The 174,003-nt window shown below is 72.0% G+C and carries 177 protein-coding genes and 1 pseudogene; 79 read left to right on the top strand and 99 right to left on the bottom strand.

The features are described from left to right. Window positions 1-527 (top strand): YbaK/EbsC family protein (locus ISP_RS12380; RefSeq protein ID WP_265049902.1); only part of this gene is annotated, 527 nt, incomplete at its 5' end. After that, window positions 524-1,096 (top strand): GNAT family N-acetyltransferase, encoded by a 573-nt coding sequence (locus tag ISP_RS12375; protein ID WP_013224203.1) that lies wholly within the window; start codon window positions 524-526, stop codon window positions 1,094-1,096. The genes ISP_RS12380 and ISP_RS12375, both read left to right, overlap by 4 nt. A gap of 18 nt (window positions 1,097-1,114) precedes the next feature. On the opposite strand, the gene ISP_RS12370 is transcribed toward ISP_RS12375, so the two are convergent. The 3 genes from ISP_RS12370 to ISP_RS12360 all read right to left on the bottom strand — a co-directional run bounded on the left by ISP_RS12370 (window position 1,115) and on the right by ISP_RS12360 (window position 5,026). Next, the gene (locus tag ISP_RS12370) at window positions 1,115-1,984 is read right to left on the bottom strand and encodes a DMT family transporter (RefSeq protein WP_013224202.1); all 870 of its coding nucleotides are present in this window, start codon (window positions 1,982-1,984) and stop codon (window positions 1,115-1,117) included. Between the two features lie 364 nt (window positions 1,985-2,348). After that, window positions 2,349-4,037 (bottom strand): DUF885 domain-containing protein, encoded by a 1,689-nt coding sequence (locus tag ISP_RS12365; protein ID WP_176742099.1) that lies wholly within the window; start codon window positions 4,035-4,037, stop codon window positions 2,349-2,351. Between the two features lie 104 nt (window positions 4,038-4,141). Beyond that, complete coding sequence (locus tag ISP_RS12360) at window positions 4,142-5,026, bottom strand: methylenetetrahydrofolate reductase (protein WP_013224200.1); 885 nt, start codon at window positions 5,024-5,026, stop codon at window positions 4,142-4,144. Window positions 5,027-5,121: 95 nt separating this feature from the next. On the opposite strand from ISP_RS12360, the gene merB reads away from it, so the two are divergent. Genes merB through ISP_RS12335 form a run of 5 tightly spaced genes read left to right on the top strand, consistent with a single transcriptional unit; the run spans window position 5,122 to window position 10,136 of the window. After that, window positions 5,122-5,811, top strand: coding sequence for an organomercurial lyase (gene merB / locus ISP_RS12355; RefSeq protein ID WP_013224199.1), 690 nt, complete (start codon window positions 5,122-5,124; stop codon window positions 5,809-5,811). Between the two features lie 60 nt (window positions 5,812-5,871). After that, a complete protein-coding gene (locus ISP_RS12350; RefSeq protein ID WP_013224198.1) occupies window positions 5,872-6,963 on the top strand; it encodes a polyprenyl synthetase family protein in 1,092 nt (363 codons plus the stop codon). Window position 6,964: 1 nt separating this feature from the next. Beyond that, a complete protein-coding gene (gene crtI, locus ISP_RS12345) occupies window positions 6,965-8,437 on the top strand; it encodes a phytoene desaturase family protein (protein ID WP_013224197.1) in 1,473 nt (490 codons plus the stop codon). After that, window positions 8,434-9,360, top strand: a complete 927-nt coding sequence (locus ISP_RS12340; protein ID WP_013224196.1) for a phytoene/squalene synthase family protein — start codon at window positions 8,434-8,436, stop codon at window positions 9,358-9,360. Before crtI ends, ISP_RS12340 begins: the two co-directional genes overlap by 4 nt. Further along, window positions 9,357-10,136: an LLM class F420-dependent oxidoreductase gene (locus ISP_RS12335; RefSeq protein ID WP_013224195.1), complete on the top strand. Its 780-nt coding sequence runs from the start codon at window positions 9,357-9,359 to the stop codon at window positions 10,134-10,136. Before ISP_RS12340 ends, ISP_RS12335 begins: the two co-directional genes overlap by 4 nt. A 3-nt stretch (window positions 10,137-10,139) precedes the next feature. Here ISP_RS12335 and ISP_RS12330 read toward each other — a convergent pair whose 3' ends face one another. The 3 genes from ISP_RS12330 to ISP_RS12320 form a co-directional block, all read right to left on the bottom strand. After that, window positions 10,140-10,661, bottom strand: coding sequence for a CGNR zinc finger domain-containing protein (locus ISP_RS12330; RefSeq protein WP_013224194.1), 522 nt, complete (start codon window positions 10,659-10,661; stop codon window positions 10,140-10,142). A 240-nt stretch (window positions 10,662-10,901) separates the two neighbouring features. Next, on the bottom strand, window positions 10,902-11,312 hold the full coding sequence (locus ISP_RS12325) for a hypothetical protein (RefSeq protein ID WP_230468769.1): 411 nt from the start codon (window positions 11,310-11,312) through the stop codon (window positions 10,902-10,904). Window positions 11,313-11,769: 457 nt separating this feature from the next. Beyond that, window positions 11,770-12,138: an Rv2175c family DNA-binding protein gene (locus tag ISP_RS12320; RefSeq protein WP_014466804.1), complete on the bottom strand. Its 369-nt coding sequence runs from the start codon at window positions 12,136-12,138 to the stop codon at window positions 11,770-11,772. A 103-nt stretch (window positions 12,139-12,241) separates the two neighbouring features. On the opposite strand from ISP_RS12320, the gene pknB reads away from it, so the two are divergent. The 5 genes from pknB (at window position 12,242) to ISP_RS12295 (ending at window position 18,371) form a co-directional block, all read left to right on the top strand. Continuing rightward, window positions 12,242-14,263: a Stk1 family PASTA domain-containing Ser/Thr kinase gene (pknB, locus tag ISP_RS12315; RefSeq protein ID WP_013224192.1), complete on the top strand. Its 2,022-nt coding sequence runs from the start codon at window positions 12,242-12,244 to the stop codon at window positions 14,261-14,263. Further along, window positions 14,260-14,469, top strand: coding sequence for a hypothetical protein (locus ISP_RS12310; RefSeq protein ID WP_013224191.1), 210 nt, complete (start codon window positions 14,260-14,262; stop codon window positions 14,467-14,469). The genes pknB and ISP_RS12310 overlap by 4 nt, the downstream gene beginning before the upstream one ends. A gap of 53 nt (window positions 14,470-14,522) precedes the next feature. Then, window positions 14,523-16,028, top strand: coding sequence for an SPFH domain-containing protein (locus tag ISP_RS12305; protein WP_013224190.1), 1,506 nt, complete (start codon window positions 14,523-14,525; stop codon window positions 16,026-16,028). A 138-nt stretch (window positions 16,029-16,166) separates the two neighbouring features. Further along, window positions 16,167-16,868, top strand: a complete 702-nt coding sequence (locus ISP_RS12300) for a hypothetical protein (RefSeq protein ID WP_013224189.1) — start codon at window positions 16,167-16,169, stop codon at window positions 16,866-16,868. A 186-nt stretch (window positions 16,869-17,054) separates the two neighbouring features. Beyond that, window positions 17,055-18,371 (top strand): wax ester/triacylglycerol synthase family O-acyltransferase, encoded by a 1,317-nt coding sequence (locus ISP_RS12295; RefSeq protein WP_071831483.1) that lies wholly within the window; start codon window positions 17,055-17,057, stop codon window positions 18,369-18,371. Window positions 18,372-18,380: 9 nt separating this feature from the next. Here ISP_RS12295 and ISP_RS12290 read toward each other — a convergent pair whose 3' ends face one another. Then, window positions 18,381-19,217 carry a helix-turn-helix transcriptional regulator gene (locus ISP_RS12290; RefSeq protein WP_013224187.1) on the bottom strand — a complete coding sequence of 279 codons (837 nt, stop codon included), beginning with the start codon at window positions 19,215-19,217 and terminating at the stop codon, window positions 18,381-18,383. Between the two features lie 86 nt (window positions 19,218-19,303). Between ISP_RS12290 and ISP_RS12285 the strand changes: the two genes are divergently transcribed. Beyond that, window positions 19,304-20,086 (top strand): SDR family NAD(P)-dependent oxidoreductase, encoded by a 783-nt coding sequence (locus tag ISP_RS12285; RefSeq protein ID WP_013224186.1) that lies wholly within the window; start codon window positions 19,304-19,306, stop codon window positions 20,084-20,086. Window positions 20,087-20,092: 6 nt separating this feature from the next. Here ISP_RS12285 and ISP_RS12280 read toward each other — a convergent pair whose 3' ends face one another. The 6 genes from ISP_RS12280 to gltB all read right to left on the bottom strand — a co-directional run bounded on the left by ISP_RS12280 (window position 20,093) and on the right by gltB (window position 33,501). Further along, complete coding sequence (locus tag ISP_RS12280; protein ID WP_034284317.1) at window positions 20,093-21,484, bottom strand: class II 3-deoxy-7-phosphoheptulonate synthase; 1,392 nt, start codon at window positions 21,482-21,484, stop codon at window positions 20,093-20,095. A 61-nt stretch (window positions 21,485-21,545) separates the two neighbouring features. Further along, a complete protein-coding gene (locus tag ISP_RS12275; protein WP_013224184.1) occupies window positions 21,546-22,940 on the bottom strand; it encodes an alpha/beta hydrolase in 1,395 nt (464 codons plus the stop codon). A gap of 82 nt (window positions 22,941-23,022) precedes the next feature. Next, a complete protein-coding gene (locus ISP_RS12270; protein WP_013224183.1) occupies window positions 23,023-23,907 on the bottom strand; it encodes a trypsin-like serine peptidase in 885 nt (294 codons plus the stop codon). A gap of 113 nt (window positions 23,908-24,020) precedes the next feature. Beyond that, the gene (locus ISP_RS12265; RefSeq protein ID WP_013224182.1) at window positions 24,021-27,326 is read right to left on the bottom strand and encodes a hypothetical protein; all 3,306 of its coding nucleotides are present in this window, start codon (window positions 27,324-27,326) and stop codon (window positions 24,021-24,023) included. Window positions 27,327-27,446: 120 nt separating this feature from the next. Next, complete coding sequence (locus ISP_RS12260) at window positions 27,447-28,955, bottom strand: glutamate synthase subunit beta (protein ID WP_013224181.1); 1,509 nt, start codon at window positions 28,953-28,955, stop codon at window positions 27,447-27,449. Beyond that, window positions 28,948-33,501: a glutamate synthase large subunit gene (gltB, locus tag ISP_RS12255; RefSeq protein ID WP_013224180.1), complete on the bottom strand. Its 4,554-nt coding sequence runs from the start codon at window positions 33,499-33,501 to the stop codon at window positions 28,948-28,950. Before gltB ends, ISP_RS12260 begins: the two co-directional genes overlap by 8 nt. Before the next feature lie 299 nt (window positions 33,502-33,800). On the opposite strand from gltB, the gene ISP_RS12250 reads away from it, so the two are divergent. Further along, window positions 33,801-34,586, top strand: a complete 786-nt coding sequence (locus ISP_RS12250; protein ID WP_013224179.1) for an SDR family oxidoreductase — start codon at window positions 33,801-33,803, stop codon at window positions 34,584-34,586. Window positions 34,587-34,771: 185 nt separating this feature from the next. Here ISP_RS12250 and lgt read toward each other — a convergent pair whose 3' ends face one another. From lgt to ISP_RS12230, 4 genes are read right to left on the bottom strand one after another with little or no spacing between them, the layout of a single operon-like run. Further along, the gene (gene lgt / locus ISP_RS12245) at window positions 34,772-35,884 is read right to left on the bottom strand and encodes a prolipoprotein diacylglyceryl transferase (RefSeq protein ID WP_014466801.1); all 1,113 of its coding nucleotides are present in this window, start codon (window positions 35,882-35,884) and stop codon (window positions 34,772-34,774) included. A gap of 18 nt (window positions 35,885-35,902) precedes the next feature. Continuing rightward, on the bottom strand, window positions 35,903-37,075 hold the full coding sequence (locus ISP_RS12240) for a M20 metallopeptidase family protein (protein WP_013224177.1): 1,173 nt from the start codon (window positions 37,073-37,075) through the stop codon (window positions 35,903-35,905). After that, window positions 37,072-38,196, bottom strand: coding sequence for an amidohydrolase family protein (locus ISP_RS12235; RefSeq protein ID WP_013224176.1), 1,125 nt, complete (start codon window positions 38,194-38,196; stop codon window positions 37,072-37,074). The genes ISP_RS12240 and ISP_RS12235 overlap by 4 nt, the downstream gene beginning before the upstream one ends. Continuing rightward, window positions 38,193-39,626, bottom strand: coding sequence for an APC family permease (locus ISP_RS12230; RefSeq protein WP_230468768.1), 1,434 nt, complete (start codon window positions 39,624-39,626; stop codon window positions 38,193-38,195). Before ISP_RS12230 ends, ISP_RS12235 begins: the two co-directional genes overlap by 4 nt. Window positions 39,627-39,680: 54 nt before the next feature. On the opposite strand from ISP_RS12230, the gene ISP_RS12225 reads away from it, so the two are divergent. Beyond that, window positions 39,681-41,042, top strand: coding sequence for a type I glutamate--ammonia ligase (locus tag ISP_RS12225; protein ID WP_034284314.1), 1,362 nt, complete (start codon window positions 39,681-39,683; stop codon window positions 41,040-41,042). 127 nt (window positions 41,043-41,169) lie between these two features. Next, complete coding sequence (locus ISP_RS12220; protein WP_230468767.1) at window positions 41,170-42,453, top strand: hypothetical protein; 1,284 nt, start codon at window positions 41,170-41,172, stop codon at window positions 42,451-42,453. A 4-nt stretch (window positions 42,454-42,457) separates the two neighbouring features. On the opposite strand, the gene ISP_RS12215 is transcribed toward ISP_RS12220, so the two are convergent. From ISP_RS12215 to ISP_RS12180, 8 genes are all read right to left on the bottom strand, one after another. After that, window positions 42,458-43,114, bottom strand: coding sequence for a peptidoglycan recognition protein family protein (locus ISP_RS12215; RefSeq protein ID WP_013224172.1), 657 nt, complete (start codon window positions 43,112-43,114; stop codon window positions 42,458-42,460). Between the two features lie 47 nt (window positions 43,115-43,161). Next, window positions 43,162-43,728 carry a Uma2 family endonuclease gene (locus ISP_RS12210; protein ID WP_013224171.1) on the bottom strand — a complete coding sequence of 189 codons (567 nt, stop codon included), beginning with the start codon at window positions 43,726-43,728 and terminating at the stop codon, window positions 43,162-43,164. Window positions 43,729-43,886: 158 nt separating this feature from the next. After that, entirely contained in the window at window positions 43,887-44,264 is a 378-nt protein-coding gene (locus ISP_RS12205) for a MerR family transcriptional regulator (RefSeq protein WP_013224170.1), read from the bottom strand. 33 nt (window positions 44,265-44,297) lie between these two features. Next, a complete protein-coding gene (gene trpA / locus ISP_RS12200) occupies window positions 44,298-45,089 on the bottom strand; it encodes a tryptophan synthase subunit alpha (protein WP_013224169.1) in 792 nt (263 codons plus the stop codon). Then, the gene (trpB, locus tag ISP_RS12195) at window positions 45,086-46,315 is read right to left on the bottom strand and encodes a tryptophan synthase subunit beta (RefSeq protein WP_034284348.1); all 1,230 of its coding nucleotides are present in this window, start codon (window positions 46,313-46,315) and stop codon (window positions 45,086-45,088) included. Before trpB ends, trpA begins: the two co-directional genes overlap by 4 nt. After that, window positions 46,294-47,103, bottom strand: a complete 810-nt coding sequence (gene trpC / locus ISP_RS12190; protein ID WP_013224167.1) for an indole-3-glycerol phosphate synthase TrpC — start codon at window positions 47,101-47,103, stop codon at window positions 46,294-46,296. The genes trpB and trpC overlap by 22 nt, the downstream gene beginning before the upstream one ends. A gap of 124 nt (window positions 47,104-47,227) precedes the next feature. Then, window positions 47,228-47,755: a Trp biosynthesis-associated membrane protein gene (locus ISP_RS12185; protein WP_013224166.1), complete on the bottom strand. Its 528-nt coding sequence runs from the start codon at window positions 47,753-47,755 to the stop codon at window positions 47,228-47,230. Between the two features lie 91 nt (window positions 47,756-47,846). Continuing rightward, the gene (locus tag ISP_RS12180) at window positions 47,847-49,406 is read right to left on the bottom strand and encodes an anthranilate synthase component I (protein WP_013224165.1); all 1,560 of its coding nucleotides are present in this window, start codon (window positions 49,404-49,406) and stop codon (window positions 47,847-47,849) included. Window positions 49,407-49,489: 83 nt separating this feature from the next. Between ISP_RS12180 and ISP_RS12175 the strand changes: the two genes are divergently transcribed. Then, entirely contained in the window at window positions 49,490-50,116 is a 627-nt protein-coding gene (locus ISP_RS12175; RefSeq protein ID WP_013224164.1) for a TetR/AcrR family transcriptional regulator, read from the top strand. On the opposite strand, the gene ISP_RS12170 is transcribed toward ISP_RS12175, so the two are convergent. Both ISP_RS12170 and ISP_RS12165 read right to left on the bottom strand, forming a co-directional pair. After that, window positions 50,092-51,126, bottom strand: coding sequence for a DUF3592 domain-containing protein (locus ISP_RS12170; protein WP_013224163.1), 1,035 nt, complete (start codon window positions 51,124-51,126; stop codon window positions 50,092-50,094). The two genes, ISP_RS12175 and ISP_RS12170, sit on opposite strands and share 25 nt — an antisense overlap. Next, a complete protein-coding gene (locus ISP_RS12165; RefSeq protein WP_013224162.1) occupies window positions 51,123-52,196 on the bottom strand; it encodes a DUF3592 domain-containing protein in 1,074 nt (357 codons plus the stop codon). The genes ISP_RS12170 and ISP_RS12165 overlap by 4 nt, the downstream gene beginning before the upstream one ends. Before the next feature lie 199 nt (window positions 52,197-52,395). Between ISP_RS12165 and ISP_RS12160 the strand changes: the two genes are divergently transcribed. Beyond that, window positions 52,396-53,229 carry a helix-turn-helix domain-containing protein gene (locus ISP_RS12160; RefSeq protein WP_013224161.1) on the top strand — a complete coding sequence of 278 codons (834 nt, stop codon included), beginning with the start codon at window positions 52,396-52,398 and terminating at the stop codon, window positions 53,227-53,229. 11 nt (window positions 53,230-53,240) lie between these two features. After that, entirely contained in the window at window positions 53,241-53,408 is a 168-nt protein-coding gene (locus tag ISP_RS12155; RefSeq protein ID WP_013224160.1) for a DUF397 domain-containing protein, read from the top strand. Window position 53,409: 1 nt separating this feature from the next. On the opposite strand, the gene ISP_RS12150 is transcribed toward ISP_RS12155, so the two are convergent. Genes ISP_RS12150 through hisF form a run of 4 tightly spaced genes read right to left on the bottom strand, consistent with a single transcriptional unit; the run spans window position 53,410 to window position 55,275 of the window. Continuing rightward, complete coding sequence (locus ISP_RS12150; protein WP_013224159.1) at window positions 53,410-53,772, bottom strand: DUF1304 domain-containing protein; 363 nt, start codon at window positions 53,770-53,772, stop codon at window positions 53,410-53,412. After that, window positions 53,769-54,131: a phosphoribosyl-AMP cyclohydrolase gene (hisI, locus tag ISP_RS12145; RefSeq protein ID WP_013224158.1), complete on the bottom strand. Its 363-nt coding sequence runs from the start codon at window positions 54,129-54,131 to the stop codon at window positions 53,769-53,771. The genes ISP_RS12150 and hisI overlap by 4 nt, the downstream gene beginning before the upstream one ends. After that, window positions 54,128-54,505: a hypothetical protein gene (locus ISP_RS12140; RefSeq protein ID WP_013224157.1), complete on the bottom strand. Its 378-nt coding sequence runs from the start codon at window positions 54,503-54,505 to the stop codon at window positions 54,128-54,130. Before ISP_RS12140 ends, hisI begins: the two co-directional genes overlap by 4 nt. Continuing rightward, window positions 54,502-55,275: an imidazole glycerol phosphate synthase subunit HisF gene (hisF, locus tag ISP_RS12135; protein WP_014466799.1), complete on the bottom strand. Its 774-nt coding sequence runs from the start codon at window positions 55,273-55,275 to the stop codon at window positions 54,502-54,504. Before hisF ends, ISP_RS12140 begins: the two co-directional genes overlap by 4 nt. Before the next feature lie 129 nt (window positions 55,276-55,404). Here hisF and ISP_RS12130 point away from each other — a divergent pair, with 129 nt between their 5' ends. The 3 genes from ISP_RS12130 (at window position 55,405) to ISP_RS12120 (ending at window position 58,122) form a co-directional block, all read left to right on the top strand. Beyond that, on the top strand, window positions 55,405-56,577 hold the full coding sequence (locus ISP_RS12130; RefSeq protein ID WP_013224155.1) for a phytase: 1,173 nt from the start codon (window positions 55,405-55,407) through the stop codon (window positions 56,575-56,577). Window positions 56,578-56,647: 70 nt separating this feature from the next. Further along, complete coding sequence (locus ISP_RS12125) at window positions 56,648-57,148, top strand: SigE family RNA polymerase sigma factor (protein WP_013224154.1); 501 nt, start codon at window positions 56,648-56,650, stop codon at window positions 57,146-57,148. Further along, the gene (locus ISP_RS12120) at window positions 57,145-58,122 is read left to right on the top strand and encodes a hypothetical protein (protein WP_013224153.1); all 978 of its coding nucleotides are present in this window, start codon (window positions 57,145-57,147) and stop codon (window positions 58,120-58,122) included. Before ISP_RS12125 ends, ISP_RS12120 begins: the two co-directional genes overlap by 4 nt. On the opposite strand, the gene ISP_RS12115 is transcribed toward ISP_RS12120, so the two are convergent. Next, a complete protein-coding gene (locus tag ISP_RS12115; RefSeq protein WP_013224152.1) occupies window positions 58,112-59,050 on the bottom strand; it encodes a hypothetical protein in 939 nt (312 codons plus the stop codon). The genes ISP_RS12120 and ISP_RS12115 overlap by 11 nt on opposite strands. Before the next feature lie 131 nt (window positions 59,051-59,181). On the opposite strand from ISP_RS12115, the gene ISP_RS12110 reads away from it, so the two are divergent. Together ISP_RS12110 and ISP_RS12105 are read left to right on the top strand one after the other, a co-directional pair. Then, complete coding sequence (locus ISP_RS12110) at window positions 59,182-59,742, top strand: putative glycolipid-binding domain-containing protein (protein ID WP_013224151.1); 561 nt, start codon at window positions 59,182-59,184, stop codon at window positions 59,740-59,742. Beyond that, the gene (locus tag ISP_RS12105; RefSeq protein WP_013224150.1) at window positions 59,739-60,125 is read left to right on the top strand and encodes a PPOX class F420-dependent oxidoreductase; all 387 of its coding nucleotides are present in this window, start codon (window positions 59,739-59,741) and stop codon (window positions 60,123-60,125) included. Before ISP_RS12110 ends, ISP_RS12105 begins: the two co-directional genes overlap by 4 nt. Here the strand turns inward: ISP_RS12105 and ISP_RS12100 are convergent. The 5 genes and pseudogenes from ISP_RS12100 to ISP_RS12080 form a co-directional block, all read right to left on the bottom strand. Next, the gene (locus ISP_RS12100) at window positions 60,109-60,585 is read right to left on the bottom strand and encodes a GNAT family N-acetyltransferase (RefSeq protein ID WP_013224149.1); all 477 of its coding nucleotides are present in this window, start codon (window positions 60,583-60,585) and stop codon (window positions 60,109-60,111) included. The genes ISP_RS12105 and ISP_RS12100 overlap by 17 nt on opposite strands. A 47-nt stretch (window positions 60,586-60,632) precedes the next feature. Beyond that, on the bottom strand, window positions 60,633-60,974 hold the full coding sequence (locus tag ISP_RS12095) for a DUF1330 domain-containing protein (protein WP_013224148.1): 342 nt from the start codon (window positions 60,972-60,974) through the stop codon (window positions 60,633-60,635). Window positions 60,975-61,032: 58 nt separating this feature from the next. Beyond that, window positions 61,033-61,626: a TetR/AcrR family transcriptional regulator gene (locus ISP_RS12090; RefSeq protein ID WP_013224147.1), complete on the bottom strand. Its 594-nt coding sequence runs from the start codon at window positions 61,624-61,626 to the stop codon at window positions 61,033-61,035. 61 nt (window positions 61,627-61,687) lie between these two features. Next, entirely contained in the window at window positions 61,688-61,891 is a 204-nt protein-coding gene (locus ISP_RS12085) for a hypothetical protein (protein WP_014466798.1), read from the bottom strand. Window positions 61,892-61,933: 42 nt separating this feature from the next. Further along, window positions 61,934-62,095: pseudogene (locus tag ISP_RS12080) on the bottom strand (hypothetical protein); the annotation flags it as partial. On the opposite strand from ISP_RS12080, the gene ISP_RS12075 reads away from it, so the two are divergent. Continuing rightward, window positions 62,061-62,498, top strand: a complete 438-nt coding sequence (locus ISP_RS12075) for an SDR family NAD(P)-dependent oxidoreductase (RefSeq protein ID WP_013224145.1) — start codon at window positions 62,061-62,063, stop codon at window positions 62,496-62,498. The pseudogene ISP_RS12080 and the gene ISP_RS12075 overlap by 35 nt on opposite strands. On the opposite strand, the gene priA is transcribed toward ISP_RS12075, so the two are convergent. Genes priA through ISP_RS12060 form a run of 3 tightly spaced genes read right to left on the bottom strand, consistent with a single transcriptional unit; the run spans window position 62,495 to window position 64,782 of the window. Continuing rightward, the gene (gene priA, locus ISP_RS12070; protein WP_014466797.1) at window positions 62,495-63,232 is read right to left on the bottom strand and encodes a bifunctional 1-(5-phosphoribosyl)-5-((5-phosphoribosylamino)methylideneamino)imidazole-4-carboxamide isomerase/phosphoribosylanthranilate isomerase PriA; all 738 of its coding nucleotides are present in this window, start codon (window positions 63,230-63,232) and stop codon (window positions 62,495-62,497) included. The two genes, ISP_RS12075 and priA, sit on opposite strands and share 4 nt — an antisense overlap. 36 nt (window positions 63,233-63,268) lie before the next feature. Next, on the bottom strand, window positions 63,269-63,886 hold the full coding sequence (gene hisH / locus ISP_RS12065; RefSeq protein WP_013224143.1) for an imidazole glycerol phosphate synthase subunit HisH: 618 nt from the start codon (window positions 63,884-63,886) through the stop codon (window positions 63,269-63,271). Between the two features lie 32 nt (window positions 63,887-63,918). Beyond that, window positions 63,919-64,782 (bottom strand): hypothetical protein, encoded by an 864-nt coding sequence (locus tag ISP_RS12060; protein WP_013224142.1) that lies wholly within the window; start codon window positions 64,780-64,782, stop codon window positions 63,919-63,921. Between the two features lie 171 nt (window positions 64,783-64,953). Here ISP_RS12060 and ISP_RS12055 point away from each other — a divergent pair, with 171 nt between their 5' ends. The 3 genes from ISP_RS12055 to ISP_RS12045 are packed head-to-tail and all read left to right on the top strand — an operon-like array spanning window position 64,954 to window position 66,955. Next, entirely contained in the window at window positions 64,954-65,130 is a 177-nt protein-coding gene (locus ISP_RS12055) for a hypothetical protein (protein ID WP_014466796.1), read from the top strand. A gap of 48 nt (window positions 65,131-65,178) precedes the next feature. Then, window positions 65,179-66,351: an acyl-CoA dehydrogenase family protein gene (locus ISP_RS12050; RefSeq protein WP_013224141.1), complete on the top strand. Its 1,173-nt coding sequence runs from the start codon at window positions 65,179-65,181 to the stop codon at window positions 66,349-66,351. 37 nt (window positions 66,352-66,388) lie between these two features. Next, window positions 66,389-66,955 (top strand): NIPSNAP family protein, encoded by a 567-nt coding sequence (locus ISP_RS12045; protein WP_014466795.1) that lies wholly within the window; start codon window positions 66,389-66,391, stop codon window positions 66,953-66,955. On the opposite strand, the gene ISP_RS12040 is transcribed toward ISP_RS12045, so the two are convergent. The 3 genes from ISP_RS12040 to ISP_RS12030 are packed head-to-tail and all read right to left on the bottom strand — an operon-like array spanning window position 66,941 to window position 69,004. After that, window positions 66,941-67,366, bottom strand: a complete 426-nt coding sequence (locus tag ISP_RS12040; protein ID WP_230468766.1) for an NUDIX hydrolase — start codon at window positions 67,364-67,366, stop codon at window positions 66,941-66,943. The genes ISP_RS12045 and ISP_RS12040 overlap by 15 nt on opposite strands. A 10-nt stretch (window positions 67,367-67,376) precedes the next feature. After that, a complete protein-coding gene (locus ISP_RS12035) occupies window positions 67,377-68,306 on the bottom strand; it encodes a transketolase family protein (protein ID WP_013224138.1) in 930 nt (309 codons plus the stop codon). A 5-nt stretch (window positions 68,307-68,311) separates the two neighbouring features. Beyond that, window positions 68,312-69,004: a thiamine pyrophosphate-dependent enzyme gene (locus ISP_RS12030; RefSeq protein WP_013224137.1), complete on the bottom strand. Its 693-nt coding sequence runs from the start codon at window positions 69,002-69,004 to the stop codon at window positions 68,312-68,314. Window positions 69,005-69,056: 52 nt separating this feature from the next. Between ISP_RS12030 and soxR the strand changes: the two genes are divergently transcribed. Continuing rightward, window positions 69,057-69,518 carry a redox-sensitive transcriptional activator SoxR gene (soxR, locus tag ISP_RS12025; protein WP_013224136.1) on the top strand — a complete coding sequence of 154 codons (462 nt, stop codon included), beginning with the start codon at window positions 69,057-69,059 and terminating at the stop codon, window positions 69,516-69,518. Window positions 69,519-69,552: 34 nt separating this feature from the next. Continuing rightward, window positions 69,553-70,086, top strand: coding sequence for an RNA 2'-phosphotransferase (locus ISP_RS12020; RefSeq protein WP_014466793.1), 534 nt, complete (start codon window positions 69,553-69,555; stop codon window positions 70,084-70,086). Window positions 70,087-70,250: 164 nt separating this feature from the next. Here the strand turns inward: ISP_RS12020 and ISP_RS12015 are convergent, their stop codons facing one another. Beyond that, window positions 70,251-70,844: a TetR/AcrR family transcriptional regulator gene (locus ISP_RS12015; RefSeq protein ID WP_013224134.1), complete on the bottom strand. Its 594-nt coding sequence runs from the start codon at window positions 70,842-70,844 to the stop codon at window positions 70,251-70,253. A 207-nt stretch (window positions 70,845-71,051) separates the two neighbouring features. On the opposite strand from ISP_RS12015, the gene ISP_RS12010 reads away from it, so the two are divergent. Beyond that, window positions 71,052-73,238, top strand: a complete 2,187-nt coding sequence (locus ISP_RS12010; protein WP_013224133.1) for an MMPL family transporter — start codon at window positions 71,052-71,054, stop codon at window positions 73,236-73,238. Between the two features lie 116 nt (window positions 73,239-73,354). Here the strand turns inward: ISP_RS12010 and ISP_RS12005 are convergent, their stop codons facing one another. Continuing rightward, window positions 73,355-74,395: an epoxide hydrolase family protein gene (locus tag ISP_RS12005; protein ID WP_013224132.1), complete on the bottom strand. Its 1,041-nt coding sequence runs from the start codon at window positions 74,393-74,395 to the stop codon at window positions 73,355-73,357. 38 nt (window positions 74,396-74,433) lie between these two features. Here ISP_RS12005 and ISP_RS12000 point away from each other — a divergent pair, with 38 nt between their 5' ends. Beyond that, window positions 74,434-74,994 (top strand): TetR/AcrR family transcriptional regulator, encoded by a 561-nt coding sequence (locus ISP_RS12000; protein WP_013224131.1) that lies wholly within the window; start codon window positions 74,434-74,436, stop codon window positions 74,992-74,994. Here the strand turns inward: ISP_RS12000 and ISP_RS11995 are convergent, their stop codons facing one another. Then, on the bottom strand, window positions 74,995-75,153 hold the full coding sequence (locus ISP_RS11995; RefSeq protein ID WP_014466792.1) for a hypothetical protein: 159 nt from the start codon (window positions 75,151-75,153) through the stop codon (window positions 74,995-74,997). Window positions 75,154-75,170: 17 nt separating this feature from the next. Between ISP_RS11995 and ISP_RS11990 the strand changes: the two genes are divergently transcribed. Continuing rightward, window positions 75,171-75,902, top strand: coding sequence for an MBL fold metallo-hydrolase (locus ISP_RS11990; protein ID WP_013224130.1), 732 nt, complete (start codon window positions 75,171-75,173; stop codon window positions 75,900-75,902). Here the strand turns inward: ISP_RS11990 and hisB are convergent. Genes hisB through hisD form a run of 3 tightly spaced genes read right to left on the bottom strand, consistent with a single transcriptional unit; the run spans window position 75,899 to window position 78,917 of the window. Next, a complete protein-coding gene (gene hisB / locus ISP_RS11985; protein WP_013224129.1) occupies window positions 75,899-76,498 on the bottom strand; it encodes an imidazoleglycerol-phosphate dehydratase HisB in 600 nt (199 codons plus the stop codon). The two genes, ISP_RS11990 and hisB, sit on opposite strands and share 4 nt — an antisense overlap. After that, on the bottom strand, window positions 76,495-77,595 hold the full coding sequence (locus tag ISP_RS11980) for a histidinol-phosphate transaminase (protein ID WP_013224128.1): 1,101 nt from the start codon (window positions 77,593-77,595) through the stop codon (window positions 76,495-76,497). Before ISP_RS11980 ends, hisB begins: the two co-directional genes overlap by 4 nt. After that, entirely contained in the window at window positions 77,592-78,917 is a 1,326-nt protein-coding gene (gene hisD, locus ISP_RS11975) for a histidinol dehydrogenase (RefSeq protein WP_013224127.1), read from the bottom strand. Before hisD ends, ISP_RS11980 begins: the two co-directional genes overlap by 4 nt. An 84-nt stretch (window positions 78,918-79,001) precedes the next feature. Here hisD and ISP_RS11970 point away from each other — a divergent pair, with 84 nt between their 5' ends. After that, window positions 79,002-79,796 carry a carbon-nitrogen hydrolase family protein gene (locus ISP_RS11970; RefSeq protein WP_013224126.1) on the top strand — a complete coding sequence of 265 codons (795 nt, stop codon included), beginning with the start codon at window positions 79,002-79,004 and terminating at the stop codon, window positions 79,794-79,796. 72 nt (window positions 79,797-79,868) lie between these two features. On the opposite strand, the gene ISP_RS11965 is transcribed toward ISP_RS11970, so the two are convergent. From ISP_RS11965 to eccB, 3 genes are read right to left on the bottom strand one after another with little or no spacing between them, the layout of a single operon-like run. Further along, window positions 79,869-80,516 (bottom strand): response regulator, encoded by a 648-nt coding sequence (locus ISP_RS11965; protein WP_013224125.1) that lies wholly within the window; start codon window positions 80,514-80,516, stop codon window positions 79,869-79,871. Next, entirely contained in the window at window positions 80,513-81,208 is a 696-nt protein-coding gene (locus ISP_RS11960) for a response regulator transcription factor (protein WP_187324691.1), read from the bottom strand. The genes ISP_RS11965 and ISP_RS11960 overlap by 4 nt, the downstream gene beginning before the upstream one ends. Before the next feature lie 11 nt (window positions 81,209-81,219). Continuing rightward, window positions 81,220-82,641, bottom strand: a complete 1,422-nt coding sequence (eccB, locus tag ISP_RS11955; protein ID WP_013224123.1) for a type VII secretion protein EccB — start codon at window positions 82,639-82,641, stop codon at window positions 81,220-81,222. A 141-nt stretch (window positions 82,642-82,782) separates the two neighbouring features. On the opposite strand from eccB, the gene ISP_RS11950 reads away from it, so the two are divergent. Next, the gene (locus ISP_RS11950; protein WP_013224122.1) at window positions 82,783-83,823 is read left to right on the top strand and encodes a type VII secretion protein EccE; all 1,041 of its coding nucleotides are present in this window, start codon (window positions 82,783-82,785) and stop codon (window positions 83,821-83,823) included. A gap of 73 nt (window positions 83,824-83,896) precedes the next feature. Here the strand turns inward: ISP_RS11950 and xynC are convergent, their stop codons facing one another. The 7 genes from xynC to ISP_RS11915 form a co-directional block, all read right to left on the bottom strand. After that, on the bottom strand, window positions 83,897-85,165 hold the full coding sequence (gene xynC / locus ISP_RS11945; protein WP_013224121.1) for a glucuronoarabinoxylan endo-1,4-beta-xylanase XynC: 1,269 nt from the start codon (window positions 85,163-85,165) through the stop codon (window positions 83,897-83,899). 88 nt (window positions 85,166-85,253) lie between these two features. Next, window positions 85,254-86,624, bottom strand: a complete 1,371-nt coding sequence (gene eccD / locus ISP_RS11940) for a type VII secretion integral membrane protein EccD (protein WP_013224120.1) — start codon at window positions 86,622-86,624, stop codon at window positions 85,254-85,256. Further along, the gene (locus ISP_RS11935; protein ID WP_013224119.1) at window positions 86,624-86,944 is read right to left on the bottom strand and encodes a YbaB/EbfC family nucleoid-associated protein; all 321 of its coding nucleotides are present in this window, start codon (window positions 86,942-86,944) and stop codon (window positions 86,624-86,626) included. The genes eccD and ISP_RS11935 overlap by 1 nt, the downstream gene beginning before the upstream one ends. After that, a complete protein-coding gene (locus ISP_RS11930; protein ID WP_014466790.1) occupies window positions 86,941-87,411 on the bottom strand; it encodes a DEAD/DEAH box helicase family protein in 471 nt (156 codons plus the stop codon). Before ISP_RS11930 ends, ISP_RS11935 begins: the two co-directional genes overlap by 4 nt. After that, entirely contained in the window at window positions 87,411-88,772 is a 1,362-nt protein-coding gene (locus tag ISP_RS11925) for a WXG100 family type VII secretion target (protein ID WP_013224117.1), read from the bottom strand. The genes ISP_RS11930 and ISP_RS11925 overlap by 1 nt, the downstream gene beginning before the upstream one ends. Window positions 88,773-88,775: 3 nt before the next feature. After that, window positions 88,776-89,855, bottom strand: coding sequence for a WXG100 family type VII secretion target (locus ISP_RS11920; RefSeq protein ID WP_013224116.1), 1,080 nt, complete (start codon window positions 89,853-89,855; stop codon window positions 88,776-88,778). Window positions 89,856-89,880: 25 nt separating this feature from the next. After that, window positions 89,881-90,651, bottom strand: coding sequence for a WXG100 family type VII secretion target (locus ISP_RS11915; protein ID WP_013224115.1), 771 nt, complete (start codon window positions 90,649-90,651; stop codon window positions 89,881-89,883). A 142-nt stretch (window positions 90,652-90,793) separates the two neighbouring features. Here ISP_RS11915 and ISP_RS11910 point away from each other — a divergent pair, with 142 nt between their 5' ends. Further along, window positions 90,794-94,720 carry a type VII secretion protein EccC gene (locus ISP_RS11910; RefSeq protein WP_013224114.1) on the top strand — a complete coding sequence of 1,309 codons (3,927 nt, stop codon included), beginning with the start codon at window positions 90,794-90,796 and terminating at the stop codon, window positions 94,718-94,720. A 61-nt stretch (window positions 94,721-94,781) separates the two neighbouring features. Here the strand turns inward: ISP_RS11910 and ISP_RS11905 are convergent, their stop codons facing one another. Together ISP_RS11905 and ISP_RS11900 are read right to left on the bottom strand one after the other, a co-directional pair. Then, window positions 94,782-95,024 carry a hypothetical protein gene (locus tag ISP_RS11905; RefSeq protein WP_014466789.1) on the bottom strand — a complete coding sequence of 81 codons (243 nt, stop codon included), beginning with the start codon at window positions 95,022-95,024 and terminating at the stop codon, window positions 94,782-94,784. Next, window positions 95,021-95,953, bottom strand: coding sequence for a hypothetical protein (locus tag ISP_RS11900; protein ID WP_013224113.1), 933 nt, complete (start codon window positions 95,951-95,953; stop codon window positions 95,021-95,023). The genes ISP_RS11905 and ISP_RS11900 overlap by 4 nt, the downstream gene beginning before the upstream one ends. Before the next feature lie 199 nt (window positions 95,954-96,152). Here ISP_RS11900 and ISP_RS11895 point away from each other — a divergent pair, with 199 nt between their 5' ends. Next, window positions 96,153-96,857, top strand: coding sequence for a S1 family peptidase (locus ISP_RS11895; RefSeq protein WP_378251180.1), 705 nt, complete (start codon window positions 96,153-96,155; stop codon window positions 96,855-96,857). Window positions 96,858-96,984: 127 nt separating this feature from the next. Here the strand turns inward: ISP_RS11895 and ISP_RS11890 are convergent, their stop codons facing one another. Together ISP_RS11890 and ISP_RS11885 are read right to left on the bottom strand one after the other, a co-directional pair. After that, window positions 96,985-98,397, bottom strand: a complete 1,413-nt coding sequence (locus ISP_RS11890; protein ID WP_013224111.1) for a class I adenylate-forming enzyme family protein — start codon at window positions 98,395-98,397, stop codon at window positions 96,985-96,987. 31 nt (window positions 98,398-98,428) lie between these two features. Then, entirely contained in the window at window positions 98,429-99,418 is a 990-nt protein-coding gene (locus tag ISP_RS11885; RefSeq protein WP_013224110.1) for a hypothetical protein, read from the bottom strand. 216 nt (window positions 99,419-99,634) lie between these two features. On the opposite strand from ISP_RS11885, the gene ISP_RS11880 reads away from it, so the two are divergent. The 6 genes from ISP_RS11880 (at window position 99,635) to ISP_RS11855 (ending at window position 103,718) form a co-directional block, all read left to right on the top strand. After that, the gene (locus ISP_RS11880) at window positions 99,635-99,979 is read left to right on the top strand and encodes a WXG100 family type VII secretion target (protein ID WP_071831485.1); all 345 of its coding nucleotides are present in this window, start codon (window positions 99,635-99,637) and stop codon (window positions 99,977-99,979) included. A gap of 18 nt (window positions 99,980-99,997) precedes the next feature. Next, a complete protein-coding gene (locus tag ISP_RS11875) occupies window positions 99,998-100,300 on the top strand; it encodes a hypothetical protein (RefSeq protein WP_003057455.1) in 303 nt (100 codons plus the stop codon). Window positions 100,301-100,403: 103 nt separating this feature from the next. Then, window positions 100,404-100,790, top strand: a complete 387-nt coding sequence (locus tag ISP_RS11870; RefSeq protein ID WP_013224109.1) for a hypothetical protein — start codon at window positions 100,404-100,406, stop codon at window positions 100,788-100,790. Continuing rightward, window positions 100,787-102,100: a WXG100 family type VII secretion target gene (locus tag ISP_RS11865; RefSeq protein ID WP_013224108.1), complete on the top strand. Its 1,314-nt coding sequence runs from the start codon at window positions 100,787-100,789 to the stop codon at window positions 102,098-102,100. Before ISP_RS11870 ends, ISP_RS11865 begins: the two co-directional genes overlap by 4 nt. Continuing rightward, window positions 102,100-103,371 (top strand): alpha/beta hydrolase, encoded by a 1,272-nt coding sequence (locus ISP_RS11860; protein ID WP_013224107.1) that lies wholly within the window; start codon window positions 102,100-102,102, stop codon window positions 103,369-103,371. The genes ISP_RS11865 and ISP_RS11860 overlap by 1 nt, the downstream gene beginning before the upstream one ends. Next, window positions 103,368-103,718, top strand: a complete 351-nt coding sequence (locus ISP_RS11855; protein ID WP_013224106.1) for a hypothetical protein — start codon at window positions 103,368-103,370, stop codon at window positions 103,716-103,718. The genes ISP_RS11860 and ISP_RS11855 overlap by 4 nt, the downstream gene beginning before the upstream one ends. Before the next feature lie 178 nt (window positions 103,719-103,896). Here ISP_RS11855 and ISP_RS11850 read toward each other — a convergent pair whose 3' ends face one another. The 4 genes from ISP_RS11850 to nadA all read right to left on the bottom strand — a co-directional run bounded on the left by ISP_RS11850 (window position 103,897) and on the right by nadA (window position 108,688). Continuing rightward, window positions 103,897-105,060, bottom strand: coding sequence for a S8 family serine peptidase (locus ISP_RS11850; protein WP_013224105.1), 1,164 nt, complete (start codon window positions 105,058-105,060; stop codon window positions 103,897-103,899). 87 nt (window positions 105,061-105,147) lie between these two features. After that, window positions 105,148-106,041 carry a carboxylating nicotinate-nucleotide diphosphorylase gene (gene nadC, locus ISP_RS11845; protein ID WP_013224104.1) on the bottom strand — a complete coding sequence of 298 codons (894 nt, stop codon included), beginning with the start codon at window positions 106,039-106,041 and terminating at the stop codon, window positions 105,148-105,150. Further along, window positions 106,038-107,681 (bottom strand): L-aspartate oxidase, encoded by a 1,644-nt coding sequence (locus tag ISP_RS11840; protein ID WP_071831489.1) that lies wholly within the window; start codon window positions 107,679-107,681, stop codon window positions 106,038-106,040. The genes nadC and ISP_RS11840 overlap by 4 nt, the downstream gene beginning before the upstream one ends. Beyond that, the gene (gene nadA / locus ISP_RS11835; protein WP_013224102.1) at window positions 107,678-108,688 is read right to left on the bottom strand and encodes a quinolinate synthase NadA; all 1,011 of its coding nucleotides are present in this window, start codon (window positions 108,686-108,688) and stop codon (window positions 107,678-107,680) included. The genes ISP_RS11840 and nadA overlap by 4 nt, the downstream gene beginning before the upstream one ends. Before the next feature lie 112 nt (window positions 108,689-108,800). Here nadA and ISP_RS11830 point away from each other — a divergent pair, with 112 nt between their 5' ends. Together ISP_RS11830 and ISP_RS11825 are read left to right on the top strand one after the other, a co-directional pair. Further along, on the top strand, window positions 108,801-109,433 hold the full coding sequence (locus ISP_RS11830) for an NUDIX hydrolase (protein WP_013224101.1): 633 nt from the start codon (window positions 108,801-108,803) through the stop codon (window positions 109,431-109,433). A 41-nt stretch (window positions 109,434-109,474) separates the two neighbouring features. Continuing rightward, on the top strand, window positions 109,475-110,191 hold the full coding sequence (locus tag ISP_RS11825) for an LON peptidase substrate-binding domain-containing protein (RefSeq protein ID WP_014466787.1): 717 nt from the start codon (window positions 109,475-109,477) through the stop codon (window positions 110,189-110,191). Between the two features lies 1 nt (window position 110,192). On the opposite strand, the gene ISP_RS11820 is transcribed toward ISP_RS11825, so the two are convergent. The 10 genes from ISP_RS11820 to ISP_RS11775 all read right to left on the bottom strand — a co-directional run bounded on the left by ISP_RS11820 (window position 110,193) and on the right by ISP_RS11775 (window position 122,217). Then, on the bottom strand, window positions 110,193-111,233 hold the full coding sequence (locus ISP_RS11820) for a M48 family metallopeptidase (RefSeq protein ID WP_013224099.1): 1,041 nt from the start codon (window positions 111,231-111,233) through the stop codon (window positions 110,193-110,195). 48 nt (window positions 111,234-111,281) lie between these two features. Further along, window positions 111,282-111,878, bottom strand: a complete 597-nt coding sequence (locus ISP_RS11815; protein WP_013224098.1) for a DUF2567 domain-containing protein — start codon at window positions 111,876-111,878, stop codon at window positions 111,282-111,284. 184 nt (window positions 111,879-112,062) lie between these two features. Next, the gene (gene bsaP / locus ISP_RS11810) at window positions 112,063-112,266 is read right to left on the bottom strand and encodes a biotin synthase auxiliary protein BsaP (RefSeq protein ID WP_034284307.1); all 204 of its coding nucleotides are present in this window, start codon (window positions 112,264-112,266) and stop codon (window positions 112,063-112,065) included. Next, the gene (gene bioB, locus ISP_RS11805) at window positions 112,253-113,233 is read right to left on the bottom strand and encodes a biotin synthase BioB (RefSeq protein WP_049878228.1); all 981 of its coding nucleotides are present in this window, start codon (window positions 113,231-113,233) and stop codon (window positions 112,253-112,255) included. The genes bsaP and bioB overlap by 14 nt, the downstream gene beginning before the upstream one ends. Before the next feature lie 174 nt (window positions 113,234-113,407). Beyond that, a complete protein-coding gene (bioD, locus tag ISP_RS11800) occupies window positions 113,408-114,127 on the bottom strand; it encodes a dethiobiotin synthase (protein WP_176742103.1) in 720 nt (239 codons plus the stop codon). A gap of 187 nt (window positions 114,128-114,314) precedes the next feature. Continuing rightward, the gene (locus tag ISP_RS11795; protein ID WP_013224095.1) at window positions 114,315-116,498 is read right to left on the bottom strand and encodes a SulP family inorganic anion transporter; all 2,184 of its coding nucleotides are present in this window, start codon (window positions 116,496-116,498) and stop codon (window positions 114,315-114,317) included. A 212-nt stretch (window positions 116,499-116,710) separates the two neighbouring features. Next, window positions 116,711-118,957, bottom strand: coding sequence for a bifunctional SulP family inorganic anion transporter/carbonic anhydrase (locus ISP_RS11790; protein WP_013224094.1), 2,247 nt, complete (start codon window positions 118,955-118,957; stop codon window positions 116,711-116,713). A 207-nt stretch (window positions 118,958-119,164) separates the two neighbouring features. Next, window positions 119,165-120,445: an adenosylmethionine--8-amino-7-oxononanoate transaminase gene (locus tag ISP_RS11785; RefSeq protein WP_013224093.1), complete on the bottom strand. Its 1,281-nt coding sequence runs from the start codon at window positions 120,443-120,445 to the stop codon at window positions 119,165-119,167. Window positions 120,446-120,568: 123 nt separating this feature from the next. Further along, window positions 120,569-121,780, bottom strand: a complete 1,212-nt coding sequence (locus ISP_RS11780; RefSeq protein WP_013224092.1) for a cytochrome P450 family protein — start codon at window positions 121,778-121,780, stop codon at window positions 120,569-120,571. Window positions 121,781-121,803: 23 nt separating this feature from the next. After that, window positions 121,804-122,217, bottom strand: coding sequence for an SRPBCC family protein (locus tag ISP_RS11775; RefSeq protein WP_034284305.1), 414 nt, complete (start codon window positions 122,215-122,217; stop codon window positions 121,804-121,806). Between the two features lie 64 nt (window positions 122,218-122,281). On the opposite strand from ISP_RS11775, the gene ISP_RS11770 reads away from it, so the two are divergent. After that, window positions 122,282-122,896 (top strand): nucleoside/nucleotide kinase family protein, encoded by a 615-nt coding sequence (locus tag ISP_RS11770; protein ID WP_013224090.1) that lies wholly within the window; start codon window positions 122,282-122,284, stop codon window positions 122,894-122,896. Here ISP_RS11770 and ISP_RS11765 read toward each other — a convergent pair. The 4 genes from ISP_RS11765 to ISP_RS11750 form a co-directional block, all read right to left on the bottom strand. Beyond that, entirely contained in the window at window positions 122,893-124,050 is a 1,158-nt protein-coding gene (locus ISP_RS11765) for a glycosyltransferase family 4 protein (RefSeq protein ID WP_176742100.1), read from the bottom strand. The genes ISP_RS11770 and ISP_RS11765 overlap by 4 nt on opposite strands. 138 nt (window positions 124,051-124,188) lie before the next feature. Continuing rightward, window positions 124,189-125,247 carry a C40 family peptidase gene (locus tag ISP_RS11760; RefSeq protein ID WP_014466785.1) on the bottom strand — a complete coding sequence of 353 codons (1,059 nt, stop codon included), beginning with the start codon at window positions 125,245-125,247 and terminating at the stop codon, window positions 124,189-124,191. A 443-nt stretch (window positions 125,248-125,690) separates the two neighbouring features. After that, window positions 125,691-125,948 (bottom strand): hypothetical protein, encoded by a 258-nt coding sequence (locus ISP_RS11755; RefSeq protein WP_013224087.1) that lies wholly within the window; start codon window positions 125,946-125,948, stop codon window positions 125,691-125,693. 66 nt (window positions 125,949-126,014) lie between these two features. Further along, window positions 126,015-127,412: an NYN domain-containing protein gene (locus ISP_RS11750; RefSeq protein WP_013224086.1), complete on the bottom strand. Its 1,398-nt coding sequence runs from the start codon at window positions 127,410-127,412 to the stop codon at window positions 126,015-126,017. Between the two features lie 118 nt (window positions 127,413-127,530). Between ISP_RS11750 and ISP_RS11745 the strand changes: the two genes are divergently transcribed. The 3 genes from ISP_RS11745 to ISP_RS11735 all read left to right on the top strand — a co-directional run bounded on the left by ISP_RS11745 (window position 127,531) and on the right by ISP_RS11735 (window position 130,054). Next, window positions 127,531-129,234, top strand: a complete 1,704-nt coding sequence (locus tag ISP_RS11745) for a DEDD exonuclease domain-containing protein (protein ID WP_013224085.1) — start codon at window positions 127,531-127,533, stop codon at window positions 129,232-129,234. Window positions 129,235-129,593: 359 nt separating this feature from the next. Next, window positions 129,594-129,875 carry an Lrp/AsnC family transcriptional regulator gene (locus ISP_RS11740; protein WP_013224084.1) on the top strand — a complete coding sequence of 94 codons (282 nt, stop codon included), beginning with the start codon at window positions 129,594-129,596 and terminating at the stop codon, window positions 129,873-129,875. Beyond that, the gene (locus tag ISP_RS11735; protein WP_014466784.1) at window positions 129,872-130,054 is read left to right on the top strand and encodes a YdeI/OmpD-associated family protein; all 183 of its coding nucleotides are present in this window, start codon (window positions 129,872-129,874) and stop codon (window positions 130,052-130,054) included. The genes ISP_RS11740 and ISP_RS11735 overlap by 4 nt, the downstream gene beginning before the upstream one ends. 55 nt (window positions 130,055-130,109) lie before the next feature. Here ISP_RS11735 and qcrB read toward each other — a convergent pair whose 3' ends face one another. The 4 genes from qcrB to ctaE all read right to left on the bottom strand — a co-directional run bounded on the left by qcrB (window position 130,110) and on the right by ctaE (window position 134,460). Next, a complete protein-coding gene (gene qcrB, locus ISP_RS11730; RefSeq protein WP_013224083.1) occupies window positions 130,110-131,792 on the bottom strand; it encodes a cytochrome bc1 complex cytochrome b subunit in 1,683 nt (560 codons plus the stop codon). After that, window positions 131,789-132,955, bottom strand: coding sequence for a cytochrome bc1 complex Rieske iron-sulfur subunit (gene qcrA / locus ISP_RS11725; RefSeq protein WP_013224082.1), 1,167 nt, complete (start codon window positions 132,953-132,955; stop codon window positions 131,789-131,791). Before qcrA ends, qcrB begins: the two co-directional genes overlap by 4 nt. Continuing rightward, window positions 132,952-133,770, bottom strand: a complete 819-nt coding sequence (gene qcrC / locus ISP_RS11720) for a cytochrome bc1 complex diheme cytochrome c subunit (RefSeq protein WP_037374396.1) — start codon at window positions 133,768-133,770, stop codon at window positions 132,952-132,954. Before qcrC ends, qcrA begins: the two co-directional genes overlap by 4 nt. Window positions 133,771-133,836: 66 nt before the next feature. Beyond that, window positions 133,837-134,460: an aa3-type cytochrome oxidase subunit III gene (gene ctaE / locus ISP_RS11715; protein ID WP_034284302.1), complete on the bottom strand. Its 624-nt coding sequence runs from the start codon at window positions 134,458-134,460 to the stop codon at window positions 133,837-133,839. 95 nt (window positions 134,461-134,555) lie between these two features. Between ctaE and ISP_RS11710 the strand changes: the two genes are divergently transcribed. The 3 genes from ISP_RS11710 to trpD all read left to right on the top strand — a co-directional run bounded on the left by ISP_RS11710 (window position 134,556) and on the right by trpD (window position 136,545). Next, entirely contained in the window at window positions 134,556-134,969 is a 414-nt protein-coding gene (locus ISP_RS11710; protein ID WP_013224079.1) for a hypothetical protein, read from the top strand. A gap of 125 nt (window positions 134,970-135,094) precedes the next feature. Then, entirely contained in the window at window positions 135,095-135,505 is a 411-nt protein-coding gene (locus ISP_RS11705) for a response regulator (RefSeq protein WP_013224078.1), read from the top strand. 5 nt (window positions 135,506-135,510) lie between these two features. Continuing rightward, entirely contained in the window at window positions 135,511-136,545 is a 1,035-nt protein-coding gene (gene trpD / locus ISP_RS11700; RefSeq protein WP_013224077.1) for an anthranilate phosphoribosyltransferase, read from the top strand. Here the strand turns inward: trpD and ISP_RS11695 are convergent. After that, window positions 136,538-137,467 carry a DMT family transporter gene (locus ISP_RS11695; protein ID WP_176742101.1) on the bottom strand — a complete coding sequence of 310 codons (930 nt, stop codon included), beginning with the start codon at window positions 137,465-137,467 and terminating at the stop codon, window positions 136,538-136,540. The two genes, trpD and ISP_RS11695, sit on opposite strands and share 8 nt — an antisense overlap. Before the next feature lie 83 nt (window positions 137,468-137,550). Between ISP_RS11695 and ISP_RS11690 the strand changes: the two genes are divergently transcribed. After that, window positions 137,551-138,510, top strand: a complete 960-nt coding sequence (locus ISP_RS11690; RefSeq protein ID WP_013224075.1) for a GlxA family transcriptional regulator — start codon at window positions 137,551-137,553, stop codon at window positions 138,508-138,510. A 157-nt stretch (window positions 138,511-138,667) separates the two neighbouring features. Here the strand turns inward: ISP_RS11690 and ISP_RS11685 are convergent, their stop codons facing one another. Together ISP_RS11685 and ctaC are read right to left on the bottom strand one after the other, a co-directional pair. Beyond that, entirely contained in the window at window positions 138,668-139,087 is a 420-nt protein-coding gene (locus ISP_RS11685; protein ID WP_013224074.1) for a cytochrome c oxidase subunit 4, read from the bottom strand. 31 nt (window positions 139,088-139,118) lie between these two features. After that, window positions 139,119-140,063: an aa3-type cytochrome oxidase subunit II gene (gene ctaC / locus ISP_RS11680; protein WP_014466782.1), complete on the bottom strand. Its 945-nt coding sequence runs from the start codon at window positions 140,061-140,063 to the stop codon at window positions 139,119-139,121. A gap of 184 nt (window positions 140,064-140,247) precedes the next feature. On the opposite strand from ctaC, the gene asnB reads away from it, so the two are divergent. Beyond that, window positions 140,248-142,182 carry an asparagine synthase (glutamine-hydrolyzing) gene (gene asnB / locus ISP_RS11675; RefSeq protein WP_013224072.1) on the top strand — a complete coding sequence of 645 codons (1,935 nt, stop codon included), beginning with the start codon at window positions 140,248-140,250 and terminating at the stop codon, window positions 142,180-142,182. Between the two features lie 73 nt (window positions 142,183-142,255). Further along, window positions 142,256-142,468 carry a hypothetical protein gene (locus tag ISP_RS11670; protein ID WP_141748452.1) on the top strand — a complete coding sequence of 71 codons (213 nt, stop codon included), beginning with the start codon at window positions 142,256-142,258 and terminating at the stop codon, window positions 142,466-142,468. A gap of 58 nt (window positions 142,469-142,526) precedes the next feature. Here the strand turns inward: ISP_RS11670 and ISP_RS11665 are convergent, their stop codons facing one another. Beyond that, the gene (locus ISP_RS11665; protein WP_013224071.1) at window positions 142,527-143,519 is read right to left on the bottom strand and encodes a carbohydrate kinase family protein; all 993 of its coding nucleotides are present in this window, start codon (window positions 143,517-143,519) and stop codon (window positions 142,527-142,529) included. Window positions 143,520-143,667: 148 nt separating this feature from the next. On the opposite strand from ISP_RS11665, the gene ISP_RS11660 reads away from it, so the two are divergent. Then, window positions 143,668-143,838, top strand: a complete 171-nt coding sequence (locus ISP_RS11660; RefSeq protein WP_014466779.1) for a hypothetical protein — start codon at window positions 143,668-143,670, stop codon at window positions 143,836-143,838. A 79-nt stretch (window positions 143,839-143,917) separates the two neighbouring features. On the opposite strand, the gene ISP_RS11655 is transcribed toward ISP_RS11660, so the two are convergent. Then, a complete protein-coding gene (locus tag ISP_RS11655) occupies window positions 143,918-144,295 on the bottom strand; it encodes a HesB/IscA family protein (RefSeq protein ID WP_013224070.1) in 378 nt (125 codons plus the stop codon). Window positions 144,296-144,440: 145 nt separating this feature from the next. Here ISP_RS11655 and ISP_RS11650 point away from each other — a divergent pair, with 145 nt between their 5' ends. The 3 genes from ISP_RS11650 to ISP_RS11640 all read left to right on the top strand — a co-directional run bounded on the left by ISP_RS11650 (window position 144,441) and on the right by ISP_RS11640 (window position 146,596). Further along, complete coding sequence (locus ISP_RS11650) at window positions 144,441-145,088, top strand: DUF3043 domain-containing protein (protein WP_013224069.1); 648 nt, start codon at window positions 144,441-144,443, stop codon at window positions 145,086-145,088. 244 nt (window positions 145,089-145,332) lie between these two features. After that, window positions 145,333-145,548 (top strand): hypothetical protein, encoded by a 216-nt coding sequence (locus ISP_RS11645; RefSeq protein ID WP_013224068.1) that lies wholly within the window; start codon window positions 145,333-145,335, stop codon window positions 145,546-145,548. A gap of 58 nt (window positions 145,549-145,606) precedes the next feature. Continuing rightward, window positions 145,607-146,596, top strand: a complete 990-nt coding sequence (locus ISP_RS11640) for an aldo/keto reductase family protein (RefSeq protein ID WP_013224067.1) — start codon at window positions 145,607-145,609, stop codon at window positions 146,594-146,596. A gap of 77 nt (window positions 146,597-146,673) precedes the next feature. On the opposite strand, the gene ISP_RS11635 is transcribed toward ISP_RS11640, so the two are convergent. Both ISP_RS11635 and ISP_RS11630 read right to left on the bottom strand, forming a co-directional pair. Beyond that, complete coding sequence (locus ISP_RS11635) at window positions 146,674-147,516, bottom strand: phosphoribosylaminoimidazolesuccinocarboxamide synthase (RefSeq protein WP_013224066.1); 843 nt, start codon at window positions 147,514-147,516, stop codon at window positions 146,674-146,676. Next, the gene (locus tag ISP_RS11630; protein WP_013224065.1) at window positions 147,513-148,262 is read right to left on the bottom strand and encodes a GntR family transcriptional regulator; all 750 of its coding nucleotides are present in this window, start codon (window positions 148,260-148,262) and stop codon (window positions 147,513-147,515) included. Before ISP_RS11630 ends, ISP_RS11635 begins: the two co-directional genes overlap by 4 nt. Window positions 148,263-148,400: 138 nt before the next feature. Between ISP_RS11630 and ISP_RS11625 the strand changes: the two genes are divergently transcribed. After that, complete coding sequence (locus ISP_RS11625) at window positions 148,401-148,847, top strand: hypothetical protein (RefSeq protein WP_013224064.1); 447 nt, start codon at window positions 148,401-148,403, stop codon at window positions 148,845-148,847. Here the strand turns inward: ISP_RS11625 and ISP_RS11620 are convergent. Next, entirely contained in the window at window positions 148,844-149,521 is a 678-nt protein-coding gene (locus tag ISP_RS11620; RefSeq protein WP_013224063.1) for an IspD/TarI family cytidylyltransferase, read from the bottom strand. The two genes, ISP_RS11625 and ISP_RS11620, sit on opposite strands and share 4 nt — an antisense overlap. 442 nt (window positions 149,522-149,963) lie before the next feature. Between ISP_RS11620 and cobT the strand changes: the two genes are divergently transcribed. After that, the gene (gene cobT / locus ISP_RS11615; protein ID WP_013224062.1) at window positions 149,964-151,040 is read left to right on the top strand and encodes a nicotinate-nucleotide--dimethylbenzimidazole phosphoribosyltransferase; all 1,077 of its coding nucleotides are present in this window, start codon (window positions 149,964-149,966) and stop codon (window positions 151,038-151,040) included. A 112-nt stretch (window positions 151,041-151,152) separates the two neighbouring features. On the opposite strand, the gene ISP_RS11610 is transcribed toward cobT, so the two are convergent. Continuing rightward, a complete protein-coding gene (locus tag ISP_RS11610; protein WP_034284299.1) occupies window positions 151,153-152,256 on the bottom strand; it encodes a branched-chain amino acid aminotransferase in 1,104 nt (367 codons plus the stop codon). A 97-nt stretch (window positions 152,257-152,353) separates the two neighbouring features. On the opposite strand from ISP_RS11610, the gene ISP_RS11605 reads away from it, so the two are divergent. Beyond that, entirely contained in the window at window positions 152,354-152,653 is a 300-nt protein-coding gene (locus tag ISP_RS11605) for a hypothetical protein (RefSeq protein ID WP_013224060.1), read from the top strand. Here the strand turns inward: ISP_RS11605 and ISP_RS11600 are convergent. After that, the gene (locus ISP_RS11600) at window positions 152,610-153,260 is read right to left on the bottom strand and encodes a ribonuclease FAU-1 family protein (RefSeq protein ID WP_176742102.1); all 651 of its coding nucleotides are present in this window, start codon (window positions 153,258-153,260) and stop codon (window positions 152,610-152,612) included. The genes ISP_RS11605 and ISP_RS11600 overlap by 44 nt on opposite strands. Beyond that, window positions 153,253-154,101 carry a hypothetical protein gene (locus ISP_RS11595; RefSeq protein ID WP_013224058.1) on the bottom strand — a complete coding sequence of 283 codons (849 nt, stop codon included), beginning with the start codon at window positions 154,099-154,101 and terminating at the stop codon, window positions 153,253-153,255. Before ISP_RS11595 ends, ISP_RS11600 begins: the two co-directional genes overlap by 8 nt. A 109-nt stretch (window positions 154,102-154,210) precedes the next feature. On the opposite strand from ISP_RS11595, the gene ISP_RS11590 reads away from it, so the two are divergent. The 5 genes from ISP_RS11590 (at window position 154,211) to ISP_RS11570 (ending at window position 160,181) form a co-directional block, all read left to right on the top strand. Beyond that, window positions 154,211-155,710, top strand: coding sequence for a leucyl aminopeptidase (locus ISP_RS11590; RefSeq protein ID WP_014466778.1), 1,500 nt, complete (start codon window positions 154,211-154,213; stop codon window positions 155,708-155,710). Window positions 155,711-155,791: 81 nt separating this feature from the next. Beyond that, entirely contained in the window at window positions 155,792-157,777 is a 1,986-nt protein-coding gene (locus tag ISP_RS11585) for a TRAP transporter permease (RefSeq protein ID WP_013224056.1), read from the top strand. Beyond that, on the top strand, window positions 157,774-158,748 hold the full coding sequence (locus tag ISP_RS11580; protein ID WP_013224055.1) for a TAXI family TRAP transporter solute-binding subunit: 975 nt from the start codon (window positions 157,774-157,776) through the stop codon (window positions 158,746-158,748). Before ISP_RS11585 ends, ISP_RS11580 begins: the two co-directional genes overlap by 4 nt. A gap of 10 nt (window positions 158,749-158,758) precedes the next feature. Next, window positions 158,759-159,718: an SMI1/KNR4 family protein gene (locus tag ISP_RS11575; RefSeq protein WP_013224054.1), complete on the top strand. Its 960-nt coding sequence runs from the start codon at window positions 158,759-158,761 to the stop codon at window positions 159,716-159,718. A gap of 10 nt (window positions 159,719-159,728) precedes the next feature. Beyond that, on the top strand, window positions 159,729-160,181 hold the full coding sequence (locus ISP_RS11570) for a GNAT family N-acetyltransferase (RefSeq protein ID WP_013224053.1): 453 nt from the start codon (window positions 159,729-159,731) through the stop codon (window positions 160,179-160,181). On the opposite strand, the gene ISP_RS11565 is transcribed toward ISP_RS11570, so the two are convergent. Then, a complete protein-coding gene (locus ISP_RS11565; protein WP_014466777.1) occupies window positions 160,178-160,522 on the bottom strand; it encodes a hypothetical protein in 345 nt (114 codons plus the stop codon). The two genes, ISP_RS11570 and ISP_RS11565, sit on opposite strands and share 4 nt — an antisense overlap. A 182-nt stretch (window positions 160,523-160,704) precedes the next feature. On the opposite strand from ISP_RS11565, the gene lpdA reads away from it, so the two are divergent. From lpdA to lipB, 6 genes are all read left to right on the top strand, one after another. Next, on the top strand, window positions 160,705-162,078 hold the full coding sequence (gene lpdA / locus ISP_RS11560; RefSeq protein ID WP_013224051.1) for a dihydrolipoyl dehydrogenase: 1,374 nt from the start codon (window positions 160,705-160,707) through the stop codon (window positions 162,076-162,078). A 55-nt stretch (window positions 162,079-162,133) separates the two neighbouring features. Further along, entirely contained in the window at window positions 162,134-163,927 is a 1,794-nt protein-coding gene (sucB, locus tag ISP_RS11555; protein WP_013224050.1) for a 2-oxoglutarate dehydrogenase, E2 component, dihydrolipoamide succinyltransferase, read from the top strand. A gap of 75 nt (window positions 163,928-164,002) precedes the next feature. Further along, window positions 164,003-164,131 (top strand): hypothetical protein, encoded by a 129-nt coding sequence (locus ISP_RS11550; RefSeq protein WP_265049901.1) that lies wholly within the window; start codon window positions 164,003-164,005, stop codon window positions 164,129-164,131. A gap of 17 nt (window positions 164,132-164,148) precedes the next feature. Then, the gene (locus tag ISP_RS11545) at window positions 164,149-165,024 is read left to right on the top strand and encodes a TIGR01777 family oxidoreductase (RefSeq protein WP_034284297.1); all 876 of its coding nucleotides are present in this window, start codon (window positions 164,149-164,151) and stop codon (window positions 165,022-165,024) included. Beyond that, entirely contained in the window at window positions 165,021-165,644 is a 624-nt protein-coding gene (locus ISP_RS11540; protein ID WP_013224048.1) for a phosphatase PAP2 family protein, read from the top strand. Before ISP_RS11545 ends, ISP_RS11540 begins: the two co-directional genes overlap by 4 nt. Then, the gene (lipB, locus tag ISP_RS11535) at window positions 165,641-166,384 is read left to right on the top strand and encodes a lipoyl(octanoyl) transferase LipB (RefSeq protein ID WP_013224047.1); all 744 of its coding nucleotides are present in this window, start codon (window positions 165,641-165,643) and stop codon (window positions 166,382-166,384) included. Before ISP_RS11540 ends, lipB begins: the two co-directional genes overlap by 4 nt. A 100-nt stretch (window positions 166,385-166,484) precedes the next feature. Here lipB and ISP_RS11530 read toward each other — a convergent pair whose 3' ends face one another. Further along, entirely contained in the window at window positions 166,485-167,420 is a 936-nt protein-coding gene (locus tag ISP_RS11530; RefSeq protein WP_013224046.1) for an LLM class F420-dependent oxidoreductase, read from the bottom strand. A 4-nt stretch (window positions 167,421-167,424) separates the two neighbouring features. Next, entirely contained in the window at window positions 167,425-168,036 is a 612-nt protein-coding gene (locus ISP_RS11525; protein ID WP_003095816.1) for a TetR/AcrR family transcriptional regulator, read from the bottom strand. Window positions 168,037-168,167: 131 nt separating this feature from the next. On the opposite strand from ISP_RS11525, the gene ISP_RS11520 reads away from it, so the two are divergent. The 6 genes from ISP_RS11520 (at window position 168,168) to ISP_RS11495 (ending at window position 173,579) form a co-directional block, all read left to right on the top strand. After that, entirely contained in the window at window positions 168,168-168,689 is a 522-nt protein-coding gene (locus ISP_RS11520; protein ID WP_013224045.1) for a hypothetical protein, read from the top strand. A gap of 18 nt (window positions 168,690-168,707) precedes the next feature. After that, window positions 168,708-169,658, top strand: a complete 951-nt coding sequence (locus ISP_RS11515; RefSeq protein ID WP_013224044.1) for an oxidoreductase — start codon at window positions 168,708-168,710, stop codon at window positions 169,656-169,658. 25 nt (window positions 169,659-169,683) lie between these two features. Beyond that, a complete protein-coding gene (lipA, locus tag ISP_RS11510) occupies window positions 169,684-170,685 on the top strand; it encodes a lipoyl synthase (protein WP_014466774.1) in 1,002 nt (333 codons plus the stop codon). A gap of 44 nt (window positions 170,686-170,729) precedes the next feature. Further along, window positions 170,730-171,377, top strand: a complete 648-nt coding sequence (locus ISP_RS11505; protein ID WP_013224042.1) for a DedA family protein — start codon at window positions 170,730-170,732, stop codon at window positions 171,375-171,377. Window positions 171,378-171,394: 17 nt separating this feature from the next. After that, the gene (locus ISP_RS11500) at window positions 171,395-172,264 is read left to right on the top strand and encodes a patatin-like phospholipase family protein (RefSeq protein WP_013224041.1); all 870 of its coding nucleotides are present in this window, start codon (window positions 171,395-171,397) and stop codon (window positions 172,262-172,264) included. A gap of 103 nt (window positions 172,265-172,367) precedes the next feature. Then, window positions 172,368-173,579, top strand: coding sequence for a L,D-transpeptidase (locus ISP_RS11495; protein WP_176742134.1), 1,212 nt, complete (start codon window positions 172,368-172,370; stop codon window positions 173,577-173,579). Window positions 173,580-174,003 lie beyond the last annotated feature (424 nt).

The following is a 174,003-nucleotide window of genomic DNA, read 5'->3' as shown; positions in this document are numbered from 1 at the left end:
TAGCCCAGGGGTACACGTGTGCGCGGGCGCACCCGGCGGCGCCCCGGGGGGGCGCCGCGGGGGCCGACGCGGCCCCGCGCGGCGCCGCCGAGGGCATCCGTGTCCTGCCCGCCGAGGTCCGGACCGCCGCTCAGGCGGCCGACGCACTCGGCGTGCCCGTCGGGGCCATCGCCAACAGCCTCATCTTCCGCCTGGGGTCCGACAAAAAAGCGCTCCTCGCGCTGACGTCGGGGGCCCACCGCGCCGATCCGGCCGCCCTCGAACGGCTGGCCGGGGGCGAAATCGCCAAGGCCGACGCCGATTTCGTGCGAGCGCACACCGGGCAACCGATCGGCGGAGTCGCCCCGGTCGGGCACCCCGCGCCGCTGCCCACCCTGGTCGACACCGCGCTGCGCGCCCACGACGTCGTCTGGGCCGCCGCCGGGCACCCGAAGGCCGTGTTCCCCACGACCTTCGCCGGGCTGGTGGCGTTGACCGGGGGCACCCCGGGCGCGCTCGCCGGCGCGGAGGAAGATGGGCAGCCGTGACCGCGATGCCCGCCGGCTGCTCTCGCTACGTCCGGCTCTCCCCGGACGAGTTCCGCGCCCGCCTGCCCGAAGCGCTCGACATCTACGTCCGGGCGATGCGGTACCCGGCCGGCACCGCCGAGCAGCGCGCGCCGATGTGGCTCACCCACGCGCTGCGCGAGGGCTGGCGCTGCATGGCCGCGCTCGACGCCGACGACGTCCTGCTCGGCGTGGCCTACGGCTACCGCGGCCGCGCCGGGCAGTGGTGGCACGAGCAGGTGCGCCACGGCCTGAGCCGCCGGGCCGGGGCCGCCGAGGCCGACCGCTGGCTTTCGGACTACTTCGAGCTGACCGAGATCCACGTCCGGCCGGAGAACCAGGGCCACCAGATCGGCGAGGACCTGCTGCGCAGCCTCCTGGAAGGCGTCCCGAACGCGAACGTCCTCCTGTCGACGCCGGAGGGCACGAGCCGGGCGTGGAAGCTCTACCGCCGCACGGGCTTCGTCGACGTCCTGCGCGACTACCACTTCGCGGGCGACCCGCGGCCGTTCGCGATCCTGGGGCGGCCGCTGCCCCTCGACCCGCGCTGAGCCGAGGGGCAACGGCCCTCAGCGCGGCTCGGGACGCCAGTAGCCGACGACCAGCGCCGCGACCAGCACGGCGGCGCCGCACCACGCCGTGACGCCCAGCCGTTCACCGAGCAACGCGGCGGAGAGCACCGCGGCCGTCAGCGGCTCGAGCACCGCCGAGAGCGAGCCGAGCACGGGGTGCGCGTCGGCCAGGCCGCGCAAGTACGCGGCGTACGCGAGCGCGGTCGGGACGGCGCCGAGGTAGCAGACGAGCGCGAGGACGTCCGCGTGCAGCGGGATCGCCATGCCGGACCAGCTCGCGACCGGGACGAGCAGCAGACCGCCGGTGAGGCAGCCGAACGCCGTCGTCGACAGCGGCTCCAGGCCTTCGACCGGCTTCGCGGTGAGCAGCGTGAGGGCCGCGAAGCCCGTTGCCGCGAGCAAGGCGCAGCCGAGGCCTCCGAATGAAATCGCTTCGCCCGGTGACCACTGGAGCAGCACCAGGCCGGCGAGGGTGCCCGCCACGGACACCACCGTCCAGCGACGGAGTTTCCGCACCGACGCGAGGGTGACGAAGACGGGCGCGGCACCGATCGTGGTCATGGTCGCGACGCTCACCGAGCTGAGCGCGACGGCGGCGAAGTAACTCGCCTGGAACAGGGCGAACAGGCCGCCGACGGCGAGGGTGCGCCGGACGGCTCCGGGCGTGCGCGGGAAGGTGCCGCCGGTCAGGAGGACGAAGAGGGTGGCGACCCCGCCGCCGACGAGCAGCCGGTAGTCGGCGACGGCGAGTGGGTGGAGGCCGGAGAGGCCGCCGAGCAGCGAGCCGGCGAGGCCGCCGGTGCCCCAGAGGACACCGGCGAGGACGAGCGCGGCCGAAGAACGGGCGCGCGTGGGGAGAGACACCAAGGAAAACGCTCCTGCGTCGAAGGAAAGGGAGATCGACGACGCGGGGCGGTGCTCAGCACGAATCGGCCGCGGGCCTCGAAGGCCGCGCGGCGAGGGACCACCCCGCTCAGGCGCGAGGCGGTGGGGTGACGAAGAGGATCCGGCGCACGGGGCGAACCTACCGGCGAGGCCCGGGTGAGCGCGACGGGTTTTCCCCCGAGCCGGAGCGGCGCGGAGTTCAGGATTTCCGGCCCCAGAAGGCGCGCACGACGTCGGCGAAGGCGCGCAGCCCCTCCGGCCCGCGTTTCCTCGCGATGCAGGCGCGCATCGGCAACGCGGCGACGAAACTCGGGCGCCGGCGAAACCGCCGGCGCCCGAGAAGCGCTCAGTCCAGGCCGGCCAGCTGCTCCCGCAGGGTGTCCAGCCCCATTCCGCCCAGCTTCAGCGCCTCCGTGTGGAAGTGCTTGATGTCGAACCCGGCCCCGGCGCGGGCCTGGGCCTCCGACCGGGCCGCCAGCCAGAGGCGCTCGCCGATCTTGTACGCCGGGGCCTGGCCCGGCCAGCCCAGGTACCGGTCGATCTCGTCGCGGATGTGGGCCTGGTCCGTGATGGTGCGGGCCAGCATGAACTCCAGCCCGAGCTCGGGCGTCCACCGCGAGCCCTCGTGGAAGCCCGTTCCGGCCGGGATCACCAGCTCCAGGTGCATGCCCAGGTCCACCACCACGCGGGCCGCGCGGAACAGCTGCTCCGACAGCATTCCCAGCAGGTCGCCGTCGTCGGACAAGTAGCCCAGTTCCTCCATCAGGCGCTCCGCGTACAGGGCCCAGCCCTCCGCGTGGCCCGACGTGAACGCCAGCAGCCGCTGGTACTTGTTCAGCCCGCCCGACTGGTCCACCGCCGTCGCGATCTGGAGGTGGTGGCCCGGCGCTCCTTCGTGGTACACCGTGCTCGTCTCGCGCCAGGTGCTGAACTCGTCGCGGCCCGCCGGCAGCGACCACCACATCCGGCCCGGACGCGCGAAGTCCTCGCTCGGGGGCGTGTAGTACGCGCCCACTCCACCGCCCGGCGGGGCGATCTTGCAGTCCAGCGCCATCACCCGGTCGGAAATGTCGAAGTGCTTGCCGCGCAACGATTCCAGGGCGTCGTCGGACAGGCGCTGCATCCACGCCTCGAACTCCGCACGGCCGCGGACGCGGTAGCGCGGGTCGGCGTCCAGGACCGCCGCCGCCTCGGCCGGCGATGCGCCCGGTTTGATCCGGTTCGCCACCGCGCGCATCTCGGCCTCGATCCGGGCGAACTCCGCCCAGCCCCACTCGTAGGCCTCCCGCAGGTCCAGTGCCGCGCCGACGAAGTAGCGCGACCACAGGCGGTAGACGTCCTCGCCGACGGCGTCCTTGACCGGGGCCTTCGGCGCCAGCTCGGCCCGCAGGAACCCGGCGAACTCCGCGAACGCCTCGTCCGCGGCCCGCGCGCCGTGCGCGAGGTCCGCCTTCAAGGCGTCCCCCTGCGAAGACGCGCCGCCGACGAGCTCGGTGAAGAAGCTCTTCTCCTCCTTCAGCCCTGCCCACGTCTCGCACTGCTCCGCCACCTTCGCGACCTGACGCAGCGCCGAGACGCGCCCCGCGTCGGCCGCCGAAAGCAGGCCGCTGCGGACGTTCGCGAGTGCCCGGGGCACCTCGGCGATCCGGGCCGAGACGACCGCCCAGTCCTGCTCGGTCTCCACGGGCATCAGGTCGAACACCATCCGCAGGTCCTGCACCGGGCTGGAGATGACGTTCAGGCCCGCCACGTCGAGGCAGGCCTCGTGGATCTCCAGCTCCAGGCCGACGCGCTCGGTGAACACGGCCTTGGCGGCGCGTTCGGCGGCGTCCCGCGGCTCGGCGGCGGTGACGGCCGCGTGCGCCCGCGCGGCCAGGCCGGCGCGCTCGGCGAAGCCGGCCGCCGAGTAGTCGGTCAGCCGGTGGTCGTGGCCGGCGACGCCGTGGACGGTCGCCGCGACCGGGTCCGCGGCCACGTAGTCGTCGACGTAGCGGTCACAGATTTCGTGCACGCCTTCGGAAGCAGTAGAAGCCATGCGCCGCACGCTACCGGGCCACGTGTAGCTGGTGGTACGTACTTCAGTTCGGGGGTCCGGGTGGCGGAGCCCCCGGCCCGGGCGAAGCCCGGTTTGTCACAGCCTTAAGCACGGGCCGGGACGAGGCCGAGCCGGGCGATCACCTCGCGGGTCGCCTTCGAGCGGTTGAACGTGTAGAAGTGCAGGTTCGGCACGCCCTCGGCGATCAGCTTCTCGCACAGTTCCGTGGTCACGTCGATGCCCGCCGCGCGGAACGCCTTGGGGTCCTCGGCCAGCGGTTCGAGCCGGTCCAGGAGCTTCCGGGGCGCCGGCGCGCCGGACAGCTTGATCGTCGTCTGCAGCGTCCGCCACGTCGTCAGCGGCATCACGCCGGGCAGCACCGGCACGTCACAGCCGGTCGCGGCGACCCGGTCGCGCAGCCGCAAGAAGTCCTCGGCGCCGTGGAACAGCTGCGCGATCGCGAAGTCCGCGCCCGCCCGCAGCTTGCGGACCAGGTACTTCGTGTCCGTTTCGAGGTCCGGCGAGCGCGGGTGTCCGTAGGTGTACGCCGACACGCCGACGCAGAAGTCACCGAGCGAGCGCACCAGCTGGACCAGCTCTTCGGCGTACTGGAGGCCCTCCGGGTGCGGGATCCAGTCGCCGTAGACGTCGCCCGGCGGGTCGCCGCGCAGGGCGAGGATGTTGCGGACGCCGACCGAGGCGTACCAGCCGATCACGTTGCGCAGCTCGGCGACGGAGTGGTTGACCGCGGTCAGGTGTGCCATCGGCACCAGCGTCGTCTCGGTCGCGACGCGGGCGATGCTGCGGATCGTGCCGTCGCGGCTGGAGCCGCCGGCGCCGTAGGTGATTGACATGTAGGCCGGGTCGTACGGCTCGAGCTCCCGGATCGCCTTCCAGAGGACGGCCTCGTCCGCCGTGTCCCGGGGTGGGAAGAACTCGATGGAGAACTTCGGCCCGTCTCCTCGCAACCGCTCGATCACCGACGTCATACCCGCATGTTAAGGGCCGCCGCCCGCCATGCGGGAGCCCCCGTCCGCGTCGCGGGACAGTCATTCGAGTCACCTTCGAGGACTAAACTGGCACGATGCGGGACGACGACGCGAGCTGGGACGAGGATGTGCGTCTCGCGGTGTACCGCGCCTTCGCCCGCCACGGCCGCGCGCCGAGCGGGCCGGAGCTGGCCGACGCCGCGGGCGGGTCGCTGGCCGTCGCGAAGCAGGCCCTGCACCGCCTCGCCGACGCCCACCACCTGGTGCTCGACGAGTGCGAGCACGTCGTCCTGGCCCACCCCTTCGCCGCGAAGTCGCTCGGCTTCTCCGTGATGGGCGCGCACACGCTGTGGTGGGGCGGCTGCGCGTGGGACTCGTTCGCCATCCCGCACCTGGTCGACGCCGAGCCGGAGGTGCTCGTCGCAACCCGCTGCCCCGGCTGCGGGCAGCCGCACGCGCTGGTCGTGAACCGGACCGTGCCGCCCGAAGGCGTTCAGGTGGCGCACTTCCTGGTGCCCGCCGCCCGGATGTGGGACGACGTCCTGCACACGTGCGCGAACCAGCGCCTCTTCTGCTGCGAGTCCTGTGTGGACGCCTGGCTGGCGGAAACCGGGCAGCCCAAGGGTTCCGTGCTCGACCTGGTCACCCTCTGGCGGCTGGCCCGTGGCTGGTACGCGGGCCGGCTGGAGCGCGGCTACCGGCGGCGCGAACCGGACGACGCCGTCGCCTACTTCGCCGAGGCGGGTCTCACCGGGCCGTTCTGGGCGGCCACGGCGGGAGTCTGATTCGCCACATCCGGGTGCCCCGCGCGCCCGCGCGCCCGCGGGTTCGGCGAGGATGGCGGGATGAACGCGCCCGCCGCCGACACCGACCTGCCCGCCCACGTCGAGCGCGCGCTGGCCGGGTTCCTCGATCGGGCGGGCACCGCGATCCTCGGCACCGAGCCCACCGTGGCCGCCGGGATCGACGCGCTGCGCGGGTTCGTGCTGGGCGGTGGCAAGCGCTTGCGCCCGACGTTCGCGTGGTGGGGCTGGCGCGGCGCGGGCGGCGACCCGGCCGGCCCGGACGCCGAGGGCGTGCTGCAGGCGGTGGCCAGCCTCGAGCTGATCCAGGCGTGCGCGCTGATCCACGACGACCTCATCGACTCCTCCGACTCCCGCCGCGGCAACCCGACCGTGCACATCGCGGGCGCGAAGCTGCACGCCGACCGCGGCTGGCTCGGCTCCCCCGCCACGTTCGGCCTGGCCACCGCGGTGCTGGTCGGCGACCTGGCGCTGGCCTGGGCGGACGACATGTTCGCCGACGCGGACCTGCCCGCCGAGACCCTGGCCGCGGCCCGCCCGGCTTGGCGCGCGATGCGCACCGAGGTGCTCGCCGGGCAGTACCTCGACGTCCGCACGCAGGCCACCGGGGACGCCTCCGTCGAGGCCGCGCTCAAGATCGACCGGCTCAAGACCGCCGCCTACACCGTGCAGCGGCCGCTGCACCTGGGCGCCGCGCTCGGCGGGGCCGCCCCGGAGCTGATCGCCACGCTGCTGGAGTTCGGCGGCGAGGTCGGCGTGGCGTTCCAGCTGCGCGACGACCTGCTGGGTGTCTTCGGCGACCCGTCGGTCACCGGCAAGCCCGCCGGTGACGACCTGCGCGAGGGCAAGCGCACCCTGCTCGCCGCCCTCGGCCTGCAGCTCGCGGCGGAAAAGGGCGAGCAGGCCGCGGCCACGGTGATCGCGGACGCGATCGGCGACGCGGACCTGTCCGACGAGGGTGTCGAGACCGTCCGGATGGCGTTGCAGCAGGTCGGCGCGGTCGAGGCGGTCGAGCGCCGGATCGACGAGCTGACGACGGCGGCGATGGCCGCCCTCGACCGCGCGCACCTGGCCGAGCCCGCACCCGCGGCGCTGACCGGGCTGGTCGTCAAGGCCACCCAGCGGACGTACTGACGTGCGGACGATCGACGGTCCGGCCGACCACGTCGTCGTCATCGGGGCCGGGCTGGCCGGGCTCTCGGCGACGCTGCACCTGCTCGGCGCGGGGCGGCAGGTCACGCTGCTGGAACAGGCGGACGTCCCGGGCGGGCGGGCCGGGCAGCAGAACTTCGACGGCAACGCCGTGGACACCGGCGCGAGCGTGCTCACCATGCCGGAGCTCCTCGAAGAGGCGTTCGCCGCGGTCGGCGAGCCCCTGGCCAAGAACCTGCGGCTGACCCGGCTCGACCCGGCGTACCGGGCGCGGTTCGCCGACGGCAGCTCGCTGGCGCTGCGCACGGACGGCGACGCGATGGAGGCCGAAATCCGCGCCTTCGCCGGCGCCCGCGAAGCGGCCGGCTACCGGGCGCTGCGCCGCTGGCTGACCGAGCTGTACGCCGTGCAGAAGGACCACTTCCTGGCGGCGAACTTCGACTCGCCGCTCGACCTGGCCCGCCCCGAGCTGGCGGAGCTCGGCGCGCTGGGCGGGTTCGGCAGGCTCGGCCCCCGCGTCGCCCGCTACCTGCGGGACGAGCGGGTCCGGCGGTTGTTCACCTTCCAGGCGCTCTACGCGGGCCTCGATCCGGCTCGCGCGATCGGCGCGTACGGCGTCATCGCCTACATGGACACCGTCGGTGGCGTCTACTACCCCGAAGGCGGGATGGGCGAGATCGGCCGCGCGATGACCGGGGCCGCCGCGCGGGCGGGCGCGGACGTGCGGTTCGGCACCGAAGCCGCGTGGCTCGAACGGGTGCATTCGCGGGTGCGCGCGGTCCGGACGCGCTCGGGCGAGCGGATCGCCTGCGACGCCGTGGTGCTGGCCACCGAGCTGGGCACGGCCTACCGGCTGCTCGGCGCGCGGCCGCGGCGCCCGTTGCCGCTGCGCTACTCGCCGTCCGCGGTGGTGCTGCACGGGCGGACGGGCGAGAAGTGGGACCTCGGCCACCACACGATCTTCTTCGGCGGCGCCTGGGAGCGGACGTTCGCCGAGATCATCCGCGAGGGCAAGCTGATGAGCGACCCGTCGCTGCTGGTCACGCGGCCGACGGCGACCGACCCGGGGCTGGCCGGGCACGGCGGCGAGATCGTCTCGGTGCTCGCGCCCGCGCCGAACCTGCGTCGCGGCCCGATCGACTGGGACCGCATCCGCGGGCCGTACCGCGAAGAGCTGCTTCGCACGCTGGAGGCGCGCGGGCTGACCGGCTTCGGCGGTGAGTTCACCGTCGACGAGACGATCACCCCGGCGGACTGGGCGGCGCGCGGCCTCACGGCCGGGACGCCGTTCTCGCTCGCGCACACATTCGGCCAGACCGGTCCGTTCCGGCCGGCGAACCTGGTCCGCGCGGCCGGGAACGTCGTGCTGGCCGGTTGCGGCACCACCCCCGGCGTCGGCATCCCGCCGGTGCTCATCTCCGGACGACTGGCGGCGGAAAGGATCACCGGCCGGTGAACGAACTCGACGCGGCGGGCATCACCGAACCGGCCCTGCGCGCCGCCTACACCGAGTGCCGCCGCATCAACGCCCACTACGGGCGCACGTTCTTCCTCGCGACGCGGCTGCTGCCGTCCCGGGCCCGGCCGGCCGCGCACGCGCTGTACGGGTTCGCGCGGATGGCCGACGAACTGGTCGACAACCCGGCGCCGGGCACCGATCCGGCGGCTTCGCTCGACCGGGTCGGCGAGAGGGTCGACGTCGTCTTCGCGGGCGGAACCCCGGACGATCCGGTGCTGCTGGCGTTGTCGGACACCGTGCGGCGCTACGGCCTCTCGCGTGAGTTGTTCGACGCGTTCCTGAAGTCGATGCGGATGGACCTCTCGCCGGTCGAGTACCGGACGTTCGCCGAGCTGGGCGAGTACATGTACGGCTCGGCCGCGGTGATCGGGCTGCAGATGCTGCCGGTGTTCGGCACGGTCGGCGCCGTGGCGGACGCGGTCCCGGGCGCGATCGCGCTGGGTGAGGCGTTCCAGCTGACGAACTTCCTGCGCGACGTCGGCGAAGACCTCGACCGGGGCCGGCTGTACCTGCCTTCGTCGGAACTCGCGGCGTTCGGCGTCTCGCGCTCGTTGCTGGAGGAGCGGCGGCCGGACCCGCGGATCCGGGCGGCGATGGCGTACTTCGTCGCGCGGACCCGGGCGGTGTACCGGCGGGCCGAAGCGGGCGTGGCGTTGCTGCGTCCCGAATCGCGGCCGTGCGCGCGGACGGCGTTGACGCTGTACGAGGGCATCCTGGACGAGATCGTGGCCGCGGACTACGACATCCTGACGCGGCGGGCCGTGGTGCCGAAGCGGCGCAGGCTGGTGGTGGCGCTGCCACCCTTGGCCACGGTCTGGGCGCGCGAGACGCTCGACCGCGGTCGTAGGCTGCGATCATGACCGAACGACGCATCCGGATCGGCCTGCAGCTCCAGCCGCAGCACGCCGACTACGACAGCATCCGTCGCACCGCGTCGGCCGCCGAAGACCTCGGCGCCGACATCGTTTTCAACTGGGACCACTTCTACCCGCTCTACGGCGACCCCGAAGGCATGCACTTCGAGTGCTGGACGATGCTCGGCGCGTGGGCGGAGTCGACGTCCCGGGTGGAGATCGGCGCGCTCGTCACCTGCAACAGCTACCGCAACCCCGAGCTGCTCGCCGACATGGCCCGCACGGTCGACCACATCTCCGGCGGGCGGCTCATCCTCGGCATCGGCTCCGGCTGGTTCGAGAAGGACTACGACGAGTACGGCTACGAGTTCGGCACCGCGGGCGGCCGGCTCGACGACCTCGCCGAGTCGCTCCCGCGCATCGAGTCGCGCCTCGGCAAGCTGAACCCGGCGCCGACCCGCAAGATCCCGGTCCTGATCGGCGGCGGCGGCGAAAAGAAGACGCTCAAGCTGGTGGCCAAGCACGCCGACATCTGGCACGGCTTCGGCGACCCGGAGGTCGTCGGCCGCAAGGTCAAGATCCTCGACCGGCACTGCGCGGACGTCGGCCGCGACCCGGCCGAGATCGAGCGTTCCTGCGGCGTCCAGGGCGAGCCGGACGAGCTGGGCCCGAAGCTCCTGGAGCTGGGCGTCACGACGTTCACCGTCGGCGTGGGCGGCCCGGACTACGACCTGGGCGCGCTCGAGAAGTGGATCGCCTGGCGCGAGAAGAACCAGGGCTGAGTTTCACCCGCGTGCCCGGTGCGCGGCGACGCGTTCGCGCGTCGCGCACCGGGACGAGCAATACCTCCGCGGGCTACCGCCGCCCGTGTGGGCGAACGGCTTCCCGCACGCCGGTGACGCGCACAAGCCGCCCGGGACGTCCTGGCGCTCCGCCAGCAGTGCCGCCAGCCCCAGCGCCGACGACGTCACCAGCCAGGCGCCCCACGGCCCGTCGTCGGCCGGGTCCGCGTGCAGGTGCCAGCCGTAGCCCTCCTCGTGGTCGGTCAGGCGGGGTGGGCCCGCGTACGCCGCGAACAACGCGTTGAGCACCGAAGCCGCCGAAGCGACGTCACGCGCCGCGAAGACTTCGCGCAGCTCCAGCGCCGTCGCGCGCAGTTCCGCGACGTCCTCCGGCGACAGCGTCGGCTCCGGTTCGCCGTGTTCGCGCAGGACCCGGGCGACCGCGGCCGGGTCGGGGGCCGGGACCAGCAACACGATCAACAGGTCCACCGCGCGCTGCACGGAATCCCGGTGCGGAAAGGCCATGCCCCATTGTAACGTCTTGTCGGTGATAAGACGTTACCTCGTCGGCGCCACGCTCGCCCGGACCGGCGATGAGCTGTCCGGGCCCGCACTGCTGCTGCTCGGGATGACCGCGGGCCCGCACGCCGGCGCGGCCCTGCTCGCCGGGCTGACCGCGGCCGCCGCCGTGGGCGGCCCGGTGTTCGGCGCCCTGCTGGACCGCAGCGCGACCCCGGGACGGCTGCTCGCCGTCGCCCTCGGCGGCTACGCGAGCGGGATCGCGCTGGTCATCGCGCTGTTCGGCCGCCTGCCGCTGGCAGCCGTCGTCGCCGTGGCGGTCGTGACCGGCCTGCTCAACCCCGCCGTCGCCGGCGGCTGGACCGCGCAGCTGCCCGCGGTCGCCGGGGCAGCCCTGCCGAAGGCGAGCCGCCTCGACGCGATGACGTTCACCGCCGCCGCGCTCGCCGGGCCCGGCCTGGCCGGGCTCCTCGGCGGTCCGGCCGGCCTCGTGGTCGCGGTCGGCCTGGTCGCCGCGGCGGTCCCGGTGGCGTGGTCGCTGCCGAAGCGGTCACCCGTGAAGACCCGCCTCAAGGACGGCTTCAGGGTTCTGGTCCGCAACGCGCCGCTGCGGCGGGCGACCGCCGCCTCGACGGTTTCCTGCGCCGGGATCGGCATGGTGACCGTGTGTTACCCCTTGCTGGGCGCGGCGCACCTGCGCGGCCCGGCGGACGGTGCGCTGCTGCTGACCGTCCTGGCCGTCGCTTCGCTGCTGGCCAACGCGATCCTTGCGAAGAAACCGCTGCCGTGGGCGCCCGACCGGATCGTCCGGCTGAGCACGCTCCTGTTGGCGGCGAGCTGCCTCGTCGCGGCGAGTGGGCACGGTGTCGTCGTCGCGGCCGTGCTGGCCGGCTTCGCCGAAGGTCCGCAGCTCACGGCGTTGTTCGCGATCCGCCACCGCGAAGCACCGGACCACGTCCGCGCGCAGGTGTTCACGACCGCGGCGAGCGTGAAGATCACCGGGCTGGCCGCGGGAGCGGCGCTGGCCGGCCCCCTCGCGGCGTGGTCGCTCCCGGGGTGCCTGCTGACCGCGGCGGCCGTTCAGCTGCTCGCGGCAATCACTTCTTTCCGCAGGTCAGAACGCCATGGCCTGAGCGCGCCGCTTGACCTCGGTGCCGTGGCTGGTCCGCAGCGCGTTGATGGGCGTGCTCCCGGGCAGCGTGTCGTCCGCGGTGAACAGCCACCGCAGCATCTCGGTCCGGGAGTACCCGGAGTCGGCGAGCACGGTGATCGTGCCGGTCAGCCCCTTGACGACACCGTCCTTCACGAAGAAGTCACCGGGCACGCACAGTTCGCCGCGGCGCCGGACCGCGATCAGCTGCCCGTCGCGCAGCATCTGCCGGACCTTGTTGGTCGAGGTCCCGAGGACGGTCGCCACCTCCGGCAGCGGAAGGACCGCGATGGCGGTGTCGAGGATGTCTTCGGCGACAGGAATCCCACTCACAGGTGACACTGTGCCACATTCCGTCCCCTCGCCCGCTAGTGCGCATGGGTGACCCGCGAGGTCTCCTCCACGAGGCGTGCGCGGTTCCGTACGATCCATACTCGTGACACGCACCCAACCCAGCCTGGTCGGCACGCTTTTGGAGCGGCGCTACCGGGTGGACCGGCTGCTCGCCCACGGCGGAATGTCTTCCGTCTATCGGGGGACGGACACCCGGCTGGACCGTCCGGTCGCGATCAAGATCATGGACCCGCGCTTCGCCGACGACCGGTCGTTCGTGGACCGGTTCGTGCGCGAGGCGCAGTCCGCGGCGCAGCTGCACCACCCGCACGTGGTGGCGGTGCACGACCAGGGCTTCGACCTGCCACCGGGCGCGGAGTCGGGCCTGGCGTTCCTGGTGATGGAGCTGGTCGACGGCGGGACGCTGCGCGACCTGCTGGACGACCACGGCTCGCTGGACGTCGCGCTGGCGCTGAGCGTCGCCGAGCCCGTGCTGTCGGCGCTGGCCGCCGCGCACCGGGCCGGGCTGGTGCACCGGGACGTGAAGCCGGAGAACGTGCTGATCGGCCGGGTCGGGCAGCAGACCGGCGGGGCGGTGAAGGTCGCGGACTTCGGCCTGGTCCGGGCCGTGGCGAGCGCGGGCACGACCAGCTCGAGCGTCATCCTCGGCACGGTCGCCTACCTCTCCCCCGAGCAGGTCGCCACCGGCGCGGCGTCTTCGCGCGGCGACGTCTACTCGGCCGGGATCCTGCTGTACGAAATGCTGACCGGCCAGGTGCCCTACACCGGGGACACCGCGATCTCGGTGGCCTACCGGCACGTGAACGACGACGTGCCGCGGCCGAGCCTGCTGCGCCCGGACCTGCCGCCGGCGCTCGACGACCTGGTCGTGCGCGCGACCCGGCGGGACCCGCAGCTGCGCCCGGCCGACGCCGGCGAGTTCCTCACCGAGCTCACCGCGGTGCGCGCCCAGCTGGGGCTGCTGCCGGTGACCGTGCCGATCCCGGTGTCCCACGGCCAGGGCGACCTCGCCGACACCGAGCGCACGCTGCCGCGGATCCCGCAGGTGCCGGACACCCAGAAGACGATGCCGGTGCACCGTCCGAACGCGACACGGGCACTGAGCCACACCGCTCCCCCGCTCCCGGCGGCCGCGCCGTCGCTCACCCCGCCGCCACCGCGGCGGCGCAGCGCGCCCGAGCCGGAGAAGCCGCAGGGCAACCGCAAGCGGATCCTCGTGATCGCGGCCGCGGTGCTGCTGCTCGGCGGGCTGATCGGGGCGTTCGCCTTCATCCTCACCGACACCGGCGGCGACAAGACCGCGCGGGTGCCGAGGCTCGTCGGGCTGAACCAGGCCGCGGCCGGGGACGCGCTGCGGGCGGTGAAGCTGAACCCGACGTTCAGCCAGGAGTACGACAACACGGCGCCGTCGAACACCGTGCTGCGCGCCGACCCGGCCGAGGGCACGCCGCTCTCGCCGAACGCGAACGTCTCGGTCGTGCTGTCGAAGGGCCGCCCGCAGGTGCCGGACATCCGGCCGGGCACCGCGCTGCCCGACGCCCAGCAGGCGATCAAGGCGGCCCAGCTGACACCGGTCCGCGGAACCGACGACTTCGACGCCGAAGTCCCGCAGGGCGCGGTCATCCGCACGACGCCGGCGGCGGGCAGCCAGCTGACCATCGGCGGCCAGGTCACGATCATCGTGTCGAAGGGCCCGATCCCGCTGCCACCGGTCCCGGACGTCACGGGCCGGCCCAAGGACGAGGCGTTCGGCCTGCTGCAGCAGGCCGGGTTCGAGCCGTTCCAGGCGGGCGAGGAGTTCAAGCAGGAGGTCCCGGGCGGCGCGGTCACCCGCACTGACCCGCCGGCCAACGCGCAGCCGAAGGCCAAGCGGATCGGCGTGTTCGTCAACAACGCCGTCCAGGTGCCGGACGTCCGGTTCCGCTCGTTCGAGGACGCCCAGAAGATCCTGGAGCAGGCCGGCCTGAAGGCCGACCGCGACGGCGGCCGGGGCCGCGGCAACGGCGGCGGTGGCGGGTTCGACTTCGTCTTCCAGCAGGACCCGGCGCCGGGCACGTTCGTGGCGAAGAACTCCAAGGTCAAGCTCAAGGGCTTCGGGGGATGATCGGCAGCCGCGGCCGCGTCACGGGCACGATCGGCCCCGGCCTGATCGGCGAGGTGCTCCTGAACGTCCGGGGCGGCACGGAGGCGTTCTACGCGTATCCGGCCGACCCGGAGGAGACGTTCAAGTCGGGAACGCAGGTGCTGGTGGTCGACTTCGAACCCCCGCGCACGGTTTACGTGGAACGGTGGCAACCCCTGAGCCGCTGACGGCGTGGAAGAGGCACCACACCACAACAGAACAGAGCTAGGGGGTCGGTGCCATGAGCCTCGTGGAAATCGTGCTGGTTTCCGCCGGTGGCGTCATCGCCGTGCTGATCGTCGTCTTCGGGATCCTGCGGCTGCTCTACAAGGTCGCCGAGCCGAACGAAGCGCTGATCATCTCCGGGCTGGGGGTCCGCGTCGACCGCGCGGACACCGCGGACAGCCTGGGGTTCAAGATCATCACCGGCCGCGGGGTGAACGTCATCCCCGGGTTCCAGACCGCGCGGCGGCTGTCGCTGGACACCCGCGGTGTCAACCTGCAGGTCTCCTGCGTGACCAAGCAGGGCCTGCCGGTCACCGTGCGGGCCGTCGTCATCTACAAGGTCGGGGACGACTTCGCCTCGATCGCCAACGCCGCCCGCCGGTTCCTGGACCAGCAGAAGAGCATGAACGACACGATCCACGAGCTGTTCTCCGGGCACCTGCGCTCGATCGTCGGCGGGCTGACGCTGGAGGACATGATCCACAACCGCGAGGCGCTGACCGGCGAGGTCCGGCAGTCCTCGGCGAACGAGATGATCAAGCTGGGACTGATCGTCGACTCGCTGCAGATCCAGGAGATCGACGACGAGACCGGCTACATCCTGAACCTCGGCAAGCCGCACGCCGCCGCGGTCGCCGCGTCGGCGCGCATCGCCGAGGCGCAGCGCGACCAGGAGGCCGCCGAGGCCGAGCAGATCGCCGCCGCCAAGAAGGCGGCCGCGGTCCGCGAGAGCCAGATCCACCAGGCCGGCTACCAGGCCGAGGTGGACGAAGCGCGCGCCAAGGCGAGCCAGGCCGGGCCGCTGGCCGAGGCGTCCGCGCGCCAGGAGGTCGTCGTCCAGGAGACCCGCGCGGCCGAGCTGGAGGCGGCGCTGGCCGAGCAGCGGCTGCAGTCGCAGGTCCGCAAGCCGGCCGACGCGAAGGCGTACGACACGCGGACCGCGGCCGACGCCGCCCGGGACGCTTCGATCGCCAAGGCCCAGGCCGAGGCCCGGGAGACCGAGCTGCGGGCCGCCGCGGACGCGACCCGCGTCAAGACCGCCGCCGAGGCGGAGGCGCAGGCGACGAAGATCCGCGCCGAGGTCGCCGCGGGCGCCACCCGGGCGACCGGGCTGGCCGAGGCGGAAGCCGCGAAGGCCCGCGGCATGGCCGAAGCCGAGGCGACCAAGGCCCGCGGCCTCGCGGAAGCCGAGGCGGCCCGGGCGAAGGGCCTCGCCGAAGCGGACGCCATCAAGGCGCGGGCGGCGGCGCTGGCGGAGAACCAGGAAGCCGTCGTCGCGCAGCAGCTGGCCGAACGCTGGCCGGAGATCGTCGAGGCGGGCGCGAGCGCGTTCGGCAACATCGACCACATGGTCGTGCTCAACGGCGCCGACGGCATGTCCGACATGTTCGCCAAGGCGCTGTCGCTCGGCGGGACCGGCCTCGGCCTGGCCCGGCAGCTGATGGACGCCATGGGCAAGCCGGCCGAGAAGGAGCTCGACGAGCCCGCCCGGCGCAACGGCGAACTGAAGCTGAGCGACTGATCGGTTACTCTCGGTATACGGCCTCTGTGTCCCGGATCACGGGCCGCGGGGGCCGTACCCCCGTTCGGGGGCGGAAATTCCCGCTCGCTTGTCCTACCGTGGGCGCATGGTGCCGGACCGTGCGTCGCGGGCCGTCCGATGAGCTTCTTCACCGGCGGTCCCCGTGAGCGTCCCCTGTTCCCCGTTCCGGAGCAGGAGCTTTACGCGTTCAGCGGACGGCACTGGACCGATCCCCCGCGCGAGCACATCGTCCCGGCCGTGCTGCCGTGGGCGCAGCCGCTGGGCCGCTCCGAACGCACGGTGGTCGCGCTGCGGGCCATCGAGGTGTGGCCGGAGGCGCTGACACTGCGCGTCACGGTGTACTCGCGGGACAGCCTGGTCGACGACCCCGCCGAGGGACTGATCGACCACCGGCGCAAGCCCGACTACAACGGGCTGCTGATCGGCGTGCTCTACGCCGACGGCAGCCGGGCGAGCTCCGAGACGATCTCGGTGCCGTCCGCGTCCGAACCCGAGGCCCCGGTGCTGCGGGCCCAGCCGGTCGGCGGCACGCGGTTCGCCGTCGACCACGAGGTGTTCCTGTGGCCGCTGCCCTCGGCCGGCCCGCTGAAGCTGGTCGTGCAGTGGGCGGACCGGGAAATCCCGGAAACCCGCACGACGCTCGACGGCGGCGCGATCCGCTCGGCGGCGAAGGACGCCGCGGAAATCTGGCCGGGCCTCGGCCGCCGGCAGGTGAACGGCCTGCCGGTGCGCCGCGTCGGCAAGCAGGTCGCGCTCACCCCCGACTGGGGGACGCCGGTCGCCCGGCCGGAAGAACCCCGGCCCGCGCCGGGGGAATGAATCCGTTTCTCGTTCTGTGAGCCCGGGCACTGCGGCCCGGGGTATCTCGAATGGATGAACGGGGTGGGTAGTTAGCGTCGTGGAAACACTTCGACCACCCGGCCGTCACGTCGGGCTGGTGCAGTGGGTTCCTTCCCTTCCGACGCACGTGGCCGTGCGCCCCCCGCGAACCCGGAAAGGTCGCCCATGGCAGGCTCGCCGCTCAGCGCACTCGATGTCGCTTTCCTTTGCCTGGAAAGCGAAACCTCTCCGATGCACATGGGAGCGGTGGTCACCTTCACCGCCCGCGGCCCGGTGGACCCGGCCGCGCTGACGGCGTTGCTCGCGCAGCGGGCCGCCCGGCTGCCGAAGCTGCGCCAGCGGGCGCGCACGGAACTGTTCCCGCCGGGCTCGGCCAGCTGGTCCGAAGACCCGGGTTTTGTTGCCGCCGAACACATTCACCACGTGGTGTTGAGTTCGCTGTACGAGCCGGACCCCCTTTCCGCCTACGCGTCGCGGTGGATCGCCGAGCCGCTCGACACGTCCCGGCCGCTGTGGGACCTGACCCTGGTCACCGGGCTGCCGGACGGGAAGTTCGCGCTGCTGCTGAAACTGCACCACGCGCTGACCGACGGCGCCGGCGCGTACGCGGTCGCGGCCGGGCTGCTCGACGGCGTCGAGCTGCCGGAACCCGGTTCCGCGCCGGCCCGCTCGATCCCCGCGCCGCGCTCCACTTTGGACACGGTGAAGAGCGCGCTGGGCACGGCGTGGGGCCAGGCGAACGAGGCGGCCGGGATCGCGTCGTCGCTGGTGCGGGCCGCGCGCCCGCCGCTCTCGCCGGTGTCGGCACCGCCGTCGGCCGAGCGGCGCCTCGGGTTCGTCCGGCTGCCGCTGGCCGAGCTGCGCCGGGTGCGCCGCGCCCACGGCGGGACGACCAACGACGTCGTGCTGGCGGTGCTGGCGGGGGCCCTGCGCGAGTGGCTGGTGAACCGCGGGCAGCGCGCCGACGGCCGCACGCTGCGCGCGCTGATCCCGGTGAGCGTGCGGGGACGTGCGGGTGAGCAGCTCGGCGGCAACAAGCTTTCGGGGTACCTGTGCGACCTGCCGGTCGGCGAAGACGACCCGATCGAGCGACTGCGGGTGGTCCGCCGGGCGATGACCCGCAACAAGGCGGCGGGCCCGAGCCGCGGCGCCGGCGCGCTGCCGCTGCTGGCCGACCGCGTCCCGTCGCTGCTGCACCGCCTGGGCACCCGCACGGCGGGCCAGGCCGCGCCGATGCTGTTCGACCTGGTGATCACCACGGTCCCGGTGCCCCCGGCCCGGCTGTCCCTCGACGGCGCCCGGATGGCGGAGGTCTACCCGTTCGTGCCGCTGGCCCCGCGCCACGCGGTCGGCATCGCGGTCGCGACGTACCGGGATTCGGTCCACATCGGACTGCAGGCCAACGGCGCGGCGGTGCCGGACGTCGGCTCGCTGCGCGACGCGGTCCTGAAGTCCGCGGCCCGGCTGCTCGACGCCTCCTGACGGTGCTCGTCAGGGTGTGACGCCCGCCGGCCCGACCACTTCCAGGAACGCCAGCGCCTCGGCCCCGCGGGAGCCCGGCGGCGCCGTGTAGAGCACGAGGTGCTGGTCGCTTTCCGGCAGGGCGAGGGAGTCGCAGTCGACGGTCACCTCCCCCACGGCCGGGTGCCGGAAGGTCTTGGTGAGCACCGGCGTCGCCTGCACGTCGTGGCGCTCCCACAGCCGGGCGAAGTCCGCGCTGCCCGCGCGCAGTTCGTCGACGAGCCCGCGCACCGCCGGGTCCGCGGGGTAGCGGGCCAGGGCGGTGCGCAGTTCCATGACGACGGTGAGCCGGAACTCGGCGGCGTCGGAGATCCCGTACGGCGGCTCGGCCGGCCCGAGGAACGCCTTGCGGGCGAGGTTGCGCCCCTCGGGCGTGGCCTCGGCGAAGTCCTCCATGAGCGCCGCCGCGAGGGCGTTCCAGGCCAGCACCTCGAACGTGGCGGAGATGACGAAGGCGGCCGTCTGCGGCAGCCGCTGCAGCAGTGCCAGGATGCTGGGACGCACGTCACGGCGGTGCAGGCCGCTCCGGATCGGCGCGGTGCCCGCCAGGACGTGCAGGTGCTCGGATTCGGCGTCGGTCAGCCGCAGCGCACCGGCGATCCCGGCCAGGACTTCGCCCGACGGGCGCGGCGCCCGGCCCTGCTCGAGGCGGACGTAGTACTCGGTGGAGATGTGCGCGAGCACCGCGACCTCTTCGCGGCGCAGGCCCGGCGTTCGCCGGCGCGGCCCGGCGGGCAGGCCGACGTCCGGCGGCCGCAGCCGCTCACGACGGCTGCGGAGGAACGCCCCGAGCTCCTGCTTGTCCATACCTTCAGTATGCGACGCCTGCAGTGCCCGATCCTGGTACGGATGATGCCTGTCTCCCGGCCGCGGACCGGGGCAGCGTCGAAGGCATGACGAACACCAGCGAATTCCCCTCCATCGGCCTGCTCACCGGCAAGGTCGTGCTCATCACCGGCGCCAGCCGCGGCATCGGTGCGGCCGCGGCCCACCTCTTCGCCCGCGAAGGCGCCGCCGTCGTGCTGGCCTCGCGCGGCACGGAGTCGCTCGAGCGCATCGCCGGCGAGATCCGCGACGCGGGCGGCACCGCCGACGCCGTCGCGCTGGACCTGGCCGTTCCCGCGAGCATCCGGGCCGCCGTCGACCACGTCGAGCAGCGGCACGGCCGCCTGGACGGCGCGTTCAACAACGGGGCGGCCATCCAGCAGCCCGGTCCGCTGGAGACCACCGCCGAAGAAGAGATCGACGAGCAGTTCGCGGTGAACTTCCGCGCGCACTGGACCGCCATGACCGCCGAGGCCGCGCTCATGCGCCGCAGCGGCGGCGGGGCGATCGTCAACACGTCCAGCATCGGCAGCCGCCGCGCCAACCCCGCCCTGCCCGCCTACGGCGCCATGAAGCGGGCGCTGAACAGCCTCACCGAGACCGCGGCCGTGACCTGGGCGCCGCACGGCATCCGGGTCAACGGCCTCACCCCCGGCGGCACCGCGACGGAGATGATCGACACGTGGGAAGCCGCGACCCCCGGGATCGTCGAGCAGATCAACGCCTCGATCCCGCTCGGCCGCATGGCCGAACCCCGCGAGGTCGCCGAGGCGGCGGCCTGGCTGCTCAGCGACCGCGCGTCCATGGTGACCGGCGCGATCGTGCCGGTCGACGGCGGCGCCGGGGCGTGAGCGGCCTCAGCCGCGGAGCATCTCCGCGACCAGGAACGCCAGCTCCAGCGACTGCTGCGTGTTCAGCCGCGGGTCGCAGGCGGTCTCGTAGCGGCCGGACAGGTCGACGTCCGAGATCTCCTGCGCCCCGCCCAGGCACTCGGTGACGTCCTCGCCGGTCAGCTCGACGTGGATGCCGCCGGGGTAGGTGCCCAGCTTGTTGTGCACCTCGAAGAAGCCCTGGACCTCGTCGACGATCCGGTCGAAGTGGCGGGTCTTGTAGCCGGTGGAGGACTCGTGGGTGTTGCCGTGCATCGGGTCGCACTGCCAGATGACCTTGTGCCCGGACGCCTCGACCTTCTCCACGATCGCCGGCAGCACCTCGCGGACCTTGCCGTTGCCCATCCGCGCGATGAGCGTCAGCCGGCCCGGCTCGGAGCGCGGGTCGAGCCGCTCGACGTATTCCAGCGCCTGCTCCGGCGTGGTGGTCGGGCCGATCTTCAACCCGATCGGGTTGGCCAGCAGCTCGGCGAACGCGATGTGCGCGCCGTCCAGCTGGCGGGTCCGCTCACCGACCCAGAGGAAGTGCGACGAGAGGTTGTAGAGCTTCGGGTTGGTGGCGTCGGCCTGGTCGAGCCGCAGCATCGAGCGCTCGTAGTCGAGCAGGAGCGCCTCGTGGCTGGCGAAGATCTCGGTGGACTGCAGCGAGGTGTCCGTGACGCCGCAGGCGCTCATGAACCGCAGGCCGCGGTCGATCTCGTTGGCCAGCGCCTCGAAGCGCTGCGCCGCCGGCGACGCCGAGACGAAGTCCTTGTTCCAGTCGTGCACCTGGTGCAGGTCGGCCATGCCGGCGCCGGTGAGGGCGCGGACCAGGTTCATCGCGGCGCCCGCGTTCGCGTAGGCGCGGATCATCCGGCCGGGGTCCGGCACGCGGAGCTCGGGCTTGGCGACCAGGGAGTTGATGATGTCGCCGCGGTACACCGGCAGGCCCAGTGCGTCCGTCGCGGCCGAGCGCGGCTTCGCGTACTGGCCGGCGATCCGGCCGACCTTGACCACCGGCAGGCTGGCGCCGTAGGTGAGCACGACGGCCATCTGCAGCAGCGTGCGCAGGTTGGCGCGGATGTGCGGCTCGGTGTTGGACTCGAACGTCTCCGCGCAGTCACCGCCCTGCAGGAGGAAGGCCTCGCCGCGGGCGACCATCGCCAGCCGGCTCTTCAGCCGGTCGATCTCGGCCGGGACGGTGATCGGCGGCACACTCTCCAGCACGCCGCGGACCCGCCGGGTCGCCTCGGGGTCGGGCCACTCCGGCTGCTGCGCGGCGGGCAGCGCCAGCGCCTTGTCGAGCCGCGTCCGCAGTTCGGGCGGCAGCGGCGGCAGCTCGGGCAGTGTGTCGACGGGGACGTCCACAGTCCAGTTCACGCAGACCAGGATAAGGTTCGCGCCGCACGCCGCTTCGCCCGGTTGGCCACCGGCGTGGCTCTCACCCTCCGGACCGGCAGGAACCGTCGGTCGCGGGGAACACGCCATCACGCAGGTAGCCCAGCACCACGTCGTTTCCGCACGCATTTTCCCGCGTGAAGACGCCGTGCCCGCCGGCGTCGACGGTCACCATCCGCGCGCGGGCCCCGAACGCCGCCCGCGTCTCGCGCGCGCCGGACAGCGGGGTCGCCGGGTCGCGCAGGTTCTGCACCAGCAGGACGTTCGCCGGACCGGGGCCGCCGACGCGCACCGGCGGCTCCGTGCGCTCGACGGGCCAGAACGCGCACGGGTTCACGTTCGCCGCGGCCGGGCCGAACATCGGGTGCCGCGCCCGTTCGCGTTCGACCGCCCGCTGGTAGAAGCCGAGTTGCGCGGGCCAGTCGGCGTCGTTGCAGAGCACCTGCAGCTGCAGCGCGGCGCGGTTGTCGCCGTCGAGCGGCCCGGCCGCGGCGCGCGCGGTGCCCGCCCATTCCCCGGCCACGGCCGGGAAGAACGCATCGTCGTACAGCCCGCTCCACGTGTCGGACCGGAATTCCGGCCCGCGGACGGCGGCGAGCTCGAAGAACTTCGCCGTCACCGCCGCCGGGGTCCGCCCCAGGTGGTAGTCGTCGTCGCGCTGGGCCGCCCACGCGGCGAAGTCCGGGAAGCGGTCTTCGAACCCTTCGGCGAAGCGCTGGTTGGCGCGGACGTCGAGGCCGCGCGGGCCGAGGACGCTGTCGAGCACGATCCGGTCCGTGCGGCCGGGGAACATCGACGCGTAGGCGGCGCCGAGGTAGCTGCCGTAGGAGACGCCGTAGTAGGAGATCTTCTTCTCCCCCAGCGCTTCCCGGATCCGGTCGAGGTCGCGGGCGGTGTTCGCGGTCGTCATGTGCGGCAGCAGGTCCTTTGTGGACGCAGCGCCGCACTTTCCGGCCACGGCACGCGCTTTCGCGGCGGTGGCGACGACGTCCCGCGGCCCGTCCGCGTACGGGCCGAGCACGGCGCCGCGTTCCTCCGGAGTCGTCATGCCGCACGTTACGGGCGTGCTGTAGGTGGTGCCGCGGGGGTCGAAGCCGATGACGTCGTAGGCGTCCGGCAGGCCGGAGCCGCCCATGCGCTGCTGCAGCTGAGCGGGCATGGCGAGCCCGGGACTGCCCGGCCCGCCGGGGTTCATCAGCAGCACGCCACGGCGCTTGCCGGGTTTGCCCTGGTGGCGGGAGATCGTGAGCTCGATGGTGCGGTCCGGGTGCGCGTAGTCGAGCGGCACGCGCAGGGTGGCGCATTCGAGGCCGGCGGTCGGGGACGGCGACATGCCGTAGTCCGGGCAGCGAGCCGTCCACTGCAGTTTCGGGGCCGCCTCCGCGGGAGGTGCGGCGAGCAGGGGCAGGAACGCCAGGGCGATCAGGGTTTTCCGCATGCCCCGAGCCTGCCGCGGCGGGCCCGCGCGGACGTCAGCCCAGGGACCGGACCACCGGCTCCGCCCCTGGGCTGACGTGGGGTCACGCGGCTTGCGCGCGGTTGTACAGGTTCTGCGCGTCGGTGCCGAAGTACGGCCCGAACATGTAGCCCGGCAGGAAGTTGTAGCCGAAGCTGTTGACCGAGGCCTGCACGCCGGCGCCGGTGCCTTCGTTGAACGACAGGAACCACGGTCCGCCGCTGGAGCCGCCGGTCATGTGGCACTGCATGCCGTGGTCCTGGGTCAGCAGGAAGTCGGTGAAGGTGCCGCCGCTGCAGTAGATCAGCTTCGTGCCGTCGTAGGGCGCGGCGGCCGGGTAGCCGAAGGTGTACATGTTCTGGTTCTTCGGCTGGTTGAAGGCGATGCCCTGCGCGCCGACGACATCGGTGAGCCGCTGCGAGTTCAGCGGGTTGACGACGGCCATGCCGACGTCGTAGTTGATGTCCTCACTGGCTTCCCACTGCGGCGTGGTGAGGGTGGTCTTAGCCGTCCACTGGCCGTAGGGGGCGTTGCCGTTGTCGTAGCCGGGGACGAAGACCCATTGGGTGTGCCAGGTCCCCTGGTACTTCACGCAGTGCCCGGCGGTGACGACCACGCTGCCGTTGGCGCTGGTGACGGCGTCCCCGGAGCAGGACGCTTTCTGGCCGTTGAAGAGGAAGAACACGCGCCCGGCGGTCTGGGTGACCTTGCCGCCGCCGGTCCAGGGCCCACCGCCGTTCGGGATGCTTTGGATGATTTGGCTCCGCCCCTTGGCCACGTCCTTCGGCGTTGCGGCCGGAGCTTTGACGAGGGAGTCCATGGGGACGGCCGCCCGCATGGCATCGGGCGTCCAGAAGGGTTTTGCCGCTTGTGCGGGCGCGCCGACCAGGGCGAACGCAACGGAGAGGACGGCGGTGACCACCGCGGCCCGGAGTTTCGTGTGCTTCAAGACGCCCCACCTTCCGCAGAAGTGAATCGTCGCAAAGGCGACACAACCCCTCGAAAGTAATTGCCTGACCACGCACCGCACAGCCGCCGTCCGGCGTAACGCTTTCACGCCGGTCAGCCGTCTTCCGGCCCCAGACCCACTCGCACTTCCTGCAGGCGGATGAACTGCCCGACGATCTCCGTGACGCCGGGATACTCCTCCGGCGAAAGCGCCGGCAACACCGACGGCCATTCGCTCGATTGCGCCACCTCCGCGAGGATCCGGGATCGCGCGGGTTCGGCCAACCGGCGGGCCATCGCCAGCAGCACCGAACTTCTGCTGTAGGCCCGGAGTGACGAGCTCACGAGGTCCAGTGCGCGTTCCAGGTCGCGTTGAGCCAATCGTTCGAGGAAGGCCGCGCCGGCGACCGCATGCGGTTCGACGCCCAAGCTCGCCAGCACATCGAGGCCATCGCCGTAACCGGCGGCCCCCATCGCCTCGGCCAGTGGTTCGACCAGCCTAAAGGCGAACACCTCGTCGTTGCCGCTGTCCCGCACGATCGCGATCGCGCGCTCGATCCGGCCCACGGCGCACAATTCCCCGATCACGGCACTGTAGGCAAGCCGGCGATCATGGGAGTCCTCGATCTTTTCGGCGAACCCGAGCGCCTGATCCGGAAGGCCGGCCGCACAATAGAAGTCGACCAGACGAGTGGCAGCAAAACTCTCGGAATGGATCTCGGCCACGCGTTCGCCGACCTGATCGGCGATGCGGCGCACCTCCTCCCATGCCCCGGCAGCACGATGGCGGCGCAGCAGCGTCGCCATCGCCTCCGCCAGCTCGGAGGCTCGGTCGAGCCGAACGACCACCTGCTCGGCCAGATTCACGTCGCCCGAATTCGCCAGCAGCCTTGCGATCTGTGGAAAGTCGTGCCGCTCCACGCCGGAGGCGATCAAGATCCGGGCGAGCCGCTCGGCGGCAGGCACGTCGTTCGCGGCAACGACGAAATCGACAATGCTCCGGAACGTGTCGTTGTGCCGATAGTCGTCACCCGGGCGGCGCGCGGCGGATTCCGCCCGCGAAGCGAGGTTCTTCGCGGTGTCGATGTCGCCGAACTTCAACACGCCTTCGGCGAGCGCGGTCAAAGCAGCCGCGCGAGTCTCCGGACCGACGCGGACTCCCGGCTGTCCGAACTTCTTCCTCAGCAGTTCCATCGCCCGCTCGTACCCCTCGCGCGCAGCGACCGACTCGAGCACCAAAGACAACCCGCGCCTGCCATAAGTGGACGACGTGGAGCCGATGAGCGATTCGGCGCAATCGATGCGACCTGCGTCGATGGCGATTCTGATGAGCTCGTAGACCAGCTGCTCGCGACGATTCGAGTCACCCACCCCGGACACTTTGGCGCTGGCGGCTTGGAGGTCGGTGCGGGCCAGGTCTTCCAGCTCCAGCCGGGCAAGGATTCTTTGCGTGAAAGCCCCCTCCGATGCCGCAAGATCGTACGCCGCTTTCGCATCACCCTCTCGCAAGAGACGGCGCGCGGCCCGCTCGACCACCTCCGCGCGAAACACCGGATCGAAGGTATTCGACAGTTCGACTGCGCGATCGATTTCCCCTCGCTCGACCAACCGGCCGGCCACGAAGAACCGTGCGCTGAGCCTGGCATCGCCGTCGGCTATCCCGTCGGCGGCAGCCAGCATCGAGGCGGGCTCGCTCTCCGGACCGTCCGTCGACAAAGTCAGCAGCGCCCGGCTTCGCCAGCCCGCGTTTTCGATGGCTTCGGCCATCGCCCGGGCCCGCGCGATATCACCGCAGGCCGCGACTTCACTGATAAGGCGCCGTCTGACATACGAATACCGCTTTTCATCGACGACCTCGGCCACTATCCGCTCGGCACGATCCACCTGTCCGACCCGGGCCAAAGCCTGAGCCAGCTCGCATACCGCATCGATCCTCCGCTCCCGCGCGGAGATCGAGCGCGCGAGCGCCTCCGCACGGTCGAACTTGCCCAGTCGGGCCCACAGTGCGGGCAACCGCGCCGGAGTCCGGGCGTTCCGCGCACCGAGATCGGCACGATGCACGGCCAGCTTGACGAGGCTCACCACATCGGGCCGAGCCGACGCGGAGACCGCCGCGTGGGCCGCCGCGATCTCGGCCTGGGCCGAGGCTTCACCACCGGAAACCTCCAGCAAGCGTTCCTGCCGTGCCAGGTCTGTGACGCACTCGACCAGCCGCTCGAGTTGCCCGGCGTCCTGCAGAAGCCTGGGATAGCCCAGGAGGAGGAACTGAGGCGTGGACACGGGCCAGCCTTGGTCGCGGTATCCATCGGCCCAGGCGGTAATCCGGTCCCGATAAGCCTGAAGAGCCTCTTCGCCGAACCGGAGCACCGCTTCGTCTTGGAGTCCCTCGTGGCCCAGCAGATAGATTTCCGGAGCCGAACCGGGGTTGCAGCGAGCCTCGCGGCGGCTGAACACCCTGCTTCCGACACTGTTCAAGATCGCGCGGACGCGCGACTCCACCTGGTCTGGCCCACCGATTCCGGAAGCGACACCGTCGTCCGGTGCAGGTAGGGCGCTCCCTCGGCCGATGAGTTCGACCAGGTCGTCACGGCTGAGCCCGCCTCGGGCAGCGACCAGCAAGCCCAGCGTATCCCGGGCTTCGCCCGCCTCCGCATGGAGAAGCCGGTCGAGATCGCGTTCCTTGTCCTGCCGGACCGCGGATGCCGCGGGGGAGGGTGCGAGTTCGCGGACGATCGCGGCGTCACGGAGGGGGTGGTGCTGGTGGAGTACAGGGGGAATACCGGGACTCGACCGCCCGCTGACGATCACCCGCATGCCGTGGGCTGGCCGTCGGGGCAGCAGGGCCGCGATGCTCCCGGCCCCGCCTGCTGCCCGGTCCTCGTCGAGCCCGTCCACGACCAGGATCAGCCGTCGACCGCCCTTCGCACTGGCTTCCGCGGCCGCGTCCAGCAGTCCCGGGAAGTCAGAGGCGCAGGCCTTCTCCGGCTCCGGGATACCCAGCACCTCCGCCAGCTGCGGGATCACGGCAGCCAGGAAGCCCGTTCGATTGTCGGATTCCGCGTCCCGCGCCGAGATGAAGAACGCGACCAGCCGGACCTCTTCGGGTGGATCGAGCACGAACGACGCCATGAGAGCGGTCTTGCCGCTCCAGGCGTCGGCTCGCCACCACGCGTAGGACGGCGCCGGATCGGATTCCCGGCAGAACCGTTCCAGCTCGGCCAGCTCGGTTTCCCGCCCCTTGAGGTGATCCGGTGCCACTTCACGGACGGTCCCCCGGTACCACGACTTGGCGATGCCGCGCGCACCGTAGTGGAAGCTGCCCGCGACGTCTCCGATCTGGACGATGTTCCCGGTCACGTCGCCGCTGACCGAGGCCGAGTTCACGACGTTTCCCGGCTCGTCTTCCGCCGGCTGGGTCATCGACGATCCTCCCCGTCACCGTTCGCTGGCTCTCCCAGGTCGCTGCGGGAGCACCCGTTGTTACGGCTCAACGGCGAAGGCCCCCTCACCAGTGGCGAGGGGGCCTCCGAGACGAAACGATCAGACGACCGCGAGCGGCAACGCCGTCGGGTGGACCGGAGCCGGGAGGTCCGACGCGCCCGTCAAGTACGTGTCCACCGCGTTGGCCACCGAGCGGCCCTCCGCGATCGCCCACACCACCAGGGATGCCCCACGGTGAGCGTCGCCACAGACGAACACGCCCGGGCTCTCCGTCTGCCAGTCCGCGCCGCAGGACAGGGTTCCGCGGCGGGTCAACGACAGGCCGAGGCCGCCCAGCAGCGGCATTTCCTCGACGCCCTCGAAGCCGATCGCCAGCAACACCAGGTCCGCCGGGAGCGTCTCGATCTCGTCGTTCACCGGGATCACCTCGCGGCGTCCGGTGGCCGGGTCCTTCTGGACGCGGACCTGCTGCAGCTCCACCCCCGTCACGCGTCCGTCGGCGGAACCCACGAACCGCTTGACCGCCACCGCGAACTTCCGCTCACCCGCCTCCTCGTGCGCCGCGTACGTGCGCAGGATGTACGGCCAGGTCGGCCACGGCGACCGCTCGTCGTCGCGGGCGGACGGCGGCATCGGGTACTGGTCGAGCTGCGTCACCGACAGCGCGCCCTGGCGGGTCGCCGTTCCGTAGGAGTCCGCGCCGGTGTCGCCGCCGCCGATGATCACCACGTGCTTGCCACGCGCGTCGATCGCCGGGGGGCCGTCGCCCTCGACGTACTTGTTGGCCGGGACCAGGTGCTCCATCGCCAGGTGGATGCCCGCCAGCTCGCGCCCCGGCGTCGTCGTGTCGTCGCGGCCGCGCAGCGCGCCGACCGCGAGCACCACCGCGTCGTACTGCGCGCGCAGGTCCTCCACCGACAGGTCGACGCCGACCTCGCAGCCCGTCACGAACCGGGTGCCTTCCTTGCGCAGCTGCGCCAGGCGGCGGTCGAGGACCTTCTTCTCCATCTTGAACTCGGGGATGCCGTAGCGCAGCAGCCCGCCGAGGCGGTCGTCGCGCTCGAACACCGTGACCTCGTGCCCGGCGCGGGTCAGCTGCTGGGCGGCGGCGAGCCCGGCCGGGCCGGAGCCGACGACCGCGACCCGGCGGCCACTGGACACTTCGGACACCTGCGGCTGGACGTAGCCCGCTTCCCAGGACTGGTCGGCGATCGTCTGCTCGACGCGCTTGATCGCCACCGGGCCGCCGGAGAGCGGGGAGATCGACAGCACGCAGCCCGCTTCGCACGGCGCCGGGCACAGCTTCCCGGTGAACTCGGGGAAGTTGTTGGTCGCGTGCAACCGGTCGCTCGCCGCGGCCCAGTCGCCGCGGCGGACCAGGTCGTTCCACTCCGGGATGAGATTGCCCAGCGGGCAGCCCGAGCCGCCGGAGTGGCAGAACGGGATGCCGCAGTCCATGCACCGCGACGCCTGCTTGCGCACCTGGTCGTTGCGCTCGGCGGAAGGAACGTCCGCGTAGACCTCGCCCCACGAAGAAAGCCGTTCCTCGTAAGACTTCTTCTTCGGCTCTTCGCGGTCGTACTTCAGGAAACCGGTCGGGTCAGCCACGAGCGGCCTCCATGATCGCCTCGTCGACGTCGCGGCCGGCGGCGCGGGCCGCCTTCGCCGCATCCAGGACCCGCTGGTAGTCGCGCGGCATCACCTTCGTGAACGCCACCGACCGGCGCGGCCAGTCGCCGAGCAGCGAGGCCGCCACCGCGGAGCGGGTGAGATCGTAGTGCTGTTGCACGGTTTTCTTCAGCCACGCCAGGTCGTCGGCGGTCGGCCGCAGCAGGTCCACCATGTCCTGGTTGACCTTCTTCGCGTCGACGTCGAGGACGAAGGCGATGCCGCCGGACATGCCGGCCGCGAGGTTGCGCCCGGTCGGGCCGAGCACCACCGCACGGCCGCCGGTCATGTACTCGAAGGCGTGGTCGCCGACACCCTCGGCGACGACCGTGGCACCGGAGTTGCGGACGCAGAAGCGTTCGCCGACCTGGCCGCGCAGGAAGATTTCGCCGCCGGTGGCGCCGTAGGCGATCGTGTTGCCCGCGATCGTCTGCGCCTCGGCGGCGAAGGACGCCTCCGGGTCGGGGCGGACGACGATCCGGCCGCCGGAGAGGCCCTTGCCGACGTAGTCGTTCGCGTCGCCGACCATGTCGAGGGTGATGCCGCGCGGCAGGAACGCGCCGAGCGACTGGCCCGCCGACCCGGTGAGCGTGACGTGGATCGTGCCCTCGGGCAGGCCGTCCCCGCCGTAGCGGCGGGTGATCTCCGAGCCGAGCAGCGTGCCGACGGTCCGGTTGACGTTGCGCACCGGCAGCTCGATGTTCACCTGGTGCGCGTCTTCCAGGGCCGCCTCGGCGAGCTGGATCAGCGTGCGGTCCAGGGCGTGCTCGAGCCCGTGGTCCTGGCCGCGGGTGCGCCGCTTGGCGCCGCCGTACGGGGTCTCCGAGGGCATCTCGAAGATCGGCGCCAGGTCCAGACCGGACGCCTTCCAGTGCTCGACCGCCTCGTCGGTGTTCAGCAGCTCGGCGTGCCCGATGGCCTCGTCGAGCGTGCGGAAGCCCAGCGCCGCCAGGGTTTCGCGGACTTCTTCGGCGACGAACTTGAAGAAGTTGACGACGTGCTCGACCTGGCCGGTGTAGCGCTTGCGCAGCTCGGGGCTCTGCGTGGCGACGCCGACCGGGCAGGTGTCGAGGTGGCAGACGCGCATCATGATGCAGCCGGCGACGACGAGCGGGGCCGTCGCGAAGCCGTACTCCTCGGCGCCGAGCAGCGCCGCGATGACGACGTCGCGCCCGGTCTTCATGGCGCCGTCCACCTGGACGGTGATCCGGTCGCGCAAGCCGTTGAGCAGCAACGTCTGCTGGGTCTCGGCGAGGCCGATCTCCCACGGCGTGCCGGCGTGCTTGAGCGAGTTCATCGGGGACGCGCCGGTGCCGCCGTCGTGACCGGAGATGAGCACGACGTCCGCGTGCGCCTTGGACACGCCCGCCGCGACCGTGCCGACGCCGAGCGAGGACACCAGCTTCACGTGGATGCGGGCGTGCTCGTTGGCGTTCTTGAGGTCGTGGATCAGCTGGGCCAGGTCCTCGATGGAGTAGATGTCGTGGTGCGGCGGCGGCGAAATGAGGCCGACGCCCGGCGTGGAGTGCCGGGTGCGCGCGATCCACGGGTACACCTTGTTCGGCGGCAGCTGGCCGCCCTCGCCGGGCTTCGCGCCCTGCGCCATCTTGATCTGGATGTCGTCGGCGTTGACCAGGTACTCGCTCGTGACGCCGAAGCGGCCCGAAGCGACCTGCTTGATCGCACTGCGGCGCTCGGGGTCGTAGAGCCGCTCGGGGTCTTCGCCGCCCTCACCGGTGTTGGACCGGCCGCCGATCCGGTTCATCGCGATGGCCAGGGTTTCGTGCGCCTCGGCCGAGATCGAGCCGTACGACATCGCGCCCGTGTTGAAGCGCTTGAAGATCGCCTCGGCGGGCTCGACCTCGTCGAGCGGCACCGGCTCGCGAACGCCGTCCTTGAACGCGAACAGCCCGCGCAGCGTGCCGCCCTCGCGGTAGAGGCGATGCACCTCTTCGGTGTACTTGCGGTAGACCTCGTCGCGGCCGGTCTTGGACGCGTGCTGCAGCAGGAACACCGTCTCCGGCGTGAACAGGTGCAGCTCGCCCTCGCGGCGGTAGGCGTACTCGCCGCCCGTGTCGAGTCCACGGTGGACGCGGTCGGTCGGGTTTTCCGGGTACGCGCGGCGGTGGCGCGTCGCGACCTCTTCGGCGAGCACCTCGAGGCCGACGCCGCCGAGCTTCGACGACGTCCCGGTGAAGTACTCGTCGAGCAGGTTCTGGCTCAGGCCGAGGGATTCGAAGACCTGGGCGGCGGTGTACGCACCGACCGTGGAGATGCCCATCTTGGACATGATCTTCAGGACGCCCTTGACCAGCGCCTGCACGTAGTTGCGGATCGCCTTGGCGGGCTCGATGCCGGTGACCGCGCCCTGCCCGATCATGTCTTCGATGGTCTCGAAGGCCAGGTAAGGGTTGACCGCGGCGGCGCCGTAGCCGAGCAGCAGCGCGATGTGGTGCACCTCGCGCGCGTCACCGGATTCGACGACCAGCGCGACGCGCAGGCGTTCCTTGGTGCGGACCAGGTGGTGGTGCACGGCGGCGACCAGCAGCAGCGACGGGATCGGCGCCATCCGGTGGTCGGAGTCGCGGTCGGACAGCACGAGCGTGCGCGCGCCGGCCGCGATGGCCTCGGAGGCCTCCCGCCGGACCCGCTCGATCGCCGACGCCAGTGCCTCGGCACCGCCGTCCACTTCGTACAGTCCGGAAAGGACACTGCAGGCGAAGCCGGGGAGGTCGCCGTCGTCGTTGATGTGGATGAGCTTGGCGAGCTCGTCGTTGTCGATGACCGGGTACGGCAGCTTCAGGTGCCGGCAGGACGCCGGGCCGGGGGCCAGCAGGTTGCGCTCCGGGCCCATGATCCGCGCCATGCAGGTGACGAGCTCTTCGCGGATCGCGTCCAGCGGCGGGTTGGTCACCTGGGCGAAGTTCTGCTTGAAGTAGTCGTAGAGCAGCCGGGATCGCTTCGAAAGCACCGCGGGCGGGGTGTCGGTGCCCATCGAGCCGATCGGCTCGGCACCCTTCTCGGCCATCGGCGCGAGCAGGATCTTGAGCTCTTCTTCGGTGTAGCCGAAGGAAAGCTGGCGCCGCAGCACGGAGTCGTGGCTCTGCACGACGTGGTCGCGGTCGGGCAGCTCGGCGAGCTTGAGCAGGCCCGCGTGCAGCCACGAGTCGTAGGGCAGCTCGGCGGCCAGCGCGGACTTGACCTCTTCGTCGTCCACGATCCGGCCGGCCTCGGTGTCGACCAGGAACATCTTGCCGGGCTTGAGCCTGCCCTTGGCCACGACGTCCTTCGGGGCGACGTCCAGGACGCCGGCCTCGCTGGCGAGCACGACGCGGTCGTCGGCCGTGCGCCACCAGCGCGCCGGGCGCAGGCCGTTGCGGTCCAGCACCGCGCCGACCAGGCTGCCGTCGGTGAAGGTGACGCAGGCCGGGCCGTCCCACGGTTCCATCAGGCTGGCGTGGAACTGGTAGAAAGCGCGGCGCTCGGGCTTCATGGTGGCGTGGTTCTCCCACGCCTCCGGGATCATCATCAGCACCGCGTGCGGGAGCGACCGGCCGCCCAGGTGCAGCAGCTCGAGGACCTCGTCGAAGGACGCCGAGTCCGACGCGTCCGGCGAGCAGATCGGGAACAGCCGCGAAAGGTCGCCGGAGATGACGTCGGATTCCAGCAGCGCCTCGCGGGCCCGCATGCGGTTGCGGTTGCCGCGGATGGTGTTGATCTCGCCGTTGTGGGCCACGAACCGGAACGGGTGGGCCAGCGGCCACGACGGGAAGGTGTTGGTGGAGAAGCGGGAGTGCACCAGCGCGATGGCGCTTTCCAGCCGCTCGTCGCGCAGGTCGGCGAAGAACGCCGGCAGCTGCTCCGGTGTCACCATGCCCTTGTAGACGATCGTCCGCGAGGACAGCGACGGGAAGTAGGTGCCGCAGCCGGCGTTCGCGCTCTCGTTTTCGACGCGCTTGCGCAGGCAGAAGGCGAGCCTGTCCAGCTCCACACCGGATTTTCCGTCGCCGGTGACGAAAAGCATGGCGAAGTGCGGCATCACCGAGCGGGCGGTCGGGCCGATGTCGGCGCGATCGGCGTCGACGGGGACCTCCCGCCAGCCGAGGACCTCCAGGCCCTCCTCGACGGCGATGCGTTCGGCGAGCCCGACGGCCTTGCGCCGCTGCTCGGCGTCCTGCGGCAGGAACGCGATGCCGGCGGCGTAGGTGTGGTGCCCGTGCTCGTCCGGTGTGGGCAGCGCGAAGCCGGCTTCGGCCCGCAGCAGCACGTCGGGCAGCTGCAGCAGGATGCCGGCGCCGTCGCCGCTGGTGGGCTCGGCGCCCGCGGCGCCGCGGTGGTCGAGGTTCATCAGCGCGGCCAGGCCGTCGGTGACGATGCCGTGGGAGCGGCGCCCGCGGATGTCGGCCACCATGGCCACACCGCAGGAGTCCTGCTCGGTCTCCGGGTCGTACAGACCCTGCTTGCCGGGCATGGCGGAGAAGATCAACGGGACCTCCTTCGTCGTCTTGTCGTGCGGGGCCGGACTACCGGCCGGGGAGCGCACGGGACGACGATGGCCCGCTTGTTAGCGCGACTTTAACACCTGGGAAACACCGCAGCAGCACTTCAGAGCGCCTCGGACGACGTCGGACGGTAACGATCTGGCTGCGCGGAACGACATAGTTCCTGATGGGTTCCCGGTAGTTCGTTCCGCTAAGTATACGGCCCGCCAACCCGGCTCAAAACCACTGTGGCGTGATCGCCGCACTGTGTCCCCGCTCACTAGAACGTGTTACATTTCGCCGCATGATCCTCGATCGGTTCAAGCTCACCGACCAGGTCGCGGTGGTCACCGGCGCCGGACGCGGAATCGGCGCGGCCACCGCGGTGGCCCTCGCCGAAGCGGGCGCCGACGTGGTGATCGCCTCCCGCACCGAGGCCCAGCTCAAGGAAGTCGCCGCGCGCGTTTCCGACGCGGGCCGCCGGGCGGTCCCGGTGCCGGTGGACCTCTCCTCCCCCGAAGCGGCGGCCGCGCTGGCCGCGACGGCGGTGTCGGAGTTCGGCCGGCTCGACCTGGTGGTCAACAACGTCGGCGGCACGTACCCGCGCCCGCTGCTGGAGTCGACGGTGGACTTCATGGAGGAGGCGTTCCGCTTCAACGTGGCCACGGCCCACGCGCTGACGGTGGCGGCGGCGCCTTCGCTGGTCGAGACGGGCGGCTCGGTGGTCAACATCTCGTCGGTGATGGGCCGGGTGAGCGGCCGCGGCTTCGCGGCGTACGGAACGGCGAAGGCGGCCCTGGCGCACTACACGCGCCTGGCGGCGGCGGACCTGGCCCCTCGCGTCCGCGTCAACGCGATCTCGGTGGGCTCGGTGGCGACGTCGGCGCTGGAGATCGTGGTCGGCAACCCGGAGCTGAAGGAGAAGATGGAGTCGGCCACGCCGCTGCGGAAGATCGGCGAAGCCGAGGACATCGCGGCGACGGTGGTGTTCCTGGCGTCGCGGGCCGGCGGGTACATCACGGGCAAGATCCTCGAGGTCGACGGCGGGTTGCAGGCGCCGAACCTCGAGCTGGGCCTGCCCGACCTCTGACCCGGCCCCGCTCGATGTCCGACCCGAGCCCGCCCGGGCCCGCCCGGGCCCGCCCGGGCCCGCCCGGGCCCGCTCCGGCCACCGGAGGCTGGTCCAACGCAGTGAATGACTCATTCCTGGCGTCGGACGCCAGGAATGAGTCATTCACTGCATCGCCGCGGCCGGGCCTTCGAGAGGTTGAGCGATCAGCTCTCGTCGGTCTTCTTGGGCGCCTCGGCCGGCGCCTCCGAGGACGCCGGCTTCTCCGCGGAAGCCGGGGCATCGGCCGCCACCTTCGCGTGCTCCGGCTCGTCGGGGACCTTCGCGGGCTCGTCGGCGACCGCGGAATCGGCCGGCGACGCCACCGAAGCCTCCCCCGCCGAAGCCTCCTCGGCCGCAGCCGGGATCTGCCCCGCGGCCACCGGAACCTCGTCCGGCCCCACGGCGTCCTTGCTCACCAACGTCTCCGGCGCCTCCCGCGGCCCCCGCCTACCGGCGAGCACGAAGTACGCCACCGCAGCGAGGAACAGCAAGATCGACGTCCACACGTTCACCCGCAGCCCGAGGATGTGGTTCGCCGTGTCGGTGCGCATCATCTCGATCCAGCCGCGGCCCACCGTGTACCCCGCCACGTACAGCGCGAACGCCCGCCCGTGGCCGAGCTTGAACTTGCGGTCCGCCCAGACCACCAGCAGCGCGACCAGCAGGTTCCAGATCAGCTCGTACAGGAACGTCGGGTGGACCGGGCTCTCCGGCAGCGGGATGTGGCCCGTCGCGACGCCGTTGAGCAGGTTGTCCGGGTCCTCCGGGTTGAAGCGCTGGTAGACCTCCAGGCCCCACGGCAGGTCCGTGTGCGCGCCGTAGAGCTCCTGGTTGAAGTAGTTGCCGATGCGGCCGATCGCCTGCGCGACGACGATGCCGGGGGCGACCGCGTCGGCCATCGCCGGCAGCGGGATGCCCTTGCGGCGGCAGGCGATGAGCGCGCCCACCGCGCCGAGGGCGATCGCGCCCCAGATGCCGAGGCCGCCGTCCCAGATCGCGAACGCGTTCCACGGGTTGCGGCCCTCGGTGAAGTACAGCTCGGGGTCGGTGAGCACGTGGTACAACCGGCCGCCGACCAGGCCGAACGGCACCGCGAACACCGCGATGTCGATCACCGTGCCCTTGGTGCCGCCGCGGGCCTCCCAGCGCCGCTCGCCCCACCAGATCGCCACGATGATGCCGGCGATGATGCACAGGGCGTACGCGCGGAGCGGGATCGGTCCCAGGTGCCAGACACCACGGTCGGGGCTGGGGATCGTCGCGAGGTAGGCGCTCATCACGCGGCCACCGTAGCGCTAAGGCACCGGAGCATCCAAGGCGGCCAGGTACCCCGCTACCAGCGCGTGCGCGACCTGGGTGACGGCTTGGTCACGCGGGAGGAACCGCTCGTCGTGCAGGCTCGGCACGCCCGCCGTGTCGCCGAGGCCGACGAACAGCATGAGCCCGCGGGTCGCGCCGCCGCAGTAGTGGGCGAAGTCGTCGGCGCCGAAGGACCGGAACTGTTCGTCGACGACGAAGCCCGCGTGCCGCAGCCACCGCTGGGCGCCCGCGGCCAGCGCCGCGTCGTTGTCCAGGACCGGCTCGCACGGGCTGATCTCCAGCTCGGCGGTGCAGCCGTGCGCCCGCGCGGTGCCGTGCACGATGTCCGCGAGCGTCTCCAGGGCGCGCTCGCGGTCCTTCGTGCGCATCAGGCGCAGGGAGCCGAACGCGCTCGCGCTGTTCGGGACGACGTTGGCCGCCGCGCCGCCCTGGATGCGGCCGATCGAGCAGACCGCGCCGAACACCGGGTCGATCCGGCGGGACGCGAGCTGCTGCAGGCTGACGACCAGCTGGGACAGGGCCAGGATCGGGTCGCGCAGCAGGTGCGGGTAGCCGGCGTGGCCGCCCTGGCCGTGCATGGTCACCTCGAACTCGTCGGTGGAGGCGTTCACCGGGCCCGGCGTCGCCGAGACGACGCCGTGCGCGATCCGCGGCTGGACGTGCGCGCCGATCACCGTGTCCACCCGGTGCTCGGCCAGCACGCCGGACTCGACGACGTCGAGCGCGCCGGGCGGGGACGTCTCCTCCCGCGGCTGCAGCAGCGCCAGGAGCGGCCGCGGCACCCCGACGCGCCGGGCGGCCCGGAAGACGGCGACCAGCGCGGCCAGGTGGACGTCGTGGCCGCACGCGTGCATGAGCTCGTTCCCCGACGCCCACGGCACGCCGGTGCCCTCCAGCACCGGCAGGGCGTCGAGCTCGGCCCGCAGGGCCACGGCGGGGCCGTCCGACGTGCCGGGCAGCAGGACGGCGCGCCCGGTCTTGGCGACACGGGTGCCGTCGCCCGCGTCGAGCGCGGCGCTCACCAGCCGGGCGGTGTCCTCCTCGTCGCCGGAACCCCGGGGGTCGGCGTGCACGGCGTGCCGGAGCTCGACGGCGGCGGGCAGTTCGTCGGCGATCGCCTGCGTCCACCGGGTCCACAGATCACTCACACGTGCTCCAAGCGGTAGATCCTGTTCGCGTTCTCGTGCCCCACCAAAGCACACAGCCGGACGGCGTCCTTTTCGGACATCGCGTCCGCGTCGAGCGCCGAGCGGACGAAGTCCGACAAGCCCTGCCGGAACAGGGCCGTGCCCAGGTGGTACAGCTCGGCCAGGCCGAAGGCGTCGGTGGAGAAGAGCACCTTCCCGAACGGCGCGATCTCCAGGAGCTCGGCCAGCACGGCCGGGGCCCGGAACCCCGCGTTGTGCGTGATGAGCCCGGCGTCGACGAACACGTGCTCGAAAACCTGCGCCAGATACGCGGCGTGGCGGTGGAACGGGTAGTTGTGCAGCAGCAGGATGGGCACGCCGCTGCCGCGCGTGGCCCGCAGCAGCCCGGTGAGCAGCAGCGGGTCGCCGCGGTGCAGGTCGGCGTCGGCGTCGCCGTAGCCGACGTGGAACTGCACCGGCAGGCCGAGGTCGAGGCCGGTGAACACGAGGTGCCGGTGCAGCACCTCGTCGGCCAGCCGGGTGCCGCCCGCGGCGAGCCACCGCCCGGCGGCGGCCTCGACCTCCGAGGGCGACGGCCGCTCCCCCGCCAGGGCGAGACCGGCGCGGTAGGCCGCGATCGACTTGAGCCCGACGGCGGTCTCGGCGCGTTTCGCCAGCTCGTCGGCGAAGGCCGCGGCGAACCCGCGGGCCGTCGTCCCCCGGATCACCGCCTCCGCCACCTGTTCCAGCCGGACGACGTCGTGCGCGCGCGTGCCCGCGAGCCCGGCGAACTCCGCGGTCGTGGTCAGCGCGTCCGGTAGGAACCCGCCGTCCACGAGGAAATCGGTCGTGCCGGTGGCCCGCAGGAACCGCCGGGCCACCTCGGCCGCACCGAGTTCGGCGCGGCGCTCGAGGTAGGCCTCGGCGGGGGTGTGCTTCGGCAGGTCCAGCACGGGCGCGCAGCGTTCGCGCACGGCCAGCCCGATGAGCGAGTCGAACAGGCTGGTGCCCAGCGGCGACGGCGCGTCGGCCTCCGTCAGCATCGCCTCGAAACCCGCGCGGGTGACGTCCCGGGTGACGACGCCGTGGCAGTGGTGGTCCACCAGCGGCAGGTCCGCGACGAACGGGAGCAGACTTCTCATGTGCCTCCGTCCACACTCGTCAGCCTCTCCCCCACCCTACGAGCGTAGGCAGGCGCCGCCAGCACCAAGATCACCGCGAGCCCGAGCACGGCCGCGGCCACCACCGGGAACCAGCGCGCCGGGCCCTCGGTGGGGTACGGCACCACGTTGACGTACACGGTGTAGCCGAGCACGGCGAGCGCGCCGATCGGGAAGACGAGGTGCCACCCCGGCACGCGCATCCGCCGCTTCACGAACAGCAGCAGGATCGCGCCGATCGTCGTCAGCAGGTAGATCACCAGCAGGATCAAAGTCCCGATCGAGCCGCTCCACGCGAAGGTGTCCGACGCCGTCGCGCCGAAGAAGACCGCGCACACCAGGATGATCAGGACGGCGGCGCCCGCCACCGCGCTGACCGCGGCCACCGGCGTGCCGCGCGAAGACGTCCGGCCGATGCCGCGGCCGCCCACCGCGTCGCGGCCGAGGGCGTAGAGCAGCCGCGAGCCGCCGACGACGCAGGCGAGGCAGCAGCCGAACGCGCTGATCGCGGCGCCCACGCTGATGACGTCGCCGACCCACGCGCCCGCGTACCGGCTGCCGAGGTCGCCGAGCAGGGACGGCGAGTCGTGGAACGCGCCCGCGTCGCCGCCGAACGCCATCATCTCCACGGCCGTCACCACCACGAAGTAGAGGCCGCCGAAGATCGCCGTGCCGAGGATCGCGCGCGGGATGTTGCGCTTCGGGTCGTGGGTTTCCTCCCCGAGCGTCGCGGCGGCTTCGAACCCGGCGAAGGACAGGAAGCCGAAGACCGCGCCGAGGAACACGCCGGACAGCCCGGTTTCCGGGACGAAGACGGCCATCGTGAACCGCGCGCCGCCGGGTGCGCCGCCCGCGAGCAACCGCACCAGGATCACCACCGTGACCAGCAGGATCACCGCGATCGTCGCGCCTTCGACGGCGAGCAGGGTGCTCGTGCCGCGGCGGGCGGGCAGCACGGACAACAGCCACGCGCCGATCAGCGCGACGGCCGTCAGCACGAACGGGCCCCAGGACGGCGGATCCGGCCAGATGCCCACCTGCGTCAGGAAAGCCGTGCCCAGCGTGCCCGCGGCCGAGCTCGTGACGACGGCGTAGAACGTGTACGTCCCGAGGAGCCCGATACCCGAGACGACACCCGCGCGCGGGCCGAGGGTGGCGCCGACGAAGGCGTACACCGAGCCGGCGTGCTGGTAGTACCGGCAGAGCTTGACGAAGCCGTACGCGACCAGCAGGACGCCGACCGCCGAGAGCAGGAAGGCGAGCGGCACGGCGCGGCCGGCGGCCGCGGCGGTCTGCTGGGGATTGATGTTGGCGGCCATGCTCGGGGCCATCAACGCCACGGACAAGCCGACGGCCTGCCAGACGGAGAGGGAGCGGCGCAGCCCTGGACGGGTTTCGACGGTGTCTGACACGATCTTCACCTCTTTCTCAGGTGAGCAGACCCAGTGAACAGCGACGGGGGCAGGATGAGCCAGCTCGATCGGGCGGAACTCGCACAACAAGGCGCACTGCGGGCCGACGGCCTGCGCGCTGCCGGCGTGGAGCTCGTCGCGCTGACCTTCGTGGACAACAGCGGCATCGCGCGGGTGAAAGCCGTGCCGGTGGACCGGCTGTGGTCGGCGGCGGCGTGGGGCGTCGGCGCGTCGAACTCGTTCGACTTCTTCCTGGCCACCGACGACATCGTGGACGGCACGCATTCGCGCGGCCCGGTCGGCGACCTGCGGCTGCACCCGGACCTCGACGCGCTCGTGCCGCTGGCCGCGCAGCCGGGCTGGGCGTGGGCGCCGGCGTGGCGGTACGACCAGGAAGGCGCGCCGCACCCGCAGGACGCGCGGGCGCTGGCCGCGGCCGCGACGGCCCGGCTCGCGGAGCTGGGCTACAACGCGCGGACGGCGTTCGAGATCGAGTGGGTGATCACGGCGGCCGACGCGCCGGACGACCCGCGCTCGGCCACCGCGGGCCCCGCCTACGGCTACGCGCGGCTTTCCTCGCAGGCGGGCTACCTGCGCAAGCTGGTGTCCACGTTGACCGCCCAGGGGGTCGCGGTGGAGCAGATCCACCCGGAGTACGCGGCGGGGCAGTTCGAGGTGTCGGTGGCGGCCGGTGACCCGGTGCGCGCGGCGGACGTGGCGGTGCTGACGCGGGAGACGATCCGGACGGTCAGCGAGCAGTACGGGCTGCGGGCGTCGTTCACGCCGAAGTTCGCGCCGGACGGCGTCGGCAACGGCGGTCACGTCCACCTGAGCCTGTGGGACGGCGACCGCAACCTGTGCGCCGGCGGCGATCGGCGGTTCGGGCTCACGGAGACGGCGGAGGCGTTCGGCGCCGGCATCTTCTCGCGGCTGCCGGCGCTGCTGGCGATCGGCGCGCCCTCGGTGGTCAGCTACCTGCGGCTCGAGCCGCACCACTGGGCCGGGGTGTTCCGGGTGTGGGGCCTGGAAAACCGCGAGGCGCCGCTGCGGCTGGTCCGGGGTCCGGCCGGGCAGCGCGAGCGGGCGGCGAACTTCGAGGTCAAGTGCTTCGACCTGACCGCGAACCCCTACCTGGTGGTGGCGGCGCTGATCTTCGCGGGCCTGGCCGGGGTCGAGGCCCGGGAGAGCCTGCCGGAGCCGGTCGACGTCGACCCCGGAACGCTCGGGGGTGCGGTTGAGCGGCTGCCGACGTCGCTGGCCGAAGCGGTGGCGGCGTTCGAAGCGGACCCGGCGTTGACGACGGCGTTCGGCCCCGAGCTGGCGACGACGCTGGTGGACGTCCGCCGCGGCGAGCTCGACCGGCTCGGCGCCCTGCCGCCGGACGAGCTGTGCGCCGTGATGCGGTACCTCCATTGATCTTTTTGCGGGCACCATTCGCCGTGAATGCCGGAATCCTGCTCGTAAATCGCCCTGTGATCGGGCTGTTATCTGTGCTAGCGTCCTGCGCCGGGTGAGGTGAGGAGGCCGAAAGAAGGCACAGTCCATGCCAGAAGCACGTCCCCGCCACCGGCAACGGCCTTGGAAGCTCAAGGTGACCGTCGCGGTGGCCGCGGCGTCGCTGGGCGCGGTCGGAATCGCGGTGGCCGCACCGCGCACCCCGGCACCGCCGCCCGCGACCCCCAATTCCTCCTGCACCATCCGGGTGCCCGAAGATCCATTGTCGGCGCGTGGCCTGGCCACGCCGTACCAGCTGGCCGCGACCGACCCGCGGCAAGGCGCGTGCCACGAATCGGTGGACGCGCAGGGCGCGTTCGCCGAGGCGACGATCCTCGACCCCGCCACCGGGAAGCTGTCGGTGTACCACCCGCTCGTCGTCGACGCGGGCGCCGCGCCTGCCGCCTCACCGGTCGTCCCGGCGCTGCCGCGCGGCGCGGTCGTCGGCCTGTGGTTCGGGTTCAACGGCGACACGCTGACCCTCGGCGGCAGCCAGGCCGCGCTGAAGGCGGGCCGGTGCGTCAACGGCCTCGGCGGTTCGCTGTTCGGCCAGGTCGCCTTCTGCGGCGCGCAAGCGTTCTTCGACGCGGCGAACAACGCCGTCCAGGCCGGCAAGCTGCGGATCCCGCCGCTGGGCCGGGCGAAGGACGGCCGGCCGTGCCCGTCGGTGCGCGACTTCTCGCTGGTGGACCAGGACCAGAGCGACAACGTGACGACGACGTACCTGGTGACGCGCGACGGCCGGACGGCCCAGGCCACGGCGGCGAACTCGCGCACGCTCCGCAAGCCCGCCACGCTCGCGAACGGCAGCGACAACCGGCTGCTCGACGCGTTCGTGGACCCGGCGCTGGGCTGCACGCCGTTCACCGCCCCGGACGTGACCGACGGCGGCCGGCCCACGACGTCACTCGCCCTCAACGAGCTGCAGGCCGCGGCCGGCCAGCGGGCTCCGGTGGCGCTGGTGCCGCCGGGCGACCCGATGACGCTGGTGGCCGGGAAACCCAGCCCGGCCAAGGCGAACCTGTACCGCGCCGGGGTCGATCAGCCCCCGCTCGACCGGCGTTCGGCGAGCACCCGGGCGTACTGCCGCTCGTTGCGGACGGCCGGGCTCGACCGGCTGACGTCGGACCGCCGGCTGCTGCGGGCGGCACCGTCCCCCGATGACGGCGTCGGCCTGCTGAAGTTCCTGACCGACCGGCTGCAGGGATCGTTGCAGCAGCTGGGCTGCACGCACCCGGCGGCCTCGCGCCACCCGGCCGCGGCGGCCGAGCCGGACCCGGCGGACCAGGCCGCGGCCACGGATGCCGTGCGGACGTTGGAGACGCTCGGGTAGCCGCTCACCCCGCCAGTGCCCTGGCGACCTCCGTGCGCAGCTGCGGCAGCTTCGCGTACAGGCGGTCGCCGGGGCATTCGGTGTTGTAGAAGTCGCGGTGACCCTTGATCTCTTCGACCGGGATGCCGTACTGGCGGCAGATGTAGGCGCAGAAGACGACGAGCGAGGCGAACTGCGTCTCGGGCGGCTCGACGCTGGTGTAGAGGCCTTCGTTTTCGATGCCGATGGCGTTGGTGTTCTGCCCCGGGCAGTGCGCGCCCTGGATCATCGTGGTGCGGCCGCGCAGGGCGTCGAGGCTGCCGTGGCGGCCTTCGAGCCGGTAGCCGCCGCGGCTGACGGTGAAGTGCTGGCCGGTGTCGGACCAGCCGTTGTTGTCGATGTGGTCGTGCTGGTCGTCGCGCGCGACCTGGAAGGCGTGGGCGAGGGAGTAGTCGGTGCTGTTGGCGCTGGCGATGTGGTGGATGAGGATCCGGTCGGCCGGGTGGTCGAGGGTGGTGAGCGCATCCGCGGGCGGCCGGGCACCCCACTCGGCGCAGCTGTAGATCCGCGGCGCGGTGGCGGCCCGGGCGGCGTTCGGGAGGACCAGTCCGGCGGCACCGGCGACGGCGAGCCCGGCGGCACCGCGGAGGAAGGTGCGCCGCGGAAGGTGTGCGATGTCCATGGCGCGGACTCTCCCGCGGCGGCGTACAGCTTTCGTACAAAAGCCGGTCAGGCGAGGCGGATTGTGGCGGCGAAGGGCCTGGTGAGCTCGAGATCCGTTTTGTCGTTCTTGGCGATGGGTTCGTACTCGCCGTCTTGGAGTTCGAAGAGGGTCGCTGTGCTGGGCTCGCCCGGTTCGACCAGGAGGTAGTACGGGATCAGGGCTTCGGCGTAGATCGCCCGCTTGAGGACCCGGTCCTGGATTCTGGTCGACGGCGAGGCGATCTCCGCGGCCAGCAGGACATCGCTCGCCGTGTAGGCCACGGTGTCGATCCCGGGGCAATCGAGGATCACCAGGTCGGGGATCAGCAACCGTTGCGTTCCGACGCGGATGTTCACGCCAGGCAGCAACTCGGTGCCGTCCGGCAACGCGGAGGCAAAGGCGAACTGCAGTTTCTGCAAGAGCCGCTGGTGCACCGAAGTCGGAGCGGGGCCCATCAGCAGCACCCCATCCACGAGTTCGAGCCGCTGCAGCGAGGTCTGCTCCTCGGGCAGGGCCAGAACCTCGTCGACCGTCCAGCCTTCGGGGCGCAGTGGGATGCTGAACTCAGCCCCCGGCTCCGTTGGTGCTGCCATCGCGCTTCACCTCCGTTCGCGCCGATCGCCCCCGGTCTGGTCCAGTGTGGCAGGTCCGCTCGATCCCCTCGTTGTGGATCATCACACGGGGAGTATGCAGACCGCCACCGACAGTTCTGATCGGGCGATGGGCGTCACGCGGGTGTGACAGCGGACCTTCAGCCCGCCGGAACCATCTCCGAAGCGCCGCTGTACAGCCGGATCTTGAACCGGATGTGGTCCTGGTGCTCCTGCAACCGGGCGATCTGCGAAGCCACCCGAGCCTCGTGGTCGCGCAGCACGTCGACCCGCTCCTCGCGCGTGGCCTCGTCCGAGCGCAGCAGCGAGACGAACCGCAGCATCTCCGCCACCGGCATGCCCGTGTAGCGCAGGCACCGCAGCAGCTGGAGGAACTCCACGTCCTGCTCGGTGAAGAACCGCCGCCCGCCGGCGGTGCGGCCCACCTCGTGGAGCAAGCCGATGCGCTCGTAGTACCGCAGCGTGTCGATCGTGAAACCGGTCTTTTCGGTCACCTGGGCCGGGGTGTAGGACGTCACCGGCCCAGCCTCGCACCTGGAGCGCACTCCGGGTCAAGCGGTGGCGACCGCCCGGCGCACGCCCTCGGCCAGCTCGGCCGACAGGGCACGAACGCCCGACGAGCCTTCGGCCGCCGCCGTGACCAGGGCCGAGCCCACGATCACCGCGTCCGCGAAGGACGCCACCTCGGCCGCCTGGTCGCCCGACCGGACACCCAGGCCCACGCCGATCGGAAGCGAAGTGTGCACTCGCGTGCGGCGCACCAGCTCCTCCGCTCCGGCTCCGACCTGGTCGCGCGCGCCCGTCACGCCCATCACCGCGGTCGCGTAGATGAAGCCCGACGACGCCGCCGCCGTCAACGCGAGCCGCTCTTCCGACGACGAAGGCGCCACCAGGAAGGTGCGGTCCAGGCCGTGGGTCTCCGATGCCGCGATCCACGCGCCGGCCTCGTCCGGGATCAGGTCCGGCGTGATCAGGCCGAGCCCGCCCGCCGAGGCGAGGTCACGCGCGAAGCGGTCCACGCCGTAGCGGTTCACCGGGTTCCAGTACGTCATCACGACCGCACGGCCGCCGCGGGCCGAGATCGACTCGACGACCTCGAACACGTGCTTGAGGCGGAACCCGTTGTCCAGCGCGGTCACCGAGGCGGCCTGGATGGTCGGGCCGTCCATCACCGGGTCCGAATACGGGACGCCGACCTCGATCAGGTCCGCGCCGCCGTCGACGCAGGCCGCGATCAGGTCCTTCGAGCCCTCGACCGTGGGGAAGCCCGCCGGGAGGTAGCCGATCAGCGCGGCGCGCCCCTCGGCGCGCGTCGCGGCGAAGAGGTCGTCGAGCCCGCTCATCCGTTCACCAGTCCGAACCACTTGGCCGCCGTGTCCATGTCCTTGTCGCCGCGGCCAGACAAATTCACCACGATCAATCCTTCAGGACCCAGTTCGCGGCCCAGGTCCAGCGCGCCGGCCAGCGCGTGCGCCGACTCGATCGCCGGGATGATGCCTTCGGTGCGGGACAGCAGCTTGAACGCGTCCATCGCCTGGGCGTCGGTGATCGGGCGGTACTCGGCGCGGCCGGTGTCCTTGAGCCACGCGTGCTCCGGGCCGACGCCCGGGTAGTCGAGCCCGGCCGAGATCGAGTGCGACTCGACCGTCTGGCCGTCGTCGTCCTGCAGCAGGTACGTCATCGCGCCGTGCAGGTTGCCCGGGGTGCCCTTGGTCAGGGTGGCGCCGTGGCGGTTGCCCTCGATGCCCTCGCCGCCCGGCTCCAGGCCGACCAGCCGCACGGACGGGTCGTCGTAGAAGCCGGAGAAGATGCCGATCGCGTTCGACCCGCCGCCGACGCAGGCCGCGACGACGTCGGGCAGGCGCCCGGCCTGCTCGAGGATCTGCTCGCGGGCCTCGGTGCCGATGACGTGGTGGAAGTTGCGCACCATCGTCGGGAACGGCGCCGGCCCGGCGGCCGTGCCGAAGAGGTAGTGCGTGGTGTCGGCGTTGGTGACCCAGTCGCGCAGCGCCTCGTTGATCGCGTCCTTCAGCGTCCGCGACCCGGTCTTGACCGGGATCACCTCGGCGCCGAGCAGCCGCATGCGGGCCACGTTCAGCGCCTGGCGCTCGGTGTCGACCTCGCCCATGTAGACGACGCAATCAAGGTCGAGCAGCGCGCACGCGGTGGCCGTCGCGACGCCGTGCTGGCCCGCGCCGGTCTCGGCGATGACGCGCTTCTTGCCCATCCGCTTGGTGAGCAGCGCCTGACCCAGCACGTTGTTGATCTTGTGAGAGCCGGTGTGGTTCAGGTCCTCGCGCTTGAGGAACACCCGCGCGCCGCCGGCGTGCTCGCCGAAGCGCTTGGCCTCGGTGAGCAGCGACGGGCGGCCCGCGTAATCGCGAAGCAAGCGGTTGAACTCGTTCAAGAACTCCGGGTCGTGCCGGGCCTTGTCGTACTCGGTGGCGACCTCGTCGACGACGCCGATCAGCGCCTCCGGCATGAACCGGCCCCCGTACGGGCCGTAGTAGCCGCGCTCGTCCGGGTCGTGCTTGTCGTGCTCCTGGGTCACCGGGACGGCCTCGGGCAGGCGGGGTGGGAACCGGCGGTGACCAGCTTGACCAGGGCGCCCTTCGGGTCGCCGGAGGCGACGAGCCCCTCGCCGACCAGCACCGCGTCGGCGCCGTGGCCGGCGTAGGACATCAGGTCGCCCGGGCCGCGGACACCGGACTCGGCGACCTTGTAGACGTCCATCGGCAGGCCGGGGGCCAGCCGCGAGAAGACGTCCCGGTCCACCTCGAGGGTGTGCAAGTTGCGCGCGTTGACGCCGATGACCTTGGCGCCCGCCTCGAGGGCCCGGTCGGCCTCCTCGGCGTTGTGGATCTCCACCAGCGCGGTCATGCCGAGCGATTCGACGCGGTCGAGCAGCGAGACGAGCGCGTTCTGCTCCAGCGCGGCGACGATCAGCAGCACCATGTCGGCGCCGTGCAGGCGGGCCTCGTGCACCTGGTAGGGGCTGACGACGAAGTCCTTGCGCAGGATGGGGATGTCCACCGCCGCGCGGACCGCGTCCAGGTCGGCCAGCGAACCGCCGAAGCGGCGCTGCTCGGTGAGCACGCTGATCACGCGCGCCCCGCCGGCTTCGTAGTCCTTCGCCAGCGCGGCCGGGTCGGGGATGTCGGCCAGGTCGCCCTTCGAAGGGCTGCGCCGCTTGACTTCGGCGATCACGCCGATGCCGGACTCGCGCAGGGCGGCCATCACGTCGCGCGGCGCCGGGGCGGCGGCCGCGCGGATCTTCAGCTCGTCGAACGGCAGCGCGGATTCCCGCACGGCGAGATCTTCCCGCACGCCGGCGACGATGTCTTCGAGCACGCTCACCGGGCGCCCCCACCAGGGCGCGTGCTCACGGATTCACTCGCAAGGTCGCTCACAAAAACCTTCCCCTTCCCGCCGAAACGATGCTAACCCCCGCATCCGAGACGCCCGGTTCCGGGTGTGCGCGTTACTCCGAATGCCTGCCCCGGACGTCCGTGGGATCTACCCCTTCGGACAGGGCTTCCCACAGCTCGACGTCGGGGTCACGGACCTTTTTCCGGGTGGCCGGGGCCGCGTACTTCGTGCCGAGGCGCGCGGCCCGGCCGGCGCCCTTGACGGCGACCAACCCGCCGGCGGCGACGAGAATTCCCCCGAGCACGGCCAGGCCGCGGCCCAGCAGCATCTGGGTCACCGGCAGGCCGTCCGCGTAGCCGCCGAACCGGACGCCGGCGACGCCGGTCCAGATCGCCGCGGCCCCGGCCAGCGCCAGCACGCCGCCGAGCACGCGCCGCGCCCAGCCGCCGGTGGCCACCACCCCGGCCACGCCGGCCAGCGCGAGCAGGGCCAGCGGGACCAGCGCGGTCGCCCGCTGCTCGCCGGTCTCGCGGTACAGGATCGTGCCGCGGACGCCGCCGTCGCGGAACTCGGCGAACCACGTCAGCCGTGACGCACCCCACAGCGCGAGCGCGCCCAGCAGGAGCGCGACCACGATCATCCACAGTGGACGCCTCGACGCCGTCGCCGCCGAAGCGGCCGCGTCGGCAGCCGGGGAGGCGGCGCCCGGCCGCCGCGGCGCGTCCGGCGTGTCAGACATGGGCGGCGTCCGCGGCCGGGTCGAGGGCGCCCGCCGCCACCATCGTCTGCGCGGCGGCCACCGCCGAGAGCACGGTCCTGGCTTTGTTCAGCGATTCGGTGTCCTCGTAGTCCGGCACCGAGTCGGCGACCACCCCGCCGCCGGCCTGGACGTGCGCGATGCCGTCCTTGACCAGCGCGGTGCGGATCGCGATGGCCGTGTCGGCGTCGCCGGCGAAGTCGAGGTAGCCGACGACGCCGCCGTACAGCGCGCGGCGGACCGGTTCGAGCTCCTCGATCAGCTCCATCGCGCGGACCTTCGGCGCGCCGGACAGCGTCCCGGCCGGGAAGCACGCGGTGACCGCGTCGAAGGCCGTCTTGCCCTCGGCCAGCTCGCCGGTGACGGTGGACACGATGTGCATGACGTGGCTGTAGCGCTCGATCTGGAAGAAGTCGACGACGCGCACGGTGCCGGGCTTGCAGACCTTGCCGAGGTCGTTGCGGCCGAGGTCGACGAGCATCAGGTGCTCGGCGCGCTCCTTCTCGTCGGCCAAGAGGTCTTTCGCCAGCTGCGCGTCCTCTTCGGGGTCGGCGCCGCGCCAGCGGGTGCCCGCGATCGGGTGCGTGGTCGCGCGGCCGTCCCGCACGGTGACCAGCGATTCGGGGCTGGAGCCGACGATGTCGAAGCCGTCCAGCCGCAGCAGGTACATGTACGGGCTCGGGTTGGACGTCCGGAGCACGCGGTAGATGTCGATCGCGTCGGCGGTGGTGGGGATCTCGAACCGTTGCGACGGCACGATCTGGAACGCTTCGCCGGCTTTGATCGCCTCGACGGCCTTCTCCACCGCCGCGTGGAAGTCCGCCTTCGAGCGCTTCCGGGTGAATTCCGGCACCGGCCGGTCGAACGCGGCGACGGTGGCGGGCGCGGCCACCTGCAGCTGCTCGGTCATCGCGCTCAGCCGGGCGACGGCGTCGTCGTAGGCCGCGTCCACGCGCTCGGGCGAGTCGTCCCAGTTGACGGCGTTCGCGATGAGCGTGACGGTGCCCTCGTGGTGGTCGAACGCGGCCAGGTCGGTGGCCAGGAGCATGGTCAGCTCGGGGATGTCGAGGTCGCGTTCGGCCAGCTCCGGCAGCTTTTCCAGCCAGCGCACGGCGTCGTAGCCGATGTAGCCGACCATGCCGCCGGTCAGCGGGGGCAGGCCGGGCAGCGGCTCGGTGTGCAGGGCTTCGATGGTCTCGCGCAGGACGTTCAGCGGGTTGCCTTCGGACGGCAGGCCGACCGGCGGGGTGCCGGTCCAGACCGCTTCGCCGTCGCGGACGGTGAGCGCAGCCGGGCTGCGGACGCCGATGAACGACCAGCGGGTCCAGGAGGCCCCGTTTTCCGCGGACTCGAACAGGAACGTGCCGGGCCGGTCGGCGGCGAGCTTGCGGTACACCCCGATCGGCGTCTCGCCGTCGGCGAGGACCCGGCGCACGACCGGGATCACGCGGCGGCTCTCGGCGAGGACGCGGAAGTCCTCGCGGGACGGGCTGACCGTGCCGGGACCGGTCGAACCGGCGGATGCGCTGACCATGGACCTCATTGTGCCGCCCCGGCGGATCACGGCGGCGCCGGGCCATAATTCAATGAATGTTGAATTCAGCGGGCGGTTGAGTCATGATTGAAGCCGTGAGCACCGCGGACAACACCGAGACTACTGCCCGCCGCCGCGGGCGACGGCCCGCCGGCCAGGACACCCGCACGGCGCTGATCGAAGCCGCGCGGTCGGTGTTCGCCGAAAACGGCTACGACGGTGCGACCGTGCGCGCGATCGCCACCCGCGCCGACGTCGACGCGGCGATGGTCAACCACTGGTTCGGCAGCAAGGAGGGCCTGTTCGCCCAGGCGGTCCTCGAGCTGCCGTTCGACCCCCTGGAGCTGCAGAAGATCCTGCGCCACGGCCCCGACGACGAGCTGGGCGAGCGGATCGTCCGCACCTTCATCACCCGCTGGGACAGCGCGGGCGGCGGCCAGTTCGTGGCGCTCATCCGCAGCGTCACCGGCCACGAGCAGGCCGGGCACGTGCTGCGCGACTTCTTCCAGCGGTTCTTCAGCGCGCTGATCACCTCGATGGGCTCGGACCGCACCGCGCTGCGGATGAACCTGTGCGCGAGCCAGATGGTGGGCCTGGGCATGGTCCGGTACGTGGCGAAGTTCGAGCCGCTCGCCACCGAGGACGTCGAGGTCCTCGTCCGGGCGATCGCACCGAACCTGCAGCGCTACCTGACCGGCGAAATCGGCTGATCCCGCGGTCCGGCCGCGAGCACCGGGACGAGGTACGGCCCGGGCCGGTCCCGGCCGGGCGGGAAGAGGACGACCAGCTGCCGTCCCCAGCCGCCGATCCACGCCCGGCGGCGGACCGGGTTGCCGGGATCGTGCAAGGACGGCGCGCAGCGCAGCACGATGCCGCTGCCGTCGCGGTAGCGGGCCTCGATGTCCGCTCGGCGGCCGCCGGGCGGCACGACGGTCACCGTCGCGATCCGCCACCCGGTGGCCGCGACCGCGCGCGCCCGGCGCCACCAGCCCAGCGCCGCCGTCGCCGCCAACGGCAGCCCGATGAAGCCGGTCACCAGGGAAATGACGCCGGAATTCACCAGGACCCGGTTTCCGTTCGCCTCGGCGGTGGTGCGGACGTGCGCCGGGTCGGCGGGGTCGTAGACGACGGTCACCGGCTCGCCGAGGTGGTACTCGTGCCCGGAGTCGCGGACGATCTCCTCGGTCCGGGACACCTCCGGCGCCGGGTAGCGCACCAGGATCGACGGCGCGCCCCGCGCCGGGTCGAGGACGTCGACCACCGAGCCCTCGACGCGGACGCCGGTGGCCAGGAGGTCCGCGGCGGCGCGGTCGGCGGCGATCACCCCGGCGAGGCCGGCCGCGAACAGCACGGCCCAGGCGGCGGCGATCCCGGTGGCCCGGCGGGCGGTCCGGCGCAGACGCGCGGCCTGCGCGCCGAGATCGACCCGGCCCTCGCCGTGGGAACCGTCCCGCCCGGGCAGCCAGGCGCCGAAGTCCGGCACGGCGGCGAGCAGCCGCCGGTCCGGGGCGTGCAGGCGGTGGACGCCCACCGCGGCGAAGACCAGGGAGCCGGTCAGGATGCCGGCCTCGCCGAGGAGTTCGCCGTCCGCGAAGACGTAGTCCGGGACCAGCAGCGAGTACGCCGTGCCCGCACCGAAGAACAGGAAGACGAGCCCCGCGATCGCCGTCACGACGAGCCATCCCCGCTGCCGCGGCGGGCGGGACGAATCGCCGGTCATCGGCGAGTCCGGCTGAACCCGCTGGTGGCGCGCGGCGTCTTCGCGGCCGCCGGCACCGCGTACGGCCCGGGGCGGCGCGGTCCCTGCGGGAAGAGGACGGCCATCTCCCGCCCCCAGCCGCCGACCCAGGCGAGCCGGTCGGTGAAGTCCGCCAGCGCCTTGGCGCCGTGCGTCGAAAGCACGGCACGCAGCACGATGCCGGTGCCGTCCCGGTAGCGGACGTGGATGGTCGGGGGCGGCCGCTTCCGGCCGCCGATCGAGCGGTCGGGCACGACGTCGACGGTGGCGACCCGCCACCCGGTGACGCCGACCGCCCGCGCCCGGCGCCGCCAGCCGAGCGCGGCCCCGGCCGCCACCGGTGCCCCGGCGAGGCCGAGCAGCAGGGCGACGAGGCAGAGGCCGAAGACGAACTGGTTCTCGTTCTGCTCTTCCGTGGTGCGCACGTGCTCCGGATCGGCCGGGTCGACGACGACGGTGACCGCCTCGCCGACGTGGTAGTGGTGCCCGGAGTCGCGGACGATCTTCACGGTCCGGCTGCCGTAGCGCACCTGCATCGACGGCGTGCCCTTGCCGGGGTCGTACACCGACAGCACCACGCCGGGGACCCGGGCACCGGTGGCGAGGAACTCGTCGGCGGCTTCGTCGAGCAGGCTCATCCCGGCGAGCCCGCTCGCGAACAGCGCGACCCAGACCAGGATCAGCGCCCCGGCGCGGCGGGCGATCCGGCGCAACCGGCCGGTCTCGGCTGCGAAGTCGATCCGGCGGTCGTGGTCGTCGGCGGTCGACGGCGGCAGCCAGGCCCCGAAGCCGTTCTCGCTCGCGGTGACGCGGATCCGATCGGTGAGCACCCGCAAGCGCCAGGCGCCGAGAAGGGCGAAGGCGAGCGAACCGGCGAAAACGACAATGAGGGCGGGAATCTCCCCCGGGTCGAAGACGGGCTTGGCCACGACGAGCAGGTAAACCGCCACGGCCACCACGAAGAACCCGAAAACGGCCACACCGCCCGCCGCGACGGCCAGCCACCGCGCCCGCCGCCGGACGAGACCGCGGAGGGGATCGCCGAGCACCATCAGCCGAGCCTAGAAGCCGCGAGCCACGGCGGTGCTGCGAGAAACCGCACAGGGCGCCGAGGCAACCGGACGGCCCCGCCGGACGTGCAAGTGAGCAGGCCCGCCGGTCACCCGGATGCCGGAAAGAAACGCGATCCCTCGCATTTCGTGGACACCCTTCGCACATTCGGGGAATCGACGGGATTCGTATTATCGGCTCATGAAGCCAACGTCTTCGGGGCCCGCCGCGAGAACTCTCGCCGCTTCGCTGCGCGAAGAACGCGAAGGACGCAAAGTTGGTCTGCGCGTTCTCGCCGACGAGCTGGGCATCCTGCCTCAGCTGTTGTCGGCGTGGGAGAAGGGACATCGCCTGCCGAGCGTCGAGGACGTGTCGGCGATCCTCGCGCTGCTGGGCATCCGCGGGGAGCAGCGCGACCGGATCCGGACGCTCGCCCGGCACGCCCGCGAGCCCAACTGGCTGGCATCCAGCAACTCCGACCTTCCCTTCGCGCTCACCACGAGGCTGGACCTGGAAAGGACCGCCACCACGATCACCACCTGGTCGCCGCTGATCATCCCCGGGCTTCTCCAGACCCCCGACTACATCCGGTCGATCATGGACAAATCGGCGGTTTCGATCGAGCAGGCCGACAAGCGGCTGCGAGTGCGGCTCGCACGGCAGAGGATTCTCACTCGCTCGGATCCGGTGCGGTTCACTGCATTGCTCGGCGAACGCTCGCTTCACGAAAACTTCGGCGACACCGGGGTCATGTCCGACCAGATCGATCATCTGCTGGCGATGTCCGCGCGCCCGAACATCAGCCTGCGGATCGTGCCCGCCGGGATCGGCTACCACCCCGGCTTGATCGGGCCCTTCGACATCTACGAGTTCCCCGGCTCACCACCGATCGCCTCCATCGAACACATCTACTCGACGGCTTTCCTCCACGAGGAATCCCAGACCACAGGCCATAAGCGCGATGCTAAAGTGCTACGCGGACTAGCTCTGAGCGAAGAGGCTTCCCAGGCCCTGCTGCGGGAGGCCGCCGGATAACGGAGGCGATAGTGGGCTCGACCGGCTGGCGCAAGTCTTCCTACAGCGGCCCCAACGACAACTGTGTCGAGGTGGCGCTGGGGCCGGTCGTGGGCGTGCGGGACACCAAGGCCCGGCGGGCCGGTCAGCTGACCGTCTCCGCGCGGGCCTGGCGTTCCGTTCTCGACCGGCTGCGCTGACCTACCGCGCCAGCAGCAGCGCGATCAGCGCCAGCGTGCCCGGGACCACCTGCACGAACAGGATCCGCTTGCTGGCCGTCGCCGCCCCGTAGAGGCCCGCGATGATCACGCAGACGATGCCGTACAGCTTGAGCTGGAACCCGGTCGGGTCGCTCGCGATCAGGCCCCACACCAGCGCGAGCGCCAGGAAGCCGTTGTACAGGCCCTGGTTCGCGGCGAGCGTCTTGCTCTCCTCCGCGAACTCCTTCGTCGTGCCGAAGCCGGCGCGGGCGCGCGGCGACGTCCAGAGGAACATCTCCAGGACGACGATGTAGAGGTGGATCAGGGCGACGAGCCCGACCAGGATGTCGGCGACGATGGTCACGCGAGCTCTTTCTCATCGGCCAGGAGGAGGCGCTCCTCGGTGTCGAAACAGGTGTGCGTGCCGGTGTGACAGGCCGGGCCGGTCTGGTCGACGCGCAGCAGGACAGTATCGCCGTCGCAGTCGATCCGCACTTCGCGAACGTGCTGGTAGTGGCCGGACGTCTCGCCCTTGACCCACAGCTTCCGCCGGCTGCGCGACCAGTACGTCCCGCGGCGGGTGGCGAGGGTGGCGGCGAGGGCGTCGTCGTTCATCCAGGCCATCATCAGCACGTCCGACGTGGCGTGTTCGACGACCACCGCCGCGATCAGGCCGTCGGCGTTGCGCTTGAGGCGCGCCGAGACGGCCGCGTCGAGGGTCATGCGTTGGCTCCCAGGAGGTGCCGCTTGAGCGGCATCGAGTTCAGCAGGACGAACGTGTAGCCGTAGCCGGCGAAGGAGAGGCCGGAGAACAGCTTGTTGAACCACAGCTCGGCGCCGAGCAGCAGGAACGCGTGCAGCAGCGCGAACACCACCGCCACGACCAGGCCGCCGATCCGCGCGCTGCCGTGTTTGAGGACCAGCCCGGTGGTGACGACGCCGCCGAGCATCAGCGCGAGCGCGGGCATCCGGTAGATGGCCAGGCCCGCCCCGGCGCTCAGCACCGGGATCAGGTCGAGCAGCGCCCACGCGACGGGCAACCCGATCAGCAGGCCGGCGGTGACCTTCACCTCGACGGGTGCTTGCCAGGCCTTCACCGGACCTCGACCCCGCCTTCGCGCAGGGCGTCCTTGACGTCCCCGATCTTCAGCTGCCCGAAGTGGAACACGCTGGCGGCGAGCACGGCGTCGGCGCCGGTCCGCACGGCGGGCAGGAAGTGCTCGACGGCCCCGGCGCCGCCGCTGGCGATCACCGGGACGCGCACGGCCTTGCGCACGAGTTCGATGAGTTCGAGGTCGAAGCCGTTCTTGGTGCCGTCGGCGTCCATGGAGTTCAGCAGGATCTCCCCCACGCCGAGTTCCTCGCCCCGCGCGGCCCACTCGACGGCGTCGATCCCGGTCCCGCGGCGGCCGCCGTGGGTGGTCACCTCGAAGCCGGAGGCCGTCGGCTCGGCGCCCTCGGGCACGCGCCGGGCGTCGACGGACAGCACGATGCACTGGGCACCGAACCGCCTCGACGCCTCGCTGAGGAATTCGGGCCGGGCGATCGCGGCGGTGTTGATGCTGACCTTGTCGGCGCCGGTCCGCAGCAGCCGGTTGACGTCGTCGTTGCTGCGCACCCCGCCGCCGACGGTGAGCGGGATGAACACCTGCTCGGCGGTCCGCCGGACGACGTCGTAGGTGGTCTCGCGGTCGCCGGAGGAGGCCGTGACGTCGAGGAAGGTGAGCTCGTCGGCCCCCTCGGCGTCATAGCGCCGGGCCAGCTCGACAGGGTCACCGGCGTCGCGGAGGCCGGCGAAGTTGACCCCCTTCACCACCCGGCCCGCGTCGACGTCGAGACAGGGGATCACCCGCACCGCGACAGACATGGCCACCAGCCTAGTCAAGGGGCTCCGGACCTCAGCCGATGGCACGGCCGACACCGCGATCCGGCATCCGCCGTTCACGCCCCGGCCATCCGATTCGTCTAGTTTCCGCGCGTGCGCAGACTCCTCCCGGTGGCCGTCGCCGCCGTCGCCCTCCTGACCGCCGTCCCCGCTTCGGCCGCTCCCCGCGAGCCGGCGCCCGTCCTCCAGACCCAGGCCTTCGTCGACGACCCCGGCGCCTCCCCCGCCAACGCCGACGCCGACGATCCCGCCATCTGGGTGCACCCGCGCGACCCCGAACGCAGCGTCGTGCTCGGCACCCTCAAGGAGGGCGGCCTCGCCGCGTTCGACCTCGGCGCGCGGACGCTGCAGCTGGTCCCTGCCGGGCCGGGCGGGCGGTTCAACAACGTCGACGTCGTCGGGGACCTGGCCGTCGTCAGCGACCGGGGGCGGGACCGCGTCCGCGTCTACCGGATCGACCCCGCGGGCTCGGCCGCCGGATCGTCCGTGCTGCACGACGTCACCGATCCCGCCGCCGCGCCGGTGTTCTCCGCGTTCGAGTCCGAAGTGGACCGGCAGCGGACCGCCTACGGCCTGGCCGCGGGCCGGGACCCGCGCACCGGCGTCCGGTGGGTGGCGGTGACCCGGCGGCACGAGACGCGGGTGGCGCTGCTGAAGCTGGTCGACCGGCCGGGCGGCACCGTCGGCACCGAGCCGATCGCCACCGTGGACCTGCCCGCGCGGTTCCGCCTGCCGGACGGCACGACCTGGTCGCCGTGCGAGGAACCCGGCGAAGGGCCCCAGCTGGAGGGCTCGGTGCTCGACGGCCGCGTGCTCTACACCGCCCAGGAAGACGTCGGGATCTGGCGGATCCCGCTGACGCCGTCCGGCTTCGGGCGGCCCGAGCTGATCGACCGCGTGCGCTCCTTCGGCGTGCCCCAGCGCTGGGACGCGGCCACCGAGGAGTGCGTCCCGGACGGCCCCGACCCCGGTTACGGCGGCCGGTGGCTGACCGCCGACGCGGAGGGCCTCGCGCTGGCGAACGGCACGCTGTTCGCCTCCAGCCAGGGCGACTCGCGGTTCGTCGTGTACGGCAAGCACGTCCGTGACCTGCGGATCGTCGCGGGCCGCGGCACGGACTCGGTCGAGCACTCCGACGGCTCGGCGATCAGCACGGTGTCCCTCGGCCGCCGCTTCCCGCACGGCCTCCTGGTGGTCCACGACGGCGAGCGCCGCCCGGCGGCCGGCGACCTGCCGACCACCGGCTTCGCCTTCGTCCGGCTGGAGGACGTCCTCGGGCGGTAAAAAAACTTCCGTCCGCCGCGCAGCGGCCGGGCCTCCTCGCGCGTCCACAGTGGTGACCGAAAGGACGCGTGTGACCTTCGAAGAGTTCGTGGCGGAGCGGCTGGACGGGCTGCTCCGCTACGCCACCGTCCTGACGAACGACCCGCACCTGGCCCAGGACGTCGTCCAGGACGTGCTCCTGCGCGCCCAGCAGCGGTGGGACCACATCGCCGCGCCGCCGACCTACGTGCGGCGGATGATCACCAACGAGTACCTGTCGTGGCGGCGGCGGGCGGTGCGGCGGATGGTGGCCAGCAGCCACGACGTCCTCGACGCGCTCGGGCCGCCGGAACCCGACCCGTCGGCCGCCTACGACGAGCGGGACGCCATGCTCGGCCTGCTCGCGACGCTGCCCCGCAAGCAGCGCGCGGCCCTCGTGCTGCGGTACTACGAGAACTACTCCGACACCGAGATCGCCGCGCTCCTGCGGTGCGGCACCTCCACCGTGCGCAGCCAGATCTCGCGTGCACTGGCCACCCTGCGCCAAGCCGGGTTGAACCACCCCGTCGTCACCACCGGAGCCCCCGAATGACCCGCAGCGAGCACGAGACCGAGACGCTGATCCGGGACAGCCTGGACCGCCTCGCCGCCCGCGCCCCGGACGGGCGGGCGGTGCACGAGGCGCTCGCGCGCGCCGGCCGGAAGAGGCAGCCGGCGTCCCGGCTGGCCCTCGTCGCCGCCGCGGTGGTCGTGGTGGTCGTCGGCGCCGTCTCCGGCATGCAGCTGCTGACCCGGCCGGACCCGGCACCGGCCGCGAGCCACCCGGTGCTCGGCTACGGCCCGGAATGGCTGCCGGAGGGCTTCACCGAGCAGTACCGCGAAGGCGGCCCCGGGATCACCCCGCAGGCCCGGCAGTGGACGGCGGGCCCCGCCAAGGTCACGCTGATGGCGTACTCCACCGCCGACCCCGAGTGGTCGCAGACGGCGCTGAAGATCGCGTCGATCAAGGACCAGGTCCTGGTGCGCGGCCGGGTCGCCATGGACACCGGTTCCGGCGGGGACGCCCAGGTCACCTGGCTGGCCGACGAGCAGCACGTGCTGTGCGCGACGGTGACCGGGTTCCCGGACGCCCGCACGGTCGCCAAGCGGATCGCCGACTCCGTCACCGCCGAACCGGTCGGCGTCCACGGTGAGCTGCGGTTCGGCCCGCTGCCGGCCGGGCTGGCCGAACGGTCGACCGCGGTGAAGGGCACCGGTCCCGGCGACGCGCGCACCGAGCTGACCGCGGCCGACCCGGCCCGGCCGTCGATCCCCGTGGTGCGGGCCGTCGCCGGCGCGGGCGCCCCCGGCATGACCGGTGCCACGCCGGTGATCGTCCGCGGCGGCCAGGGCTTCTTCGGGGCGCCGGCGATCGGGCGGGACGCGATGGTCGTGGTCCGGCTGCCGTCGGGGCGCTGGCTGACGGTGTCGGGTGCGCGGCCGGAGGCCGAGCTGATCGCCGTCGCGAACGGCGTCCAGCTCGACCCGGCGCCCGACTACCGCTGGCTCGGGCGGCCTACCAGTTGATCATCGGGAACCAGATGATCCCGAGCCTGCCCAGCACGCGGACGTCCCAGTAGAGCAGCGTGAACGTGCCGCCGACGAGCAGCGCGGCGCCGGTCACGGTGGCGATCCGCGCCGGTTTCGCGGCCAGCCAGCGCTGCACGCGCCCGCCGGTGGCCCGCGTGAGGATCAGGAACAGCACCGCCATGACGACGATGTTGCCGACCGACTGGAGGGCGAACGCGGCGGCGCCGTAGAGGACGTTGTGTTCCTCCGCGGCGCTGCGGAACATGATCCGGAAGAGCGGGTACGGCCGTCCGATGAGGAACCCGCCGATGAGCGCGCCCATCAGCACCAGCGGCGCCGCGGGGTGGCGGCGGGTGAAGCCCTCGAAGGGGTTGCGGAGGATGCCGAGGGCGACCAGGCCCATCAGCAGGAAGACCAGGCCGACGACGCCGAAGGCGATCATGGACTGGACGCTGCGCGGGGAGAGCCCGGTGGTCTTCGAGGTGTCGAACTGCGGCATCCGCGTGCCCACGAGCGCGACGATCACGCCGTAGGCGACCGAAACGGTGAGCATGCCGGCGGCGATCCAGCCGAGCGGCTTGAGCGCGCTCCGCTTCTCCCCCGCCTGGTCACCGACCAGCGGCGCGACCGCGCCGAAGGCGGCGATGTTGCAGGCGGTGAACGACCCCGCGAGGCCGGAGACGAACGCGAAGAGCGTCCCGGCGAGGACCCCGCTGATCGGGGTGGCTTTCGCGTCGTACCCGAGCAGCCCGTTCGCGACGCTGTCCCCGATCACGGAGTCGACGAACGGCGCCGACCAGATGGCGGTCAGCACGAACCCCGCCACGACGGCGGCGAGGGCGACGAGGGCCCGGCGCGCGGGATACGGCCCGGCGCCGAAGAAGCTTGCTTGCGGATGAACCGGTACTTGCTGTCTGACCGCCATCGATACCCTCCAGGGTGCGGGAATGCAGCCCCAGAAGCGTTGCAGGCTGAAGTGTTGAAACGCTTCGACCAGGCGTGTGGGCTTTCGCCGCCGAAAGGACTAGGCATCTCTCATGCCGGTTACGGTGGGCCATGACCTTCCCCGGCAGCGCCGCCTGGCGGCACGAAGACGCCCGCACCGGCTTCGAAGTCACCCGGTTCCGGCGGCACGAAGGCGGCTGGCTCGTCGAAGGCGCCACGACCGCCGTGGAGGACGGTGCCGCGTGGGCGGTGCGCTACTCCCTCACCGTAAGTCCACAGTGGACACTTCGCTCGGCGCGGATCGCCGGCCTCGGTCCGCGGGAACTGGAGATCGAAGCGGACGGCCGCGGGCACTGGCGGCTCGACGGGCGGCCCGCGCCGCACCTGGACGGCTGCCTCGACCTCGAGGCGTCCGCGATGACGAACACCTTCCCGGTGCACCGACTCGCCTTGCCGGCCGGCGGCCGGGCCGAGGCGCCGGCCGCGTACGTCCGCGCGGCCGATCTCGGCGTCGACCGGCTCGAGCAGACCTACGAGCACCTGGCGCCGGGGCGGTACGGCTACGCGGCCCCGGCGTTCGGCTTCGCCTGCGTCCTCGAATACGACGACACGGGCCTGATCACCCGTTATCCCGGCATCGCCGTCCGCCACCCGGCTACGGTGGGCGCATGACCTCCGAGACCGACCGCCTCGCCGCCGAGCGCTACGTCGTCCTGACCACGTTCCGGCGCGACGGGCGGGCCGTGCCGACCCCGATCTGGGTGGCCGGCCGCGACGGCGAACTGGTGCTGTGGTCGGTGCGCAAGGCCGGCAAGGTCAAGCGCATCCGCAACGACGGCCGGGTCGAGGTCCAGGCCTGCGACGTCCGCGGGCAGAAGACGCACGGCGCGAAGGTCTCCGGCCAGGCCCGGCTGCTCGACGCCGCCGGGACCGAACAGGCCCGGCGGGCGATCGCCCGCAAGTACGGCATCGTCGGGCGCGTCACGATGTTCTTCTCGAAGCTGCGCGGCCCGGAAGACCGGACGGTCGGCATCGCGGTCAAAGTGGATGGCTGAAGCTGCGGAAGCCGCGCCGCAGGTAGTTCGGCAGCGCGTTGGGGTGATCGAGGGTCGAGGTGTGCAGCCAGACGCGCCGCGTCCCGGGCAGCGCCCACGCGTCGGCGACGACGAGGGTGAGCGCACACCCGCCGAGCCCCTTGCCGACGAACTCCGGAACCAGGCCGAACGTGGTGATTTCGACGTCGTTCCCGGGCTGCGCCTCGAAATCCGCGGCGCCGGCGACCTCGCCCTGGTATTCGATGAGCCGGTATTCCCGGTGCGGCGCGGCGAGCCAGCGGTCCCATTCTTCGTCACCGCGCGACGCGCTCGGCCACCGGTAGGGCGTCCCGATCCGGAGGTGCAGCTCGCGGATCAGCGGCCCCGGCCGGATGGTCCGCAGCGCAACGCCATCGACGAGCGGAGCGGGGTTGAGCTGATCGGCGGCGGTCATTTCGAGCTGGGTGACGATCTCCTCCACCGCGGCAACCTACTCCTCCGGAGGCGGCTGTCATCCGCTTTTCGGCGTCAAGCGGCGCCGCGCAGGGCCGCCGCCAGCGCGGCCGAATCGTGGTCCGGTCCGCAGCCCTCGACCAGGATCAGGTCACCCGGGATGTGGTCCGCGCGCAGGTGCAGGATCTCCCGGTAGGCGGGCGAGTCGTACCACTCGTGTGCCGCGGCGAGGCTCGGGAACTCGATGAGCACGAGACCGCCGGGCCAATCGCCTTCCCTGACCTGCACCGGCGCGCCGTGCACCAGGAACTTGCCGCCGTAGGGGTCGAGCGTCGCCTGGATGCGCTCCAGGTATTCGAAAACCTCCTCCGGCAGCACGGCGGGCGGGCGCAGGCGGGCGAGTCCGTAGGCGGTCATGGCATTCCTTTCCCGGTGTCCTGGAAGGAATCCTGGCCGCTCGCCGGCATGGCGTCGATTACCCCGGAGGTAAGGCGGGCTGCCCGGCCAGCAGCCGCTCCACCAGCGCCGCGACCAGGTCGTGGCGCTGCTCGTCGGTGTACAGGTCCGGCAGCGTCAGCCGTTCCATGATCAGCCAGTTCAGCGCCAGCGACAGCAGGACCACCGTCGTGCCGTCGCCGGGCAGGCCGGACTTCTCGTGGTACTCGACGTTGAAGTCGACGTCCGCGCGGATGCGGCGGGTCAGCACGTCCCGCAGTTCCGGCCGGCGCGCGGCTTCGAGCCGCAGTTCCAGCAGCGCCAGGAACCCCGTCGGGAACGCGGCCACGCGGTCGACGAGGTCGTGCATCAGCTCGGTGACGCGGGCCCGGTCACGCGGCCCCTCGAGGCCGCCCGCGAGCACCGCGTCGTCCGCCAGCCGCTCGTAGACCCGCTCCCCCGCGGACTTGAGGATTTCGCCGCGGCTGGAGAAGTAGTTGGACGCCGTGCCGACCGGGACGCCGGCCTGCTGGTCGACCGCGCGGAAGGTGAGGCCGCGCGCGCCCTCGTTGGCCAGGACCTCGATCGAGGCGTCGAGCAGCGCCGCCCGCCGCTCGGGGTTGCGTCGCACCATGATGGGGACCTCACTCCGGTCGGTACCACTTCGCGCAAAGTACTACACGCGGAGTCACGAGCTACCGTCCGGCCTGACGCTCCCGCGTCGCCTTCCGGATCTCTTCCGACGCTTCGCGATACGCCGGCGCCGCGCGGGCGAAGTAGTCGAACAGCACCTCCTGCTGCTCCGGCGAGTACCGGCCGATGACCTCGGCGATCCGGCCACGCGCCGGCCCGACGATCGCTTCGACGCCGGCGAGCGCGTCCGGCACCGGCTCGACCACCACCTTGCGCCGGTCGGCCGGGTCGGCCGCGCGGCGGACGTAGCCGGCCCGCTCCAGCCGGTCGATCAGCCGGGTCGTCGCCCCCGTGGTGAGCCTTCCACAACACCCAGCGGAAGCCGCTGATGGAGCGCGTTTCGTTCGCGTTCGCGCCGGAAACGAAGCCGAAGCGGTGAAGGCGCTGGTGACGGGGGCGAGCGCCGGCATCGGCCGGGCGTTCGCCACGGCGCTGGCCGCGGCGGGGTACGCGGTGACGGCGGTGGCCCGCCGCGAAGACCGGCTCGCCGACCTCATGGCGGAACTGGGGCCGGGCCACGACCACCTGGCCGCGGACCTCGCCACCCCCGAGGGCCTGCGGGCCACCGCCGAGCGGTTGAGCGAGCCTCACACGCTGCTGGTGAACAACGCGGGCATCGCGGTCCACGGCGGCTTCGCGGAAACCCCGCTCGAAGACTCCCTCGCCGTGCTGGACCTCAACTGCCGCGCGGTGGTGACACTGGCCCACGCCTTCCTCGCCCAAGCCGGGCCAGGTTCGGCGCTGGTCAACATGTCCTCGACGCTCGGGTTCACCCCCAAGCCGGGACTCGGCGTCTACAGCGCCACCAACTAGAGCTTCGCGACCGCGGCGAGGGCCTCCGGCAGCGTGAACGCGCCGGCGTAGAGCGCCTTGCCGACGATGGACCCCTCGACGCCGTCGGCCGCCAAGCCCGCCAGGGCGACGAGGTCGGCCACGCTCGACACCCCACCGGAGGCGATCACCGGTGCGTCCGTGCGGGCGACGACGTCGCGCAGCAGCTCGAGGTTCGGGCCGCGCAGCGTGCCGTCCTTGCTGACGTCGGTGACGACGTAGCGGGACGCGCCGTCGCGGTCGAGGCGCTCCAGGACGTCCCACAGGTCGCCGCCGTCGGAGGTCCAGCCGCGGGCCGAAAGCCGGTGGCCGGCCTCGGTGATCCGCACGTCGAGGCCGATCGCGACGCGGTCGCCGTACTCGCCGATGACCCGGCTGGTCCACTCCGGGTCTTCGAGCGCGGCGGTGCCGAGGTTGACCCGCCGGGCCCCGGTGTCCAGTGCGGCCTTCAGCGACGCGTCGTCGCGGATGCCGCCGGAGAGCTCGACCTGCACGTCGAGCCGGCCGACGACCTCGGCGAGCAGCTCGCGGTTGCTGCCCTTGCCGAACGCGGCGTCGAGGTCGACCAGGTGGATCCACTCGGCGCCGTCGCGCTGCCAGGCCAGCGCGGCCTCCAGCGGGCTGCCATAGGAGGTCTCGGTGCCGGCCTCGCCCTGGACGAGTCGCACGGCCTGGCCATCGGCCACATCAACGGCGGGAAGGAGCGTGAAAGTCACGCGGGTAACTCTAGGGCGGAGACCCGGATCACCCGGTCAGAGGGTCGCCAGCCAGTTGCGCAGCAGCTGCGCCCCGGCGTCACCGGACTTTTCCGGGTGGAACTGGGTGGCCCACAGCGGCCCGTTTTCGACCGCGGCGACGAAGTCTTCGCCGTGGTGGGCCCAGGTGACCTTCGGTTCCTGCCCGGCCAGGCCGTCGAGCTCCCACGTGCGCGCGGCGTAGGAGTGCACGAAGTAGAACCGCTCCTCGGGGTCGAGACCGGCGAACAGCCGCGAGTCCGCGGGCGCGCGCACGGTGTTCCACCCCATGTGCGGCAGGACATCCGCGTGCAGCCGGTCGACGACCCCGGGCCATTCCCCGGTGCCTTCGGTCTCCTCGCCGTGCTCGACCCCGCGGGCGAAGAGGATCTGCATGCCGACGCAGATGCCGAGCACCGGGCGGCCGCCGGCGAGCCGCTTCCCGATGATCCGGTGCCCCTGCACGTCCAGCAGCCCCGCCATGCAGGCGGAGTAGGCACCGACGCCGGGCACGACGAGCCCATCGGCTTCGACGGCGGCATGCGGGTCGGCGGTGACCTCGACGTCGGCCCCGGCGCGCGCCACAGCGCGTTCGGCGGAGCGGAGGTTGCCGGAACCGTAGTCGAGGATCACCACACGAGACACGCCACCCAGCGTAGCCGTCGCCCTCAGCGGCGCTCGAAGGAATAGACGTCGGTCACCGTGTTGCAGGGTGACGGCGGCACGACCTCGACGCGCAGCACGCCGTCGTCGTAGTCGACGCCTTCCGGGGTGAAGGTGCCCGTGCAGGTGCTGACCAGCGGAACCTGGCCGATCTCGTGCACCCGGGCGGTGACGTCGTGGCCGGTCAGCGGGCGCGCGAGGTCGATCTGCAGGAGCTGCAGGTTCGTCGGGTACAGGTCGTTGTACGGGTCGCTGGTCGCGCAGATCAGCCGCGTCGCGCCGACGAAGTCGCAGCCCTGGGCGCTGCGGATGTGGTGGTCGAGGTGGATGCGGGCGGCCACCGGGAGGTCGCCGGCCACCTTCGGGCCGCGCGGGTTCAGGAAGGGCGTCGGGGAGACGTAGAGGCGGTCGATCTCCCCGAGCGGACCGGAGACGAGCCACTGCCCGTCGGGCGTGGCCGCGACCTGGGCGTTCGCGTTGACGGCCGGCTCGTCGGGCTGCAGCGGGTGGACGAACTCCGTCGTCGTCCCGTCCGGCTTGGTGACCAGGTACATCTTCGTGACCGGCGTCGGGGTGCGGGTGTCCTGGTAGACGTCGAAGACGTACCCGTGCAGCGAATCGGGATCGCCGACGTGGCCCCAGCCCTCGTCCTTGAGCGGCTGCGGGATGGTGGCGCCGTTGCGGTAGACGATCTCGGGGGCGTGGCCGGGCAGCCGGAGGGTCGTGAGGCCCTCGCCGCTGATCCGGTTCTCGGCGGTGGTGTGGCCGGTCTGCTGCCAGCGGGTTCCGTGCGCGGCGGCGACGCCGGTCGCGGCGAGCAGGGTGGCGGTGGTGAGAGCGAGCAGACTTGCCGTCCGCGGTGCGCGCATGTGCGCTCCTCAGGAGTGGAGGCCTTGGCGGCGGCGACGCCATCCTGCCACAGAGCGGGCACGGCCCGGAAAGATCTTGAAGAAATCCGTTTGAACTTCCCGCTCGCCGGGTATCACTTCACCCGATCGTGTGCGCTCAGCCCGGCACGACCGGACGCCAGGGAGGCGAAGATGGCCGAGGACGATCTGCTGTCCCAGATGCTGCACGCCTGGCGTGAAGACATCGAAAGCGTGCCGTTTCCGCAGTTCGGCGAGCTGCTGATCCCCCGCCAGCAGACCCGGCCGCGGTGCACACCGAGCGCGTCTGCTGCCCGCGTGACGAACGCCACGCGGAGGACAGACGCCTGACTGTGGTTTCCTGCGGGAGCCGCACCGACGCGTCCCCGGGAGCCCATCATGAACCGCACCCCTGACCCGCACGATTTTCTCGACCTCGACGCCGGGCTCGCCGAGGAGGAACGCGCCATCCGCGACGCCGTCCGCGCGTACGCGAAGGACCACCTGCTGGACCACGTCGCCGATTGGTACGAAACGGGCGCGCTCCCCGCGGCGGAGCTGGCGAAGGGCTTCGGCTCGCTCGGCCTGCTCGGCATGCACCTGGAGGGCTACGGCTGCGCCGGCACCAGCGCCGTCGCGTACGGCATCGCTTGCCGCGAGCTGGAGGCCGTCGACTCGGGCCTGCGCAGCTTCGTCTCGGTGCAGGGATCGCTGGCGATGTACGCGATCCACCGGTGGGGCAGCGAAGAGCAGCGGCAGGAGTGGCTGCCGCGGATGGCCACCGGCGAGGCGCTGGGCTGTTTCGGCCTGACCGAGCCGGACGCGGGCAGCGACCCCGGTTCGATGCGGACCCGCGCGGTGCGCGACGGCTCCGACTGGGTGCTCTCGGGCACGAAGATGTGGATCACCAACGGGACCGTCGCCGACGTCGCGGTCGTCTGGGCGCAGACCGACGACGGGATCCGCGGTTTCGTCGTCCCGACGTCGACGCCGGGCTTCACGGCCAACGAGGTCAAGCACAAGCTGTCGCTGCGGGCGTCCCTGACGGCGGAACTGGTGCTCGACGGCGTCCGGTTGCCGTCATCGGCGGCGTTTCCCGAGGTCCGCGGGCTGCGCGGGCCGCTGTCCTGCCTGAACGAAGCCCGCTACGGGATCCTGTTCGGGGTCGTCGGCGCGGCGCGCGCGTGCTACGAAGCCGCGTTGGAGTACACGCTCTCGCGTTCGCAGTTCGGGAAACCGCTCGCCGGGTTCCAGCTGACCCAGCGCAAGCTCGCCGACCTGCTCGTCGAGGTCAACCGCGCCGGGCTGGTGGCCCTGCAGATCGGGCGACTGAAGGACGCCGGTGCCCTGCACCACAACCACGTCAGCTTCGGGAAGATGGCGAACGTCCGGTCGGCGCTGGACGCGGCCCGGACCGCGCGCTCGATGCTCGGCGCCAACGGGATTTCGCTGGAGTACCCGGTGATGCGGCACATGGCGAACCTCGAGACGGTGCTGACGTACGAAGGCACCGAAGAGATGCACGCGCTGTCCCTCGGCCAGGCGGTCACCGGGCTGGCCGCGTTCCGCTGACCGGTTTTTGTCGGTGGTGGCCGCTAGCTTCGGCACCATGACTTTTTCCGAGACTTCCCCCGAGCCTTTCTCCGAGTTCGAAACCGTGGTGGAGCTGCGGCGCTACACCCTGCACCCCGGCCGGCGCGACGAGCTGATCGAGCTGTTCGAGCGCGAGTTCGTCGAGCCGCAGGAGGCCGCGGGCGCGCACTTGTTCGGGCTGTTCCGCTCGCGGGCGTCCCCGGACGAGTTCGTGTGGCTGCGCGGTTTCCGCTCGATGGCCGAGCGCAAGGCGGCACTGGAGGAGTTCTACTTCGGCCCGGTCTGGAAGGAACACCGTTCGGCGGCGAACGAGACGATGATCGACTCCGACAACGTGCTGCTGCTGCGCCCGCTCCGCCGCGGCCTGGCTTCGCCACCGCCGGGCGCGGGCCTGCACGTGACGATTTCACCAGGTGCGCCGCCACCGGATTCGGTGTTCGCGGCGTTCGAGACGGAGCCGTCTGCGAACACCTTCCCGCAGCTGCCGGTCCGGACGGACGGCCCGTTCTCGGTGTGGTTCAGCCGGGTCGCTTCGCCGGGGTCGTTCGAGCTGGTGCCGACTTCGCGGTCACTGATCCGCTGAAAGGAGTTCGGTGAGCCCGGTGGGATAGAGGATCTTGCCGCCGTCGAGGAAGTCGCGGACGTCGACCCAGCGTGCGGTGGCGGGATCGTCGAGGATCTTCATCTCGTCGAGCTCGTACCGGCTCGGGTCGGCGAACTCGGCGGCGTAGAGGAAGACGATCTCGTGCCCGGGCCGGTCCTGCCAGGTGAAGACGTTCTCGAGCACCCCGAGCAGCTTCTTGACGACGATCTCGGCGTCGAGTTCCTCGCGGAACTCGCGTTTCAGGGCGTCTTCGCTGCGCTCACCGAACTCGATCCCACCCCCGAGCGGCCGATGGAAGGTCTCGCCTTTGACGTCGTCGCGCGCTTCGAAGACAAGGAGGGCAGTCCCCCGCCGGATGACGGCAAGGGCGATCGGCCGGATCGATGGCATGGCGGTCACGCTATCGACCCGCGGCCCCGGACGCATCGGCCGTTCCACGGCGGTCCCCCAGGAACTCCCTGATCGACAACCCCAGCGATCCCGCGTCCAGCCCGTGCGCCAGGTCGTGGTCCGCGATCTCCCCGTACGTCCGCACCTCCACGTCCCGCCGGACCCCGAGCGCCTGCAACCGGTGCGGCACCTCGGAAAGCGCCTCCGCCACGCAATGCGCCGACGTCCCCGCCAGGTACGGCTCCACGAGCACCACATCGGGGGTCGCGGACTGCACCGCCGAGCGCAGGCCGGCGCCGTCGAACGGGCGGATCGTCGATGCGTACAGCACCGTCACGTCCAGGCCCGCCGTGGCGCGCAGGACGCGGTCCAGGACCGGGCCCACCGCCACCACCACGCCGGCCCGCCCGGAGCGCAGCCGGGTGAATCCCACCCCCAGCTGCGGGGAGGCGTTTTCCTGCGCCGAAAGCCTCAGGTAGACCCGCCCGTCTCCCGGGATCGACTCCAGCAGCAACCGGCGGGCCTCCGCCGGGTGGCCCGGGACGTGGACCGTCCAGCCCGGCAGGGAATCGATCAGCGCGACGTCGCCCGGGGACTGGTGCGTGCGGCCCGCTGTCGACATGTCGTACGACGCGCCCCACGACACCAGGACCCCACCCATGTCCTGGTGCGAAAAGTCCAGCTTGATCTGCTCGAAAGCGCGTTCCACCAGGAACGACGGGAACGTGTGCACGATCGGCCGCAGTCCCGCCAGGGCCAGCCCGGCGCCCGTGCTGACCAGCAGCTGCTCGCGGATCCCGACGTTGATCACCCGGTCCGGGTGCCGCCGCGCGGCGCCGGCGAGCTGCGCGGCCGAGATGTCGGCCAGCACGACCGCGACGTCCGGGTCGGCGTCGATGATCTCTTCGGTGGTGGCGAGGAAGGTTTCCCGCATCGGCATCGTGCTCAGCCCTTCGGTTCGACGACGGCGACCACGGCCAGCGGCCGGCCGGGGTGGGCGGTGGTGAAGGCTTCGTCCAGCGCGTCGTGGTCGCGGCCGGACACCGTGCGCGTCTCCCAGCCTTCGACGGCGAAGCGGGGGGCGATGCCACCCGGCCAGCCGCGCGTCGACGACCGGTTGTCGATCACCACCGTGGTCAGGTTTTCGAGGCGGTCGCGCGCCGCGACGGCGATCGCCTCGTGGTTCGAGCCCTCGTCGAGCTCGGCGTCGCCGACGAGCGTCACGACCTTCGCGCTCGTCAGGCCGCGGGCACGCAGGCCGAGCGCGGTGCCGAGCGCGATCGGCAGGCCGTGGCCGAGGGAACCGCTGGAGATTTCGACGCCGGGGATGCGGCACCGGTCGGGGTGGTGGCCGAGCCGCGACATCGGGTCGGACCACGTCGCCAGCTCGGCCTCGGCGATGAAGCCTTTCGCGGTGAGCACGGCGTAGTACGCCATCGGCCCGTGCCCCTTGGACAGCAGGAACCGGTCGCGGCCGGGTTCGCGGAAGTTCGCGGGCGTGACGTCGAGCACGCGGTCGTAGAGCACCCACAGCACGTCCAAAGTGGACTCCGCGGCGGCGGTGTGCTTTTCGTCGCCGGTCATCAGCGAGATCAGCCGGGGCAGATCGGCGTAGCCCGGTGCGGTCACAGTGGTCATGACCCGACGATGCAACCTCGACTAAACTCGAAGTCAAGGATAGCCTGACCTGGTGACCAGGCTCGCTGAACATCTCAGCATCGGACAGGTGGCGGAACGCAGCGGGGTTCCGCACACGGCACTGCGGTTCTACGAGGAGAAGGGGCTGATCAGTTCGGAGCGGTCGGCGGGCAACCAGCGCCGGTACGCGCGTTCGGTGCTGCGCCGGATCGCGTTCATCCGCGCCGCGCAACGGGTCGGCCTCTCGCTCGAGGACATCAGCTCGGCGCTGGCCACGCTGCCGGCGGACCACGCCCCGACGAAGGCGGACTGGGCCCGCCTGTCCCGCGACTGGCAGCACGAGCTCGACGCGCGCATCGACGCCCTGCAGCGGCTTCGCAGCCGGCTCACCGGCTGCGTCGGCTGCGGCTGCCTTTCCCTGCGCAGCTGCGCGTTGTACAACAACGACGACGAGCTGGCCCGCTTCGGGCCGGGCGCGAGCAAACTGCGTCCCGCGGTCGAGGGCGGCATCTAAACCGCTTGCGCCCGGGGAGGATGCCGGAAAGGCAATGAACGAAAAAGAAATGATCCGCATCTCGAAGCGGCTTTCCCGGCACCTGCGCCACGACCCGGCCGCTCTCGGCCTCACCCTCACGTCCGACGGCTGGGCCCCGGTCGACGCGCTCGTGCGCGCCCTCGCGATCACCCGCGCGCAGCTCGACGAAGTGGTCGAGAAGAACAGCAAGCGCCGCTTCGCCTTCGACGAAACCGGAACGCGCATCCGCGCGAGCCAGGGCCACAGCGTCCCGGTCGAGCTGGGACTGCCGGACACCACCCCGCCGGACGTGCTCTACCACGGCACGGTGGCGAAGTACCTCGACGCGATCTTCCGCGAAGGCCTGCGCCCGATGAACCGCCACGCGGTCCACCTGTCGGCCACGGTGGAAACGGCCGGAATCGTCGGCGCCCGCCGCGGCAAGCCGGTGATCCTCCGGGTCGACGCCGCCGCGATGGCCGCGGAAGGTCACCCATTCCAGATAAGCGCCAACGAAGTCTGGCTGACCCCCTCCGTTCCCCCGCACCACCTCGCCAGCCTCACCTGAGCCGTGTCGTCCCGCCAATCACGCGAGTCGACCTTTCAATCACGCGTGATGCCCCGCTGATCACGCGAGTTCCGCCGCACAATCCGACTCTCCCGGTACGCGAACCGACCGTTCGAGTACGCGCGACTCGCGTGATCGAACCCGGAACTCATGTGGGGGTGGGGTTAGAGTGCTGGGACTGGGGTGGTGGTTCGGCGGCGGGGGCGGCCCAGCAGGCGGCGGCCCACGTCCAGGAGTTCCGTGCGCAGCTCGTCGTCGCCGAGGGCGGCCAGGTCCGGGGAACCGCCCGCCATGGCGATGCCCGTCAATGTCACCAGGGCGTTGACCCGGGCCGTCGTGTCGGGGTCCGGGCCCGACAAAATGCCGAGCAACACCTGCCCGAAGCCCTCCATGCCGCCGTGGGCCGACTTCTCGATCGCTCGGGCGATGCCCGGGTCGCTCGAAAACAGCGCCACCAGCGCCCGGTGGCGGATCACCAGGTCGACGAAGCCCTCCAGCAGCAGGTCCACCTGCGCACCCCGGCGCTTCTGCGCCGCCGCCCGGCGGACGAGTTCGTCCAGGTCGCGGACGCCCGGCTCGGCGACCGCCTCGGTGATCTCCGCCTTCGTCTTGAAGTGGTAGTACACAGCCGCCTTGGTGATGCCCAGCGCGTCGGCGATCATCTGCAGCGACGTGCCCTCGACCCCGTGTTCGGTGAACAGGCGCAGCGCGGTCTGCAGCAGTCGGGTCCGGGTGTCCTCGGCCGGGCCGGCGGTCATTCTTCCTCCTCATCGAGCCGTCGGAGCCTACGTCACGCCCTGTCGATCGGCAAACCGACTTACTAGCCGAACGGCAAGGAATAAACCTTGCTGTTCGGCTAGTCACATCCTTGCCGATCGGCTTGGACCTGCCCTTGCCGATCGGCTAGCTTGGAAAAGGACCTGATGGAGTGAACCGAGCCCGTTCGGGCGAAACGGAGCTGACTCGTGGCGACCTTCCTGTACCGGCTCGGCCGGTTTTCCTTCCGGCGCAGAGCGCTGGTCGCGGCCGTCTGGGCGGCGGTTTTGGTGGCGCTGGGCCTGGGCGCGCTGACGCTGTCGGGCCAGCTGTCGAACTCGGTGACGATCCCCGGCACCGAGTCGCAGCGGGCGGTCGACCAGCTCACCGAGAAGTTCCCGCAGGCCAACGCGGGTGGCGCCACCGCGCGGGTGATCATCGAGGCTCCGGCCGGGACCACGGTGACCGACGCGAAGGGCAAGGCCGCCGTCGAAGCCCTGGTCGGGCAGCTGAAGACGGCGCCGAAGGTCGCCGCCGTGGTCGACCCGTTCCAGGCGCAGTCGATCTCACCCGATCGGCGCGTCGCGCTCGCTCAGGTCAGTTACGGAGCGAAGGCGTACGAGCTGACCGACGGAGACCGCCAGGCGCTCCTCGACACCGCGAACGCCGGACGCGCCGCCGGGTTCACCATCGAGTTCGGCGGTGACGCCGTGCAGGGCGCGCCCGCGACCGGGGCCACCGAAGGCCTGGGCGTCGCGGTCGCCGCCGTCGTGCTGGTCATCACGTTCGGCTCGCTGCTCGCGGCCGGGATCCCGCTGCTCACCGCGCTGATCGGCGTCGGCACCGGAATGGCGGGCATCTTCGTCGCCTCCGGCTTCCTCGAGCTGAACTCGAACACCCCGATCCTGGCGCTGATGATCGGCCTGGCCGTCGGCATCGACTACGCGCTGTTCATCGTGTCGCGCTACCGCCACGAACTGAGCATCGGCCGCGATCCCGAAGAAGCCGCCGGACGCGCCGCCGGCACCGCCGGGTCCGCCGTGGTCTTCGCCGGGCTCACCGTCATCATCGCGCTGGCCGGGCTCACCGTGATCGGCATCCCGTTCCTCGGCCAGATGGGCGTCGCCGCGGCCGTCACCGTCGCGATCGCCGTGCTCATCGCCCTGACGCTGCTGCCCGCCATCCTCGGCTTCGCCGGGGCCCGGGTCGCCGGCAGCCGCATCCGGCTGCGCCGCAAGCCGGTCGAACCGACGCACGGCGAACGCTGGGCGCGGTTCGTCGGCCGCCACCGGATCCCGGTGCTGCTGGTCGCGCTGGCCGGGATGGCCGTCGTCGCGCTGCCCGCGCTGAGCATGCAGCTCGGCCTGCCCAACGACAGCACGGCCGCGCCGGAGTCGACGCAGCACAAGGCGTACGAGATCGCGAGCCGCAGCTTCGGCCCGGGCTCCAACGGGCCGCTGCTGGTCGTCGTCGACGTCTCTTCGAGCACCAACCGCCAGGCCGCGCTCGGCCGGGCCGCGGCCGACATCCAGAAGCTGCCGGACGTCGCCGCCGTCACCCCGCCGCGGGTCAACCAGAACGGTGACACGGCGCTGCTCACGGTGATCCCGAAGAGCGGCCCGAGCAGCGCGCAGACCGAGGACCTGGTGGCCGCGATCCGCACCGAATCCGGCGCGCTGGAGACCGGGACCGGCGCGAAGCTGTCCGTCACCGGCCAGACCGCGGCGAACATCGACGTCTCCGAGAAGCTTTCGGACGCGATGCTGCCGTACCTGGCGCTGATCGTCGGGCTGGCGTTCGTGCTGCTGATGCTGGTGTTCCGCTCGGTGGTGGTGCCGCTGAAGGCGACGCTCGGCTTCCTCGGCTCGGTTGCGGCGACGTTCGGCGCGGTGGTCGCGGTGTTCCAGTGGGGCTGGCTGACGGACCTGCTCGGCGTCGCCTCGACCGGCCCGATCATGAGCATGCTGCCGATCCTGCTCATCGGTGTCCTCTTCGGACTCGCGATGGACTACCAGGTGTTCCTGGTGACGCGAATGCGCGAGGAGCACGTCCACGGCGCGGAGCCGCAGGAGGCGATGGTCACCGGCTTCCGCCACGGCGCGCGCGTGGTGGTCGCGGCGGCGCTGATCATGATCAGCGTGTTCGCCGGGTTCGTGCTCGCGGAGTCGTCGCTGATCCAGTCGATCGGCTTCGCCCTGGCGTTCGGCGTGCTGGTGGACGCGTTCGTGGTCCGCATGACGCTGGTCCCGGCGGTGATGTCCCTGCTCGGCCGCGGCGCGTGGTGGCTGCCGCAGTGGCTGGACCGGATCCTGCCGGACGTCGACGTCGAGGGCGAGAAGCTCACGAAGCACCTGGACGAGCCCGAGGAGCGGGAGCTGGTCGGCGCGAGCCGCTGACCTCGGTTGTCCACAACCCCGCGGGGTTGTGGACAACCAGGCTTCGGCCAGGGGTTTTGTCGGGCCCCACCGGTAGACTGGACTTGGGACGCCCCCCGGAGAGGGTGGGGGCAGACTCAGCCGCCCAGCTTGACCGCCCGGCGCAGGTCGTCGACGTACGCCTCCGGCTGTTCCCAAGCCGCGAAGTGGCCGCCGGCGCCGTGCTCCACGTACTCACGGACGTTCAAGAACACCTCGGCGTAGCTCCGCGGCTCCGGTTTGGTATCCCGCAGGAAGACCGAAAGCACGGTCGGCGTGTCGACCCGGGCCGGCAGCGCCGCCGGTTCGGTGTACGTCGCGAACGAAGTGCCGATCGCGCCGGTGACCCAGTACGCGGTGACCCACGTGAGCAGCTCGTCCACGGTGAACGCCCCCTCGCCGGACCACGACTCGAGCTTCTCGACGATCCACGCCGCGAGGCCGGCCGGTGAGTCGCCGAGGGCGACGGCGAGCGTGTTCGGCCGCGTCGACTGCTCGGCGATGTACCCGCCCTCGGCCCGGAACCACTGCCCCGCCCGGGCGAGGTAAGCCGCCGCGTCGGGGGCGAGCTTTGCCGGATCCACCGTGAGCGCGCGCTGCGGGGCGACGTTCGTCAGGTGCAGGGCGGCCACCCGGTCCGGGTGCTCGCCCGCGAGGATCTCCGCGACCGTGCCACCCACATCGCCGCCGGACAGCGTGTACCTCGGGTAACCGAGCTCGGCGAGCGCGGCCGCGATGATCCCGGCCATCCGGCCGGCCGACATCCCGGGCGTGGCGAGCGGTGCCGCGAACGGGAAGCCCGGCAGCGCGGGCACCACCACGTGCATGTCCGCGAGCAGCGGCAGGACGCGCTCGAACCGCAGCACCGAGTCCGGCCAGCCGTGCAGCAGCACGACGACCGGCGCGCCCGGATCCGCGGACCGCCGGTGGATGACCCGCAGGTCGGCGCCGCCCGCCCGTACCGTCGCCCAGGGCAGCTCACCGATGCGGCGCTCGTGCACTCCCCAGTCGTACCCGTTCGCCCAGCGGTCGAGGAGCGCGTCGAGGCGGGTGCCGCCGATGCCGCGCGTGCGGTCCTCACTCCACGGGGTCGTGGCCCGCCGCGTCCGCCGGAGCCGGTCGCGCATCTCGTCGTCCATGTGTATCAGCGTACACATCGATGTGTATGCTCGTACACATGATTTCGCGCGATGCGGCCGCCACCCGGCAGCGGATCCTGGGGCACGCTCGAGGCCAGTTCGCCCGGCACGGCTACACGGCCGTCACGGTCAAGGGCGTCGCCGACGCCGCCGGCGTGTCCCCCAACCTCATCACGCGCTACTTCGGCGGCAAGGACGGCCTTTTCCTGGCCGCGACCCGCGTGGAGATCCCGGTCGCGGACTCCTTCGACGGCGACCGGGCCACGCTGGGCGCCCGGCTCGCGGCGAACATCGTCCGGCGCTGGTTCGGCAACCCCGGGGAGGATCCGCTGCTGGTGTTGCACCGCGCGGCCGGCGAACGCCCGGAAGCGGCGGAGGCGCTGGCCGCATTCCTCGACACGAACTCGCTGGAGCCGCTGCAGCGCTACCTGCGCGACAGCGGCCTCGACGCCGCCGACGCCCGCAGCCGGGCGGCCGCGATCGACGCGTTCGTGCTCGGCGTCTCGACGCGCCGCCGGGTGCTGCGGTCCGAACTCGGCGATCCCGCCGAGCTCGAGGCCTGGCTGGGCGCCACCATCCAGCGGCTGGCCGACGGCTAGCTAGCTCGAGAACCAGAAGATCGCGCCGCCGATGGCGAGCAGGGCCGCGACGCCCAGCACCACGGCCATGAACTTCGCCGTCTTCCACGTCGAATAGACCCCGCCCACCAGGAAACCGCCCAGGGCGAGCAGGAGGACGCCGACGACTCCGTTGCTCATGCGGGTTAGGGTGCCACATGCCCTTGGAGTTGATCGTGCTGGGCAGCGCGACCCCGTACCCCCGCCCCGGCGAGCCGTGCTCGGGGTACCTCGTCCGAGGAAACGGCGCGACCGTCTGGCTGGACGCCGGCCCCGGCACCCTCGCCGCGCTGCAGGAACACACCGCGCTCACCGACGTCGACGCCATCTGGATCTCGCACCTGCACGCCGACCACGTCGCCGACCTGCTGCCGGCCGTCTACGCGCTGCTGTTCGCCGATCTCCGGCCCGCCGGGCCGCTGCCGCTCTACGGGCCGCCCGGGATCCGCGACCGGCTCGCTGACTTCCTCGGCAACACCGGCCCGGCGCCGATCGAGCAGGCCTTCCACGTGCACGAGCTGCACGACGGCCACTTCACCGAAGTGAACGGCCTGACCCTGGCCACGTCCGCGGTCGAACACGGCTTCCCCGCCTTCGGCGTCCGTGTCACCGACGGCGACCGAGTGCTCGCCTACTCCGGCGACACCGGCCCGTGCGCCGCCCTCACCGAACTGGCCAACGGCGCCGACCTGTTCCTCTGCGAGGCCGACGGTCCGGAACCGTCCGCGGTGCACCTGACGCCCGAGGACGCGGCCCGCGCCGCGCAGGGGGCCGGGCAGCTCCTGCTGACCCACCTCGGCCCGTTCTTGACACCGGACGAAGCCGCCGAGCGCGCCGCGACCGTCCACAAGGGAAACGTCGAGGTCGCGGCGGCCGGCGACGTGTACTAGAGCACGCCCTTCGTCGAGGGGATGCCCCCCGCGCGCGGGTCGGGCTCGGTCGCTGCCCTCAGCGCCCGGGCCACCGCCTTGTACTCCGCCTCCGCGATGTGGTGCGGGTCGCGGCCGTGGATCACCCGCACGTGCAACGCGATCTGGGCGTGGAACGCCAGCGAGTCGAACACGTGCCGCGTCAGCACGAACGGGTAGTTGCCGCCGATCGTGAAACTGTTGAACTGCTCGGGCTCGCCCACGTGCACGCAGTACGGCCGGCCCGAGACGTCGACGGCCGCGTGGGCCAGGGTCTCGTCCATCGGGATCCACGCGTCGCCGAAGCGGCGGATGCCGCTCTTGTCGCCCAGGGCCTGGCGGATCGCCTGGCCCAGCACGATCGCCGTGTCCTCCACCGTGTGGTGGGCGTCGATGTGGACGTCGCCGGTGGCCTCGACCTTCAGGTCCAGCGAGCCGTGGACGCCGAACGCCGTCAGCATGTGGTCGTAGAACGGGACGCCGGTCGAGATGTCGACCTCGCCCGTGCCGTCGAGGTCCAGCTGGACGAAGATCGAGGACTCCTTGGTGGTCCGTTCGACCTTGCCGATGCGGGTCATCGCGAGACTTCCTTACTCGCCTCGAGGAAGGCGTCGTTCTCTTCCGGGGTGCCGATGCTCACGCGCAGGTGTCCGGGGATGCCCGGGTCGCGGATCAGCACCCCGCGATCCAAATAGGACTGCCAGGCCGCGTGCGGGTCGCCGAACCGTCCGAAGAGGACGAAGTTCGAGTCGCTCGGCACCGGGTCGTACCCCAGGCCCGCCAGCGCTTCCACGACGCGGTCGCGTTCCGCGGCCAGCTTGTGCACACTGTCCAAAGTGGCGTCCGCGTGCCGCAGGGCCGCCCGCGCCGCCGCCTGCGTGAGCCGTGAGAGGTGGTACGGCAGGCGCACCAGCTGCAGTGCGTCGACCACCGCCGGAGCCGCCGCCAGGTAGCCGAGCCGGCCGCCCGCGAAGGCGAACGCCTTGCTCATCGTGCGCGAGACGATCAGCCGCGACGGGTAGTCCGCCAGCAGCTCGACCGCGCTCGGCTGCGACGAGAACTCCGCGTACGCCTCGTCGACCACCACGATCCCGGTGGCCGCATCGAGCAAAGAACGCAGTTCGGAAAGCGGGATCGAGCCGCCCGTCGGGTTGTTCGGGCTGGTGACGAACACGACGTCCGGACGGCGTTCCGAAATGACCGCGGCCGCGGCGGCCGTGTCGAGGCTGAAGTCGTCGCGGCGCGGCGCCGGCAGCCACTCGGTGCGGGTGCCGGAGGCGATGATCGGGTGCATCGAGTACGACGGCTCGAAGCCGAGCGCGCTGCGGCCGGGACCGCCGAACGCCTGCAGGATCTGCTGCAGCACCTCGTTGGACCCGTTGGCGGCCCAGACGTTCGCCTCCGACAGCACCACCCGCGTCGACACGCTCAGGTAGTCGGCCAGGTCCTGCCGCAGCGCCACGGCGTCGCGATCCGGGTAGCGGTGCAGCTCCGCAGCCTCGAGACGGACCGCCTCGGCAACGTCGGCCACCAGCGAAGGCGGCGGCGGGTAGGGGTTCTCGTTCGTGTTGAGCCGGATCGGGACGTCCAGCTGCGGTGCGCCGTAGGGCGACTTGCCGCGCAGGTCGTCCCGCAGCGGCAGTTCGTCCAGCGTGATCTCTTCGCCGATCGTCATCGGACCGAACCTCCGAAGCGCGCGGTGACGGCCTCGCCGTGCGCGGGCAGGTCCTCGGCGTCGGCCAGCGCGACCACGCGGCCGGCGACCTCGCGCAGCGCGTCCTCGGTGTAGTCCACGACGTGGATGCCCTTGAGGAAGCTCTGCACGGACAGGCCCGAGGAGTGGCGGGCGAACCCGCCGGTGGGCAGGACGTGGTTGGACCCGGCGCAGTAGTCGCCGAGCGACACCGGGGCGTACGCGCCGACGAAGATCGCGCCGGCGTTGCGGACGCGGGCGGCGACCGCGCGCGCGTCCGCCGTCTGGATCTCCAGGTGCTCGGCGGCGTAGGCGTCGACGACGCGCAGCCCGTCGTCCACTGTGGACACCAGGATGATGCCGGACTGCTTGCCGGCCAGTGCTTCCGCGACGCGCTCGGTGTGCTTGGTCGCGGCGACGCGGTTCACCAGCTCCTTGTCGACGGCGTCGGCCAGCTCCACCGACGTCGTGACCAGGACGCTCGCGGCCAGGGGGTCGTGCTCGGCCTGGCTGATCAGGTCGGCGGCGACGTGCACCGGGTCGGCCGTCTCGTCGGCGAGGATGGCGATCTCGGTGGGCCCGGCCTCGGCGTCGATGCCGATCAGGCCGCGCAGGAGCCGCTTGGCCGCGGTGAGGTAGATGTTGCCGGGCCCGGTGACGATGTCGACCGGGGCCAGCTCGGCGCCGTCGGTGTCCGTGCCGCCGTACGCGAGCAGCGCGACGGCCTGCGCGCCGCCGGCCGCCCACACCTCGTCGACGCCGAGCAGCTCGGCCGCGGCGAGGATGGTCGGGTGCGGCAGGCCGTCGAACGCGGCCTGCGGCGGCGAGCAGACGACCAGGGAGCCGACGCCGGCGATCTGCGCCGGGACGACGTTCATCACCACCGTCGAGGGGTACACGGCCAGCCCGCCCGGCGCGTACAGCCCGACGCGCTCGACCGGCACCCACTTCTCGGTGACCGTGCCGCCCTCGACGACGGTGGTCGTGACGTCGGTGCGGCGCTGCTCGGCGTGCACCTTCCGGGCCCGGGCGATCGACTCCTCGAGCGCGGCGCGGACCGCGGGGTCGAGCTCTTCCAAAGCGCGGGTCAACGCAGCGCGCGGCACCCGCACGGACGCGGGACGCACCTTGTCGAACTTCTCGGTGTACTCCAGGACGGCTTCGACACCGCGATCGCGGACCGCCTCGACCACCGGGCGCACGTGGTGCAGCGCCGCGTCCACGTCGTATTCGGCGCGAGGGAGCGTGGCGCGCAGTTCGGCGGCGGTCGGGACCTGCCCGCGCAGGTCGGTGCGGTTCAGCATGCCCACCAGGGTACGAGGTCACGCCGAACGGGTTTTCGGCGATACTCCCCGGTGACGGCCGATCCCAGCATGCAGGAGGCAGCGGTGGCGCGAATCGCGTTGTGCCAGGTCAACTCGGGTGACGATCCGGAGGCGAACCTGAAACTCGTTCGCTCCGGCGTCGAGGCCGCGGCGGCGGACGGCGCGCGGATCGTCGTGTTCCCCGAAGCGACCATGGCGCGCTTCGGGCGGCCGCTCGAGCCGGTCGCGGAGCCCCTCGACGGCCCGTGGGCGTCGGCCGTGGCTTCGGTGGCCGCCGAGCACGACGTGGTCGTCGTCGCCGGCATGTTCACCCCGGCGGACGACGGGCGGGTCCGCAACACGCTGCTGATCACCGGCGGCGGGCACCACCGCGGCTACGACAAGATCCACCTCTACGACGCGTTCGGCTTCGCCGAGTCGGACACGGTGGCGCCCGGTTCCGCGGCGACCACCTTCGAGCTGGACGGCGTCGTCTACGGCGTCGCGACCTGCTACGACGTGCGGTTCCCGGAGCTGTTCCGCGCCTTGGCCGACGACGGCGCCGACGTCGTGCTGCTGCCGACGTCGTGGGGCGCGGGCGAGGGCAAGCGCGAGCAGTGGGAGGTCCTGGTGCGCGCGCGGGCGCTGGACTCGGGCTGCTGGGTGCTGGGCTGCGGCCAGGCCGACCCCGCGGCGACGGGCGTCACGGTCAACCCGAAGGCGCCGACGGGAATCGGGTACTCACTGGTCGCGGACGGCTTCGGCCGGGTGGTCGCCCAGGCCGGGGCGGCGCCGGAGACGCTGCTGGTGGACGTGGACCCGGCGGTGCCGGCCCAGGCCCGCGCGGCAACGGGAGCCCTGGCCAACCGCCGTCTCTGACCTCCGGACGCAGTGAATGACTCATTCCTGTCGTCGGATGACAGGAATGAGTCATTCACTGCATCGGCGAAGCTAGCGGAGCAGGCCTTCGCGGATGGCGACCCGGACGAAGCCCGCGCGTCGCCGTTCGCCGGTCTTGTCGCGGATGCGGTCCAGGTACGAGCGGACCGTGCGGACGCTGATGTTGAGGATCTCCGCCACGTCGACGTCCCGCTCCCCCGCCGCCACCAGGCGGAGCACCTGCTTCTCCCGCTCCGACAGCACGATCTTCGGGCCCGCGTGGCGCTCTTCGCTGTCCTGGATGATCATCCCGGCCAGCGTCGGCGAGACGTACGCGTTGTCGTCGGCGATCGTGCGGATCGCGCGCAGCAGCTCGTCGCCGTCGACGTCCTTGGACAGGAAGCCCTTCGCGCCCGCCTGCATCGCGCCGAGCACCTCCGGCTGCTCCGCGTGCGCCGACACCACCAGCACCTTGTGCCCCATCTGCCCGACTTCCAGGACCGCGGCCGCGTCCTGGACTCCGCGCAGCTTGAGGTCGAGGACCACGACGCTGCCCGCCGGCTGCTCCTGGACCGCGAACCGGGCCACCGAGTCCGCCACCGCGCCGAGCTCGATGTCCGGCGCCTCGGTCAGCACGCGGGTCAGCGCGTACCGGTAGAGCGGGTGGTCCTCGATCACGCCCACGGAGATCCGCCGGGAAGACGGCGCCGGCTCGCTCATTTGCGGCCGCCGCGCCGGCGGTTGGCGTCGCCGATCAGGCCGCGCCGGATGGCCTCCTTGACCAGGCCCGGCCGCCGCCGTTCACCCGTCTTGTCGCGGATGCGGTCGAGGTAGCCGCGGACCGTCCGGACGCCGATGCCGAGGATCAGCGCGATGTCGACGTCCCGCTCCCCCGCCGCCACCAGCCGCAGCACCTGTTCCTCGCGCGGCGACAGCTCGGCTTCGGCCGACACGGCGGGCCGGTCGGCGTTGTCCTTCATGATCATCCCGGCGACCACCGCCGAGACGTACGCGCCGCCGTCGGCGACGGTCTTGATCGCGATCAGCAGCTCGTCCGCGTCGACGTCCTTCGACAGGAACCCGCGCGCCCCCGCCGCGATCGCGCCGAGCACGACCTCCGGTTCCGCCTGCGCGGAGACCACGAGCACGTGGTGCCCGAGCTCGCACACCTCCAGCACGGCCGCCGCGCCCGCGACCCCCGGCAGGCCCAGGTCGAGCAGGACCACGCTGCCCGGCGGCTGCCGGTGCACGTGGAACCGGGCGACCGAATCGACGACCGCGCCGAGCTCGACGAAGCCGGCTTCGGCCAGCACGCGTTCGACGGAGACGCGGTACAGCGGGTGGTCTTCGATAACCGCGACCCGGACCCGCCCCTGGCCCAGTTCACCCTCGGTCGAACGCTCTTCTGTCATGTGCACGACTTTCACCCCGTTCCACCCGACGGAGCCGGCCGTCCGGCCGTGGCCGGGTCCAGCGCGGGGCCCGTCGGCACCAATGCCAGCAAACTACCTGCGATCGGCGGCTTGGCGACGCTTCCGTAGCCGAGCGAGGCCAGGGACTGCGCGTTCACCACCGGGTACTTCCGGCCCGTGTCGGTCACCAGGTACGCGGTGGCCGAACCGGCTTCGACGACGACGGCTCCTCCCGAGGGAGGCACGAACACCTCGTCCGCCACCCTTGCTTCGGTCCGGGTGGCGACCTGGATGGCTTTGGCGCCAACGGGAAGCGGGAATTCGGCCGAAACGAGCAACCGGCTGCCCTGAACGCACAGCGCCACGGCGTTGCCGGTGATCGGCGCCTTGCCGGGGATGCGGTCGGGGTAGGCGGCCGGGTCGGCCCCGCCGGCGCGCGGCGCGGCGACCTTCGCGACCGCGGCGACGTCGGCCGCGCGGACCTCCACCGGCGCGGGCGGCCCGGAGTAGGCGGCGGCGTTGGCCTCCGTCGTCACCAGCAGGCTCGCCTCGGTCTGCCCGACCGGCTCGAGGCCCTCGCGGCGGACCAGGTAGTACGACGTGGCGGTGCCGGGCGCGGCCATCGCGTCGACGACAGCGAGGACTTCGCCGACGCGGGTGCCGCGGCCGCCCACCGCCGGCCCGGGGTTGCCGGCGCCGGCGACCGGCAGCGCGGTCAGGTCCCGGCCGGCCGGGACGGTGTCGAGCCACCGCGAGGACACCGCGATCGTCGGGTAGCTGTCGAACTGCAGCGCGGTCGCGGCCTCGTCGCTCAGCCGGTGGCGCCGTCCCCCGGCCAGCAGGAAGCGCTCCCCCTTCGGCAGCCGCACGATCACGCCCTGGTCGCGCGGCAGCTCGACACCGGACGCGGGCGCGGCCAGCAGGACGGCGGTGCGCGGCTCGGCCGACGCGGGCGCGTCCTGGGTGGTCCGGCTGCAGCTCGTCCAAGGCGTGTTGACGAGCGCGCCCGGCGCCGGCAGCGAGTCGGGCGCGCCGGGGATGCCGATCTGGGCGCCGCGGCCCGCCTTGCCGAGGTTCTCCGGCGACACGGACACGGTCGCGTCGCCGTTGCCGCCGGCCAGCAGCCGCGCCGAGGCGTAGTTGAGCACCGGGTGCAGGACGCCGTCGGCGCCGAGCACGAACCGCGCGCCGGTGCCCTCCTCGACGATCACCTTGCCGCCGGCCAGCCAGTCCTTGCCGCCGGAGGGGTTCAGCAGGCCGATGATGCCGAAGACGGCGGTGACCAGGAGGGCGGCCACGACCCCCAGCACGGTGCCGAGCACGAGCCGGCGGCTGGGCGAGACGGGGTGGTTGGCGTCGGCGGCGACGAGCGCGGAGACGAGCCGGCGGCGGAGGAACTGGTACGCCTGGATCTGGTCCCGCTGCGTCCACACGCTGCTGTGCCCCCGGCTGTGTCCGTCGACCCTCCGAGTGCCCGATGCTAAGCACCGGGCCGGGCGGCGGCGAGGGTAATTTTTACGCCCACGCGGTATCTGGGGAGGCAGTAGCGTCGAGGGCCGGGGAAAGGGGAACCCGTGTCCGTCGATACCGCTGTCCGCCCGGCACCGTCCCGGCCCGCGGCCGCACCGCTGCCGTGGCTGCTGCCGATCCGGCCGCTGCAGGCGGCGCTGTGGGAACTCGCCGCGATCGCCGTCCTGCTCGCGTGGCTGGTCGACGGCGTCACGCACCCGGTTCGGCTGGTGGTCAGCATCGGCGCGGGCTTGGCCGTGCTGCTGACGTCGGTGCGCTTCGCGGGCCGGCACGCGGCGGGCTGGGCACTGACCTGGACGGCGTTCCGGTTGCGCCGCCACGACACCCGCCGCGACAGCCCGGACCCGCTGTTGCGCGTGGCGGGGCCGGTGAAGGTCCGCCAGCACGTCGACCGCGCGGGCAACCGCTTCGGTGTCGCGGAGATCGACGGCGGGTGGAGCGCACTGGTCCGCTTGACGCCGGACCCCGGCACACCGGGGCCGCTGGTCGAGGCCCTGCGCTCGGCGTACCGGCGGGCGGACATCCCGCTGGCGTCGGCCCAGCTGCTGACCTGGGCGATCCCGCACGGCGACCAGGTGCTGCGGGTGCGCTGGCTGGCGGTGCGCTACCGGCCGGACCTGGCCCCGATCGCCGCGCTGGCCCGCGGCGGGGGTGATCTCGGGGCGCTGCGGAGCACGGCCTCGGCGGCGTTGAGCTTGATGGGTGCGCTGGCCGAAGCCGGGTACCAGAGCACGGTGCTGGAGGCCGGGGAACTCGCGAAGGAGCTGCGGGTGGCCTTGGGGGTCCAGGGCCCGGCTTCGGGGGCGCCCGACCGGTGGAAGTCGTGGGTGTGGGGCGATTCCACGCAGATGTGCTTCACCCCGCGTTCGCCGCGTCCGGTGGACTTTTCGGTGCCGGGCGCGGCTTTCACGGCGACGTCGTACACGCTGACCCGGACCGCGGGCGGCAAGGAAAAAGCGGAAGTGACGATCCGCGTGGGTGTGCGGCCGGGTGCTCCGGTTCCCGTGCCGCCCTCGGCGGTCCCGCTGCACGGACGGCACGGCGCCGGGGTGCGGCGGACCCTCCCCCTCGCGCTGGACTCCTGAATGCAGTGAATGACTCATTCCTTGCATCCGACGACAGGAATGAGTCATTCACTGCGTCGCTGCGGCACCCAGCTCAATTGACCACGAACGTCCGGATGCTGCGGGCCGGCAGCTGAGCGTTGAACGCGCCGTTCGAAATGGTGACATCCGTGGAGCGCGCGAGGTTCGCGCTCGCGTTCGTCAGCCAGGTCTGGGCGGTCGAGGAACCGGTGTCCCGGAGGGTGAACGCGAGGTCGGCCGCCGAGGTGTTCTTGTTGATCGCGACGACGACGATCCGGGCTCCGCTCTTGAACGCCGAGACGTAGACGTTCGCCTGCGGGTTCGCGGTCGCGGTGATCCGCGAAAAGCCGGGGCGGACCCACTTCGAGAAGTGCGCCATGCAGGCGCCGCGCTTGCTGATCTGGCCGTCCTCGCGCATCGGACCGTACGAGCGGCGGATGTACCACCAGACGTAGGTCTGGAACCGGCCGTCCACCAGCGCGCGGTGGATGTGCTCGCCGACGTCGAGCGCCTGCGGCCACAGGTCGGCCGAGTCGGTGCTGTTGGGGTAGTAGACCTCGGTCATCCACAGCTCTTTGCCGCCGCCCTTCTGCTGGAAGAGCGGGTAGGGCAGGTCCGCGAACGAGGTGCCGTAGAGGTGCGTGCCGATGATGTCCACGTTCGCCAGCGCGGTGGCATCGTTGAGAATCGGATCGGAAAGGTTCTTGCGGTACTGGAACGACTCGGGCGCGATGACCCGGGTGCTGATCGTGCCGGCGTTCTCGCGCAGGAACTTGACGATCTCGCTCGCGGTCCACGCCGTCCATTGCTGCGCGTAGTCCGGCTCGTTCTGCACCGAAATCCCGTACAGGTTCACGCCGTTGTTCGCCATGAACGCGGTGAAGTCGTTCAGGTGCTGGGCATAGGTGCCGTAGGCGTTGTACCGCAGCCGCTTGCCGCCGGAGAAACTTTCAGTCATCGAGGCGGGCGGGTTCCACGGCGAGGCGATGACCTTGGCCCCGAGCTCACTCGCCCGCCGGGCCGTGGCCACCTCGCGGCTCCAGTTGTTGCGGTCCTCGTGGACGGGGATGCGCAGCACGGTGAAGCCCAGCTGGCCGGTGCCGTTGCCGAACGCCGTCTCGCGCTGGGCGGCGGTGAGATCGCTGATCCAGACGGTGTGGTTCATCCCGCCGAAGCCCAGGATCGTCTGCTGCACGTTCGACGGCTCGACGACCACCGCGGTGGCCGCCGCGGCCGGTGTCCCGACCGCCAATACCGGCAGTGCGGCGCTCGCCGCCAGCACCGTCCGCCGGTTCAGCAGCGGGGAACCCGCGATCTCGGACTGGTTTCGACGTGGTGTCATGACATCTCCTGAAGTCGGCCGCGGACGCGAAGACAACAGGCTGGGAGCGCTCCCAAAGATCAGTATTAACAGTGTCCGCGGGTCACCGTCAACCCCGGACGGCTTGGTACACCCCCGCGATCATCGCCACCATCGGCACCAGCGACAACAGCACCAAGAACTCCGTCACGTCCAAAAGCCGCGACCAGTACGGCGAACGCAGCCCCCGCGCCACCCGCGTCGCGTACACCAGGCAGACCACCGCCGCCAGCACCACCGCGCACCCGGCCGCGAACACCGCCGTGCGGTGGCCCGAGGCCACCAGCCACACCCCCGCGCACACCAGCGTCGGGACGCCGAAGCCGACCAACACCAGGCGCTGCGCCCGGCCCGCGTACGACCGCGACCGCAGAATCCAAGCCAGGCCCAGCAAACCGGCCAAGCCCGCTTCCCACGGCCCGCCCGACGACAGCACGACGGAAGCCGCCAGCACCACCAGTCCGAGCGCCACCAGCAATCCCGTCAGCACCCCCTGGGCGCGGGAGGTCCGGCCGATCATCTCGGTGCCGAGCGACGGTTGCTCGTCCGCGCGGAACGCCGCCATGTCGTCCGGGACGCGCGGCAGCGGCAGCCGGGCCAGGCGCAACGCCAGCATCGGCGCCACCGCCGCGAGGGCCGTGCCCAGCACCGCGACCACCGCGGCCGCCGACAGCGGTGAGACGCCCGCCAGCAGCACCACGCCGGTGGTCAACGCGCCGAAGCCCGCCGCGCCGGTGATCGCCACGAACCACGGCAGGCGGTCGGCCACCGAGACCGCCGCCAGCACGCCGTACACCGTCACCGCCGCGAACCCCGCCGCCAGGGGGCCCGCCGACAGCGAGAACAGCGGATGCGGTGGCAGCACGGACATCCCCGCGAGCAGCGCGACACCGACGCCGGCCAGCGACCCGGCCGCACCCGCCTCGGCGTCGCCGTACGCGCGGCTCAACGCGCCACCGCCGAGCAGCAGCACCAGGGCCAGCAGCCCCGTTCCGATCGGGGCCAGGACACTGCCGGACGCCGCCGCCTGCACCAGCAAGCCGCCCGCCAGCAGCAGGACCACCGCAGCCACCAGTCCGGACCGCCGCGCGACCGAGGGGCTCCAGCTTCCGGACGACTCGGCGACGCTGGCGATCGAGTCGACGACGTCGTCGAACAGCAGCGGACCCCGCGGGCGCTCCCGCGGGGTCAGGTGCAGCACTTCGCCGTCGCGGATCTGGGCGGCGGCCACGCTCAGGCCCAACGCCAGTGGCGCGCCGCCCAACCGGGACAGCACCCAGCCCGGGTGCTCGGCCGACGCCTGTCCGGACGCTCCGGCGAGCCGGACCAGCTGCGGGACCAGCTCGGCGAACGTCGACTGCTGCGGCAGGGCGACGTCGACCCGGGCTCGCGGCGTGACCACCGTGACCCGCCGAGTCGTGCCGGTCAGAGAGGCCGTCATCACACGTCTTTCGCGGCCGCGATCACCGGGGCGAACTTCGCGGAACTGGCTTCGGCGAGCTTCTGCAGCCCGGCGTTCACCGCCTCCAGCACGATCTCCGACAAGTTGCGGGCGTCGTACTCGCGGATGGCGCGGGGGTCGATGTCGATCGAGGTGAACCGGCCGTCGCCGCGGAGGGTGACGGTGACCTCGTTCTGCCGCGAGTGCGCCTTGATCTCCATCGCCTCGACCGTGCGCTGGATCCGCTGGACCTCTTCGGTCTGCTTGCGCACCTGCGCCAGCAGCTCGTCCATGTCCGGCACCGCGTACGGATCGGTCACTGTGCTTTCCCTTCGTGCTGGCGGACGTGGACGCTGGCCACGAACCGCTGGAAACCGGGTGAGAGCGCGCGGGCGGTCGCGGGCGCGGCCGTGCAGGCGAGCTCGAGCACCAGGCGGTCTTCCGGGGTGGCCCCGGGGACCGTCAGGTGCACCTGGGTCTGGATCAGCTCGGTGCCTTCGCCGGTGCGCAGGCGCAGCAGCTGCATGACGGCGGGCGCGGCCGGGTCGCCGACGTCGCGGCGGCTCAGCACCTCGAGCCCGGCCAGCGTGCGCGAAAGCCGTTCGACGGCCTCGGCGGCGATGGCGTCGATCGACGCCTCGTCCGGCCGCTGCTGCACGCTGACCGTGATGTTCGGCGTGAACTCCTCGCCCGGCACCGGGTGCACGGCGACGAACACCGCGCCGGAGTCGCCCGGGTCGACGGCGGTCCAGCCGTCCGGGATGACGAAGTCGAGCGGAAGGGTCATCACAGCCCCACGTAGGAAACGGCGTCGTCCCAAGCGGAGCCCACCGCTTCGGCGGCGTCGTGAGCCGTGTGGCTGACGGCGTCGACCGCCGCGCCGCCGTACTCGCCGATCGTGTGGCCGAGCTTCGGCAGGTCGATGTCGATCTTCGCGCCGACGCCCAGGCCGAGGCCGAGCGCCGCACCCGCCTTGAAGTTGACCTTGAGGTGCCCGGCGTCGTAGACGGCTTGGGCGTCGAGCTGCGCGCCGAGGCCGTACTGCAGGGTGCCGTTCGCGCCGACGCCGATGCCCGCGACGTCCGCGGCGACCTCGCCCTCGACCTTCCCGCCGACAAAGGCTCCTGTGTGCGCGCCGACACCGTGCGCGCCGATCGTGCCGGACGCGCTGACCTCGCCGCCGGCGAACACCGTGCCCTTGGCGTGGGCTTCGGCGACACCCCACTCCTTCTTGAGCTCGGCCTCGCCGTGCAGCGCCGCGAGTTCCGCGTGCCCGGACGCGCCCGCGTCCCAGCCCTTCGACGTGATCTTCCCGTCGTACTCGGGGGAAAGGCCGTCCTGTTCGTGCTGGAACTTGTAGTAGGTGATCTCGGTGTTGCGGCCGATCTTGTCCTTCAGCGCCTCGGCTTCGGGCTGCCCGAACGGCGTGTCCGCCTTCTTCGGCGCGCGGGTGCCTTCGAGGCCGTCCCAGGTGAGCTTCTTCCAGCCGGAGTTGCCGAACCACGACGGCACGGTCCGCGGCCGCTTCCGGCCGTCGAGGGGCTCGCCGTTGAGCCAGTGCAGCGGCCCGCGGGCCCACTTGCCGAGCTCGTGCTCGAGCCGTCCGACGCCTTCGGGCGGGAACAGCTCGGCGAGCGCGTCGGAGAACTCGTCGACGACCTGGCGGGCCGCGGCGACGCTCTGTTCGCCGAGCTGCCGGGCGGCCTGGATGAAGGCGCCGACCGAAGCGGAGTTCACCGCGCGGGCCTGCGCGGTCAGCTGGGCGGCGTACTGGTCGAACTGCGCGAGCACCGCATCGACGGCGGCTTCCGCGGACTGCACGAGCCGGGCCGCGGTCCCGAGCCGCTTCGCCTGGTCGTCGAGCTTCGTGGCCGCCTCGGTGAGCTCTTCGCCGAGCTTCCCGGCGGCCGTCGCGAACGCCGTGTAGGCGTCACCGTCCCAGTCCGCGTGCAGCGTCTTCGCGGACTCGTCGATCTCGCGCGCCTTGCCCGAAACCGTCGAAGCCTGCGTTGCCACCCGCTGCGAAGCGGCGCTCAGCGCCCCGGGATCCCCGGTGACGCGCCGGCGGCATTCGACGAGCACGCGCCGGTACCCGGACAGCACCGAGCTGACCACCCCGGACGCGTCGACGACCCCCGAGCCCGCCACCGGTCAGTTCCCGGCCGCGTCGTAGCCGACGTGCTGGCTGAAGTGCTTGCCGTTGTAGTCCAGCGCGATGTCGAGGTCGAAGTCCTGCCCGCCCGGAGCCTCCACAGTGGACTCGCCGGTGGCGAGGTTGGTGTGGATGACGACTTCGTCGGCGTGCCCGGCCGCCGGGGCGGGCACCACGGGCGCGGGGGCCGGCTGGGTGACCGGTGCGGGCTGGGCCGGCACGGTCGCGCCGTTCTGCGCCGGGTCGACGGCGATCCAGCTGTTGGCCGGGTTCAGCGGGGTGCCGTTGCCGGTCACCGCCGTCCCGTTGCCGGTGCTGGAACCGCCGCCGGTGGCGAGCGCGGGCGGGGTGTAGTCGGTGAACGAAGGCTGCTGCGGGATCCCCTCACCGCCGCGGGTGGGATTTCCTGATGACGCAGCCTGCTGCCCCGACGGGCTCGCCACCGGCGGCGGGGTCTGCGGCGCGGTGACCGGGGTGTTCCCGATCGACGGCGTCGTGGCGCCCGAACTGCCGGAACCGTGGTGGAAGAGCTTCTCGATCTCGCCGATGACCTGCGCGAGCGTGGTGACCTGCTGGGCGAGCTCCACCGCGCCGAGCGCCTTGAGCAGCGCGCCGATCGCGGTGATGAACGCCCGCAGCGACGCGCTCGTCGCGGTCGACAAAGCGACCGCGGCCCCGTAGGTCCACCAGTTCGACATCAGCGCGGCGACCGTCGGGTTCACCGCGGCGACCACCGCGCGGTAGGCCTCCTGCGCGGTCTTGATCAGCGTGCCGGAGACGCCGAGGAGCTCGGCGCCCTTCTGCACGACGTTGATGATCTTCGTCAGCTGGTCGAGGGAGTCGCTGATCTTCTTCAGCGCCGACTCGCTGGCCGCCCCCGACCAGATCTTGCCCAGCTGGTCGGCGGCCTTCGTCAGCTCGTTGTACATGCCGAGGAACTGCTCGGCCTTGCGGACCAGGTCCGCCACGTGCTTGGCGATCTGCTCCGGCTGGCCGGTGACGATCTGCGGCAGGATGGTGATCGGCCCGCCCGAAGACGCGGTCGCGTCCATCGCGCTGGAGTTCGGGAAAGTCAGCATCGATCCTCACAAAGGTTCAAGGAGTTCAGACGACGGAGGCGGGCCGGTAGACGCTGACCTTCGCCAGCCCGCCGGTGCGGGCGTCGAGCAGCCCGTGGTTGTAGAGGCGGCCGCCGTCGCCGGCGACACCGATGACCGGCTGGCGGTCGGAGAACAGCAACGGCTCCACGACCACGACGTCGCCGCTGTGCACGCCGCCGGGCACGTCGGAGAACGTGCGCGCGGTGCCCGCGTAGACCTCGATCAGCCCGATGCGCGCCTGGTTGTCGGCGTCACCGGCGAGCCAGTCGTTGAAGTCGGCGACCCCGTGGAAGCGCGTGTCGGTGATCGGGTGGTCGCCGAGCCGGCCCAGCCGCGCGTCCCCCAGGTAGCGCAGCACGTTCCCGACCGACGACGGCTCGCCGTGGGCGCCCGCGCTGTCGTTGATGGCCAGCGTGGCGAGCTCGGAAGCGTGCGAGCTGCCCCAGATCGACGACCCGGTGCTCGTCGAGGCGTGCCCGCCGCCGTAGCCGGAAGCGACGTCCCGGTCGGCCGCCTGGTAGGCGTCGGCGCTGGCCTTGACGAGCCCGTTGACCTGCTGCAGCAGCTGAAGCAGCGTGCGGACGGCGGTGATCTGGCCGGAGTGCAGGGCCGCGTTCGCGGCGGCGACCGCGCTGCCGAACGTCGCGAACGACATCGGCTGCACGACGAGCCGTTCGAGGTCGGCCACGGCGTTGATGCCGTGGGCGATGATGCCCCCGACGTTGCCCACGGCGGAGCGCATCGCCTCGGGCTCAGCCCGGTACTCGCCGGCCATGGGTCTCCTTCCGGGGGGTGTGCTCGGCTGAGCGTAGGTTCGGCCCCGGAAGCGGGCGGACGGCAAAAGTACCCACCGCGGCGTGGCGGCGAGTGGCCAAAATACCGGTCAGACCGCCCCCGAACTGGAGCAGCCTGTCCTGATGAGCCTGCCGTCCGACCGACCGAGCGAAATCGTGCTGCAGTCCCCGCCGATGCTCCCCAAGAGCTCGTCGGGCGGGATGGTGCAGCTGATGATGTTCCTGCCGATGATGCTCGGCATGGGCGCGATGTCGTTCGTCTACATCGGACGCGACGGCGGCGTGATGACCTACGTCTTCGGCGCGCTGTTCCTCTGCGCCATGGGCGGCATGGTGGTGATGTCGCTCGGCCGCGGCGGGATGGCGAAGAAGGCGCAGATCAACGACGAACGCCGGGACTACCAGCGGTACCTGTCCGGGCTGCGTGCCCAGGTCCGCGACATCGCCGACGGCCAGCGCGCGGCCATGATCGCCGTCCAGCCCGACCCGGCCGACCTGTGGGCCTACGTCGAAACCGGGAAGCTGTGGGACCGGCGGCGCACCGAGCCGCAGTTCGCGCAGGTGCGCGCGGGCACCGGGCCGCAACGGCTCGCGACGCCGTTGAAGGCGCCGCAGACCGTGCCGCTGGAGGACCTCGATCCGGTGTCCTCGACCAGCCTCAAGCACTTCATCCGCACCTACTCGACGGTGGACGGCCTGCCGGTCGCGCTGTCGCTGCGGTCGTTCGCCGCGGTCACCGTGGCCGGGCGGCGGCCCGACGTGCTCGGCCTGGTGCGGGCGCTGCTGTGCCAGCTCGTCACCTTCCACTCCCCCGCGGACCTGCGGATCGCCCTCTGCGTGTCACCGGACCGGCAGCACGACTGGGAGTGGGCGAAGTGGCTGCCGCACGCGACCGCGGCCGGCGCGGCCGACGCCGTCGGCTCACGGCGGCTGGCCGACGGCACCGCGGCCGGGCTGGCCGAGCTGCTGGGCGCCGACCTGGGGGAACGCCCCGCGTTCAGCCGGCGCGCGGCGGCCGAGCTCGACCTGCCGCACCTCGTGGTCCTCGTCGACGGCGGCAACGCCCACGGTGAGCCCCGGCTGATCGGCCAGGACGGCCGGCTCGGCGTCACGGTGATCGAAGTCGGGCAGGAGCAGCCGCGGGCGTCGTCGACCGAGCGGCTGCTGAGCCTGCACACCGCACCGGAGTCCCTGGGCATGGTCGTCGGCGAAGGCGGCGAGCAGCGGCTGGGCTTCCTCGGCCGTCCGGACGTCCTCGACCGCGGCGCCGCCGAAGCCCTCGCCCGGATGCTGACGCCGTTGCACACGGCCGCCGCGGTCGTCGGCGACAAACCGATGTCGGCGACGTTCGGGCTGGCCGGGCTGCTCGGCATCGGCGACCCGCGCGACACCGACACCGCCGTCACCTGGGCCCCGCGCGCGGCCCGCGACCGGCTGCGGATCCCGCTGGGCGTCAACCCGGAAGGCCGTCCGGTCGAGCTGGACCTCAAGGAGTCGGCGGAAGGCGGGATGGGCCCGCACGGCCTGGTCATCGGCGCGACCGGGTCCGGCAAGAGCGAGCTGCTGCGGACGCTGGTGACGGCGCTGGCGGTGATGCATTCGTCGGAGACGCTCAACCTGGCGCTCATCGACTTCAAGGGCGGCGCGACCTTCGCCGGGATGACCGGGCTGCCGCACACGTGCGCCGTCATCACGAACCTCTCCGACGACCTCGCGCTGGTCGACCGCATGGCCGACGCGCTCAACGGCGAGCTGCTGCGGCGGCAGGAACTGCTGCACGCGGCCGGGAACTACGCGTCGGTGCGCGACTACGAGAAGGCCCGCGCGGACGGCGCGCCACTCGACCCGCTGCCGTCGCTGCTGGTGATCATCGACGAGTTCAGCGAGCTGCTGTCCTCCCGCCCGGAGTTCATCGACCTGTTCGTCGCGATCGGCCGGCTCGGGCGCTCGCTCGGCATCCACCTGCTGCTGGCCTCACAGCGGCTGGAAGAAGGACGGCTGCGCGGGCTCGACTCCCACCTGTCGTACCGGATCGGGTTGCGGACGTTTTCCGCGGCGGAAAGCCGGGCCGTGCTGGGCGTCGCGGACGCCTACCACCTGCCGCCGGTGCCGGGGTCGGCGTACCTGAAGTCCGACACCGAAACGCTGATCCGGCTCAAGGCGGCCTACGTCTCCGGCGAGCTGCCGCCGCGGAGCACGGTCGTGCGCGAGGACGGCCAAGAGCTCGGCGTGCTGCCGTTTTCCCTGGCCCCGGTGGAAATCCCGGTGACGACCGAGGTCTCTCCGGCGCCGGCCGCCGAGGGCACCGGCGAGACGATCATCGGCGCGATGCTGTCGCGCCTGGAGGGCCGCGGCCCGGCCGCGCACCAGATCTGGCTGCCGCCGCTGACCGAACCGCCCACGCTGGACCAGCTGCTGCCGCCGCTGGGCGAGGACGCCGCGCGCGGCCTGTGTCCGCTGGGCTGGGGCGGCAACGGGAAGCTCACGATCCCGGTGGCGCTGGTGGACAAGCCGTTCGAGCAGCGCCGCGACCTGCTGTGGGCGGACTTCTCCGGCGCGGCCGGGCACGCACTGATCGTCGGGGCGCCCCAAAGCGGCAAGTCGACGCTGATGAAGGACATCGCGGGCATGCTGGCGCTGACGCACACACCGGCCGAGGTGCAGCTGTTCGTGCTGGACATGGGCGGCGGCGCATTGGCTCCGATCGCCGGGCTGCCGCACGTGTCCGGGTACGCGACCCGCCGCGACGCGCAGCGCTGCCGCCGGGTCGTCGCCGAGCTGACGACGTTGCTCGAGCAGCGCGAGGAGTTCTTCGCCGCGCAGAGGATCGAGTCGATGGCGGCGTTCCGCGCCCGCCGATCGGAGTTCACCGAAAGCACCGACGACCGCGAGTTCGGTGACGTGTTCCTGTTCGTGGACAACTGGACGACGATCCGCCAGGAGTACGAGCAGCTGGAGGAGCAGATCACCGGGCTGGCCGCGCGCGGGCTCGGCTTCGGCATCCACGTGATCGTCTCGCTCAACCAGTGGATCGGCGTCCGCGCCCAGCTGCGCGACGCGATCGGCACGCGCTTCGAACTGCGCCTGGGCGACCCGATGGACTCCTCGATCGACCGCAAGGTGGCGGCCAACGTCCCCGCCGACCGCCCGGGCCGCGGCATCACCGCGGAGAAGCTCCACTTCCTGGCGGCGTTGCCGCGCATCGACAGCGACCAGCGCCCGGAGACGGTCGGCGCGGGCGGCGTCGACCTGGTGCGCCGGATTTCGGACGCGTGGCAGGGACCCCGCGCCCCGCGGGTCCGGCTGCTGCCGCCGGAAGTGCCGCTGGACACGCTGCCCGCGGCCCCGGGCAAGCAGGTGACGCTGGGTATCGCGGAATCGACGTTGCGCCCGGTGTACCTGGACTTCGCCGCGGACCCGCACTTCATGGCCTTCGGCGATGTGGAGTCCGGAAAGAGCTCGCTGCTGCGCGCCATCGCTTCGGGGATCACGTCGGCGTACACCCCGGAGGAAGCGGCGATCATCGTGGCGGACTACCGGCGCGGCCTGCTCGGCGCGGTGGCCGAGCCGCACCTGCTGGGGTACGCCGGAGCCGAGGGCAAGCTGACGGACCTGATCGGCGAGTGCGCCCAGGCGATGCGGAACCGGCTGCCCGGGCCGTCGGTGACGCCCGAGCAGCTGCGGAACCGGTCGTGGTGGCGCGGGCCGGAGCTGTTCGTGCTGGTGGACGACTACGAGCTGGTGGCGACGGTGGGGCGCAACCCGTTGCAGCCGCTGCTGGAGTTCCTGCCGCAGGCCCGCGACATCGGCCTGCACCTGGTGATCGTCCGCGGGTCCGGCGGCGCCGGGCGGGCGTTGTTCGAGCCGGTGCTGCAGCGGCTGCGGGAACTGGGCACGCCGGGGTTGATCATGTCGGGGACGAAGGACGAAGGCGCGTTGCTCGCGGACGTGAAGCCGTCACCGCAGCCACCGGGACGCGGAACGCTGGTGTCCCGGCGGCACGGGACGGGCCTGGTCCAGGTGGCGTGGACGAAACCGGCGGAGTCCTAGTTGCGCTGATCTGTGCGGCGAACCCTGAAGCCTTCCTCACACCAGGACATCCGATCACGTGTCACCGCGATCGCCACCTCCCGGGGCAATACACCGGCACGGCACCGGAGAGGTCCGGCGGCGCGAGCAGGACCGGATCGGCGCCGACCAGCTCCGGGGTCGGCCGCTCGTCCGGCGGCAGCTTCACCGGAGCCGTCCCGTGGCGGTGCCCGAGCGAGCGCCCACGAACCGCCCGCCGGCCGAGCAGCGTGCGGTCCACTCCGGACAGTGCGACGACGGGAGCGGGCCCGGGCGGACGGCTCATCCCACGGACCCGGTCATCTCGGCGGCGAAGTGGTAGTAGCAGACCACCCGGTGCTTGCCCTCGGCCCAGCTCGTCGACGTCGGCGTCATGACCTGGACGCGGACGCCGGGCACCGGGCGAGCGCCGGCTTCGCACCGGGCCAGGGTGGTCCGGTAGAGCTCGAGGATGTCGGGCATCGGGCCCTCGCCCAGCGGGATGACCTCGAACGCCTGGCCGGTGTGCTGCGCGGTGCACGACGTCCGGACCACGTCGGCCTCACCCGAGGCCGCCGGGGCCCAGAAGCATTCGCCCGCCGCGAGGTCGAGCCCGTGCGCCCCGTCCTCGGGCAGCCGTCCGTGGCCGGCCTGCTGCTGCCACCACGCCGTCCCGGTGCTGATCCGGTAGGCGAGCACGCCCATCCAGCCCGTGAAGGCGACCAGGCCGCAGACGACGAGCACGAGCCCCCGCTGCCGCTGCTTCCGGATCCGGGAGATCGCGACGGCGCCGAAGACCGGCGCGAGCAGGCCGCCGAGCAGCCCGGAGACGAGCGTGGCGATCGCGTAGCCGCTCACCGGCCGGCGGCGCAGCTCGGTGCGCATCAGCTCGTCGAAGAGCTCGGGGACCTCGACGTCCCGGCCGAGCTCGCCGTCGTGGTAGGTGACCCGCCAGTCGGAGCCGACCTCGGCTCGCACCGCCTCCGCCAGCCGGCGACCCCGGGCGACGAACGCCTGCTCCGCCGCCGCGGACCCGAACCCGGAAGACCGCGGATCAGCGCGGTTCAGGGTCGCGGTGTAGTCGTCGGCCCAGCGGTTCAGCTCACGCACCAGCGCGGGACTCAACCCGAGGACCGGGTCGGCCGGGTCGAGGTTCCCGCTCTCCCCCGGCCCGGACACCCACAGGGCCCAGCAGTCGTAGTCCGCCAGCACCCTGAGGGTCTTCTTCGCCGTCATCCCGCCCCCACTCCCACGCGGGCAGGCTAACGGAGATCCCCGCACGTCCGCGCCACCTTTTCGAGCTCGCCGGAAGGCGACGCGGGCCGCGCGGGTTACCGACTTCGGTAGGTTCCGAAAATCCTTCACGGCTCTTACGTTGGGCTGGTCGTCCCGTTCGGGACGGATATCCGGATCACCTGGGCCGAAGGGCATTTTCATGCGAATGTCGAGGGCTGTAGCCGCGGTGGGTGCGGCCGCCGCGGCGCTGAGTCTGGTCTCAGCGGGGGTGGCGGACGCCCAGCAGGACATCATCGGCGGGAGCACGGTCTCCTCCGCGCCGTGGGGCGCCCAGATCTACTGGAACAACGTGACGACGTACGGTGGTTTCGAGTGCTCGGGGACGATCATCGCCCCGCAGTGGGTGCTCACCGCCCAGCACTGCCTGAACTCGCCGGGCATGCACGTCAAGGTCGGCAACGTGACGCTGCAGCAGGGCACGAACGCCACCGTCGACCAGCAGAAGGCGTCCCCGAACGGGGACATCGCCCTGCTGCACCTGACGTCGGCGGTCAACACGACGTACATGAAGCTCGGCACGGGCAACCCGCCGACCGGGTCGACCAACCAGATCTACGGCTGGGGCCGCACGCAGGGCAGCAGCCCGCCGTCGAGCACCCTCAAGACGGCCAACGTGCGCGTGACGGGCCTGAGCTCGGACGCCTTCGGCGGCACGGCGATCGCCAGCCAGGGCATCAACGGCTCGGCCTGGCACGGCGACTCGGGCGGCCCGGAGCTGTACAACGTCGTCCAGGTCGGGGTCTGCTCCACGGGCAGCAACTCCGGCTCGAACCCGCAGGGCACGCAGAACTACGCGAGCATCGCGGCCAGCCGCAGCTGGATCCGCACCACGACCGGCGTCTGACACCGGACCCCGCGTGCCGGCCTCCCCGCCCGGGCGGCCGGCACGCGGCACACTCGCGGCCCGAAGTTCCGCACGACCGCGCTGCTCGGCGGCCAGATGGGGCACCGATCTGGCGGCCGGGACGTCGTCACTCCACAATGGACGCCCGCAGCGCCGCCTTGTCCGGTTTCCCCGACGGCGCCACCGGAACCGCGCCCACGAAGCTGAACCGCGCCGGGACCGCCGCCTCCCCCAGCTCGGCCGCCACCGCCTTGCGCACCTCACCCAGGTCCGGCGAACGACCCGGCACCGGGACCACGAACGCGTGCGCCGCCTCGCCGGTCCGCGCGTCCGGAACAGCCACGACGTAGGCCTGGTCGACGTCCGGGCACGCGGCGATCGCCCGCTCGATCGGGCCGGTGTAGTGGATGATCGCGTTGACGATCACCACGTCACGCGCGCGGCCGGACAGGTGCAGGTAACCCGCTCGGTCGAGGTGCCCGAGGTCCTGGGTGCGCACCCAGCCGTCGCGCAGCACCTCGGCCGTGGCGGCCTCGTCACGCCAGTAGCCCGCGAACGCCGACGGTGTGCGCACCCACACCTCGCCGTTTCGCACCGCGATTTCCACCGTGTCGCACGCCTTGCCGACCGACCCGGGCCCCTCGTCGGCCCGGCAGATCGTCAGCATCCCGGTCTCGGTCTGCCCGTACGCGTGGTGCATCGCGGGCCCGATCCGCTCGGCCGCCTCGGCGAGCTTGTGCGGCGGCACCGGCGAACCGGCCACGATCAGCCTCCGCAGGCAGCTCAGGTCGACGTCGGACCCGCGCAGCACGTCGAGCATCCGGTGCAGCCGCGGCACGGTGGTCAGCGCCGCCGAGATGCCCAGCCGCGGCAGCACGCCGGGGAAGTCCGGCAGCCCCTCGGGGATCACCGCCGTGCCGCCCGCGAACAGGCACACCCCCAGCTGCTCGACCATCACCGCGCTGGCCAGGGAGCCGAACAGCAGGTACCGGCCGAACCCCGAGCCCAGCCGCTCGTGCGCCGAGCCCGGCACCGGCGGCCGCCACACCCGGCCTTCGGTCAGCGCGCGGTAGCGGTAGGCCACGCCCTTCGGGACGCCGGTGCTGCCGCTGGTGAACACGACCGTCGCGATGTCGTCGAGCTGCGCTTGCGGCACCGGCTCGGTGTAGCGGGCCAGCAGGGACGGCCCCACCCGCAGCACCGGCACCCCGGCGGCGGCCACCGGTTCCGCGTCGGTGATCAGGGCGGCGACGTCGCCGAGGATGTGCCGCAGCTGCGGCTCCGGCAGCCCGGGCCGCACCCCGACCGCCCGGGCGCCGAGGACGTGCACCGCGATGAGCGCGGCGAACCCCTCCGGCGTGACGGCGGTGGCGATCCCCACGCCGTCGCCCGGGCCGAGCCCGGCCGCCCGCAGGCCCGCGGTGAACCGGCCGATCAGCTCCCGCAGCTCGCCGCGGGTGGTCACCCGGGCGCCGTGTTCGAACGCGGGGGCTTCCGGAGTGCGCTCCAGCTCGTCCAGCAGTGCCTGCGGGTGGACCATCGCGACTCACCTTTCGCCCGGGGCGTCCGGTCTACCGGGCGGATCTCAGAATTTCGGCAGAAACGACCCGCTCGCGCGGAAGCGACCGCAGTGACAGCGTGCCGGCGACGGCGAGCCCCGCGATCAGGCCGGTGACGGCGGCGAGCGTCCAGAAGTCCGGGTGCACGATGGACTGGCCGCGCTCGGCCTGCCAGGTGAGCAGCGCGATCAGCCCCGCGTAGCCGGCGCCCGTGGTCCGGACCAGCCGGCGGCGGACGACGTCGGATTCGAGCACCCGGTAGCGGCGGGCCAGCAGGAGCAGCCCGAACGCCACCAGCGGCAGCACCTGCAGGGCGTGGATGCCGACGAAGTGCGGGATCCGCAGGTCCCCGCCGACCGTGCTCCAGCCGACCACCGGCAGCCCGGGGCCGCCGTCGTCGACGCCGACGGAGTGCGCGCCGAACGTCGAGAACTTGCCGTTCGCCTCGAGCACCGCCTGCTGCGCCGGCGTGGCCGTGAACATCAGCGTCGCGACGTACATCCCCACCACGGCGAGGCCGGCGCCCCAGCGCAGCGCCGACCTCAGCGCCCGGTCCGGGATGCGCTGGAACAGCAGCAGGACGGCCACGGCGGCGGTCATCGACCACGCCGTGTACGCACCGCCCGCGACGACGTTGTTGATCGCGGCGTCCATCGGCGTCGACTGGTTGAAGTGCAGGGTCCGGCCGCGGACGATGATCTGCCAGACCAGCAGCGCGAAGTCCAGGCCGATGCCCGCGGCGAAGAGCGTCCCGAACCACCAGCCGGCGCGGCGGCCGCGGCGCACGTGCGTCAGCAGCCACGCCAGCGTCAGCGCGTACAGCCCGATCGAGACGGAGAACTTGAACGGCTTGAGCCAGATCGGCGCGTTGACCAGCGTGCGATCATCGAGCAGGAGTCCGAGCAGCGAGACCGCGCACAGCACCCCCATCGCCCCGGCGAGCACCACCAGCGGGCGGTGCCACGCGCGCAGCGTGACCAGCGGTTTTCCCTTGTCTGCCATGGCTGAAAGCCTGCCGCGGCGGCGGCGCGGAAGCACTGGAGCGCACCACCGTCCCGTGGTGGGGAACGCCCTACCTCCGCTCGCGTGGGTAATAGTGCCGTCAGTGCGACCGGCAGTTGTGCCGTTTGACCACACTGGCCTCTTTCCTAGCGTGACTTTCACACGCGCGGACCACCGCGCCAGGGGAATTCGCTTCAGGAAGGAGGTGGCCCGTCGATGTCCAGTCCGGGATTCCAGGCAGATTCCGCTGCCATGACGCGCGCCGTCCAGGGTTTCGAGGAAACCGCGACGAACGCCAAGTCCACGATGGCCAGCTTGGAGTCCGAGCTGACCGAGGCCCTGCGCAACTACAAGGGTGACCAGGCCGTGGCCTTCTGGGACCTCCAGCGGCGGCTGCAGGAGAAGATGACCGCCGCGGTGAAGGAGCTCGACACGATGTCGCAGCTCGTGCACACCAGCCACGCGAACTACGGCCGCGGCGACGCCGACGTCCACCAGAGCTTCCAGGGGGTCGGCCACACCCTCGAGGGCTCGGGCGTGCTCCCCCGCCTCAACCCCTGACCCGAGAGGACGCCCACCATGGCCGACGTCGTCGAAATCAACTTCGCCGCGCTGCAGCACAGCTCGGCATCCCTGGCCGCCAAGGCCAAGGCGCTCACCTCGCAGCTGGAGCAGCTGCACCAGAACCTGCAGCCGATCACCGCGACCTGGTACGCCTCCGGCAGCTCCGCCGGTGACGCCGCCCGCCAGGCCGAGACGCGCCTGCGCCAGGCCACCGCGGACATCGTCGCGATCATCGCGCAGTTCGGCGGGAAGGTGGGCGAGGCGCACGACCTCCAGCAGTCGCTGGAGAACCGCAACCAGGGACTGTTCGCGGGCTGATCCGCGCCCCAGACGTCGGTCGGCCGGTGCGGGAAACCCCCCGCTCGCACCGGCCGACCGGCTTTCCCCCTGTCCGCATGTCGCGCCCAGAGAGCCGGGACCGATGCCAGACCAGTCGTACTACGTCCACCTGGAATCGCTGAAGGACTTCGTGCGGGAACTGGAGACCCAGATCCACGCGATGTCGAAACCGAACGACTTCCTGCTCACCCTCGGCGAAGAGCCGCTGCTGTTCGGCGAGTTCGGCGAGGCCGGGTCGCTGGCCGACGCCCACCGCGCCGCCGTCTCGGAGATGCAGGGCCTGCTCGACCAGGTCCGCAGCGCGATCGGGTTCGCCCAGGACGTCACCACCACGGTCGCCGACGGTTACCAGAACGCCGACCAGTCGGTGGCCGGGGATCTGCACGCTTCGGGCGCCGTCACCGGCCTGCTCGACCCGGTGCTCGGCCTGCTCGGCTCGGGTGACAGCGAGGGGAGCCACCAGGGATGACGAACACCGCGCACACGAACTTCGCCGCGTACAGCCACCAGCAGCTGTACGCGATGCTGCAGGCCGGCGACCCGAACAGCGCGCGGCACGCCGCCGACAAGTGGAAGTCCGCCGCGCTGCACCTGCACGAGCAGGCCCACGACCTCAACTCGGAGCTCAGCGAGTTCAAGGACCAGTGGACCGGCGGCGCGGCCGAGCAGTACCAGCACATGATCACCGACCTCGCGAACGGCATCTCGAAGGTGGCGCAGACCGCGGAGGCGATGAACGTGATGCTCGGCGACGCCGCCGACGCGCTGGTGAAGGCCAAGAAGGAGATGCCGCCGCCGGTCTCGGTGCCGGACGTCGCCCCCGCCGACGTCGCGCTCGCGGTGAACCCGCCGCTGCTGCCGCCGGACGCCTCCCCCGCCGTCGTGCAGGCCGCGGCGCAACAGCGTCAGCAGGCCATCGCGAACGTCGAAGCGCAGCAGGCCGCCGCGAACGCCGCCGGATCGGCGCACGGCAAGGCGATCGTCGTCATGACGCAGCTTGCGGGCGAGTACACCGTGGCCGAGGAGTCGATCCCGGCCTCGCCGAACGCCGTGCCGACGCCCTCGACCCCGCCGGCCAGTGGGGGCGCGGGCAGCGCCGGGTCGCCGGGGCTGGTCGGCAACGGCCTGAGCGGTCCCGGGGTCGTCGTCACCCCCACCACCGGCACGCACCCGCTGCCCGGTGGCACCGGGACGACACTGGCGCCGGGCACGACCGTGCCGACGTCGAACCCGCTGTTCGGCGACATGTTCACCGCCGGGCTCGCCGCGGCTTCGGCCGCCGCGTTCGGCCGGTTCGGCTCGATCATGCCGAAGGTGCCGTCGTGGGCGACCGGCAAGGACCCCAAGGACGACAAGGAAGAACCGCCGGGCACGAAGCTCGGCGGGGGCGGCGCCGGCGTCGAAGGCGGCTCGGGCGGCGGCATCCCGATCGGCGGTGGTGACGCGCCTTCGCTCGGCGGCGGCGCCGGTGTCCCGGTCGGCGGCGGCGGCGGTGGGCTCACCGGCCCCGGTGAAATGCCGGCGGCGCACTCCGGCCTGGCCGGCGACGGCGGCGCGGGCAACGCGCTGAGCGGGCTCGCCGGCGGCGCGGCCGGGGCCGTGGGCGCGGCGGCCGCCAAGAGCGCGATGCCGATGATGCCCATGATGCCGATGGGCATGGGCGGCGGCGGGGACATGGGATCCGGGCGGCGGATCCCGGCGTGGCTGGTGGAGACGGAGAACGTCTGGGGCCAGTCGGCGCCGGTCGCGCCGCCGGTCATCGGCGAAGACGGCTCCTGATGACGGCCGGGGGCTATCGCGTCGCCCCGGCGCGCCTCGACGCGGTGGCCGGCGAGTCCGGTTCCCGCGCCGAGGCGCTGGCAGCGGCGCAGTCGGCGGTGGCGGGCGAGAAGCTGCCCGCCACCGCGTTCGGCCAGGTGAGCGAGTCCGCCGCCGCGGCCAAGACGTTCGAGAAGACCATGACGGAGCTGGGCGGCGAGCTCGGCTCGCACGTGGCGCTGGCGCGGCGGATCCAAAGTGGACTCGTCGCTTGCGCGGCCGGATATCGGCGCGCCGATGCCCAGGTCGCGGCGATGTACCGGGCGCTGCTGCCCGAGGATCCGTTGCCCCGCGCGGGAAATCCGGCCGGAATCGGCGGCTCGGCCGACACCGGGGCGTGGGCGCACGCGATCGCGGACAACCGCGTGAAGGTCGCCGACGCGCTGACGGCCGAGCGTTCGCGGCTGGCCGCGTTGACCGATCTCGACGAAGTCGCTCGGTCGCAGGCGCGGATCAAGCTGTACGAGGACATCCTCGCGCACGACCGGCAGATCCTGCGGTTCGACCCGGCGGGCAACGGCCGGATCGCCGAGCTGGTCGGGCACATCGAGCCGGGGACGCGGAACGTCGGGCTGTTCGTGCCCGGCGTCAACACGCAGATGGCGAACTTCGACGCCTACGCCGGCCTCGGCCGCAGCCTGGTGGCGGCGGACCCGGCCGGGCGCACGGCGGTCGTCGTCTGGGCCGACGGGGTGTTCCCGCAGGGCCCGGTGGCGCAGGGGCCGGCCGCGGGGTACGCCCAGGCGATGGCGCCGGACCTCAAGCACTTCGCCGACGACCTGCGCGGCGAGATCGCGAGCCACGCGGGCTCCGACGTCACGCTGACCGCGATCGGGCACAGCTACGGCGGGGCGACGGTCGGGCTCGCCGAGACGCACGGCCTCGACGTCGACCGCGTGCTGCACGTCGAGTCGGCCGGCATGGGCCACGGCGTGTGGTCGCCTGCCGACCTGCCGCCGAGCCAGGCGGGCGTCCAGCGGTTCTCGATGACGGCCCCGCTCGACCCGATCGTGCTCGCGCAGGGCAACGCGTGGGGCCTTGAGTGGACCGGCGTCGGCCACGGCGCGGACCCGGACGTCTTCCCGGGCGTCACCGAGCTCGGCACCGGTAACCAGGCCGACGGCTCGCCGTCGTGGGGCGTGTCGTCGCACAACGACGTGCTGAAGCCGGGGTCCGATTCGTGGACGAACATCTACCGCGTCCTCACCAGCGGTGGGAGCGTGACCCCGTGACCCCGGAACTGCGCCGCTTGGCGGACGAGCTGACCTCGGTGATCGACTCGGCCGCGGCGTCCTTCGGCCCGGCGGACCGGACGTTGGACGGCGAGCTGGACTGCGACCCGACCACCCCGGGCCGGCTGCTGTGCTGGCAGTACGGCGTCCGCGTCGAGCACCCGGCGTCCCCGTCAACCAGCCTGGCAGCGCTCCTCCCGGCGTTGCACGGCGACGGCTGGCAGTCCCACGACCGCAGCACTCCCGCCGAGCAGATCACCCGCTTCACCCGCGACGGCGCGGACTTCACGATCCACATCGCCGGCCCGGTGACGATCATCGGCTCAACCCGCCCCACCCCCGCCTGACGTGTCGTCCCCCCACGTACGCGTGTCGTCCATCCAGGTACGCGTGTCGTCCGTCTGCGGACGCATGTCGTCCGTCCACGTACGCGAGTTCGCCGTTCCGGTACGCGAGTTCGCGTGACCGGATGGACGACACGCGTACGCCGATGGACGACACGCGTACTCAGGTGGACGACACGCGTTACCGGGTGAAGCGGGTGGGGCGCCAGGCTCGGCGGCGGGCGCGGCGGACCGCCGCCACCGTCACTCCGGCGGCCGCGGCCAAGGCGACCCCGGCCAGGGCGATCGTGCCCGCCGGGATGTCCGTCGGCCGGGGTGGCGGGGCCGCGGCCGGGACCACCATCGGCGACGAAGCAGCCGGGGGACGAGCGCCGGGCGGGGCGACGTCGGCGGGCAGGGTCGACGACACCGCCGCGTAGGCGTCCAGGACTCCCCAGCCCAGCCGCGGGTCGTGGCCACCGGACGGCGGGCGGTGGGCCGTCAACGTCAAGCGCGTGACGACCTGGTCGCCGGACAGCTCCGGGTGGTACGCCCGGACCAGCGCCGCGACCCCGGCGACGTACGCCGCCGCAAGGCCCGGGTCGGTCACCGGCCAGCGGTGCGCCACCGCGCCGGCCGCCCCCGCCGACGTGCTCACCAGCTCCGCTCCCGGCGCCGCGACGCCGACGTAGTCCCCCGCTTCCGTCTGCACCGGCTCGCCCGCGGCGTTCACCGAGCCGGCGGCCAGGACTCCGGACGTCGCCGTCGGGTACGTCCGCGCGCCCTGCTGGGTCGCCGACGCCGCCGAGACGACCACCGCCCCTTTCGCGCGCGCCCGTGAGACCGCCGCCGCCAGCGCCGGGCTGTCGGACGCCGCGGGCACGGCGACCAGGATCACGCCCGCCCGCCGGTCCGCCGCCCGGTCGATCGCCGCGGCGAGCTCGCCCGGATCACCGCCGTCGCCGGTGGTGTACCGGATCGGCAGCAGCCGCACGCCGGGCGCGACACCCGCGAACGTCGTCGACGGATCCGGCTGGGCGCCGACGATCCCGGCCGCGATCGTGCCGCGGCCGTCGCAGTCCGTGCGCTCGGTGCCGGCGCCGCTGTCGAGCTGGCCGGGGGCGAACTGGGTGTTCTGCGCGTCGACGCCGGTGCCGATCACGGCCACCAGCTGGCCGCCGCCTCGCGTCAGCGGCCACAGCCGCGCCGGGTCGACCAGGCGCTGGCCCCACGGGACCTCGCCGGTGTAGGTGCCGGACGGGTTCGCGCAGCCTTGCGCCGAAGCGGCCGGCGCCCCGAAGACACCCGAGACGCCCGAGACGCCCGAGACGCCCGATGCCGCCACGAGGCCCGCCACCGCGAGCACCGCCGGTAACCGCACCCGCACCCCCGAAGCCGAAAGACGGTGGCGGACAAGGAATCCGCCACCGTCAGTCTAGCCCGGAACGCCCTCTCAGCGAAGGTCCATGCCGAGATCCAGCGCGGGTGACGAATGGGTCAGCCCGCCCACGGACAGATAGTCCACACCGGACCACGCGTAGGCCTTACCACGGTCGAGGGTGAGGCCACCAGAGGATTCCAGCCGTGTCTTCGGGGAGACTTCGTCGCGGCGCGCCACCGCCCGGCGGCACTCCTCCGGTGTGAAGTTGTCCAGCAGCACCTCGTCCGCCCCGGCGGCCAGTGCTTCCTCGAGCTGGTCCAGGGTGTCGACCTCGATCTCGCAGGCCAGTTCCGGCGCGTGCGCCCGGGCCGCGGCCAGCGCCGCCGTCACCGAACCCGCGGCGACGACGTGGTTGTCCTTGATCAGCACCGCGTCGCCGAGGCCCAGCCGGTGGTTGACCCCGCCACCGCAGCGGACGGCGTACTTCTGCAGCAGCCGCAGCCCCGGCAACGTCTTGCGGGAGTCCCGGATCGCGCACCCGGTACCGTCCACTTCGGACACCCAGGAGGCGGTCGCGGTGGCGACGCCGGAGAGGTGGCACAGCAGGTTCAGCGCCGTGCGCTCGGCCGTGAGGAGCCCGCGCACCGGGCCGGCCAGCACCAGCGCGGGCTCGCCCGCGACCAGCCGATCGCCGTCTTCGCGCCGCGCCAGCACCTCGTAACCGTCGCCCAGCACCATGTCGAACACCGCGAGTGCCACCGGCAGCCCGGCGACCACGCCGTCGACCCGCGGGGTCAGCTCGGCGACCGCCACCGCCGAAGCGGGCACGGTCGACGCCGTCGTCGCGTCCGGCCCGTACCGCAGGTCCTCGCCGAGCGCCGTGGTGACCACCCGCGTGACGTCGTCGACGTCGAGGCCCGCCGCCGCGATCAGCCCGCGGACGGCCTCGGAGATGGGGAACGTCATGCCACACCCTCCAGGGGGATCGGGTCGGCCAGCACGGGCTGGCCGGACGGGCTGAGCCGGATGTGCTGGCTGCGCCGCCAGCCGTCGTCGCGCCCCGGGAAGTCGGATCGCACGTGACAGCCCCGCGACTCGGTGCGCCGGACGGCCGCGGCCAGCAACGCCTGCGCCGCCACCGTCAGCGCTGCGTCCTCGACCGCCGCATGTGTCCACAGGGGAGTGTCCGAAAGAGACAGGTCGAGCACGGAACCGGCCGCCGCCAGCCCGTCGGCGTCACGGCCGATCGCCGCGTACCGGCTCATCACGCGCTGCAGCGAGTCGCGGTCCGCCGCCGGCGCGGTGGTCCACGACGGCAGGCGCCCGCGCGCGGGATCGGCCAGCAGCCCGGCCGCGAGGTCCGCCGCGACGGCCTCCGCGACGCGCTGCCCGACGACCAGGCCTTCGAGCAGGCTGTTGGACGCCAGGCGGTTCGCGCCGTGCAGCCCGGTCCGCGCGACCTCGCCGGCCGCGTACAGCCCGGCCACCGACGAGCGTCCGTCCACAGTGGTCACCACACCGCCGCACGAGAAGTGCGCCGCCGGGGTCACCGGGATCGGGTCCACCGCGGGGTCGAGGCCCAGCGCCGCGCACGCCGCGAACACCGTCGGGAACCGCTGCGCGAACCCCGCGATCGAAGTCGCGTCGAGGAAGACGTGGTCGTCGACGCCGCCGGGCGCGGTCGCCATCCGCCGCGTGATCGCCCCCGAGACGACGTCGCGCGGGGCGAGGTCGCCGAGCGGGTGCACGCCCCGCATCACCGGCAGGCCGGCGCCGTCGACCAGCGTCGCGCCCTCCCCGCGCACCGCCTCGGTGACCAGCGGGCAGCGGCCGCGCGCGCCCGGTGTGTAGAGCACGGTCGGGTGGAACTGGACGAACTCGATGTCCGCGACGGTCGCGCCGGCCCGCAGCGCGAGCGCGAGCCCGTCGCCGGTGGCGATCTCCGGGTTCGACGTCGCCTGGTAGAGCTGCCCGATCCCGCCGCTGGCCACCAGCACGGCCGAAGCCCGGACGACGCCGGGCACGCCGTGGCGGTCCAGCACCGTCACGCCGGCGACCCGGCCGCCGGGGGTGCGCAGCGCGTCGACGGCGATGTGGTGCTCCAGCACCGGCACCCCCGCCTGCCCGGCCTGCGCGACCAGGGCGCGTTCGACCTCGGCGCCGGTCGCGTCGCCGCCCGCGTGGATCACGCGGAACGCGCTGTGCCCGCCCTCGCGGGCCCGGGCGAGCAGGCCGTTCCCGGAAGCGTCGAACCGCGCGCCGTCGGCCCGCAGCCGGGCGACCGCGGCCGGTCCGCCGTCGAGGATCGAGCGCGCCGCCGGCTCGTCGACCAGCCCGGCGCCCGCGGTGAAGGTGTCTTCCGCGTGCTTGGCGACGGAGTCGTCGAGGTCGTGCTGGTCTTCCAGGACCACGGCGACGCCGCCCTGGGCCCAGCGCGTGTTGCCGTCCGCGACGGCGGCCTTGGTGATCACCAGGACGTGCAGCCCGAGCGCCTGCGCCCGCAGCGCCGCAGTCAATCCCGCGACGCCGCTGCCGATCACGACGAGGTCGGCACGCGCTTCCCAGACCGGGGTTTTCGCCCGTGGGTCATTAACCGGCGGCGTCATTCGCCGCCGCCGGGCTGCCCGATTTCGATCATCCGCTGCACCGAGGCCCGGGCGCGAGCGGCCGTCTCGACGTCGACGTGGACCTCGTCGAGGCCGTCACGCAGGCACCGCAGCAGCGCCGCGGGGGTGATCATCTTCATGTACCGGCAGGACGCGCGGTCGTTCACCGCACGGAAGTCGATGCCCGGCGCGGCCTTGCGGAGCTGGTGGATCATGCCGATCTCGGTGGCCACCAGCACGGTCTTGGCCTTCGTGTCGCGCGCCTCGTGGACCATGTCGCCGGTCGAGAGGATCTTGACCCGCTCCGGCGCCACCGCGCCCTCGCCGGCCAGGTAGAGCGCCGACGTCGCGCACCCGCACTCCGGGTGGATGAACAGGTCGGCGTCCGGCTCCGCGGCCGCGCGCTCGGCCAGCTCGGCACCGTTGATGCCCGCGTGGACGTGGCACTCCCCGGCCCAGACGTGCACGTTCTCCCGGCCGGTGACGCGCTTGACGTGGGCGCCGAGGAACTGGTCCGGGAGGAAGAGAACCTCCTGGTCAGCGGGGATGGAGGCGACGACGTCCACGGCGTTCGAGGACGTGCAGCAGATGTCGGTCTCGGCTTTGACCTCGGCCGTGGTGTTGACGTAGGAGACGACCACCGCGCCCGGGTGCTCGGCCTTCCAGGCGCGCAGCTCGGCGCCGGTGATGGAGTCGGCCAGCGAGCAGCCGGCCCGCGCGTCCGGGATCAGGACCGTCTTTTCCGGCGCCAGGATCTTCGCGGTTTCGGCCATGAAGTGCACGCCGCAGAAGACGATGGTGGACGCGTCACTGCTCGCCGCGATCCGGCTGAGCGCGAGGGAGTCGCCGGTGTGGTCGGCGATGTCCTGGATCTCCGGGACCTGGTAGTTGTGCGCGAGCAGGACCGCGTCGCGCTGCTTCGCCAGGCGCCGCACCTCCTCCGCCCAGGCCGCGTTCGCCTCGACCCCGCCGTAGGGGGTGAGATCTTGTTCGAGCGTCGAAGTCATGCTGGCCCTCCTGGACCTGTCTCCGGTTTTCGCCTTACAATCGAAAACCGTGCGAAGTCATCTTAACACCCAGGCCCCCCTCGCCCACGAGGTTTTGGGCGCGGTCCTTCAAGTGCGCTCGGACACACTGAGGGTGCTGTTGTGGCGGCGCGCGCTCGACCCGCACCTGGGCCGCTGGTCGCTGCCGGGCGGGCGGCTGCGGCCCGACGAGGACGTCGAGACGTCGATCCGGCGCCAGCTCGCCGAGAAGGTGGACGTCCGCCAGCTCAAGCACGTCGAGCAGCTCGCGGTGTTCAGCGACCCCGACCGCGTCCCGGGGCCGCGTGTGGTGGCGACGGCGTTCCTCGGCCTGGTGCCCTCCGATGTCGACCCCGAGGTGCCCGAGGACACCCAGTGGCACGACGTCGCGAAGCTGCCGCGCACGGCGTTCGACCACGAGGCGATCGTGCTGCGCGCCCGCGACCGGCTGCGGTCGAAGCTGTCGTACACGAACCTCGGCTTCGCGCTCGCACCCGACGAGTTCACGATTTCGGCGCTGCGCGGCCTGTATTCGGCGGCGCTGGGCTACCGCGTCTCGGCGACCAACCTGCAGCGGGTCCTTTCCCGCCGCGGACTGCTGGTGCCGACCGGCCACACGGCCCCGCCGGGCCGCGCGGGCGGCCGTCCCGCGGCGTTGTTCTCCTTCGCCGGCAAGGGCATGCAGATCACCGACCCCTTCGCGGTTTTCAAACCACCCAACCGGTGACCATCCTGCGGCGAAGGCGTTCTGCCTCTACCGTGGGACCCGTGACCGAGCCGGAATCGGAAAGTGACGCGACGACGACGATCCTGCCGTTGTTCCCGCTCCAGACCGTGCTGCTGCCCGGCACCAATCTCCCGCTGCACATCTTCGAACCGCGGTACCGGCAGCTGACGGCGGACCTGGTGAGCGGCACGGTGCCGGGCCGCGAGTTCGGCGTGGTCGCCCTGCGGTCGTCGCTGACCCGCGAGGTCCGTGGTCTGGACCAGTTGTACGAGATCGGCTGCAGCACGGTGCTGCGCGAGGCCAAACGCCTGCCGGACGGCCGGTTCGACGTCGTGACGCAGGCCCAGCGCCGCTTCCGCCTGCGCGAGCTCGACTGCGTTTCCGCGCCGTACCTGATCGCCTCGGTGGAGTGGATCGACGACGACCCGGTGACCCCGGCCGGCGGCATGGCCGAGCGCCTGGCGACGGTCGCCCGCGCGGCGCACCGGCGGTACTGCGAAACGGCGTGGCGCAGCGACGACTGGACCGCCCCGGACCCGGACACGACGATCGCCGAGCTGGCCTACGTGCTGGCGGCGGACTGCCTGCTGCCGCTGGAGGACCGCCAGCGGTTGCTGGAGGAACGCCACCCGCTGCGCCGGCTCCGCATCGCCTGCCGCCTGCTGACGCGGGAAGCGGGCTTCCTGAACACGCTGGGCGCGGTGCCGCTGCCGCCGGGCGAGCTGACCGATCTGAGCCGCCCGGCCAGCTTGAACTGACTCAGTCCGCGGCGCCGTTCCCGTTCCCGTTGCCGAACTTGTTCCACACCTTGCCCGCGGCGCCCGAAACCGCTTCGCCGACGTCGCTGAACACCTTCGTCAGCGGGTCCGTCGACGAGTTCCACGATTCCTTGTACGACTGGGCCGCCGACTTCAGGTCGTCCTTCCAGTCCGACGACGGGCTTTCGGCATCCCGGCGCACGTAGTCGCCCGCCAGGATCGCGCGGTAGTTCTCCGAGGCCGCCCACTTCTGCAGCTGCGCCGCGCGCACCACCGCGAACGGGTGCGACTCCGTCTCGACCGACTTCAGCTTGAGGAAGCTGTCGCGGATGTCCTCGACCGACTCGTATTCCGCGGCCTGCTGCAGGAACGACGGGACGTCGATGCGCGCCGGGTCGATGCCGCCCGCCACCTGGATCTGGGCGCGCAGCGCCGCCGTCGGGTCCTGGCTGCACAGCAGGCCGGCGCGGTCGCACGACAGCTCGGCCTTGCGGAACCACTCGCGCAGCGCCGCGATGATCGCGCGGATGCCGAGCGCGCTGACCGGCGTCCAGGACATCGCCAGCTGCAGGCTGATCAGGCGCACCATGATCGTGCGGTAGACCGCGTGCCCGGAGAGCACGTGCCCCATCTCGTGGCCGAGCACGAATCGCAGGGACTCCTGGTTCATCAGCTCGACGAGCCCGGTGCTGATCGCGATGAACGGCTCGTCCATGCCGACCGTCTGCGCCTGGATCTGCGCGTTCTGGAAGACGAACAGGTTCGGCACCGCGGGCAGGTCCAGCGTCTCGGCGCATTCGTGGCGCAGCCGCTCGAGCTCCGGGTACTGCTTCGGCCCGACGCGGATCGACGACGCCAGCGCCATCAGCCGCTCGCCGCGCTCGTTGTAGAAGCCCGAAACCGCCTTCACGACCTGGGCGAAGCCCGGCACCGCGCGCAACGTGGCGAGCGCGCCGCGGTCCACCGGGTGCTCGTACGCGCGCGGGCTGATGCCGGGAAAGCGGACGGCGTTGTGCCGCGAAACCTCGATGTCCTCGGTCACTGCTGGATCCCCCCTGTAGGTGACGGACACCACCTTAGGGGAAAGCGGTCAGCCGAGGCGGCGACCCAGGTCGTCGCGCCCGTTCCAGGTGGTCAGCAGGCTGTAGGCGATCGACACGCCGAGCGGGCCGGTCAGCAGCACCCACCACGACTCCAGGCGTGGCGCCAGTTCGATCACCGAACCCAGCGCGGGCGGGCTGGAGATGGCGTAGTGGCTGTTCGCCCAGCCGACGCCGAGCAGCATGGCGAGCGCGCCGGCGAGCGCGACGCCGAGCACCGCGGCGAGGAAGACCACCGGCCCGCGCCGTTCGCGCAGCAGCCAGCAGACGACGCCGACGACGATCCCCAGCCCGAGCGTGAGGAAGCCGAAGACGGCCAGGTCGTCGAACCGGTGCCAGCTCTCCAGCTCCAGGGCGCCCTGGGTGCCGTCGGCGGCGACGATGCGCACCCGCTCCGGCGGCGCGAGCCGCGACCACGCGAAGGCGAGCGGGAAGCTCAGCAGGCTCAGGGTGCCGAGCACGCTGATGGCGGGCAGCAGGTCGGCCTTCACGACGACGCGCGGCCGCCGCTCCCGGACCAGCACGGGCACCGACCACGGGCCGGCGACGGCCGACGGCCGGTGCGCGGGCCCCGACGACTCACTCACCAGGACTCCCTCCTGCAACAGTGCCACCGAGCGTAACCGGTCGAGGCGTGGGCGGGGTGAGCCGCTCGCCGTGTCGCCGACGCGGACCGTGCGGACTCGTGCTGAACGATCCGGTTCGTCACCGCGCCGCACCAGCCGGCCCGCCCCACTGATGAACGATCCGGTTCGTTACCCCACGCCGCCGTCAGCCGCTCGCGGTCTCGCCGTGGCGGCTGCAGCGGGCCGTCCAGCCGAGCGGGCTCACCTGGACCACCAGCCGGCGCGCGCAGAACGTGCAGTAGCGCGGTGGTTCCAGCGCCGTCCGGGGGTTGTGGCACGCCGGGTGGTCCGCCCCACCCGGCAACTGCTGTCCACAGTGGACACAAAAGGCCGCGTCAGAGGCTGTCACTGAGGGCCTTGATGGGCATCTTGAGCTCGTCCAGCATCTCCAGGTCCGCCGAAGCCGGCCGGCCCAGGTTGGTCAGGTAGTTGCCGACGATGATCGCGTTGATCCCGCCGAGCATGCCCTGCTCCGCACCGAGGTCGCCCAGCGTGAGCTCGCGGCCGCCGGCGAAGCGCAGCATCGTGCGCGGCATCGCGAGCCGGAACGCCGCGACCGTCCGCAGCGCGTCGCGACCCTCGACGATCTCGTAGTGCTCGTACGGCGTGCCCGGCTGCGGGATGAGGAAGTTCATCGGCACCTCGTGCGGGTTCAGCTCGGCCAGCTGCACAGCGAACTCCGCGCGCTGCTCGACCGTCTCCCCCATGCCGATGATGCCGCCGCAGCAGACCTCCATGCCCGCGTCGGCGACCATGCGCAGGGTGTCCCAGCGCTCTTCCCACGTGTGCGTCGTGACCACCGACGGGAAGTGCGAACGCGCCGTCTCGAGGTTGTGGTTGTAGCGGTGGACGCCCATGTCGACGAGCTCGTCGACCTGCTCCTGCGTCAGCATGCCCAGCGAGCAGGCGATCTGGATGTCGTTCCCGTCCGCGCGGATCGCGCGAACGCCCTCGCGGACCTGCGAGAGCAGCCGCTGGTCCGGCCCGCGGACGGCGGCGACGATGCAGAACTCCGTCGCGCCGGTTTCGGCGGTCTGCCGGGCGGCCTTGACCAGGTTCGGGATGTCGAGCCACGCCGAGCGCACCGGCGTCGGGAAGCGGCCGGACTGGGAGCAGAAGTGGCAGTCCTCGGGGCAGCCGCCGGTCTTCAGGCTGATGATGCCTTCGACCTCGACCTCCGGCCCGCACCAGCGCATCCGCACCTCGTGCGCCAGAGCGAGGAGGTCGGGCAGCCGGTCGTCGGGCAGCCGGAGCACGTCGAGGACCTGCTGTTCACCGAGGCCGACGCCGTTTTCGAGGACCTGCTCGCGTGCCAGGGCGAGGACATCCTTCGGGGGCTCCGGGTGGCGGAGCCCCCGGCCCGGGGCGGAGCCCCGGCTGTCACTGACATCGGTGTCCGGGACTGCGGTCACGGCGGCTCCTTGATCGAGGTGGTGCGGAAAGCGTCCCTCATCGTGCACGAAGGTGCGTCGAGGCGACAGCGATGCAGGTCACTTCCCGGCGGAAGCGCAACCAGCGAAAAGTTCCGGGTCGAATTCGCCGCCGAACCACGGCGAGAGCCCGGCCCGCGCCGCGGCCAGGAAGTCCTCGCGGGAGGACCGGCCGATGCCGGCGGGCAGCACGCCGAGCAGGGGTGCCCCCGCCGCGACCGGCAGGTCTTCGAGGTTGGACAGCGCCGCGAGGTCCGGTTCGGCCGGCCACGCGCCGATGATCACGCCGGCGACGGTCAGCCCGCGCTTGCCGGCGACCTCGGCGGTGAGCGCGGTGGCGTTCAGCGTGCCGAGCCCGGCCTCGGCCACGATGATCACGAGCGAGCCGAGCGACCAGGCGACGTCGGCGAGGCTCGCGCCGGCGCGGTCGAAACGCACGAGCAGCCCGCCGGCGCCCTCGATGAGGGTGAGGTCGTGCGCGGTGTCGAGGTCGGACGCGGCTTGGGCGATTTCGCCGGGATCGAGCGACGGCAGCCCACTGCGCCGGGCGGCGGCCTCCGGTGACAGGGGATCCGGGTAGCGGCGCAGTTCGCGCGTGGTGACGTCCGGCCCCGCGAGGCGGACGACGTCCTGGAGGTCACCCGGCTCATCGGGCCGCACCCCGGTCTGGGCCGGCTTCAGCACGGCCACCCGCTGTCCCCCGGCCACCGCCAGGGCCGCGATCGCCGCCGTGGTGATCGTCTTGCCGACCCCGGTCCCGGTCCCCGTCATCACCAGCATGGTCACGGGCCATCAACATAGTGACTCCGGGGCGGGGCGCGCACGCGGGCCGTGGTCAGGGCGGCCGGCGGCCCGCGCGGCGCCGGGCTTCACGGGCCTGCGGAGGCGGGCCGCGGCGACCGTGCGGAGCGAGCCGGGCCCGCCGGAAGCGGACCCGGCTCGCACCTCGGGCAACGCGACCGGCGGGTCAGGCGCCCGGCACCACCACCGGCGCCCCGGCCGGGCGGAACGTCCGCCCGGCCGCGTCGAACAGGTACACCTGGGCGTCGCCGACGTGGAAGTACATCCCCGTCAGCTGCAGCTTCCCGGCCGGCTCGGCCGCCGCCACCGCCGGGTACTCGCGCAGGTGCTCCAGCTGCTGGAGGACGTTGTGCAGCGCCAGCCGATCGCCCTCCCGGTCCGGGACCGCGCCGTCGAGGGTGGCCGAGCCCAGCCGGTGCGCGCTCGGTTCCGCGTGGCGCAGCCAGGCCGACAGCGGCCCCGGCGGCGGACCGTCGGCCAGTGCCGCCATCGCACCGCAGCTCGAGTGGCCGCACACCACGATCTCCTCGACCCCGAGGACGCCCACCGCGTACTCGATCGAGGCGTTCATCGACGCGTCCGCCTGGCCCGGCGGGACCAGGTTGCCGATGTTGCGGATGGTGAACAGGTCGCCCGGCCCGCTCGTCGTGATCAGGTTCGGCACGATCCGGGAATCACCGCAGGTGATGAACAGGGTGCGCGGCCGCTGGCCGTCGGCCAGGCCCGACAGCGTGTCACGCAGCAGCGGGGCCGCGCGGCGGTGGAACTCCGTGGCGCCGCGTCGGGTCTGCTGGGCCGGGATCTCGACCGCTTCCGCCGCCTGCCACTCCGACCACGGCGCCAGCCAGCGCGGCACCGCCCGGCTCGCGGCGACCCGGGACCGCGTCGGGCGGCCCGCCTTGCCCTCGCCGAACCACGGGTGGCCGACTTCGTCGACCTCCACCGTGCCGCCGGCGCGCTCGTGCGCCTGCTGCCAGGTGTGCAGGCTCTCGAACGCGGCGTGGTCGAGGTAGTCGACGACCAGTTCCAGCCGCACGGTGACCCCGCCCGGGACGGTCCCGAGCACCTTCGACAGCCGCGGCACCGACAGGAACGTCAGCACACCTTCGACGACGACGCGCCAGTCGTCACCCTCCCGTTCGATGTGGATACCCGACCAGACCGTGCGGCGCAGCATCAGCACCACCGCCAGCCCGATGCCCGCCAGCACGCCGGTGAGCAGGTCGAACACCACGACGCCGGCGAGGGTGAGCAGGTACACGGGCAGGTCGCCGTGGGCCAGCACGGTCTTCATGTGCCCGGGGTTGACCAGCTTCGCGCCGACGTGCACGAGCAGCCCGGCCAGCGCGGCCAGCGGGATGCTCTGGATCAGCCCGGCGAGCAGGACGACGAACAGCAGCACCCAGACACCGTGCAGCACCGCCGACGCCCGGGACTTCGCCCCGGCGGTGACGTTGGTGGAGCTGCGGACGATGACGCCGGTGACGGGCAGGCCGCCCAGCGCGCCGGAGAGCATGTTGGCCGCGCCCTGCCCGACCAGCTCGCGGTCGAGGTTGGCGCGCGGCCCGGTGTGCATGCGGTCGACCGCGACCGCCGAGAGCAGGCTCTCCACGCTGGCGATCAGCGCGATCGTGACGACGGCGAGGGCGAACCCGCTCCAGCCGCCGTCCGGCAGCTGCGGGACGAGGTGGACGTTCAGCAGGTCACCGGGCAGTTCGACGCGCGGGAGCGTCATCCCGGACACCACCGACACCACCGTGGCCACCGCGATCGCGGCGAGCGGCCCCGGCACCTTGCGGACCGCGGCCGGCAGCTTCGGCCAGAGCAGCAGCAGGCCGATGGTGATCAGGCCGACGATGGTGGCGGCGTCGTGGTGGGCGATGATCTGGGCGGGCAGCTCGGCGACGTTCTCCACGGCCGAGCTCTGGGCCTTGCCGCCGAGGATGACGTGCAGCTGGCCGAGCACGATCGTGACGCCGATGCCGGCCAGCATGCCGTGCACGATCGCCGGCGAGATGGCCAGCGCGGCACGCGCGATGCGGCTCAGCCCCAGCAGGATCTGGCACGCGCCGGCGGCGACGGTGATCGCGCAGGTGACGACCCACCCGAACGTCTGGATGGTTTCGGCCATGACCACGGTCAGGCCGGCGGCGGGCCCGCTGACTTGCAGCACGGAGCCGCCGAGCGCGCCGGCGACGATGCCGCCGACGACGGCGGCCACCAGCCCGGCGGCGACCGGGGCCCCCGAAGCGAGGGCGATGCCGAGGGACAGGGGAACGGCTACGAGGAAGACGACCAGTGAGGCCGGCAGGTCGTGTCGGAGCACGGCGAGGGGTCTCATGATCACCATGCAACCGGAAATCGAGTGAAATGTCCGCTATGTTCCACCCGATCGAGTGAACAAATCGCCACAATTAGCCCGGATGTCACATGCCGGGCAGCCCGTTAACACGCCGTTCACAAGCCGCCGCCTGTCAGGTGACAGTTGAATTCCGTACGACACAAGGCTTTGCGCGACGGCGGCCACTTCCGCCGGCAACGGAGGTGGCCGCCGTCGGTTCGTCAGTGCTCCAGCGCCCCCGCGGGGACGAACCCGCGCACCACATCGTCCAAAAGGGACACTTGCGCCGCGCCGACGTCGAAGTACATCCCGGTCAGCCGCAGCGCGCCCCGCTCCAGGGCCGCCGCGACCACCGGGTAGCCGCGCAGCATTTCCAGCTGCTGCGCCACGTTCTGCAGAGCCAGCTGATCGGCCTCGGCGGCCGGCCGCTCGCCGCCGAGCAGCAGCGGTGCCTCGCGGCTGCGGCGCCGGAGCGTCGCTTCGCCGTGGCGCAGCCAGCTGCCGAGCTGGTCGAGCCCGGCCGGGGCCCGGCCGAGCAGCGCCTTCATCGCGCCGCAGCCGGAATGGCCGCACACCACGATCTCGGCGACCTCGAGCACGCCGACGGCGTACTCGATCGCCGCGCCGACCGACGAGTCCGTGCCGTCGGCCGGCGGCACGAGGTTGCCGATGTTGCGCACGGTGAACAGGTCGCCCGGCCCGCTGGTGGTGATCAGGTTCGGCACGATCCGCGCGTCGCCGCAGGTGATGAACAGCGTGTGCGGCTGCTGGCCGTGCGCCAGCCCGCTCCACGTGTCGCGCAGCAGCGGCGCCGTGCGGCGCTGGAACTCCGAAGCACCGCGGCACAGCAGGGAACTGGCGGTGCGCTGGGCGGGCAGCACGACGTGCTCGGCCTGCCACTCCGACCACGGCGCGAGCCACCTCGGCACCACGCGCGCGGCGACGCTGCGGCGCACGGTCGGCTCCCCCGCGCGGCCGCGCCCGAACCACGGGTGCCCGATCTCGTCGACCGTGACCGGCCCGGCGTGCGCCTGCTGCCAGCCGCGCAGGCAGTCGAACGCGGCGTGGTCGAGGTAGTCGACGAGCAGCTCGAGGGTGACCTCGGCGTGCGGGGGCACGTCGGCGAGCACCCGGGTCAGCCGCGGCACGGACAGGAACGTCAGCGCGCCTTCGATGACGACGCGGTGGCGGTCACCCGCCCGTCCGGTGCTTTCCCTTTCGACGTGAATGCCGGAGAAGATCATCCGCCGCAGCATCATCGCCAGCGCCAGCAGGACCCCCGCCGCGACGCCGGTGAGCAGGTTGACGGCCACCGCGCCGGCCAGGGTGACCGCGTACACCGGCAGGTCGCCGTGGCGCCGCACTTCCTTGAGGCCGTGCAGGTTCACCAGCTTCGTCCCGACGTACACCAGCAGCGCGGCCAGCGCCGCCAGCGGGATCAGCCGCAGCACGCCGGTGAGCAGCAGGCAGGCGGCGAGGATCCAGCCGCAGTGCAGGATCGCCGAGGCCCGGGTGCGCGCGCCGGCCTCGAAGTTGGTCATGCTGCGCACGATGACGCCGGTGACGGGGAAGCCGCCGAGCGCGCCGGCGGCGACGTTCGCCGCGCCCTGCCCGATGAGTTCGCGGTCGAGGTCGGTGCGCGGGCCGCCGCGGAGCTTGTCCACCGAGACCGCGGACAGCAGGCTCTCCAGGCCGGCGATGAGCGCGATGGTGACCGCGGCGACGGCGAAGCCGCCCCAGCCGCCGTCCGGCAGCCGCGGCACGAGGTGCAGCGAGGGCAGCCCGGCGGGGAGGTCGACGCGCGGCAGGGTCATGCCGGTCGCGATGGAGAGGCCGGTGGCCAGCGCGACGGCGGCCAGCGGCGCGGGCACGCGGCGGACGGCGTTCGGCAGCCGCGGCCAGGCCAGCAGGACGCCGAGGGTAACGACGCCGATCAGCACGGCCTGGTCGTGGTGGGCGGCGACCTGCCCCGGCAGCGCCAGGACGTTGGCCGGCGCGGAGCCCTGGGCCGAGCCGCCGAGGACGACGTGCAGCTGGCCGAGCACGAGCGTGACGCCGATGCCGGCGAGCAGGCCGTGCACGATCGCCGGCGACACGGCGAGCGCGGCGCGGGCGGCCCGGGTGAGGCCGAAGAGGATCTGGAGCAGGCCGGCGGCGACGGTGATCGCGCAGGTGACCGGCCAGCCGTGGGTGGCGATCGTGTCGGCCAGCACCACGGTGAGGGCGGCGGAGGGCCCGCTGACCTGCAGCGGCGATCCGCCGAAGAGGCTCGCGACCAGCCCGCCGACGACCGCGGAGATCAGGCCGGAGAGCAGCGGCGCCCCGGCGGCGAAGGCCACGCCGAGGGACAGGGGGACGGCGACGAGGAAGACGACGATCGACGCGAGGAAATCGTGCTCGAGGTTCTCCAGGTGTGCGGAGTGCTTCGGGGGTCCGGTGTCGTGTTCGCCACGAACGATCTCGATCATGGGGGCAGGATCGCCGAAACCGGGCGAAATGTCTGCTACGCAAGGATTTCTCGCGTTCGACCGGGCACAGGATCGACGGGATCGCCGCCGGTTTCACCCTGGTCGCCTCGACCGTTCGCGTGGTGTAAATCGTGGTCCGGCACGCTGCGCGACGATGAGGGGAGTTCGGGTCTCGGTGTGCCGGTGGTCACACCCGATGTGCTGAATTCAGGCCTTCTCGGCGACCGCGAGCATCGCGCCGGTGATCACGGCGAGGTCGTCGTCAGTCGAAACGTACGGCGGCATGGCGTAGACGAGGTCCCGGAACGGCCGCAACCAGGCACCGTGCGCGGTGACGACGTCCGTGGCGACGGCCAGGTCGACGGGGTGGTCGAGCTGCAGCACGCCGATCCCGCCCAGCACCCGCACGTCGGTGACCGCGGGCAGGTCGCGCGCCGGGGCCAGGCCGTCGAGCAGGCCCTTTTCGAGCCGGGTGACGTCGGTGCGCCAGCCGCCGTCGGCGAGCAGGCCGAGGGAGGCGTTGGCGACGGCCGAGGCGAGCGGGTTGCCCATGAAGGTCGGGCCGTGCGCGAGGACGGGCAGTTCGCCGCGCGCGATCCCGGCGGCGACTTCCGGGGTGCACAGGGCGGCCGCCATGCTCAGGTAGCCCCCGGTGAGCGCCTTGCCCACGCACATGACGTCGGGCGTGACACCGGCGTGCTCGGCGGCGAACAGCGCGCCGGTGCGGCCGAAGCCGGTCGCGATCTCGTCGAAGACGAGCAGCACGTCGTGCGCTTCGGTGAGTTCCCGCAGCGCGCGCAGGTAGGCGGGGTGGTGGAACCGCATTCCGCCGGCGCCCTGCACCACGGGTTCGACGATCACCGCGGCGAGTTCGTCCTCGTGCCGCTCGATTTCCGCGGCCAGGAGGTCCACATAGGACTGATCGGGCGGGGTGTCGAAGCCGGACGGCGGTGCGGGCACGAAGACCTGTTCGGGCAGGATCCCGCGCCACAGCGAGTGCATCCCGCCGTCGGGGTCGCAGACGCTCATCGGCGTGAAGGTGTCCCCGTGGTAGCCGCCGCGCCAGGTGAGCAGCCGCCGTTTCCCGGGGAGCCCGCGAGAGCGCTGGTACTGCAGGCACATCTTCGCGGCGACTTCGACCGAGACGGAACCGGAGTCGCAGAGGAAGACGTGCTCGAGGCCGTCGGGGCTGAGGTCGGCCAGGGTCTTGGCGAGGGTGATGGCGGGCTCGTGGGTGAGGCCGCCGAACATGACGTGGCTCATCCGCCCGGCTTGCGCGGTGAGGGCGGCGTCGAGCACGGGGTGCCGGTAGCCGTGGATGGCGGACCACCAGGAGGACATGCCGTCGACGAGTTCCCGGCCGTCGGCGAGCTTCAGCCGGACGCCGCTCGCCTCGGTGACCAGCAGCGCCGGCACCTTCGCCGGCATCGGCGCGTAGGGGTGCCAGACGTGCTGGGCGTCCAACGCGAGCAGGTCGGCGGAGTCCATCCGCCGACCCTACGACACCGCCTCAGCCGGGTTCCCGCGCCTCGGCGGCGGGTGGAACCGACCGGCCGAAATCCGCCCAGCCCGCCCCATCCCCTCGCTCCCCGGGCCCGGCCCGAAGCGTCTTCACAGCCGGACCGGCAGCGTCTCCAACCCGTGCACCAGCGAACTCGTCCGGTACACCAGCTCGTCCGCCTTCGCGTCCAGCGCCAGCCCCGGGAACCGCGCCAGCAGCCCGCCGAGCGCGATCTCCGCCTCCAGCCGGGCCAAGGGCGCCCCCACGCAGTAGTGGATCCCGTGCCCGAACGCCAGGTGGCCGCTCACCGCGCGGGTGATGTCCAGGCGGTCCGGCTCCGGGTAGCGCTCCGCGTCGCGGTTGGCGCCCAGCAGCGAGACCAGCACGAGCTCGCCCGCCGGGATCGTCACTCCGGCGACCTCCACCGGCTCGGCCGTGAACCGCAGGGTGGCCAGGTGGATCGGGCCGTCGAAGCGGAGGAACTCCTCCACCGCGCCCGGCAGCAGCTCCGGCTCCGCGCGCAGCCGGGCCAGCTGCTCCGGCTCGCGCAGCAGCGCCAGCACAGCGTTGGCGATCAGGTTGACCGTGGTCTCGTGCCCGGCGACCAGCAGCAGGAACGCCATCGACACCAGTTCGGGCTCGGACAGCGAATCCCCGTCGTCGCTCGCGTGCACCAGGTCCGACAGCAGGTCTTCGGCCGGCTCGGCGCGCTTCTGGGCGATCAGGTCGGTCAGGTAGGCGAACATGCTCGCCGCCGCGGCCTGCACCTGCTCCAGGTTCACCGCCGCGCTCAGCAGTGTCCTGGACCAGCCGGAAAACTCCGCGCGATCCTCTTCGCGCACGCCGAGCAGCTCGCAGATCACCGTGATCGGCAGCGGTGCGGCGAACGACGCCACCAGGTCGGCCCGCTCCTGCCCGGCCAGCGCGTCGAGCAGCTCCGCGGTGATCTCCTCGACCCGCGGCCGCAGCCGGGCCACCGTGCGCGCGGTGAACGCCTTGTTCACCAGCTTCCGCAGCCGCGTGTGGTCCGGCGGGTCCGAGTTGAGCATGTGCCAGCTCAGGTCCTGCCCCAGGCCGTTTTGCAGCGCCTCCGGCGGCAGCTTCGCTTCGAAGACCGCACGGATGCCCTGGCTGCTCTTCTGCAGCCGCGGATCGGCCAGCAGCGCCCGCGCCTCCGCGAACCCGGTGACCACGTAGCACGGCAGGCCCCGCGGCGGCAGCCGCACCAGGCGCACCGGGCCGCCTTCGCGCAACATCTCCGAGAAGAGGTGCGCGTCCTGCGCGAAGTCTTGTGCCACCTCGAGGATTTCGTCGGTCGTCACGTCAGCCCCCATTGCTCACGGCGTCAGCGTTCGGCGAGTGCCGCCACGACGCGCTCCGTCACGTCCTGCCAGTATGCCCGCTGTTGCGCGCGCTCTTCCGCGTCCGCAAGCCATTCCTGGTGGAACCGCAGCGTGGTCTTGGCTCCCGTGCCGCTCAGCCGCACCTGCACGGTCGAGTCGTGGTCCCAGTCGCTCGGCCGCCACGTGAGCCGCACGCGGTCGCCGTCGGCGAAGCTGCGGATCTCGCCGACCGTGCCGTTCGCCGTTTCGTACTCCGCGCCCGGCTCCCTGGGCAGTTCCACACCGGGGCCGAGCCAGATCGTGACGCCCTCGCGGCTGACCAGGAAGTCCCACACCACCTCGGCCGGGTAGGGCAAGGTGCGCGAAACGCCGATGTTCCACCCGACATCGGCCGTCTTCCCCACTGAAGAACTCATGTCCTCATCTTCCCACCGGGGTACGACAAAACCGGCGGGTGGCCCGGGTGGAAGATGGGAACCCGTGCGCTACCGCCCGATCTCCCCCGCCGTCCTCGCCGAGGAACTCACCGACCGCATCGACGCACTGACCTCGCCGCGGATCGCGGTGGCCGTCGACGGCGCGGCGGGCGCCACCGGAACCGCGGAACTCGCCGATGCCCTGGTCGATCCGCTACGCCTGCGCGGCCGCGCGACGCTGCGCGTTTCGGCCGGCGACTTCCTGCGCCCCGCGTCCCTGCGCTTCGAGCACGGCCGCACGAACCCCGACGCCCGCTACACCGGCTGGCTCGACCTCGGTGCCCTGCGCCGCGAAGTCCTGGAGCCGCTGAAGGGGTCGGGCGAGGTCCTGCCGTCGCTGTGGGACGCCGAGCGCGACCGGGCCACCCGCGCCGAGCGGGTGCCGCTGCCCGAAGGCGGGGTCGTGCTCCTCGACGGCGAACTGCTGCTCGGCGCCGGGCTGGCCGTCGACCTGGCCGTGCATCTGTGGCTCTCCCCCGCCGCCCTGCGCCGCCGCGTACCGGAGGCCTGGGCGGTCCCGGCCTACGAGCGCTACGAGGAAGAGGTGGATCCGAGCTCGCTCGCCGACGTCGTGGTGCGGGTCGACGATCCCCGGCACCCCGCGCTCTACACGCCTTAGCGGACCACGGCCACCGGATCGCCGTCCAGCAGGCCGGACAGCCGCCGCGCCATGACGTCCCAGCGCCAGTTCGCCGTCACCCACGCCCGGCCGGCCTCGCCCATCCGGCGCGCGCGGACCGGGTCGGCCAGCAGGCTGACCAGGGTCTCGCTCAGCTGGACGACATCCCGGCCTTCGACGACGTGCCCGGTGACCTCGTCGAGCACCGCTTCGGGCGCCCCGCCGGAGTTGCCGGCGACCACCGGCAGCCCGGTCGCCGAGGCCTCCAGGTAGACGATCCCGAGCCCTTCGACGTCGAGGCCCTTGCCCCGGGTGCGCGCGGGCATCGCGAAGACGTCGCCGGCGGTGTAGTGCGCCGGCAGCTCGGCCCACGGCACCGATCCGGTGAGCACGACGTCGCGCTCCAAGCCCAGCTCGGTGACCAGTTCGGTGAGCTTCTTGCGGTACGGGCCGCCGCCGACGAGCAGCAGGGCGGCGTCCGGAACGCGCTCGCGGATCGCCGGCAGCGCGCGGATCAGCTGGTCCTGGCCCTTGCGCGGGACCAGCCGCGACACGCAGACGACGGTCGGCCGGTCACCGAGGCCGTGGCGGGCGCGGATCTCCGCGCGCGCGGCCGGATCCGGCCGGAACACCTCGGTGTCGACGCCGGAGGGCAGCAGCTCCAGCCCGGCCATCGCGCCGAACGCCGCGGCGAAGCGGCCACGGGTGTACCGGCTGACGTAGGTGACGACGTCGGCGGTGTCGCCGATCCGCCGCAGCGCCTGCCGCGAAGCCGGGAGCATGGACCAGCCGACTTCGTGGCCGTGCGTCGACGCCACCACGCGGCGTGCCCCGGCCCGGCGCAGCGGGTGCCCCAGCAGCGCGAGCGGCGCCGCGGCACCGAACCAGACGGCTTCGCAGTCCCGCGCCCGCATGATCTGCTTCGCCCGGCGGAGCACGTCCGGCGTCGGCAGCATCAGCGACGTCGGGTGCCGGACGACCTCGAACGGCGCCTCGGCGTCGAACTCCTCGTGCGACCCCGTCCGCGACTCCCACGACGGCGCGTAGACGACCAGGTCGTCCGCCGGCAGCCGGGTGGCGAAGGAGTTCAGGTAGTTCTGGATCCCCCCGGGCCGGGGCGGGAAGTCGTTGGTCACGAGCAGAGTCCGGAGCACGCCCAAAGGCTAGCCGCCACCTATCCGTTCGGGGGTCCGGGTGGCGAAGCCCCCGGCCCGAGGCGGAGCCTCGGATGACACAGCCGGAGGGGCGGCACCGCGTGTGCGGTACCGCCCCTCCGTGCCACTGATCGAAGGTCACGCCGTCGGGCGGCGCGCTCCCGAGTACTGGCTCTGCAGCGGCGAAATCTTCACGACGTCACCGGTGTCGGGCGCGTGCACCATCTTGCCGTCGCCGATGTACATGCCGACGTGCGAAACCGGCGAGTAGAAGAACACGAGGTCGCCCGGCTGGAGCTGGTCCCGCGGCACCGCGGCGCCGAAGGTGGACTGCTCGCGGCTGGTCCGCGGCAGGGTGATCCCGGCCTGCCCGTAAGCCCACTTCGTCAGACCGGAGCAATCGAAGTTGATCGGGCCGGTGGCGCCGTACACGTACGCGCTGCCGAGCTTGCTCAGCGCGGCATTGACCGCCGCCTGGGCGGCCGCGGTCGGGGCCTGGATGTTGGTGGGCACGGACCCGCCGCGGTCCTTCTGCACCGCCTTGTCCGCGGAGCTCAGGTTCTTGTCGGCCGCCTTGATCTGGTCGATCTGGTCCTGCAGCGTCTTCTGCTTGGCCTTGATGTCCTCGGTCAGCTTGGCTGCCGTGTCCCGCGCGTCCTGCGCACGCTTCGCGGCGTCGCTGGCCTTGGCGGCCGCGTCGGTGGCCTGCTGGACGGCACCGGTGAGGTTGCCCATCGCGGCGTTCTTGCCGGTCGCGATGACCTCGAGGGCCGAGGAGCGGTCGAGGAAGTCCTGCGTGGACGTGCCCGCCAGCAGCGCCGACAGCTTGTTCAGCTGGACACCGCTGGTGAACGACGCGCCGGCGAACTTGTCGACCTCGGTCTGGTACTTCTTCTGGCTTTCGGACGCTTGGGCAGCCTGCTGCTTCGCCGCGTTGACGTCGCCGGTGGCCTTGTCGAGCTCGCCCTGCTTCTTCTTCAGGTCGTCCTGAGCCGAAAGCAGGTCTTCGTTGAGCTTCTCGGCCTGGGCCGCGAGGTCGCGGTACTTGGCGAGGGCGTCGGAGCCGGCGGGTGGGGTCTGGAGAACGGGGACGGGGGCGGCGGTGGCGGCCATCGGCTGGGCCACGGTGACGAGGGTGATCACCGAAGCCGCGGCGAGGGCACCTGAAACCACGCGCCTGAGGGAATGCGACTGCACGGTCGCGCGGGTCTCCTTTGCGTCTCGGCCGCCGACGGGGACCGGGGCACGAAGAGGTCGGGGGTTCCTCTTCGCCGCTGTCCCGCCACCACGCGCCCGAGCCGTGCACATTTGCCATGCACGAGCCGCAACAGGTGAAGCACGCGGTGGTGGTTCCGGTTCCCAGCTTCCCGACAAAGCTGCGTCCGGCGGCGATCCCGCGTCGCCGCCTCCACAGACGGCCGGGGGCCACGAGATCTCGGACAGGTTACGAAAAGACCGCCACCACGTCCACCACCTCGCGGCCAAAAACGCTGAGTGACGCCGTTGACCACCATCGGACCAGGGCAAGAACAAACATGTGATGGGCGTTACACGCTGGGGTTTCTCCGGAGAGCATTTCGACTACCGACCGTTCACCGATTCAATCGACCATTCGGCGCGCCGCCACGAAACGGTGGAAATCAGGCGGTGCGCCGGATCGGTTCTTCGACCAGCCGAAGGTGGGGCACCATCCCGGCCTCGGCCAGCGCGTCGACCGCGCGCCGCTCGTCGGCGTCCCACACCACGGCGGGTGGCGCGCCGAGCAGCACGCTCACGACGCAGTCGTGGCACGAGATGCCGCGCACCGCGCAGCGGTCGCAATCGACCACCAGGTTCTCGATGTCCGAAACGGCGATGTGCGAGACGTCCACTTCGGACAGCTCGGGGGTGCCGGTCATGTGTCCTCCTCACGTGGGGAACTGCTGCTCCACACGGTAGGGGCCACCACCGACAGTTTCCGGCGGTCAGACCCGGGAGAGGCGGCTGACCAGCACAGATGACGGCGTGGGGTGGGCGCCGCGGCCGCGCACGGAGTCCGCGACCGCGCGGTCGGACGTCGCGACGACCATCGGCCGCCCCGCGGGCTCGGCCGCGACGAGGTTGCGGATGACGTCGTCGGCCAGCACCCCCCGGTCGGAGAACAGCACCCGCACCCCGCGGGGCACCGAGGCGGGGACCGACAGCACGCCGGCGCCGTCGAACACGACGGTGACCTCGGCGGAGGTGCGCGCGGCCAGCGCGGACAGCTGGTGGATCAGCCGGTCGCGCTGGTCGGCGAGGGCGAGTTCCGGGTAGCCGGTCTTGGTGACGTTGTAGCCGTCGACGATCAGGTGCACGTTGGGCAGCGCGAGGTAGCGGTCCAACGTGGACACGTCGGCGATCTTGCCGCCCTGGCCGAGGCCGGAGCTCGCGCCGCGGACCATGTCCGCCGGGCGGGCGCCGCGCGCGCCGAGGGCGAGCTCGCGGCGCAGGCCGGTGACGGCGCCGTCGATGGTGTCGATGAGCAGGGCGAGCCGGACCTCGTCGGCCTGCCGGGCCTCGCGCGCGGACTGGCGGGCGATCTCGGCGTCGGCGACCGCGCGCTCGGCGCGGGCACGCTCGCCGGCGACGCGCTGGCGTTCGCGCTCGAGCTGGGTGGTGAGGGCCGCGATCTCGTCGTTGCGCGCGGCGGAACCGCGTTCGGCGTCGGCGGCGGCCGCTTCGGCCGCGTCCCTGGCGTGGCGCAGCTGGACGCCTTGTTCGCGAAGGCGCTTCAGGAGCTTCTCGACTTCGCCCTCGCGCTCGCCCCGGGCGTTCTCGGCGGCTCGTTTCGCCTCGGCGAGTTCGGCGCGGACCTGGGCGAGCTCCAGCTCGAGCCGCTGGGTGCGGGCGAGCGCAGCGTCGCGTTCGGCGCGCAGGGCGTTTTCCTCGGCGTTCCGGGCGACCAGCCGGACGCGCCCGGCGGCCCCGGACTCGCCGAGCAGGACGGCGGCGGCCGCCGCGGCGACGGATTCGGTGGCGTTGGGGTCGAGCGCGTCGGTGCGGTGCTCGCGCAGCCACTCGATGACGGCGGTCCGGAACTGGGAGGAGTCGCCGAGGGCCGCGAGCAGGGCGGCGCCACCGAGCTTGGCGCGCTTGGCCGGGGCGAACTTGGCGACCGGCCGCAGCTGGCGGGGCACGTCGGTGGCGGGCAGCTTGGCGACGGCGGCCGCGGCGAGCTCGGCGATGCGGTCGCGCACCGGTTCGGGCAGCGCCGGCCAGGTGGCCGGATCGGGATGTCCGGCCTGGTCAGCGGGCTCCTCGGCCGGCTCGGCGCGCGACGCGACACCCGAAGGACCGACGGGGTCCTCGGGCGGCTCCGGCACGAGCGGCTGCGGGTGCATTGGTCCAGGGTAGGCCCCGCCCTCGCATCCCGCCCCGCACGCCACACGGACCGCGCGGGCATCGCGCCGGCCACTGCACCGTCAAAACTGTCGGGGGTCGCCCCTAGAGTCCGTGCCCATGCGTTCGGTCCAGGCTCAGCTCGCCTTCGACGAGCTCGGAACTCCCTTGCGGGACACCACTTTCGTCGTCTTCGACCTCGAGACGACCGGGGCTCCGCCGGGGCCGTCGGGGATCACCGAGATCGGGGCGGTGAAGGTGCGCGGCGGCGAGGTGCTGGGCGAGTTCGCGACGCTGGTCAACCCGGGCGCGCCGATCCCGCCGCAGATCGTCTCACTGACCGGGATCACCCAGGCCATGGTCTACGACGCGCCGCCGATCGAGGAGGTGCTGCCGGCGTTCCTCGAGTTCATCGGGGGTGCGGTGCTGGTGGCGCACAATTCCGGCTTCGACACCTCGCACATGCGGGCGGCGTGCGAGGGGCACGGGTACGTGTGGCCGAAGGCGACGGTGGTGTGCACGGTCCGGCTGGCGCGGCGGGTGGTGCCGCGGGACGAGGTCGGCCGGTACAACCTGACGGCACTGGCGCTGCTGTTCGGCGCGAGGACGCGGCCCACGCACCGGGCGCTGGACGACGCACGGGCGACCGTGGACGTCCTGCACGGCCTGCTGGAGCGGGTCGGGAACCTGGGCGTGCACTCGCTCGAGGAGCTGATGGGGTACCTGCCGGAGGTGACCGTCGCCCAGCGGGCGAAGCGGCACCTGGCCGCCGACCTGCCGTCGGCACCGGGCGTCTACCTGTTCAAGGGGCCGAAGGACGAGGTCCTGTACGTCGGCACGGCGAAGGACCTGCGGCGGCGGGTGCGGACGTACTTCACGGGTTCGGAGAACCGCAGCCGGATCCGGGAGATGGTCGCGCTGGCCGAGCGCGTCGACCACGTGGTGTGCGCGCACGCGCTGGAAGCGGAGGTGCGGGAGCTGCGGCTGATCGCCGCGCACCGGCCCGCGTACAACCGGCGGTCGAAGAACCGGCACCAGGGCTGGTGGATCGGCTTGACGGACGAGGCGTTCCCCCGGCTGTCGGTGGTGCGGCTGCCGCGGCCTGGGGTGCTGGGCCCGTTCCGCAACCAGGCCGACGCCCGCACCACCGCGGACACCCTGGCCGGGGCATCGGGCCTGCGGACGTGCACGCAGCGGATCTCGCCGCGGTCGGCGAACGGGACCCCGTGCGTGCTGGCGGAGCTGGGGCGCTGCGGAGCGCCGTGCGCGGGCCGCCAGAGCGTGGCGGAGTACGGCCCGGCCGTCGAGTCGGTGTCGGGGCTCATCGCGGGCCTGGACGGCGGTCCCCTGCACACGGCGGCCGCGCACGTGGAGCGCCTGGCGGAGGGCCGGCACTACGAGCAGGCGGCCCGCCACCGCGACGAGCTGGCGGGCCTGATCCGGGCGCTGGGCCGGGCTCACCGGCAGTCCTCGCTGGCCTCGATCGGCGAGCTGATCGCGGCGGCCCCGGACGGAGCGGGCGGCTGGGAGCTGTCGGTGATCCGCTACGGCCGTCTGGCCTCGGCCGGCGTGGCCCCGCGCGGGGTGCCGCCGATCCCGGTGGTGGAGGCGCTGGTGGCGTCGGCGGAGACGGTGCTCCCGGACCCGGGCCCGCTCAACGGCGCACCCCCGGAGGAGGTGGGGGTGCTGCTGCGCTGGCTGGCCCGCCCGGGAGTGCGGCTGGTCCGCACCACCCGCCCCTGGGCCGAGCCGGCGGCGGTCGCGGGCTGGCGCGGCTGGCTGGACCTGGTCGCTAACGCCCATTCACTGGAACACGTCGGCTGACGTACCCCGGCGCCCCGCCCGACCCGCCTGCCCGGGTCGGTTGACGTACCCAGCCGGTCGGCTTGCGTACCCGGAGAGTCGGCCGGCGTACCCGGTCGGTTCGTGGCCTACCGATCCGGGCACGCGACCGACCGCCCAGGTACGTGAGCCGACCCTCCAGGCACGCAAGGCGACCACCCAGGTACGCGAGGCGACTGGCCGGGTGTGCCGTCAGGTGCCAATAGCGTCTCAGCCGGGGTGTCGTCCGGTGGTTCAGCGTCCTGCGGAACGCAGTGACCGGACACCGGCTGGCCCGCACCGCGGCGTAGGGCTCACTAGGATCGCGGGCGACACCCGCAGACGAGTCTTGGAGGACCCAGGTGATCACCGCGATCGTGTTGATCCAGGTAGAGGCGGACGCGATCCCGGACGCGGCGCAGGCGATCGCCGACATCGAGGGTGTCGGCGAGGTCTACTCGTGCGCCGGGGACGTCGACCTCATCGCCACGGTGAAGGTGTCCACGCACGAGGAGCTGGCCGACCTGATCCCCGGCCGGATCGGGAAGGTGCCGGGCGTGCTGGACACCGTCACGCACATCGCCTTCCGGTCCTACAGCCGCGCCGACACCGAATCCGCCTTCTCGATCGGCGTGGAGGATTGAGCGAGCTCCCCGCGGAGCTGGCCACCGCCCTCGCGGCCGCCCCGGACGCCGCGGCGCTGTTCGAGGCGCTGCCGCCCTCCCACCGGCGTGAGTACGTCCAGTGGGTCGCCGAGGCCAAGAAGCCCGAAACGCGCGTCTCGAGGGCGGAGAAGACCGTCTCCCGGCTCCGCGCCGGCTAGCAATAGACGACGAAAGGCCACCTCCCGGAAGAGGTGGCCTTCGTCGTAGGTGGAGCTAGTGGTCGGACTGCTTCGCGGTCGACGCCGTCTCGGCGGAGTCGAACTCGCCGTGCTGGCCGTGCTGACCGTTCTCGGCCCCGGAGTGCCCGTTGCCGTTGGCCCGCTGCAGCGCCGCGGTCTCCTCGGCCGGGTCCGGGGACCAGAACGTGCCCGGCACCGCGTGCCCGGCCGAACCCAGCTTGTTCATCTTCTTCGGCACCGACGCGCCCTGGTACTCGAGCGGGATCGCGTGCCCGTGGCTGTCCACGCCGGCCAGCGGCTGGTGGATCTCGATGAACTCACCGTGCGGCAGCCGCTTGATGATGCCCGTCTCGACGCCGTGTTCCAGCACCTCGCGGTCGGCCCGCTGCAGACCCAGGCAGAGCCGGTAGGTCAGGTAGTAGGCCACCGGCGGCACGAGCAGCACGCCGATGCGGCCCGCCCACGTCGTCGCGTTCAACGAGATGTCGAACTGGTCGGCGATGATGTCGTTGAAGCCGGACAGCTCGATGACCAGGAAGAAGCCCAGCGCCATCGCGCCCAGCGCCGTGCGGACCGGGGCGTCCCGGGGCCGCTGGAGCAGGTTGTGGTGCGCGGTGTCCTTGGACAGCTTCCGCTCCAGGAACGGGTAGGCCAGCAGCAGGCCGATCAGGATCGGCATGCCGACCGCGCCGGGGAAGAACACCGCCGGGATCGTGTAGTTCCCGAGGTAGACCTCCCACGCCGGCCAGATCCGGAGCATGCCGTCGGCCCAGGCCATGTACCAGTCGGGCTGCGAGCCCGCCGACACCTGCGCCGGGTTGTACGGGCCGAAGTTCCACACCGGGTTGATCTGGAACAGGCCCGACATCAGCGCCAGCACGCCGATGACCAGCGTGAAGAACGCCCCGCCCTTGAGCGCGAAGTACGGCATGATCCGGACGCCGACGACGTTGGTCTCCTTGCGGCGCACGCCCGGGAACTGCGTGTGCTTCTGGTACCAGACCAGCGCCAGGTGCACCCCGACCAGCGCGAGCATGATGCCCGGCAGCAGCAGGATGTGCAGCGTGTACAGGCGCGGGATGATCTGGTCGCCGGGGAACTCCCCACCGAACAGCGCCCAGTGGATCCAGGTACCGGCCACCGGCACCGAGAGCACGATGCCCGACAGCGTCGCGCGGATACCGGTACCGGAGAGCAGGTCATCCGGCAGCGAATACCCGAAGAAGCCTTCGAAGCAGCCCAGGACCAGCAGCAGACCGCCGATCACCCAGTTCGCCTCACGCGGGCGCCGGAACGCGCCGGTGAAGAAGATCCGCAGCATGTGCACGGCCATCGACGCGACGAAGATCAGCGCGGCCCAGTGGTGCAGCTGCCGCATGAACAGGCCGCCGCGCACGTCGAACGAGATGTCCAGCGTCGTGCGGAACGCCTGCGACATCTCCAGGCCCTGCATGTTCTTGAAGCTGCCGTGGTAGACGACCTCCTGCATGGAGGGGTCGAAGAACAGCGTCAGGTACACACCGGTGAGCAGCAGGATGATGAAGCTGTAGAGCGCGATCTCGCCCAGCAGGAACGACCAGTGGGTCGGGAACACCTTGTTCAGCTGGTGCCGCAGGCCCTTGGCCAGGTGGTACCGCTGGTCGGCGTTGTTCGCGGCGTCGCCCAGCGCCTTCTCGACCGGGCTCGACCCCTTGGTCGGCGTGGTGAGTGAACTCATGACTTACGCTCCCAAAAGGCCGGACCGATGGCCTCGTTGAAATCGCCTCGCGCGATCAAGTATCCCTCTTCGTCCACCGTGATCGGTAGCTGGGCCAGCGGACGGGTCGCCGGGCCGAAGATCGGCTTGGCGTAGTGAAGCGCGTCGAACTGCGACTGGTGGCACGGGCACAGGATGCGGTTGGTCCGCTGCTCGTACAGGGAGGTCGGGCAGCCGACGTGGCTGCAGATCTTCGTGTACGCGTAGTAGTCACCGAAGTTGTAGTCTTCCTGGCCGGCCCGCTTGACCACCTTCGCGGCGTCGGTCGGGCGCAGGCGGATCAGCATGACCGGGTTGTCGACGCGGGTCAGCGCCTTGGCCAGCGCCTCCGCGTCGTTCCGCTCGGACTCGCGGAACGGGAACACCGTCTCCATCGCGCCCGCGTCGAGGTCCTCGGCCTTGACCAGCGAGATCTCGGTCTCCTTGCCGTGCTCCACCTCGACCGGCTTGCCGGTGTTGCGGCGCAGGTAGACCTTCTCGCCGGGGAAGTTCGGCTGCCAGCCGGTGTGCCACAGCGAATCGCGGGTCTCGGTGTTCTTCCACGGGTCCTTGATGAAGGACGCGATGGGCAGCGCCGCGGCCGCGAGGCCGAGCGCACCCGCACCGGCGATCGCCGAGCGCTTGACCAGCGACCGGCGGGCGATGGTGCTGCGGTTCCCGGCGTCGGCCAGGTGCGCGAGGATCGTCGCGCGGTCGACCTCGGGCGAGCCCTCGCCCTGGTTGTCGCTGCGCTGCTGCACCGCGACCTCGGCGGGCACGAACTTCTTCGTGTACAGGATCACGCCGATGCCCAGGCCGAGGATGGCCAGGCCGAGCGTGATGCCGAGCATCGGGGTGTAGAGGCTGTACCAGAAGTGGCCGCTCTCGTTGTCCGGCGCCTCGTACTGCCACGGCCACCAGATCAGCGAAACGACGAACCCGATCCCGGCCAGCGCGGACAGGCCGAACCAGAACGCGACCAGGCGTTCGGCCCGCTTCTCCGCGCGGGTGCCCTCCACGGGCCACGGGGTCGGGTACTCGACGATCTCGACGCCGTCGAGCGCCCCGCCCAGCTTCACCAGCTGGTCACGGTCCATCTCAGCCAGCTCCGCCTCCGACGGCGGCTTCGGCCCCTCGGCACTCATGCCTTCGATCCAATCCACAACGTCACGCCGATCAGCGCGGCGATCCCGACGATGAAGGCGATGACGCCCTCCGAAGCGGGGCCGACCCCGCCGAGGCCGTTACCACCCGGGTCATTGTTGCCGTCCGACACCGACTTCACGTAGGCGACGATGTCCTTCTTCTCCTCCGGCGACAGCTGCCGGTCGGAGAACTTCGGCATGTTCTGCGGGCCGGTGAGCATGGCCGTGTAGATCTGCTCTTCGCTGGCCGGGTCCAGGTTCGGCGCGTACTTGCCGGCGGACAGCGCGCCACCGCGGCCGGTGAAGTTGTGGCACGACGCGCAGTTGAGGCGGAACAGCTCGCCACCGCGGGCCGGGTCGTCGCCGCGCAGGGCCTCGCCCTTCTCGGCGGGCCGCTGGACGCCGCCGCCGTGCGCCTGGATGTAGGCGCCGACCGCGTCGATCTCGGCCTCGGTCAGCTTCGGCGGCTTCCGCTCGATCTGCGCCTCCTGGCGCGCGGCGGGCATCCGGCCCGAAGAAGTCTGGAAGTACACCGCGGCGTCGCCGATGCCGATCAGGCTCGGCCCGCGGTCCTGCACGCCCTCGAGGTTCGCGCCGTGGCAGGCGATGCAGGTGTTGTTGTAGACCTGCTCGCCGAGGCGCAGCTGCGCCGGCGTGCCCTGGGCCTGCGCGGTCTGCGGCTCCGGGGCGAACACGGCGTACAGGGCGCCGGCGCCCACCAGCGCGATGCCGAGCGCGAGCAGGCCGGCGAACCGCCTCCGCAGCTTCGACCGCGCGCGGTAGCGGCGCTCCGAGGTTTTGGTGCTGGTGGTCATCTTGCGGCAACCCTTGCTGTCAGTTCAGGCCGATGGTGAAGGTGGTGGCGGCTGTGGGTGAAACCCTCACGGCAGGAGGTAGATCACACCGAAGAGGCCGACCCACACGATGTCGACGAAGTGCCAGTAGTAGGACACGACGATCGCCGACGTGGCCTGGGCGGGCGTGAACTTGCTCAGTTTCGTGCGGATGAGCAGGTACACGAAGGCGATGAGCCCGCCGATGACGTGCAGGCCGTGGAACCCGGTGGCGAGGAAGAAGACCGTGCCGAACGGGCCGGACGGGATCGTCATCCCCTCTTCGACCAGGTTGTGGTACTCGTTGGCCTGGCCGGCGACGAAGATCGCGCCCATGATCAACGTGACGATGTACCAGCGGCGCAGCCCGTAGACATCGCCGCGCTCGGCGGCGAACACGCCGAACTGGCAGGTCAGCGAGGACAGCACGAGGATCACCGTGAACGGGATCGCGTACGCCACGTTGAGGTGGAACGGCTCGTCGTGCAGCGGCGGCGGCCACTGGCCGGACGAGTTCTGCGCCTTGACGGTGAAGAACATCGCGAACAGTCCGGCGAAGAACATCAGCTCGCTGGAAAGCCACACGATGGTGCCGACACTGACCATGTTCGGCCGGTTCAGCGAGTGGACCCGCTGACTGATGGTGGGAGCTGCCGTTGTCACGCGTCGCATTATGTCCTCTCGCACCGCCGCTCCGCCGGGTGGGTCCACGGCGAGCCGTCTGCGTAACCGATCACACCGGATGCCCGGGAAGGTGAGAGCTACTCATGGGTTTACTCGACCGCCTGCGTGACCTGGTCAAGAAGCGGGAAACGCCCGGTCTGACCCCCGACGAGCCCGATCTCAAGATCGTCGCCGAGGCCTTCGACCCGGTCGTCGCGGACTCCGCCGTGCTCGCCGGTTCACCCGCCTGGGTCAGCACGGCACCGGCTGTCCTGCGGCACCACCTGCTGCTCCCGCCGGACCGGCTCGCCGAGGCGGCGTCGATCCTCGCCCAGGACGGCTATGAGCTGCGGGAACAGTCCCCTTCGGAGGATCCGGCGCGCGTGCTCGCGGTCCGGGTGCAGGTGCTCGACGCCCTGCACTGCGCCCAGGAACGGTCCCGGATGGCGGGTCTGGCGCAGCGGCTCGGCGGCGACGCGCTGGGCTGGGACGCGCTCCAGCCGGAGGCGCCCGCGTGATGTCGGTCTCGGCCGATACGATCGCGGTAGACGTGCTGAACCGGGGCTGCGCCCCGGGCCGGGGGCTCCGCCACCCGGAGCCCCCGAAAAGCAGTGTGCGGTGACGAGATGGAGGCGTGTCCAACATGGGCGAGCGGTCGATGCGGGTCCTGGTGTTCAGCCACAAGGCGGAGGTGCGCGAGGCGATCGTGAACGCGGTCGGCCGGCGGCCCGCCGCCGATCTGGCGCGCGTGGACTACGTCGAGGCGGCCGGCATCGCCGACGTGCTGTCCGAGGTGGACGCGGGGAACGTCGACCTGGCGATCCTCGACGGCGAGGCGCAGCCCACCGGCGGCATCGGCCTCTGCCGCCAGCTCAAGAGCGAAATCACCGACTGTCCCCCGATCGTGATCGCCGTGCGGCGCCGGGACGACCGGTGGCTGGCCACCTGGTCGCAGGCGGATGCCGTGCTGGTGCACCCGCTCGACCCGCTGACCGCCGCGGAGACCGTCGCCGACGTGCTGCGCGCGCGACGGGTCCCGGTCGTGAACGGCTGAGCCCGGTGACCACCCCGGTCCCCCGCACCTGGCCACCCCTGCTCAAGCAGCTCGTCGCGGGCGTCGACCTCTCCGCGGAGGACACGGCGTGGGCGATGGACCAGATCATGAGCGGCGCGGCGAGCCCGGCCCGGATCGCCGGGTTCGCGGTGGCGCTGCGCGCCAAGGGCGAGACGCCCGAGGAGATCGCCGGGATGGCGGCCACGATGCTGGCGCACGCCCGGCGGGTCGAACTGGACCGCCCGGCGGTCGACATCGTCGGCACCGGCGGCGACGGCTCCAACTCGGTGAACATCTCGACGATGGCGACGATCGTCACGGCGGCGGCGGGCGCGCCGGTGGCCAAGCACGGCAACCGCAGCGCCTCGTCGAAGTCCGGCGCGGCCGACGTCCTCGAAGCGCTCGGCGTCCGGATCAGCCTGCCGCCGGAGGACGTCCAGCGCAGCCTCACCGAGGTCGGCATCGGGTTCTTCCTGGCCTCGGCGTTCCACCCGGCGCTGCGCCACGCCGGCCCGGTGCGCAGCGAGCTCGGCATCCCGACGACGTTCAACCTGCTCGGCCCGCTGACGAACCCGGCCCAGCCGGGCGCCGCGCTGATCGGCTGCGCGTACGCCGACAAGACGCGGGTGCTGGCGGAGACGTTCGCCCGCCGCGGCACCCGCGCCCTGGTGGTCCGCGGCGACGACGGCCTCGACGAGATCACCACGACGACGACGTCGACCGTGTGGGTGGTGTCCGAAGGCACGGTCACCGAGCGCAGTTTCGACCCGGCGTCGGTGGGCATCGCCCGCGCGACGGCGGAGGACCTGCGCGGCGGCGACGCGGCGGCGAACGCCGAGGTGGTCCGCGACCTGGTGGGCGGCAAGCCGGGCCCGGTCCGCGACGCCGTCCTGGTCAACGCGGCGGCCGCGTTGACCGCCTTCACCGGCTTCTCCGAGTCCCTCGAGGACGACCTCCGCGCGGGTCTGGCGCGGGCGGCCGAGGCGATCGATTCGGGCGCCGCGGCCGCGCTGCTGGACCGCTGGATCGCCTTCAGCTGACCTGCTCGCCCGCTCGGGGGCGGGCGGTCGTCGCGGCCGGCTCTTCCGGCGCGGCCGTGGGCTTGCGGCCGCGCTGGGGGGCCAGCGCCGCCGCCAGGACCGCCACCATGCCCAGTGCCTCCGGCCAGGTCGGGCGGTGGCCGTAGAAGGCGATGTCGACCAGGACCGCGACCACCGGGTAGACGTAGGACAGCAGCGCCACCGTCGTGGTCGGCAGCTTGCCGATGCTCGCGTAGATCAGCACGTACATCAGGGCCGTGTGCACCGTGCCCAGCAGCACCAGCCAGAGCAGCCCCGACGTCGTCGACGGCAGCGGCGTGATCAGCAGCGCGGGCGCCAGCACCAGCGCGCCCACGGTCGTCTGCACGGCGGCCAGGAGGTGCGGGCGGAGGTGCTTCAGCTGCTTCGCGACGAAGGACGCACCGGCGTAGAGGAACGCCGCGCCGAGGGCCAGGGCAATGCCGGCGAGCTGGACCGGTTTGCCGTCCTCGCCGTGGGCGGACAGCGAGATCACGGCCACCCCGCCGAACGCGATCCCGGCCCGGACCAGGTGGCTCTTGGCGACCTTCTCGCCGAGGAAGGCGGCCGCCAGGCCGACCAGGATCAGCGGCTGGGTGTGGTAGACGACCGTGCTGACCGAGATCGACGACAGCGCGTACGAAGCGAACAGCAGCACCCAGTTGCCGACAAGGAACAGCCCGCCCAGCACGGCGAGGCCGAGGTCGCGGCGCGACGGCCGCCAGGACTGCAGCCAGCCGCGGGAGAGGCACCAGAGCACGAGCAGGGCGCCGCCGACGAAGCATCGGGCGAAGGCCACGGCGGGGGCGGCCGCGCCGCTCTCGAGGACTACGGCGCCGATCGTGCCCGACATCGCCATCGCCGCGGACCACTGGAGCAGGGGGCGGGTTTCGGAGTTCGTCATGCCGATCAGGTTCGTCGCCTTCGTCGCCGCCAACCAGTGTCAGAGATGACAACGGCCGCAAAACTTGTGACACACTGGCCGCCATGGACGTCAACCGGGTCGCGGTGGTGCTCGCCGACCGCGTTTCGCCGTTCGAGCTGGGCGTCGCGTGCGAGGTGTTCGGCACCGACCGCAGCGCCGACGGCATCGGGGGCTGGGACTTCGCCGTCTGCTCCCCCGGCGGGACGGCGGTCGAGAGCTGGTCCGGGTTCGGGCTCTCCGGACTGCGGGACCTGGATTTCGCGGCGTCGGCGGACCTGCTGATCGTGCCGACGTGCGCGCCACGGACCGCGCCGCCACCCGAACCGGTGCTGGACGTCCTGCGCGACGCGGCCGGGCGGGGCGCGTGGGTGGCGGGGTTCTGCGCGGGGGTGTTCTCGCTGGGGTACGCGGGCTTGCTCGACGGCCGCCGGTGCACGGTCCACTGGGTGTACGAGACGGAGTTCCGGCAGCGGTTCCCGGCCGCCGAGGTGGATCCGCAGGCGCTCTACGCCGACGACGGCGGCATCCTGACCAGCGCGGGCACGGTGGCGGCGGTCGACCTGTGCCTGCACCTGGTCCGCCGGCTGCGCGGCGTCGCCGCGGCCACGACGCTGGCCCGGCGGATGGTCGCGGCACCGCACCGCGCGGGCGGGCAGGCGCAGTTCGTCCAGGCACCCGTTCCGGCGACGGCGGCGGGTGACGACGCCGTGGTCGCGGAGGCCCTGGAGTGGGTGGAGCGGCGGCTGGACCAGCCGTTCACGGTGGCGGAACTGGCCCGCCGCAGCGGCTTGGGCGAGCGGACGTTCCTGCGCCGCTTCTCGGCGGCGACGGGCACCACCCCGCACCGCTGGCTGACCGAACGGCGACTGGACCGCGCCCAGGCCCTGCTGGAGGAGGGCGGCTTGTCGGTGGAGGACATCGCGGCAGCGTGCGGTTACGCGTCGGCGGCCGCGCTGCGGCACCAGTTCAGCCGCCTGCGGGGGACGAGCCCGTCGTCCTACCGGACGGCGTTCCGCGGCTGACCCGCCGCGCGCCCGCCCGGCCGGAAACGCAGTGAATGACTCATTCCTGGCGTCGGACGCCAGGAATGAGTCATTCACTGCATGGGGCGACCACGGCACCGACACGAACCGGCCGCCGCACCGGAGTGCGACGGCCGGTTCGTTCAGGCTGGGGACGTCAGTCGTGCGACGGGCCCGTGTGGTACTCGAACACCAGGCCGCCGATCGTGATGAGCAGCGCGACCAGCGCGATGACCAGCAGCCAGATGTGGAAGAACGCCAGCCCCAGCGCGGCGAGGGCGGCGGTGGCCGCCATGCTGATCGGCCAGTAGCTGCCCGGGCTGAAGAAGCCCAGCTCGCCCGCGCCGTCGCTGATTTCGGCGTCCTCGCGGTCTTCCGGGCGCGGTTCGATGCGGCGGGCGACGAACTGCATGTAGCTGCCGGCCAGGAACGCGAGGCCACCGGTGAGGAACAGCGCGACGATGCCCACCGGCTCGGCACCGTGGGTCGCGGCCAGCGCGGTCCACACCCAGTAGACCCCCGCCATGAACACGGCGAAGATCGCCACGATGAAGAAGATGCGGGCTTCGACCTTCATGGTCTTCCTCTACTCCTGTATTCCTGGGAGATCAGTTGGACGCGGTCCGCGCCGTGCGGTCGGTGTTGAACGGCTGGGTGGTCACCGCGTGCGGGGTGCACAGCTCGCCGCAGTTCATCTTCGCCAGCGCTTCGGCCGCGGTGAACGTCTGGCCCGTGGCCGGGTTCACCTGCTTGCGCAGCGAGAGGTACTGGTCGAACTTGTCCGCCGAGAGCGCGCGGACCTCGAAGTTCATCACCGAGTGGTAGGTGCCGCACAGTTCCGCGCACCGGCCGACGAAGGAGCCTTCGCGGTCGATCTTGTTCTGGAAGGAACTGTCCTGGTTGTTCTTCTCCGGGTTCGGGAAGACGTCCCGCTTGAAGTGGAACTCCGGCACCCAGAAGGAGTGGATGACGTCGGTGGAGACCAGGTCGTACTGGATGGTCTTGCCGACCGGGAGCACCAGCAGCGGGATCTCGCCGGACGAGCCGACCGTGCTGACCTGGCCGCTGCCGTCGGGCTTCGCCGCGTTGGCGTCCTCGTACTTGAACTCCCAGTTCCACTGGAACGCCACGACCTGGACCTTGAGGTCCGGGTTGGGGATCTTGTCGAGGACCTTCGACTCCGTCGTCGCGGTGAAGAAGAACAGGACGCAGACCATGATCGTCGGGACGACGACCGTGAACAGCTCGAGCGGGATGTTGTACTGGAACTGCCGGGGCAGCTCCTCCGGCTCGCCGTCGGCGGTCTTCTTCTTGCGGTGGAACGTCGCGGTCCAGAAGATCAGCGCCCACACGATGGCCCCGACGACCAGCGCGGCCACCACGGCCCAGGTCCACAGCGTGCGCATCTGGTTCGCCTGCTCGGTGACACCGACCGGCCAGCCGAACCGCAGGATCTCGTCGCCGGAGCAGCCCGTCGCGGTCAGCGCGACCAGCACGGCCAGCGCGGCGATCCGCACGGTCCGCTTCCCCAGGGTGCGCTCGGGTTGTCCCACTGCGCCTCGCCCTTTCACCCAGAGCCTCCTACGACCGATCTTCGTGACAGGCGGAGCCTAGCCGAGTTGGCCCGTCCCGCTGACCAAGGGGTAACCCTCGACGCGCGTGTTACTCGCCACGAGCCGCCCGGCATACTGGGCACTTCCCCAGCCCGATGACGCCCCTGAAGGTGTGTGAGTACCCGTGTGCGGCCTGCTTGGACTGATCTGCGCGACCGAGACCGGCGCGGCGAACGCGCGTGACGCCGTCGGCGCGGCCATGCGCTGCCAGCGCCACCGCGGCCCCGACGAGCAGGACACCTGGGCCGACGCCGAGGTCGTCTACGGCTTCAACCGGCTCGCCTTCATCGACGTCGAGCACGCGCACCAGCCGCTGGTCTGGGGCCCGCCGGAGGCGCCGGGCCGCTACACCATGAACTTCAACGGGGAGATCTACAACTACCTGGAGCTGCGGGCGGAGCTCGCCGAGAAGCACGGCGCGAAGTTCGAGACCGAGGGTGACGGCGAGGCCATCGTCGCCGGCTTCCACTACCTCGGCGCGGACTGGGTGAAGCGCCTGCGCGGGATGTTCGCCTTCATGATCTGGGACTCCCAGGAGAAGCGGGTCTTCGGCGCGCGCGACCCGTTCGGGATCAAGCCGCTGTTCTACTCGGCCGGCCCCGGCGGCGTGGCGTTCTCCAGCGAGAAGAAGAGCCTCCTGGAGCTCTCGGACGTCCTCGGCGTCGCGCAGGAGCTGGACCGGAAGGCCCTGCAGCACTACCTGGTGCTGCAGTACGTGCCCGAGCCGGAGTCGCTGCACACCGCGATCCGCCGCGTCGAGTCCGGGACGTCGTTCGAGGTCGTGCCCGGCGGTGAGGTGCGGTTCACCCGCTACTTCCACCCGCAGTTCAGCGCGAAGCCGGTGAACACGCAGGCCGAAGCCGAGGCGCTGCACCAGCGCATCGCCGATGTGATGCGCGACTCGGTCGGCAAGCACATGATCTCCGACCCGGACGTCACGGTCGGTGCGTTCCTCTCCGGCGGCATCGACTCCACGGCCACCGCCACGCTGGCCAAGGAGCACAACCCGAACCTGATCGCGTTCACCACCGGGTTCGAGCGCGAGGGCTACTCCGAGGTCGACGTCGCCGCCGAGTCGGCCGCGGCGATCGGCGTGAAGCACGTGGTCCGCACGGTGTCGGCGGACGAGATGATGGAGGCCCTGCCGCTCATCGTCTGGTACCTCGACGACCCGGTGGCCGACCCGGCGCTGGTCCCGCTGTGGTTCATCGCCCGCGAGGCCCGCAAGCACGTCAAGGCGGTGCTCTCCGGCGAGGGCGCGGACGAGCTGTTCGGCGGCTACACGATCTACAACGAGCCGATCTCGCTGGCGCCGTTCGAGAAGATCCCCGGCGGCATGCGGAAGCTCATCGGCAAGGTGTCGACGAAGATCCCCGAGGGCACCCGCGGCAAGGACCTGCTGCGCCGCGGCGCGCTCCCGCTGGAGGACCGCTACTACGGCAACGCCCGCAACTTCCGCGACGACCAGCTGCGCAACGTGTTGAAGACGTACCAGGAGGGCGTGGGCTTCAAGGACGTCACGGCGCCCTGGTACGACGTCTCGCGCGGCTGGGACCCGGTGGCCCGCATGCAGCACGTGGACCTCTACACGTGGCTGCGCGGCGACATCCTGGTCAAGGCCGACAAGGTGACGATGGCGAACTCGCTGGAGCTGCGGGTGCCGTTCCTCGACGCCGAGGTGTTCAAGGTCGCGGCGTCGATCCCGCTGGACCAGAAGCTCGCCCACGGGACGACGAAGTACGCCCTGCGCCAGGCGCTGGCGAAGATCATCCCGGCGCACGTGCTCAACCGCCGCAAGCTCGGCTTCCCGGTCCCGATCCGGCTGTGGCTGCGCAACGAGATGTACGACTGGGCCCGCGGGATCATCAACGATTCCCAGACCGGGGAGCTGCTGGACAAGAAGGCCATCCTGGCCCTGCTGGAGGAGCACAAGGCGGGCCAGCTGGACCGCAGCCGCCAGCTGTGGGCGCTGATCGTGTTCATGCTGTGGCACGGGATCTTCGTCGAGCACCGGATCAAGCCCGAGATCCCGGAGCCGGTGTACCCGGTCAAGCTCTGACGCTCTTTCACGGCGAAGGCCCCGCACCGGATCAGTGCGGGGCCTTCGCCGTCACCACGGTGCCGCCACTCTGGTGCACGTCCGCGCTCAGCCCGGGTATTCGACCACCTCTCAGGTGCTGCTCAAGCTGGTGGTCGAGATCGACTTGCTGCTCTCCGACCTCGAGCGACGGCTCGCCGGTACGGCCTTGAAGCAAGTCTGGCGCACCGTTGTCGAGGTCCGCGGGCTGCTGAAAGGCCTGCCCCAGCCGACGCGGAAGTCACTGCCGAGCGGCTCCTCCGACTGAAACCAGCCGGCGAAGGCCCCCAGCACCAGCTCGGTGCGGGGCCTTCGCCGTGGAAGCGTCAGGCGGCGGGCAGGACCACCGAGATCTCCTCCGCCGCGTCCGGGCCGAACGCCTCGCCGATGCGGGCCAGGGCTTCCGCGCGGTCGAACGTCCACTCCTGCGTGCCGACCGTCTCCAGGACCAGCACCGCGATCAGCGAGCCGAGCTGGGCGGCGCGCTCCACGTTCAGCCCGCCGTCGAGGCCGGCCAGGAAGCCCGCGCGGAAGCCGTCGCCGACGCCGGTCGGGTCGGCCTTCAGGCGCTCGGGGACCGCGCCGATCTGCAGGGCGATGCCGTCCTTGCCGACGATCTCGACGCCCTTCTCGCCCAGCGTCGTGATCCGCAGGCCGACCTGGTCGAGGACGTCGGCCTCGGTCCAGCCGGTCTTCTGGAGCAGCAGCTCCCACTCGTAGTCGTTGGAGAACAGGTACTTCGCGCCGGCGACGAACGCGCGCGCCTGCTCACCGGTCATCCGGGCCAGCTGCTGCGACGGGTCGACCGCGAAGGCGTAGCCGCGCTGCCGGCACTCCGCGGCGTGGCGGATCATGCCCTCCGGGTCGTCCGGGCTGATCAGCACCAGGCTCAGCGCGCCGGCCCGCTCGGCGATCGGCTGCAGCTCGATGTTGCGGGACTCCGCCATCGCGCCGGCGTAGAACGTCGCGATCTGGCAGAGGTCCTCGTCGGTGGTGCAGACGAACCGCGCGGTGTGCGCGACCTCGGACACGTGCACGCCCGAGGTGTCCACCCCGTGCCGCTCCAGCCACGAGCGGTAGTCGGCGAAGTCGGCGCCGACGGCGCCCACGAGGACCGGCTGGACGCCGAGCACACCGAGGCCGAAGGCGATGTTCGCGCCGATGCCGCCGCGCCGGACCACCAGGTCGTCGGCGAGGAAGCTCAGCGAGACGCGGTGCAGCTGCTCGGCGACCAGCTGCTCGGCGAACCTGCCCGGGAAGTGCATGAGGTGGTCGGTCGCGATACTGCCGGACACCGCGATCCTGGCCCTGTCTGCCACCGGCTGCTCCTTAGTGTTCGACCTCACGGCAAAAGGCGCGAAGTTACCCCCGGGTCGTGACCCATCCGGGTAGTTCGCGCGTGCCCAGCCGACACTACCGGCTGGTACTCCTTCTCCAGTCGAGAGCGGATCAATAGCGTTACGAATCGTGAACGCCGTCACCGAACCCGAGACCCTGTCCGAGCTGATCGCCGACTGCGCGCTCATCCCGGCGACGTTGCAGGCCGAGAGCCTGCCGCTGCCCCGCGTCACGGCCAAGCCGTGGCTGGTCGACGAGGCGTGCCACGCCCAGGTGGCCGAGCTCGACGCATACGTGTAGATCCGCAGCAACGAGAAAGGCCCCGCCTCCCACCGGGAGACGGGGCCTTTCTCGCGTGTTTCGCCTTCTTGCGGACGACTCAGTGGAACGAGTCGCCGCAGGCACAGGAGCCGGTGGCGTTCGGGTTGTCGATCGTGAAGCCCTGCTTCTCGATCGTGTCCACGAAGTCGATGACGGCTTCCGACACGTACGGCGCGCTCATCCGGTCCACGGCGACCTTGAGGCCGTCGAAGTCGCGGAACAGGTCGCCGTCGAGCGTGCGCTCGTCGAAGAACAGCTGGTAGCGCAGGCCCGCGCAGCCACCGGGCTGGACGGCGATGCGCAGGTGCATGTCGTCGCGGCCCTCCTGCTCGAGCAGGGCCCTCGCCTTGGAAGCCGCGGCGTCGGTCAACGTGACGCCGTGGGTCTCCTCGGCGGTCTCGGCCTGCTTCGCGCCGGCGTGCTCAGCGGTCGTCATGGCACTCCCTCTAAGTTCGAACTCGCTGCGGATACTCCTCGTGCTGACGTGTTCAACACCGGGGACGTCCGATCTGTTCCCCACCATCGTCGCACATCGATCGCCCTGGTTACCGGCGGCGTGACGCCTGCAATACCCTGGTGAGGTGAGGTTCCTGCGCCGAAGCACCACAGACACCGCCGCCGAAGAGCCGGAGTCGGCCGAAGCCGTCGACGTCGCCGGCAAGGCGTACACGCCCGGTAAGGGCAAAGCTACGCCCAAGCGCCGCGAGGCCGAGGCGAAGCGGCGTGGCCCGGTGGCGCCACCGCCCACGACGATGCGTGAGGCGATGAAGCGCAACAAGGAGCTGCGCAAGGCGAACCCGCAGACCAAGGAAGACCGCCGCGCGGCGGCCAAGGCCCGCCGCGAGGCGATGATGCGCGGCGACGACAAGGCCCTGCTCCCCCGCGACCGCGGGCCGGTCAAGGCGTACGTCCGCGACCTGGTCGACAGCCGGCGCAACCTGCTCGGCCTGTTCATGCCGCTGGCCATCCTGGTGTTCCTGGCGCTGCTGGTGCCGCTGCCCCAGGTCCAGTCGTACATCACGCTGCTGTGCACGGCGATGCTGCTGGTGATGGCGATCGAGGGCTTCGTGAACGGCCGGAAGATCGCCAAGCTGGTCCGGGAGAAGTTCCCGAAGGAAGCGGTGAGCGGCCGGTCGCTCGGCTGGTACGCGTTCGTCCGGGCGTCCCAGATCCGGCGGCTGCGGATGCCGAAGCCGCGGCTGAAGCCCGGGGACCCGATCCCGAACTGAGCAGTTTCCGAGAAGCCGGGTGGAGCGAGCCTCCACCCGGCTTCTTGCTGTCCGCGACTGCGGTACCCTCCGTAACGGATCGGTCGTCGCACCGGCTGATCCGGCGTTTTGTCTGGCTTGATCGTCAGCAGGCCACCCGGGACCGGACGCCGAAAGCACGCGTCGGCGAGAGCCGCCTTCCACCGCGTTGCGCACCTGAGCCAGCTGGCGGAGAAGTCCCGGGCCGGTCAGCGGTGAGGGCCGCGTGTCGTCGTTCGAAATCGTCTTGTCCCGCGTCGCCGGGATGTCCGCGGCGAGCCTCTGGGCGATCGCCGCCATCCTCTTCATCGTCTTCCTCGGCGCCTGGCTGCTCTACCGGCTCCATCTCACCAAGCGCAAGGACGCCGAGCGCTTCCGCCTCAAGATGCCGTTCTTCGAGATCGAGGCCGGGCCGCCGGCCGACGGCGACCGGCCGGAATGAAGCCGGAGTCACGCCAGGTCGTTAGCAAAGTAAACGATTACCGCCTAAGCTCACGGCTATGGAGTTTCGTCGCCTCGGCCGCAGTGGCCTCAACGTCAGTGAGATCTCGTACGGGAACTGGCTCACCCACGGTTCCCAGGTCGAGGAAGATCAGGCCCGCGCCTGCATCCAGGCCGCACTCGACGCCGGCATCACCACCTTCGACACCGCCGATGCCTACGCCAACACCGCCGCCGAGTCCGTGCTCGGGCGCGGCCTGCAGGGGCAGCGGCGGGAAAGCCTCGAGATCTTCACCAAGGTCTTCTGGCCCACCGGCCCCAAGGGCCCGAACGACAGGGGCCTGTCCCGCAAGCACATCATGGAGTCGGCACACGCCAGCCTGAAGCGGCTCGGCACCGACTACGTCGACCTCTACCAGGCACACCGCTTCGACCGGCACACCCCGCTCGAAGAGACCATGACCGCCTTCGCCGACCTCGTGCGGCAGGGCAAGGTGCTCTACGTCGGCGTCTCGGAATGGACCGCCGAGCAGATCTCCCGCGGCGCCGCTCTCGCCCGCGAGCTGAACATCTCACTCGTGTCGAACCAGCCGCAGTACAACATGCTCTGGCGCGTCATCGAGGAGCAGGTCATCCCGGCCTCCGAGCGCGAAGGCCTGAGCCAGATCGTCTGGTCGCCGATCGCCCAGGGCGTGCTCACCGGCAAGTACAAGCCGGGCCAGGCCTACCCCGAAGGCTCGCGCGCCACCGACGAAAAGGGCGGTGCCGACATGGTCGCCCGCTTCCTCGACGAAAACGTCCTCGAGCGCGTCGCCCGGCTCGAACCGCTCGCCAAGGAGGCCGACCTCAGCCTCGCCCAGCTGGCCGTCGCGTGGGTGCTGCAGAACCCGAACGTCGCCTCGGCGATCATCGGGGCTTCGCGGCCGGAGCAGGTGCACGAGAACGTCAAGGCCGCCGGCAAGAAGCTCGACGCCGACCTGATGACCGCCATCGACGAGGCCCTGGGCGACGTCGTCGAGCGCGACGCGAGCCTGACCAAGAGCCCCTAGTCGCTAGTCCCGGCCGGTCCGGTCCTGGAACGGCACCCCGAGGTCGAACGCGGTTTCGGGGGCCATCCGGGTCGTCCTCACCCGCGGACCCAGGTCTTCCCGGTGATCCGCTCGTAGACCTCGGTGTAGCGCTGCCGCGTCTGCTCGACGATGTCCGCCGGGATCTCCGGCCCGGGCGGGGTCTGGTCCCAGCCGGTCGACCGCGACCAGTCGCGGACGAACTGCTTGTCGAACGCGTGCTGCGGGCGGCCCGGCTCCCACGCGTCGGCCGGCCAGAACCGCGACGAGTCCGACGTCAGGACCTCGTCGCCGAGGGTCAGCGTGCCGTCGGCGTCGAAGCCGAACTCCAGCTTCGTGTCGGCGATGATGACGCCCTGCTTCGCGGCGTGTTCGGCGCCCTTCGTGTAGATCTCCAGCGTCAGCTCGCGAAGCCGCTTCGCGGTGTCTTCGCCGATCTCGTTCAGGACCTCGTCGAAGGTCATGAACTCGTCGTGGCCGGTGTCGGAGATCTTCGTCGTCGGCGTGAAGATCGGCTCCGGCAGCTTGTCGCCCTCGACCAGGCCCGGCGGCAGCGCGACGCCGGAGATTCGGCCGTCGCGCTGGTACTCGCGCAGGCCGAGGCCGGCCAGGTAGCCGCGCGCGATGCACTCGACCTGGATCATCTTCAGCGGCTTGCAGCGCATGGCGCGGCCCGCGAACTCTTCCGGCACGTCGGTGGTGGACACGACGTGGTTCGGGACGACGTCGGCCATCCGGTCGAACCACCAGGCGGAGAGCTGGTTGAGCAGCTTGCCCTTGTCCGGGATCGGCGTCGGCAGCGAGACGTCGTAGACCGAGACGCGGTCGGACGCGACCAGCAGGATGTCCCCGCCGTCGAGTTCGTACAGGTCACGGACCTTGCCCGCGTGGATGTGCTTCATTCGCCGTCCTCAGTCGTGTACTCGTAGAAAACCCAGTGGTCGGGCAAGGCGGCGGATTCACCGTACTCGACGACCGTCCCGTCGGCCGCCACGAAGGTGCTCCGGCCGAGCAGCACCGGCGACCCGGCGGCCAGCCCCAGCTCGGCCGCCTCCTCCTCGCCCGCGGGGCCCGCCGCGTGCCGTTCCTGCGTGGTCGCGATCTTCGTGCCGAGCCGGGCGGCCGCGTGGGCCGCGGTGCCCTCGACGATCCGCTCGGCCACCAGCAGCGCCGGCGCCTTGGCCGACAGGGTGCCGTCGAACCACGACGTCGACGTCGACAGCGGCCGCGAGTCGGGACCGTAGGTGGTACGCCGGCGGCGGATCGCCGGGGCGCCTTCCTCGAGGCCGAGTGCGGCCGCGGCGCGTTCGGGCGCGGGCTCGAGACCGGCCGCGCGGATCACCGCGTAGTGGCCCGGCGGGTAGATCCGGCCCGTCCGCCCCGAGGCGGCGGTGCGGTCGCGGGCCGTGCGGTGCAGGCCACCGCGGTCGACGACCGTGCCGACCCCGCGCACGGGCCGCACGAGCCCCTGCGAGCGGAGCGTGGCCAGCACCTTGGTGGCCGTCGCCATGGCGACGGCCCAGGTGCGCGCGATCTCGCGGGCGGACGGCACCGCGTCGCCCTCCTGCAGCCGGCCGGACAGGATGTCGTCACGGATCCGGCCCGCGATCTGCAGGTACGGCGGCTCAGGGCGGTCGAGGGTGGGCAAGGCGGCTCCTCACAGGGACAACACGCACAAGTGTTCTAGCACGCCGGGGGGTGTCCCACAAAGGCCTGGCCAGAACCACCCAGGCGTACTAGTACACGCACTGGACTGTGCGCTAGTACGCAAGTTACCCTCGAAAGTGTGTCCCCGCCCACACCGCACTCCGGCTCCAGCGGCCAGGGCCTCGAGGAACTCCTCGAGGAACTCCGGCGCCGCAAATGGGTGCTGCACCTGTTCGGTGGCCGCGAGGCACCGGAGATCTACGCGGCGGTATACCGCTGGCCGACCTGCGCGGACGTCATCATCCTCCGCGACGAGCACCGGGCCAGCGCCTACCGCGTGCCGACCTTCCCGGGCACCGACGTGTTCAGCCCGCGGGTCGTCACCTGGCAGTACCACGCCACCCCGGTGTGGACCCTGAGAGCGGTGCTCACCCTGGCGGAACCCGGCACCCCGGGAGCTCCGCTGCAGGCACTCCGGCCACAGCGGGAGTGCCGGATCCCGCCCGAACTGCGCCACGACGTCACCATCCGGCCGACGGGGCGTGGGGAGGGAGACGACGGCGGCGGCCCGCCCGCGTGCGCCTAGCGGGCCAGCAGCCGCTCCGCGACGACGAGGTCGTGGGGATAGGTGATCTTGAGGTTCTCGGGAGCACCCGGGACCCAGCGGATCGGCAGGGAGGAGAACCGCTCCATGCACGACGAAGTGTCCGTACCCACGAAGCCTTCACGCTCGGCCTTCTCGTAGGCCTCGAGCAGCGGTCCGGCCCGGAAGCCCTGAGGCGTCTGGACGCGGATCGCGCCGGGCACCTGGGCGACCAGGTGCCCGGCTTCCACCTCGACGACGTCGTCCGCGGCCAGGCCCGGCACAGCCCCCCCGTCCTCGCGTGTCCGGGCCAGCACCGCACCGACCAGTTCGGGGTGGACCAGCGGCCGGGCCGCGTCGTGCAGCAGCACGGCGTCGACCCGGCCGCCTCTAATGCGCGGGGCGAGGTGGCGCAGCGCATTGAGCTCGGAGGCCTGGCGGGTGTCGCCGCCGTACACGATCTCGACGCCTTCGCCGGTGACTTCTTCGGCGAGTTCGCGGTCCTGCGGCCGGATCACCAGCACGAGCACGCCGATCCCGGGGACGCGTTCGAAGGCATCCAGCGACCAGGCCACGACCCGCCGCCCGGCCAGGGGCAGGTAGACCTTGTTCAGCTTCGCGCCGACGCGGGTCCCCGCGCCGCTGGCCAGCACCACCGCGGCCGCCGTCGTCTCCACGAGCCGCGAGACTACTGGGCGCCGGTGAGCGCGGCCGGACGCTGCGCCGATTCCCGCGAGACCTCGCGGAGGCGGGGATCGAGCCGCCGCCGGCCCACTCCGGCCGGCTCGGCACGGCCGCCGCCGACCGCGAAGCCGCACCCGGGCGGGCCCGCTCCCCCAGCCCCCCGGAAACCCGCGCCGCCCGCCGGGCACCGGCCCTCCCCCAAGGCCAAGCCGGATCCCCGCGCGACCTCGCGGAAGCCGCGCCACCGGCACCGGACCGCCCGCCACCACACCGCCAACGCCAACGCCGTGGTCCGCCACCCCGGCCGCACGACTCGCGGCCGCCGCTGCCCGGTAAGTTGGCCACAGCGTTGCCGTGCCACAGCGTTGAAACCGGGGCTCCGCCCCGGGCCGGGGGCTCCGCCACCCGGAACCCCAAAGAGTCGAAGGGCCTGGTGTGGAGCCGGAAAACATCGAGTTCCCCGAGATCGCCCCGCCCGATGACCACGCTCGGTCCGCCGCCATCGCGCTGCACGGCAAGCTCGTCAAGCCCGCCGGGTCGCTGGGCAGGCTGGAAGAGCTGGGCGTCTGGATCGCCGCCTGCCAGGGGCAGTCGCCGCCGCGGCCGTTCACCCGGCCGCGCGTCGTCGTCTTCGCCGGGGACCACGGCATCGCCGCGAAGGGCGTCTCCGCCTATCCCGCCGAGGTCACCGCGCAGCTGCTCGGCACCATGCTCACCGGTGGCGCCGCGATCAACGTCCTGGCCGCCGCCGCCGGCGCGAGCGTGCGCGTCGTCGACCTGGCCGTCGACACCGAGGCCCCCGCGACGCGCTCGATCGGCGAGTTCAAGGTCCGCCGCGGCTCGGGCTCCATCGACGTCGAAGACGCGCTGACCGCCGACGAGGCCAAGGCCGCCGTCCGCGCCGGGATCGCGATCGCCGACGCCGAAGTCGACGGCGGGGCCGACCTGCTCATCCCCGGCGACCTCGGGATCGGCAACAGCACGCCGGCGTCGGTGCTGGTGGCGGCCCTGACCGGCAGCGAGCCGGTCGCCGTCGTCGGCCGCGGCTCCGGCATCGACGACGACGCGTGGATGCGCAAGGCCACCGCCGTGCGCGACGCCCTGCGCCGGGCCCGCGCGGTGCTGGCCGACCCGGTCGGTCTGCTGCGCACCACGGCCGGTGCGGACATCGCCGCGATGGCCGGGTTCCTCGCCCAGGCCGCGGTCCGCCGGACGCCGGTGGTGCTGGACGGCCTGGTCGCCTGCGCCGCCGCGCTGGTCGCCGAGGAGCTCGCCCCGGGCGCGCGGCGCTGGTGGGTCGCGGGTCAGCGGACGGCCGAACCGGCGCACGCCCTCGCGCTGGAGCACCTCGACCTGGGCCCGCTGCTGGAACTGGACGTCCGGCTCGGCGAAGGCACCGGCGCCGTGACCGCGTTGCCGCTGCTGATGATGGCGGCCCGCGTCCTCGCCGAGACGGCCACCCACGAGCAGGCCGGCGTCTCCGGCCCGCTGATCACCGCGCCCGCTTCCTGAACCACGAAAGCGAACCCCGGCACTCGCCGGGAAGGTCGGCTCGCCGACCCTAGCGGTAACTGCCTCATGGATGAGGCAGTTACCGCTAGGGTATCGGCCGGTGGAATCAGGATCAGCCGAGCGGGACCATCCAGTGGTCCGCGTCGGGGCGGGTGCCCTCCTGGATCCCCGTCAGCTCTTCGCGCAGTTTCATCGTCAGCGCGCCCGGCTGCCCGTCGGCGATCGTGAACTCGCCGCCCGCGTGCTTCACGTGGCCGACCGGGGTGATCACCGCCGCGGTGCCACAGGCGAACGTCTCGGTCAGCTCGCCGGACGCGGCCGCCTTCTCCCACTCCTCGGTGGAGATGCGGCGCTCCTCGATCTTGTACCCGAGCCGCGAAGCCAGCTGCAGCAACGACTTGCGGGTGACGCCGGGCAGCAGCGAACCCGTCAGTTCCGGGGTCACCACCCGGGCGTCCTCGCCGGAGCCGAAGACGAAGAACAGGTTCATCCCGCCCATCTCCTCGACCCAGCGCCGCTCGACCGCGTCGAGCCACACCACCTGGTCGCAGCCCTTCTCGACGGCCTGCGCCTGCGCCACGAACGACGCCGCGTAGTTGCCGGCGCACTTGGCCGCGCCGGTGCCGCCGGGGGCCGCCCGGACGTATTCGGTGGACAGCCAGACGCTGACCGGCTTCACGCCGCCCGCGAAGTACGACCCGGCCGGCGAAGCGATGACCGTGTACACGTAGTCGGCGGCCGGGCTGTTGACGCCGAGCCCGGTGGACGTCGAGATCATGAACGGCCGCAGGTACAGCGAATCACCCGGCCGGGTGGGCACCCACCGGCCGTCGACGGCGATGAGCTCCCGCAGCGACTCGAGGAAGAGCTCCTCGGGCAGCTGGGGCATGGCGAGCCGCTCGGCCGACTGGCGGAACCGCTCGGCGTTGGCGTCCGGGCGGAACGACGCGATCGAGCCGTCCGGCTGGCGGTAGGCCTTGAGCCCCTCGAAGATGGCCTGGCCGTAGTGCAGCACCGACGTCGCCGGGTCGAGGGTGAACGGCGCGTAGGGGCCGACCTGGGCGTCGTGCCAGCCTTCGGCCTTCGACCACTTGACGGTGACCATGTGGTCGGTGAAGTACACCCCGAAGCCGGGGGCGGCGAGTACCTCCGCGACACGGTCCGCGCTCGCAGGACTCGGGTGCGGGATATGGGCGAACTGTGTCGTGGTCGTCATGGCTAGACGATACCGCTTGCTCGGACGCGCGTTAGTCGGATGTCCATCTGTTCCGGAGTTCCCCGCGCCCGCGGCGTGGCCCCTCTAAGATGCCCTGGTGACCTACCACTCCACTGAGCCGGTCCCCCGGCCCAAGAGCACCGGCGCCGACATCAAGACCTTCGTCGCCGCGGTGCTGCTGACTTTCGGCGTCGGCCTGCTCGGCATGGTCGGCTGGGCCGTGCTGGACAGCGGCTTCGGCGGCTTCCTCGGCCTGGTCGGCGGCGTCTTCGGCGTCGTGTGGTGGCGGAAGATCCACGGCAAGGCGTTCCCGAAGGTGCTCCCGGCCAAGTCGGTGGTGATCCTCGCGGTCGTCAACGCCGTGCTGGCGCTGATCCTTCTCCTGACCGCGGGCTGAGCTCCGGCGCCGGCCAGCCGGGGTCCGGGCGGAAGTCGGTGTCCGTGCCGTCGAACGGGTAGGCGCCGCGTTCGGCCAGGGCGCCGATCCGTTCGCCCTCCGCGCGCAGCCGGTCGAACTGCTCGAGCGTCAGGCGGCCGACCTCGAGCGCGGCCTCCGCCTCGTCCTCGTCGTCCCAGCGCCAGCTGCCGTCGCGCTCGACGACGACGTCGAGGACGCCGTCGATCCGGTCGACCGCGCCCGGCGTGCGGCCCAGCGGGATCTCCAGGTTGACGTACCAGTTCTTGAACCGGCCTTCGAGGTCGAAGAACCACCAGACCGACGACCACTCGTCTTCGGGAATCCGGCGCAGCGTCGACGCGCCGTGCCAGAAGTCCGGCACCGCCACCCGCGGAATGCGGAACCGCTGCTCCAGCGGGGCGTCCCGCATCAGGCGGCCGTCGGCGAGCCTGCTGCCGATGATCGGCGTGCCGGCCGGCAGCCAGGCGAGCAGGACGCGGCCGTCGTCTTCGAGGACGCGCAGCGGGTGGACCTGGCCGATCGAGCCGTCGGGGCGGTGGAACCGTTCGGCCACGGTCTCCCCCGGCCGCCAACGTCGATCACTCACGGGTTTCACTGTACCTGCGCGCGCGTACGCCCAGTAGCAGCTCGAACACGGCAGCCAGCCCGGCGACGACGAGCACGGGCAGCACCGGCAGGAAGTACGCGGCCACGGCGGCGACGGCGACGCCCGCGAGCCCGGGCATCCCGGCGCGGGCCCGGACCTCGGTCCCGGCCGCGAGGGCGGGCACGAGGGTCGCGATCACGGCGACGACGGTGAGCAGCGGCTGCAGCGCGTCCGCGTCGGCGGCGGACAGCAGGTCGCGCAGCGAGGTGAGCGACAGCCCGAGCCGCAGCGCGCCGAGCTGGTAGAGCGCGGCAAAGGCGGCCACGACGGCGAACGCGCCGAGCAGCAGCACCCGCAGGCCCGCGTTCCCGCGTCCACCGGGCCGCAGGAAGGGGAACGCCACCACGGCGGCGACCAGCACGCCCGCGAAGTCCGGCGGCTGCAGGCCGCCGCCGGCGGTCGTCACCGGCGCCACCGCGACGCACACCGCGACCAGCGCGAGCCCCGCCGCGAGCAGCAGTCCACCCGCGGCCCGTACGACGATCGTCGGGATCTTCAGCCCGGCGTACCCGGCGCCGGCGACCACCACGACGAACGCCGCGGCGGCCACCGCGCGGTGGGCGGGGAAGACGTAGGCTCCGAACGCGATCGCGTAGACCGTCACCTCGGACAGCCGCGCGACGGCGACGACAACCCGGTCCACCAGGGCATCCCCCGGTTCCGGCACCCGCGCCGTCACGCCGGCGGCCACCGCCGCCAGCACGAGCCCGGCCAGCAGCCACCAGCCCGCGCCCGCCGCCCCGGCCGCCAGCGCCACCAGCAGTCCACCACCCAGCCGCACGCGGCCCTCCCGTACCTCTGTTCACCCGCGGTTCCGCCGTCATTAGCATGGCTCACGATCCCGACCGGGCCGGTGCCCGGTACCACCGCGAACGCGCGAGGAGCCAGAAGTGACCGTGCCTAAGCTCGCCCTGTCCGACAACACCGGGGAGGCACTGGCCAAGACGCGCGCCGATGTGGTCGTCATCGGCACCCTGGCCGGCGAGGACGGTCCCGTGCTCGCCCCCGGCGCCGCCGCCGTGGACGCCGCCTTCGACGGCCGGCTCGCCGGCCTGCTGGCCACGCTCGGTGCGAGCGGCAAGGCCGAAGAGGTCGTCAAGGTCCCGACGCTGGGCAAGCTGCCCGCCGGTGTCGTGCTCGCCGTCGGCCTGGGCAAGGCGGCCGGCGCCGTCACCCCGGAGCAGGTCCGCCGCGCCGCGGGCGCCGCCGGCCGCGCGCTGGCCGGCACCGACCGCGCGCTGGTCACGCTGTCCGAGCTCGACCTGCAGGCCGCCGTCGAGGGCACGATCCTCGGCTCGTACGTCTTCACCGCCTACCGCTCGGAGAAGGGCGACGCCCCGCTGGCGAAGGCCGACTTCACGAGCCCGGCCGACGGCACCGCCCGCGAGCACAAGGCGACCCTGAAGGCGGCCGGCACCATCGCCGAAGCCGTCATCGTCGCCCGCGACCTGATCAACACCCCGCCGAACGACCTCTACCCGGCTTCCTTCGCCGACCGCGCGAAGAAGCTGGCCGAGGACAACGGCCTCGAGTTCGAGGTGCTCGACGAGAAGGCCTTGAAGCGCAAGGGCTTCGGCGGCATCCTCGGCGTCGGCGGCGGCTCGTCGCGCCCGCCGCGGCTGCTGCGCCTGGCCTACCAGCCGGCCAAGGCCGCCAAGAAGGTCGCGCTGGTCGGCAAGGGCATCACCTTCGACTCCGGCGGCATCTCGCTCAAGCCCGCCGCGAACATGGACCACATGACCTCGGACATGTCCGGCGCGGCCGGCGTGCTCGCGTCGGTCGTGCTGGCGGCGAAGCTGAAGTACCCGCTGGAAGTCGTCGCGCACATCCCGCTGGCGGAGAACCTGCCGTCGGGGACGTCGTACCGCCCGGGAGACGTGCTGACCATGTACGGCGGCAAGACCGTCGAGGTGCTCAACACCGACGCCGAGGGACGGCTCGTGCTCGTGGACGCCATGGTGCGCGCGGCCGAGGAGAACCCGGACTACCTGATCGAGACCTCGACCCTGACCGGCGCCCAGGTCGTCGCGCTCGGCAACCGCACCGCCGGCGTGATGGGCACGGAGGACTTCCGCGACCGCGTCGCGGCGCTCATGCAGGCCACCGGCGAAAACGGCTGGGCCATGCCGCTGCCGGAGGAACTGCGCACCGACCTCGACTCGCGGCTGGCCGACCTGGCCAACGTGACCGGCCACCGCTGGGGCGGCATGCTCGCCGCCGGGATCTTCCTGCGCGAGTTCGTCGCCGACGGCCTCGACTGGGTCCACATCGACATCGCGGGCCCGTCGTTCAACACCGGCTCGCCGTGGGGCTACACCGGCAAGGGCGGCACCGGTGTCCCGGTGCGGTCGATCGCCGCGGTGCTGGCGGACATCGCCGCCAACGGCTGACCGCGTTTCCTCGGAGGGGCTCCCGCCACGGCGGGGGTCCCTCCGGCGTTTTCCGCCGGAAGATCCCTTTCGGTGTGATCCGTGACACCGTACCGTTGGCGGGTGACGACCGAGCCGGTGGACCGCGATTCCCCCGCCGAAATCGCCGCCGAGCACGACGAGGAACGCCCGGCGCGCAAGCTCTCCGGGGTTCCGGACCGCGTCGTCTACTTCGTCGCCCTCGCCGTCGCGGTCCTGGTGCTCAAGCAGGTGTTCTTCCCGTTCGCCAAGGGCAACCAGTTCTACCTGGTGCTCTTCCTCGGCGTGACGCTGCCGCTGGTCTTCCTCTGCTACCGCCCGCGGCTGCGCGGCCGTGACGACCCGGGCCGGACCGACTGGGTGCTGGCCGTGGTCGCCCTCGCCGCCGGCCTCTACCCCGTGCTCGTCGGCTACGACGGTTTCCTCGACCGCCAGGGCATCCTGTCCCCGCTGGACATCGTGGCCGGCGCGCTGCTGCTGGTGCTGATCCTCGAAGCCACCCGCCGCACCACCGGGCTGGTGCTGCCGATCGTCTGCCTGCTGTTCCTCGCCTACGCCTACTACGGCGGCTTTCTCCCGCAGAGCTGGGGCATCGCCCACGCCGGCGTCGACTTCAGCCAGATCGTCAACGCCCTCTTCAACGACGCGAGCGGGTTCTACGGCACGCCCCTGGACGTCGCGGCGAGCTACATCGTGCTGTTCACCCTCTACGGCGCGGTGCTCAACGCTTCCGGCGCCGGGAAGTTCTTCGTGGACATCTCCTTCGCCGCGTTCCGCCGGTCGCGGACGGCGCCGGGCCGGACCACCGTGCTGTCGGGCTTCCTGCTCGGCACGGTGTCGGGTTCGGGCACCGCGACGGCGGTCAGCCTCGGCTCGATCACCTGGCCGATCCTGCAGAAAGCCCGCTACCCCAAGGAAAACGCGGGCGGGCTGCTCGCCGCGTCCGGCATCGGGGCCATCCTCTCGCCGCCGACGCTGGGTGCCGCGGCGTTCATCATCGCCGAGTACCTGCAGACGTCGTACCTGAAGGTGCTGGTCTGGGCGACCGTCCCGACGCTGCTCTACTACCTCGGCATCGTGTTCGCGATGGAGGCCGACGCGCGGCGCTTCAAGGCCGAAGCCGTCGACGTCCCGCACGAAGATCCGTGGAAGCTGTTGCGGCGCGGGGGTTATCACTTCCTGTCGCTGGCGATCATCGTCGTGTTCCTCGCACTGGACATCCCGCCGTTCGCCGCGGTGGTCTACGCCACCGGGGTGGCCGCGCTGTTCGCGTTGCTCGCCCGGCGCCACGACGTGCGCGGCTGGGCCAAGGACATGGTGGACGCGCTGTCGGCCGGTGTCCGGGGTGCGCTGCCGGTGATCGCGGTGTGCGCGGCGGCCGGGGTGATCACCTCGACCATCACCAAGACCGGGCTGGGTCTCGAACTCGCCGACGCGCTGGTGGAACTGGCCGGCGCGCTCACCGACAACGGCACGCTGATCCTCATCCTGACCGTGCTGCTCTCGGCGATCGCCGTCGGCGTGCTGGGACTCGCCGTGCCGGTCACCGCCAGCTTCATCATCGCCTGGGTCGTGATCGGTCCCGCGCTGGAGACGCTCGGCGTCGCCGACGCCGAGCGCGCGATGTTCATCTTCTACTACGCCGTCTTGTCGGAGGTCACGCCGCCGACCGCGCTCGCGGCGGTGGCTTCGGCCGCGATCACCGGCGGCTCGGTGCTCGGCACCATGTGGCAGTGCTGGAAGTACACGCTCCCGGCGTTCCTGGTGCCGATCGCCTTCGTGCTGACCGACAACGGCGCCGCGCTGCTGCTGGAGTCCGACGTGCTCACCGTGCTCTGGGTGACGGCGGTGTCCGCGCTCGCCGTCGCCGCGCTGGCGGTGGTCACCGGGGGCTGGCTCTTCGGGCCGGTCAGCCTGCCGGTCCGGCTGCTGTTCGTGCCCGCCGCTCTCTGCCTGCTCTACCTGGAGCCGGTGCCGATTGCGATCGGCGCCGCGTGCGGCGCCGCCGCCGTGGGAACGCACGCCGTGATCAAGAGGAGGACAGCATGAAACGCGCAGTCGCCGCCGCCGCGGTGCTCGCTCTGGCCGTCACCGGCTGCGGCGGGAAACAGCAGACCGACCAGGCCGCCCCGGGCGGCACGCAGTCCTGCGAAGCCGGCGAAGGCCGCATCACCATCGCCACCGGCAACAGCGGCGGCGTGTACTACGTGCTGGGCGGCGGGCTGGCCCAGCTGATCAGCACCAACACGAAGCTGCGCGCAACGGCCGCGGAGACCGGGGCGTCGGTGCAGAACATCCAGCAGCTGGTCGCCGGCAACTACGACGTCGCGTTCTCGCTGGCCGACACCGCGGCCGACGCGGTCAACGGCAAGGGCTCCTTCGACGGCAAGCCGCAGAAGATCCAGGCGCTGTCCCGGATCTACCCGAATTCGACGCAGGTGCTGGTGCGCACGGACGCCGGGATCAGCAGCGTCGCGGACATGAAGGGCAAGCGGATCTCGACCGGCTCGCCGAAGTCCGGCACCGAGGTGATCGCGAACCGCCTCCTGCAGGCGGCCGGGCTCAAGCCCGACACCGACGTCCAGGCGCAGCGGCTGGACCTGGCCAAGACCGCGGACGGCATGAAGGCGGGCACCCTCGACGGGCTGGTCTGGTCCGGCGGGCTGCCGACCGCGCAGATCACCGACATCACCACGGCCATGAAGGACAAGGTGAAGTTCCTCGACATCACGCCGCTGCTGCCCGCGCTGAAGAAGGTCAACCCGGTCTACGACCAGGCCGTGATCCCGAAGGCGGCCTACGCGCAGCCCGCGGACGTGCCGACGGTGGTGGTGCCCAACCTGCTGCTGGTGCGCGAGGACTTCCCGGCGGGCAACGCGTGCGCGATCACGAAGCTGATCTTCGACAAGCAGGCGGAGCTGGCGAAGGTGCATCCGGCGGCGAAGGAGATCTCGCGGCAGCTGGCGACCCAGACCGACCCGGTGCCGCTGCACCCGGGCGCCAAACAAGCCCTGGGCTAGGGTCGGTGGAGTGCAGGACTACCTCGAAGCGGCGGTCCGCGACGTTCTGACGGCGCCCGAGGCGCGCGTCGACGACCAGGTGGGTTACGCGGCCTTGCTGCTCGCGGTCTCCGGCGCCCTCGACGAAGCCGACCGGCTGGTCACGCAGTGGCTGGCCCGGACCGAACGACCGGTGACCGCGCTGGCCACCGACCCCGTGCGCGCTCGCGCGTGGGCGATGCTCTTCGAAGCCCGGGGAGCGCGGCCGGATTGGGCCGAGGGCCTCCCGCCGCTCGACTTGGATCTTGAGGAACGCAGACACGCTGCTTCGTTGCGTCGTCCGGTCTCCGATTTGGAAGGTGTCCTGCCGCCGGGCCCGGTCGCCGAGGTGGTCAAGCAGGTGGCGCCGGCGCGCCCGGACCGGGAGCGCACCGCCCTCGCGGACGGTGACCTGGGCCTTTGGGTTTCCCTCGCCGGGCCGCACCCGGACGTCGCGACGCTGGCGGCCACCCGTGCGCTGGCTCCCGCGCTGGTGGCGGGTGCGGACCCGCTCGGCCTTCGAGACTGGGCGCCGGAGTGCGCGGGGGCGCTGGTCGCGGCCCTGCACGAGCGGTACCCGCCGGACCTCGGCACCTGGCCGGAGCTGGTCGCGGAGATCACGCGCCTGCGTGGCGGCGCATCGACCCCGCCTCCGGCGTCGGAGGCGGCGATCCGCTCGGCCGAGCTGCGGCTGGGCGTCGAGCTGCCCGCCGACCACCGCGAATTCCTGCGCACCTGCGACGGCCTGCCCGCGGACGTCGTGTTCCCGCGGCTGCTCGGCACGGCGGACCTGCGTGCCGAGCACGGCGTCGTGGTCCTGTCGGACCCGGCGGTGCTGCTCCTTTCGGCGGGGCACGTCGTCGAGGTGGACCCGGTGCTGGGCACGACGGTCCACCCGTCGTTCCGCGCCGCGCTGGGCCGGCACGCCGCGCTGCTCGCCCAAGCCACGTAGGTTGGACCGGGTGACCACTCTCACCGCGGAGCAGATCACCCGCGAGAACGTCGCCGCCGCGTGCCAGCTGGCCGTCGAACCGCACCAGAAGGACTTCGTCGCGCCGGTCGCCGTCTCGCTCGCCGAGGCCTACACCCAGCCGGAAGTGGCCTGGCCCCGGCTGATCCTGCGGGACGGGGAACCGGTCGCCTTCGTCATGGGCGCGTTCGACCCGGACGCCGAGTTCGACTTCTTCCGCTGCGGGATCTGGCGGCTCAACGTCGGCGCCGGGGTCCAGGGCCGCGGCTACGGCCGGTTCGCCGTCGAAACCGTCCTGGCCGAGGCCCGGCGGCGGGGCCAGCGGACGGCCACCGTGCTGTGGCTCCCCGCCGAGGGCGGTCCGGAGGACTTCTACCTCAAGCTGGGCTTCCGCCCCACCGGACAGACCCACCACGGCGAGGTCGTCGGCCGGATCGACCTCTAAACCTGGCCGCGCTTCTTCCGCTCGGTGTACTCGCGCATCCGCTTCGGATAGCCCACGCGCGCGACCTCGTACACCGGGATCGAGCGGCGGTGGCCGAACTGCTGCGCGGCCTCCAGGCTGCCGATGCGCCGACGGGTCCATTCGCCGTCGTGGGCGATCAACACCACAGTGGTGTCCGTGATGTTGGTCTTCGGCTCCACGAACGCCTCGACACCCCGCCGCGTGGCCATCCACTCCTCCAGGTGGCGGGTGTCCTCGGAACTGGCTTTCCGCAGCGTACCGGCCCGCTGTCCACCCTTGGCCCGCCTGCGCAGCGAGTCGAAGAGCCCCACCTCGACCACCTCTCCTCCCGAGACGTACACCATTCAGTATCCCGGACTCCGCGTGTGGTCGGCGTCGCACACCCGGCTAGCTCGCAGCCCCGTCCGGCGTAGTGACAAGATGGCGGGTGTCGCGCGCGCGGTTATACCGGGCAGGGGCGACGACAGAGCATCACCCCACTGCTTGCCGAGGAGTTAATGAAGTGACCGACACCTCCGCCGACCTCGTGATCCTGGGAGGCGGATCGGGCGGCTACGCCGCGGCGTTCCGCGCGGCCGAGCTGGGCCTTTCCGTCACGCTGATCGAGAAGGACAAGCTGGGCGGGACGTGCCTCCACCGGGGCTGCATCCCGACCAAGGCCCTGCTCCACGCCGCCGAGGTCGCCGACGAGACCCGGGAAGCCGAAGCGGTCGGCGTCAAGGCCGTCTTCGAGGGCATCGACATCGCCGGGGTCAACAAGTACAAGGACGGGATCGTCGCCCGCCTGTACAAGGGCCTGCAGGGCCTGGCCAAGGCGCACAAGGTGAACCTCGTCGAGGGCAGCGGCACGTTCGTCGGCGGCACGACCGTCGAGGTGGACGGCACCCGCTACACCGGCAAGAACGTCATCCTCGCCACCGGCTCGTACTCGCGCACGCTGCCCGGCCTGGAGCTCGGCGGGCGCATCATCGCCAGCGAGCAGGCCCTGTCCCTCGACTACGTGCCCAAGAAGGTCGTGGTCCTCGGCGGCGGCGTCATCGGCGTCGAGTTCGCCAGCGTGTGGGCCTCCTTCGGCGTCGACGTCACCATCGTCGAGGCCCTGCCGCGGCTGGTCCCGAACGAGGACGAGTTCGCGTCCAAGCAGCTCGAGCGCGCCTTCCGCCGCCGCAAGATCGCCTTCAAGACCGGGGTGAAGTTCACCGGCGCGAAGCAGGACGACAACGGCGTGAGCGTTTCGCTGGAGTCCGGCGAGACCATCGAGGCCGACCTGCTGCTGGTCGCCGTCGGCCGCGGGCCGAACTCGGCCGGCCACGGCTACGAGGAGGCCGGCGTCAAGATCGAGCGCGGTTTCGTCCTCACCGACGAGCGGCTGCGCACGAACCTGCCAGGAGTCTACGCCGTCGGCGACATCGTCCCCGGCCTGCAGCTCGCGCACCGCGGCTTCCAGCAGGGCATCTTCGTCGCCGAGGAGATCGCCGGGCAGAACCCGCGCGTGATCGACGAGAGCGGCATCCCGCGGGTCACCTACTCGCACCCGGAGGTCGCGTCGGTCGGGCTGACCGAGTCGCAGGCGAAGGACAAGTACGGCTCCGACGTCACGACGTTCACCTACGACCTCGGCGGCAACGGCAAGAGCCAGATCCTCAAGACCTCCGGCGGGGTCAAGCTGGTCAAGGCCCCGGACGGCCCGGTCGTCGGCGTGCACATGGTCGGCGACCGCGTCGGCGAGCTGATCGGTGAAGCGCAGTTGATCTACAGCTGGGAGGCTTTCCCCGAAGACGTCGCACCGCTCATCCACGCGCACCCCACCCAGACCGAGGCCCTCGGTGAAGCGTTCCTCGCCCTCGCGGGGAAGCCGCTGCACGTGCACAGCTGACGTCCCACCAGCAGAATCCAGACCACGCAGAACTTGGAAGAGGAGTCAGCGAACGATGGCCTACTCCGTCACATTGCCGGAGCTCGGGGAGAGCGTCACCGAAGGCACCGTCACCCGGTGGCTTAAGCAGGAGGGCGACACCGTCGAGGTCGACGAGCCGTTGCTCGAGATCTCGACCGACAAGGTCGACACCGAGGTGCCCTCCCCGGTGGCGGGCACGGTCGTGAAGATCAGCGCCCAGGAGGACGAGACCGTCGAGGTCGGCGGCGAGCTCGCCGTCATCGACGACGGCACCGGCGGCGTGCCGGAGTCCTCTTCTTCTTCCGCCGCCCCGGCCCAGGAAGAGCAGCAGGAGTCCGAGCCGGAGCCGGAGCAGTCGTCCGAGCCCGAGCCGCAGGCCGAGGACAGCGCGCCGAGCAAGCCGGACACCGCGCCGGCCGCCGGTGGCGAAGGCACCGAGGTGAAACTGCCCGAGCTGGGCGAGAGCGTCACCGAGGGCACCGTCACGCGCTGGCTGAAGGCGGTCGGCGACTCGGTCGAGGTCGACGAGCCGCTGCTCGAGATCTCCACCGACAAGGTCGACACCGAGGTGCCGTCGCCGGTCGCCGGCACGGTGCTGGAGATCCGCGCGGGCGAGGACGAGACCGTCGAGGTCGGCGGCGTCCTGGCCGTGATCGGCGACGCCGGTGCGGCGCCGAAGGCGGAGTCGAAGCCGGAGCCCAAGCCCGAGCCGAAGCCGGAACCCCAGCCGGAGCCGAAGCCCGAGCCGGTTCAGGAGGCCAAGCCCGAGCCCAAGCCGGAACCGAAGCCCGAGCCGCAGGCCGCCCCCGCGGCCAAGGCGGCCGAAGCGGCCCCGGCCGCCGCGGCGAAGGACGGTTCGGCGGACGGCCCGTACGTCACGCCGCTGGTCCGCAAGCTCGCGTCGGAGCACGGCATCGACCTCGCGTCGCTGACCGGCAGCGGCGTCGGCGGCCGGATCCGCAAGCAGGACGTCCTGGCCGCGGCCGAGGAGAAGCAGAAGGCCGCCGCCGCTCCGGCGCCGGCCGCGGCCGCTCCGGCTGCCGCCGCTGCCCCGGCGGCGCCCGCCGCGCGTCCGGCGGCCGCGGTGTCGCCGGAACTGGCCGCGCTGCGCGGCACCGTGCAGAAGGCCAGCCGGATCCGCCAGATCACGGCCACCAAGACCCGCGAGTCGCTGCAGATCGCCGCGCAGCTCACGCAGGTCCAGGAGGTCGACGTCACGAAGATCGCCAAGCTGCGGCAGCGGGCGAAGGCGGGCTTCAAGGAGCGCGAGGGCGTCAACCTGACGTTCCTGCCGTTCTTCGCGAAGGCCACGGTCGAGGCGCTCAAGCAGCACCCGAACGTCAACGCGTCCTACAACGAGGACACGAAGGAGATCACCTACCACGGCGCCGTGCACCTGGGCATCGCGGTGGACACCGAGCGCGGGCTGCTCTCGGTCGTGATCCACGACGCGGGCGAGCTGAGCCTGGCCGGTCTCGCGCACCGGATCGCCGACCTGGCGGGCCGCGCGCGGGCGGGCCAGATCAAGCCGGACGAGCTGTCGGGCGGCACCTTCTCGATCACGAACATCGGCAGCGTCGGCGCGTTGTTCGACACGCCGATCATCGTGCAGCCGCAGTCGGGCATTCTCGGCACCGGCGCGGTCGTCAAGCGCCCGGTGGTGATCGCGGACGCCGACGGCAACGACACGATCGCCGTCCGGTCGATGGCGTACCTCCCGCTGACCTACGACCACCGCCTGGTGGACGGGGCCGACGCGGGCCGCTTCCTGACGACGATCAAGCAGCGCCTGGAAGAGGGCAACTTCGAGAGCGAACTCGGCCTCTGAGCCACTCGAGCCGCTGAAGGTCACCACCGGGGCGACCCGGCGGTGGCCTTCGGCGTTTCCGGGGAGGGTGCGGCGTTGACCTGGTTCGCGGTGTCTTCGACCGGCGGCGGGGGCCGCCGGCGGTTCGCCATGTCCATGGGACTGGCGATCCTGGCCGGCCTCCCCGCGTTCGCGCGGGACCTGGGCGTGCGGCTGCGCCCCTGATGGGCCACGATCGAACCATGCGAGTACTCATCGCCGGAGCGAGCGGCTTGATCGGGTCGGCGCTGGGCGAACGCCTGCGGCGCGAGGGCCACGAAGTCCGCCGCCTGGTGCGGCGCGAAGCCCGCGAAGGCGGCGAATTCCGGTGGGACCCGCCGTCGGGCACCGTCGCGAGCGGCGCCTTCGAGGGTGTCGACGCCGTCGTGAACCTGGGCGGGCAGCGGCTGTTCCCCGGGCGGTGGAGCGCGATGCGCAAGCAGCAGCTCATCGACAGCCGGGTGGAGCCCACCGAGGTGCTCGCCGAAGCCGTGGCCGAACACGGGATCGGCGTGCTCGTCAACGCCTCCGCCGTCGGGTACTACGGCCACACCCATGAGTCCATTGTGGACGAGTCCGCGCCGCGCGGCCGGGGTTTCCTGGCCGAGCTGTGCGAAACGTGGGAAGCGGCGACGGCGGCCGCCGGGGACGCGCGGGTCGTGCGGATCCGGACGGGGCTCGTCCTGTCCGCGAAGGGCGGGTTGTACGGCACGCTGCGCCCGCTCTTCGCCCTGTGCCTGGGCGGCCGGCTCGGCAACGGCCGCCAGTACATGCCGTGGATCTCCCTCGAGGACGAGGCCGGCGCGATCGTGCACGTCCTCACGCACGACGACGTCTCCGGGCCGGTGAACCTGACCGGCCCGGAACCGGTGACCAACGCCGAGTTCACCCGGGCCGTCGGCCGCGCGCTGCACCGGCCCGCGCCGTGGTGGGTGCCCGGGGTGGCGCTCAAGGCGGTGCTCGGCCAGGCCGGTGAGGAGATGGCGCTGTTCGGGCAGCGGGCCGTCCCGGCCGTGCTGGAGCGGTCGGGGTACGAGTTCCGGCACCGGAACCTGGACAGCGCGCTCGCCGCGGCATGAGTGTCCGGCTGCAGCGCTGGCTGGTCGTGGGCCTGGTGTTCTCGGCCGCGTTCGTCCTGCTCGGGCTGAGCGTGGCGCGGCAGCCGCTGGCCCTCGACGTCGCGGTCTCGAAGGCGCTTCACGGCGTGTACGCGCAGCCGCTCGGGCGGGTCGCGCAGGCGGGCAGCGACGTCCTCGGCCCGGTGCTCCCCTACGTCCTCGGCGCCGCGCTGCTGGCCCTGGCGCTGCGGCGGCGCGAGCACTTCGGCCTGTGCGTCCGGCTGGCCGTCGTGCTGCTGTTGTGCCGGCTGACCAGCTTGGTGTTCAAGCCGATCTTCCTGCGGGAACGCCCGCGCGACTACCCGGAGCTGAGTTATCCGAGCGGGCACGTGGTGTCGGTGGCGAGCACCGGGTTCGTCCTGCTCCTGCTGTGCGCGTGGGTGTGGCCGCGGCTGGTCAAGCGCGTGGCGGCAGCCGTCGCGGTGGCGGTGGTGCTGTCGGCCGCCTGCCGCGTCGTGCTCGGCGTGCACTGGGTGACGGACACGATCGGCGCAGTGCTGGCGGTGACCGGTGTCGGGCTGCTCTCAGCGTGCGCCTTGCGGCTGCTTCCCCCGGGTGACGGGCGTAGCCTCGACGGGTGAGTTCTTCCCGCACTTCCTGCCGCGCCAGCACCGAGCCCGTCGACGTCCGGGAACTCGGCACGATCGACTACACCGAAGCCTGGGAGCTCCAGCGCAGCCGGCTCACCGAGCGCGCCGACGGCACCGCACCGGACACGATGTTCCTGCTGCAGCACCCGTCGGTGTACACGGCGGGCAAGCGCACCGAGCCGGCCGACCGGCCGGTGGACGGCACCCCGGTGATCGACGTCGACCGCGGCGGCAAGATCACCTGGCACGGCCCGGGCCAGCTGGTCGGCTACCCGATCGTGAAGCTCGCCGACCCGATCGACGTCGTGCACTACGTGCGGCGCCTGGAGGAGGCGCTGATCCACGTGTGCGACCAGCTCGGCGTGGCGAGCGGCCGCGTGGAGGGCCGCAGCGGCGTGTGGATCCCGGCCGACGACCGCGGCATCGAGCGCAAGATCGCGGCGATCGGCATCCGCGTCCAGCGCGGCGTGACGATGCACGGCTTCGAGCTGAACTGCAACGCGGACCTGGCGGCGTTCGATTCGATCGTCCCGTGCGGCATCCGCGACGCGGGCGTGACGTCGCTGTCGTACGAGCTCCAGCGGGACGTGACGGTGGAAGCCGTCCTCCCCCTGGCCCGCGACGCGGTGTTGGCTGCCCTCGAAGGCGAGCTCCCGGTCAGCGAGGACCGCTGGCTCCCCCGCGCCGAAGCCCCGCAGGCCCCCGGCGTCACTTTCGCCCTCCAGAACTGAAAACCGTGAAGGCCACCTGTGGACAACAGGTGGCCTTCACGGTTTCAGGCTCCGGAACTGTCGGACCGTTCCGCTAGCGTGGAAATCGGGGGCTGCTCAGTCAGTCCAGCTGCGGCGCCACCTCGGCGGCAACCAGGTCGATCTGGTCCAGGTCCGACAGATCCAGCAGCTGCAGATAAACCCGCGTGACCCCGGTCTTCTCCCGCCACTGCCCGATCCGGTCGACGACCTCCGCGGGCGACCCGGCCAGGCCGTTGGCCCGCAGTTCGTCGACGTCCCGCCCGATCACCGAAGCCCGCTGGGCGACCTCCGCGTCGGACCGGCCGACCGCGATCACCAGCGCGACCGACCGCAGGATCTCCTTCGGGTCGCGGCCGATCTCCGCCGCCGCGGCCTCGACGCGGGCGAACTGGGCCGCCGCCGTCTCCGCGTCGGTGAACGGCAGGTTGAACTCGTCGGCGAACCGGGCCGCCAGTGCCGGGGTGCGCTTCTTGCCGCCACCGCCGATGATCACCGGCGGAGCCGGGGACTGCGCCGGCTTCGGCAGCGCCGGCGAGGCCGACAGCGTGTAGTGCTCACCCGCGAACGAGTACGTCGAGCCCGCCGGCGTCTTCCACAGCCCGGTGATGATCTCGAGCTGCTCGGCGTAGCGGTCGAAGCGCTCCTTCAGCGGCGGCAGCGTCAGGCCGTATGCCGCGTGCTCAGCGTCGTACCAGCCGGCGCCGAAGCCGAATTCGACGCGGCCCCCGGACATCTGGTCGACCTGCGCCACGGAGATGGCCAGCGGGCCCGGGTGCCGGAACGTCGCCGCGGTGACGAGCGTGCCGAGCCGGATCCGGCTGGTCTCCCTGGCCAGGCCGGCGAGGGTGATCCACGCGTCGGTCGGGCCGGGCAGGCCGTCGGCCGAGCCCATCTTCAGGTAGTGGTCGCTGCGGAAGAAGGCGTCGTACCCGGCGGCTTCGGTCGCCTTGGCGACGCGCAGCAGGTCGTCGTAGCTGGCCCCTTGCTGGGGCTCGGTGAAGATCCTCAAGTCCACGACGTCAGCCTATAGAGACGTCGGGCTCCGTGCGCCTCAGCCGGACCAGCATGCGGACGATCACGTCTTCGATCTCGGCGCCGACCTTCTTCGGGTCGGGCGAACTGGCGATTTCGGTCGCCGCGCTCGACAGCGCGCCGAACAGCAGCCGCGCGGTGACCTCGACCGGCACCGGCTCGACCTCGCCCGCGTCGATCAGCGACTGCAGGCCCGAGCGGACCAGCCCGAAGCTGCACCGCTCCTCGGCCTCGCGCCAGCGTTCCCAGCCCATCACGACCGGCGCCTCGTGGATGGCGATCCGCTGGTAGGCGGGGTCGAGGCAGGCGCGGATGAACGCGTTGAGCCCGCCGAGCGCCCGTTCCCACGGCGTGCCCTCGCCGGTCATGATCTTGTCGAGCCGGTCGTAGACGAGGCTCTCGACCTGGTCGAACGCGGCTTCGAACAACGCCTGCTTGCCGCTGAAGTGGTGGTACAGCGCGCCCTTGGTCACCCGGGCGCGTTTGGCGATCTCGTCGAGCGAGGTTCCCGCGTAACCCCGTTTGGTGAACAGTTCGACCGCGCTGTCGACCAGCGCGGACCGCGTCGACTCGGAGTAGTCGAGTCGTCTGGACCTCATTGTCGCCACCTTCACAACTTTACGCCGGGAACAGCTCTCCATACTCATGGTATGTTCGGCGCGTCAGGTCCGTACCGGGAGTATGCCGCAGACCCGCGGTATGACCCGGGCCACGGAAGGGGAACCCCACAATGAGCTGGACAGACTTCTACCGACGTCAGGAAATCCTCGAAGCCGCCGTACGCGTGGCCGCCCGGAACCCCGGCGCGCCGCTGCCGCTGGACGAGGTTCCCGGTGCCGAGGACCACTTCGGCACCGAGGAGAACCTCCTCACCGCCTTGCAGTACCAGTGGACGCGGACGCTGAGCGGGCGCCTGCGCACCGAGGTCATCGACCCGGACGACGCCGACGGCCTCGGCGACCACGTCGACGCCGTCACCCGCGCCTGGCGCGCCGCCGTCGACGAGCACGCCGACCTGCGCACGGTCCTCGACGGCGCCTGCGAGCGGCACGCGTCGCTGCGCCGGATGCACGAAGGCGAGCTGCGGATGCTCGCCGTCACGGCCGGACTGGCCGACCCGCGCGAACCGGCCGGCGAAATCGTCAAGGTGGGCCGCGCGCTCGAGGCGCTGCTGCGGGCGGGCCGTGAGGAATCCGTGCGCCGCCGTCCGATGATCGGACACCTGCGGCGACTGCTCGCGCCGAGTGCGTAAACGCGGTTAAGTAAGCGCATGACTCAGCGCTGGAGCGAAGCCGACATCGCCGACCAGAGCGGCCGGACCGTCCTGGTCACCGGGGCGAACTCCGGTCTGGGGCTGCGCACCGCCGAGGTGCTCGCGGGCAAGGGGGCCCGCGTGCTCCTCGCCTGCCGCTCCGCCGAGCGCGGCGCGAAAGCACTCGAGACCGTGAAAGCGGCCGCCGCGGGCACCGAACCCGAGCTCATCCCGTTGGACCTGAGCGAGCTCGCCTCGGTGCGCGCGGCCGCCGCGTCGGTGCGGGAACGCACCGGTGACGCGCTGGACGTGCTGATCAACAACGCCGGCGTGATGGCGACCGCCCGCGGCCGCACCGCCGACGGCTTCGAGCTGCAGTTCGGCACCAACCACCTCGGGCACGCGGCGCTCACCTGGCTGCTGCTGCCCGCCTTGCGCGGCGGACGGCACGCCCGCGTCGTCGCGCTGTCGAGCCTGGCCGCCGTCGGCGCCCGGATCGACCTCGAAGACCCCAACGCCGAGCACCGCCGCTACAACCCGGCCACCGCGTACGGGCAGTCGAAGCTCGCCAACCAGGTGTTCGCCCTGGAACTCGACCGGCGGCTGCGCGCGGCAGGCGACGACGTCCTCAGCGTCGCCGCCCACCCCGGCTACACCGCCACCGGCCTCGGCAGCGGGATGGCGCGCTCGTACACCAATCCGGTCGTCCGCTCGATCATCGCCGGCGGCCACCGGATCGGCGAAGCGCTCTTCGCGCAGAACGTCCGCCAGGGCGCGCTGCCGCAGCTGTACGCGGCCACGGCGGACGGCGTCGAGGGCGGCGACTACATCGCCCCGGGCAGCCTCGGCGGCGTCCGCGGCCACCCGGTCAAGGTGCGCCCGCTGCCGGCCGCGCGGAGCGAGTCGCTGGGAGCTGCGTTGTGGGACGTCACCGCGAAGCTGACCGGCGTCACCCCGGATCCCGCGTAGCCCGGACGGGCGTACGGTTGAGATCGTGAGTGCTGCGCCTGAAGGCCGGAAGCTGTTGCGTCTCGAGGTTCGCAACAGTGAGACGCCGATCGAGAAGAAGCCGTCGTGGATCAAGACGCGGGTGCGGATGGGGCCGGAGTTCACCGAGCTCAAGGGTCTCGTGCGTCGCGAGGGTCTGCACACGGTGTGTGAAGAGGCCGGTTGTCCCAACATCTATGAATGCTGGGAAGACCGGGAGGCCACGTTCCTCATTGGCGGCGACCAGTGCACCCGTCGTTGTGATTTCTGTCAGATCGACACCGGGAAGCCCGCTGAGCTGGATCGGACTGAGCCGCGGAAGGTCGCGGAGTCGGTGCAGGCGATGGGCTTGCGGTACTCGACGGTCACCGGTGTCGCGCGGGACGATCTGCCTGATGGTGGTGCGTGGCTGTATGCGGAGACCGTGCGCCAGATTCACGCTCTGAACCCGGGTACGGGTGTGGAGCTGTTGATTCCGGACTTCAACGCTGAGCCTGCCCAGTTGGCTGAGGTGTTCGGGTCGCGGCCGGAGGTGTTGGCGCACAACGTGGAGACGGTGCCGCGGATCTTCAAGCGGATCCGTCCTGGTTTCCGTTATGCGCGGTCGTTGGAGGTCATCACGGCGGCGCGTGAGGCCGGTTTGGTGACGAAGTCCAACCTGATCCTGGGGATGGGGGAGACGCCCGATGAGGTGGCTCCGGCGATGCGGGATCTGGTGGATGCGGGGTGTGAGATCTTGACGATCACGCAGTACCTGCGTCCTTCTGCCCGGCACCACCCGGTGGACCGGTGGGTGAAGCCGGAGGAGTTCGTCGAGCACTCGAAGGCTGCCGAAGCGATGGGCTTCGCCGGGGTGATGGCCGGGCCGCTGGTGCGTTCGTCGTACCGCGCGGGACGGCTCTACGCGCAGACCAAGGCCCACCGGGGCGAGGTCCTGCCCGAGAACCTGCAGCACCTGGCGGCCGAAGGTCCCGCAGCTCAGGAAGCCGCGTCACTCCTGGCCAGGTGACGCACGCCACCCCACCATCCTTAAAGGATCGGTAAAGTGGCGGCATGGCCCTGGTTTCGGACCTCCTCAGCTGGTTGCAAGGACTGCCGGAACCGGGGCTCGTCGCCGCGACCGGCGGCCTGGTGTTCGCCGAGTGCACGATCGGGCTGGGCTTCCTGGCCCCCGGCGAATCCGGGCTGCTCGTCGCCGCGACGACGGCGAACACCGTCCCGCGATTCCTGGTCCTGTGGCTGGTCGTCCCCCTCTGCGCAACGGCGGGCGACGCACTCGGCTACGGCATCGGCCGCCGCTTCGGGCCGCGCCTGCGCGAGACGAAGCTGATCCGCAAGTACGGCCTGGAGGCCTGGGACAAGGCCACCGCCGTCCTCGAACGCCGGGGTGTCTGGGCGGTGTTCTTCGCCCGGTTCCTGCCGGTGATCCGGACGTTGACCCCGGCCGCGGCCGGGACGTCCGGGCTGGCGTTCCGCAAGTTCCTGCCGGCCGCGGCGGCGGGTGCGTTCTGCTGGTCGCTGGTCCACATCAGCATCGGCGCGGCGCTGGGCGAAGCCGCCAAGCGCATCGAAGGCGCCTTGAACACCGGCGGTCTCATCGTGGTCGGCGTGCTCGTCGCGGTCGCGGTGTTCTTCCTGGTGCGGCTGAAGAAGCGCAAGACACCGGCCACACCCGAGCGGGAGCCCGAACGCGTGCCCTGAGTACTACATTCGGCGGCATGAGTCTCGCGGATCTTCCCCGGCCGATCGGCTTCGTCCTCGGCGGGGGCGGCAGCCTCGGCGCCATGCAGGTCGGCATGCTGCGCGCCCTGACCGAAGCCGGGCTCACGGCGGACGTCGTGACCGGCACGTCCGTCGGTTCGCTCAACGCGGCGGTGCTGGCCCACTCCGGCGAAGACGCGCTCGCCCGGCTGCACGACATCTGGGCGCACATGACGCGAGCCGAGGCGTTCCCCGGCGGCGTGCTCAGCCGCGTCCGGACGCTGACGCAGAGCAAGACGCACCTGTTCCCCAACACCGGGCTGGCCGGGATCATCGCCGACCACCTCGGCTCCGAGACGCGCTTCGAGGACCTGGCGCTTCCGCTGGGCGTCGTCACCACGCAGGTCGACACGGCCGAGCCGTTGCTGATCCGCTCCGGGCGCCTGCTCGAGCCGCTGCTGGCGAGCTGCGCGATCCCCGGCATCTTCCCGCCGGTGGAGCACGACGGGCAGCTGCTGTACGACGGCGGGCTCGTCGCGAACGTGCCGATGCGCCAAGCCCTCGGCATGGGGGCGAAGTCCCTGGTGGTCCTCGACTGCGCGTTCCCCGGGAAGCTGCCGGGCGCGCCGCGGACGTTCGCCGAGGTGATGATGTTCACCGCGATGATCAGCATGCGGAACCAGGCCGTGCTGGAGGCACCGGTGGCGGCCGCGCAGGTGCCGGTGCTCTACCTGCCCGGCCCCGCGCCGGTACGTGTGAACCCCTTGGATTTCGGGCACACGGAAACACTGGCGGAAGAGGCGTACTGGGCGGCGCGCGAATACCTCGGCGCACTGTCGGTGACCGGGCCGGGGCTGTACGGCGCACCCGGACTCGTCATCACGTGATCCACGTCACGCCGATGCACCGATCCGCCGGCAAGAACGTCATCGCTATCGCGTAGTTTTGATGACGAATGCCCGCCGATCCCGATTCCCAAAAAGAGATAATATGCTCCCCAAGAAGATTTTACTTTCGGTGGCCGGAATCCTTGCCGGAGCACTGCTGCTTTCCGCCTGCTCGTCCGGTGACGACGGCGGTTCGCCCGCCGGTGGGACGCCGGCGGCGGGGTCCGCCTCGCCGTCCGAAACCCCGGTCGCGGTGACGTTCGAGCCGGCGGGCGGCACGGCGGTGAACCCGGCGACGCCGATCGTCGTCAAAGCGGCCAACGGGAAGCTCCTCGACGTGGCGGTGACGAACACGGCCAAGGGGAAGACGGTCGCCGGGAAGCTGGCGGCCGACGGGTCGAGCTGGACGTCCAGCGAGCCCCTCGGCTACGGCACGACGTACAAGATCGTCGCGCACGCCCAGGGCGCCAACGGGAAGCCGGTCGAGCAGGACAACCAGATCACGACGCTGTCGCCGAAGAAGCAGGCGAACGCCAACCTGATCCCGGCGCCGGCCGCGGTGGCGAGCACGGGGGTCGGCGTCGGCCAGCCGATCGTGTTCAGCTTCGGCAAGGTCGCCGTCAAGGACAAGGCGGCGGTCGAGAAGGCGTTGACGGTGGAGTCGACCCCGAAGCAGGACGGCAGCTGGTACTGGATCGACGACTCGAACGTCCACTACCGGCCGAAGGAGTACTGGAAGGCCGGCACGACGCTGAAGGTGACGGCGAAGATCTACGGCGTCGATTTCGGCGGCGGGGTGTTCGGCGCGGAGGATCGTACGGAGACGTACAAGGTGCACGATTCCTGGATCGCGAAGGCGGACGGGAACAGCGAGCAGATGCAGATCTTCCACAACGGCGAGATGGTGAAGTCGATGCCGATTTCGATGGGCAAGGACGCCACGCCGACACACCTGGGCGCGCACGTGATTTCGGACAAGCAGGCGAACTACACGATGGATTCCTGCACGTACGGCGTCTGCCCGCCGGATCCGAAGGCGTACCGCTCGAACGAGAAGTTCTCCGAGCGCATTTCCAACGACGGTGAGTTCGTCCACGAGAACCCGAACAGCGTGGGCCAGCAGGGCAGTTCCAACGTGTCGCACGGGTGCATCAACCTGAACGACGCGAACGCCCAGTGGTTCTTCCAGAACATGGGCCTGGGCGACGTCGTGGAGGTCACCAATTCGGGCGGCCCGCAGCTCCCGGTCTGGGACCTGTACGGCGACTGGTCCAAGTCCTGGGCCGACTGGCAAGCCGGCTCCGCCATCAAGTAACCCCAGCTCGTTTCGAAGGGGGTCAGGAGCTCCGCTCCTGACCCCCTTCTTCATGCCCACCCGACCCTCCAGGCACGCCTGATGCCTCTCCAATCACAGGTGATGCCCCTTCAATCACGCGAGATGCCCCGCTGATCACGCAAGTTCCGTCTTCAATCACGCGAGTTGCGGTTGTGATCACGTGAGTTCCGCGCCTGTTCACAGCGGCGGCGAGCGGCGGGAGGCATCACCCGTGATCCGGGAGGCTTCATGCGTGACCGGAGAGGCATCTCGCGTGATTGGAGAGGCATCACGGTGCCGGCCGGGGCCGCGGCCGACGTGCCTGGAGGGTCGGGTCGGGTTTTGGGCATGCGGAAAGGCCCCGGGAGAACCATTTTCGGGTTCTCGACCGGGGCCTTTCACATGTTGAGTTCGGCGGTGTCCT

The organism is Amycolatopsis mediterranei (genome assembly GCF_026017845.1).
GTDB classification, from domain to species: domain Bacteria; phylum Actinomycetota; class Actinomycetes; order Mycobacteriales; family Pseudonocardiaceae; genus Amycolatopsis; species Amycolatopsis mediterranei.
This window is presented reverse-complemented; position numbering and strand designations above follow the sequence as displayed.

Coding starts and splice junctions, on each gene's coding strand:
- ISP_RS12365 (WP_176742099.1), bottom strand. CDS start 4,037: ATGGCTTCTACTGCTTCCGAAGGCGTGCACGAAATCTGTGACCGCTAC.
- ISP_RS12360 (WP_013224200.1), bottom strand. CDS start 5,026: ATGACGTCGGTGATCGAGCGGTTGCGAGGAGACGGGCCGAAGTTCTCC.
- merB (WP_013224199.1), top strand. CDS start 5,122: ATGCGGGACGACGACGCGAGCTGGGACGAGGATGTGCGTCTCGCGGTG.
- ISP_RS12350 (WP_013224198.1), top strand. CDS start 5,872: ATGAACGCGCCCGCCGCCGACACCGACCTGCCCGCCCACGTCGAGCGC.
- ISP_RS12335 (WP_013224195.1), top strand. CDS start 9,357: ATGACCGAACGACGCATCCGGATCGGCCTGCAGCTCCAGCCGCAGCAC.
- ISP_RS12330 (WP_013224194.1), bottom strand. CDS start 10,661: ATGGCCTTTCCGCACCGGGATTCCGTGCAGCGCGCGGTGGACCTGTTG.
- ISP_RS12325 (WP_230468769.1), bottom strand. CDS start 11,312: ATGCCGATCCCGGCGCAGGAAACCGTCGAGGCGGCGGTCGCCCGCCGC.
- ISP_RS12310 (WP_013224191.1), top strand. CDS start 14,260: ATGATCGGCAGCCGCGGCCGCGTCACGGGCACGATCGGCCCCGGCCTG.
- ISP_RS12305 (WP_013224190.1), top strand. CDS start 14,523: ATGAGCCTCGTGGAAATCGTGCTGGTTTCCGCCGGTGGCGTCATCGCC.
- ISP_RS12300 (WP_013224189.1), top strand. CDS start 16,167: ATGAGCTTCTTCACCGGCGGTCCCCGTGAGCGTCCCCTGTTCCCCGTT.
- ISP_RS12295 (WP_071831483.1), top strand. CDS start 17,055: ATGGCAGGCTCGCCGCTCAGCGCACTCGATGTCGCTTTCCTTTGCCTG.
- ISP_RS12290 (WP_013224187.1), bottom strand. CDS start 19,217: ATGGACAAGCAGGAGCTCGGGGCGTTCCTCCGCAGCCGTCGTGAGCGG.
- ISP_RS12285 (WP_013224186.1), top strand. CDS start 19,304: ATGACGAACACCAGCGAATTCCCCTCCATCGGCCTGCTCACCGGCAAG.
- ISP_RS12275 (WP_013224184.1), bottom strand. CDS start 22,940: ATGCGGAAAACCCTGATCGCCCTGGCGTTCCTGCCCCTGCTCGCCGCA.
- ISP_RS12265 (WP_013224182.1), bottom strand. CDS start 27,326: ATGACCCAGCCGGCGGAAGACGAGCCGGGAAACGTCGTGAACTCGGCC.
- ISP_RS12250 (WP_013224179.1), top strand. CDS start 33,801: ATGATCCTCGATCGGTTCAAGCTCACCGACCAGGTCGCGGTGGTCACC.
- lgt (WP_014466801.1), bottom strand. CDS start 35,884: ATGAGCGCCTACCTCGCGACGATCCCCAGCCCCGACCGTGGTGTCTGG.
- ISP_RS12235 (WP_013224176.1), bottom strand. CDS start 38,196: ATGAGAAGTCTGCTCCCGTTCGTCGCGGACCTGCCGCTGGTGGACCAC.
- ISP_RS12225 (WP_034284314.1), top strand. CDS start 39,681: ATGAGCCAGCTCGATCGGGCGGAACTCGCACAACAAGGCGCACTGCGG.
- ISP_RS12220 (WP_230468767.1), top strand. CDS start 41,170: ATGCCAGAAGCACGTCCCCGCCACCGGCAACGGCCTTGGAAGCTCAAG.
- ISP_RS12215 (WP_013224172.1), bottom strand. CDS start 43,114: ATGGACATCGCACACCTTCCGCGGCGCACCTTCCTCCGCGGTGCCGCC.
- ISP_RS12210 (WP_013224171.1), bottom strand. CDS start 43,728: ATGGCAGCACCAACGGAGCCGGGGGCTGAGTTCAGCATCCCACTGCGC.
- trpA (WP_013224169.1), bottom strand. CDS start 45,089: ATGAGCGGGCTCGACGACCTCTTCGCCGCGACGCGCGCCGAGGGGCGC.
- ISP_RS12185 (WP_013224166.1), bottom strand. CDS start 47,755: ATGATCGTGGTCGCGCTCCTGCTGGGCGCGCTCGCGCTGTGGGGTGCG.
- ISP_RS12180 (WP_013224165.1), bottom strand. CDS start 49,406: ATGGTCAGCGCATCCGCCGGTTCGACCGGTCCCGGCACGGTCAGCCCG.
- ISP_RS12175 (WP_013224164.1), top strand. CDS start 49,490: ATGATTGAAGCCGTGAGCACCGCGGACAACACCGAGACTACTGCCCGC.
- ISP_RS12170 (WP_013224163.1), bottom strand. CDS start 51,126: ATGACCGGCGATTCGTCCCGCCCGCCGCGGCAGCGGGGATGGCTCGTC.
- ISP_RS12165 (WP_013224162.1), bottom strand. CDS start 52,196: ATGGTGCTCGGCGATCCCCTCCGCGGTCTCGTCCGGCGGCGGGCGCGG.
- ISP_RS12160 (WP_013224161.1), top strand. CDS start 52,396: ATGAAGCCAACGTCTTCGGGGCCCGCCGCGAGAACTCTCGCCGCTTCG.
- hisI (WP_013224158.1), bottom strand. CDS start 54,131: ATGACCCTCGACGCGGCCGTCTCGGCGCGCCTCAAGCGCAACGCCGAC.
- hisF (WP_014466799.1), bottom strand. CDS start 55,275: ATGTCTGTCGCGGTGCGGGTGATCCCCTGTCTCGACGTCGACGCGGGC.
- ISP_RS12120 (WP_013224153.1), top strand. CDS start 57,145: ATGACCCGCAGCGAGCACGAGACCGAGACGCTGATCCGGGACAGCCTG.
- ISP_RS12115 (WP_013224152.1), bottom strand. CDS start 59,050: ATGGCGGTCAGACAGCAAGTACCGGTTCATCCGCAAGCAAGCTTCTTC.
- ISP_RS12110 (WP_013224151.1), top strand. CDS start 59,182: ATGACCTTCCCCGGCAGCGCCGCCTGGCGGCACGAAGACGCCCGCACC.
- ISP_RS12105 (WP_013224150.1), top strand. CDS start 59,739: ATGACCTCCGAGACCGACCGCCTCGCCGCCGAGCGCTACGTCGTCCTG.
- ISP_RS12095 (WP_013224148.1), bottom strand. CDS start 60,974: ATGACCGCCTACGGACTCGCCCGCCTGCGCCCGCCCGCCGTGCTGCCG.
- ISP_RS12090 (WP_013224147.1), bottom strand. CDS start 61,626: ATGGTGCGACGCAACCCCGAGCGGCGGGCGGCGCTGCTCGACGCCTCG.
- ISP_RS12060 (WP_013224142.1), bottom strand. CDS start 64,782: ATGCGCGCACCGCGGACGGCAAGTCTGCTCGCTCTCACCACCGCCACC.
- ISP_RS12055 (WP_014466796.1), top strand. CDS start 64,954: ATGGCCGAGGACGATCTGCTGTCCCAGATGCTGCACGCCTGGCGTGAA.
- ISP_RS12050 (WP_013224141.1), top strand. CDS start 65,179: ATGAACCGCACCCCTGACCCGCACGATTTTCTCGACCTCGACGCCGGG.
- ISP_RS12045 (WP_014466795.1), top strand. CDS start 66,389: ATGACTTTTTCCGAGACTTCCCCCGAGCCTTTCTCCGAGTTCGAAACC.
- ISP_RS12040 (WP_230468766.1), bottom strand. CDS start 67,366: ATGCCATCGATCCGGCCGATCGCCCTTGCCGTCATCCGGCGGGGGACT.
- ISP_RS12035 (WP_013224138.1), bottom strand. CDS start 68,306: ATGCCGATGCGGGAAACCTTCCTCGCCACCACCGAAGAGATCATCGAC.
- ISP_RS12030 (WP_013224137.1), bottom strand. CDS start 69,004: ATGACCACTGTGACCGCACCGGGCTACGCCGATCTGCCCCGGCTGATC.
- ISP_RS12020 (WP_014466793.1), top strand. CDS start 69,553: ATGAACGAAAAAGAAATGATCCGCATCTCGAAGCGGCTTTCCCGGCAC.
- ISP_RS12015 (WP_013224134.1), bottom strand. CDS start 70,844: ATGACCGCCGGCCCGGCCGAGGACACCCGGACCCGACTGCTGCAGACC.
- ISP_RS12005 (WP_013224132.1), bottom strand. CDS start 74,395: ATGGACGACGAGATGCGCGACCGGCTCCGGCGGACGCGGCGGGCCACG.
- ISP_RS12000 (WP_013224131.1), top strand. CDS start 74,434: ATGATTTCGCGCGATGCGGCCGCCACCCGGCAGCGGATCCTGGGGCAC.
- ISP_RS11995 (WP_014466792.1), bottom strand. CDS start 75,153: ATGAGCAACGGAGTCGTCGGCGTCCTCCTGCTCGCCCTGGGCGGTTTC.
- ISP_RS11990 (WP_013224130.1), top strand. CDS start 75,171: ATGCCCTTGGAGTTGATCGTGCTGGGCAGCGCGACCCCGTACCCCCGC.
- hisB (WP_013224129.1), bottom strand. CDS start 76,498: ATGACCCGCATCGGCAAGGTCGAACGGACCACCAAGGAGTCCTCGATC.
- ISP_RS11980 (WP_013224128.1), bottom strand. CDS start 77,595: ATGACGATCGGCGAAGAGATCACGCTGGACGAACTGCCGCTGCGGGAC.
- hisD (WP_013224127.1), bottom strand. CDS start 78,917: ATGCTGAACCGCACCGACCTGCGCGGGCAGGTCCCGACCGCCGCCGAA.
- ISP_RS11965 (WP_013224125.1), bottom strand. CDS start 80,516: ATGAGCGAGCCGGCGCCGTCTTCCCGGCGGATCTCCGTGGGCGTGATC.
- ISP_RS11960 (WP_187324691.1), bottom strand. CDS start 81,208: ATGACAGAAGAGCGTTCGACCGAGGGTGAACTGGGCCAGGGGCGGGTC.
- xynC (WP_013224121.1), bottom strand. CDS start 85,165: ATGACACCACGTCGAAACCAGTCCGAGATCGCGGGTTCCCCGCTGCTG.
- eccD (WP_013224120.1), bottom strand. CDS start 86,624: ATGACGGCCTCTCTGACCGGCACGACTCGGCGGGTCACGGTGGTCACG.
- ISP_RS11930 (WP_014466790.1), bottom strand. CDS start 87,411: ATGACCCTTCCGCTCGACTTCGTCATCCCGGACGGCTGGACCGCCGTC.
- ISP_RS11920 (WP_013224116.1), bottom strand. CDS start 89,855: ATGCTGACTTTCCCGAACTCCAGCGCGATGGACGCGACCGCGTCTTCG.
- ISP_RS11915 (WP_013224115.1), bottom strand. CDS start 90,651: ATGGCCGGCGAGTACCGGGCTGAGCCCGAGGCGATGCGCTCCGCCGTG.
- ISP_RS11910 (WP_013224114.1), top strand. CDS start 90,794: ATGAGCCTGCCGTCCGACCGACCGAGCGAAATCGTGCTGCAGTCCCCG.
- ISP_RS11905 (WP_014466789.1), bottom strand. CDS start 95,024: ATGAGCCGTCCGCCCGGGCCCGCTCCCGTCGTCGCACTGTCCGGAGTG.
- ISP_RS11900 (WP_013224113.1), bottom strand. CDS start 95,953: ATGACGGCGAAGAAGACCCTCAGGGTGCTGGCGGACTACGACTGCTGG.
- ISP_RS11895 (WP_378251180.1), top strand. CDS start 96,153: ATGCGAATGTCGAGGGCTGTAGCCGCGGTGGGTGCGGCCGCCGCGGCG.
- ISP_RS11890 (WP_013224111.1), bottom strand. CDS start 98,397: ATGGTCCACCCGCAGGCACTGCTGGACGAGCTGGAGCGCACTCCGGAA.
- ISP_RS11885 (WP_013224110.1), bottom strand. CDS start 99,418: ATGGCAGACAAGGGAAAACCGCTGGTCACGCTGCGCGCGTGGCACCGC.
- ISP_RS11880 (WP_071831485.1), top strand. CDS start 99,635: ATGTCCAGTCCGGGATTCCAGGCAGATTCCGCTGCCATGACGCGCGCC.
- ISP_RS11875 (WP_003057455.1), top strand. CDS start 99,998: ATGGCCGACGTCGTCGAAATCAACTTCGCCGCGCTGCAGCACAGCTCG.
- ISP_RS11870 (WP_013224109.1), top strand. CDS start 100,404: ATGCCAGACCAGTCGTACTACGTCCACCTGGAATCGCTGAAGGACTTC.
- ISP_RS11865 (WP_013224108.1), top strand. CDS start 100,787: ATGACGAACACCGCGCACACGAACTTCGCCGCGTACAGCCACCAGCAG.
- ISP_RS11860 (WP_013224107.1), top strand. CDS start 102,100: ATGACGGCCGGGGGCTATCGCGTCGCCCCGGCGCGCCTCGACGCGGTG.
- nadC (WP_013224104.1), bottom strand. CDS start 106,041: ATGACGTTCCCCATCTCCGAGGCCGTCCGCGGGCTGATCGCGGCGGCG.
- ISP_RS11840 (WP_071831489.1), bottom strand. CDS start 107,681: ATGACGCCGCCGGTTAATGACCCACGGGCGAAAACCCCGGTCTGGGAA.
- nadA (WP_013224102.1), bottom strand. CDS start 108,688: ATGACTTCGACGCTCGAACAAGATCTCACCCCCTACGGCGGGGTCGAG.
- bioD (WP_176742103.1), bottom strand. CDS start 114,127: ATGCTGGTGATGACGGGGACCGGGACCGGGGTCGGCAAGACGATCACC.
- ISP_RS11795 (WP_013224095.1), bottom strand. CDS start 116,498: ATGGTGATCATGAGACCCCTCGCCGTGCTCCGACACGACCTGCCGGCC.
- ISP_RS11790 (WP_013224094.1), bottom strand. CDS start 118,957: ATGATCGAGATCGTTCGTGGCGAACACGACACCGGACCCCCGAAGCAC.
- ISP_RS11785 (WP_013224093.1), bottom strand. CDS start 120,445: ATGGACTCCGCCGACCTGCTCGCGTTGGACGCCCAGCACGTCTGGCAC.
- ISP_RS11775 (WP_034284305.1), bottom strand. CDS start 122,217: ATGAGTTCTTCAGTGGGGAAGACGGCCGATGTCGGGTGGAACATCGGC.
- ISP_RS11755 (WP_013224087.1), bottom strand. CDS start 125,948: ATGACCGGCACCCCCGAGCTGTCCGAAGTGGACGTCTCGCACATCGCC.
- ISP_RS11750 (WP_013224086.1), bottom strand. CDS start 127,412: ATGCACCCGCAGCCGCTCGTGCCGGAGCCGCCCGAGGACCCCGTCGGT.
- ISP_RS11745 (WP_013224085.1), top strand. CDS start 127,531: ATGCGTTCGGTCCAGGCTCAGCTCGCCTTCGACGAGCTCGGAACTCCC.
- qcrB (WP_013224083.1), bottom strand. CDS start 131,792: ATGAGTTCACTCACCACGCCGACCAAGGGGTCGAGCCCGGTCGAGAAG.
- qcrA (WP_013224082.1), bottom strand. CDS start 132,955: ATGAGTGCCGAGGGGCCGAAGCCGCCGTCGGAGGCGGAGCTGGCTGAG.
- qcrC (WP_037374396.1), bottom strand. CDS start 133,770: ATGACCACCAGCACCAAAACCTCGGAGCGCCGCTACCGCGCGCGGTCG.
- ctaE (WP_034284302.1), bottom strand. CDS start 134,460: ATGCGACGCGTGACAACGGCAGCTCCCACCATCAGTCAGCGGGTCCAC.
- ISP_RS11710 (WP_013224079.1), top strand. CDS start 134,556: ATGGGTTTACTCGACCGCCTGCGTGACCTGGTCAAGAAGCGGGAAACG.
- ISP_RS11705 (WP_013224078.1), top strand. CDS start 135,095: ATGGGCGAGCGGTCGATGCGGGTCCTGGTGTTCAGCCACAAGGCGGAG.
- ISP_RS11695 (WP_176742101.1), bottom strand. CDS start 137,467: ATGACGAACTCCGAAACCCGCCCCCTGCTCCAGTGGTCCGCGGCGATG.
- ISP_RS11690 (WP_013224075.1), top strand. CDS start 137,551: ATGGACGTCAACCGGGTCGCGGTGGTGCTCGCCGACCGCGTTTCGCCG.
- ISP_RS11685 (WP_013224074.1), bottom strand. CDS start 139,087: ATGAAGGTCGAAGCCCGCATCTTCTTCATCGTGGCGATCTTCGCCGTG.
- ISP_RS11655 (WP_013224070.1), bottom strand. CDS start 144,295: ATGACGACCGCTGAGCACGCCGGCGCGAAGCAGGCCGAGACCGCCGAG.
- ISP_RS11640 (WP_013224067.1), top strand. CDS start 145,607: ATGGAGTTTCGTCGCCTCGGCCGCAGTGGCCTCAACGTCAGTGAGATC.
- ISP_RS11635 (WP_013224066.1), bottom strand. CDS start 147,516: ATGAAGCACATCCACGCGGGCAAGGTCCGTGACCTGTACGAACTCGAC.
- ISP_RS11610 (WP_034284299.1), bottom strand. CDS start 152,256: ATGACGACCACGACACAGTTCGCCCATATCCCGCACCCGAGTCCTGCG.
- ISP_RS11580 (WP_013224055.1), top strand. CDS start 157,774: ATGAAACGCGCAGTCGCCGCCGCCGCGGTGCTCGCTCTGGCCGTCACC.
- sucB (WP_013224050.1), top strand. CDS start 162,134: ATGGCCTACTCCGTCACATTGCCGGAGCTCGGGGAGAGCGTCACCGAA.
- ISP_RS11545 (WP_034284297.1), top strand. CDS start 164,149: ATGCGAGTACTCATCGCCGGAGCGAGCGGCTTGATCGGGTCGGCGCTG.
- ISP_RS11540 (WP_013224048.1), top strand. CDS start 165,021: ATGAGTGTCCGGCTGCAGCGCTGGCTGGTCGTGGGCCTGGTGTTCTCG.
- ISP_RS11525 (WP_003095816.1), bottom strand. CDS start 168,036: ATGAGGTCCAGACGACTCGACTACTCCGAGTCGACGCGGTCCGCGCTG.
- ISP_RS11520 (WP_013224045.1), top strand. CDS start 168,168: ATGAGCTGGACAGACTTCTACCGACGTCAGGAAATCCTCGAAGCCGCC.
- ISP_RS11515 (WP_013224044.1), top strand. CDS start 168,708: ATGACTCAGCGCTGGAGCGAAGCCGACATCGCCGACCAGAGCGGCCGG.
- ISP_RS11505 (WP_013224042.1), top strand. CDS start 170,730: ATGGCCCTGGTTTCGGACCTCCTCAGCTGGTTGCAAGGACTGCCGGAA.
- ISP_RS11500 (WP_013224041.1), top strand. CDS start 171,395: ATGAGTCTCGCGGATCTTCCCCGGCCGATCGGCTTCGTCCTCGGCGGG.
- ISP_RS11495 (WP_176742134.1), top strand. CDS start 172,368: ATGCTCCCCAAGAAGATTTTACTTTCGGTGGCCGGAATCCTTGCCGGA.